Here is a 230,686-nt window from a genome sequence, read left to right on the forward strand (position 1 = left end):
TACAGATAAAACCGTCTTTATGGATAATCAGCGCATACAAGGTAATCTGTTCAAGCTATTGGATGCGGCTATGGCCTTTATTTTCAAACACCTTTCATTATCTGGTGTAACAGAAGGACTGGAGCGAGAAGAACATCTGACTATACCTTATAAAGCAATACGCGAAGGAGTAGTCAATAGCTTATGCCACAGGAACTACCGCACAGCTGGAGGTTCAGTAGGCATTGCCATTTACGATGACCGTGTAGAGATAGAAAACCCCGGTACATTTCCGCACAATTGGGATATGGAAAAGATGAAATCCGAATATTGTTCTGAACCTCAAAATCCGTTCATTGCCAATGTCCTCTACAAGCGTAAACTGTTAGAAAATTGGGGACGAGGTATCAGCTTGATGACAGAAGAATGTAAGAAAGCCAGATTGCCCGAACCCGAATACAAGTTAGGCGATGGCTTTGTAGTACTTGTATTCCGATTTGCTAAATCTGATCCGACAAGTACCCGACAAGCACCCGACAAGTACCCGACAAGTACCCGACAAGTGGAATCGCTCATCAGATTGATTGGTGAAAATCTATATTCGGTAAAGGAAATGATGCAACTGATGCAACTGAAAGACAGAGAAAATTTCTTGAATAATTATCTGACCCCCTCCATTTATGCGGGATGGGTAGAACCCTTATATCCTAACCAGCCCAAGCATCCTAAACAGAAATACTATCTTACAGAGAAGGGGAAAGCATTGCTTACAAACGGTATATGACAATAGCAGAGATGAACTATGCCAAGTACAAAGACCCCGAAACCCGCGTGGAAGAGCTGCGTCAGGAAGCCATTGCACAAGCCAATCGCTACGCCGACTTAATCCTCCTGAAAGCACTTCCCCATCCTTCAGACGGCAGTTTCAGCGGAAAAGCCAATGAATGAGACAACAATGAAAGATGAAAGAACTTTGCAGATAATCAGTACGTACTGAATTATCTGCAAAGTTCTTTTTAATTGTCACGAAAGAAGACATATACGTCACAAATGTGTAACACGCAAATCACTATAAACCACCATATTTGCAGGAAATATTATATCAATAAATCCAATAACATGAAACAAAAGATTCTTTTCTTATCATTCTTATTGGGAGCCAGTTCTCTCTTATTCTCCCAAAGCAAGAAAGATATAGTAGACTATGTAAACCCACTACACCTATGCATCTAACCGTATCAGAGGTTTCAAACAAACACATCAACCCAGTCCCTGGATAAACGACTACGGACAGTTCGCCATCATGCCCATTACAGGTGAGCCCGTATTCGACCAAGACAAGCGTGCAAGCTGGTTCAATCATAAATCTGAGGTATCTACACCCTATTACTACCGCGCATTCCTTTCTGATCACAATATTACAACCGAAATTGTCCCTACGGAGCGTGCAGCCATATTCCGCTTCACTTTTCCCGAGAGCAAAGATTCTTATGTAGTAATTGATGCATTCGACAATGGTTCGTATGTGAAAGTGATTCCGGCCGAGAATAAAATCATCGGTTACACGACCAAAAACAGCGGTGGTGTACCGGCCAACTTTAAGAATTACTTCACCATTACTTTCGACAAGCCCTTCACTTACTCGGCAACCGTAAGCAATGGTGAAATCAAAATGGGCCAACCGGACGTTAAGGAAAATCATGCCGGAGCCATTATCGGATTCGCAACCCGCAAGGGAGAGAAAGTATGCGCCCGCATCGCATCTTCTTTCATCAGTCCCGAACAGGCAGAGCAGAACCTGAAAGAACTCGGCTCTATGAATCTGGAGGAACTGAAGCAGAAAGGTAAAGAGCGCTGGAATGAGGTACTGGGCCGAATAGAGGTTGAATCGGACAGTGAAGAGCAACTTCGCACCTTCTACTCCTGCTTATACCGCAGCGTATTATTTCCCCGGACGTTCCATGAGATTGATGCGGCGGGAAACATCCTGCATTATAGCCCGCACACCGGCAAGGTGATGCCCGGACGCTTCTTTACAGATACCGGCTTTTGGGACTCCTTCCGCGGAGAACTCCCAATGATTAACCTGATATACCCTTCCATGAGCCAACAAATGGAAGAAGGTTTCCTGAATGCCTATCTGGAGAGTGGTTTCTTCCCGGAATGGGCCAGTCCCGGACATCGCGACTGTATGGTAGGCAATAATTCCGCATCGGTAGTGGCAGATGCCTATGTGAAAGGCAACATCAAACAGAATGCCGAGAAAATGTATGAAGGTCTGTTGCATGGAGCCAACAACCAGCATCCCACGGTTCCTTCTTCCGGCCGCATGGGCTACAAGGAATACAATGAATTGGGATATGTACCTTCCGATATCGGTCAGAGTGCAGCCCGTACCCTTGAATACGCCTACAATGACTGGTGTATCTATCAGATGGGAAAGAAACTGGGCAGACCGGCATCGGAACTGGACATCTACAAGAAGCGCAGCCAGAACTATAAGAACCTGTTCTATGCTCCTTACAGCCTGATGAGCGGCAAAGACCGCAACGGCAACTTCCCGCAGCACTTCGATCCGGTGGAATGGTGGGGACCTTTCACTGAAGGAAACAGCTGGCATTATTCCTGGTCCGTATTCCATGATATGCGGGGCTTAATAAACCTGATGGGAGGCGACAAGAACTTTGTGGCTATGCTCGACTCTGTATTTACTACACCGCCCGTATTCGGTGCAAACACCAATACCCGGCAAAGCCTGATACACGAAATGCGCGAAATGCAAGTCATTGATATGGGACAGTACGCACATGGCAACCAGCCCATACAACACATGATTTATCTCTATAACTACGCCGGACAACCCTGGAAAACACAGTATTGGGTACGCGAAGTAATGAACCGTCTATACCAGCCAACCCCTGACGGGTATTGCAGAGACGAAGATAACGGACAAACTTCAGCCTGGTATGTCATGTCGGCATTGGGCTTTTATTCCGTCTGCCCGGGTACGGACGAATATGTGTTGGGAGCACCACTCTTCAAGAGTGTAAAGGTTCACCTGGAGAATGGCAAAACAATCGAGATATCAGCACCGGAAAACAGTGATGAGAACCGCTATATCGGCAATATACGATACAATGGCAAGAAGTATGACAAGAACTATCTGAACCATTCCTTATTGATAAAAGGCGCCAAAATCAGGTTCGACATGAGTAGTGAACCCAATTATAAACGCGGTACGGAACCGGATAGTTTCCCTTATTCTTTCTCAGATAAAGAGTAATAATCATGATATATTAAGCAATATGAAAAGAAAAAGAACACTTTGGTTAATGTGCCTGCTACTATGTGCAGGTACACTTCTGGCACAAGAATACAGAACGGATAAGGCTATCAGTTATCGTCCTGATAGCAAAAATGAATATGTACAGAAGAAATGTTTGTTAGATGTTTACTATCCGGCAAATAAGACAAACTTTACGACTGTAGTATGGTATCACGGTGGTGGACTGACGGTAGGTGACCGTGAACTCCCGAGAGAGCTGCAAGGGCAAGGTCTCTGTATTGTCGGGGTAAGCTACCGTCTCTGCGCAGGCAACAAGGACCCGAAAGCCATAAACGCCGGTATCACTACTGATGATTGCGTGGATGATGCTGCCGCAGCGGCTGCCTGGGTAATGAAGAATATCGAACGTTATGGAGGAGACCCCAACAAAATTTACTTAGCCGGACATTCCGCTGGTGGTTACTTAGTCTCCATGATAGGGTTAGACAAACGACGTCTGGCTAAATATGATGTAGATGTTGATAAGTTTGCAGCGCTCATACCATTCAGTGGACAGATGATCACACACTTCCAAAACCGTAGAGACAGAGGCATACCCGATCTTCAGCCATTGATTGATGAGGCTGCTCCTTTATACTACGTCCGCAAAGATTGTCCGCCTATTCTGTTGATTTGTGGTGATCGTGAACGTGAAATGTTGGGCCGCTACGAAGAAAATGCTTATATGTGGCGTATGCTTAAGCTAACAGGCCATCCGGCAGCGTATCTGTATGAACTGGACGGATTCGACCATGGTACAATGTCACGCCCCGCGCACTACATTTTACTGGAATATATTCGTAATCGGGAGTCTGAAAAGTACACTTATTATAGGTGAAGAGGGCTAGCATACAAGTATGCCCAACCTTACAATAATGCCAGAGAAATATACAACTATGTCACAAATACATAATTATAAATCTATAAAACCCATTACTTTTGCACACAAAGAAAATTAAAAAAACAAATACCATGAAGAAACATTTTTTCCTATTAGCAAGTCTTTGTGCAACCCTGCACATCTATGGGCAAAAGATACAGAAACTCCAATCTCCGAATGGAAATATACAGGTGTCGATCAGCCTTTCAGACAAAATCAGTTATGATATCATTTGCGGGAACGACACTTTACTGAAACAATGCAATCTCCAAATAGAGGTAGGTAACCAACAACTGGGTAACCACCCAAAGCTCATAAAAACAAGCTCCAAAAATGTAGAAGAATCACTTACACCGGTAATTCCACTAAAATATTCCATCGTGTCCAACACATACAATCAACTACTACTGAAATTCAAAGGAGATTATTCTATTGAATTCCGTGCATTCAATAACGGAGTCGCCTATCGTTTCATTACAGACAAGAAAGGAATAATCGACGTGAACAGCGAAACTCTTCAGATAAACTTCCCGGAGAATTATCTGCTTCACGTGCAGCAACCGGGTGGCTTTAAAACAGCTTATGAAGAAGAGTACCGCCACATACAAAGTAATGAATGGAAAACATCAGATCCAATGGTACTCCTACCTGTACTTATAGATACACGGAAAGAATATAAAATCCTGATCAGCGAATCAGATTTGACAGACTATCCGGCTTTATTTTTTAAAAGTAATGGCGATAACAGCATGTCTTCCATATTTCCCAAAGTTCCTTTGGAATTCGGTGAAGACGGAGATCGTAGCCTCAAAATAGAGAAAGAAGCAAGCTACATTGCCCGAACCAATGGAAAACGCAGTTTTCCCTGGCGCTACTTTGTCATCAGCACAAACGACGAACAATTGATAGAGAATACCATGACCTATCAGCTTGCGCAAAAAAATGTATTGGAAGATACTTCTTGGATTAAACCGGGATTGGCAAGCTGGGAATGGTGGAATGGTGCCACTCCTTACGGACCGGATGTAGACTTTGTAGCAGGCTGTAATCTGGATACTTATAAATACTTTATTGACTTTGCCGCCCACTATGGAATACCTTATATCATCATGGATGAAGGCTGGGCCATGTCCACAAGAGATCCTTATACTCCCAATCCAACAGTAGATGTACATGAGCTTATCCGCTACGGTAAAGAAAAGAATGTAGGAATTGTACTTTGGCTGACATGGTTAACGGTAGAAAAGAACTTCGGCTTGTTCGAGACATTTGAAAAATGGGGTGTGAAAGGTGTCAAAATTGATTTTATGGACAGAAGCGACCAATGGATGGTAAACTATTATGAAAAAGTTGCCAAAGAAGCTGCCAAACATCATCTGTTCGTCGATTTTCATGGATCATTCAAACCGGCAGGGCTGGAATACAAATATCCCAATGTCCTTTCTTATGAAGGGGTAAGAGGTATGGAGCAAATGGGGGGCTGCCGACCGGATAACAGTGTCTACCTTCCCTTCATGAGAAATGCAGTAGGCCCGATGGATTATACTCCGGGCGCTATGCTGAGCATGCAACCGGAGATTTACCGTTCCGAGCGTCCCAATTCAGCCAGTATCGGTACACGCGCCTATCAGATGGGGCTATTCGTTATATTCGAAAGCGGAATTCAAATGATGGCAGACAATCCAACTCTCTACTACCGTAACGACGAATGTACACGCTTCATCACACAAGTGCCACAAACCTGGGATGAAACCATTGCCCTGAAAGCCAAAGTTGGCGAATACGCTATCGTAGCCAAACGCAAAGGAGATAAGTGGTATATCGGTGGCATGACCAATAATAGAGAGCAACAACGAGACTTTGAACTAAACCTGAACTTCCTGAAAGAAGGACAAACCTACCGTATGACCTCTTTTGAAGACGGAATAAACGCCAACCGCCAAGCTATGGATTACCGCAAGAAAGAGCGTACACTCAGAAAGGGAGATAAGTTAACTATAAGTCTGGCACGCAATGGTGGCTTTGCAGCTGTAATTGAATAATCTAACAGTTAATCCGGAGAAGTTTTTTGAATCTCCTCCCCTGAGAATTACCTTAATACAAAATTATTAACAGAAATATTCAAATAAAAAATGAAACGTATTGTTTTTTTAGATTATGTACGCGTATTCGCATGTTTCCTTGTCATTTTGGTCCACGCCAGTGAAAACTTTTATGGCGCTGCCGGATCTACAGATATGGTAGGACCTCAGTCTTATTTGGCCAGTGAAACAGACCGGCTATGGGTAGCAGTTTACGACGGTTTCTCACGCATGGCAGTACCACTGTTCATGATTGTTTCCGCCTTTCTCCTTGCACCGATGAAAGAAGAACAGACCACATGGCAATTTTACCGCCAGCGCTGCTTACGCATCCTGCCACCATTTTTTATTTTCATGATACTCTATAGTACCTTACCAATGTTGTGGGGAGCAATCAATAGAGAGACATCATTGAATGATATGTCGCGAATATTACTGAACTTCCCATCACAGGCCGGACACTTATGGTTTATGTATCCTTTGATCAGTCTTTATTTGTTCATACCCATCATATCACCGTGGTTGAGTAAAGCCACAAAGAAAGAAGAACGTTTCTTCATTGGGCTATTCCTGTTATCAACGTGTATGCCGTATCTCAACCGCTGGTGCGGTGAAGTATGGGGGCAATGTTTCTGGAATGAGTACCACATGTTATGGTACTTTTCAGGCTACCTGGGATATCTGGTATTAGCACATTACATACGTGTTCACCTTACATGGAACCGTTCCAAACGTCTCACCGTAGGAGGTATTCTAATGATCATCGGAGCTGTATGGACCATTTACTCATTCTATATTCAGGCTGTACCCGGAGAAATTCTTTCCACACCTGTAATAGAAATAGGATGGGCTTTCTGTACAATCAATTGTGTGCTTCTTACAACGGGTACATTCCTTATTTTCACATGCATCAATCGCCCAAATCCCCCACGGATTCTAACAGAAGCATCAAAACTCAGCTATGGCATGTATCTCATGCATATATTCTGGCTCGGGTTGTGGGTAACAGTATTCAAGCACACTCTGGCACTGCCTACCGTTGCGGCTATACCTTGTATTGCAGTGAGTACTTTCATTTGCTGTTTCGTAACAGCAAAGATCATCTCATTTATACCGGGCAGTAAATGGATAATAGGATAAATATCAAATTGTTTATGAAAAATTGGGTGGCTGATCCTAAAGAAATTCTAAGATTTGCGCAAATCTTTGCGCAAATCTTAGAATTCCGTGTCTAAAATATATTCATAACCCTACAGAAAGACATTAATTCCGTCAACGAGTTATTAAAAAACTGCAAACTCATAAATTCGCGTATCTTTCCCATTAGCAGCCTGTACCGGTTGAGTAACCAACAGACGCAGATAGCGTACCTTCTCAGTCTTACCCAAAGAACGGTTAATTACATTCTGCTTATTTCCGGTTACAAAGTCCAATGTGCGCCATGCTTCATTCGGGTTATTCCGGCCTTGCAAGAAGCAACTGCCGGTGATGTAAGAATAGCTTTCCTGAGCAGCATTCACCATCTTCCAACCGCTTATTTCCTTTTCCATTCCTAAATCAAAATCAATATAGTTAGGGAGCATAGAGGTATCGCACCATTTAGTATTCTCGTTTCCATCAATGAGAAATGCAGGTTTCTCATTGTCGTTGGTATATCCCGACCAAGCAACGATATGTTCCGGTTTCAACAGATTGATCTTCAGTTCTGCTGTCTTCTGCAAGCTGGCATCATCTTCATTGGCAGTCTGGAATAAAGTAGATAGTGCTTTAACAGGTGCATACGGTTCTTCAACCAATGTAGCAGCAAAAATAACAATATCTTTATTATCGGGCAGGATAACCTCAGTTGCTTTAGCAGGGATGTCAATGGCAAACTTGAACATATAAGTAAACTCATAAGCATGATCTCCCTCAGCGGAATGGCGGTGTGTACCGACATAGCCCACTTCTGCATCTTTCAAATAGCCTTGTGTATGGCCTGTATACCCCCATTGTCCGATGAAACCGGTATAAGAAGGAACGACAATCTCCTGCAAATTCTTCCCTGCCTGGAATACGCCTCTAACATCTTCTTCAGCAGTTGCCGCAGCAGCCAGTATATACAAACGGTTATAGGAATGTCCGGCAGGCAGTTGCAAGGTATTTCCGCTACATAACATACCATTCATTTCTTCTTTTGTTTCCAGATGGAAAGGAACACGATTAACAGTTATATCGGCAGGTATTAATTCAGCGGCATAAGAATAACCGGCTTCGAAATTAGCCTCCCAACGGAATTCGTTCCAGCTGAAACATTTACGGTCATAATTGAGAGGCAGTTGTTCGCATCGCAATTCTTCCTTCTTATTATCATTGAAACGGACTTTATAGGTCCTGATGCTGTTGGGCTGTATGGAGACTTCCAGCTGATTACCGCTAAAGTCCGCACTTCCTATATTCTTCTCCGTACCATCTGCTTCAACGGCACTTGTAATAGTTCCTGCAAATGTCAGCACTGCATTTTGTGGAGCTTTGCCACCCGTTTCGTACACACGCACCACATATTCGTCCGAACTTTCCGCTTTCTTCAAAGCTTTGATGACAACGTTACTATTGTCCGAAGATGCGAAAGAGAAGGTTTTGCCCAATGTTCCGGAATGTTTCCCGGCAGCAAAAGCCTTCAAACGCTGATTTAATACTTCAGACTCCTTAACGACCTGCGCCTTATCCAAACCGCCGGCGTGCCCTACCAAACTATAAGTGAAAGTATGATATCCCAGGTCCTGACGGTCCTGATACGGATAGTTGTTCTTAGTCTCGGGTGTATGAAGCAATGTCAGGCGGAGTGTATGATTATCAGGTTTATCCCAGCCATATTTACTGTCATTCATAATAGAAACACCATAACTGCCGTCACTATCGGTTAAATCCGCCCAATATTGGGCATACACTTCATAAGCGGTCAATATATTATTACCTCTCTGAACGCTGCCTATACCCAAATCGTAGGTCGCCTTTTCGTTATCAACATTCAAGGGGAATTCTGCTTTCAGCAGTGCATTCGTTGACTGCCAGTCTATCTCATTGTAAAAGTCTATACGGTCAGCCAATTCTCCCTCGTAAAGCCGGATATACTGACGGAACAACGATTTGCCATGGCGCTTTTCTATACACAAAGTCTTGCGCAGGGCACCGTTCTCACACAGATTCATTTTCACGTCTTCAGTAATAGAAACAGGTGCACGGTCAATAGTCTTTTTCAGAATCTCCCAAGCTGGCCAATTATATGATTCATTCTCAGTAAAAAGAGCCAGACGAATAGATTTGCCGTCCTTAACAAGTTCTTTATTATTTTTCTTATCGTAAAGCGAGATTATATCTCCTTGCTTATCCAATGAGATTTTATAGACAGAGTTCTCCACTGTTGTTTCTGAAACAAAAGAATCTGCCTGCTTCTGGTTTCCGGAAAGCCGGATATCATACACGGCATATCCTGTAGCAGGTACAGTTGCTTCTATCAATAAATACACAGTTCCATTCCGGTAAGACAGTAATTGGGAAGCTACTTGCTTGCCTTCCGCATTATAAACACTGACACCTTTGGGGAATTTGGGAGCTTCAATCGCTACCTCCGCTACATCCGTAACCGGAAATCCGAGTGCATTGTAAAGCACAACCGGAATACCCTTGACGCGAGTATCCATTTTCTCAGAAACAGCCCCTACCGAAGCTGTCAGGACACCTGAAAATTGCTTTAATGAAAGCAATTCATCATTCCACGAAAACTCATAAGCGCGTGGGATACTGGTACCGGTAAGGTCATCATGGAATTGGTGGAAAATGAAACGCTTCCATGCTTCTGTCAGACTTTCACCCGGATAGCCGGCTATACCCAACCAATCCGCTGCTACGGCCGCTCTTTCGGCAGCATCTCCCAAAAGTTCATTCTGACGGTTATAAAGCTTCATGGCAGCTTGCGAAGTATAACATCCGGTTCCATGTACATCCATCAGCAATTCGCCGTTGAAAACGGGCAATTCCGAATGTTTTTCATAAGGAAGATAATCCTTGAATAGCTGATCGCTCGTTGCGCTGATTATTTCTAACGGTCCGTTCCCCTTGATACCTTTCTCTACAGAATTGACAGAGCCTATTGAGGGAGAACCACCCGTATCACCCGTGCCATAATAGCGATAAACCGTATTCAATGGAGTGCGCTTAGTCAGTCCCATCAATTCTTTATCTTCCGACAGGTCGATGTTATTCCAGCGCTTACCATAATCATAGCCATGAGCAAGCATAATAGAAGAACCGTCAATCCCCTTCCACAATCCAAGCATAAAAGGATGTTTGCTCTCTCCATAAAAAGGATGGTTACGCCAGTCGAGTTTCTGCGAAGAAAAGCCGATGAGACCGCAATGTTTGGCAATAGTAGGCAGCGTCCAGCCAAAGCCAAAACAGTCGGGCAAGAAAATATCCGTGCTTTCTGTCCCAAACTCTTTTCTGTAATATTCCTGTCCAAGCAGGATGTTACGAATAGAAGACTCAACAGAGGGTACCAGCACATCCGATGCTTCCCAACTACTGCCACTGATATGCCAGCGACCTGAACGCACAAATGCTTTGAGTTGCTCATATTCACTGGGAAAGTATTCTTTCATCCAAGCATATTTGACACCTCCTTCAAAATTGAAGATATAATCGGGATACTTCTTCAACAAAAACAGATTACGGGACAAGGTATTCCAAACATACTCTTTGATGGTGGTTTGGACATCCCAATTCCATTGGGTATCCAGGTGGGCATCTGCCACCATATAAGCTTTCGCTTTTTTCTCCGGTTTTGCACTCTGTGCATGCATACTACCTGAACAAAGCAGCGTAGATGCTAATAGGATAACTGGTAATTTCATAGTAAAATATTCTATTGTGAATAATACAGATATTTATCAATCGCAAAAATAGCGGCACTTACCTAAAAGCATACCTATATTTATGCCATAAAAGTGTAATTACATGGCTATGGCTGTAAAACGCACAAAAAAGTCAGAAAAGTATTACTCTTTTTTCTATGCTTCCCAACCATATCCGACCATAATTCTCTATCTTTGCAATACCTAATTAGTCCGATATACAGATATGAAAAACAGACACTACTTCCCCCAAGTTTCACTGCTTATCTGCATCTTATGCTGCTTTCCGCATTTGATTCATGCATACAGTCTGCGGCAATTTTCAAACAAGAACGGTTTATCCAACAGTGCTATCTTATCCCTTTACCAGGATCATCAGGGAGTTATCTGGATCGGTTCATGTGACGGTTTGAATATTTTCGACGGTACCAATATCCATGTGTACAATCCTGCCAACCCGACGAAAGCCTCGCTATCCGGAAATCTGATTAACGACATCATGGAGACTGAAAAGGAGGTATTATGGATACAGACCAACTATGGACTGGACCGTCTGGATACCAAACACCAGACATCTAAAAGCTTTACGGAGTTCAAAGACAAGAACTATATGGCAAAAAGCAGGGATAATGACCTTTTCATCGTAAAAGACGACGGATATATCTATTACTATCAACCGGAAAAGCAACTCTTCCAAAAGCTGGAAGTACCTCAAATAGCATTTGGACACGTATTATCCACCATCATCGACGAAAACAATATTCTATGGATATTCACTTCGGATAATGACACCCGCAGCTATCAGATAAACAAGAATAAAGAAGGAATAACCCTCACCCCCAACAATCTTTTCAAGCACCCCGAACAGTTACTATGGGCATTCGCAGAAGAAGATCTGGTCTATTTCATCGATAAGACTTACTCACTCTATGAATATGACTTCGGCAATCAACAGCAATACTTTATTGCAGATCTCAAAGCAGAAGTCGAAACTCGCGGAGAAGTTTCTTCCATCATCAAACAACAAAACGACTATTACATTGGCTTCAAAAGCAGCGGATTGATCGTATTGAAATATATGTCCGATCAGAAAATAAAATACCAGATGCAAGATACGGAAATCCATTCCGGCATCTTCTGCCTGATGAAGGACAAATATCAGGATATTGTTTGGATAGGAACAGACGGACAAGGGGTATACATGTACTTCAATGATGCTTTCTCCATTACCAATACGCTGCTGGATACTCCTGTATACCAGATAAACAACCCCGTACGTACCGTTTACTACGACGAGGAACAAACCTTATGGATAGGAACCAAAGGAGGAGGTATATTGCGTATCAGGAATTATTCTCCGGAAACCAATGCAGCAGCTTCTTTCGACCGGATCTCCATCAGCAACAGTACCTTAACCGACAACACCGTCTATTGCTTTGCCCCCGGTTCTGCGAACAGGTTGTGGATTGGAACAGAAAACGGCCTCAACTACTATTCATACCAAAATAAACAGCTGAAAGCATTTACAGTGATAGCCGATGGAAAGAAGGTGAAATATGTACATTCCATCAACGAATTAAATGATACCACTTTATGGGTATCCACTGTAGGTGAAGGTATCGTAAAAGTTATTTTGGATAAAGCCGGTAACTCTCCTTCCGTTAAATCGGCTACCAGAATTGTTCTGGATGACGGGCGTATGGCTTCCAATTATTTCTTTACCTCCTTCCAAGAGAATGATTCTATCCTTTGGTTCGGTAATCGTGGTTATGGAGCCTACCGGCTCAATGTCGAAACCGAACAGCTAACTCCATACAGATTTGATAATGTAGTGAACAGTCAGACGGCCAATGATATTTTCGCCATTTATAAAAATGAGAAAGGATATTGGCTGGGAACCAGCTCCGGACTACTTCACTTCAATGAAGATTACTCACATTATCATGACAGGGCTGACCTTTTCTCAAACAACACAGTACATGGCATTTTGGAAGACCAGCAAAATAACCTTTGGATCAGCACGAATCAAGGACTGGTAAGGTTCAACCCTAAAACCAATACCGGGCAGACTTACGACCGGGAAAACGGACTGGAAGTCACTGAATTCAGTGATGGAGCTTTCTATAAAGACTTGCGGACCGAAACTTTGTTCTTCGGAGGGACAAACGGGTTTGTCACCGTCAAGCCTAACGCTTATATTATGGCAGACTATATGCCTCAAATAAACCTGAAGGGATTATCTATCTTCGGAAAAGAATACAATATTCATGATTTTCTTCACGACAAGAAAGGAAAGAAGATACTTCAGCTGGATTATAGCCAGAACTTCTTCTGTATCGACTTTATGGCAATAGATTATATAAATGGTAACAATTACTCTTATTCTTACAAATTGGACGAAGTAAGCAGCCAGTGGATAGAAAGTGGAATATCGGCCAGCGCCATCTTCTCCAATCTTGCACCCGGACAATATACCCTGTTAGTGAAATACAAGAATAACATGAATGGAAAAGAGTGCGAACCGCAGAAACTTCTGATTCAGATTACTCCTCCCTGGTATTTAAGTAACTGGGCGTATATTCTCTATTTCATATTAATCGCTTTGTTCTGCATTCTTGCTGTTTACAGGATAGTTCATCAATACCGCCGGAAGCAACACCGCATGATTGAGAAATTGAACCGGGAAAAGAAAGAAGAAGTCTATGAGTCCAAGCTGCGCTTCTTTACCAACATCACGCATGAATTCTGTACGCCGCTGACGCTGATTTATGGTCCGTGCGAAAAGATACTTGCCTACCCGCAATCTGATTCGTATATCCGCAAATACGGGAAGATGATACAGCAGAATACAGAAAAACTGAATGGCTTGATTCTGGAACTGCTGGAATTCCGCAGGCTGGAAACCGGTCATAAAGTGCTTTCTATCCAAAGATTATCTGTATCGGACAAACTCCGGAACATAGCGGAATCCTTCTGTGAATTGGCTGAAAATAAGAATCTGAACTATCGGTTGGATATTGAGCCGGACATTGAATGGAACACGGATATCAGTTGTTTCAGCAAGATCGTCAATAACCTGATCTCAAATGCTTTCAAATATACTCCGGAAGAAGGGAATATCACCATCGACCTGAAAGTAGAAAACCAGCTTCTAACCCTTAATATATCCAACTCAGGAAAGGGGATAGCGAAAGAGAATCTTGCAAAGATATTCGATCGCTATAAGATATTGGATTCTTTTGAAATGAATGGCAAGAATTCACGGAATGGGCTGGGATTGGCTATTTGTAAGAATATGGTTACTCTGTTGAACGGTGAAATCAATGTCAGCAGTATTCAGAATGAGATAACGACATTTACAGTCACTTTACCGGAACTATCGCCCACTGCACAGGAAGCGGAAACACCCCAAAAAGTGTATGAAACAGGACCTCTGAATACAAATACGGAGCCCATGGAACTGGAACAGACCGCTGTTAATTTCGACACTTCCAAGCACACGGTTATGATCATTGACGACGATCCTTCTATGTTATGGTTCGTCTCGGAAATATTTGTAGATAAATACAATGTATTATCTTTCAATAACGCTGCAGAAGCTTTGGCCAGTCTGGAACTGAAACAGCCGGATCTGATTATTTCAGATGTGATGATGCCTGAAATAGACGGACTTTCCTTTGCCCAGAAAATCAAGCAAAACAAGTTATGGAGCCATATTCCACTCATTCTACTGTCTGCCCTTCATCACGAAGACGATCAGGTGAAAGGCATTGAGGCTGGTGCAGAAGTGTATGTGACGAAACCTTTCAATGTAAAATACTTAGAGAAAGTAGTCTACCGGTTGATTAAAAGAGAATCGGACCTGAAAGAATATTATAGTTCCATATTCAGTTCATTCAAAGTGGAAAACGGGAACTGTATCCACAAAGAAGATCAGGAATTCCTGGATAAGGTGATAGAAACCATAGAAAAGAATATCACAAACCCTGACTTATCCGTTGAACTATTGAGCAGTGACCTGGGCTATAGCACCCGTCAGTTCTACCGTAAATTAAAGCCTATAACGGACAAATCTCCTGCTGATATCATCAAAGAATATCGCCTCACAATGGCCGAGCGACTGTTGCTGACAAAGAACTATACCATTGAGGAAATAATGGACAAGACAGGTTTCAATAACCGCGGAACGTTCTATAAGTTATTCTCCCAGCGTTTCGGTATGCCACCACGCCAATATAGGGAACAGCAGAAGGATAGTGTGAAGAAGGAATTGACAGACTAAAAGAACAAAAAATGAGGTTGTAACCTTTGTTACAACCTCAACATATAAATCCATAGATTATTTCCTTTTGGTTTCCTTCAATACTTTCTTTTCCGTACTGTCCAGTTTCCTCTGTACTTTTTTCACATCTTCAGCAGGAGGAAGACTTTCAGGAACAATCCCTCTCTGTAACAGCATATTTCTAACAGCAGTATTATTATCTACATGCTCCTGACCAATCGGATTAATCCCTCTTAAATCTTTAGTCTGTATATTTACACTTGTCATTTCAGCAGCCAAATCTTTTGCCTTAATACTGATAGTAGGAAGAAAATCAGCTACAGGACGACTATCGGGAACTCCCATTTTACGTTTTAATTGTTGTGTACTCAAACGGAACAGCGCTTGGTCACCTTTAGAACGTATAAGGGCAAATCCTTTACTATCTACCCCTCTTTCATAAATAACACCTGATAACTGCTTTTCAGTCTGTCCAAGCTTTTCACGAGCTTTTACACGTTCATACTCAAGTAAACGCTGTTCTATCAATTCCGCTTTCCGGGTTTGCACCGCAAAATAATTCTGCGCAAAAGAGATCTGTTCTTTACGGCTATCACCATTTTGTGCAATTAGATAACAGGCATAGCGGGTAAGCATCATGTCATCAATAGCTTTTTCGGCTCCTTTAGGCATTGCGATCGTTTTCCTGACGTCAGGAAAATGATCGGGAACATGTTCTGAGGCATGTTCACAAGCTTCTTTAGCTTTATCAATCACCTTGACGAAGTTCTCCCACTTAGAGTAACCCAACAAAACCTGCAATTCTCTTGCACTCCAGCATTCTACACCTTCGTATTCGGAAGCGGCCTCTTCAAACTGGCGGAATAAGGCTAAAATTTCATTTCCTTTCATTTATTTATAGTAGTTGGTCTATTTCCCCTTTACAATCCTCTTAATATCATTCAACTTATTCAATGCCTCCAGCGGGGTCAGATTATTCACATCCAGATTCAAAATCTCGTCACGTATCTGGCAGAGCACAGGATCTTCCAACTGGAAAAAGCTAAGCTGCATGCCGCCACGCGTCTCTCCTACTTCCGCCATCGGCTTACTTGCAATACCTTGCTGACGATTGTCTGCCTCAAGCTGTTTCAGAATGTCATTCGCACGTTTTACGATACTTTTCGGCATACCCGCCATCTTTGCCACATGGATACCAAAGGAGTGTTCACTACCGCCACGTTCCAGTTTACGCAGGAAAATGACCTTATTATCCACCTCCTTAACGGAAACATTGTAGTTCTTGATACGCTTGAAGCTTTTCTCCATCTCGTTCAACTCGTGATAGTGCGTAGCAAACAACGTACGCGCCTTTGCTTTAGGATGCTCATGGATATGCTCTACAATCGCCCAGGCAATAGAAATACCGTCGTACGTAGATGTACCTCGTCCCAACTCGTCAAAGAGCACCAGACTGCGCGAAGAAAGGTTATTCAAAATATCAGCCGCCTCATTCATTTCCACCATGAAAGTAGACTCTCCGACAGAAATATTATCACTGGCACCTACACGGGTAAATATCTTATCCACCAAACCGATATGTGCACTCTCGGCAGGTACGAAGCTACCAATCTGTGCCAGCAGCGTTATCAACGCCGTCTGTCTCAGCAATGCAGACTTACCCGCCATATTCGGACCGGTAATGATGATGATCTGTTGCGAGCTACTATCCAGCACCACATCATTGGCAATGTACTTCTCTCCTATGGGAAGTTGCTTCTCGATAACCGGATGTCGTCCCTGGCGGATATCCAGTACATCGTTGTCTTCGATGACAGGACGTATATAATTATTCTCACGTGCCACATTGGCAAAAGACAGCAAACAGTCCAGACGCGCGATCTGGTTTGCATTCACCTGAATGGCAGGAATAAACTCACTTAAAGCCTGCACCAGTTCCATGTAGAGCTGGGTTTCCAGTATCAATATCTTATCTTCGGCACCGAGAATTTTCTCTTCGTACTCTTTCAGCTCTTGTGTAATGTAACGTTCGGCATTGGCCAAGGTCTGTTTACGTATCCACTCCTGTGGTACCTTATCCTTATGTGTATTGCGCACTTCAATATAGTAACCGAATACATTGTTGTAACCGATTTTCAGACTGGGAATTTCAGTCAGCTCACTTTCCCGTTGCTGTATCTGTAGCAGATAATCTTTACCGGAATAAGCTATCTGGCGTAATTCATCCAATTCGGCATTGACGCCCGACTTCATAACACCACCTTTGTTTATCAGCAACGGAGGATCATTATTAATCTCTTTTTCAATGCGGTCGCGAATGGACTTACAGATATTCAGTTGCTCACCGATACGGTTCAGACTGGCATTATCCGCCTCCATACAAGCTTCCTTAATAGGCTCGATAGCCTGCAAAGCCACCTTTAATGCAACTACTTCACGAGGAGAAACACGTCCTACAGCCACTTTAGAGATGATACGTTCCAGATCGCCTATCAGATGCAACTGCTCTTCGATCAGTTCTTTGAAATCCGGCTGACGAAAGAAGTATTCCACCACGTTCAGACGTTCATTGATAGGCAGTACATCTTTCAACGGAAACACCAACCAGCGCTTCAGTAAACGGGCACCCATCGGACTGATAGTCTTATCAATCACATTCAGCAAACTGCTGCCTCCATCATTCATGCTGCCTATCAACTCAAGGCTACGGACCGTGAATTTATCCAGACGGACGTATTTATCTTCTTCAATACGTGCCAAAGAAGTGATATGCCCGATTTGGGTATGCTGCGTCATGATGAGATATTGCAGGATAGCTCCCGAAGCGATGATACCATTCTTGAGATGCTCTACACCAAAACCTTTCAGATTCTTCGTTTCAAAATGCTTCAGAAGTTTCTCCCGGGCGGTAGTCTCTGTAAACACCCAGTCGTCCAGTTCGAAAGTAAAGAACTTACTTCCGAAATTCCCCTCGAACATGCCCCGCTTACCACGCTCAAAAAGTACTTCTTTAGGCGCGAAGTTATTCAATAGCTTGTCTACATAGTCGAAAGGCCCTTCTGCTGTGAGGAACTCACCCGTAGATATATCGAGAAATGCCACACCGCACGTTCCCTTACCAAAATGTACGGCAGCCAGGAAGTTATTCTCCCGGTAATTCAGTATATTATCATTAATAGAAACACCGGGAGTTACCAGTTCCGTAATACCCCGCTTCACCAGTTTCTTGGTCATTTTCGGGTCTTCCAACTGGTCACAGATGGCTACACGCTTCCCGGCACGTACCAGTTTAGGCAGATACGTATCCAGTGCATGATGAGGGAATCCCGCCATTTCAACAGTCTTCCCTTTACCATTGGCACGCTTAGTCAGGGTAATTCCCAGGATTTCGGCTGCAACAACAGCATCGGTAGAATAAGTTTCATAGAAGTCGCCGCAACGAAACAGCATAACGGCATCAGGATGCTTGGCTTTCAGGTCCAAGAACTGTTTCATCATCGGGGTAAGGACAATATCTTCTTCGCTCACAGTAGTTGTTCTTTATAAATTTATTAATATGCAAAAGTGCAGCTATTTCCGCAGCCATGCAAAGATAATTCTTTTTTAGAAAACAAGTACTGGGGGGACTCAAATCCTTAGTAAGCCTTAACAAAAACAACACTTTTACTAAAACATGTTATAAAACACTCTTTTTTATTTGTTTTATTTGCAGATATTCCAAAAGTCCGTATCTTTGCACTGTGTTTTTCATAGTATTAGATTTAAGGTTAACAAAGGTTGGAGTACAGCGGTACTCCTTTTTTTATGCCCATACCTTACAGGGAGGTTCACAAAAATGCCATTTTGATTGAAGTATTGCCAATAATACCCTATTTTTGCAATCGCCACCAAAGAAAATACCTTGTAACATTATGGAAAACAGAATGCATCGTACAGAAATTCAGATATATGTATCCCCCTTTCTCATTGTCATCTTCCTATTAATGAGCATTTTCTCATATGCACAGCAAATAATAGCCAAACAAATGCCTTTTCTGGAACAGCTGCCTTCCAATGAAGTAATAGACTTACATCAGGATCAGAATGGATTCATCTGGTTAGGAACTAAAAACGGCTTAGGGCGATATGACGGATACCAACTCCAGACTTTCAAATCAGATTTTAACCAGCCTCATTTATTAACCGATGATTTCATCTGGTGTTTTGCTGAGGATGATAATTGCCTGCTGGTAGGAACAAGACAGGGAGTTAATTTGGTGGATAAAAGTAACTATCAGATACGGCCATTCCCAGATACAGAAATCCAGAATACATGGATAAACTTCATGTTGGTAGATAGCCGGAAAGAACTATGGATATGTACCCGTAATCAGGTTTCTCACTACAATTCCGACTATTCGTTGAAGAAACGTTACGGAAATTTGATCCCGGCGGTTCCCAATAATGGTATAAACTCAATATATGAAGATCATTTCGGCAATATATGGGTATGCACATGGGGAGGAGGTTTATATAAGTATCTCAAGAATACAGATACATTTATGAGTTTCCCTACACTCGGAGTGAATAATAATCCGTTTAAAATATTTCAGGACAGAGATGACCAATATTGGATATTGACTTGGGGAGACGGTATCTACCGTTTTCATCCGGATGCAACAGAGGATAAAATGTACACGCATCAAGAAATCTTCAATGAAAAACTGCACCTGCCTGAAACCGCCTTCTTCAGTGTAGTACAAGATGATGTTTACGGCTATATATGGGTATTCGGCTACCACGAACTCTATGCTTTCAAAGTGGTGGACGGACATCTGGAAAAAGTGGACCTCAGCTCGTATATGTTCGATTATAACAAAATGTTCAGCCAGATCATTAAAGACAGGGAAGGCAACCTTTGGGCCGGGGCTTATGACAGCGGGTATCACTTGCTAATGGGAAATCCTGCCATAGCTAATAACTTCCTGCCCAAACTGAAAAGACATGTAGGTTTCGACACGAATATAACCACTCTGGGTATTGACCCCAACAATGGGCTCTGGTTCAATCAGGAACGTTGGGGACTCTGCTGGTATGACATAGAACAGGATAAATTCTATGACTACTCGAATACAAATTCCGGAGTGCATAATGTAGGATATATCCTCCGTTCGAAACAGCCGGGAGAATTCTGGTTGGGATGCAGAGACCAGCCTACTCTCTACAAAGCAAAACTAAACAGTAAAAGAGAAATTGAGTACCTACTGGCAAAGGACTTATATACACCAAAGGGGACTACAGGCAACATTACATCCATGTATGAAGACAGTAAGGGAAATTTATGGGTAGCTACTACCGGACAGCTCTATCTAAAACCGGATGGCAAAGACTTTATCATCCCCGAATTCTCTCTGCCCAACATTACATCTATTGCAGAAGACGGACACGGTAACATCTGGTTGGCAACCGAAGATTCCGGTTTACATAAGGTTTCTTTACGGGATAAGCTGAAACCGATTAAACAATACTCAACCCAGAATTCATCCTTACCCAGTAACAATATTGATAAGATAGTGATCCAGGAAAACCATCTATGGATCGCCACTACTCAAGGTTCCATCCTGAAAATGGATTTCAACTCAGAGACAATGAAGGACTTCAGTAGCTCATGCGGAATGACCGGACAGTCTATTTTAGGGATGAAACATGACAGGAATACCCTTTGGATACTAACAAACCGACAATTGACTGCCTATGATATCCAGTCAGATAGATACATTCATTATTCAAATTCAGACGAATCCGTTCAGATAAACTCGTTCAAGAAGGACGTCATAGACTTGTTCAATGGCAAGCTTTATGCCGGTGGGCATGGTGGCTTTGTATCGATGGCTTCCTCAAAATTCCCGTCTAAGAAGATCAATTCCAATCCGGTCATCATAACAGATATCAAAGTATCCAATAATTCTTTCTTCTTCAATCCCCAGCGCCAGTCGAAAGATTTATCAACCCGAAGCGTCTGGTTGGAGTCCGAAGATAACAATCTTGAAATCTTCTTCTCCGCTCTTCAATTTACAGCAACATCGAGAATAAGATACGCCTACAAGATGGATGGCGTGGACAAGGAATGGGTATACACCGAAACCGGCAACCGATCAGCTTTCTACAATAAAATCCCTAAAGGATACCATACTTTCAAAGTGCGTTCTACAGACGAATACGGCTACTGGAAAGACGACGTCACAGAACTGCGTATCTATAAAAAGCCGGCTTGGTATGAAACATGGTGGGCATATGGTACCTATATAACTCTCACCATCCTGATTCTTTATTCCATCATGTTCTATTACTTGCACAGGGTAAGGCAGTCCGACCAGGTCAGATTCCAGAAAGAACTGACCAAGACTAAACTGGAATATTTCACCCATATAAGCCATGAATTACTCACCCCACTTACTACCATCAGCTGCGTAGCGGACAACCTAAAAGAAACAAAGGTTTCTCCACAGGAAGATGTACATATATTGAAAAGTAATGTGCTCCGCTTAAAACGCTTAATCCAGCAAGTGCTAGATTTCCGGAAAGTAGAAAACGACTCGTTTGTACTTACCCCTACCTATGGCAATATCAGCAGCTTCATCCGTGAAATCTACCATACAGGCATACGACCGATCATTGAAAAGAAAAACCTTCATTTCAGTCTTCATCTGGAAGAAAAAGACATTTGGGGATATATGGACTTTGACAAAATAGATAAGGTTCTGTACAACATACTCTCGAATGCAGCCAAATATACACCTGCCGATAAAAAAGTAGAACTGAATGTATCGACTCTGCAAAAGGATAATTTCCGATTCCTCCGGATAGAGGTGCAGGATGAAGGAATAGGCATAGACCAGAAAGAAATATCCAAGATATTCACTCCATTCTATGTGAACAAAACAGCTTATGCGCCTCAATCAAACGGTGTAGGGCTTTCATTAACCAAGAAACTAGTCACCTTGCACAAGGGAGGCATCCAGGTAGAAAGCAACATCGGAGAAGGTTCCAGATTTACAGTTCTAATCCCTATCGACCGGAATTATTATCCGGAAATAAAGGACATTATCGAAACCAGTAAAATGCCGTCAACAGTACCAAATGAAGCAATAGAGGAAACAGAAGGGAAAGAAGGTACGATATTACTGGTAGATGACAATGAAGAGTTCCTGCTACTGATGAAAAGAAAACTGGCAATACACTATAATGTACTCACCGCTACAAATGGGAGAAAAGCACTGGAGATTGTAAGGGCCGAAGACGTAGATCTGATGGTCAGTGACTATATGATGCCCGAGATGGATGGAATCGAACTTTGTGAAACTATGAAACAGGACATCAACACCAGCCACATACCGGTACTGATGCTCACGGCAAAAAATTCAGTAGAAGACCAAGTGAAATGTTTCAATGCGGGAGCAAACGGATACCTGACGAAGCCATTCGATATGAAAATGCTCAATGCACGCATTGATAATCTGATGAGAGCCAACCAGAAACGGCAAGAGAAGTTCAGAGTCGATACAGAAATCAACGTTGTAGCACTGGAATATCAGAGTACTGACGAGCAATTCCTGGAAAGAGCTATAGAATGCATCGAACACCATCTGATTGAAACAGAATTTGACATAGACACCTTTGCTTCGGAACTTAGCGTATCCAAGTCCACCCTAAACAGAAAGATGAAAGCGATGACTGGACTCTCTCCAGTAGAATTTATCCGCAATATCCGACTTAAACATGCCTGCACACTCCTGAAAAGACCTTTCATTAATGTTTCAGAAGTTGCTTATGCAGTGGGCTTCAGCAACCCTAAGTATTTCACAAAGTGTTTCAAAAAAGAGTTTGACGTAACACCTACCGAGTATCAGAAAAAGGAAGAAGAGAAATAGTTCATTCCTCTTGTTGCTGACTCGACCTCCACTTGTCGCTGACTTGACATCGTCTTGTCAGCGACACGACACAGCCTTGCCAAATACGTCTGAAAATACAGTAATGAATAAATATCTTCCCCGTCATTAAGTGTATTTTTGACGCAATTAAGGTATAAATATAGCGCATTCCCCTCACTGTACTCCTTTCTGCCTTATTTGAATACTCTCCCCAGATCTTTTCTATATTTATTTGCACCGATCTTAAAATCTTATAAGAATACATATAGGTAATAAGATGGTTTCTCAAGATAACAAACATCTTTATATTATTAAACTAAATTTATTCAAGTAAATGGAAAAACACAAATTTCTAATGTGGTTTACCTTCCTATTTATAGGAATGGTAAATGTGTATGCTCAACAATCCACACTTAATGGCAAAGTGCTGGATGGAAATGGAGAACCATTGATAGGTGTATCTATCCAAGTGAAGAATACTCCTCGCGGAACCATTACCGATTTTAACGGTAATTTTTCAGTTGAGGTGACTTCCGGGGAAACGTTGATCATATCCTATATAGGGTATCTCCAGCAAGAAATTGGAATTACCAACCAAAAGACCTTAAACGTTACCATGACAGAAGACAGTCAAACACTGGATGAAGTAGTTGTTGTTGGTTACGGTTCTCAGTCAAAAAGGAAAGTTACTACAGCTATCAGTAATGTGGATTCTGAAACGCTGACCCGCTCTGCATCTACCACTACGGCTGGGGCTCTCTCCGGTAAAATGTCCGGATTATCTACCCGTGCCAAAGATTCACGCCCCGGAAGAGGTATCCAATTAGAAATACGCAATATGGGAAAACCCTTGTACGTAATTGATGGCGTTCCTTATGGAGGAGAAGCAGAAAGAGATTGGCTGGGCTTAACGCGCATATCCGGTGAAGACGCCTTTAATGCACTGAATTTGGAAGACATCGAGAACATCTCTATCCTTAAAGACGCTTCGGCAGCTATCTACGGTTTGCGTGCTGCAAACGGAGTTGTATTGGTAACTACCAAAAAGGGACGCAAAGATGAAAAAGTTTCGATCAACATTAATGGATATTATGGCTGGCAAAATCTGACCCGTTTCCCCGAAATGGCAAATGCAGCTCAATATGTACGCGGCAGGGTGGAAGCCGAGCAAAATGCAGGAGCTGATCCCAGCCTGCTTTATTCAAAAGAAGAACTAGCCAAGTGGCAGGCAGGGACAGAGCCCGGTTATCAGAGTTACGACTACTATGACCTAATCATGAGAAAAAATGTACCTCAATATCATCTTAATGCAAATATAACGGGAGGCTCTGCACGTTCAAACTATTACATGTCTCTCTCCCGTACAGGGCAAGAAGCACAAATGGAGGATTTCGATTACAACAGAACCAATTTTCAAGTTAATCTGTCAAGCAATGTTTATAAAGGATTAACTATAGGAACACAAACATCTTTAAAAATGGAAAAAACAAGAGATGTAGGATTAGGGGATAGCGACAGTTACTTCGGTGCTGTGTTAGCTGTAATGGCTAACAGACCGACAGCAGGCCCTTACGCAAATGGAAATCCTGATTATATTAATAACACTCCCAACAGATCAGACCTGAACCCTGCTCTGTTTTCCAGAGACAAAATGGGATATAAGGACTTTCACACTAAAGAAGCTAATGTTAATCTTTTCGCCGAATATAAATTTGATTTCGGATTAACTGCAAAGTATACTTATTCGCAAAATTATACAGACGTTATGTTCGACGGGTTTCGTTATTCCTATGATCTGTACACGTATGATTCAAATAATGACACGTATAATAGAAGTGGTGGTTTAAGCGCACCATGGAGATTCCAGAATAAGGCTAAATCAACATCCCATTATCACAATTTCCAAGTGAACTACACAAAAACGCTCTGGGAAGATCACTATATATCTGCCGTTTGGGGATATGAAAGGAGCGATTGGGAAAGAGACCTAACCTGGCTGCAAGGAGCACCCGATAACAACTTTATCCCTTTGATTACAGGTACCGATAAACTTACAGGTTACGGTGATGAATGGACCTATCAGGCAAGAGTTGGCCATATCGGAAGAGTCAACTACAGTTATAAAGACAAGTATCTGTTAGAATTACTTTGCAGATATGACGCTTCCTATTTATACGCTCCCGGCAAACGTTGGGGATTCTTCCCGGGAGTTTCTGCCGGATGGCGTATCTCTGATGAAAAATTCTTCAAAAAACTAAAACCTGTAGTGAATGATTTGAAGTTAAGATTTTCTGTTGGACAAACCGGTCAGGAAGCTGGAGTAAGTGCTTTCGGCTATTTGGTTGGATATGACTATGGGCGCTTCACCAACAACGCACTGGTTGGAGGCACGGTTCTGGATGGTGAGTACGTAACAGGTATGCAACCCAAAGGTCTTCCTGTAACCAACCTATCGTGGGAAAAACATACTACTTGGAATATTGGCTTTGACGCTAAACTTTTTGATAATAAACTATCAGTCACAGCAGATGCCTTTAAAAAAGTTATCTCAGGCATCCCGGCCGGACGTTATGATGTACTCTTACCAAGTGAAGTAGGATATAGCCTACCAAATGACAATCTGAATAAAAATGAGTACAGAGGGTTAGAAGGTATGATTACCTATATCGATAAAATCGGGGAACTAAATTATACTATAAGTGCCAATATCACCTACTCGAGATTCAGAGACATGGAAAGATATAAGCCTCGCTATGGTAGTTCCTGGGATGAATACCGTAATGCCCCCTTAGATCGCTGGGGCGGTATCTTATGGGGGTACCAAGTAGTGGGAAGATTCCAATCGGAAGAAGAGATTCGAAACTATCCGATTAATAACGACGGGCAAAACAACCGGACACAACTCCCCGGTGACTTGATCTACAAAGATGTCAACGGTGATGGTATGATCGACTATTTAGATGAAAGACCTATCGGATATCCAGACAGTTGGGCTCCTATGCTTTCTTTCGGAGGCAATATAGGTTTGCAATGGAAGAATTTTGATTTAAACTTGGACTTTGCAGGTGCTGCCATGCAATCGTGGAATCAAAATTATGAATTAAGAAACGCTTTCCATGCCAATGGAAACTCACCTGCCTATCTTCTGGAAGACAGATGGCACCGAGCCGATCCGTATAATCCCAATAGTGAATGGATATCAGGTTACTATCCTGCAATAAGGTATAATACAAGTTCAAACAATGGAAAGACATCCGATTTCTGGATACACGATGTTCGTTTTCTTCGGCTAAAGAATGCAGAACTGGGATACAGTTTACCTAAAAAGATACTGGAAAAAGTCAGTATCACCAAAGCCCGTTTCTTCGTAAGTGCTTCCAACTTATTTTCAATCGACAATGTAAGCAAGTACGGTATAGATCCCGAAATTCAAGCAAGCGGAGGAGCTGTATATCCACAACAAAGAACAATCATGTTAGGATTTAATGTAACCTTTTAACGTAAAAAACAATATGAAAAATAAAGTATATATTTTATCGCTTGTACTGGCAGTTCTGACTTCATTGGCCGGTTGTGATAATGATGCATGGCTGGAAAGAACCCCTAAGAATAGTGTTACCGATGATCAAGTATGGGATAATCCTACTATGATAAAAAGTTTATTATCCAACTTTTACAACAGATTGCCTGGCCCGGTATTCAATAGTGGAGCAAGTTGTGAGGCAGATGATGCTATGTGGTCGGGGCATGCAGATCAAGATCCCGGTAAGAACAACCGTATAGAATATCCGTTTGATTACGCCAGGAGCTGGGAATATGGATTAGTAAGAGATATTAATTTAGCATTAGAAAAGCTAGAATCAGAATCCAATCTTTCGGAAACACTAAAAAAACAATTTAGCGCTGAATTCAGATTTATCCGGGCTTTTCATTACTTTGATATGATTAAACGCATGGGAGGAGTGCCCTTAGTCACCCAGTTGTTAATCTATGACGGTAGTGGAGACCCCACTCCCCTGCAAACTCCTCGCTCCAAAGAATCGGAAGCTTATGATTTTATCTATAACGAACTTCAGGAAATAAAAAATGAGTTTTCAGAAACAGGAAACAGCAGAACCCGCGGTAATAAGTTTGCAGTATTGGCTTTACAAAGTAGATCGATGCTTTATGCTGCCTCGATTGCCAAATACAACAATCTAATGAGCTCACCTATTTCTACCATCGGAGGAGAAGTGGGTATTCCAGCAGATAAGGCAAACGATTATTATCAAAAATCGCTTGCTGCATCAAGAGAAATCATAGAAAGTGGCAATTTTGAATTGAGTACCAATTTTTATAATCTCTTTGTAGACAAAACTCTGAAAGAAGTGATATTTGCCAAAGATTTTATGAGCGCAGCTGAAAAACAACATGCCTTTACTTATGACAATATCACCAGAAGTTTCAGCTCAAGTGCTTCAGGTTCTTCTATATCCCCCTCGCTAAGTTTTGTGGAATGTTTTGACTATTTGGATGGAAGCAAAGGCACTTTAAAAGATAAAGATGCAAATGGTAACTACATTGCATATGCAAATCTACAAGACATTTTTGCCAACAAGGACGCCCGCTTATATGGAACGGTCATTTATCCGGGAAGTACATTCCGTTCGCAGCAGGTAGACATCCTGGCAGGAGTTGCCATATGGAACGGCACTAGTTACGAATTTCGGACAGGAGAATTGGGAAGTACTTATAGCGATGGTGGAAAGTTAACCGGACATGACGGCCCTCGAAATGGTGAAACATATGTCAGTAATTCAGGCTTTTATCTTCGGAAATTCGTATGCGAAGACCCAGTAGCCGCCGTACAACCAACATTGGCAGAAAATTGGTGGCCCTGGTTTCGTCTAGGCGAAATCTACCTGAATGCAGCAGAAGCTGCCTTTGAATTAGGCGACCCAAGTGCCAAAGACTATATTAATACCCTAAGGGAAAAACATGGAGGTTTCCCAGCCAACAGTATATCGGTACTTACCAATGACATTATACGCAATGAACGCCGTATAGAACTGGCATTCGAAGATCATCGCTTCTTCGACCTGAAACGATGGAGAATAGCACACGAGGTATGGGATGCCGATCCTAATGATTCAAATGCAGTAATCCACGGCCTGTACCCGTACAGAGTAATACGCCCGGGGCATGCAGATGATGGAAAATATATTTTTGAAAGGATACGCCCCACTCGATTCTTGTATCCCAGATACTTCAGGATGGCTAATTATTATTCATCCATAGCCGATAATGTATTGAACAATAATCCTAAACTTGTTAAAAACCCATTCCATTAAAAAAGATATGAAAATGAAAATAAAATCAATATGTCTTGCAACCATTGCAATTTTATTACTTGCCAGTTGCGAATATGATAATTATGATATGCCAAACGCAATACTTTCAGGCAGAGTTGTTTACGAAGGGACTCCGGTAGGAGTACGAGCCACGGCCACCCGTTTGGAATTGTGGCAGGATGGCTATGCCAACAGAACTAAAATAGATGTAAATATAGCACATGACGGTACTTATTCGGCAGCCCTGTTTAATGGACGATATAAAATCGTCAGAGTTGCCGGAGCTCCTTGGGAAGCACAGTCATCTGATACAATAGTTGTTGATGTAAAAGGCAACACAACCAAAGATGTTGAAATAAATCCATTTATTGCAATTAGCAATGAGAATATCCATAAGGAATCCGGCAATACAGTCCAAGTACAATTTACAGTCAAGAATGTAGTTCAAGGTTCGAAGTTGGAAGAAGTGAAACTCTTCTTCAGCAAAAATATGATACTGGACAATAATTTAAATGATGGAACAGAAAGCTTAGATATTTCAACTATCGAGTCCGGCCATGAAACAACTGCTACAGTGAATATTCCTGTTGCATTAGTTTCAGAAAATTATATTTTTACAAGGCTTGGCGTGCGTTCAGATAAATCAAATGAATTCTATTATACGCAAGTGCAGAAATTACAATTAAAGTAATATTTGTTTGCATATACATTAGATTTCATTATATTGCGGTGGGGAGCGTTTAAAACTCCCCCCGCTATTTATCCATAAGCTAACTATCAATTCAATAAACTATAATGATACATCGTCTAATTTCAATTGCTATAATTTCCCTTTGTGCAAATATAGCAATCAGTGCACAAAACTCATCCAAAAAATCTACCTGCGAAGGCTATCTATTCGCCTATTTCGAAGGTTCAGGAGAACTTGCCAAACAAGAGCAAATACGTTTTGCCGTAAGTGCCGATGGTATAAACTGGAAAGCTCTGAATAACAATGAGCCCATAATTTCTTCAGCAGATATATCGCAAACCGGTGGAGTACGCGATCCTCATATACTCCGTGGTGAAGATGGAGAAACATTTTATATGGTTGCTACAGACATGTTTACAAGAAAGAATGGCTGGGATTCCAATCCCGGAATAGTATTGTTGAAATCAGGAGATCTAATTAACTGGACTCATGGAATAATCGATCTTGAAAAGACCTATCCTGAACGATTTGCAAATACCAAATGGGTATGGGCACCCCAGACTATTTATGACCCTACCGTAGGAAAATACATGGTTTATTTCACCGTCAGGTTCCATTATAACGAAAAGCTTGATTTTTATTATGCCTATGCCAATAAAGATTTCACAGCCTTTGAAAGCGAACCTACCCTTATGTTCAGTACCAAATACGGAGCAATTGACGGTGATATTATCTTTAAAGACGGAATGTATCACCTTTTCTATAAAGGTAATACCAAGAATGAGCAAGGAGAGGAGGTCATCAATGGCATTCAGCAAGCTACAAGCAAATCATTACATGGTCCATGGACAGAAGACTTTACATACCTCGACGCTTATGCCGGTACCCGTACCCATGTAGAAGGTTCCAGTATATTCAAACTAAATAATTCGGAAGAGTATATCCTTATGTATGACTTGTACAGTAGTGGCCGCTATGAATTCCAACGCAGTACGGACCTCTATAACTTTACCAAAACACCCGAATCATTTAGCAAGGACTTCCATCCGCGTCACGGTTCTGTTATCGGTATAACCCGCAAAGAAGCCATCCGCCTAAATAAAAAATGGGGCAGTACTCCTTTATCTACCCAAATGGATAGCATTTATAGTTTCAAGTCCGATGGCAACCCCATCATCACCCATAAATTTACAGCCGATCCGGCTGCATTGGTAGTGAAGGATACACTTTGGCTTTTTACCGGACAGGATGGAGGAGCTGATTCACCAAGATACAATCTGAAAAACTGGTGTGTGTTCTCAACTACCGATATGAAGAATTGGACCGAATATCCTATTCCTCTACGAATAAGCGACCTATCCTGGGATCGTAGCAAGAACGCTTACGCCTCGCATGTAGTCGAGAAAAACGGTCTTTATTATTGGTACATCAGTACAAACGGTTCAGGTATCGGCGTAGCTGTAAGCCATCGCCCCCAAGGTCCCTACAAAGATGCCTTAGGCAAACCTTTATTGACAAGAGAAGATTGTTTTGCTTCGACACATGGCTGGGCCTGCATAGACCCTGCCATATATATTGAAGATGACGGACAAGCATGGATTTTCTGGGGAAACCGGGAATGTTACTATGCAAAGTTGAAAGACAATATGATAGAAATTGATGGTGAAATCAAACAGATTAAATTTAATGGCTTCAGCTTTACCGAAGCCCCATGGGTACATAAATACAAAGGCAAGTACTACTTGACGTATGCCACTGATTTTCCCGAAAAAATAGCTTATGCCATGGCTGATAATATAGAAGGACCATGGGAATACAAAGGTCTTTTGAATGAAGTAGCCGGCAATAGCACCACCAACCATCAAGCTATTATTGAATACAAAGGTAACTGGTATTTTATATATCATAATGGTGCATTGCCCGGTGGTGGTGGAGCAAGCCGTTCTGTCTGTATAGACCATTTATATTACAACAAAGACAAAACACTGAAACGTATCATTATGACTTCCGAAGGGGTTCCTGCTATAAAAAAGAAACGATAATCACGAAAACCAACTAAATATTAATCATATAAAAACGATAGTTATGAGAAGAAATTTAAAAAGTATTATTCTGACTGGATGCCTAATGACTATATCTCTACCAAATTCATTTGCGCAATCCTATACTTGGGTCAGCAGCACCGAAGGCGACACTTGGAAACAAGCAAAAGTAAAATTACAATCGAGTGCTGGCCAAACCCCGCTTTTAGATATCAGCGGAACCGAAGAAGGCACTACATTCAAAGCATGGGGAACCACCTTCAACGAACTGTGCTGGGATGCCTTGAACATGCTCACCCGTGATGAACAGGACGACCTCTTGAAGAAAATGTTTTCCCCCCAAGGAGAACTCCGTTTCAACAGAGGCCGTATTTCGATGAATGCCAATGACTATGCCCGCGACTGGTATAGTTGCGACGAAGTATCGGGCGACTTCCAACTGAAGTACTTCAACATCAACCGTGATAAACTGGCTATTATCCCCTTTGTCCGTGCAGCGCAAAAATATAATCCGGATATGACTTTCTGGATGTCTCCCTGGTCACCTCCCAGCTGGATGAAGGTTAATAACGACTATCCGGTACGCAGTGACAGGACTAATAAGATGTCGCCTCTGTCTGATGTAGTACTCTATGAGGACAACACGGAAAAACGCGGAGACGTCTTCCCCCGGCAATTAGCAGTGAATGACTACATGATTCAGGACCCGCGCTACCTGCAAACCTATGCCAATTTCTTCTGTAAATTCATCGATGCTTATAAAGAACAAGGAATTCCCATCGATATGATCATGTATCAGAACGAAGCATACAGTTATACCCCGTATCCCGGTTGTGCCTGGACTGCTGAAGGTACTGTACGTTTCAACGTAGAGTATCTGGCGCCCACATTAAAGAAACATCATCCGGAAGTAGCTCTCTACCTTGGTACTTTCAATACCAACCGCTATGACTATGTTGATAAAATACTTTCCGATCCACGCATGCCGCAAAGCATTCAAGGAGTCGGTTTCCAGTGGGAAGGAGGACAGATATTACCTAAGATACGTGCCAAATACCCCCAATACAAGTATATGCAGACAGAAAGCGAATGCGGTGGGGGTACCTTCGACTGGAGAGCGGGCGAACACACCTTCCATCTGATTAATCACTACCTGGGTAATGGCTGCGAAGAGTACACCTTCTGGAACAATACCCTCTGCGATAACGGTGAAAGTCCCTGGGGTTGGAAACAGAATGCTTTGATACATGTTGATTCAAAATCCCGTACGGCAACTCTTACACCGGAGTATTATGCTGTAAGACATTATAGCCAGTTCGTAACACCCGGTTCACGCGTTATAGCTTACAAGCCTTCAACAGAAGGAAGAATACCGGTCTTGGTAGTGGAAACTCCGGAAAAGAAAAAGGTAGTGATAGCCGGCAACTTCAACAACGAAGCCAAGAAAATAATCCTGAAATTAGGCAATCGCTATCTGAATGTAGAGCTCCAGCCACATTCGTTCAATACGTTCGAAGAGAAATAAATTGATAAAAGTAATCATTATCTGGGTAATCGTATCCGAATAATGATTACTTTTGCCATGAAATTCAATCGTAGTCATCACAAAAGAAACACTGAACTTCTATTTTGAATAAAGATAACTGCCTTGGAAACAACAAAACAACCATGGAAGAAGAACATCATTTTACGAACGTACCCTACAATTACCCCTTATGCCTCAACCGTCAGTGTCCCAAAGCATCTACCTGCCTGCGGCAACTGGTAGAGCAAGAAGTACCGGACAGCGCGGAGTACTGGGTAGTCATCAGCCCCAAATACCAAGCTAAACTGAAGGGTGCATGTCCCCATTATCGCTCCAGTCAAAAAGTGCAATATGCCAAAGGCTGCATGAATATCCTTGATAACCTGCCCCACAAGCAAAGACAACTCGCCATAATCCATCTGATGGAATACTTCAGCCGAAGAACCTATTACCGCATCCGCAAAGGCGAACGCCTCCTCAGCCCGGCCGAACAAAGGGACGTACAGAAAATCTTAAAACAGTGCGGTGCAACTGGAAAACAGGAGTTTGACGCTTACGTAGAAGACTACGAATGGTAACAATCTCCCCCATCTGCAGGTTAGCTACCTCCCATCTATAGATCCATGCTTTTGCCATGCCTATGGCACGACTGTGCCAAAGCGGTGGCAAGAATCAGGCACAACTCTACGGTTTCGACAACGCCGCATTCCCGGCAGATTAAAGCTGCAAGGCAGCAAAATGATCAGGCAGGAGGAATAAATACTTCGTTTCTATAATTATGCCCATCTACTTAAACGATTAATTTGATGATAAACAAGTTTGTTACAAACAAAGTTGTTTGTAACAAACTTGTTTGATAACATTATATCATTACCACCTGCACCCCTTTACGGCTGTTTCAGATAATCCGAAGGCAACACTCCGAACTCCTCTTTAAAACATTGCCGGAAGTAAACCACACTATTTATACCTACTTTGAACGCAACCTCGGATATATTATACCTGCCCTCCAGCAACAACCGTTCGGCATACCGCATCTTTATCTTACGGACATACTCATTAGTGGAAAGTCCCGTCAGCGCTTTCATCTTACGGTAAAGCGTAGATTTACTCATATACATATTGTCAGACAAGTAGCCGATATCAATCTTCTCGGACGACAGCCGGTCTTCTATCAGCTTGTTTATCTTCTCAAGAAATTCATTATCCAGCTTATTCATGGACTCTGCCAGCTGGGCACGCTTCTCATCCAGACTGTGATGAGACGTCGAACCGGCAAAGCGTTCCGCCAGCAGCTTGCGCGATTCAAGCAAATTATTGATGCGGCTATGCAGAAGGGTAGCGCTGAAAGGCTTGGTCAGATAAGAGTCCGCTCCCACCTGGTATCCCTCTTCCTTATCTTGCAGAGAGTCTTTGGCAGTCAGCAGGATGATGGGAATATGGCTGGTGCGCACGTCTTCTTTCAGCTGCTTACACATCGTGATTCCGTTCATCACGGGCATCATGATATCGCTCACGATGATGTCGGGGATACAACTCAACGCTTGCTCTATTCCCAGTTCGCCGTTGGCGGCGGTCTTCACTTCAAAATCATCGGAGAAGGACTCGACGATATAGTTGCAAATGTCCTCATTGTCCTCCACAATCAGCAGAATACGCTTTCCACCGGACACTAATTCCGGAATCTCTTCCTTTTCCTCCTTTTCATCGGCCGGTTTCTCCGGTGAGTCGGTATGCAACACACCGGGATAGGTATTGCCCGTCAGCAGGCTGAAGTAGAACGTGCTGCCTACGCCCAAAGTGCTTTCCGCCCTTATTTCCCCTTCGTGAAGGGTAACCAGATTCTTCACCAATGCCAGACCGATGCCCGTACCGGAAGCCTGGTGATCACCGCCCTCCTGATAATAACGGTTAAAAATATGGGGCAATGAGTCGGGGCTGATGCCGTAACCGGTATCGCTGATTTTAATCTCGGTATAGTCAATGTTGTTCCGCACCACGTGATACAGGCCCAGTGTAATGATACCCTTTTCAGTATATTTAATCGCATTGGAGATCAGATTGTCCAGGATAATGGTCACCACTTCCTTATCAAAGTACAGGGACATATCCTCCTGTTCCAGTTCGATGTGGAACTCTATATCCGGTTTGCGGTTCAATTCCTTATATTTGAGGCCGACTTCATGCACCAGATTAGCGATATTGTCATGAGCCACACAGAGTTTCTTATTCTGCGTTTCCGTCTTTCTGAATTCCAGTATCTGATTTATCAGGTTCAGCAACCGGATGGCACTCTGATGAATCACCGATATCTTTTGGGAATCTTTGCTAGACAGTGAGTTACCTTTCTGCATATCTTCCAATGGTCCCAGTATCAGCGTCAGCGGTGTGCGGAGTTCGTGCGTGATGTTGGTATAAAAACGCAGACGCTCCTGGTTCAGTTCCTGCTCCTGCTCATGATTCTTCTTTTCCAGATCGTACAGAACTTCCATATCGAGCTTCTTCTTGTAAGCATAAAGAATGAGGAACAGGATGGCTCCACTCAACAATATATAGCTGCATTTCGCCCACCAGGTAAGCCACAAAGGCGGAACAATATGGACATCCAAAGTTGTAACCTCATCCGACCATTCCTGGTTCTTGATACGGGTTTTTACCATAAAGTGATAATCACCGGGAGGCACATTGCGGAAGGTAACGTTATTGGGATCCGTCACCGTATACCATGCATCTTCCAGTCCTTTCAGCATATAGGCATACTCCACCTGGTTGACCAATGCATAGTTGCGTATATTAAAGGTTATATTAAAGCTATTCTGCATATACTTCAGCCTTACTTTCGACTGACCGTCAATACTGACCACCTCTTCATTGTCTCCCGCATTACCCAAAGGAGCAAATATCTTCATTTCCGTAATAACAGCCGCAGGAGACTCACGCTTTGCCAGAACAAAATCCGGATTAAAGCGGCAAAGTCCATTGATGGAACCGAAATAAATCTCTCCATTCTGATCCTTAGCTACACTGCCACTCATAAAATTTCCCATCGGCACATTATCCCAATGGTCATAGTTATAGAAAACATCCTTATCCCGCAACAGACAACTGATTCCTTTATTGGTGCTCACCCAGATATTATGGTTGGCATCTTCCGTTATAGCACGTATATGTGTATTGGTCAATCCTTCTTCACGGCGGTAAACCTTATATTCCCAATCGGATGGCGAAGAGAAACACACCAAACCTTCTCCTGTCCCGACCCATACATTCTTCCTGCTGTCTTCATAAATTGCATTGATGGTATTGGAAGGGAACAGGTTCTCCATATTAAAGAGCTTGATATCCTGCAATTCATCGTCTCCTATCCCCAGACCGCTCCCGAAAGAGCCTATCCACAGACGTCCCTGAGAGTCCTTCATAACGCACCGCACCAGATTATTCTCGAACTCATAATGTCCCACGATCTTCTTATCAGCCAGACTAACCTTGTAGATACCACGACTGGTACCAATCCACAGAATATGCCGATCGTCTTCATAGAACGAACGGATATCCTCATACTCTAATTCTTTAAGGAAGTTCCGGTGGAATATCTTTCTCTTCGCATCGTAATAATTCACTCCACCCATAAATAAGCCGAACCACAGATTATCTTCCGAGTCGCGCAGTGAGGCCAGCACAGAGTTTCCACTCATATCTTCAATCTCTTCCTGATAAACGGATACCCGTTTACCTTGATCAAAGACATTGATTCCTCCCCCATCTGTTCCAATCCACAATTTACCTTGGCTGTCCACACAAACGCTGCTTGCTGTTTTATTATTCAGGCGACTCATTGAATTCTGATTGGGAGAATAGTAATAACCGCTGAACAAAGGTGGCTCATAGCTTAAGAAGTTTATGCCACCGCCCCATACACCCGTCCAGATATTCTTGAATGAATCCTGAAAAATGCACCTCGTACTTGAATTGGAGAGACTGTATCCGTCATCTCCTTCCCTGATATAATGAAATTGAGTCTGTTCGGGTAACAGGAACAAACGCTGCGATAAGTCCATTATGGCTATTCCGCCAAATTCCATAGCTATCCACAACTTATTCCCGTCAAGCTGCTTAATGTCGTAGATATAGTGCGAAAGATTCCCGTCTGAATTAAACTGGATGAAATTCTCTGATTCGGGATTAAACAATGCCAGACCTTTGTTTGTCCCTACCCAGATATTATTATTCAGATCCTTATATACGCATCTCACTTCATTACCCGGCAAGCTGTGCGGATCCCCCGGATCATGCACGAAGTTCTTCGCCCTCCTATCTTTAATGGAAAGAATACTAAAACCATTATGGACATGACCTACATATAACTTACCATTCCCCCCGTCAGCAACAGTCCAGATGTTATCACTGGCAAGCCCCGGTACATTTGCCGTATTATAATGAGAAAAGTGACCGGTTTCTTTATCGAAATATTCAATTCCTTTCCAATAAGTTGTCACCCATAGATTTCCATCAGCAGCGGCAATAACATTGGTTACGTCATCCGTAATGATACTTTCAGGCACAGCCTCATTATGCCGGTAGAATGTAAAGGTGTCCTTTACATAATTATAAGCATTCAGCCCCGCCCTCTGTGTGCCAATCCATAAGATGGAATCCTTCGGATCATCCATCAGGCAGTTCAGTTCATTCCCCGTAATGCCATAGCCGTTCTTTGTTTCATTCTTATAGTAAGTAATGAAGCGCGTTCCATCGAACTTATTCAAGCCCTCTTCTGTCGCAAACCATAAAAAGCCCTCCTTGTCCTGGGCTATACTGACCACATAGTTATTGGATAATCCCTTCTCAATTCCCAATTGCCTGACAGCATAAGGTTGTGCCCGCAGAAGGGCAGGTAACAACAGTAAGTAAAGTAATAATCTGCTTTTCATGACATCAATTTTCTATTGCAATCCAAAAGTATAAATAAATTCTTTATTTCAGATACACAAATCGTTCATTGCAAGATTTACATCCCCTCACTGCAAGATTTATGCAGTCCAAGAAACTTAAGATAGCTTACATTTGCATCATCTAAAAGTGATATTTTAGTAAAGAATGTATCTAATTGTTTAACTTTAAAAGTAATATGTATGAAGAAGCATTTATTCAATGCTGCCCTACTCTGGGCATTCTTATCACTGACTTTATGGACTACAGGATGTAGCGACGATGATGGCTATCCTGATGTGGACGGACAAGCACCTTCCATAGAAATGACACTCGAACACATTCAGACTGCAAATGGTCGCACATTTACATTGGAAGGAACGATTAAAGATGCTGATGGTATTTCAACCATTCAACTGCAATGTGCCGACCTGAACCTCAACAAAACAATCGATTTGATCGAGATTTATGAGAAACCTCTCGAAACTTACGAATTGAGCTACGACTTCAAAATTCAACCGGATGAAATCGGTGAACAGTTCACCGTAAAAGTTACCGTAACCGACGTAGGCGGACGTACTGTTTCACAAGATGTACTTGTAACGTTGGACGGAGACTTTGAAGACCCTGTATTCGTTATTGCACCCGAAAAGGGTGGTATGGTCACCGTATTGCTGAGAGAAGGTGAAATCCCTACACTCAACATGAATATCTCGATAACTGACGACCGCGGGCTGGATTATCTATTGGTAAATATCGAAGGCATCGAAGGATATGAAAACCTAAAAATAGATGCTGATGGCGAAAAAGCTTTTGAGCACTCATTCAACATCACAATGCCTAATGAAAAGAAGGACTATCCGATGACTCTTACCGCTGTCGACAAGACAGGAAAAAGCACAATGATAGAATGTACCGTATCTGTAACCGATGTGCAGGATTTCGAAAAGATGTATCTGGCAGACGTAGCTACCGAAACTGAACTAAACAGCGATGTATTCGGCGTACCGATGCGCATAGATCATGTGGGCGAATTCCAATATCAAGCTCTCTATTATTGCCAGAAAGCTAATACAGAAATCTTCTTCTTACCGCAGAAGACAAGTTTTTCTCCTGTTTGTTATGGTATTGATCCGACAGATGAAACCATGTTGACCGATGATCCGGCACTGGCTAAACCAATTGTACTGACTGAAGCTAATGTATACTATAAAATCAATATTAATATCTTGCTGAAGACGTATGAAATGGAAACTTATTCACTTGCAGAAGCTGTAGACCCATGGCCTGCAAGCATGAAATACGGCTTACCTACCATGGATAAATGGAACAACAACAGCGGTGAGATGATGGACTTTACGTTCGGTCTGACACCTGACAATCCTACCGGAGTAGTCTCTTTCAAACAGGATGCCACTAACCCGCACTTGTTCTACAATGAGCCTATGTCACTGACAGCAGGAGAATCAATGAACTTCATTATTCACAACTATCACACAGATCAATGGTGGAACTTTGTTCGCTGGTGCAGCGATACTGAAGAAGAGCCTGAAATATTCGGCTATTACACCGGAAGTGCATTTAAAAATTCCAATTACACCGGTCCCACTACAACACAAGATGTATGGTCTAAACCTAAAGTGACTGTAACAGGCACCTATCAATTCTGGTTTGATTCCCACCTGGGTAGAGCGAAATTAGTACGAGTAAATTAATCTAATAATAGTCTGACAAATGAGAAAGCAACTATTAATTGCATGTCTTTTGTTACTGTCAATATGCAGCTATGCACAACAGATAACAGTAAAAGGTATAGTGACTTCAGCTACCGATAAGGAACCTTTGATCGGAGCTACAATTCAAGTGAAAGGTAGTGGAACAGGCACCATCACAGGCATCGATGGTGATTATACACTGATGAATGTTCCTGCAAACGCCATACTTGTGTATTCTACCATCGGTTACCAGACACAAGAAATCAAAGTGAACGGACAGACCACCATCAACGTTGTGCTGTCGGAATCTGCCGAACTACTGGACGAAGTGGTGGTTATCGGATATGGTGCCGTGAAAAAGAGTGACCTGACCAGTTCCATCGCTACAGTAAAAGGCGATGAAATCACCGAAACTGTAACCGGTAACGCTATGGACGCCTTGCAAGGTAAGATCAACGGTGTACAAGTAACCAGCGGTGGTGGCCCGGGTACACAACCCAAAGTATTGATCCGTGGTGTAACTACGGTTAACGGAACCGATCCGCTCTACGTGGTAGATGGTATGCCGGTAGGTACGAACATCAACTTCCTAAACAGTAATGATATCCAGTCCATGGAAGTTCTAAAAGATGCTTCTGCAGCTGCTATCTACGGTACGCGTGCCTCTAACGGTGTAATCCTGATTACTACCAAGAAAGGTATTGCCGGAAAAACAAATATCAGTTTCAGTGCATCGGCAGGTTTCCAAACGTTGGCTAAGCCCAAGATGGCCAATGCTGCCGAATACAAAGAAGTGTTCAATACCCGCTATACAAATGATGGAGGTACCTCTATCTGGAATGACACCGGTGCCACTACCAATCCGAATGGTACCGACTGGTGGGATGAGGTAATCAATAAGACTGCTTTAGTACAGAATTACTCACTCAACATCTCCGGTGGTAATGACAAATTGGTTTATAATCTTAGCTTAGGTTATTTCCGTAACAATTCACAATACGACTACGGATACTGGGATAAAATCAATGCACGTCTCAATACGGAATATACCTTCAACAAATACGTGAAGATGGGTTTTGACATTGCACCGCGCGTAGAATCATGGGATGATACTCCCAACCTTTTCTCAGCTGCTATGTCCATGGACCCGACAACTCCTGTATTTAAACCACAAGATCAATGGGTGGACAATGAGTTTAACAACTATCAGCGTTCTTATAACAACCAGGAATGGAACCCAGCCGGTTCGTTGTCACGCCAGAATGGACATTCACGTGAAATGGGTGCCATTGTAAACACCTATTTACAAGTAAATCCGATTGAAAAGCTTACCTTACGTACACAATTCGGAGCCAATGCCCACTTCCGTCGCTCGGATGGATTCACGCCCGAATTCTATATCGACGCTTTGGAACAATCTACATTGAGTAATGTTTCCCGTGAGATGCAAGAATGGCTCGACTGGAACTGGACCAATACCGCAACTTATTCTGACACTTTTGCTTCAAAGCATAACATCAATATAATGGGTGGTTTCACTGCAGAACGTTTTGCATGGTTCCAGACCAAAGCTTCACGCGACGATGTGCCCAACAATATGGACATCATGCAGGAAGTAAATGCCGGTACACAGAATCAGAAAGGTGACGGTACTACCACCTACAACACGTTGATATCATACTTAGGACGTATCATGTATAACTATGATAACCGTTACTATGTGACAGCATCTATCCGTGCCGATGGTTCTTCCCGCTTCCCTAAAGGAAACAAGTATGCTATCTTCCCTGCGGTATCTGCTTCATGGCGTATCATCAGCGAAAGCTTTATGCAAGACCAGAAGGTATTCAGCAATCTGAAACTACGTGGTGGTTGGGGACGTGTAGGTAACCAGAACATCGACAACGATGCTACTCTTACCCTTCTGGGACAAGCTGACTATGTATTTGGTTCAACTCCCGTCCGTGTACCCGGTACCATGATATCAGGTGTAGGAAACAATCAGTTGCAATGGGAAACAGTAGAAGACTGGAACGTAGGTGTGGACATGTCATTCCTAAACTCTCGCCTAGGTGTAACTTTTGAATATTTCCAAAAGAAATCCAGCAACATGCTCTATCAGAAACAGAATATCTTCGCTATCGGTTATCCCGATTGGAACAGCACTGTATGGATGAACATCGGTAGTATGAAAGCCAGCGGTTGGGAATTAAGCCTGAACTGGCAGGATAAAGTATCTGATTTCTCTTACAATGTAGGTGTAAACCTTTCAGCTGTGAAAAACAGAGCTATCAAATTCTCTGGAGACGGACCTATTCAGACAGGTGGGTTCAATAGTGATCAGATCATCCGTAACGAAGACGGCGGTTTAATTTCACGGTTCTACGGCTACGTGGCAGATGGTATCTTCCAAAACTGGAGCGAGGTATATGCTCATACCAACGAACATGGAAAACAGATACAGGATAAAGCACAGCCAGGTGATATCCGCTTCAAAGACTTGAATCATGACGGTGTACTGGACGAAAACGATAAGACATGGATCGGTAACCCTTATCCAGACCTTATGGTAGGTTTGAATCTGGGCTTCAATTACAAGGACTTCGACTTCACAGCCAACTTCTACGGAACACTCGGCAACGATATCTTTAATAAAACCAAAGGATTATATTCCGGTGTAAGCGGACAGAACGTATGGGCAGGTACGCTGGAAAAAGCATGGCATGGCGAAGGTACCAGCAATGACATTCCACGCTTGTCATACAACGACCTGAATCAGAACTATACACGCGTATCCAGCTTCTTTGTAGAAGATGGTTCGTACATGCGATGCAAACTACTCCAGGTAGGCTATACTCTTCCCAAGAAGCTGTTGCGTGGAACAGAGTTGCGTCTTTCATTCTCAGCACAGAATCCGTTCACTATCACCGGTTATTCAGGTATGGACCCCGAACGTCCGCAAATTGGTAATGATGGAAGTGTAATCGAAACAGGTATCGATGGCATTGCCTATCCCAACCCACGTACATTCTTGTTTGGTATTGACTTTAAATTTTAATCCTTGATAACAATGAAACAGATATTAGCAATATTGACATTGATTGCCTCGCTGACATTCACCTCTTGCGAGGACTTCCTGACCGAGGAAGTGCGTGGGCAACAAAATCTCGACACCTATTTCCAAAGTGTAGAGGAAGCCGAGTCATTCATCACCGGTTGCTACCAGGCTATCACCTTCGGTGGCTGGTGGAACATCAATACGGTGTGGTTACTTTCTGAAATGTGCAGCGACGACGGTTGGATGGGAAATACAACCCAAAGCCAGAGTGATTATATCTCTTTAGCACATTATCAGGGTACAGGACAGAGCAACGGAGCCATCTCAAACTTCTGGCAATACCGTTATAAAGGCATCTTACGCTGCAACGTAGCCGTAGAACGCATCTCACAATCCGAGTTCTCGGACGAAGACATGAAGAACCGTCTGATAGGTGAAGCCCGTTTCCTGCGCGGATACTTCTACTTCGAACTGGTAAGAAACTTCGGCGGTGTACCTCTCGTTACGAGCTTCCTCTTGCCCGAAGAGATACAAGGCATCACCCGCGCTTCTGCCGAAGATGTATATAAGTTCATTGAAGATGACCTGAAAGCTGCTGCCGACGCTTTGCCAAAACGTAGTGAATATGCTGCCACCGATATGGGACGTGCAACCAGTGGTGCAGCCTTAGGCCTGCTGGGTAAAGTTTATCTCTATCAGGAAAAGTGGCAAGAGGCACATGATGTATTGGAAACCGTTATCGACAGCAAAGAGTACGAACTGCTTGATAACTTCGGTGACGTATGGAGTGTTGATCACAACAACAGCAAAGAGAGTATGTTTGAAGTACAGTATATGTACGACGGTACATATTCATTAGGCGGTTCACTGACAATAATCACCGGTGCACGTAATGGTCCCGGCGACGGATGGTCTTGGGGGCAACCTACTGCCAACCTCGAACAGGCCTACATTGATGCAGGTGATACCGAACGCCTCCGCTGGACTATCATCAAAACCGGATGTACCGAAATTGCCGGCGAAGATAACTTCGATAAGTTTATTGAAAACAGCAAAGACATGGCTAATTACAAGACTTATATCGAGAAATACGGTTGGGATCCAGATTGCTATATAATTGACCCTGCACAACATAAATCGGCACGTATCGTCCGCAAATATTTCGTACCTATCGAAAAGCGTCCGGAAGTGTACAATACAGACAAGATTCCTTTGGATCACCGCATCCTGCGCTATGCCGATGTATTGCTAATGTATGCCGAAGCATGCAACGAACTGGGTGATGATGCTACAGCACGTAAATACCTTAACGAAGTACGTAACCGCGTAAACCTGGCCGATGTGAAATCAAGTGGCAACGATCTCCGCAAGGATATTCGTCTGGAACGTCGTTTGGAATTAGCATGGGAACAAAACCGTCTGTATGACATCCGCCGCTGGACCGACGACAATGGCAAAAAGGTGATTTCCAATCTGCTGGGAACCAATGGTACTTTCGTTAAGTATAACACAGATGCCGCTACCCGCGACCTCTATGAATGGGAGAATCAGGGCGAAGCAAGTAATAAAGGCGCTGGCTTCGATGAAAACCGCGACATGGTATTCCCCATTCCTTTGTATGAAATCACAATGTCTAATGGTTCTATCGTTCAGAATCCGGGTTGGAATTAACCCCGGTGAATGTCTAAATAGAATTCTTCAATAGGTCTTTATACTCTGTCGCGGATAGTTTCATAACAGATTATCCGCGACAGTCTTTTTTTAAACCATCGAATATTTATGAAACTAAAATATTATTTCACTCTGCTGTCCCTGCTTTCCTTTATGGCTTGCAGTGACGATTCTCCTTCTACACCCGATACCCCCGATCAACCGGATGTACCGAATAGTGTAGAGAAACTGGTCACCATTAATGCCGGAAAAACCTATCAGACTATCACAGGATTCGGTGCATCAGACTGCTGGAATCCTTCCTATGTAGGTAAATACTGGACCAACAGCCGTGACAAAATCACCGAATTGCTCTTCTCTTCCGAAATCCAGGCAGGAAACCCCAAAGGTATCGGTCTCTCCATGTGGCGTGTAAACCTGGGTGGTGGAACTGCCGAACAAGGCGATGCAAGCGGCATTACCGATAAATCCCGTCGCGCAGAGTCATACCTGACAAACGATTTGATCCTTGATTGGAATCGTTGCGAAGGACAACGTTATTTCCTGAACCGTGCTAAAGAGTTCGGTTGCGAAAGTATCGTCCTTTTCAGCAATACACCACCCGTACAATATACACAGAACGGCAAGGGTTTCTCCAACCAAGGAGGAGTATCAAACCTGAAAAACGATTGCTACGATGACTTTGCCGCTTACATGGGCGATGTAGCTCAATACTACATAGATAAAGGTTATCCTGTGACGCACATCTCACCGGTCAACGAACCGCAATACAACTGGGATGGCGGACAAGAAGGAAGCGGCTGGACCAATGACGAAGTTGCCAGATTGGCCCGCGAACTGGATGATGCCTTAACCGAACGTAATTTGTCTACCGATATCCTGCTCGGTGAATCGGGCGACTGGGAATACTTATATAAGACCAAAGACGATGCCAATCGCAGTAACGTTATGTCTGCCTTTTTCACCCCCGGCTCGTCAGCTTATGTAGGTGACTTAAATCATGTAAAGAAACTAATCTGCGGTCATAGCTACTGGACCGATGGCACCTGGGACGGTATGCGCAGCGTACGTAAACAAGTGTCACAAGCAGCAACGCAATATGGTGTAGATGTATGGCAAAGTGAATGGAGCATGCTGGGAGACAACTACAGCAACACAGAATTTGCAGGATATGACAATGCTACAGAAATGGATATCGCATTTTATATGTCGAGAGTGATACACAATGACCTTACTGTAGCAGGAGTATCTTCATGGAGCTACTGGACTTCCATGGACGTAGCCCGTTGGGGACATAAAAACCGTTTTCTTCTGATATCCCTCGTACCCGGTGGAGGAATCAACGACAACAATGACAACATAGAAAAAGAAGGTACCTTCCAACCCACAGCGACCCTTTGGGTATTAGGTAATTACAGTCTGTTCATCCGCCCCGGATACCAACGTATCAACATGCAGCTGACCGAATCGCTCAACTTCTTTGGATCGGCATGGCTATCCCCGCAAGGAGATAAAATAGTAGCTGTTTTCACCAACATGTCCAGCAAGAATGTCCGCCTGAGCGAAACTCATGAAGGATGGAGCAACGAAGCTACATCAATCCGGACCTACACCACTACCAATAGCAAAAAACTGACAGAAGCCACCGTATCTGCCGGAGAATCTGTACTTTTGGAAGCGGAAAGTGTAACCACAGTAGTGTATAATCTAAAATAATCACCCAAAATGAAAAACGCTATATTCACGCTGGCTGTACTCATGACAGTCCTGCTCACCGGCCTCCCGGCACAGGCGCAGGTTTCATTTGGTAATGCCACCAAATTCAATGAAGACTGGCTCTTCCGACTAACCGATGACTCAACCATTGTAAATCCCGCCTTCAATGACAGCGAATGGCGCAAACTCAGGCTTCCACATGATTGGTCTATTGAAGGGCAACTTTCACCTTCTTTAGCAAGCTGCACCGGCTACTTACCTGGCGGAATTGGCTGGTATCGCAAACATTTCAAGATCACGGATAATGCCCCACGCCATTACATCTATTTCGAAGGGGTATACAATCGCAGTGAAGTCTATTTAAACGGGCATCTGCTCGGTAAACGTCCTAACGGTTATATCTCATTTCTCTACGACATGACTCCTTATCTGAAAGAAGGGGACAACGTGTTGAGCGTACGTGTGGATCATAGCCGCTATGCTGATTCCCGCTGGTATACAGGATCGGGGATATATCGCGACGTATGGCTAATTGCCGCTCCCGAAATACACCTGGCACAATGGGGCATAGGTTGGCATGCTACTTCTCTGACCGACCGGCAAGCTACCATAGCCGTAGATATGGAAGTACAGAAACACATAACAACCGGCAACAGACTTGAACTTTCGGCTACACTATACGATGCTACCGGCAAACAAGTAGCGCAACGGCGCACTCGTGTTTCTGATGGCAAAGAAGGTATTACTAAAGAAAATCTCACACTGAAAATAACTAAACCCCACCGTTGGAATCTGGACGATCCTTACCTTTATACACTAAAAACAGAATTGCTCAGCAATGGAAAACGTATTGATGAATGTGAGACTAAAGTAGGGCTCCGTACACTGAAGTTTGACCCCAATAAAGGATTTGCGCTCAATGACAACTGGATGAAAGTCAAAGGTGTATGTCTGCATCATGATGCCGGTGTACTCGGTGCCGTAGTACCTCCGGAAGTATGGGAGCGTCGTTTGAACAATCTGAAAGAGATAGGTGTAAATGCCATCCGCATGAGCCACAACCCACAGGCTCCCGTCGTATATGATCTATGCGACCAACTGGGACTCCTCATCATGGATGAAGCATCCGATGAATGGGAATTCCCGAAACGTAAATGGGTAAAAGGCTGGAATAAAGGTGAACCCGCCTATGACGGTTCTTTCGATTTCTTCGAAGAATGGATTGAACAGGATGTAACCGACATGGTACGCCGTGACCGCAATCATCCCTCCATTTTCATGTGGAGTATTGGTAATGAAGTAGATTATCCGAATGATCCTTACTCACATCCCATTCTTGACGGATCAACCATCAATCAACCCATGTTTGGCGGTTACAAACCGGATGCTCCTGATGCTATGCGCATCGGAAAGATAGCCAAACGACTGGCTGCATGCGTCCGTGCTGTCGATACGTCACGCCCCGTAACGGGAGCACTGGCAGGAGTTGTCATGTCCAATCAAACAGAATATCCCGAAGCCATCGACGTAGTAGGATACAACTATACTGAAAACCGTTATGATGAAGATCATGCCACCTACCCCGACCGTGTCATTTACGGAAGTGAAAACGGTTCGGGACTTGATGCATGGTATGCTGTGAAAAACAAAGAGTTTATCTTCGGCCAATTCATCTGGACGGGTACCGACTATCTCGGTGAATCGGGCGCATGGCCCTCACGCGGACTATATACCGGATTGCTCGACTTTGGCAGTTTCCCCAAACCCCGCGGACACTTCCGTGCTTCCTTATGGTGCGAAAAACCGGTTACTTATGTGGGTACTTATCCCATACCGGATCGTTTTAAAAACTCCCGACGCACCTTCCTGTCGCCCGATGCATGGGATATCTGGAATTATGATCCCGGTCAGGAAATACGTGTAGTCTGCTATACCAATGCCCCACAAGCACGTCTGTTACTTGATGGAAAAGTGCTAGGTGAGATGAAACCCTATGATGAAAAGACAGGTATCATCTACTGGGATATTCCCTATCAGGCGGGTGAGCTGAAAGCCGAAGGCTGCGATAAAGACGGAAATATATTGTCCAGCTATTCCATCAAAACCTCCGGTCGTCCCTACGCTCTCCGTGTAAGTGCCGATCGTACCAATCTATCCTGCAACCGTGCTACAGCACATCTCATTGTAGAAGTGATAGATGAAAAGGGTGTCGTAGTGAAATTAGGCGACAATGACATTACTTGCACCATCGAAGGTCCGGCACATTTACTGGGGCTCGAAGGTTCCGATAACAGCGACATGAGTGACTACACCGATAATCACCATCGTGCCTTCCACGGACGCCTGCTTACCTACCTACAGACCGTCGGTGAAAAAGGTCAGATTCGCGTAAAGTTTACTTCACCACTTTTACGAGGAACAGAGATTGTCTTGAATGCTAAATAATCCTCTAAAAACAAATATTTATATGAAATACAAAGTATTATTACTCGCCCTCGCCGCAATAACTACTTCGTGTTCCCCACAAGCAGATATAAACTATCAGATTATTCCCGAACAGCCTCAGCAAACCATGGATCATTTCAGTGCTTCGGATGCCTGGAGCATGCACATCATAGGCAAATGGCCTCAGGAGAAACAGGACCAAGTAGCCGACTGGTTGTTCAGTACAGAAAATGACGCTAACGGAAAGCCCAAAGGAATCGGGCTTTCTCTGTGGCGCTTCAATGTAGGTGCAGGAAGCACGGAACAAGGCGAAGCCAGTCAGATAAGCTCCCCTTGGATGCGTACCGAATGTTTTCTGCAACCGGACGGAAGCTATGACTGGGACAAGCAACAGGGACAGCGTAATTTCCTCCGGTTAGCAAAGGAACGTGGAGTCAATAAATTCCTTGCTTTCCTAAACTCTCCACCCGTTTATTTCACTCAAAACGGGCTTGCCACCAACACCGGACGTAACGGCACACTGAATCTGAAAGCGGAACATTATGAAGACTTCGCCCGTTTCCTGGCAAATGTGATAAAAGGAGTTGAAAAGAAAGACGGCATTAAGTTCGATTACCTCTCCCCTTTCAACGAACCGGACGGACACTGGAATTGGATAGGTCCCAAACAAGAAGGCACCCCGGCAACAAAGAAAGAAATTGCCCGTGCCGTACACCTCATCAGCAAAGAGTTTGTGAAAGAGGGTATTGATACGGAAATCACCATCTGCGAAGCGTCAGACTATCGTTGTATGTTCTCCACACACATGACAAACCATGAACGTGGATACGAAATACAATCTTTCTTCTGTCCCGACAGTGTAGATACTTATCTGGGAAATACCCCGAATGTCCCCCATCTCATTGCAGGACACAGCTATTGGACCAATACGCCTTTAAAAAGTCTGAGAGATTACCGTCGTCAGTTACGTGATACACTGGACAAATACAAAGTCGACTTCTGGCAAACGGAAACCTGCATTATGGGGAACGATGAAGAAATTGGCGGAGGCGGTGGATTTGATCATACAATGAAAACAGCTCTCTATGTGGCCCGTATCATTCATCACGACATTGTTTATGCAGGAGCACGTAGCTGGCAGTGGTGGCGTGCCATAGGAGGTGACTACAAAGACGGATTGCTACGCGAATACACTGATCCCGATCTTCATGACGGTAAAGTGGAAGACTCTAAATTATTATGGATATTAGGTAATTACAGCCGCTTTATACGTCCGGGAGCTGTACGCATGTCTATTAAGGCAACAGACAAATCCGGACAGGTAATCCCGGAAGGAGATACTGATCCCCAAGGGCTCATGTGTTCTGCTTATCAGAATACAAACGGACAATGGGTAATGGTAGTTATCAACTACGCTGATCAGGAGAAAAATTTCACTTTCAAAGTGGATGGTCCCAAAGTAAAGTCATGGCAAGGCTACCGCACCTCAGATGAAGCAGGTGAAGATCTTCTACCCATTAAGAAACTGAAAAATGAACAGATAGCAGTGATTCCTGCACGTTCCGTTATCACTTTTGTTTCTCAGGATTAAAAGATTTCACCACAGAGTGACACAGAGTATCACTCTGTGGTGAATCTCTATTCTTCCGGCCGACCAAATCCCTCGCAGACATTCAAACGATGAATATCTACCACTGCACTTATTTCTCCCATCTTCCCTAACAATGTTTCCGCACCATTCTGAATCTTGAAGTTGACTTCTTCTTCGTACAGTGGAATCATCTGATAGAAATTCACTTCTTCCCCATTAGGCAATTGGCAAACAGCAGCTCCTTCTCCCACATTCTCCGGATTGATCAATAATACACTGGAAAGCTGAGTATTCTCTGCAAACGGTTTCCCGTTGGGTACAGAATGCCCCCAACCTAACCAAGAGTCCTCTTCTAACGGCAGACGGGCAAGTATCTTCAGCCAACGTAGCGGCCAGTAATTCTTTTCTTCATGGTCAGAAATATTCCAGTCGGCAGGTAAATATACCACTATCTCCGCACGCTCCAACTTATACTCAGCCAGTTCCTTGGGTACATTCATCCGATGGGCACCCATGCCCGATGTGACCAGCGTGTAATAATTCCTCTCAGCCGTCGGCTCGACAATAAAGATATCCACATGGATATCCGGTGAAGCGATCTCATGGAACACATGATCCGAATGACCGAAGAACTTGTCAATATGCGCTTCAAGAGCATCCAATTCCTCCTCTTCGTACATCTCAGGATGAGGCAAAACACCATTCTTACAATTTTCAATATACTCCCTCGCATCTTCATCGCTGGGATCCAATTCCAATGAACGTTCAAAGGCTTTCTGTGCCCTATCCAGTTGATTCAGATAATAATAAGCATAACCCAGCCGATAGAACCAAAGTGCGTCTTCCTTACATTCTTCCTTTACTGAAAGGAGCTGTTCAATGGCTTCATTATAATTCCCCTGATTATTGTATGAACGCGCCAAAAGTCCCGTCAACTCAGCAGTCCTCTCCTCTTCAGGAACTTCCAGGATGGCGTCAATTATCTTCTGTTCTTCATCGTCCGCATTCCATTGTTCTATTTGCTGGAGCAATTTATCATGCTTGTTCGTTTTAGTAGCAGTCAGATGATCGATAAAGTTGGCTGAAAAGCCCATCGCTTCATCCTTTCCCTCGCACGAAAGGGTAAACAGGGTGAACTGATGCTCAGTGATAATCTGGCATTGGCACACATATTCATCATTGTCTTCCTCTTCTTCTCCACCCAGATCATAAAGCCTGCACTTACCGTTTTCAAAAAACTTCTCCTCAATCAGCACATTCTCATCGTCTTCCAGATAGTCCGCTTCGTCATCGGGCATAGAATACGCCAACATCCGCACTACATGCCAATTTTCGTCTTCTCCATCATAATACCCGCGAGAATCATCCTCTTCAAAATAAAGGTAATTACCCGGAAGATCAAACTTCAGATTTCCTAATGTATAGGTCACTTTGTCCTTGCGATAACCAATCGGAAATTCACTTATGAAATCCGGCAATGCAGAAACATCTACCGGCTCCTTTTCCGCCAAACGACAAAGCAACAGATAGTCTTCTTTCGGGAAAGCAAGAGACGTATCCATTGCGGCAGCCTTCTCCAGGTTTTCTATAATGAACGAATTGATTTCCATGTCTTCTTCACTACGTGCGGAAAGCATAAAATAGCAATCTTCCCACAAGGCACTCAAAGCCGTATTCCGATAGAATAATGCATCACGCTCTTCATTATTCCACATGAAAAATTCGCTTGCCAACCTCTCGATACCCTCATCCTTTATCCGTTCGATGAAATGCTCCGGACATATTCTTCCGAAAGGAGATACCACCGTTCCTTCTATCTCACGGGGCATGTACTTATTACAATCCCAACAAATGGCAGACATGCTGCAATTCTCTTTCATACGTTCACAGCAGAGTTCTACAATGGCGTTCAGCCAACGATAGAAATGTTCGGAACGCATCCGCTCAAAGTCCCTGTGTTCATAATATTCCGTATCGTCCTCCACCTCAGTAGAGGAGTCTCTCAGTTCCACCAACTCGTCAACGATATCTATCGCAGCCTTATGAAAACCTGCTCCCAACAGGTTAGTCTGACAATCACCTATGACAGCTATATCATCTTCTTCCTGTTCATAATTGAAGAATATATTTCCTAAACGGCAGACTGATAATTCAGAATAATCTTCTGTATGACTGACAGATGCCTCGTGCCGGGCAGCAACTACATCCAACAATTTCTGAAATGAAGAAACGCTTTTGCATTTCGTTGTTAATCTGAAACCTATACTCATGGTTGCGATATATTTATAGTTATGGATTCATTTTTATTCCTCAGACTCGTCATCCTCCGTTTCATACAGCCTGAACAAATCACTACCCTGAAGGAAGTCGGAAAGATAGAAGTGATATTGGGGGAGAATGTGAATTCATAGTCTCCACCCAGGTTAAAATGCACATCCTCATCTATCAAATTCGTACCGGCGGTAACAAACTCAACAGCATCACCACCGTCAAGCTGCCCACGGTTCTCAACAATCCGGGAGAGCTCCTCCTCGTTATCGGTAAACCACTTCCAAAAGTCCTGCACCCGCTTCCGGAAAGGCAGAGCTTTTTCATATTCACCCAGGTTGTCATATGCACATGCCAGCAAACCTGTAGCTTCAGAATCTCTTTCTTCAGGCGAAATCTGTCCTAACATATCAACAATTCTACCATGCTCGTCAGTTTCTGTCCAAGCATCAATTTGTTTCCTTAATGTTTCATCCATTGTTCATTGTGGTTTAATGATGTCCAAAGATATAAAAACTCAGTTTATTCACTCTATAAACTGCCATAAAAAATTACAATTGGATAATGGCTATTTTATAGAAGCCATGACAAATTGCAAATTCCATTCTGTCAATTTGCTTTTCCAAAGAACTTTTATTTAGTATTTATTCAGGAAGATACCCAAAAGGTAGGACAAATGTCATTATATTCATAAGAGAAAGAGCAAGAAGTACAAGTCTTTTCTTTATATTTTAAAGACTGTTTTTCAAAAAAAAACGGCTATGGAAAAAAGCATTTTCCATAGCCGGGTACATATAAAACAATACTTAATTATTTATAACCTGTATTCTGAGTGAACTCTGTTTTATTTTCAATTGCATCCAAAAATGTCTGCGGAAATGGACGTACCCAATGGTGTTCATCAACATTAGCCGCATTAGGATTACATTTCTTTATTCTTTTTACAAACTGCTCTTTACCAAAACGCTTTAAATCAAACCACCTCAGTTGTTCCCCCGCCAATTCTCTCGCACGTTCATCCAAAATAAAATCAATATCTTGAATCTGTGACAGGTTGACACACATATCTTCTTCATAACCGGCAACTGCACGAGTCATACGTAGCTTATTCATATAATCCAAAGCATCAGATTTATCCGTTTGAGCCCCAGCTTCTGCTACAATCAGATACATTTCAGCGATACGAATCATAAAACCGTCCCGCGTACTTCTATCTTCATCTTTAGAAGCACGTGCAGGGTCTGCAAACTTACATAACTCTAAAGATTGCTTCATGTTTTTAGTAGAACCGTCTGCATTATAAATATCATTTCTATCAAACAGCTGGTAACGGTTTTCTGCCCAAGCACGTTGTGCAGCAGTTGCTTCCCTTTTAATTATATAAATAGCCGTATCAGCCATTGCCGTGTACTTACCTTTTCCTTTCTCATTATTCATGATCCATAGATGGCGGAAACTGCCACCATAACGTTGATCTCTTTCCTCATCAAACAAGTCAATCAAATAACGGGTTGGCATGTAACGGTTAAACGGACGTCCATACTCTATGGAACGTGTCATACCCGGTTGATCATCATATTTCATGCAGAAAAGCAGATGCGCATTATTTCCTCCATTTCTGATAACCGGTTTATCATCCAATTCCGAATTATACAGCTGATTTGTTGAATAATCGACATACCATATTACTTCATTATTGGAATTTCCATCACTGTTCTTCATGTCCCAGATAGAAGCAAAATCTTTAGCCAACTCAAACGGACCATTGTCTATCACATCTTTGGCCAAATTATAAGCCTGTTCATACATCTTTGCATCCTTCGTTACACTAGCCCGCGTCAACAGTAGTCTGGCTTTAAGTGCTTTGGCAGTCCATACCGTAACTCGACCACCATCATTCTGCTGGGTAGATAATTTACTTGTAATAGCCCAGTCCAGATCACTAAACATATGCTGATAAATATCACTTACCGATGTTTTAACCGGATTCATTACGATACTGCTTGAAGGCACATCTATGTAATAGGTATCTCCAAATGTTTCAGTCAGTATCCAATAATAAAATGCACGCAGTACTCTGGCTTCCGCCTCACGCTTATTCAATGTTGTAGCCAATGTTTCATCTTTCGATGGATTAGGTACAGTTTCCGCATGATAGATTGCGGTGTTGCACCAGTTTATAGCTGCGTAGAATCGGTCAAAATAAAAGGTACATGCAGAATTGGTACCATCAAGCGACTGCGTATATGCCGCCATATTATTATCCACACATCCGGAAGCTGCAGCTATAATATCCGTTCCGGTTTCACTCAAGCCAATGGCATCTTCTTTACCTGCCCAAAAGCGCAATGGGGTATAACATGCATTCACGATGGCATTCAACCCTTCTTCCGTATCATAATATCCCCCTTCGGAAGTTACATCACTATAATTGGTTTCATCTAAGAAACTATCACAACCACTTCCCAGAAACAGCATCAACGATGCTACTAATAATATACTTTTTTTCATAATGTTATTCCTTTAAATACTGAATCGTTTATCAAAAATCCAAATTGATACCAAACACAAGTTGCTTGGTCATAGGGAATGAAATACCTCCTCCACGTTCCGGATCATAATTCTCAATACTACTGAAAGTGAAGAAGTTTTTAGCTGTTGCATAAATGCGTACGCGGTCCAGTCCTATATTCTTCAGTGCCTTTGCCGGAAGATTATAAGCTAAAGTTATATCTCTGATTTTCACAAACGAGCCTTTTTCATATTTCAAGGTTGAAGAATATCTGGTTTTTCCGAATCCGTAAAAACGGTTAGGACGTGGAAAATCGTTTGTGGGATTTTCAGGAGTCCAGTAGTCTACATTCGAACTGTTTTCCAATCCGTCAGGTTTATATCCTCTATTAAATTCATAATCGATCCACTGACCTAAACGGCTGTAAATGAAAAACGAAAATTCAAAATCATGAATGGTAAAAGCATTATTGATACCAAAAGTCACTTTCGGACGTTTACTGTAAATAACACGGTCTTCGGGAGTAATTTCCCCGTCATCATTCGTATCCTGTATCTTTATGTCACCAGGAATCTGCCCGTTCTTAGCAGCTTCTTCCGCTTCATCTAATTGCCAGATACCAATTTTCTTGTAATCGTAAAACACCTGAAACGCTTCACCTACAAACCACGAGTTAGCCTCATCTCTCATTGCTCCTGATGCCAGTTCTTTTATTTTCTCCTTGTTGTGAGAAAGCGTAAAATCTGTGCTCCAGGTAAAATTCTTCTTTTGTATATTTACTGAGTTTAGCGTTATATCAATACCAAAGTTTTCCGTCTTACCAATATTTTCCATCACATCAGAGTAACCATTAGTTGATGGAATCTTGCGATTCATAAGAACATTCCTCGTATATGATTTATAAACGTCCAGAGAACCTGACAGACGATTATTGAAGAGCCCGAAATCTACTCCCAAATCGAATACAGAAGTTGTTTCCCACGTCAGATTCTTATTCGACATAGTCTTAGGATACAGACCACTGGCCAGCTCATTATTGAATGAATAAGTAGAAGAGCCCAAAAGACCTATCGTTTGATAAGGATCAATGGCTGATTGACCGGATTCTCCCCAACTTAAACGAAGTTTCAAGTTGGATAAATTATCAATGTTCTTCAGAAAAGCTTCTTCATTCATTCTCCACGCTAATGCAACAGATGGGAAATACCCCCACTTATGTCCACTGGCAAGTAATGAAGAGCCGTCTGCGCGTAAAGAAGCTGTAAGGATATAACGGTCCATAAACTTATAATTTACACGTCCGAAGAAAGAAGCCAAATTCTCTTCCTGTAAATAACTGTCAATCATAACTTCCTTGGTGTTTGATGCCAAGTTATGATAGATGTTACCTCCATAAGTCTGACCTTTACCTGAAGCCAATGTATATTCTTTACTCTTATAAATCGTACTGGTACCACCCATTATCTGAAAATCATGCTCTCCCAATATCTTCGAATAGGTCAGGATGTTTTCCCAGGTAATACCCGATTGAATAGTATGTTCTTTCAATGATTTACTGTCTTTACCTTCGCCATCCAAAGAGTTTGCCGAGCAATAATACCCTCTTCTTGAATTCTGAGCATCAACCCCTAATGTTGTTCTGAAAAGAAGATCTTTTGTGATATTCCAGTTCGCATACAAGCTGCCAAAGAAGCGGGTACCTTTCGTGTTATCCTTTATTGCCCCCTCCACATCATCCACCAATGGATTGGTCTGAGAATTGTATCCCGGTGCCGGGAATCTTACCACTTCTCCATTTTCATCATAAGGTTTTGATAATGGAACAATCTTATTACACATATTCAACGGATCACGGCGTGTGTTTTGATCCTTATAGGTATACGTGATGCTTGTGCCTATTTTCAGAGTTTTCAGTAATTCATGATCCAATGCTACCCTGGCATTCAATCGTTTATAATTATCATTCTTGAAAAGTCCATTCTCACCTCTATATCCCAAGGAAATATTGTGTTGTGTCTTGTCTGTACCTCCCGATATGGATAGTTCATAATTCTGATTGAAACCATTGCTCATCATTAAGTCACGATAGTCAGTAGACACTCCTTCTCTAACATATTCCAATTCCTGTGCCACTGTAAAAACCTGATCATCCGGCAAATATTCATTAGTTGTCTGGTCACGGTATGCTTCACGTTTTAACTGTGCATATTCAGCTCCATTCATGATAGATGGATAAGAAGAAATCATATTAACAGAAGCAAAAGCATTCAGAGAAACTTTTGATTTTCCTGTTTTTCCTTTCTTAGTAGTCACGATGATAATACCATTTGCACCGCGTGTTCCGTAAATGGCAGTCGAAGATGCATCTTTTAAGACTTCAATAGATTCGATATCCGAAGGATTAATATCCAGAGTTGTACCATAATCTACTCCATCAACCAAGATCAGAGGTTTATTGCTGGCTTTTAATGATCTCTCTCCACGAATGGTGAAACTCAGATCAGCTCCTGCCTTACCTGAAGAAGAAGTCAGGTCCAATCCTGCAACCTTTCCCTGTAAAGCTTCCAAAGCATTGGTTGTCGGTATAGCTGTGATATCCCGTGACTTTACGGAAGACACAGCACCCGACAAGTCCCTCTTTTTCTGTACACCATAGCCTACAACAACAACTTCATCCAAAGCCTGTGCATCTTCTTTCAAGGTAATGGTAAATGACGTCTGTTTTCCAACCGGTATAGACTGAGTCAGATAACCGATGTAAGAGACAACTAAAACATCTTTCTCCTTCACATTCGGAATGGCAAATTTACCATCCACATCCGTAATAGAACCGTTACCGGTTCCTTGCACAGATACATTGACTCCAATCACCGGCTCTCCGGTAACATCTTTCACAATACCGGAAACCTGGTGTGTCTGAGCCAGAGACAACAAGCAAAGCATGCTAAACATCAAAGACATACATGCCCTTCGAATAAATACATTCTGATTCATAAAAAAGTGCTTTTTAAATTAGTAAATAAGGTATTTGTTTTTCTATTCATAATGAAAAGTTGAAGGTAGCAGGAGTATCTGCTTTTAACGCTATTTCCTGTATTTCCGCTTCCCCCAATTGAATTTTTACGTTCTGATCTATTTTAGATAATAGAGTGACTTTCACTTCTTTTTCATTCCATGACAGCTCTTGCACTATAATTCCACCTCTCAAGGCTACTCCGTTTATATGCCCACTGCGCCATTGCCGGGGCTTGCATGGTAAAAGGGATATCAGACCCGGTTCCGAGTAAACCAACATTTTCATCACTAAAGACGGGTATCCACCGCAGATGTCCAGATTGAATGTCTTTTTAGGATCGTGGGTTGAAACCATATTATTATTCCAATAACTGTTTCCCAACCAAATCAGCATATCATAAGCCGTCTCGGATTCACCTAAAGCACACGCAGAGAAAGCCAGTTGAATCATACCGAACGCCATGATTCCGCCATTGTCTTGCCGGCGTATTTCCATCCTACGATTAACGGCGCGCTTACATCCTTCTACCAAATCCTTATCCTTCATAATGAGGGGGTCATGAAAATCATACAGTCCGAATAAGTGAGAAGCGTGACGATGTTTATGATTGTCCTGCAAGTCCTTCCACATCCATTCTCTGATTTCTCCATTCTCATTCAGCATATAAGAAGGCATTTTGGCCTGCATAGACTCCCATACCGGAATTTTATCCTGATTGACACCCAGAATCTGACTGGCTTCTATAACTGAGCGCAACAAAGCATTAGCTGCCATCACATCCATCGTAGCATTTATACAAGCCTGGCTGGGATGATTTACCGGATGATTTTCCGGAGAATATGAAGGATTAAAAACATACTTCCCATCAGCCCCTTCTTTCAGGAAGTCTTCATAAAACAAGGCAGCCTGTTCCATGAATGGAAGTGCCCGTTTCTGCAAAAACTCTTTGTCCAGGGTATACATATAGTAGTCATAATAGAAGAGTGAGTACCATGCCGCTCCGGTCACCCAGAAAGTCATCGGCCAGGTAGCATCAAAATGATTATTTAAGCCATGTGAACTAAAACGTGACGGAACATGAATACCACGGCAGTTATAAAGCTCACGGGCATTTACCTTAAAATCTTCCATATATGCTTCCAGTCTGTCAAACAGTGGCAACATCAGCTCCGGAGTATTAGCCTGCAAATAATGGGAAATAACAACCGGCAGATTTCCATTAGTCGTATAGTCACCGGACCAGGGAGGAGTCATAGTAGCTCCCCAGATACCTTGAAGATTAGGAGGATTGATGCCTGTGGCACAAATAACATTATAACGTGCAGCATCGAAAATCCTCTCTATTAAAGCCGGATTGGAACCACCTGCTTCCAATAACTCTTCGGAAGATTTCATCCGGTCTTCTTTAGAGGCACCCAAATCAATCGATACACGCTCAAATAATTCTTTATGGATTTTCTTATGCGCATCCAGTAGTTCCGCATAATTAGTAGGATATAAACTGAGGTCTTTCATCATATCAGGTACTTTCGATATTTCCATATTGTCAGAAGGTTCAACACGAGCTAATATCAGCACATCCGTAGCACCATTTATGACTATTTGATCCGAGCTCATTTCTATATCCCCGTCCATATTCACTACTTTCACTACCCCTTCATATCCCTTAAAGCTTTTTCTGGATTCAAATTCCCAAGGCCTTTCGTACCATGCTTTAAAATAAAGTCCGTTTTCCATTACACCGGATTCAACTTTATCAATGCAGTTCTTCTCACTTAATGTAAATTTCTTCTTACGGCCTGCATCATGCCTCATTATCTGTGAAAGATTCAATGTGGTATGGATAGAGCCTTTTTTTGAAGATAACCGTAGGGCAATCACATTGTCCGCTCTGGAAATAAATAGTTTACGCGAATAGATTCCATTATTATCCTCCCATTTAACCTCTACTTCGCCCGTAGTAAAATCCACAGTCCTATTATACTCCTTCACAGAAGAAGTATCGCTTGAAATGTTGAATTGAAATGCCGGAACAAAAAGGTCTGTTGCGTGTTTACCTTGATACCCCTCGGAATTAGCCAAGTCGACAATAAACTTAGAAGCTTCCGTAAATTTACCATCCAGCATCATTTGCTGAATCTTCTCCAGGTTCTTTCCCTGACTGACAGGCTTTCTCGGAGAGTGAATAGGTAAATAGAGCAAAGCATGGTTAAGAACAATAGATTCCCTGTATGGGTCTCCCATTACCATAGCTCCCATCACACCGTTTCCGGTAACCAACGATTCTTCCCAAATATTAGCCGGACGATTGCTATGAAATCCCCGTTCCGGAACATTACCAACATCATTGATTTCTGTTTTACAGCTTAACAAAGAAAAAACAGCTACACAGCAAAGAAAAAATATTCTCATAGTACTTTCATTTAAAATATTGTTATATAAAAAAATGCCCACTAAGCTCGTATTGCTCTGCGGGCAAAGGTAGCACGGGGGGAACAGACACCTGTGCATTATTTATGTGATTCTGTGCACTATTTATATTAGTTCTTTATCTTATATTCACTCGGAGTACAATTCTTCAACTCTTTAAATACCCGACTAAAATATTGAGAAGAAGAGAAACCACTCATGTATGCTATCTGGGATATATTGTAATTTCCTGTTTCCAATAATTGTATAGCTCTCTTTATTCTCATATCTTTTACAAGCTCAATGGGAGATACCCCCAAAATAGATTTCACCTTCTTATAGAAAACAGAACGTCCAATATTCATACTATCAGCCAAGTCTTCGATTTTGAAGTCAGAATCTTGAAGCCTTTCTTCCACAGCCTGAATGATTTTATGAATGAAGTCTTCATCATAAGAGGTTATTTGCGGTACCGACGGAGATAAGTTTTCCAAAATATCATCCTGATTTACCACAGGCTCTTTACCGGCAACAGGCAACACTTCTTTCATAAAGTGTTCACGCAATATGCTGCGTTGCTTTAATAATGAAGAAATGCGCGCACGTAAATACCCGGAACTGAATGGCTTTGTTATATAATCATCCGCCCCATATTCCAAACCTTTTATGCGGTCATCCAACGTAGCTTTCGCCGATAATAAAACAAAAGGAATATGGCTTACATTATAGTCCTTCTTTACTTCTTCCAGCAATTCTATACCATCCAAACAAGGCATCATAATATCACTGATAACCAAATCCGGAATTTTCGACTTGATTTTCTCCAGCCCTGTTTTCCCATTTTCAGCTTCAATCACGTGATAATCTTTCCGAAGTATATTCACCATAAAATGTCTCAGTTCCTCATTATCTTCCACTACTAAAACCGACATACCTTCTGCTTCTTCATTATTTTGCGTTATGCCGGAATCCATCGGCATTGAAGATTCGGAATCATTTAAAATGAACTCAACATTTTTATCGGACTCAAAAATCTCATGTTCTCCTGGCAGGGAAATAGAGAAAGTACTTCCATACCCCAGTTTACTATCCACCGTAATCGTCCCATGCAGCATATCAACCCATTCTTTTACCAAAGAAAGCCCGATACCGCTTGATAAGTTAGCGTCTGTCTGTCCCAAGGTTTCGAAACGTTTAAATAACATATCTATTTTATGCAATTCAATTCCATTTCCCTCATCTTTAACCTTAATAAGCAGATTCTTTTCTTTAAATTCAAGAATCAAATCAATATTCTTCCCATCCGGAGTATATTTAAAGGCATTTGACAGTAGATTAAACAATATTTTTTCCAGTTTATCCATATCTGTGTAAAGAGTATAATTATCATAAGGACAAACAAAATGGAAATCGATATTCCGCTGATGGGCCAAGCCCGTAAAGTTATCATAGATTTTTTTAGACAGTGTTACAACGTCCGCCTGCTCAATATACAACTTCATTTTGTTGTTCTGTATCTTTCTGAAATCAAGCAATTGATTGATAAGACGCAGCATACGGTCAGTGTTCTTCTTTGCAAGCTGTATGTTTTCCTGTCCCTCATCACTTAATTTCTCCCGATTAATAATCTCTTCTATAGGGCTTGCAATTAAAGTTAGGGGAGTGCGCAATTCATGAGATATATCCGTAAAGAAACGAAGTTTCAAGTTGGTAAGTTGCTGTTCAAAGTCCACTTTCCGTCTCAAGTTAAATATATAAGCAAAAGTAGCAGAGATCGCCAGAATTACCACTACTATTAACGCTATATATAACAGCCATGCCCAGCCTGTCTCCCAGAAGATAGGTTTCACATGAATAGCCAGCTGTGCCGTATTTTCCACCCAAAGCCCATCTCCATTCGTTGATTTCACTTCTAAAATAAAGTCTCCCGCCGGCAGATTCACCAAACTTGCCGTACGGCTATTTCCTATGTAGTTCCATTCTTCATCTATATTTTTCAGCCGATAGGCATATTGCAAATGCCCCGAACCTGCAAAATCCAAAGCAGCAAAAGTAATTGAGACATTACGCTCATCCTTTTCCAGCGTTAATTCCCGATTGGTAACAGGAGAAGATCTTTCCTGTTTATAATTCTTTCGGGTCCTCACATCCGTGAAAACAATATGTGGAGCAAACGGGCTTTTTTTGAGTTTATCCAAATCCAAGTATAAAACTTCCCTGTTCAAAGCTACATACATTCCATTGTTTTTATCCCTGATGAATGGTATTTCAGACACGGCCAGATGAGAATGGAAATAAAAGCGATCATAAGTATCTATAGTATTCTCAACCGGATTATATTTACAGATATGATTCTCAAAATTAATCCACAACTCATTATCTTTCCCTTCTGAAATAGTATAAGCCATATCGGAAGGCAATCCATTTAGTTTATTCAAATGGATAAATTCGATATTATCACATAGAAGGTCTTTAGAACTTACCAGATTTAGTCCACTACTATGAGTAACTACATAAATATCTCCTTTACGGCTTTCAAATACATATACTACATCATTATTACTAAGACTATTGGCACGTTTCGTTTCGCATTGATTCAGATTAAACTGTATTTTTTCCCATTGATCCGCATTTGTAGAAAAAGTCAGTAGCCCATCAGTGGTTCCCACCAGCATTATTCCTGCTGAAGTACAAAGCAGACTCCGCACCCTCAGATATTTGTTCTTGGGATAGAGTTCCAGTCCATTTTGATAATGCGCAAATTTCAGATTGGGAAAGCTGCCCTCCACTACATTCAATCCTCCCCCATACGTTCCAACCCAAATGTTTCCTTTTGTATCCTGACAAATAGAAAAAATAGCATCAGAACTCAATGAGTTTTTATCTTTCTCATTGTGTTTGAAATGATAAATCCGGAACTTTCCCGCTTCCGGAACTGCTACATAGATTCCTCCTGTCCTGCTACCCATCCATATCCTGTGCTGCTCATCCTCAAAAAAGCAATAGATATCCGCACCAAAAACAAGTTGCTTGTCTTTTACCAAATGCCCATCCCGGCTAAGATTACCGCAATACTCATGATTATCATTGTAGATTTCTATTCTTTCACTTTTATCAGCCACCCATATTCTCTGTTTGGAATCAACAAACAACCCGCGTATCTTATCATTGTGCCCTGTAGAGAAGTAGCTGTAACTCTCATTTAAGAAGGTCAGCTGATCGACACCGGAATCACAGCTTAACCATATATTTTGCTGATTATCTATCAGAAATTTCCTCCCGGTTGCATGATAATATGTATGTTCTCCATTTATGTACGTATAGCCTTGCTCAAAAACATTCGTTATAGGATTGTAAAATGAAAATTCGCCATTTGGAGCCAATATCCATATACGTCCGTAATTATCCTCATGGATAAAAATATTCGCTTTTTCCTTTTGGCTCAAAGGATAATTTATAAAGCTAATGCTTTTCTGTTTTAAATCACACCGGATAACATTTTCCTTTCCGTTAATCATCCACAGTATGCCATTGTTTGAAAGTAAATGATAAGATGGCTGTATGTCAGGATGATTCTCATTCACCAAAATGCTTTCTGCATGGTTGTTTTGAGTATCGTAGATGATTATACCCCGATTAGTCATAATACCCATTTTCGCATTAGGTAGTTCCAACAAGTCTATGATACCGTAATCAGTTTCTTTTATGGATATCTCTTTTATTCCTTCTTCCGGTGTATACGTTACCAATTCTCCATCCGGAGAAGACATATAAAGGATATGATCAATACATATTGCATTATTAAAATTCCGGCTGTCCGATAATTCCCGTTTTCCATAGACAAAGCATCCTTTATCAGTCAATACCCATTCATTATCATGAGCATCACGTACGACTGAATAAACACGGTTACCATGTTGCGGAACAGAACCGGAAGGAAGGAACATAACTCCTTTATCTTTTTTATACATGGCTTCATCAATACGCCATAAATTACCGTCAGAAGCTATTATCCATATGATCCCATTTGTCAATGGAATCATTTTCTCTACCAACTTGCATTCCTCTATCTGTGGATGATAGACAAAAATATCATTGAATTTTTCCTGGCGCACATCAAATAGATAAACCTTATCATCGTATGTATGACACCACAAGGCATCATCGGCTCCTTTGACAATGCTTACTAATCTATTGTATTTTAGTTTTGTATCATCTGTAGGATACGACTTATAATTCTTAAAAGTATATCCGTCAAACTTTTCCAGTCCATTCCATGTAGCCAACCAAATGTACCCATCATTATCCTGAAGCATATCCTGCACAATATTTTGTGACAAGCCATCTTCTATTGAATAATGCCGTACGTTGATCATCTCTTGTGCAGACAGTGCAGGAAGCAGATGACACCATATTATGGTCAGTAATAATTTTACTTTTGTATTCATCATAGTATAAGTAAGAAAGATTAATGTGGAGCAAATTTATTCCTTTTTTGGAAATTACGGATGAAAATCTGTAATAAAGCATTCCGACTACCCAATTTGAAGAAACAAACTTATTCCTCCCCCCCCCAACATCAAAGCTGCATTGCTATCGTTCAGTTCTTTCATATCCCGTCAACTGTCCTATTCATCGGCCTTTACACTGAAAGTACCCCTTCAGGGAATACTTTCAGCTTTCAGCCGTCACAATACACATTCCCATACTCCGTGTGCCGATGCACCACCCCTGCCTTCAGCAGTACCTGCCCGAAGCGCATGGTAGCGTTGTTCCAAGGATTTTCATAGGTAAATCCTACTAACATCACTACCTTTATGTACCGATTTAGAAACGACTGACTGGAGTCATTCACTCGAACAACTTCAGTCGGCCGATCTACCAACTCCAGTCACTCATCCGGCTGACTCTAGTGGTTCACTTTTAAAACAACACCTTTGGGTCAACAAGCATATACATTTAAAGCATTAAGATACAAGCATTATGGCAATAGTTTACGACTGGTACGAGAATCCCCCAAATAAACCTGAAAGCATTTTCCCCCGACACGAAAACGGTGAAACGTGCCATCGGCAACACCCGGCTGCACAAGATTGTAGTGGTATATAAAGGAATGGAAATGCGGGTGTGCGAGGAAATGACCTGATTCGCCTGAAAGAACCTTCCTTGTCCTTCAGGCGACAGTTTCAGCGGAAAAGCCGATGAATAAAGACAAGTATGAAGCCAGTAAACAACTCATTTTTAGTAAAACCAGTAACCCAAGTACACCAAAACAAACCCTGACAAAAAAACCGGATACCAGAGAAATGCGTTCTCTGTATCCGGCTCCCGATAGTGCCTATACTTTTATTTTGTACTTGCCAGCATCAAAGTTGCATCAGCATCGTTCAAAGCGTAAATGCTCTTTTGAATGTTGCTGTCGTAAGCATTGCTCTTAGAGTTCCAACGGGCGTAGTTTACTGCAATTTCATTGTTACTGTACTCTACATTCATTTTGAAGTAAGGAACCCAAGCTTCTTTTACGCTGTCCCACTTGGAAGCTTCCTTGCTGACTACGCGGTTTTCGTTATCGTAAGTATACGTGTAACGGAGGTGGCGGAACAAGTGACCGTCTTCGTTCTTAAAGATGGTCTTCGCGGTCATCAGTTCACCGGTCATCTCTTCATTCTTTACGTACTGGGTAGGATTGCTTGCACTTGCAGAGAAGTTCATTACACTTGCCATTACTACTACCATCATTACCACTGCTTTAGAAATTAAGTTCGTTTTCATAATCGTTATTTTTTTATTGTTATTACTTCTTGATTTTTAAAAGGAAGTCTTTGTCAACCGCCTTCGACTATATATAGTCAATTGCCGTGCCAAAGCAATAAAACACTGATTATCAACGATTATTCACTTTTAAGTAGTGTTCATTAACGAACAAGTGTCCGCACAAAAGCGGACAAATCAAGAATAGGAGAATATGAATCGTACAATTAATATTGCTGTATATACGTATCCAAACAATCCGTAGCCGATAACGCTAATTTTCCTTTTATACGTTGCTTTGCCTTCAGCACCGAACGGGGAGTTATATTGAAGAGAACTGCAATAGCCTTATTACCCAACCGGGCACGAACCAGATAGCATAACTTCAATTCCTGCATACTCAGTCCATATGAAGATAACGTCTCCGACAGGCAATCACCATACAGCATATCAATGACAGTAAACAGATTCGCCCACTCAGCCTCATCCCGGACAAGTCCGTAAGACGGATGCTGATGAAGACGAAGCAATTGCCCCATAGACACAAGTAGGGAAGAAGAACATTCAGCCAGTGCCGAGGCATTCTGATAGTCTTTCAGTTGTTTAGTCAGTTGTTTATTGCGGAATAACAGACAGGCATTCCAGTTATCATGATAAGTTTCCATATTCTATTTCTCGTTCTTTTATGTTCCATATAATTTGCATTCTCAATGCCGCCTCACTCTTCCGATTCAACGTCATCAGAACGTATAATACTACTCCCGGTATCCCAATTCTCCGCAATCTCCTCCACTTCCCTGCGCATCTCTTCAATAGCTGTAGAATAAACCTTGGGCTTCCGATTCAGCACATTCCATTTCATATCCCCGAACTTGTCTTTATCCCGATAGTCCGGCTCGGAATAAAGCTTAGCCAACAGATAGTAAGGATAGATTCTACCCGGCAGGCGACTAACAGAAATAAGAAAAAAAGCCTCGGCACATTTATATTCATGTAACGCCTGGCAGTTCTTACCCATAATATTCAATATCATCGGATCATTGCTATACAACCGTGCCTGATCCAAATATTCAAAAGATTCGTCATAGCGACCGGATTTATGCAGACTATGCCCATATTCAAACAAGAATGCACCCTTCTTCCTCAAAGACGGATAAAGCTTTTCATAAGCCCTGTTGGCAGCTTCGTAAGCCCCCGAGCGATAGAGTATTCTCGCATTCACCCAATCCCGGCAGGCATCTCTTTCTTGTGTCCATTTTTCCGCATAACCTCCGAGCCACACCACCAGACAAACACACAGAACAAGATACTTGCCAATTACATCACCTATCCCACAGGCAAGAAGCAGACATATAGCAGTTACGATGAAAGCCGGAAGATGCAACGGATAGGAAGAAAAAGAAAATACAAGCAGGGAAATAAGGGCTCCACAGATACCATAACGGCGGAGCTTCACTCCTATCCAAAGACAACCAAAGATTACAAACAGCACCAGTATACACATAGCGACACCATACGTCAGGGCAAACTCCATATACTCATTAAATGCATATTCAGGACTTCCTGCCACACGTTCTTCCCAAGAAGCATAGTTCCCTGAGGCAAAATATAAACTTTGAGCCTCGCCATAAGCACAAGCGAATCCGGTAGGGCATCCCCACGGATGAGCAGCAATAGCCCGGCAAGTTATCTTCCACATGAACAGACGGCCCAATGCAGAATCGGGTTTCAAAAAGAACATCCCGGCAGCAGCCAGCGACAGAAGCAAAAATATTCCGGCTCCCCATAAAACATAACGCTTCTTGTAGCGACGCCACAATATACTCCATTTTCGTTTGTCACGATGCATATATGCCACCCAAGCACAGCTTATTGCCGCAGCTACCCAAGCAGAGCGGCTCATGGTGGAAGGTAATACGCAAAGAATAAGCATACCCGACACGGCAGCCGTACCTTTTTCTATTTTATAGCGCGCAGGCATCCCTTTCCAACCACAAATGCGCAGATACAGATGAAGGCATACAGGCAGCGCCATTGCCAGATAACCCGCATACGGACCGGGATTGAAAAAAGAACCTATAAGTGCATAACGTGAATGACCGGAAACAGAAAATCCATAAAGCTGGCACAATCCCCACACTGCCTCAACACTTCCCAAAATAACTAAACTCCACGCCACATAAGCATAAAAATGCCGGAACTCCAAAGCATCTTCCCTGTAAGCCTTTCCGAACAACTGCAGGAAAGAAGCAATAAGAATGCATCCGGAAGAAAACAACACAGCCTTTCCTAACCAGACCCATTGCCCAACAGTTTCTCCGGAAGGAAGTTCGGGAGTTGTCGCACAAGCAAGACTCTGTAAGGAACATACAGCCGCAAACAACAGTAAGACCATTACTGCTGTCTTTATTTTATAAGTTTGTATTTTTCCCATCTTCTTACATTAGCCAGCTCTTTTCTTTATCATCTCATTCTATCTTTTTAAATGTCCTATCCCATCGAACCTTACCCGCACCCCTATCCACCGACTTCCAGATCCGGACAACCTTACCCACAATAAAAGGTTCCGGAAGCAAGCCCCAATAACGGGAATCTTGAGAATTCATAACCTTATCGCCTGCAACGAAATAATAGTTCTCTTTAAAACGGTAAGTATGGATCACACTGTCGTTCAGGAAAACCGTATCACTATGCAGGAAAAGTTTCTTTCTTTGTTCCCATTCTATCGCATTCCGATATAGGACAGCATGTTTAGGATTCATCTCTATCTCATCTCCTTTTGCAGGAAGATAGAGAGGACCAAAACACACGATATTCCAGTTCACCAATCCATTATAAGGATACCCACTCATCACTATTCCATAATCTTTTTCCCTGCCATTTGCTACCATACGCATCAGTGCATCCTGTGACTCCACATTTCCCAACGACGTTTCACAACCACTCACCCGGTAGTGAGCCTTCTTGATCTCAAACGTATCCCCCGGCAAAGCCACACATCGCTTTACATAGTAAGACATCAAGTTCAGGCCTATACTGTCCCATTGTGCAGGATAGGGAAAATTAAAAACCAACACATCATTCCGCCGTATCCTTCCCAATCCCGGCAGACGGGTAATCTTGACCTCTTTCCCTTCAAGAGCATCCCAAATATTAAAAATGCGTCCACCCATCACCCATTTATTCACCAAGATATTATCTCCGGCAAGCAGGGCAGGCTCCATTGAGTCGGAAGGAATCTTGAAAGTAGCGATACTGGTCACCTGAAGCAGTATCCATATCACCACTACTCCAAAAGCTATCAGGAACAGGTTGAGGAGCTTATCGACAACCCAAGACACCCCCTTCTTTTTCTTACCAGAACTGTTGTTTTCCATTTTTATATTCAAATATACGTTCATCCTTTCCACGGGTGTGATCTTTCAAATAGAGCAACGCACCTTCAGGAACCTTATAAAGCAAAGAATCGGAATGAGGACGTACCCTGCCTGCTGATGTCCACTCACCGTTATTATAATAGAAAAGTTCATACTCATCGTCCGTACGAATAAAATTATCACGGTTGCGGGGAGTGAATACAATCTTTTCGATGCGTCGGGGAGCACCCAAATCAAGTCCCGACCAGCCCCCTGTAGGCTGGGCATAATCAAAGGAGGTATAAGGATCTCCGTCGAACACGTTTGTGTATTCATGGGAACCGCCCAATCCGTTACCCCCCGGTGTACCGATAATCTTCCCTTTCAAAGGGACACTGTCAGCAAAAGATGTATAGAAAGCAACCTCCGAAATATTACAATAGCTGTCTTTAGGGCCATAATAGCGAACATAACGGTAAGATCGGGCACTATTTACCCGTGCAACATTCCAAAGCCGCTCGGGGAATTCCTTGATGATAAACAGTGTATCTTTCCTGTTGAAATGAGAGTCATTGCTACCTTCAAACACACCATCTACCATTCGCCGGACAAAAGGTTCAAAGTAAAGTTCATATTTATGGAGTAGGGTAACTTCAACCTCCCTACCTCCCGAAGGGAAAAATCGTACTTCACCGCTTTCCCTATCAAGCAAAAAAGGATCGCTTTGCGGGCATATACGGCCGTTTTCATAAGTTCCCAAGCGAAAGACAACTTGTCCCTCCACATCTTCAAAGACAGCACCAAGCTGCTTGTCGTAGAGGCACCACCCGATAGGAGCCCAGTCCATAAAGCTGGCGGAACAGAGATAGACCGGTTCGCCCTTCTTTAGAGGGCTGTAGAAGTTTCCGGGGCCAATCATTAATGTGCGGTTCTTGCTCCCCGCATATATAGCAGTAACATCACGAAAACAGGGATAACGAAAAGAGGGATGTCTCTCTTCCGGTTTCTTGCCCATAGCCCGAATCATTTCACGGTTAACGCTGAACGTGCGGCGATAAACCTTTCCCTTAGGGTCCCAATAATTATCAGGGCTATTCAGTTCAGAAGTAGGATCCAAAATGGAGCAACGATAGGAGTTGCCATCTTTGTCAAAGGCGGCATTCCAGTAATGGGGAACATTTTTATTTCCCCGCATCAACATGATTTCCTCGCTGCAAGGCAGGCCCAAAGCCCTGAAGACATACAGTTGCAAATCAGTGAAATTTACACAACTTCCCGAGCGCCAGTCCACTACTTTGGGACCGTAATGAGGACCAAATGAAAAAAGTTCGGTAAAATAGACCGGAGCCTTATGTAAGGTATCCATCAGTACTTGAGAAACGTACTTCGGATCTTCGGCTTCCGGAAGTCCTCGAATGCTGTCCAGCAATGGGTTATATTTATTATAGATTCTTTCACGCCAAGGTTCCAGCCTTTCATCGCCCACACGGTAAGGAAGAATAAACTCACAGAAATCGTCAAAAGAGACATTTTTCCCCCAAGGCTGTTCGTGCCATACTTTGAAAGCCCATTCTATATTCTCAATCAGATAGGCCGGATCAATATAGATATCGCTCTTCGCTTCTAACCTATCCAAATGAAAAGGGCCGCAAGCACGTTTAATGGAGTCCAACACTTTATCCGGATACATGGTGCCTTTGCCGTGAAGTTCAAAAAGCTTCAGGTAATCATTTAGAGCTTCACCTTCATAGCTATAGTGAAAAGGCAGATTTTCGATAAGAAAAACGGCAGCTCTATGCTTCAAAGAGTCATCTTGGTATTTGTCAAGAACAACCTGCAACTTGGGATTGGCTGATAGAATATCTTCCAAGGAAGGAGTAACTGAAACTCTGGAACAAGAAGTCAATGCTAGAAAAAAAAAGATAATTAATAAGTTACTGTATTCTTTCATAAGTATTTTAGTAATAAAATCTTCAATTCATCCATTCCACACAATTAATTTACAACATTTTACACATTCTATTCCAACGATAGTGTTTTGTCTCAGTATCTTTCGATTTCCATATAAACTCCGCTTTTCCAATAATATGATCTTCTGGAAGTAACCCCCAATAACGAGAATCATATGAATTATGGGGAGAGTCACCTGCCATGAAATAATAATTTTTCTGAAAAACATATACCTGTAAGTACTCTCTATTCAGCCAAACCGTATCATTCAACACATGCAATTCTCCACCTGTTTCATACAATACCAAATTCCAATAAGGCAAAATACTTTTACCATCAACCATAAGAGTATCACCGCGTTTTGGTACATAAAGAGGCCCAAAATCTGTAGTAGTCCAATTACATTGTTTGCTAAAAGAGAACATTTCACTATGCAACATTTCTTCTTTTTGAATGGTATATTTATAATAATCTATTTGACTCTTATAGTACCCCAAAGTATCCATCAGGCCTCTCACTTTATAAATCCCTTTTTCTATATAAAAGGTATCTCCTGGTATAGCAACACAACGTTTAATAATGTTCATACTTGTATTAAGCGTTATATGACTTCCATCAACATATGGATAATTAAAAACTAAGATATCATTATGATGTATATTTCTATAACCTTTAAGACGTTTGCACTCCAGATTTTTACTTCTTTGCACAGAAGTAAAATTAGTGATAATACGAGGACCAGGTATTTGTTTATTGACAAACACATAGTCTCCAGGTGTTATTGTAGGTTCCATAGATATAGAAGGTACTTTAAAAGATGCGAAAACAAAAAGTCTTAATAAAACAATGATAAATGATGTAACAAACGCTAAGATTAAATAAAATCTAAATTTAACAGCCACTTTCTTAAGTCTTTTCAACTTCTTCATTTTCTAGTCCTCTCTATCTATTAGTTAGTGATCGACTGCATAAAATATTTCTTTTTGATTATTTCAAAATAATGATCTGTTAAACTAGGAAAAGACCTATCTGGTATAAAAAAGTCCGACATTGTCAATGTCGTATCAATCACAAAATAATAAGGAGTTCCAATTCTCTCTGCTGGAATATTAATATATGGTAAGTTGTAAACATTCATATCTCTAATCCCAAGACGTTCCTTTACAATATTAAGATTTTTACTGCTTTCATAATCACCCCAAAATACAATGTTATTCTTTCCAATGCTATCTGAGTGACTAATTGTTTTAAGTATAGAGTATATAGTACATTCTTGGCAATTCAGTTCAGAAAACCGACAAATAAGAAGCTTATTTGTTCCTTGAAATGCATCTATGATCTTTCGTTCTTCTTTATTAAACACATTTTTTATTAATAGTAAACTATCTAATGCAATTCCATTATTAATCAAATTTACATCCAGATTAATCTTATACAAATTTGATAAAATATTTTTCGTTGTTACATCTCTTATTGTATTATTATAATACATCTTTTCAACTTTTATTTTATAAATCAAACAGATATTCAAAGCAGTCATTAATAGTATAATAATACATAGAATAATATATTTCTTAGAACATGACATGATAATTTTATTTACAATTTTTCATTTAAATAATAATAAAACAATACAGGATTAGAATCTTCCGTTAGATTTTCGAACAGAGAATCCAATAACAATTTATACCTCTCGCCATTGTATAATTGTGACTTTAGTGCCAATATTTGATAAGACTGAACATCAATTACAATACAATTTTCTTTATAACGTGCCTTAGGAGCGATATCCATAAAAGCAAAAAACGGATGATTACCAATGCCAGAACTTAAATAAGTTTTCTTCTTTCCATGAACATAAACCGCGCTTGGATACCCCCAGGGGGCCATAATATTGATATATGTAAAATTCTTCAACTCAATAAAATCTCCATTAAAAAAGTAATGATCTTCCAACATCTTATGAAATTGTTCAGTATTTACAATTTTTATATCAGTTACATTGTCTTGAGTTATATTAATATAGTATTTGGCCTCAACTAGAGAATCTTTAATACAGTATATTGTATCTACAATATTAGGACTATAATAAACTTCTTTTTGAAACTTGCGCAAGGTTCTATTTTTTGTATAATAAAAATCCTTTTTATATATATCTTTAAAAAAACTATAAATAACATCATTAACAGAGTTCGTTACAACTAACGAATTCTCCTTATCACCACCAAGTTTCGGATCATTCATTCCATAAATCTCATATGCTTTATTACCGGACTCCAAATATTCAAAATAATCATTAATAAAAGGTGTCTGTTCTGTTAATACATATTCGCCATTGTATTTATAATATAGAATACGCCGTTGAATTCTATCTAATATAGCCAATTGCTTTTTGTCTGGAACAATACAGACATTTGAAATATCTACATATTCCTTAGGCCCATTACCAACATGACAGATTCGATATTTAAAGTTGCCCTGCAAATCAAATATATTTATCGTTTTAGTACTTTCGCTATCAATTATAAACAATAAACTATCAGAAAATAATATTTGATATATTTTCCCAATCAAATTATCATTAAGGCTCTCCAATTTCACATATTCTATTTTCTCAATAAGGCTATCAAATGGCAATCTCTGTCCTTTTTGAGGATCTATCACAATTTCTTCTAATGACGATAAATTCGATCGAATAACCTTCGAAGATTTGTTACATGAGGAAAACAAACACAATAGTATAACCCAATAAAGATATTTCATATTTTGTTATTTATGAATTTTATAATTAAAGAGTCCAAAATATCAATTGTCTCTTTTTATATCTACAATGAAGATATAGATAAAATTAACACTTTGGACCCTATCAGCTAATTTTTAACAAGGATCATAAGATGTACAATTACCAGAGGCACCTCGACACAGAATTTTGTCAGCCCAATAGTCTCTTGTTGTTTCCGTAGACGTAGTAGTAGAACTTGATGAACCACTAGAATTATTTGAGCCCCACCCCCCTGAAACAGAGCCGCCAATGGGTCCCCAACCAGCATTTACACTGCCATTAACATTCGATCCACTAGAATTAGAATTATTGTTAGTAGTTGTAGTTGTAGTAGTAGTAGTTGATGTGCAATGAACTCTGGTACTTTCCATAGGTCCCTTCTCTCCGCTAGCTCCGCTTCCTGTATCTTCTCCCAAAGCTAACTTTTCAGATAAATTCAATGTTAGAAATGTATCTATTGCTGAATCTTCTAACATTATATTTACATTTAATGTAGTGATTGCAACTATTGCAATCACTATAACAGCGGTAATCTTTTTACTTCTCATAGTATTGTTTCTTATAAGTAATTCTTTATTAATATTAAAAATCCATTTAATCTGTATGTATCATTTCAACAGCAAAGCAAATATATTACTCATTTCAACTATGTATGTATCTTTGTCTTAACCTCCTTTCTTTAGTAGTTTAGGAACAGGCGATACGTATGAGTCAGCAAAACCTTCTCTGCCTATTCCTTTATTTCAAACAAATTAGTATAAACCATATTTCACCACCGGTTCATCACTATTCACATCCGTAGCAACAATCTCACCATTTAGTTCATCTACCGATATCCCGTAAATATAATGATCCAGCACATATTTCCTTATAGGTTCACCGCTCAGACTAAATACATATATGTACCTCCCACCATCCGTCATATCACCTTTCTGCATTTTCCGCGAAATCTCTTCAAAAGTATCCCCTTGAAAAACGGCATAAATAGCAGTATCCGTTACCTGTACATCACTAAATCCCATAATTCCAGTAGGCACACCATAACCTTCTGCTATTTGAAATTCAGGTTCACCATGCAAACCAACACGAACTATATGGGTACTATCTTTCAGATTATAGATTTCGAGTACTTCTCCTAATTGAGTAACGGCAGCCAGAATCCCATTACGAGGATTATAATCAATGAAACTGCGCCATGCCTGCGCCAATGCCGGGCGAGCATGTTTTAAAGCCTCCTCATTCGTAGTGGGAATAATCCCCATTTTATGCAATAACCTACCCTTTCGATCCACCCAGCAAAAACGACTTTCTCCTGAATAATCAGGAATGATAAAAGTAGAGTCATCATAAATCACAAAATCCAGCCCTCGAAGTATCTCCTTATCCAAGCTCACTGTCTCTTCACGAAGTAGTGAGTCATTGGATAAAGACAAACCAAACCGAGTTAATTTTGAACTATTTGCATCCAATGCCCACAACGAATTTCCATTCCATCGGATATTTTCAACTGAAAGCATCTCCTCCGGCGAATCTCCACGCTTACCTAAAGAAGTGATATAAGAGAAGTTCGGATAGTGGAACAAATGGACAAAATGATCCATACCATGCAGATCCATTACAGCTACTATAGTATCCTGTACCCGTATCCGAAATGGAAAACGGAATACAGCCGTGTCTACAGACAAAGGACATGCTGTCAGATTTCTCGTTTCCGGGAAATCCGAATACTCTACTCCCTTATGCGCAGGTACAGAAGTACATGCAACAAGGGAAAACATGAACAATATGTTAATAAGGTACTTCAAGGCTATAGCCGATTACTACCCTTCTTACTTTGCCACCCATAGGACAGTCTACAGTTCCTGTGCCCATGCAACGAAGAGGAACCGTTTCTTCAATAGCTGCCAATGCTTCCACATTGCTCAGCATCAAATCATCCATTTTTTGGGGAGATTTAAAGTACCAAAGAGAGACAACAAACACAACAATAAATAAACTGAAAATAAAAACTTTGCTCTTCATAATAAATCAACGTTTTAGTATTAGACATCACGATTTATGTAAAATTACGAGCACAAAGTTATCGGAAAAAAAGCTCTCAATCCAATTCTTTTCACTGACCAATACTGACCAAATCTTTTTTTATCAGTCGCAATGTTACATTTTTCTTCAACCATGTTACATGGCGGAAAAGAGCAGCTCTAAATTTAAATTACAACTATCACATTTTCAATATAGTTAAGTTGGTATCGTACTATTTTTCACTATTTCATCAGAAATAGAACTTTTCAATTGATATATGTCATTCTCATAGTCAACCATAAGATGCGTTATTCCATCTAAGGATTTGCGCAAACGCCGAATAACCGTATAAATTCTTTCTTGCGTTCCGCTACCATCCGGCCATAAATTATTATCTATTTTACTGGTAGACAGTCGATACCCCTCGGACTCTAAAAACAGTTTCAATAAATAAGCGACTTGTGGTGCCAACTTTTTCGTCAGACCGGCACTTTTCAATACCTTCTCTTTTGTATCAAAAAACACACCCTCTTCCAAGTGATAAACATGAGAATCTTCGGTTTTCACTGCAATAACAGGCACCATTGTTTTTATAGTGACAGTCTCATGCTTTACGAACCGTCTCTCTAATATGAAAATGATTTTTTCTCTCAAAAAGAATAAGAAAGCGAAGATGATCCATGGCAAGCAAATGGCAAAATACCCCCAACCACTGATAGCTTCATACCAGCCATAAAAAACAAAACCTGTTACTTCCACCTCACAACGTTCACCCAAATAGTAAGATAATAAGCTATCTGGGGAAAACGATTCAAAGATATCTTTTGAATGAGCAACTGATGCACGTTCCTGAAAATCTGTTACGGAAATGCGTATACAGGTTTTCACTGGAATATTAGCTGTGATTAATAAACTATCCCATATTTCATTCAAAGTATCGGGAACTAAAGGATAATCTTCTAACAAAATACTAAGAATACTTCTTTTGAGCGTCTCTTTCACAAGACTATGGTCATACTTCTCTTTGGGTATAACATACTCTCTTTCTCCCAACTCATCAATAATCCTTATTGGTTTAGGTAACGAGTCATCTAAAGAGAGAGTGGAGTATCCCATAGCTTCTTTATGAAAAACCATAACCGTATCCCGTTTTTGCAATTCCAATTCCAACGCTTGCCTAAATGTAGCGGATGACTGTTCCTCCCAACGTTTAGCTTTATTTTGATATAAAACATACGTAATGCCTACGGAAATCAGCAGACATATAATGATTTCTAAATACAGTAATCTCTTATTATGAACTTTCATGTGCTCTTGCTTTCTATCTTTTGGATGTAAAAATAAGAAATTATACCTAGTAAATAATAGTTCATAAGGATAAAAAGCCTAAGAATTCGTTATTTACAACGATACTCTGTCGTAAAGTAGGCATGTGGAATAGCATGCACAACTACTTTAAATTATACTTCAATATTAAATCATAGATTCAAGCAAAGTAACCATCTTATTTGGCAATTGTCTATTTCCACCCTGCTCTTTTAGCACATGAGCAGGATGCTGGATTGCTTGCCCATACCCTACTATCAATAAACTTACTGACAGTATAATAATGCAAAATTTCATCCTCATCATCCTTCTTGTTCCATTTTAGTTGTCGTTTTTCTATTACAAAGGTAGGGATTCATGCACTTAAAGAAGAAAAGAAATGTTACAGAAACCTTCGCTCACGTTTCATCATTACTAATTTATAGCTAAACAACCTCTTATCTGAACTATATCCGAAATGTACTTGCTCCGTATCTTCTCCACTTACAGGTACCTCTAAGCGAAGAAACTACGGCCTTGGTACGGAGCAAGTGCATCCCGGATATAATGCGGACAAAACAGAGCCCATCGGAAAAGGCAAAATAATTATCTACGCAAAACGACGCAAATTAACGCAAAAATCACATGGACCGGATGGATAAGAGTCTTTTTCCATATATTTGCGCAATCAGAAAAACAAGTAATTAAAAACACGATAGTATGGGAATTATCAATCAAGGCATTCTCGGAGGTTTCTCCGGTAAAGTGGGACCGATAGTCGGTTTTCACTGGAAATCAAAATACTATATCCGTGCACGTACCGCCAAAGTCAGCAATCCACGCACACCCAAGCAACAGAAACAACGCGGCAAATTTGCCACGGCATTCAGCTTCCTGAAGACTATGAAACCTTTCATACGCATGGGTTATAAAGAATTTACACAAGATAAATCCGCATTCAACGCCGCCATGTCCTACACGCTGAAAAGAGCTGTAACAGGTAGCGGAAAAGATATTACAATTGACTTCAACCGGGCGCTGGTGTCTATGGGAACGTTGATGCCCGTATTCGAAGGTACAGCCATGCAAGAGAAGGATAAAATGAATTTCAACTGGCAGAATAACTCTGGTATGGGAAATGCAGAAGACACCGATATAGCCATGTTGCTGGTGTACAACAAAGATAAAGAAATGGCTGTCTACGACACCGAGGCCGCATTACGTTCCGGCAAGCATGCAGAACTCCCTCTCCCGGATAGTTGGCAGGATGATGAACTGGTTGCCTATCTCAGTTTTCGCAATGCCGATGGAGACAGTGTTGCCAATAGCATTTGCCTGCCGATTTCAATAGCCGAAGTACCGGAGGGCGAGGCAGAAATACAGGTAGAATCTACTGATACAACCTATAAAAAGCCCCTGCCCATCAAGAAAGCAAAGCTACAACCACATATAGCCGTGCATTTGTCTTCTGCTCCTCCCAACAATATTCGGACATGCAGGTGCGAAACCTGACCGGATACTCCGGCGACCTAACAACAAAAAAGCCGGATAGCAGAGAAATACGTTCTCTGTATCCGGCTCCCAATAGTACCTATACTTTTATTTTGTACTTGCCAGCATCAAAGTTGCGTCAGCATCGTTCAAAGCGTAAACGCTCTTTTGGATGTTGCTGTCGTAAGCGTTGCTCTTAGAGTTCCAACGGGCATAGTTTACTGCAATTTCATTGTTACTGTATTCTACATTCATTTTGAAGTAGGGAACCCAGGCTTCTTTTACGCTGTCCCACTTGGAAGCTTCCTTGCTGGTTACGCGGTTTTCGTTATCGTAAGTGTAGGTGTAACGGAGGTGGCGGAACAAGTGACCGTCTTCGTTCTTAAAGATGGTCTTCGCGGTCATCAGTTCACCGGTCATCTCTTCATTCTTTACGTACTGGGTAGGATTGCTTGCACTTGCAGAGAAATTCATTACGCTTGCCATTACTACCACCATCATTACCACTGCTTTAGAAATTAAGTTCGTTTTCATAATCGTTATTTTTTTATTGTTATTACTTCTTGATTTTTGAAAGGAAGTTTTTGTCAACCGCCTTCGACTATATATAGTCAATTGCCGTGCCAAAATGATAAATCATTGATTATCAACGATTATAAATTTTCAGAGAGTGTTCGTAAACGGACAAGTGTCCGCACAAAAGCGAACGCTACAGGAAACAAACAAGAAAATGAGAAAACCTTTGTTTAAAGTAAAAATTTCTCTATCTTTACTTGAAACTACTATAATAATGGAATTACAAGTTATTCAAAATAAAATATATGAGTTCAGAGGTCAAAAGATAATGTTTGACTTTGATCTGGCTCAACTTTATGGAGTTGAAACAGCTCAACTAAAACGCTCGGTTAAGCGCAATATGGAACGTTTTGAAGGAGAAGATTTCATGTTCGAAGTCACAAGAGAAGAACTTTCAAGATGCCAAATTGGCATCTTGAACAAAGGAAGAGGTAGCAATATTAAATATCTGCCCTTTGCTTTTACAGAATTAGGCGTAGCAATGTTAAGCAGTGTATTACATTCTTCTACTGCTATTGAAGTAAATAGAAATATTATGCGTGCTTTCGTTTCTGTGCGACAATACCTTTCTTCCACCAATAATACTACAAAGGAAATAGAAGAACTAAAGCAGCGCATGAAAGTCTTGGAAGACGGAAACGAAGATACAATTGCTGCTATCAATGACCTCAGCGAAGATACTCGAAAAGAACTTGATGATATTTATTTAGCCTTATCACAATTGGCAGACAAACAAAAACAGATTGCGCAAAAAAATAAATGTAAACCAATCGGGTTTGTCCATTATGACAACAAGAAATAGCATAAATTTTATAGGCATTTACTACAAAAAGGAAATAGGCTATTAGGAAATCTCACATATTCCAATAGCCCATTTCTAAAGAAAACTACTATTTTTATTTTGTACTTGCCAGCATCAAAGTTGCATCAGCATCGTTCAAAGCGTAAATGCTCTTTTGAATGTTGCTGTCGTAAGCATTGCTCTTAGAGTTCCAACGGGCGTAGTTTACTGCAATTTCATTGTTATTGTATTCTACATTCATTTTGAAGTAAGGAACCCAAGCTTCTTTTACGCTGTCCCACTTGGAAGCTTCCTTGCTGGCTACGCGGTTTTCGTTATCGTAAGTGTAGGTGTAACGGAGATGGCGGAACAAGTGACCGTCTTCGTTCTTAAAGATGGTCTTCGCGGTCATCAGTTCACCGGTCATCTCTTCATTCTTTACGTACTGGGTAGGATTGCTTGCACTTGCAGAGAAGTTCATTACACTTGCCATTACTACTACCATCATTACCACTGCTTTAGAAATTAAGTTCGTTTTCATAATCGTTATTTTTTTATTGTTATTACTTCTTGATTTTTAAAAGGAAGTTTTTGTCAACCGCCTTCGACAATATATAGTCAATTGCTGTGCCAAAACAATAAAACACTGATTATCAACAATTATACATTTTCAGAGAGTGTTCGTAAACGGACAAGTGTCCGCACAAAAGCGAACAATAAATTATTTATATCGCCTAATATACCTACCCCTACCCGATTCTCCCCTTACTTCAAGAGAGTATCAATCTTTGCCGCCGTCTTCGGATAACTGGGTCTCAATGCAGTGCCATAATCCACTATAACCCCATCACGGTTAATCAGAAGGAATTGCGGTATGCTGTTCATGCCCCAGTGCTTCATGATGCGGTGATAGTCATCGGAGGTCGCCCAATCTTCCGAATAGACGCACTCAATATTCTTCCCCTGCAGAGAGAAGCGCTCCAGAACCTTATGGTATGCCTCCCTGTCTCTACTTCCACAGATACTCACCATTACCACATCATCGGGAGAATATCGCTTGCGTAATTCCTTCAAAGGCTCCATTTCTGCCAGGCAAGGGGGGCAAATCACTCCCCAAAAATCAACATAAATCACCTTGCCTGCATACTTCTCCAGAAGATTATATACGGGAATCATAAACGGCATGTCCTTCCTGGCAACCGACTCATCCGCATTATTGCCATAAAGCATCTGGTGGGATACCTTTCCGGGGGCTTTCAGATAATCTGCTTTATCCTCATATAATTCAAGTATGGGTTGCCTCAAATGGGGAGCCTGCACTATAGAATCGAACTGGAGCCTGTAATCAGCCAGAAAAAGTGTATCGTTATCGCATAAAGAGATGCCCATGGGTTGGAGATATAAATACGGCAGGATAGCATTATCCTTGCAATCCTCGACAAGATCTGCTAACTCAAAATTGCTATATTCTCTCCTGGTGTGATTGCAATAGAGAAAAAAATTCACCGTTTCAGCAAGCGGAAACAGACCGGCAAAAACAGTTTTTCCCGAAAAGAGAGGATTAAGTTTTAACATCAATGCCATATACAGACTGACATCATAGCCCTGCGATGCCTGTGACGTAGCATAGTTAAAGAGTGCATTGTAATAATCTATCCACAGCAAATCCGCCGTATATTCTTCAACCTCGGCACCCGGAGAATGTTCCTTCAGGAAGTCGGCGCGGCGTTCCCAACGGCTGGTATGCTCTTCTCCCAATTCCTTCTCAAATTCTTCGAAAGTACTCCTTGGATTACAATAATAAGGGCCACGATAATATCCACCTAAAGTGAAAAGAGCCATATATTGATTCAGTGTACCGGAAGTTCCCGTAATCTTGGGAGACAGCAAATTACTGAAATCAATCTCTACAAACAGACTATCGCCCGGATGTACAAATAAGTGCTCCGCATAATTGCGAAGAACAACTTCGCGAACGGGAGCGTAAGGACTAAAACGGAAACTGAAAGTACCGTCATCCGCTATGGGAGAAGTGTAGACAGTCTCCATTTCAGACAGATAAGGTATCACAAGCGTCACCTCCTTTTCCTTCGGATAGACCTCCCTATTCAAGACACGGCCCGAGATTATCACCTCCTTTGCCAAGTCTTCATTATCCTTCTGAGCCTTACAGCTAAGGAAAGATAAAAAAGCAATCAGTAAGCATAGATGCTTCATACGCATTTTATGATTAATCAATGAATAATAATTTCAACGCACCGTTACAGACAGACTCTTTGTATGTCCGCCAAACTCGAGTGCATAAGCCGATTGCACGGTGGCAATACCGGTCTGATAAGTTCCCGGACGGTCTATATAGACTTTGTATTCTATCTGAACAATGCCCTTCCTCAGTTTGTCAATAAAGAATTCGGCAGAAGTATCACGCATCTTATATCAGGGAACTTGTTATATCCACGCTTATTCACTTTATCCTTGCCAAGAGTGCCGCTTGCATAGGCAGTTCTGAGGCGTTGCCCATTTTCTTTACGACATTCCACCACATTGCCAGCCTCTTTTTCAATTGAAAGAATCCATTGCTTGACTGCCGGGGCTTCGTTACGGATACGGGCTCCCAATATATACTTATAGCCAGCCTCTTGCAACAGTTGTATATTTCTGGAACTCATAAGACTGAATCTGCAACAACGACAAAGTCCGTCAAGGAAAAGCGCTGAACAAAGTCACCGATAATCGGTATCATTGTATATCCTTCATACTGTTTACCATTGAAAATAGAGGATGATAGAGGACAACCGTCTTCGCTTACAAGAAGTCCCAAAACAATCTGTGCCCCTGCGGTTTTTCCATCCTTTGAGAAACCGTTCTGACGCATGTCATCTTCCTCTCCCGGTGTCGATTCGAAGTATAATGTTGTTACATCATAGAATACAAGACCGATACGACCGCCAAGAGTCATCATGGTATGCTCCACACTGATGCACTGAATGATTTCTTGTTGGCTAGACTTTAGATATTCAACTGTGGCAACCTTGCTCTGAGGCTGACACACGCGTGCTATTACCAGATTACGAAGAATTGCGTCATCTACTTGATTGAAGCCGATGCTATCATAAATGCGATTTAAGATAGCTTGAGGAACATTTTGAAGACTTCTCTCTATGCGTGATATGGTTTGCCGAATCTCTGCAACCGCCTGTGTTGTCTCATTAAAGTCCAATTGGTGTTGATCGCCATACCGTGAAATTCACTTCGCTGCTTCCTTTTGCAGATTGGCTATTTCTAAAATGTCGGAGCTAGACCCGAAACTCTTTATTTCGCGGTAGATTCCATCACTCTTATCGAATACAACTATGCTGACGGAACCGCTTCGATTCTTTTTCTTGCGCACAAACATGACACAAATGTAGCCATTTTTACTCTTGCGCCACCCGAATCACCGGAAGAAATCTTATTAAATATTGAATATTAAATAGTTACAAGAAAAAGAAAATTTAACTGTCAAAGTCAGGAAATAGGAACTGTGTTGAAAAAGAACTTGTTGTTGCACCTCAAAAACTATATACTGAGAGACTGAAGAAGATAGCGATTAATTGTACAATAGTAGACAGATTGACACATGAAATACACCTCGTTGATATGAGAATATAATCGCTCAGACTAAAATAATAAAAGAAAAATAAAAGAGTTATAACTAAATATTTTATTTTTGCTGATAATTATGGAGTGGATCACTCTTTTAATTATTATACGGAGAACTTTTCATTAGCAAAAATAACCAAGAGGCTTCTAATTATCGGATTATTTGCTAAAAAAAGAATAATATAATGACAATAGGAGATATCTTGAAACTCAGAGACCTCGGTGAGGTTAGTAAGGTGCAGTTCAAAGAACGTATCTTGGATAAATATGATATTGGTTGCGAATTGGTTGCCATGAGCAACTTTCGCGGTGGTCAGCTCGTGATTGGTATCAATGACAAGACGGGTGAGTTCAACCCTCTGTCATATATTGAAGTCCAGGAAACAACAAATATGCTCAGCAACATGGCTTCGGAGAATGTAGTGCCCAACATTTTGCTCAACATCGATACAGTAAGTATAGAGGGGGGAAATGTAGTAGTAGCAACTGTAAAAGAAGGAAATAACAAGCCCTACCATGATAACAAAGGCATCGTTTGGATAAAAAATGGAGCAGACAAGCGTAAAGTCTTTGATAATGCAGAATTGGCAGAAATGATGACCGAGTGCGGCAACTTTGCCCCCGATGAAGCAGCTGTGAAAAATGCCACTTTAGAAGACTTGGACGAAAATACTCTCAAGCAGTTTCTGCAAAACCGTTTTTCAACAGTACTGGAGAAAAAGGGAATGGTTGGGGATGCTTTGCATGAGGCTTCTCTTGATGACATTGCTAATGCTATTGCCAAAGGGCATGATTTGCACAAGTTGATGCGTAACCTGCGTTTTATTCGCCCTGATGGAAGCCTGACAGTTGCAGCTATCTTATTGTTCGCTAAATACACCCAGCGATGGCTACCAGTAATGACAGCCAAATGTATCAGTTTTATAGGTAACTCTATAGGCGGCAAGCAATTCCGTGATAAGGTGAACGATGCTATTATAGAAGGCAATCTGCTTCATCAGTTTGAAATCATCATGTCTTTTTTCACTCGTAACTTAAGAAGTGTGCAAATGAAAGAAGATTTTAATTCACTCGGTGAACTTGAAATTCCTTATGGAAGTTTGATGGAGTTTGTAGTGAATGCCTTAGTCCATCGCTCGCTTAACTGGAATAGCCCCATTCGTATCTTTATCTTCGACAACCGAGTAGAAATACATAGTCCTGGTACACTGCCCAATGGTTTACAAGTGGAAGATGTCACTAACGGCACTTCCATGCCTCGTAACAACTACCTCTTTAGTAATGCAATTTATCTACTTCCTTATACTGGTGCAGGTAGTGGCATTCAGCGTGCGCTGGGAGAAGGAGTACAAGTAGAATTTAAGAATGATGAACGAGTTCATGAATTCCTGATTACAATAAGGAGAAATGGTGACATAGATACTGACTCTGACACTTTTAGTACAGACACTGACACTAACACTGACACTCAAACCGTCCACACTGACACTAACACTGACACTCATCGTCTCAAGTTAACTGCCAAGCAGAAGGACTTAGTTAACTTCTGTAGCGTACCACGCAGTAGTCGTGAGATCTTGGAAAGAGCTGGAGTTAGTTATCATAGTAAAAACATCCAGAACTATATCACTTCACTGATAGAAGCAGGTTATTTGGAGATGACCAATCCTGAAAACCCAAAGGCTAACAACCAAAAATACCGAAAGAAGTAATCACTATAAAAACATTGAAATATGACTAATTTCATTACATATATATTCATTGCAATTATCATTATCGTATTCATTTATTTTCTTTATCAGACAAGAAAGTTAAGGAGCTGTCGTATAATTGTAGCTAAAGTCCTTGAAAAGGAAGACATCATAAAATCCCTTGAAGAGTCGAAGTTATCAGCTATTGCCACAACTTATCAGAAGAGTATAACTTTTGAAGTGAATGGTGAAAAGAAAACCAATATTCCTGCTTCGGAGTTCTTTTCTGAAATATCGGTAGGCAAAGTGATTAGTTTGAATCACAGAATGATTGAAACGGCATCTGGCACACTCGTAGGTCTTGGATTATTAGGTACATTTCTTGGTTTAACATTGGGTGTAGAAGGGTTTGATAGTAGCAACACTGAGAATATCCAAGACAGTATTCAATCACTATTAGAGGGCATGGGCACTGCATTCGGTACCTCGTTGTTCGGTATGGCGCTGTCTTTGATTTATACTGCATTCGAAAAACGATGGAAGAACCAATTGGGTAAAGTCCTATACGACTTGACTGAAAGATTAGATGACGCCCATTATATAGATGATAGTTCACTGATGCAAAATAGTCAACAAAATCTGTTTAATGCGTTACAAAACAAGTTGGCTAAGTATATGGAAATACAAACTACTACCATTACAGCCGCATTGGAAAATCAACTCTCTTATACCAATAATGAAGGCAACAAGGTGGTCATCGCCAATGCCATCCGTGAAATATTGAAAGAGAATGAGGAGCAGTCGAAAGCACTTAAATCATTCTCTACCGATCTTGCATTGGAACTGAACAATGGTTTTGATGAAGTGTTGTCGCGCCAGATGCAGCAGAAGCTTATCCCGTTGATGGAAAGTGTAGATATTACTACAAAAGCAGTTGTAGAGCATATTGACCAGATGGCATCACAGGTAGCTTCTCCAGCTACAGATATGATTCAGAATGTTGTAAATGAATTAAAGAACAGCATGGTGACTATCATGGCTGAATTCAAAAGCAGCCTCTCAGGAAACGCTACGAGTCAATTAGAGGAGTTAGCTTCATCGTTGGGTATTGCAGTTCAATCTATGGCAGACTTCCCTAAAAATATGGAGCATATTTCCTCAACATTGCAAGTTACAATCGAGGAAGTCAAGAATGCCATTTCTGAAATTTCCAATACTTCTGCCTCTAGCAGTAGTAAGGCCATACAGCAGATGCAGGAACAAATCACATTTGCTACAACTTCGATTAGCACTGCCATTGCAGAAGTAAAAGATGTAATGTCTTCCATTACTCGTTCATCAGAGCAGAGCAGCAACGATGTGATTAATAAACTGGCTGCCGCAAGTCAACAGATAGGTACTTTCATGAATGATACTATGACTCAAATGTCAACCTCAATGCAAGAATCTATGAAAGAAGTCCTTGCTGGCGTTAATACTTCGCTAATGGATGTGACTAGGGCGATCACTTCTATCACTCAATCATCTGAACAAAGCAGTCAAGGTGTATTGAACCAGTTAGCTTCAGCTTCGGAACAACTGAGTAGCCTAATGAACAATACCATGTCGAATGTTACATCATCTGTAAAAGATTCCATGAAGAGCATTACTGACGACGTGATAAGTAAACAGTCAGACTTACTCGCCTTGCAAGAATCTACTATGGAAGAAACCCGAAAACTCCTTATTCTCTTTACGAACGGCATTTCAAGATTAGAACAAGTGAATACGGCTGTAAGCGGTACAATGGGTATGTTTCAACAGGCTCAAGGTCAAATTACAGGAAGTACAGCTCATCTGCAAACTATTACTGGCGATATAAAGACAGCTACCGAACTATTTAACAAGGGACAGAGTGACTATACAAGTAGCCAAATGAATTTTCAACGTATAAATCAGAACAATATTGACTCAATCACAGCCTTATTGAAAGATTCAGGTGACATGTCAAGCGACTATGTACAAAAGTTTGAAACCATCCGTTTAGGATTGGCTTCTATCTTCACACAATTGCAAAGTGGTCTGAATGAATATAGCAAAACAGTACAAAGTTCGACTCAGAAGTATTTGGATCAATATAGTAGCAGTTTGACTAATACGACCGACGCATTGTCTAGTACCATTCAGCAACAAAGTGAGGTAGTAGAAAGTTTAGTTGAGTCATTAAATACATATAAGAAATAATTATGAAGAAGAAGCGCATTGAACACGAAGAACGTGAGGAGAATGCTTTTGCACTCTCCACCGGCGACCTGATGGCTGGTCTTCTCTTCATTTTTATCCTCTTGCTTATGGGAGCTCTACTACAGGTGCAGGAGAAAGCAGAGCAAGATGAAGAAATTGTGAAACGGTATGACAAGATTAAGACCCAGCTCTATATCGATTTGGACAAGGAGTTCAAGGATGATCTAAAAGTGTGGAATGCGGTAATTGACTCAACAAATCTCAGTATTCGTTTCCAAGAACCTTCTACGCTTTTTGCTTATGACCAAGCGGTGCTCCAAAGTAAGTTTCAAGATATTCTAAAGGACTTTTTTCCACGATATTTAAAGCTTATCAGTTCAGATCAATACAAAGAAAATATTGAGGAGATTAGAATTGAAGGTCACACAGATAGTAAGGGCACTTATGAGTATAACATGCAACTCTCACAGGATAGAACACGTTCTGTGTTGAGTTATTGTTTACTTATGGTAGAACCTCAGAAGAAGGATTGGACAATTGCCCGAATTACAGCCAATGGGCTCTCGTCCAGCCATCTAATTTACAATGAAGATGGTGGCGAGAATCCGGAATTATCTCGTAGAGTTGAATTCAGAATCAGAACCAATGCCGAAAAACAATTAGAAGAAATTGCAGATAAAAGATTTAGAAGGAAATGAGCGAAGACATCTTTAGCCTATTAAGCATTAACTCGGATTTACTCCGAGATTATTCGCTTCAAGCCATTCTTGTGGATGACCACCAAACAGAAAAGGTTATCAATGGAAACATTAGACGCTTGAAACAGATAGAGATTGCTATGTTCTCAGATAAGCAGATTCAAGTATCTCCGCAATCTATTGAGGAAGTCATAAGAAAAGTAAAAAGATCCTCTTCTATGTATAATCAGAATACAGAATGGACTACCCATGAACTTCGCATTGTCTCTTACTACTTGATGAAACTCCAAAATGATAGTAAAGCTTTCACCTATGCACTATGCCTACTGAAAAAGCATTGGAGAAACTTATTTTTCAATGGATTGGTATTCTATGTAATGAATACTTGGAATAATATCCCCAAGAATGAGCGAGAAGAAGTCTGTGAACTCATTACCTGTCAACTCAACAAGTATCAAGATAAAAACAGAAGATACTTATTACTAAAAAATCATGCCAACTTCTTTGACGAGAACGGTCCACTTCGTATGGCTACCCTCATAGCGCATAAAAATGATGATATATACAATGCCCCCATGCTTATGGGTTATAAGAGTTCTACATTCTCACAGTCTTATTACTCAGATGTCATTATTAACTACTTCCAAATGAAGCAAACCGATAATTTATCGGCTATAGAAGATGTCTTAAGCAAACACACTTTAAGTAGAACAAAAAAACTTGTATATGCTAATTTGGTTTATCAAGCAGATAAAAGTAGTACAGAAATGTATCAGAATAACATAAGCCAATCAGCCGCACGTATCTTGGGAGATATAAGCCTGTCTTCAACATGGGCTCCATTCAATGATGCAACCCCCGAGGAAGAAGCAAAACTGCGGTATGCTAAGGATTGCATTAATAAATGGCATGCGCGTAGGATTATTCAAGTATTCTTTGACATATGTGTGCAAGATCCGAACCGCAAGGATTTTTGGTTGAAATACATAGATTTCATTACTGATTTCCGCGTAGCAGGTTCTTCTACTATTCGACAATCTCTATGCTCGGATTACCGAACCGGTAGTTCCTTCCAAAACTATTTCATTGAGACTAACTCACGAAAAGTAAGAACTGCTGCTCTGATTTTATATATTGGCAACAAAGTTTTTGTGGAATTTTCTGATTCAGGATCTCTCTATATATACAACAAGTCAAATACAACAGTAAGAACTCTTTCATCGAGAAAGAGTATTGATAATATTAATAGTTTAAAGAACACCTATTTACCTGTTGCTGTAGAAAAAGCTGATTACGGAGATTACTACTACTATCGAGATGAAGGTAGTATGCGCCATGCTGGATACTGGCAGTTACGCTTAACAAATTGGTTTAGGGAAATTATGAATATCTATACAGCATAAGTACTCAATTCTAATAAAAATAATAAAAATAGAATGATATGCTTACTCAATATATAAATAGTAAAGGACTTGTATTCACCGTGAATATGGATGGACGCAATATTCATTTCAAGGAATGGGTTACTACGGACGATTGCATCTACTATTTCCCGTTGGCTACATTGGTAGATAATGGGGATGCTTCATTCTATGAGCATGAGTGTACAATTCCTTTTGGAAGCATTTATTTGCTTGATCAACAAGAACGTGACCTCTTAGGCATACCTTTGACATATGACAAAACCATACGCCTAAGAGGTGATGGTATGCTCAATTCTTCCGATTTTACATATAAATTGGAGCTACTCACACATATACCTGATGGACAGCTACTCACATTTGAGAGAAGTGGAAATATGGTCGTTTGCAATGATAAGAAGTACCTTTTGAATGAATATCAATATGAGTTATTCAATCAAGTCGAAGATTTCAATCGATTAAGTACAGAAGCAAAAGCAACAGATGAAAACCTTCGTCGTTTTGCAACTATCAAACAATTAGCTCAGGAGGCTGGATGCGAACTTGACAGTTATCTTACTAATGAGAATGTGTACGTACCTGAAAAAATCAAGTTAGAAGTCGACAGAGACGAAGATGGCTTTACGGTAAAACCTTCAGTTGATATAGCTGATAAGGAAAAGTTTACTTCTGTCTTCGAAAAGACGAGAAGGATGCAAGGCATTTATCCTATCCAAAACGAACAAGGAGAGCGTACTCGTGTGGTACTTAATCAACTACAAATGCAAAATTTGAAGTCTCTGAAGGAACGTAAATGTCACTTTAGCAACCAAGAAGAAATGAAACAGCTCATCGATAGCCCCACGGAGTTCTTCGACCCTGATCAGTTTGATTTGAGTGAATTCTATAGTGACCGTGTAATAGAAATAGGACTTTATAAGCCTAAGTTTTATCCTTTTGTATGCCCTTATAAATCATGTTGGATTGTAGGTGCTAAGATTGAAAGCCCACAGAATGGAACATCACATATCAAGATTGAAAATGAAGACTCTTTGACCGAATTAAAAGACTTGATTGAGCAAGCCGAAAAAGAAGGTCATGCTGTAGTGGCTTATCGTAATACTGATATAGGATTGAATGATGCTCGCTATTTAGCTCAAATAGCCGAGAAGCAACTACAGAATCCGAAACAACCTGTAAAAGGTGAAGAAAAAGAAGAGCGTAAAGTACTTATCATAGAAGAGAATGCTGAAGAATTAGGCTTTGCTACCCAAGAACTGTTTATTGAAACAGGAGACCATTATGTACTATTCAACGACCCATATCTACAACCGAATTTCTCTTTAAAAGAGCATCAGCAGGGTGGCGTGGCTTGGTTGCAGCATCTTTACAAAAACAAGGCAAGCGGTTGCTTGATGGCTGACGATATGGGATTGGGGAAAACGCTACAGATACTCTATTTCATAGATTGGCATTCGCGCACTTACCCTAAGCATAAGCCATACCTAATTGTAGCCCCCAGTTCTTTATTAGAGAACTGGGAAAATGAATATGAACGTTTTTTTGAAAAACCAAGACTGAACATTATATGCTTGACTTCAAGAGATGTGCCTCGGCAATTTGATAAGACGATAATTGATAAAATGCAGCATTATGATATGATTCTTACCAACTACGACTCACTTCGCATATCTCAGTTAAATTTCTGTGCTGTTGAATTTGACGTTGTGACATTGGATGAAGCCCAAAAGATAAAAACTCCAGGGACATTAGTCACTAATGCTGCAAAAGCATTGAAAGGAAACTTTAAAATAGCCATGACTGGTACTCCGGTAGAGAACTCTCTGTTAGATCTGTGGTGTATCATGGACTTCTGTGCTCCCGGGCTATTGGATAATGCAAAAGCTTTTGCTACCCAATATCAAAATCCACTAAAGAAAGAAGATACAGATATAGTTGCTTTGGGTAATGAAATACACAACAAACTAGGTGTTCACTTTATGCGTAGATTGAAAAAGGACGTAGCTAAAGATCTCCCTCAAAAGATAGAGCTGAAGCAAGAGTGTGAAATGCCCGAAGTGCAGAAGATGAAATACCTATCGGTTATATGCGATTATAATGACGGAATTCAACCAAATATGCTGACTACCATAATGAGTATGAGAACTGTCTCAGAACATCCCTATCTTTACGATGATACTTTAGGTAATTACGAGACAGATGAACTGATAGATAGCGCAGCAAGATTAAAAACAACGGTGGATTTCATAGATTCAATCAAGGACAAAGGCGAAAAGGTTATTATCTTTACGGACCGAAAGGAAACTCAAAAAATGCTCCAAAGAGTTATTTTTGAACGCTATGGTTTAACAAGCAAAATCATCAATGGAGACATGCCTTCGATTGTAGTACGCCCCAAGGACGGCAAACAATCTCGTCAATCGGCAATTAATGAATTTCAGATGGAAAACGGATTTCATGTCATTATCATGTCGCCTATTGCTGCCGGTATGGGACTTAATGTTACCGCTGCCAACCATGTAATACATTATAGTCGCCATTGGAACCCTGCTAAAGAAAATCAGGCGACCGATCGTGCGTATCGTATCGGACAAACCAAAGATGTTTATGTATATTATCCAATAGCTGTAAGCAAAGACTTCCAATCATTCGATAAGACTTTGGATGAATTGCTTAGTAGAAAGAGCACGCTGGCTACCTCAACAATATTTCCTTCTGAGCGTATTGAAGTAAGACAAGATGAATTGGGGCAGATGCTCTTTGGCTCAAATAGTTGAGTGGTTTATGGTACGAAAAAAAATATTTATAATAATCTCTAAAACGTGATAATAGGATATATTGGTAATCTAATTAACGTGAGGGTGCTTAAGGAGGAAAGCTTATAGTTGAGGATTTACCCTTACAAAAAATCATAAATGATAGGCTATATCGAAAGACTGTATCTATTTGTTTTTTTAGAACAACTTCGCGAACGGGAGCGTAAGGACTAAAACGGAAACTGAAAGTACCGTCATCCGCTATGGGAGAAGTGTAGACAGTCTCCATTTCAGACAGATAAGGTATCACAAGCGTCACCTCCTTTTCCTTCGGATAGACCTCCCTATTCAAGACACGGCCCGAGATTATCACCTCCTTTGCCAAATCCTCATTATCCTCCTGAGCCTTACAGCTAAGGAAAGATAAAAAAGCAATCAATAAGCATAGATGCTTCATACGCATTTTATGATTAATCAATGAATAATAATTTCAACGCACCGTTACAGACAGACTCTTTGTATGTCCGCCAAACTCGGGTGCATAAGCCGATTGCACGGTGGCAATACCGGTCTGATAAGTTCCCGGACGGTCTATATAGACTTTGTATTCCATCTGAACAATGCCCTTCCTTAGTTTGTCAATAAAGAATTCGGCAGAAGTATCACGCATCACCTGATAATAGCCGATAGCATCGGAATGGCGGTATCCCGACAACACCTCCTTTGGCTCCATGCAAGCGGCACGCGTATCTTTTATCTGAATGAAATCCATATCCCGGTCTGCTTTCACTGTCAGCCGGACGGTAAGTTCATCTCCCACATGCAAATCTGTTTTTGAAGAAACTTCCTTGCCATCTCTATAATAAGTACGGGTGATTTTCAAACCGTTACCTTTTGCGGATTGCAATTGATCCATATCTTCCAGATATTGGGCATATACAGCTCCCCAGCCTATCCCTGCACCCGTGTGTGCTATTTCTATTTGCCGGGTTTCAGCCTCATCACCGGAGAACGAACGGCGGGCATAACCTAATGCATCATCGGGAGTCACCACTTCTGTTCCGGATATTTCCGCTTTCATAGCGCTGCTCTCTGCCAACTGATTATCATCTCTACCCAGGAAAGCATACACAGCATCGGCAGTAGCTACCGGATTGTCCCAGGCCTGCACTTGCTTCTGTTTAAGCAACCATTGCTTCATTTCGGCAATCGCCAACGGTTCTTTCAGAATGGCGGACAGGGCTTCAATGGCGGCCACTTGCGTCGGAATTCTATAACTGTTCCGGGAGTAACGGGCTTTCGGAGTATCGAAATAACGTCCCATCCCGGGTGTGGCAACGGAATATTCCAGAATGGAGCGGGCAAGTTCGTTCGCTTTGGTCGTTTTACCAGCTTTATGCAGTAGGGTAGCGATAAGCGCCCTGTCATAAATGGCATCAGCCGGAGGGGCTGCCTCCAGTTTGCCGATCATATAGGAATAGGCTGTTTTATCGGCCCGCTTTGCAACTTGCGCATCCAAAGCACAGATATACAGGTAATGCAGGGATTGCTCGCCGGGCAATCTATCCTTATCGCCCTTCTTTTCACTTTCCTTCATCTGTCTGTATTCATCCAGCCATTGGGTATGGAGATAATTCACCGCCTTTTCGTACATTCCCTGTAGCGGAGCAACAGATGCGCCCATCGTCCGGAGCCGTGCCAGCATTTCTACAATCCGGGTGGTGACGTAGCGGTTGCCCGACATCCCTTTATACCAACTCCAAGAGCCGTCGGGGAGTTGCAATGCTTCCAGACGGGATGCTGCAACCTGATTACGGTTACCCATTGTGTTCAGGTCGAACAGAAGTGCTATGCTTCTTTTCTGCTCCGTCTCATTGAGGGCATCCGCCAGCCAGGGAGTTTCTTTAAGCAACAGGTCTTTCAGATCTTCTTTATCACTGAGATTGCCTGATGATGAACCGCCCTGCGCTTTCCAGCTTTCGAACACCTGCCGGATGCGGGGATGAGTATTGATAATGGTTGTGGACAATGAATTGGCATAGTAAGCACTTGCCCACGACAAGGCATCTTCATTCAAAGGATTACCAATGACGGGCAGAGCTTGTATGGCATACCAATCGGGATTGGCAGTCAGTTCCACCGTCAGGCGTTTATTGGTGGCGGTTTTGCTTCCGTCATTAAACAAGCCATCCAATGCAACCGATTTACTTTCCGCACCGTTCAATTGCACGGGTATTGCCTCAGTCACCCATTGTTTATCAGACAGAACCGGAAGATAATGCTGCTCGCCATCACTGAAATTGCCTCCCTCAGCTATAATCCGGCAAATCCAGACCGTAGCTTCATCCGGGGTTTCCAGATCAAACGATACGGAAACGGTTGCTCCGGCAGCCGCACTGAATTCGTGTTCACGGGTTGACAGAACCCGGTTTGTTTGCGGGTCAACCAGTTCCATTCGGGCTGTTCCCCGGATGTTTTCTTCCGACAAGTTGATTATTCCTGCACTGATGACCGGTTTATCGCTGACACGGATAAAACGGGGCATATTGGGCTGTACCATAAACGGCTTGACAGCTTTTGCCCGGGCTGTTATCTGCCCGTAATCCATACCCCGGGTATGGGCAAGCCCCATGAACTTCCATTCGGTCAGGCTTTCGGGCAAGGTGAAAGACAGGCTTACGACTCCATTCGTATCCGTACGGAGGGCGGGATAGAAGAAAGCTGTTTCTGCAAAGCTCTGCCGGAGAGGAACGTATGGCGAACCATCATCCAATGCCACAGCATCAGAAGATTCGAGCACCGCCACAACAGAGTTTCCGTCTTCCACTTTAAAACTGTCATTGGGCGGGGTTTCAGCATCAAGGCTGATAGCTGCGGACTTCATCATCCTGCTATCCTGCTTTACACGAAAACCGTTCTCCGGACGCGGAACCCGCCAGAACGGAGCATTCAGGGTGCTATACACATCCCACCAACGAAGACCGCGCAGAGTGCTGCCCGCATAGGGGAAGTTACTGTACATCCAGATGGAATGGCCTGAGAATATCAGGTTTGCACGGACACCGGGAGTGGAACGGGGAAAGTTCAGGTTGAAAGCCCAGTCATTGACGTACAGTTTATCGAGGGAAGCGTCATAAAGAGTGGCGAGTAGTTGCGCATCGGCCGCTTTCTTGCCGGGATGCGTGATTTGGAGTTGCCATTCTTCCTTTCCTCCCGGTTGCAGCTTATCACGGAAAGTAATCCATTTCAGTTGCAGGCTCTTATCCGGGCGGGGACGGGATATCTGCACTTGCTTGGTGTATAGTTTGCTCTCGCGCATAAAGGCGAAGTTCACGGTGATGCCGTCTCCATATTCCGGTTTATAGGGATAGGTGAACTGCCGGATTTCATTATTGAGAACCATCCGTTTGGATTCAATGCGCTTGTCGCCACAGAAGACATCGTACAACAGATAGACATCTTTCTCACTGCTGCCTACATACAGGCTGACGGGATGCCCGTCATTAAACTCTGTCCCGTCCTGATAGAACCACTCCGGTGAATGTACCGGCAGGTGACGGTCTGCCAACGAAAAGAGAATGAAATCCTGCCTTGCCGTGCAGGTTCTTCCCTGCCCGTCGAGGGCTGACACTTCCATAGTGTAACGTCCCGGAGCAAGGGCCAGTATATCATCGGGAACAAAAGAGCGGCGGGTTTCTACTGTGCGGCGGCATACCTCATTGGTTTTGTTTCCTTTTTCGTCCAAAGCATACACCACATACGTGGCTTGAAGCGTCACGGGCTGCCGGCTTAGATTCATAGCCAGCACCTGTATGGACTCCCGTTTCTCGCGAGCCACCTTTGGGCGCAGACCTTTAATCTGCAAGGCTACGGACTGTTGCCCTACCGGTAACGACAAAGTACCGCTTTCTACCTCTCCGGTCAGGTTGATGACCTCAGCCGTTATTTTGTAGGTGTAGTAACGCCCCGGTCGGTCGGGCTTGAAATCATCCGGCTTGCGCAGAAAGACCGGGAAGCGGAAGTTACCGGCTGCATCAGTCTGCACTTCACCTACTGCCAGGACAGTTTCATGGTCCGAAATCCTCCAGAATTCATTCTCCGAACGGGTGAGTTTATAATTGAGTCTGCACAATCCTACCGGAGCGCCTGCAAATGTTTTTGCTTCGCCGCTAACTAATACGGTATCTCCCACGTTATAAGTGGCCTGATAAGGATGGAAGACTACATCAAACGTCGGACGCTTGTATTCATCCACACGGATATAACGGTTTTCACCGCTTTCTACCGACAGTTCAAACTCTCCCGGGAGAAGTGTTTCGGGAAGCATAAAATCGCCGTAAAAAGCCCCGAATTCGTCTGTAGCGAGGGAGAGTTTGCCTATCTCCTGCCGGTTGGCATCCCGCAGCACCACATCCTTGCGGACTCTTGAGAAGACACGTATCGAGTCACCCGATTGCTCATACGCTATCCCCGAAACATGCACCACCTGTCCGGGACGGTATAAAGCCCGGTCGGTGAAGAGGGAAGCATGCTTTTCCCACTTCCGGGAGGCGGGCACATTATATCCCGCACCCGAGAAACCGGCATAGCTGATTTCCATATAGTCGGCACCCGGCTTACGGACGTTTATTCCCAGCCAGTTTCTTTCATCGGGCGGGGTGAGGGTAACAGTTCCTTTGCTGTCCGCAGGATATGCTTTGACCAAACGATAACCTTCTCCCTGCGACACACGGTAATAAGCTACTTCCGTGCCTGCCACCGGATGTCCCGTCAGGCGGTCGATGATATTGATTTCCTGTTTTCCGTCGGGCAATCCCAAGGATATGGCTTGCAGGGAGGAAACATAAGCTTTTCCGTATGCTGTATACTTGCGATGGCCGTCGGGGATAGATTTTAATATGTAAATGCCTTCGGTGGGAAATTTATAACGCAGCAAGGTATCTGTTTCCATATAATCCGGGGTGGCTGCCAGTTGGTAATGGCGGGTGCCGACCAATTTGCCGTATTGACTTACGGTGGAAGCTGTTATTTCCCTTTCCAGGATATTGCTCGTAACGGGCAGGTTCATCCGGTAAAGTTCTACGGTCAGTCCGGTCAGATTGCGGTATTTTACTTTCAAATCCACTTCTTTCGCCGGGTAGGCAAAGGGGATTTCTACCACCAGACGGGGAGTGAGCACTTCGGCAGCTTGTTCTTTCAAATCATTGGCAGAGTGTGATTGGGGATATTTTTTTAGTCCGGTTTGGGCGGCATGCAGTTTGGCGGTATAATCCTGCATTCTGTCGTAGCGCTCTGCCAGTTGGCAATATACCTCTCCGCAAAGCGGGGAAGCGGAGAACTCTTCGGCCCATTGTTTCAAGAGGGTTATTACTTGTTCGTCGGTCAGCCTCAGCTTTTCATTTACACCGCCGCGGCTGATGTCATTCCCTTGGTAATTCAGTTTATCGAGCATTAGCAATAGGCGGGCATCCGTCATGCCTTGCTGTTGGTAGAAGTCAATCAGCTCGTCATAAATGGATAATATCTCGGTTTGTATTTTCTCGGCTAACACGGGATTGACAATGAAATAACCACTCAGCCGCGAGATGGCCTGCCGGGCAAGCAACTGATACATATTGTCGCCGCAATACTTCCCGCTCAGCTCTTTGCTGACAGTCATCGGGCGGTAATCCGCAGCGGACTTCCGTGAAAGTATATCTTTATCTTGCAGTGAAAGGCGGAAATAAGCAATGGCAGCGTCTATGGCAGCCTCATCCCTCTTGCCGGTATCGAGGGTGTAGTATCCCAGCAGATTATTCAGTATAGCTTTATACACCGGGTCTTTTTCTTCCGCCACCCAGATTTTCAGTCCGGATAATTCATGGTCCAGACTATCGGGGGTGATGTCGATAGATAAGGATGCCTTTGTCAGATGGGCTTTCATCATCTGAGGCATGTTCTTTTCCTGTTTGGCGTGCTCGTAAATCTTTTGCAATTCTTTGATTGCAGATTCAGGTAACTGCTTTTGTTCCAGAGCTTCAACCTGTTTCCACATTTGTTCGTACGACTGAGCGGAAACCCGAAGCGGCAGGCAGATAAGAATGCTTATGATGCCAGCCCAATAAAACATATTTTTCATCTGTGTTTTGATTAATGTCCGACAATTAACAGGTTCATTCACAAAGATATATTTTTTATCCGTAGGGTAGTAAAGCTGTTCAGACTTAATAACATAACAAATGCCAATAACAAAAGAAACCGGCTATCGGGAAACGCCTCATTCCCAATAGCCGGTTTACCCGAGAAAACTATTCGCTTTTATTTTGTACTTGCTAACATTAAAGTAACATTATCATCATTCAGTTCATAAACAGTTTTTTCAACATTGCTGTTGTAAGCGTTGCTCTTGGAGTTCCAACGGGCGTAGCTCACTTCAATTTCATGATTATTATACTCCATATTCATTTTGAAGTAAGGAACCCAGGCTTCTTTTACGTTGTCCCACTTGGAAGCTTCCTTGCTGGTTACGCGGTTTTCGTTATCGTAAGTATACGTGTAACGGAGGTGGCGGAACAGGTGACCGTCTTCGTTCTTGAAGATAGTCTTTGCGGTCATCAACTCACCGGTCATCTCTTCGTTCTTTACGTACTGGGTAGGATTGCTTGCACTTGCAGAGAAGTTCATTACGCTTGCCATTACTACTACCATCATTACCACTGCTTTTGAAATTAAGTTCGTTTTCATAATCGTTATTTTTTTATTGTTATTACTTCTTGGTTTTTGAAGGGAAGTCTTTGTCAACCGCCTTCGACAATATATAGTCAATTGCCGTGCCAAAACAATAAAGCATTGATTATCAGCGCATATTTAATTTCAGAGAGTGTTCATAAACGGACAAGTGTCCGCACAAAAGCGAACAGAAAGGTGTATCCGTGTTTCATTATATAGAAATAAAAGGCTAACTTTACAACGCAAAAAGAACCATAAAGACACAAAACGATATGTACAACAAAATTCTATAGAGTATGAAACATTTAAAAATCACATTTATCGTAATAGCCATATTCGCCGTTGCTTGGTGCGGATTGCGCATTTATGCTAAGCATTTCTACAACAAAGAACCCGAAGCGGAGTATTTCTATCTTTCGGAAATACCCGTAAAACCTTCGCAGTTTGAAGCCGATTTTGAGGAAATACATCAGATAGTAATGGAAAACTATTCACTATACCAAGCCAAACATCTGAATATGGATTCATTATACCAGACATACATCACCCGTGTCCGCCAGGCACAAACCACCACAGACTATGGATTGGCAGTACAGGAGTATATTTCCGCCCTGCAATGCAGTCATGCCATTTCCTGCTTCAGGACGTACACAGCGAGACAATTTCCGGTCCTCATACAAGATTCCTTATACATCTACAAGCCCAATGCCTATCTGACACAATACGGATTCAAGGATAAAGACTGCATCATAGCCATCAATGAAGTTCCTTATAAAGAGTGGATTAATCAGTACGAAAAATATGCCGAGGCATCTACTGACGCATGGAGGCATCTGAAATCAGCCCGTTACGCATTCATCAGCTATGCCGACACCCTCCGAGACTACACGTTGCTGAGAAACGATGATACACTGACAATCTCTTTACCCTTGAAACGAAGAGACTACTTCTCTGATGAAAAAGAGGTAACCGTAGAAACCAGAGTTTTGCAAGACAGCATCGGCTATCTGGCCATCAACACCATGATGTCCCCCGTGCTGGAAGATTTCAAAGTAGCTTATCCTCAAATAAAAGACCTTCCCTACCTCATTATAGACATCCGCCAAAACGGAGGAGGCAACAGTGGCAACGGACGGGATATCTGCAAATATTTTATCCGGAAAGAGCAACCGCATTGCATCAGCAGTCAACTAATGCAACCCGAAGCAGATGCTTATAAAGGAAAAATCTATCTGCTGACCAGTACTATCACCTGCTCTGCCGCCGAAAGTTTCACAATAGATATGAAAGAAAGCGGAAACGTAACACTTGTCGGTGAAGCCACCGGAGGAGATACAGGAAATGGTCCTCGCACATTCAGAACAAAACATGGTACTTATTTGCGAATACTCACCCGTCAACCGGATTTGTCACCAAAAGGGTTTCCTATGGAAGGGATGGGAATTCCTCCCCATCATCAAGTATCACAAACAATTTCCGATTTCATGAACGATGAAGACACCGCTTTGAAATATACCTGCAAACTTATAACAAAAGGATAAATATTTACGGACCAAATTACCGCACCTAAAGTCAGATATTACACTTTATTCCGAACATAAAATTACAAAAACAGTACTTTTACTAACAGATACCTTTCTGAAAACACCCGAAACAGAATCCATTTGTACAATCTATAGAATATATATACACGCCTTTTGCATAAAGCAGGCAGTATATGCAATACCTATACAAGGAACTATACTTCTTACACGAAGGAACTATAGATCTGAGGCGCACAATCTATAGATGTAACGTGCACAATCTATATATCGTAAACGAACGGTCTATAGATCGTAAACAAACCATCTATAGATGGGAGACAAACCATCTGTATTCACTGCACAGACCATCTGTTTTTCTTTTATTAGAGTTGTACATATTTATGTATCACGCTATCAATCAACAAAATGTTGATTTTCGTTCGTTTCTTTCCGTTCGTCCTTACATCGGGACGGAAATATCGCATTCTCGTTATGCATAAAAAGCAAAGTGTCAAAACGAAAGTGATGCCCGCATTTACCGGCCTTGGCAGGATAAAACAAATTAGCTACATTCGCAAACTCAATACCTTAGAATATGCAACCTGACTTAAAGGAAATCGTAGAACAATATGGTGTCATGGTATCTTCCATAGCACACCGCATGATACAAAACAAGGAAATCGCTAAAGAAGCGGCTCAGGAAGTCTGGTACGAAATCATCAAAAGCATAGACTCCTTCAACGGGGAATCCGGGTTATCGACATGGATATATACAATATGCAAACGCACCATACTGCGATATGCCCGGAACGAAAGAATAGCCACAATGAATGAGTTGAGAGAATTTCGCGAACTTCCTGCCATTGATTATAACGGGCAGGACCGGGATGAACAGGAATGGATAAAAGCATGCTGCGACTGGTGTCTGACAGCCCAGAACCATTGCCTGACGAACGATGCCCGGCTGATATTCATATTCAAAATAAACCTCAACCTGCCGTACAAGCAAATCAGTGAAATCATGGGCATAACGGAAGAGAGCGTCCGTCAGATTTCCTCCCGTTCCATCCGCAAGATTACTCACTTCATGAATGACACCTGTCCGCTATACAACCCGCAGGGGACCTGCAAATGCCGGATATGCAAGCAAGTCACCTCGCTCAATCTGGAGAAAGAATATACCGCCATCAAGAAGATTATCCGCCTCGTCGACGTTTACCAACGGCTCGAAAAGGAACTTCCAAGAAAGAACTACTGGGAAAAATTTATTCTCTGAGCTGTCACAGAATGGAAAGCTTGCTCACTAACCACTATGTATAACTTAAATAAACTAATTATGAGCAAGATTGATTTTTTAAAAGAACAGATTATTGAATCGCGGAATTTTGTGAATCGTTTAGTATCGGAACTTCCGGAAAACCTGTGGTACACCATCCCCGAAGGCACTGACTCCAACTTTGCATGGCAAATCGGCCATCTGATTATCAGTCAGAACTTTCATGCCATCGTCTGCATCACCGGGAGGAATGAAGCCGTCAGCAAACTTATTCCGATGGTCGATTACGTAAAGGTTTTCAATGGAATGGGTACATTGCATCGCTCCGCCGAAAAGAATTTAATTCCTGTAGCAGAGCTAAAAAAACAACTGGACGCTGTTCATGAGATATGTATCAGCAACCTGTCCCGTCTGGACGACTCTATTTTATCAGAGGATCTGGAGCCTATTCCCTTTAAACATCCGGTTGCCAATAATAAGTATGAAGCCCTCGCCTGGTGCTTCAAGCATGAAATGTGGCACAGTGCCGAGATGGAAGCGATAAAACGGGCATTGGGGCATCCTATCAAATGGATGTAATGGCACCAGCCTCAAAAGGCAGTTTTCTTTTGGATAAATCAATAGAATACCTGAAAGGAAACTGCCTTTTTACTTTAAAAGTTATACAGCAGTTCTTCCAACGTAACACCACTATCCGCCCCCATCTTCTCCATACGGATACGTTTCAGGCGTTTCTTCACCGAATCCCTCTCCAGATGCATTACTTGCGCCATGCCCGACTGGGATAATTGCATTTTCACCATACAACAATAACGCAAATCATCTTTATTCAGACTCGGATAGGTCTGTTGCAGGCGTTTCGTGAAGTTATTGAAGATGATGTCGGCATTCTGCACAATATCGTCCCAGTCTTCATCGGAAAGAATCACATTTCCCCCTCTTTCAATTTCCTGCACCACCTTTTGGCTGAGTCTCCTGAAGAAAGTTTCTTTCAGCTTAGCTTCCTTCTGCTCCAGCTCCACCATGCGCCGGAGGTTTTCGGAAGTGATCTCACGTTGCTGCGCCAATTCTTTTTCCTTTTTTACAAGCTGATGCTGCTGCGCCATCAGACGGTTACGGTTACGGCGATAGATGAGATATACTGCACTTGCCACCCAAACCAGCAACAGAGAGATTGTGGTCATCCAATACACATTACGTTGCCTTTCCGCAGCCCGGGTGCGCCAATACAGGTTTTCCACCGAAAGCTGTTCGTGTTTGTAAAGCTCCTGCAATGCAATGGCTTCCTCAGTATGACGATACTTTCGTATGGTATCGGATAATTCAATGAAACGTTGTAGCATAGGATAGGCATCTGAAGCACGGCCCATCTTATGATATATTTTCGCCATATTATTATAGGCATCGGCCACCGAAGAAGGATTTGGACTGGAGATAACTTTCTGAAAATAGTGATATGCCGAATCATATTGTCCCAGTTTCCCAAACAACTCCAACTTTGCCCCATAGAGCGAAAGAATTCTCACAGTATCCTTAGCCGGACGCAGGCTTATAGACTTATTAATGTAGTCCAGCGCCTTGGTGGGTTCTCCCTTCTGGGAATAGATACTACCCAGATTTGTATAGATGAAAGGAAGCTGCTGAGGAACAGAATCGGCTAAAGCCGCCTCATAGGCCGCCTGAGCATAGTAAAGGGCGCTATCCAATTGATTCAGAAACAAATATCCGGTAGAAATATCGCACAAGGCCATATTCTTATAGAACATATTTCCCAGATCCAAAGCCGCCTTCAAGGCTTCTTTGGAATAACGCACCTTACCGGAATATTCTTCCTGATTCAGGCAAACAACTCCCAACCAGGTATTCACCCGGTAGAGCTGCTCATGATTACCACTATTTTGCAGGAAAAGCAGAGCTTTCAAAAAAGATTGCATGGCATCGCTCATCCGGTTAAGCCGTCTGTCCAGGTGTGCTTTGCAGTAAAGGGCCCGTTCGGCATAAAGAGAATCGCCCGATTGGCTGAAATATTTAATTGCCGGTAGCAGCAGGGTATCTGTAGCTGCATTCAACTGTTGCTTCCTGTGGACAGCCTCGGACATCAGTAAGGCATAAAGTGCATAATCGTGTTTCGATAAGTTATGCAACGGTTCTTTAATCTCATTCATTACTACTATGGCACTGTCTGTCTCCTTTTCTGCCATCAGTTTCTCTGCCAAGGCCACGCGATTATCAGGTCCACAAGCAACCAACATACCGCCCCACAGGATTATTCCTATCAAACTCTTCAATCTCATCTTCAATATCGTGTTATTCGTACGAATCCATCATCACTTCTCCAGTCTCTCCATGAATCAATATCACTCTCGCCATATCCGGCTGAATGGAATCGCGTATATCAATCTCCCATACCGGAATACCTTTTTGCCCGTCTATATACTGATTTACACTGACGTGGGTAGTATCTGATAAATTAATATTCCTCAGTTTGGCAAAGATATGAATATCCCTCCATGTATATTTAAAAGCTTTTTCATTTTTTTCGTGCAAACAAGAATCAGACGCCTGTGCCTGCTCATCTTCAAGGAAACGAACTTCTACTTTTTCCGATACTTTTGTTGTGGTCACCGAATTGATCTTCCGTATTACTCCCCATCCCAGCCAGCCGTCTTCCAACTCTATTTTAAGATAGATGCCTCGTTCACCGCTGAGCCGATATGCAGAGTCAATGGGCAAGTAGATGCGAGTGTAACGGTCACCTTGTATAAATATCTCTCCATAGGAAAACGTATTCAGCAACCATGAGGCAGAACGTGGATTGTGACTCTTACGCGTCCTGTCGTGGGGAGCGATATTGACAATCATATACTCACGGGTCTGTACCCCGGAAGTAAAGCAACTGTTCAGCCAGAACAGAAAGACGACCAGCACATTGGTACATAATCCCACTACAATACCTCCGCACATAAAGGCATAGACGAAGTTTCTCCAATGATACCACTTCCCAGTGCTTTTCTTATAAATATAAACCATCCAGCTACACATCGTTATTGCCATAAGGAGAATAACGATTTTCCGATTCAATCCTAAATAGCTGCCGGAAGAAAATGCAGTATGCATCAGCATTTCCTCTTCTATATACCACATCCTGCAATGCAACAGAAAAAGAAAGACAAAGACAGGCACCAGGATTTTCCATAGTGCCATTCTTTTCTTCGGCTGCTGTCGGGAGGCATCTTCGCCCTGAACCGGTTGCTGTTTGGGCCTAAATTTCTTTCTACTCATAAATACAGAAAAGCGAGCGGACATTCAGAAAGACAAAAGCAAAAAGCAAAAGGCCAATAAATAAAATCAGCTTTTTCATTATGTCCTACAATTAGTAAGAATCAATCGTTTTCCGCATCTTTAAGCATCTGCCTAATTACATCCGCATGATCGAGATAATCGTTTCCTGATAAGGTCAGGACATTGGTCAGACCGATAATGTTGCTGTCAGAATCGTAAGAAGTCAGTAAGCAATACATCTCCTGCCCTAATTTATCCTCTTCCACATGAATCTGGACCGGTGCGCTGTATGCTCCGGGCAACTCTGCCAGATACTCAAAGTCTTTTCTGAGAAACGCTTCCAGGATTCTGTTTATATCGGTTTCATCGCGCTTGAACTTCTTCAAACCCACCTCTTTGATCTTACCCCCACTCTCGCTATTATAATAATCGAAATTGCTCAAATACGCTGCAAGCAGGCATATTAATACAGCAATTACTCCGACCGTCCGGACCAACCAACCCGCTACAGGGATAAAACCAGGAAAAATAACAATAATAACAGCGACTACAGCCAATCCATAATAAAGCATCGGCTTAACATTGTTCTTTCTTTTTTCAAATTTCACCGGGTTTGCTGCATAGAATTCACCCATATAGCTTGGGTAGAGTTTTGTTTGATTTTCCATAAATATTACTTTTTATAATGATTAATAATAGTTCCATCTTTCCTGGTTATCGTATGAAAACAAAAGTAAAAAGTAACCTGTAAATAATGAAACAATCGTGGGGGATAAATGAAGGGGACAACCCACAAACTAAACAACTGTTTTTCAAATAATAACTCGATAGAAAGGATAGACAAATAAGGGGACATTTGCATAAAGGAACTGATTCCATCAATAGCTTTTCATAAAGAACCAATGAAGGAGCAACATTACCTGCTACCAGACATATACTTTCTTGCTTGTCCCCATATTTTTATAATTACTACTATCTGATTCACTTTCCCGAATCGGATAACATCTTTTTCTGGAATCAGATATTTTCTCTGATTCATCTGCAAGAAAAGCAACTTCCTTTATAACTTGTATTCCAAAAAAAACGGGATAATGAAATTTATATCTCATTATCCCGGTATTTACATTCTTAATTACTAATGTTTCATTCTTCCAGCATCAGCCCCACACCTTTCACCGTTTTAATGCTGACTGATGAATCTTCAGCTATCAACTTACGGAGTTTTGTGACGAATACATCCAGGCTGCGGGAAGCAAAATAATCATCTTCCGTATTCCAGAACTTATCAAGAATGGCTTCACGACGTACTACATCCCCTCTGTTCTCACAAAGCATTTGCAACAGTCCTGCTTCACGGGCGGTCAATGTCTTGTTTTCACCGGATGAATGTTTCAATATGGCGTGCGTAGCATCAAGCACATATTCCTTTCCAATCTTATAACATTCGCTTTCGTCCTTACTCTTTTCACCTTTGGAGAGTTTCAACAAAGCATGAATATGGGCATCCAGTTCTTCGGGAATGAAAGGTTTCTTGATATAATTGTTGGCTCCCAACTCATAGCCTTTCAATACATTTTTGGGAGAAACCAAACCGGAAGAAAAGATTATAGGCGTCTCTTTATCCACCTCACGGATGCGCTTCACCATCTCATAACCATCCATAATGGGCATTTCTATATCCGAGAGAATGACATCGGGATGGTGCTCCCTCCACATTGCCAATCCTTCTTCACCATTGGCAGCTGCCAACACCTCATAGCCCTCTATGATATCTTCCAATCCGCTCTGAACGATGTAACGCAGGCTGGGATCGTCCTCAACTAACAATAACTTTATTGTATCCATGTCTTTGATATGAATTGTATTAACTTCCGGTTGTATGCCACAAAAGTAATAAATTATTCGTTAACCCGAAGATAACATTGCGATATCATTCATTCTTATTGCTCCTACCCTGCCTTTACAACATCAAAAATCAGGATCGTATGGTCATGCCAAAAAGAATCATTACTTTTGGGCACCAAACTAAAAGTAATTACGATGAATAAAATCATTCTTATTCTGATTACCGCAAGCATGTTCTTCACAAAAGGATATGCCCAGCAGGCAGAAGTCCTTACGTTGGGAGTCTTCCACTTCGAATTTCCCAATCTGGATGTGCAACAAATATCCGAAGAAGACCAGATAGATGTACTATCTCCCCAATATCAAAAGGAGATAGAGTTGATATCCAAGAAACTGGCACAATTCAAACCGGATGCCATTGTCATTGAATGGCCTTTATACAAACAGTCAGAGATAGACTCTCTCTATAACTCATACCTTACCGGCAAGCATGAGCTGAACAGAAATGAAATTCAGCAGTTAGGTTTCAGAATAGCCCGAATGTGCAATGCCAAGATATACTGTGCAGATGCTTGGGGAGCACACACTACCCACATAGAGAAACTGCTGGATGATGATGAAAGTAATGAATATCTGGCTTTTGAAGAAAGCTTCTCAAACTCTCCCGACTCTGCTTTGTACTATGAAGATGAACCCATATTCAAGCAGCAAGGGATACTTGCACAACTGATACATCTCAACGATCCGGTACATATCAAGAAAGATTTAGGAAACTATCTTATCAAGCATTTCAAGTATGAATCCACCAAAGGCGATTATACCGGAACAGACTTTGAATCCGGAAGATGGTTCAACCGGAATCTAAGGATACTCAGGAATATCCAGCGGATTCCCGATACCGCCGGCAAACGGATACTGGTTATTTTCGGCGCAGCGCACATGAACATCCTGAACTATCTGTTTGAATGTTCTCCCGAATACAAACTACTGAATATAAACGATTACCTGAAGTAAATATCTATTTCTTCTATTTTATCGGAAATGAAAACTTTGGCGGTCTAATCGTAGGGCCTCCACCAAAGTCACCGCCGCCGCGTTTATCAAACACCACGTTGCGCAAAATCTCGTACATTATTCCGCCTACATCCAACCCCAGCTTAAACTTCTCGAAGCGGTAATAAGGTATCACAACGGGAACCGTCTGCCAACCTCCACGCATGGCATCGTAATAGCGCTGGGCACCGACCTCCATACCAAAACGTTCGGACATATCAAGAGACATCGTAGCACCATAACTATTAGTGCTCATCCCGTAAGAATTACCGATATCATACGAACCGAAGACATTGAAGGCAACCCGGTCGGAAGCACGATAAGTCAGCCTACCCGCAGTACTGAAGGCTTGCCCGGTGATACGAGACATATTTATCTTCATGGCATTGGCACGAAGTTGCAATGATAGCCGATCATTAAAGATATGCTGATATCCTAACGAAGCATTATTGAAACGCCCGATGCCCGGAATACTGGTCTGGCCCCCGGAACCGAATACCGCTCCATGAGGAAATTGCCTTAATACGCCTCCCGTACTATAATCGCCCCGGAATAGCGGAGAAGGATTTATATGATAAGGGATACGGAGTTCCTCTTTCAAGGAGAAAGAAGGCAAATCACCTAACTGTATAGGATTTATCAAAGGATATACGGTTTTTTCGGGAAGCAGGTTGACGGATGGAAGCTGAAATGTAGCTTTCGGCTTTATCAACATACTATCAAGAGTGAAGCGTGTACTATCTTCCTGTGCAGAAAGCAACTGCAAACCAGAAATGAACAGAAAAAATAATCCCCAACGAATTGGGAGCCAAGATATGCCAACCCTGCGTGTCATAATCTACCTCCTTTGTTTTTTACGGACTCTGTATACAAAAATAGCAAAAGGCTATCTGAATAACAAATAGTTGAGTACATTTCATCTTTGCCAGCAGGCTTTTTTAACGCAAGGGGAATTGTAGCGTAAATTCACTGTAACTCCCTTCCATACTTTCTACCTTCACCATACCGCCGTGGGCACTCACCACCTGCAACACATAATTCAATCCTAACCCGAAACCTGATGCACCCGTCTTACGACTGCCGGAAGCAATCCTCTCGAACTTATTGAATATCTTATGCTGTTCGCTCAAAGGAATGCCAATACCGTTATCATGCACTCTGACAATGGTCCCATCCTCTGTCTTTGTACCTGAAAGAACGATCAGAACCTCTTCATTAGAGTACTTGACGGCATTGTCCACCAGATTGGAAAGTATCTCACGCAGACAGAAAGCATCCGCATAAACACTACATCCTTCTTCACAATCAATATCGAAATGAACCGTCTTCGCCGCTTTCAACTGATACTTTTCCGCTATATCCCGCAGCAACGGTCTTAGGGCAATTTCTTCTTTATGTAGTTCCAATTCTCCACGATCTATCTCTGTCAGCATTACTACACGATTGGAAAGTGTCAGCAGATGTTCGCACTCATCTCCCATCACTTGCCTGTAGCGGACCAGCTTCTCCGGCTTATCCGCCAACTTACCACCTGCCAGGATATGCGCTCCCATCATGACAGACTGCAACGGTGACTTCATATCATGTATCATGGAGTAAGTAAAGTCCTTCTGAAACTGTTCCAACCGACGCTGTGCCCGCAACATACGTATCTGAAAGAAAACACAGAGAGATACGAAAAGGAAAGCAATAAGCAGCGGCACCTGCATATACCAAGTGGCACTCATTATAGTACGTTGTGGTGAACAAACCACAGCAAAGATGCAACTCGTACTATCCTTATCCAACGGAAACAACCGGGTAGTGATATCCCCGAAGTCAACAGCCGGACTACCTGTATAAAGTATCAACTCCCGGGACGGATATCTGATCCAATGGATATCCGCCCTATCCGGAAAACCTGTTTCCAAAAGCTGTTTTCTGAACACACTGTCGGCAAACTGCAAGGAAAACGGAATAGGCACACGGCTATGCAGACTGATCGTATCCTGTATATCATAAGCCATCTTCATACGGAAGCCTTCATCAAACTTATTGTAAAGATGCCGAATGGTAAGCAACTGTATCCGGTAGCGATAACCTTTCTCCAGATATACCTTATAAAGCTCGTCCATCATACGCCGCGGATAAGGGAGAAATTCTCCCGGCGAGCTATCCCAATTAAAATCAGGGTTAGCCTTAGTAAAAAGCGGATACCTATGTAAGTCTGCCTCCCGGTAGAAAGCCTCTTCCAATTGCTCCTCCGCCTGATACCGTATCTTTTGAGAGGTCGTATAATACAAATATCCAGACCAGACAGCCAGCAACAGGAATACTCCCACCAAGCTGACCATAGAAATTGCTTTAAGAGAAATATGCCGGCCCGTAGTTTCTTGCCGTACTTCTGCTTTGGCATGTGCCAGAGTAGCATTGGTTCTCTCAAAGAGTATGTTGCTTTGTGCCTCTATCTCTTGCCAGTTTTCTGTGGTTATCAAGTTCTTCATCCGGCTGACAGGATGTTTCATTTCTTCAGCCAACGTATAGAAGTCCTGTTGTTGTTTCTGCAAGTTATGCCGTTGGCGGAATACCGACTTCATCTGTACAATCAAGGCATAGACAGCCGTACCCAGCAATAGCCATGTAATGAATGACAGTAACAGGAGGCTCTTCTCCATCTCCTTGGCAGGGAAAGAAAGAATGGCACGGACAGCCTCCCCACGGGATTTAAAGGTAAAAGCTGTTTCGGAAGTAACAGCGGCAAAGTTACGGATACTTACCTGAGGATTGGTACTTGCCAGCACCTCATTTGTATTTACATTAATACGCTCCACGGTCAGCGTTCCATCCATGTCTAACTTCCGCAACTTATTGTGCAACACGCTATCTATGGTGGCTAACGGAATTTCTTTTATTCCATACACCCGTTGCAAAGCCTGTGCCGCCTGCTGGGAAGTACGCTTATTCCTTTCATCCCCATCCATCCGCTTGTATTTAGGGTTGGGTGCATACGCTATGACAGCTATTGAATTATCAGGATAAGGAAGGTTATTCACCAGATTATCCACTGTCTCCGTGAAAGACATCCAGAAGCACTTGTTCAGTGATTTCTCCGCTTCCTGCATCTGTGCATGAAAAGCATAAAGCATTCCGCCCAACTGTATCAACACAACAGCAATCAGACTCACAAGTGAAAGAGAGATGACAGTACGTAATTTCATCTTATCCGTTTATATTCGCCTGCAAAAATAGCAAATAACTATGGATCACGAAGTAATGCACTACTTTTTATATCGGACGAGAATGCGTTCTTTCCAGCCAATGGCAAGGCATGATGAAAAGAAGCGAACGGAAATCAGCATCTTACTGATTAAAAGAGGAATATAAAAATACATACAACTCTAAAAAACAAGAGAGCTTTCCAAAGTCGCAAAAGTGTCGTTAACCTAATGATAACATTACGATAACATTCATCCTCATGCCCCCGCCCTATCTTTGCAACATCAAAAGTAACGAAATGTATAACTTAAAAAATAAAACGATTATGAAAGCTTTAGTATTATCAGTAGTATTCGCATTGACATCAGTAGTAAACGCAGTAAGTGGTAATAGCATAAAAGACTTCGCCTACAACAGTGAGAAACAGGAAAACGGGGTAGAAACCCAGACAGTCTATAAAGTAAAAGAAGGCAAGTACCTGGAACGCCACCTGCAATACAACTACACACGTGATGAAAAAGGACGTGTATCAGCCAAGGAAATCCTGAAATGGAACCAGGACAACAGCCGCTTTGAAAAGCAGTATTGCCTCAACTTCAGCTACACCGACAACGAAGTAAGCGTGGAATATGTAGCATGGAGCAGCAAAGCCGGTGATTACACAAATGTGAAAGCCAAAGCCGTTTATCAGACGAATGAAAATGGCATGAATTACATGGCTTATAACCGGAATAAGAAGGGTAACCTCTAACGATAAACGCCCTCTTTTAAATTCCTAAAGAAATGCGGCTACCGGAAAAGCAATTCTCCGATAGCCGCATTCTTTGATTTATCCAATATACAATTCGGAGGGAATCAGTTTAAAATCCACAAATTGGTTCTCTACCGGATTGGCTTTCAATAAGAAAGGAACGATGCCGTCCGAAGGAAGCGCTTTGCGCGGAAGAGCCGATTGCTTATCGAATTTATAAGTAGCACACCAGGCATTGGCATCACCGGATACACTCTTGCCGATACGGAAACAGAACTCACTCTCGCTATCGCGCAACGTATTAATCAGCTTGCGGCAATCATCCGGCACAGTAGGGCTATCCGACAATTCGCTGATTTTTTCTGCCATTTGCGATAACCATTCCACATCGTGAATGTGCTTCTTGTCGAGGGCAAAAACAAACACTGCCGGATAGTAATCGTTATCTCCCGGTCTCCACAAGGCACTGTTGGCCTGCACCACTGCTGCATATATGACGGGAGACTCCGTATATTTCTTCTTCCAGCGATCCTTGAACAACCAGGGAGCATTGCCTGCCACTGCCCTGAAGAAGGGAGTTTCCATATCCCGGGGTGTTTGCAGATAAGGTTTCAGCCTATCCAGACGAGTAGGATTATCGAAAGTTTCCTCTCCTTCTTCATCATCTTCCGGCACGGAGGGCCTGTTACGCAGTCCGTTTACATCACACCCTTGCGCTTCCAGTTTCGCAATATCTTCTTCTGTCAGGTTATTCTCCCAGTCTTTGCCGGGGTTCACAAAAAATGCCATAATAATTCTAGTTTAAGAGTTAATATTCTGTCAAATAGTTAATATAATAAATGCATATTAGTTAAGCCTCAATTCATCCGCTACCTGACAAGCAAGAAACACAATAAGCCTATCCTGATATAAAGAAGAATTCCCTGGTTTTCCATAATTTTACTTTCTGATATAGATTAATAGTAGTTCCATTGCAGCTGCCAAGGAGACTGTTACAAAAATAAGAAGATACCCATGAACCGGAAAACAAACAGGGGGGATAAATGAGAAGGGAGTTTTACTTCATAAAAATCTGTTTTTCAACCCGTTATTATCCAGTAAAAGTAAGAGCAAAGGGGATATTTTCAATTTCCAAAAGAAACAGCAGGCGTTTTAAAGGAAAAAAACAAAGAATTCCGACCTTAATCATTCAAAGTTCTTGATTTCACAAAAGCCTGAAGGTTATGATTATTACAAGTGACTCATTGGCGGAATTAGGTCCTTTTTGAGCGGTTATGAATCTTTTCACCACAGAGGACACAGAGTCTCACAGAGTTTAATCAATTTGAAATCAAAAGAATAGAACTCCGTGAGACTCTGTGTTACTCTGTGGTGAAAACTCATTACTGTACCAAATGAATCAATTCCGCCAACAGGTCACAAGTAGGATAAGAAGAGTGATAACCCACTGTAAATAAACCCCGTGCCTACTTCTTCAGTAAAGTATTATTAATCAAATATCATTCCGTTATAAAGAAACGTAAGTCTCACTTTATCGGAACGTTTGTCTCCTTACTATGAGACATCCGTTTCTTACCTGAGAAACTTTTATTTCTCTATTGTGAAACTCTTGTTCCACAGGCAAGGCACTTTTATTCCAATAGGGAGAAACAAAATAGAACAAATAGAGGCGCGACAAAGCACTGATGTCTCCCTCCTCAGCCACAAGGAAAGGCGTAATCTCACGACTATAACTCCCGCTTGACAACAGGCTTATTTGCTGAATTCCACCATCGGATTAAGAAACTCTTTTTATTAACCTAACGATAACATTACGATAACATTCATCCTCATGCCCCTGCCCTATCTTTGCAACATCAAAAGTAACGAAATGTATAACTTAAAAAATAAAACGATTATGAAAGCTTTAGTATTATCAGTAGTATTCGCATTGACATCAGTAGTAAACGCAGTAAGTGGTAACAATGTAAAAGACTTCGCCTACAACAGTGAGAAACAGGAAAACGGTGTAGAAACCCAGACAGTCTACAAAGTAAAAGAAGGCAAGTACCTGGAACGCCACCTGCAATACAACTACACACATGATGAAAAAGGACGTGTATCCGCAAAGGAAATCCTGAAATGGAACCAGGACAACAGCCGTTTCGAAAAGCAGTATTGCCTCAACTTCAGCTACACCGACAACGAAGTAAACGTGGAATATGTAGCATGGAACAGCAAAGCCGGTGATTACACAAATGTGAAAGCCAAAGCCGTTTATCAGATGAACGAGAATGGCATGAACTACATGGCTTACAACTGGAATGAGAAAAACAACTCCTGGAATCTGGTAACAGAACACAATGCGACAAATTGGAACAACGCTTTGCTGGCAAACAGATAATTACTCTAACAAGAATTCTCTCTTACAGTTTCCAATGAAAAAACGCGGCTGCCAAAAGATAATCGACAATCTTTATAGGCAGCCGCGTTTGCAATTATTACTTAAAGTCAGTCTTCGTGTTTAGAATATTCAGAAAATTCGCAACCAAACTCTTCTACCATCATATTATCCATCTCATCGGCTTTCAATGCCAGATTCACCAGATTAGTCAGGATTTCATCTTCCGATGCATCCGTAATGTCAGACAGATGTACACGATATGCTATGTAGATCTGGCGTCCTTCAATACCGAGTTTGTAAGGACTGAAATCTTCACCCAGGATATAATCGAGCACCCTTTCCACCTCTTTCTTTGGCAACAGATTGATAGGAGAAACAGCAAACAGATAAGTATTTTCATAAACAAAGATACGCACTTCGGAACTGCCTTTATGGAATGTCCAGGAGTCATAACCGTCACGCGCAAGGATCGGATTAACTCCCATCTCACGGATGGCACGTTCGCAGAAGGTACTCAATGAAGACGGTTCGCGCTCTTCAAAGATACCCTCGGGCAGCTTTTCGCCGCATGAAGGGCAGAATTCTTCCTCTTCCGATATCAGCTCGTCACAACTGTCGCACTGCACCTGAAAAGCTGTACGGTCCACAGCCTCCACAAATTCAAGCAGCTTCCGTAATGCTTCTACACGGATGCCGAAACCCATATTGTCGGCATTACTCAGCTTACTCACCGTTACACCTACCACTTCGTTCTTTTCATTGAAGATAGGACCGCCGGAGTTACCGGGATTCACTGCCGCATCAGTCTGTATATAGTACTTTCCATCCACCAGCTGTTTGGGCGAAGACACAGAGCCTTCGGTCACCGTAAAAGGCATGCCATAAGGATAACCGGCCACACAAACCTTTCCACCGATGGACAAGGAATTATCTCCTGCCAGATTCAGGGAAGGCAGAGCTGAGAAATCACCGTCTACGGACAGCAGGGCTATGTCCAATGAAGGGTTCACCAGTACCACCTTAGCCAGATAAGGATTCCGGTCATTATCATGTACCGCCACTGCATGAAAGCCTTTCACCACATGGTAGTTCGTCACAAAAAGATCATAGTCTTTCAGATAGAAACAGCTGCCTGATCCACCTGCATGGGTTACTTTGAAAACCAACTGATATATATTGTTCTGTTCCATTGATTCATTATTTTTAATCTGTTATTGTTGTCCGCCAAGTGCCTGTTGCATCATCTTCTGTTGAAGTTCCTGAGCCAGACGCATATACTCGGCCATATCTCCCCTCATCATGGCAGCCTGCATATCGGCCTGCGCCTTCATGATTTCCTCTTGCAGAGATGCTGCCATACCCTGTATTTGCTCGATGGCTTCTGCCGATATATCTTCCAGGTCATCTTCATCCGGTTCCAGGTCACCTTCCATTATTTTATCCATCGCATTGTAAAGGATTTCAGATGCATCCTCCATCGGCTTGCCGCTTGCTTTTTCAAGCGCATGCGAAAGAATTACGTTAATATCATCCTGCACATCATTATAGAAGTAAGCCTCATAGAAAATATAGAGCAGACGTACCGTACTCCGCTCATAATTTTCCGTCTGAATGGCTTCAGTAGCTTCTTTATAGACACTCATAAAGTTCTCCTGCATATTCTTCAGAGACGAACGGCGCTTGGTAGACACCAATGTATCTACGAAATAAAGGTCAGCCGCCAGTTCCTCCTTAGGCATGGCGAGCAATTTCTCAAGGAAAGCCTTTCCTTTCGCTACCACCTCGGCAGTAGGCAGTTCGGCATCCATATCGTCCACCGCTTTATCAAGATCATTCAATAACTGGCCTTGCGGACGGGCAAAGTAGGAAATCTGATAGAAAGTTGTATCGAGCACATTCCAGGAGTAGCCATATTTCCGGTCGGCATCATACTCTTTCACGGCTTCCAGTGTTTCGCGGCCCAAGATTTGCAAACCTTCATAAATGCGGTCTATCTCTTCCTGCGGATAAGGGGTGACCTGCGGCTCATAGCACCGCGTAGCACCGAACTTCGTACAGAACTCGTCATCATATTTATCGCCGATGTGGCAGATATTCTGTAACACGAAGTACATCTTATGGGGATGGCTCTGCGAGAGAGAACACGTGTACTCCATTCTCAACTTGTCATTGTCCTTCACAAAGCGAGGCAACAGCAGCTTGTTCAGATTCAGGTCTGCAATCTGTCGAAGCATGGCTACACGCCCTTTCTCGGGCAAGTTCAGGAAGTCGGCACTGATACGGTAAAATCCGTCTTTTACAGAAATATGCACCAGTATAGAACCGTGGGGAATATGAAATTCAGTACCATCCGCATTGCCATACTTCGTCCGGAAGTCCGCATTCAGGTAATCCAGCAAACTGTGGAAAGCTTGCAGGTACTCGCCTTGGTTATACAAGTCCACGCTCTTTTCGTAAGCCTCCGTATGAATGGAACTTTGCGTGGAGTCCACTACGGGAGGAATAAATGTAAGTGTTTGTTTCATGTTATAATATGGTTTTAAAGGATATCTGTCACCTGACAGGCAAGGTTTATATCATTGTATATCTCTTCAAGCAGATGTTCATTGTCCAGTGCCCGCTTGCGAAGGCAGAGGAAACCGTCGGGCATCACTCCCGCATAATAAAAAGTACCTTTGTTGAAAGAAAGCATCATATCGTGCCCGAATGTTTCGCGCAAACGGGTAATCCGGCGCATGACCGCCGGTGTCAGTATCATACGGGCGGTTACTTCGTCATCGGCATAAACCACGAAATACTTCTCGAAATCCGGGTCTTCCAGATGAACGAAGCGGGCATTATAGCGTTTCTTCAAGCCCTGGATATTCTTTGCCAGATAGCCGGCCTTTTGTTCCAGATGGTCGGGCAGGATAATCGTGCTGCCCTTAAAACTACGCTCCAGACGGCACCAGCCAAACATCCCGCGGAAGTTATGCGCACTACTTTCGTACCTGGAGGCGAACAGCGGACGGAGCACATAACGGTAAAGCATCACCAAATAGCCTGTTACAGAGTTCAGTTCCAACTTATTCATCAGTCCATAGGAAACCCCTATATCGGCTATATAAAGGGTACGATCTCCCCGCGGCACTTCCAGATAAGCATAGGTGGTAGCCGCCAGTGCCGGATCAGAGAAAGAAGAATTAAAGAGCCTGCTACCGGATAATATACGCTGGTCCAGTTGCGAAGAGAAGGAGAAAAGAACGGATGGAAACATAGCAGACATAATGCTGCGCATGATATCATTTTCCTGCCCTTGGAATTTCATAAGAGAGCGGCTGAATGCGAAGTTCAGCACAATAAATCCCATAAAGACCGGGAAAATGTATTGCGTAACCACACTGTAGTTCTCTAAGCCGATATATCCAACAAGATAGCCCCCAAACAGGACGAACATCATCCAGCAAAACACAAAGAGATAGACTATGATGCTCAGAATACGAACAATCTTCTGCCAGAAATATACACGGGACAGTTCGGTACGAAGCCTTTCGGAAAGGCTTCTGAAGTCAATTGATTCCATATTACGTCTACTACTTTAAAAGTGCACTGACATCCACATTCCGCTGCTCCTGCTCGGGAATATCAATCAGTTCTTCCTGATGATGATTCTGCCGGCCGGCTACGATGGAAGAGGGAAACATCTCAATGGAGTTATTATAGTCGGTGACCGCAGCATTATAGGTGCGGCGTATGGCTTGCAGTTGTAATTCCATATCTTCAATGCTCCTTTGCAGTCGGGTGAACTGCTCGCTTGCCTTCAGTTCCGGGTAATCTTCTACGGATAATTGAAGTTTGGAGATTAAAGAAGAAAGCTCATTACCGGTTTTTATCTGTTCATTCTCCTGTGAAGGCTGAAAAGTTCGTGAACGAAGTTCCGCGATACGGGTTAGCGTCTCATTCTCATGCCCCATATAGGACTTTACGGCAGCTACCAAATTCGGTATCATATCGTTCCGCTGCTTCAATGCCACGCAAATGCCGCTACGGCATTGCTTTACCCGATTCCGTTTTGCAATCAGATTATTGGCAGTCCAGATATACCAAAGTACCAATAAGATGGTAAGGGCTATTCCGATATAAAGAAGTATTCCCTGATTTTCCATAATTTTACTTTCTGATATAGATTAATAATAGTTGTATCGTATCTACTTACGAGAACGGAACAAAAATAAGAAGATAGACATAAAACAGGAAAGAAACAGGGGGGACAAATAAAGAGTCTCATTTTTATTATAAATCTCTGTTTTTCAACTGATTATTATTACCAAGCAGAGAAGAAGCAAGGGGATATTTTCAATTATAAGGGGAATAGTCCAATAGAATAACAGACAAAACTAAGGATAATGATCTAATTCATGCTGGAAAAGTTACGAGCTACCGGCTACAAGCTACAAGTAGCTGCGCTATATTCCGAAAGGTACTTGTAGCTCGTAGCCTGTAGCTGATTCATAACCATACAGAAAGGATTTGCCAGCAAGTTTTATTAGCTCTTTATACCTTACTAAACTTGCATATCGACTTATAATCGTTAACCTAAAGATAACATTGCGATAACATTCCTTCTCTCCCTGCCGCCTTACCTTTGCAACATCGAAATAACCCCAATGTATCACTTAAATAATAAACAAGCCATGAAGAAATTTCAGAAAACAGGAATCGAATTTGCAAAAGGTATTGCAATCGTTTTGGCAGCTTACGTATTAATGGGCACAGTCAATCCTGCATACACAGGACTCAAACACGCCATTGCAAATATATTCTTCAATTAATAAAAAGAACAGATGATGAAAGCGGATATCTCAATTGTACAAAGCAAGAAAGGAACTGAAATCATGGTTTCGGGAAATAAGATCAACAAGTATGGAATACTGGCTGCAATCCTTTTTACAGTACCCATACTGCTCTTATTCCGATGGATACACGGAGAAGATATGGCTCATGTATCATTACTGATATTCTGGTCGTGCGCCCTGGCAGGCTTTGGAGTAAATCTATTGCTTCATGCACTATTCTTCGGAATCTTTTCGCCTAAAGGTTTCCGGTCCATCTCTTTCGTAAAGCATAAGGGAGGCATACGCTTCTGCCACTGCAACGAACCCATCAGAATGTGGCAATATCGCACAACCTGCTTCTTACCTATTCTGTTGTTAGGCATCCTTCCGCTTTTGTACGGCATGGCAACAGGGAATTATTATTTCACATTATTCGGAACATTCTTACTTATCGGTAGCATGGACGACATCTGCATCCTCTGGAAACTGCGTTCATTCGGCAAAGATGCATTTATCAACGACTGTTCACAGGAGTTGCGATTCCATATATGGTAATGTCAGGATCGTGCCGGAAAATAAAGAGTAAACTCACTGAAACGGCCTTCTTCACTCTCCACTTCTACCCTGCCCTCATGTGCCAGCATCACTTGCTGCACATAGTTCAAACCTAAGCCAAAGCCTGTGGCTCCCCCTTTACTACTGCGTGCTGCCGCCGCAGAGCGTTCAAAACGATTGAAGATACGCGACTGGTCTTTCAAGGAGATACCCAACCCGTTATCGCATACTTTAATTTTGCAGACTCCCCTCTCCGACTCACAGATTATATCTATTTTCACCTCTTCACAAGAATACTTGATCGCATTGTCCAATAAGTTTCCCAGCACTTCACGCAGGCAGAAAGCATCCGCATAGACCGTCTCACAGCGATGATAAACCGTATTGAATTCCACCCTCTTACCGGCTTTCAGAGAAATCTTCGCAACCAGATCATCAATCAACGGACGCAGGGAAACATCTTCCTTATGCAGCTCCAAATGCCCTTCGTCCAATTGTGTCAGCATCAATACCCTGTTCGATAAAGCCAGCAGATGCTCGCTTTCTTCCGTCATCACCCGTCGGTATTTCTCTTCTTTTTCAGGCTTATCCGCCAGTTTCCCCCCTGCCAGCACATGTGCCGCCATCAGTATGGAGTTCAACGGAGATTTCATATCATGAATCATAGCGTAAGTAAAGTCTTTCTGAAACTGCTCCAGGCGATGTTGCATCCGAAGCACTTTCACCTGACCGAAGATACAATCGAGCATTACCAGGAATGTAATCCATAAGGGCAGCAAAAGATACCAGATAGAAGTCGCCACATAACGATAAGGGTTCTTCACAACTCCCTGCACGCAAAGCGTACTATCTTCTTTCAAAGGAATAAACTGAGAAGTATAATCACCATACTTTGGGGAGGCGTATCCAACCTCTGTAACCGTACTGTCCGAAGAACGGAGAAACTGGCGAATACCACTACGCGACTTCATGCCCAACCGGCTCAAATGCCCGGCAAATACCGAATCCAGGAAGAAAGAAGACATAGGTATCTCTACACTGTCCTGATTGATTCTCTGCTGCACGATCAAGGCTGACCGAAGGCGATAGTTTTGGTCAATCGTGTTATAGGTATGTACCACAAACAAACGGTTTATCACATACTCCGATTCCTTTCCCCGCAGAAACTTCTGTTGCTCTTTAGCGAAAGGAGTCTCTTCTAAAATGCTCACATCTTTGTACGCCCCTACTTTTGTGACATGTGAAAGGAAATGTCGATAACGATTATACATCACCTCATCATAGAAAGCTGCTTCAAAACAATCATTCACCTGATAAGCAGTCTCACGGGCAGCTGTACGGTACAAATAGGCAAACCAAGCTACCATCAACAAACAACTTGCCAGCAGACTGACTATGAAGAATACCTTAAATGAATGTTGTTTACGGGCCTGACGTTTCCGTTCCTCTTCTTTAGCCATGGAAAGTGTTTGCTCCGTCATATCCAGAATCTGCCTGCTCGATGTTTCTATGGCCTCCCACTGTTGTTCGGGAATCTGCCGGCGCACCTTACCTATCGGCAATCTCATTTTCTCCGCCAAAGCATAGAAAGCAGAGCGCTGTTCTTCAATCCCCCGGCGCTGGCTGATGATATATTTCATCTGCTGTGCCCAGCTGTAAATGAGGAAAGCAGTCAATAACAAAGTAGGAAGGAACAGGAAAAACACATCCTTTACAAGTGGAAGGAAAGGAGAAATGATGGCAGCTTCTATCGCTTTCCCCTTACCTTCATTCAGCCATGCTTGCTCCGAAATAACCGTTTTGAAACGTCTGTAAGCGGAATATTTACTGTGATCTTCTACCGAATCAATCCATACGGTCCTATCGATGTTCTTCCATTTCAGCTTCTTTTCCAACACCTTCTCCATCTCATCCAAAGGTATCTCCACATGATAAGCATCTTCCAGGAAAGAAGCCACTTGCTGATATCCAAGAAATACCAGTTCATCATAAGACATCTTTTCATCTCTGCGGATGTACGAATAACAAGGTATGGTATTGTCAGGAAAAGGCAGGTTATTCACCTGGTTATCCACCGTTTCTATAAAAGCCTGCCGGAAACATTCGTTCAGTGTACGCTTCGCCTCATTTTTATAGCTGTCATAAGCATATATCATGCCTCCCAATTGTATCACCACAACGAGAAACAATCCTATGATAGAGAGGATATAGAGTGAACGAAGCTTCATCTTGCTATTGTTTGGGGGACAAAGATAACGTTTTCAACATCCACTTCCATACAGGAAGAACATGAATCGTATATTCACCAGCATTTTTACCCTTATAGTAATGCAGACTTCCCTGTACCGGCAAATTCCAGCGTAAATAAAAATAAACGGCATTCTCAAGCAACTTGCCATTATCTTCACTTTGAGGATTAAGCAACACAGAGCGTAAACCATTATCAATGCAATAATATTTCTTATCTCCACTACTCTCTTTCACGAGTGAGGGTTCATATTTCGTTAACGGGAAAAACAGATATATACTTCCACAGGTAATCCTGCCTGGAAACCTGCAATCAACTGTTTTAGTAATTCCTTCTTCTTCATAAAGACATTCTATTTGATTTCTTTCCCTCTGAAAAAGATAAAAATACAAAAAACTTTCTTTTTGAAAAAGAAACATCTGCTAAATTCTAAAAAACATCAGATTTACCAAGATACAAAGTGACTTTGCAGTTGATAAAATCAACGGGATTTCTGCGTTAACCTAACGATAACGTTACGATAACATTCATCCTCATCTCCCTGCCCTATCTTTGCAACATCGAAAGAAACAAGAATGTATAACTTAAAAAATAAAACGATTATGAAAACTTTAGTAGTATCAGTAGTATTCGCATTGACATCCGTAGTAAACGCAGTAAGCAACAACAACCTGGAAGGTTTCGCTTATAACACGGAAATGAACGAAGGTCGCGTAAAGACGGAAACTGTATTCAAAGTAGAGAACCGGAAGTATCTGCACAATCATTTGCAGTATAACTATTCGTACAATGCCGAAGGACGCATATCAGCCAAAGAAGTATTGAAATGGAGCAAGGAGAACCAACGTTTTGAAAAGCAATATTGCCTGAATTTCTCTTATGACGGAACAGATATAAACGTGGAATACGTAGCATGGAACAGTAAAATGAACGCTTACGCTGACGTGAAAGCTAAAACTGTTTATCAAACTGTTTATCAGATAAACGCAATGGGGGCAAATTATCAAAGCTACAAATGGAACAAGAAAGATAATTCCTGGAACCTGACAGCAGAACACAGCACGCAAGCGGAAGAAATTATGTTGTTTGCTGAAAAATGATCCGTCGGTTATTTTCTTCCTGCTATATACACCCCACACATAATGCAACCTGCACCAATCAGCGCAATGATCGTCAGATGTTCATTCAGCAGAATTGCAGACCCTACCAAGGTAAACAGCGGATTGAGATAGATATAATTGGAAGCACGCACCGTACCGAGATTTTTTAGCACCACATTCCAGACTGCGAAACAAACCAGCGAAGCAAGTACACCTAAAAATAGCAGGTTCAACAAGACAGAAGGTTCCAAAAGCAAGGAAAGGTCTGCTTGCCAGGGCTGGAACAAGAAAACAGGAAGTATGCTCAATATCCCATAGAAAAATATCTTACGGGTAATAAATATAGTATTGTATCTCCCTGTCATCTTCTTCATTATCAAGCTATAAAATGCCCAGGAAAGAGCAGCAAGCAGAGTCAGGAAATCGCCCAACGGAGATATTTTCAAAACAAAACTCCCATTATAAACCACCATTGCCACCCCTACCAATGCCATCAGTGAACCGCCTATCAAAGTGCGGGTAGCTTTCTCCTTCTTATAAATCATCAGTGAAAAGATAGTGGTGAGCAACGGAGCCGTACAAACAATAAACGCCACATTGGTAGCCAATGTAATGCCCAAAGCCATATTCTCCGTCAGAAAATAGACGGAACCGCCCGTAATACCACCCAATAACAACCAAAGTTCATCTTTCCAGTTGTTCGCAAACAGTTTGCGGGGAGATATAAACCAGATACCAATATAGGCAATCAGAAAACGAAGCAAGAAGATCTCTTTCGGAGAAAGTCCATTGGCAATTAAAACTTTGGTGGAGATAAAGGTTAATCCCCACACTCCTACGGTGAAGATCGCTATCAGATGATAGGTGTAATTTTTCTTCTCATTCATACGTTCCCGATAAATTGCAGGCAAAGATATACCATTTCTACTTTTTGTACAATAAAACAAGGGATTTAATAGACGCCGGAAACGTTTTTAATAAATAAGGGTGACGTTTTTTAAAAACTTTACCCACGTTTATTAACAACGTGATTAGAGTGCTTTTCAGCAATTCGGCATAAAAATAAACAAAAAAAGGATGCAATCTTCTCAGACTTCATCCTTTGAAATATCCTAAAAACACTTTTGTGTAAAATCCTATTGAATTAACTTAGCCATTTTTTGTATTACATTACTTGAATTAGTTTTAATAAGCACATCACAAATATAAGCAATAAAAATTACTTTGTCAAGTATTTATTTATATTTTTTCCATCTTTTCCGCTACTTTATCACTAAACAGGAAAAAACATATATTTTCAAATGTTCCGCTACCTGTCTGAAACGTATCCGAACCGTACTTGCTCCGTACATTCTTCGGTCAAAAGTACTTCTACACGGAGAAAGTACGGCTTTGGTACGGAGCAAGTATATCCCTGGTACGGTCCGGACAAATACTTTTTTGTTGTACTAAGCTATGAATCTGAAAATAAACCCGTAAATTTGCACCGTTTAATAAAGTATATAACTAAGTATCAACCATAAAATAACGAAAGAAAACCATTATGGAGTACAATTTCAGGGAGATTGAAAAGAAGTGGCAGAAAAGGTGGGTGGAAGAGAAAACCTACCAAGTGAAGGAAGATGAGACGAAGCAGAAGTACTATGTACTAAACATGTTCCCCTACCCCTCCGGTGCGGGCCTACACGTAGGACACCCGCTGGGATACATCGCTTCGGACATTTATGCTCGTTACAAACGACTGCAGGGCTTCAATGTACTAAATCCCATGGGATATGATGCTTACGGACTTCCCGCCGAACAATATGCTATACAAACAGGACAACATCCTGCAATTACTACGATCAACAATATCGACCGCTACCGTGAGCAGTTGGATAAGATAGGTTTCTGTTTCGACTGGAGCCGCGAAATACGTACCTGCGAACCGGAATATTATCATTGGACGCAATGGGCATTCCAGAAGATGTTCAACAGCTATTATTGCAATGATGAACAACAGGCCCGCCCTATCGAAGAGCTGATACAGGCTTTCGAGCAAGTAGGTACCAACGGCATGAATGTGGCTTGTGGCGAAGAACTCAGCTTCACTGCCGAAGAATGGAAAGCCAAGAACGAGAAAGAGAAACAGGAAATCCTGATGAACTATCGTATCGCCTATCTGGGTGAAACGATGGTAAACTGGTGTGCCCAATTGGGTACGGTTTTGGCCAACGATGAAGTGATAGACGGTGTATCCGAACGCGGAGGTTTCCCCGTAGTTCAGAAGAAGATGCGTCAATGGTGCCTTCGCGTTTCTGCCTATTCACAACGCTTGTTGGACGGACTGGATACCATCGATTGGACAGATTCTCTGAAAGAAACTCAAAGAAACTGGATCGGTCGCAGCGAAGGTGCCGAAGTACAGTTCAAAGTAAAAGACAGCGATCTGGAATTTACCATCTTCACCACTCGTGCAGATACGATGTTCGGTGTTACTTTCATGGTGTTGGCCCCGGAAAGCGAATTGGTAGCCCAACTGACTACTCCTGAGCAAAAGGACGAAGTTAACGCTTATCTGGAACGTACAAAGAAACGTACCGAACGTGATCGTATCACAGACCGCAGCGTGACGGGTGTATTCTCCGGAAGTTATGCCATTAATCCTTTCACAGGTGAGGCAGTGCCCATCTGGATCAGCGACTATGTACTTGCCGGTTATGGTACAGGTGCCATCATGGCTGTACCTGCACACGATAGCCGCGACTATGCTTTTGCCAAGCATTTCGGATTGGAGATCCGTCCGTTGGTAGAAGGTTGTGATGTCAGCGAAGAAAGCTTTGATGCCAAAGAAGGTATCGTTTGCAACTCTCCGAGACCTGATGTAACTCCTTACTGTGATCTTACATTGAACGGACTGACCATCAAAGAAGCTATCGAAAAGACCAAGAACTACGTAAAAGAACATAATCTGGGACGCGTAAAGGTGAATTATCGTCTTCGTGACGCTATCTTCTCCCGCCAGCGCTACTGGGGTGAACCGTTCCCGGTTTACTACAAGGATGGAATGCCTTATATGATCGATGAAAGCTGTCTGCCGCTTGAATTGCCGGAAGTTGCCAAATTCCTTCCTACCGAAACCGGAGAACCACCGTTGGGACATGCTACCAAATGGGCTTGGGACACCGTAAACAAATGTGTGGTAGAGAATGAAAAGATAGATAACGTTACTGTATTCCCTCTTGAACTGAATACCATGCCGGGCTTTGCAGGTTCCAGCGCTTATTATCTGCGTTATATGGACCCGCACAACAACAAAGCATTGGTTGATAAGAAAATAGATGAATACTGGAGAAGCGTCGACCTCTATGTAGGTGGTACGGAACATGCTACGGGGCACTTGATTTATTCACGTTTCTGGAATAAATTCCTGCACGATGTAGGAGTGTCTATCGTGGAAGAACCGTTCCAGAAGTTGGTGAACCAAGGCATGATACAGGGACGGAGTAACTTCGTTTACCGTATCAAAGATAGCAACAAGTTCGTTTCTCTGAATCTGAAGAATCAGTACGACACTACCCCACTCCATGTGGATGTAAATATCGTATCCAATGATATTCTGGATCTCGAAGCTTTCAAAGCATGGCGTCCTGAATTTGCCAACGCTGAATTTATCCTGGAAGACGGTAAATACATCTGCGGCTGGGCTGTGGAGAAGATGAGTAAATCCATGTTCAACGTCGTTAATCCCGATATGATTGTTGAGAAATACGGTGCGGATACATTGCGTATGTACGAGATGTTCCTCGGTCCGGTAGAGCAATCCAAGCCTTGGGATACGAACGGTATCGACGGTGTGTACCGCTTCATCAAGAAGTTCTGGTCACTGTTCTACGACCGTAACGGAAACTATATGGTGACGGATGAGCCTGCAACCAAGGAAGAACTGAAATCTTTGCATAAACTGATTAAGAAAGTAACGGGTGATATTGAACAGTTCTCTTACAATACTTCCGTCAGTGCTTTCATGATCTGTGTAAACGAGTTATTCAGCCTGAAATGCAGTAAGAAGGAGATATTGAATCAACTGGTTATCGTATTGGCTCCTTTCGCTCCGCACGTATGTGAAGAGTTGTGGGATACACTGGGCCATGCAGACTCAGTTTGCGATGCCAAGTGGCCTGCTTACAACGAAGAATATCTGGTGGAAGATACAATCAACTACACCATATCTTTCAATGGCAAGGCACGCTTCAATATGGAATTCCCTGCTGACGAAACATCAGAAGCCATTCAAAGCACCGTATTGGCAGATGAACGTTCGGCTAAATGGATGGAAGGCAAATCAGTAGTGAAAGTGATTGTCGTTCCGAAGAAGATCGTAAACATTGTTATTAAATAACATAAGTTACGAGCTACAAGAGACAAGTCAACTTGTCTCATTTACCTACACTTGTAGCTCGTAGCTCGTAGCTTGTAACTAACTAATATGCAAATTACAAAACCAACCAAAGCCGAAATGATGAGAGAGTTGCGGGACTATATCTTCATCACTGTCGGTCTTATCAGTTATGCCTTGGGATGGGCGTTGTTTCTGATTCCTTATCAGATAACGACGGGCGGTACTACAGGTATCGGTGCAATTATCTATTACGCCACGGGGTTTCCTATCCAATGGTCATACTTCATCATCAATGCTGTCTTAATGACATTTGCCATTAAAATACTGGGTCCTAAATTCAGTATTAAAACCACATTCGCCATCTTCGGGCTGACATTCTTTTTATGGTTTTTCCAAATGCTTGTAAACGGTCCAGACAATACACCACCACTTATACTGGGACCGGGACAGGACTTCATGGCTTGCATGATAGGTGCCGTGATGTGCGGTGCAGGCCTCGGAGTCGTATTCAATTGCAACGGAAGCACGGGAGGAACGGATATCATCGCCGCCATCATACATAAGTATAAAGACGTCACACTGGGACGTATGGTGATGCTTTGCGATGTGGTTATCATCAGTTCCTGTTACTTCGTATTCCATGACTGGAGACGCGTGATATTTGGTTTTGTAACTTTGTTTGTTATCGGTTTCGTATTAGACTATATTGTGAACAGTGCCCGCCAGTCCGTACAATTCTTTATCTTCTCCAAAGAGTATGAAAAGATTGCCGACCGTATTACGAAGGAGACACACCGCGGCGTAACCGTTCTGGACGGTATAGGATGGTACAGTAAACACAATGTAAAAGTACTCGTTGTATTAGCTTATAAGCGCCAGTCAATTGATATTTTCCGTTTGGTGAAAGACATTGACCCGAACGCATTTATCTCTCAAAGTTCCGTTATCGGAGTCTATGGAGAAGGTTTCGACCGGTTGAAAGTGAAATAATACTTTATCTGAATATGCTTTTTTCTTCATCCAGATAAACAGATGTAATGGAAGAAGCATCCAAAATGCTGTGAAACATGAAACTCGTAGTGACATGTTTCACAGCATTTCTTTTCATAGCTTCTATTTTCTGAGGAAACAAATTTTCATACTTAACCGAATACCATACAAAAGCTGCCGGATAATGAAGCGGTTCATTATCTTCCGCATGAAGATATTTTTCGTTTTCTCCCAAAGATTCTCCATGATCGGAAAGATAAATAAGAATAGCTGTTTTATCTCTCAGTTCTTCAATCAGCTGATGCAAAAACCAATCAGTATATATGATAGTATTATCATAAGAATTTATAATAGCCTCCCGAGTACTTGAAGAGATATTTTTTGAACGGAGAATAGGAGAGAAAACTTCTTTTTCAAAATGAGAATTATACCACCAATGTGAACCTATCGTATGGAGAACAACCAACTTCCGTGGGTTTGAATATTCTAATTCTTTCAAATAAGAAGGCAATAAAGCTCCATCCAGCCATTTATCAAACATATACACATTCTTTCCCTCATTAGCATATATCAATGTATCGGCTTCATACATAAAATCCGAATAAGTATTTACAGGTTCCTGACTAGCAAGCCAGGATGTGCGAAAACCAGCCTTTTTGAAGAGAGAAATAAAAGATCGTTCTGTTTGTGCTCTTTTATCATCAATACTGTCTGCTCTTGTCAAGATAACCGGCAGACTGGTGTGCGTAAAAACCTCTTTAGTATAAACATTGGAGAAGGAACAGATCTGCACATCAGATGTAAGTAAAGGAGTGGTATTTCTTCTATATCCGTTCAGTTGCAAATGGTCGGCACGTAATGATTCCCCCAATACCACAATTGCAGTTAAAGTATCCACATCACAACGAATATCTTCCTTAAAGTCAATTCGTGTACCTTGTGTCTGGCGTTGCAACGTATAATCTTTCAATACATAAAAGAAAGAAGCCGGCATACGCCGTGATACGGAACCGGATAATTTTCCCACACCATGAAACACAAATAATAAACATAAGGAAGATACTATAAAAAGTTCCCATTTATTTACTTGTATTTTGCTGAAACGCCAATATACAGCAAACAAGGAATACAGCAAGGCAATCAGAACAAACAGAAACAACTTAAAAGTCATAAAGCCTATTCCGAAACCTGCATCATTTACTACAATCAGATCAATCAGCATCGGAGTTAGCGTAATATGAAGCGAATAGCGAAAATAAGCAAAAATGCTACTAAGTAACACAATAGCAGGAAAAGAAACACAGAAAACATATCTGTTGACTCCTAACAAAAGAAATAAGGGAAATGAAGCTAAGGTGATAATCCCCCATTGCAATACAAGTATCAGACAATCAGTAAAACCGGAACAAGGAATATCCAGAAATTCCCATATAACAAAGAGAAGTCCGTAACCTATAGTTAAAGACAATATGAACAAAGCATATTTTAGGTCCTTATTGAAAAATATTCCCTTCATCTTTTGTACTTTTGCACAAATATACAACGATAAATAATACCAATTATTATGAAAAGAAAATTTGTATTTGCCACAAACAATGCACACAAATTGGAGGAAGTTACTGCCATTTTAGGCAACAGGATAGAACTCCTTAGCCTGAAAGACATTCACTGCCACGTAGACATTCCCGAAACAGCAGATACCTTGGAAGGAAATGCCTTGCTGAAAGCTCAATACATTTTTGAAAACTACCAGATGGATTGCTTTGCCGATGACACCGGACTGGAAGTGGAAGCACTGAATGGAGAACCTGGAGTTTATTCTGCCCGCTATGCCGGAGACGGACACAATGCAGAAGCAAATATGCTGAAACTCCTGCACAACATGGAAGGAATAGAAAACCGGAAAGCACAATTCCGTACAGTATTTGCCCTGATTATTGACGGAAAAGAGCACTTGTTCGAGGGTTTTATAAAAGGAGAAATCATTAAAACCAGACGAGGTAATTCGGGTTTCGGATACGATCCGATATTTGTACCCGAAGGTTACTCGCAAACTTTTGCAGAGATGGGCAATGAATTGAAAAATCAAATAAGCCATCGCGCCATAGCCACAAACAAACTCTGCAAATTCCTCAATAGCATACAATAAACCCATAAATATAGAGTTATTAGTTTGTAAGTGTGTTGCTTACAAACTAATATAGCTCTGACCTTTTTATGAGATTTTTATATATACTTTTATTCAGCTTATGCATTCTATTGCCCGTTAATGCACAAAACGCAATAGGAGAGTGGCAAACTTACCTTTCTTATCACACCCCCACCCGCAGTGAAGTCATAGGAAGCAAACTCTTCATACTTGCAAACGGAGATTTGTATGCTTATGATAAAGAAGATACCAGTATACGAACTTATTCAAAATCTTTTTCGCTAAGCGATACGGAAATATCCTATATTGCTTACCAATCAGCCTATAAGTTATTAGTCATTATTTATTCCAATGCGAATATAGATTTATTAGTGAATGAGGAAGATATTTATAATCTTCCCGATTATAAAAACAAGAATATGACACAGGACAAGACAGTCAACCATGCTTGTTTTTATAAAGAATACACGTATTTATCCACTGCCTCGGGTATTCTTTGTATTAATCTGAAAAAGCGGGAAATCAGCAATTATTATCCCTTGAATAAAAACGTTCTGGCATGCAACGTATCGGAGAATTATCTTTATGCAGCTACTTCCGAAGGATTGTTCGCAGGACTATTAACTGAAAATCTATTAGATATTAACAACTGGAAAAAGGTTTCGGACGATACCTCTGAATTCCTTTCTAAATACAAGGACATTCCCTTTAAAGAAGAAATACCGGAAAATATAACGCCAAACAGTCCTATACGTAACTATCCATATTATATGAATTTTACCGGAGAACGATTATTAATAACCGGGGGCGGACATATAGCAAACAGACTGGATCGTCCAGGTACTATCATGACATTTGAAAATAATACCTGGAACAGTTTTCAGGAAGAGGGTATCAGTGAACAAACCAAACAACGGTATGATGATATCAATTGTATCGTTCAAGATCCTCAGGACAATACTCATCATTTTGCGGCATCAGCAGGAGAGGGGATTTATGAATTTAAAGATGGGAAGTTTATTAATTGGTACAGTATGCATAATAGTCCGTTGGAAAGTGCACTGCCAAACAGTGATTCAAAACATAATTATGTACGCGTAAATGGACTTATCTATGATAAAGATAATAATCTCTGGATGGTAAGTTGCGGTGTTGCTAAAAATCCGGTACAGGTATTAAGAAAAGATGGAAGCTGGGTAAGTCTTCATTATCCGGAAGCCATGGAAAGAAGTAATTTCGGACGGACTATCTTTGATAAAAGAGGTTGGCTGTGGGCTACTTCTTCACGTATAGAATCAGGAGGATTATTCTGCTTGAATTATAACGGCACTATTGCAGATACTTCGGACGACCAACACAGGTTCATTACCCGGTTCACTAACCAAGATGGAACCCTTTTAGAACAACTGGCGGTTTATTGCATTGCCGAAGATAAAGAGGGAGCTATCTGGATAGGTACTAACAAAGGTCCTTTGATACTGAATAACCCTTCTCGTTACTTTAATGATAACTTCTATTGTACACAAATTAAAGTTCCGCGCAATGATGACAGCGGCTTGGCTGATTTCTTATTGGTGAACGAAGCGATTAATGCCATTGCAATAGATGGTGCCAACAGAAAGTGGATAGGTACGGCGTCCAATGGAATTTACCTGATAAGTGCGGATGGAATGGAAACGATTCATCACTTTACGGAAGAAAACAGTCCGCTGCTTTCCAATAGCATCGTATCTATTGCCATACATCCCCGTACCGGTGAAGTCTTCATCGGAACAAGCAAGGGACTCGTTTCTTATCAAAGTGACGCTACAGAGGCTGAAAACAGCTTTAAAGAGAGTAATGTACGTGCTTATCCTAATCCGGTACGTCCGGACTACAGCGGAGTGATTACTATTACGGGAATGGTTTACGACAGTGATGTGAAGATTGTAGATACTGCCGGATATCTTATTTACCAAGGTACTTCCCTGGGAGGGCAATTCACCTGGGACGGAAGAAACAAACAAGGTAGGAGAGTGGCCACAGGAATATATATGGTGCTTGCCGCAGACAGTGAAGGAAAAGAGGGGATTGTTACGAAAATTGCATTTATAAGATGATAGGAGATTATTCTCCTATCATCTTTAACATTACTCTACAAACTGTCCTGAAGATATATTCACTTTAATAGTATATGTTTTCATTGGAGCATCTATGGATGAAATTATAATTTCATACTGCCATATATTGCCATTATTTCCAACATATTTTATATATTTACTATCATTATTTAATGACGTAATATTCAAGTATTTCTCTATTTTAGAAATATGTATTTCCCATATATTCTTACCTTCCTTAAAATTTATTCTCAATATTGAATTGGATGAAATACAAATAGCCTCTTCTAATGAAACTGGAAAAGCTCCTCCTTTATAACTGAAAGTTTCTGGAGTAGAATGATCTTTTGGTATACTATATTGTAAATTTCCATCCGTAGAATAACATTTATCTTTTACGAATATATTATCTCCATACCACTTCATTATAAAAATCCCATTAGATGTATTATATAAACGTTTAGATAATAATACACCATTAGAAACAAAATTTAGATAAGAAGAATAATCTGGATTTATATTACCAATATTTATATTACCAGTAGTACAATAAAAAAATAGAATGAACCCATTATTGGTTTTCAAAAACTTCGTAGGAATAAATCGTTCACATTTGAAAATTTTACCTGTATTATTTGTTTGAGTAGTATCAAAAGCCTTTGAATCAACCCATTCTACTATCTTATTATAATCTTCATCAAAGCATGCGTACCATAGCTTGTCGTTCTTTAGTCCCATAAATCCAACCAAAGAGTCTTCATTATCAATAGCTTTCATATAATAATAAGTCAGATATTCAATATTTGAAGAGTAATTTCCAAAATATTTTTTATATACTTCATCTACTTCAGATGAATCATCATTATCATATATAAATTCAGTATCATCACTTTTTGTACATGCTATAAAAAAGGATGTTACCACCATATTTATTAGTATAAAATATAAATATTTTTTCATATTCAATAATATGTATTAATTATTTATCGGTAAAAATTACCTCATCTTAAACCGTTTTAAATAAATGAGCTTACTCTTATAATCCCAACTTTGCCGAAATCTCCAGCATCCTCTTGATAGGCTTCACTGCTTTCTCAGCTATTTCAGGATCTACTGTTATTTCCGGAGATTCGTCTTTCAAGCAATTATAAAGCTTTTCCAGCGTATTTAATCTCATGAAGCTACATTCATTACAGGCACAGGTGCTATCGTTAGGAGGGGCCGGAATAAACGTTGTTTGCGGACATTTCTTCTGCATCTCATGAAGGATGCCCGATTCGGTAGCAACAATATACTCTTTCTCGGGATGATTCACTGCATACTTCAACAATGCTGCCGTTGAACCTACCACATCAGCCAACTTCAGAACTACACTCTTACATTCGGGATGTGCCAAAACCACTGCATCGGGATGCTGCGCCTTTAATTCAACAATCTTTTCAACCGAGAATTGTTCGTGTACATGGCATGCGCCGTCCCATAATAACATATTGCGCCCCGTGATAGAGTTAATATAATTCCCCAGGTTTCTGTCAGGACCAAAGATTATTTTCTCATCTTTGGGGAAACTTTCCACGATCTGCTTCGCATTGGTAGAAGTTACCACAACATCTGTCACTGCTTTCACGGCAGCTGTCGTATTTACGTAAGATATCACCGTATATCCGGGATGCTCTTTGACAAACTGACTGAACTTGTCCGCCGGACAACTGTCTGCCAACGAACAACCGGCTGCCATATCAGGAACCAGCACTTTCTTATTCGGACAAAGCACCTTGGCCGTTTCACCCATAAAGTGAACACCGCACATCACAATGATATCCGCTTCCGTTTTGGCTGCCCATTGAGCCAATGCCAGACTATCGCCGACGTAATCGGCTATATCCTGTATTTCCCCCTTCTGGTAATAGTGCCCCAGAATAATCGCGTTCTTCTCCTTTTTAAGTTGCTTGATAGCTTCTATGAGATTATTCATAATTATATTTTTTATTTCTCTTTCTAATTTAAAAATCCTTTGATGGTGATGATAGGCTGTTAATAGTGTCGACAAGTAAATACGATTTTTCTTGCCTATGAAGTTATTAGTATGAGATAAAACTTTATTCGTACGTTATCAACGGGCAAATAAAAGGTATATCTCTTGATAATAAGCCATCTATAAAACTCTTTCAACACCTTGTTGATAAAGTGCAAAGTTAATAACTTTATAGTTATAAACCGGTGTAATAGGGCTGAAAAATGTGTTTATATAACCTCGGAAAGTTTCTCTTAACTTTTTTGGAATGTTCATTCTGGTGGGTGCATATACGTTATTTTGAATATTGCAAGAATTATTTTTGAATTTCTTTCCCTACTCTTTTGACAGCTTTTCAACGGTTATTAACAGGGATGTGAACGGAAAGAAGTATCTTTGCAAATCAATCTATTAATAAAAGTCATTTAAAGAGTATAGCTGTCATGCGTAAACTGAAAATAACAGAACTGAATCGTATTAGTATAGAGGAGTTTAAGGAAGCTGAGAAGCTGCCCTTGGTGGTGGTATTGGATAATATCCGCAGTCTTCATAACATTGGTTCTGTATTTCGTACTTCGGATGCTTTCCGGGTGGAATGTATCTATCTGTGTGGCATTACAGCTACTCCGCCCCATCCTGAAATGCATAAAACAGCTTTAGGTGCTGAATTCACTGTCGACTGGAAGTATGTTGATAACTGTGTTGAAGCTGTTGATAACCTTAAAAAGGAAGGATATACTGTTTATTCCGTAGAGCAGGCGGAAGGTAGTATCATGCTGGATGAGCTGTCTTTAGACCGTACTAAGAAGTATGCGGTAGTTATGGGAAATGAGGTGAAAGGAGTTCAGCAGGAGGTTATTGACCATTCCGATGGATGTATTGAGATACCCCAATATGGTACGAAACACTCATTGAACGTATCTGTAACTGCCGGTATCGTTATCTGGGATTTATTCAAGAAACTGAAATAACAAGGTGTTGATAAATTGTTTGAACAGGGTTCAAACAGTGGTTATTATGTCCTTATCAATAGAGAAATGAACAATGGTTCATAGTAGTTTTCAACATAGATAAGTGATTGAAATACATGGTTTTCTATAATGACTACTTTTCATTACTAACAGTGTTCTTAACATCATATCAACAGGAGGGTTCAAACTATGAAAAAGGTTTTATTAATTCTTTTATTCTGTATTTTCCATAGCTGGAATGGTAAAGCGCAAGCGGACTTTTATTCGTTGCAATCATTGGGCGACAGGTATATTTATGACTCTGAATATTTTGATGATTCACGTGAACTGCAAGTATACCGGAGTGGGGTAGATGCTACTTTGAAGAGTGATTCATTGTTGACTATCTATGTATTCGATGCTCAATATCCGCCTACTTTCAATTTGTTTTGTTCTACCTTTGAATTGTTGTATCCGGGTGTTCCCTGTATAATCGTTGGTATTTCGAATCCTAACAGGCAGAGTGAATTAACTCCTCCTTATACGGATGAAGAATCGGTAAAGGGGTATGATGATCCTGGGAAGGCGGATTCTTTATTGTTATCTCTGGAAAAAGAAATTATTCCTTTTATAAAGAGCAGATATAATACGGGTTCGCGGAATATACTGGTAGGACATTCGTTAGGCGGTACGTTTGTGACGTATGCTTTACTTAGCAACCCCGGTTTGTTTCAATGTATTCTGTCTGTATCTCCTAACTATATGTATAGCAGGAAGATGATGATTGATAAACTTTCAGAATTTACTAAAGAGTACAAAGGGGATAATCAACTTTATATGTATCTGGCAAGCGGGAAGAAGGATAAAATAGAAGAGTTATTTAAGCCTACCACAGAGGAGGCAATAAAGATTTTATCCGCTTGTCCGAAGATTGTTTTGAACTATGATTCTTTGAATATAGAAAAACACAGTCATACGATCTTTGAAGGTTATTACAGGGGGCTGTTGGGATTGAAAAATTACATAAATAAGTAGTAGGATATTTCTATTTTAAAGCTGTCCGCTTTCTACCAGCAGAATAACCCGTTCGGTAAGCGCATCATCTCCTGTGGGATCATATTGCTTTTTCAGACTGGCACCGAACAGTGCGGCGAAAGTCTGATAGAAACCTGCTTTAAAAGGTCCCATGAAGGCTTTTACCAGTTCGTAACCCGTGGAATTGGTTTGGCGATCCACTAACTTGATTAATAACTTTCCTTGAGAGAAAGAAAGCTTTTTCATGCGTGGAGTATATTGTTCTTTCAGGCTTTTTTCTACTGCTTTCATGTGTTTCTGACGGCTCTTCTCATCAGGCAAAGTCATCATATATTCGTAAGTTTCAATAACTGCACGGTTGATTTCTTTGGAGATAGGCAATACCTTCTTTACGTTATATACCAGTCGGTTATATTCATTCAACTGTTTCTTGTTCTTGAATTTGAGAGGTTTGAAGATATAAACGGTGGGTATCTTTATATACGGGATAGTGTCTCCTTCGTAAACGCACATAGGAACCAAGTATCCTTCGGTTTTCGTTTCCTGTGCCTGGCATAAGGAAGTCCCGAACAGAAGGAAGACTACGATGATGAATATGTTCAGTCGTGCGTTCATGCCACAAAATTAAGTGTTTATCTTTATATTTGGTCTGATTGTCGATGTTTTCCTTGTCGTGTTAACTTATTTATGGTAATTTCGCGACAATTAAACTTATTTACACGAATGAAATTACTCAAGTTGGGAGTTTTTCTAAGTATGCTGTTGATGACTCCTGTACTTGAAGCTCAAAATACAAGTGTGTCCTTGTGGGAAGAGAATATAGAGCAACTCTCTATGGATGAAGAAGAAAAGAACTGGGAAGATGAACTTGAAGAGCTCTCCAATCGCCTGCAGGAACCTGTTAATATCAATGTTACTACTAAACGTGAATTAGAGCAATTTCCTTTTCTTTCGGATATTCAGATTGAAAATATCTTGGCTTATGTGTATATACACGGGCAGATGCAAACCATTTATGAACTGCAATTGGTGGAAGAAATGGATAAGCATACCATCGACCTGCTTCTTCCTTTTGTTTGTGTACATCCTATTCCTGAAAAGACAGGTTTTCCCCGGTTGAAAAGTCTGTTGAAATATGGTAAACAGGAGGTATTAACCCGGCTGGATGTGCCTTTCTATACCCGTAAAGGTTATCAGAAGAATTATCTGGGACCTGCAATGTACCACTCTCTAAGATATGGGTATCGCTACGGAGATTATCTCCAGATGGGAATTACGGCTGAAAAGGATGCAGGAGAACCTTTCTTTGCCCTGCATAATGAAAAAGGATATGATTATTATTCTATCTACTTTCTGCTTCGTAATCTGGGTAAGTTGAAAACGTTGGCATTGGGAAATTACAGATTAAGTTTCGGGCAAGGGCTAGTAGTCAGCACTGATTTCCGTTTAGGGAAAACTTATTCTCTCTCAACGGTGGATAACCGTAGTGGTGGCATCCGGAAGCACAGCTCAACGGATGAATATAATTATTTCAGGGGTGCTGCGGCAACAGTGGAGGTTATTCCTGCACTTCAGTTATCTGGTTTTTATTCACATCGTTCTATGGATGGAGTCATAGAAGGGAATGAAATTACCTCTATTTATAAAACCGGATTGCATCGTACGGAGAAGGAAGCGGATAAAGTAAATGCTTTCACTTTACAGTTGATGGGTGGAAATATTACCTATGAAAAGAACAATCTAAAAGTAGGAATGACAGGCATTTACTATTTTTTCAACCGGAGTTATCAACCGGAGTTAAGAACCTATGGCAAGTATAATTTGCAAGGGAATTACTTTCATAATGTAGGTGTAGATTATAAATATCGCTGGAATCGATTTACTCTGACAGGTGAAGCAGCTATGGGCAAACAAGGTTATTCACTGTTGAACCAATTGAAATATAATATATTAACCGGTTATCAACTGTTGATTGTTCATAGATATTATAGTCATGATTACTGGGCAATGTTTGCACGTTCGTTTGGTGAAAGTAGTACGCCGCAAAATGAAAATGGCTGGTATCTGGCTGCCGAAGCATCGCCTTTGGCACATTGGAAATTCTTCGCTTCTCTGGATTTATTTTCTTTTCCCTGGTGGAAATACCGCATCAGTAAACCGTCGCAAGGTGTGGATAGCATGTTTCAGTCAATCTATTCTCTTAAGCGAAATTTATCTATGTATGTTAACTATCGCTATAAGCGAAAAGAGAGAGACGTAGCGGGAACGGATGGAAAAGTTATCCTTCCTACTTATCAGCACCGCCTTCGTTACCGACTGACTTATTCACCGGATCATCTACAGTTACGAACAACGGTGGATTATAATCATTTTCATTCCCAGGGGCAGGAGGGAAGCCAGGGATATCAGTTTACACAATCCTGTTCGTATGCTTTTTCTTTTCCGCTGAAGATATCTGTGCAGGGTACTTATTTCCATACGGATGATTACGATTCCCGTATTTATGCTTCCGAAAAAGGTCTGCTTTACACCTTCTATACGCCTTCGTTTTATGGACAAGGATTTCGCTTTTCTGCCTGTGCCCGGTATGATGTGAACAAAGCTTTTATGTTCCTTGTTAAATTCGGGCAGACCATCTACGAAGACCGTGAGAATATTGGTTCGGGTAACGACCTGATACAAGGAAACAAAAAAGCCGACTTACAAATGCAGCTTCGTATAAAGTTTTAGATTGGAAATAGACGGTTATCTTATTTATTTCATATCTTTGTTTAATATAATAGTTCCATTTTAATTTAAAATAGTAAATACAATGACTGTTATCTATCCGTCTCCCATCTTCGGTCCTGTTCATTCCCGCCGTTTGGGAGTATCCTTAGGGATTAACTTATTGCCGGAAGATGGTAAGGTGTGTTCGTTCGACTGCATTTATTGTGAATGCGGTTTCAATGCAGACCATCGTCCCAAGAAAGCATTGCCTACCCGCGAAGAGGTACGCAATGCCCTTGAAGCCAGATTGCAGGATATGCAACAGAATGGACCTCAACCGGATGTATTGACCTTTGCCGGAAACGGTGAACCTACAGCTCATCCGCATTTCCCTGAAATCATAGAAGATACGTTGATGCTTCGTGATAAGTATTTCCCGAATGCCAAAGTCAGTGTATTGAGTAATTCTACCTTTATTCATCGCCCTGCAGTGTTTGATGCGCTGAATAAGATAGATAACAACATATTGAAACTCGATACGGTAGATGAGGATTATATTCATACTGTGGATTGTCCTACAGGGCATTATTCTGTGGGTGAAATCGTAGAACATATGAAAGCTTTTCAAGGCAACTGTATTATTCAGACTATGTTCATGAAAGGCAGTTATCAGGGGAAAGATGTGGATAATACTTCGGATAAGTACGTTCTTCCGTGGCTGGAGGTTGTGAAAGAGATAAAACCCCGTCAGGTGATGATTTATACTATTGATCGTGAAACACCTGACCATGATCTTTGTAAGGCTACTCATGAGGAACTGGACCGTATTGCTGCTTTAATTAAGGAAGAAGGTATTCCGGTTAGTGTTTCTTATTAAACTACCTATAGGTAGTGATGCAATTACCTATAGGTAAAATAAGTACAGGGTAACCGCATCTTGATTAAAACAATCGCTTTAAATAGTTTCGATTATAATCGAATTTTTAAATAAAGTCATCTAAAAATTCGATTATAATCGAAACTATTTATATTTTTGTGGAAAACTTAGCTTATGGATGATAAATGGAGTGCACTGGAAAAGTATAATCTCTGGAATGGAAATTCCTATAAATTGGGGTTAGAACGTACATCTTACATTAATAAGATTCATGCTTTTGTAGGAAATACCTTAGTAAAGGTACTTATAGGTCAACGTCGTTCCGGGAAAAGCTATATTCTAAGGCAAATAGCTTCCGGTTTGATTTCTGACTTAGGTGTTCATCCTAATAATATTCTGTATATCAATAAGGAATATTTGGAATTTGATTTCATAGACAATTATCAGGAGTTAGAAAAACTATATCAACTTTATCGTGAAAAACTTAATCCTCAGGGAAAGGTTTATTTATTCTTCGATGAAATACAGAATGTGGATGGTTGGGAGCGGTTTGTCAATTCTCATTCTCAGGATTTTGTGGAAGAATGTGAGTTGTTTATCAGCGGTTCAAACTCAAAGATGCTTTCCAGTGAACTGGCTACTTTGCTTTCCGGTCGCTACGTTGAGTTTCATATTTTCCCATATAATTATATGGAATATATTCAAGTGACGGATACAGTGGCAGGACGTTCCTCTTATTTATCTTATTTACAACGTGGAGGGCTACCGGAATTGTATAATTTGCCTGATATGGAATCCCGGAAGCAATATGTTGCTTCGGTCAAAGATACCATATTATTGCGTGATATAGTGAAACGTAAACCCATTCGTGATGTCAGACTTCTGGATGATGTTTTTATTTATTTGGTGAATAATGCATCCAATTTGTTTTCGATTCAGAATGTAATAAATTTCTTTAAATCGAAGAACCGTAAAGCATCATACGATACGTTATCAAATTACTTAAGTTATATAGAAGAAGCCTTTTTGGCTTATAAAACAGAGCGTTACAACATTAAAGGAAAAGAAGTTCTGGCGGGTAATTGCAAATATTATCTGAATGATTTGGCATTTAAGAACTTTTTATATCCGGGCTTTGCATATGGTGTAGGATATTTGTTGGAAAATGCGGTATATATCGAGCTTCGCAGGTTTGGTTTTCAAGTTTATGTGGGCACTATTCGTGATAAAGAGGTCGATTTTGTGGCTATGAAAGACGACCGTATTATTTATATTCAGGTTGCTTACATGATGGAAACGGAAGAAACAATGGAGCGTGAATACGCTTCTTTATTATCAATTGCTGATAGTTATGAGAAGTATGTTGTTTCAATGGACGAAGTTCAATTGCCTTCAAGAGAAGGTATACGTCATGTACAAGCATGGAATTTATCAGAAATATTAAAGTGATTAATTTTATAATATGCATACAATGAAACCTATTGCAATTAAAGACCTTTCAGAGAACTTCTTTGAAGTTATCGGTAAAGAATGGATGCTGGTGACGGCAGGTAATAAAGATCATTTCAATACGATGACTGCCAGTTGGGGCGGTATAGGCTTCCTATGGAACAAACCGGTGGTCTATGTCTTTATCCGTCCGGAACGTTATACGTTTGAGTTTATTCAGAAGAGTGAATACTTCACGCTCTCTTTCCTGGGAGAAGAGAACAGAGCTATCCATAAGATATGTGGAAGCAAATCGGGTAGGGAAGTAGACAAGGTAAAGGAAACGGGACTGAAACCGGTTATTACAGAAAAAGGAAATATTCTTTTTGAACAAGGCCGTCTCAGTCTGGAATGCCGTAAGCTTTATACGGATGTAATGAAAGAAGACTGTTTCATCGATCCAAGTGTTTGTAAGCAATGGTATGGTGGTGCCCATGGCGGTTTGCATCATATTTATGTAGCCGAAATTACCGGAGCATGGATGAGGGAGTAGTTATACTAATGTTCTTTATAGCCACTCCCATTTGCGCATCTCTTTTCCTGCAATTACTCAACCATTTGCTAAATGCCTCGTAATCAAGTTCTCGTGGAATGGTTTCTTTCACTTGATTATCGAGTGCTTTAGTAAAAGGTTTAGGTGAGAAGATAACATAAATTTGGTTATGCTCTTCTTCTTTGCTGCAAGTTAGAGTATATTCGTCTACTATATCGGGATGATTGACGTCGTGTTTGGGAGAAAAGAATATATATTTTTCTCCATGCTTTACCGGCTGTTGTCCGTCGCCATCCTTTCTGTAAGGAAGCAGACAGTAAGCAGTAGGGGTTTCGTCTATCAGATACACGGCAATAAAACCGTCTGTAGGAGATTGAAATGAAAGGAACATGTCATCTCCACTGCGGAATATTTCACTTTCATTTTGAACTTCAACTCCGTTTCTTAATACTTTGGCCATAAACTCAATCTGTGCACTTATAATTTCTCTGGCCTTACCACAAATAGAGCAGGTGACAACTAATGTTCCGTTTTCCTTATCAGTGTCGTAAGTGTATTTGGGTTCGCCTTTATCTTCAATCCATTCTCCTTTTACTTCCGTACCGCTAAGTGAAAAGAAGTGGCTGTCCGCTTTTCCATTATCATCTTTAACCACACTGGTATTTACTTGCGAAATTACTGTTCCAAACTCATCGGCAAGCGCTTGCAGTTTAGCACGTTCCAGTGCAATGCGCTTTGCTTCGCTCAGCGATACGTTTTCGGGTGCATAGAATGTATATTCTCCACAGACGTTTTTTACTTTTTGGGCAAATGCGGTGGTGGAGAGAATAAATATGAAAAAGATAAAAATAAATTTATGCATAGTTATCAGGTATTTCTATTTCAAATTTAAAGGTTTATGTAATAATAGCCAACTTACGTATGGTTTGTTTACCGCTTTTTGAGTATTAATTCAGCTTATTTGGCTATAAATAATGACTAATTGGTAGAAATTGATATTTGATGGGCGATGATGGAGGAAATTCTTTACAATAGGTATTATTTGAATATAAAATAACAATCCTGATAATCAAACATATACATATCCTTAATTTCTTGTCGACAAAAAGTTAAGAGTTTGTCGACAAGAAGTTAACTCTTTGTCAACAAACTCTTGACTTCTTGTATACAGAGAATTTGTTATTTTTAAAATATTTTACAAGTATATTTATGGTAAAGTCGGTTTATGGCTACACGAGCAGATATAAATAGCCTCGCATATCTTTTTCTTATTTTTTCTTCTTAGAGAAGAATTTCTTGTGCCAAGGCTGTGTTACATTATAAACTTCCATTTTCGGGGCTGGAATAATTATTTCTAAAGCTTTCAGATCTTCTTGATTAGCTTTTCTGAAATTTTTGAATGAGGCTGGAAATCCTGTGATGGTTAAAGTTCGCTCGCCAAAAGATTTTTTGGTAAAGGTAACTTGAGGCTCCAATAAAACGTCAGCTTTGTTTTCTTTGATAATATCTGCTACCAGATTGCTTTTACGTAGCTCTAATGGAGGCTGTCCGAAGTTGAAAGGTACAAAGTTCCACGTAATTTGTTTCTCCACTTTTTGCTTTACATCTAAATCAGCTACTGTGGGGTATTGATAAATACCCGATTCTACGGTCATGGTTGTAGAGGTACTTTTCTTCATGGTTGAACATGAAGTAAACAGTATGGTTACGCAAGTGAACAGTAAAATAATATTTAGTTTCATATTTGGGGCTATTTAAAAGATTCAACTTTGAAGTTCTTGTATGTAGCAGGATATCCTGTTATTGTAACGGATTTAATTTTCTTTCCAAACATACGTAATTTGAATACTGCTTCATATTGTCTTTCTACCAATATATCGGCATTTCCGTTTTCTTTTAGTGCAGCGGCAACAGCATTGCTGATGACGTGATTTAGACCGGCTTTGCGTTCTTGTTTTTTAGGATAATAGGTATAGGAGATTTTTACGTCTGAAACCTGTAGATCAGCAGTAGTTGTGCTGGTGAGTGAAGAATCTACATTCATTGTGGTTGATGTAGATGTTCTGAGTAATGAGCAAGAACTTACCGAAATGATCAGTAATAATCCTAATAAAATTTGTTTCATAATAGTGATAATTTTTAGTTTAAACAAATAGAATTTAAGTTTGATATATTAACAAAAATAAAGCAATATCTTTAATTAAGGAAAGGTTGAAATCGTTGAAAGTAACTAAACATTAGTTTTTTGAGCTTAAATGGTCAAAAAAAAGGACTATATGGTTCGCTTTTTTCATTAATGAGTATTGTAGCATTGTATCTGTATTGCAACGTCGCTATATATAGCTTGCACTACCGTTGCATATAGCTTATAGTAGTGCTGCATATGCTTTGCAGTGAAGCTGCAACAGTATTACAGCGATACTGCATCTGTCTTGCAGCGATACTGCACCTGCCTTGCAGCGATGCTAAATCATTTAGTATAGGGAGATGAAGTGACGATGACTGACTATCAACACTTATCCCGTCAATTGAAATATATCAGAATATGGGCTCCCGCTGCGATAAATATCATAAGAAAAGGCCTTTTATGCAAAAAGTAGGAAGATTATTCCATAGTTGCAAAATATGAAGTATTATTTTGACTGACAGTAGTATACATCGAAAAACGGCCTAAAATCCGGTGCTGACAAAACGTTTGTCGTCACTTATAAGCACACTGTCAGCACTACCGTCAAATGCCGATAAGCAAAGGGTTTGAGCGCTATCAGTGCTGGAGTGCTGATAACTTATTGAAAAACTATATCTACAAGCTGCAAATGCCACAGCTTATCAACTGAAATGCCACACCTTAGTAGATAAAATGAATGGCATTTGGCTTGCTGAGGTGTGGCATTGAGGATATTGAGGTGTGGCATTTGAAACGGTAACGCGTGGCATCGGGAACGAAGAAGTGCGTGAAGAAATAAAAAAACGGAGAAGCAATGCCTCTCCGTTTCTCCTAATTTAAAATTGAAGTATCTAAAATTCTACGATACAAATATACAACATCTCGAAAGAGATGTCAAGTGTTTCGGTAGTTATTTTAGTTTATCCAATATTTAGAAAGAAGCAACTGGACGAACATTAAATGCTGTTTCTTTGGTATATATGTCTGTAGAATGCTCATCTAATATGTCACCACAGACATCTAAAGATCCGTCTTTTAAAGAACCAAGCCAAGCATCATAGTGAATATCTCCTCCGCCAAAGTTCTTTATTCCTTCTGTTGAAGTCCAATAATGCCTAGAATACGAATCATATTCTTCTAAATTGATAAATAGATTATTGAATACCTTTTGTTTTGAATTATCTATCATTTTAATACCGCATGCCATCATTAATCTTCCCAATTCACCAGTTGAAGGTAGATACCAAAATCCTTTGTCACCTTTAGCAGGCGAATAAGAATAACATGCATAGCCAGCCGGATATTCTTCTGTTTTTAAGTAGGATGAATGTTGTCGTCCTGCATAATCAGTTAAGGAAAACTCAGCCCCTTTTGTGGTTGGCCAATTGTAATAATTATATGGGAGTAGATACTCTTCTGGCACATTATAATACTGGTTTTCTCCGTCAATGGGCAGGAAATATTGATCAGGTGAAATGTCTTCTGTTGCCCATGCACATTCGTAGTAATTCATTATACCTTCTATATCGACAGCAGGTCCCCATGCAAACTTACCTATATCTTCTAATGCTACAATTCTTCCATGCATAGACTCTGATAAAGATACATTTATATCTCCGTCTTTTTCTTCGCTCAAAGCAAAGACTATGCCTATGCAGGTTCTATTGGCATCATATTCCGTTGACCATAAACCGTCACTATAATAGTAATCGCCTACTTTGGCCGGAGTTACTACAATATGTGCGTCTGCCCTGTTAATCGTAATAGGATAAGTGTATTGCTGCTCTGCCTCCCATGTAGCAGCAGGCATCTTTACGATGTATTGCGAATTATCAATCGTCAATGCCAGTTCTGCCATACCTTCCGTTTCCATTGCAGCAGGTATTACGAGTATATCTACATTTTGGACAGTTTCACTACTGAGTGTGTAGTCCACATCCAATGAAATGGTACCTGCTACTTTATCTGATATTTCTCCCGTAGTAATATCCATCCAACCGGAAGTTGCAATAGTTTTATTGCTTCCAGCGTTCTGTAAACGAACTTTGGAAAGCACACCATAACCGGGATCTTCAGCACTACGTTTGATGGACAAAGTGATGCGTGCTAAGGCATGATTGAAATGGATAAATGCATCAGGAAAAGTTGCACTTGCTTCTTTTGCTGACATTCCGTAAAGATAATCTGCTTGACCCGTAACGATTGCATCGGATGTAATATCCACGTTGACCTTTTGAACTCTACAGTCATTTCTGTAAGGATAATAAGCATAGATCAAGGCAGGCGTTTCTGTTAATGATATGCTTTTTTCTAAAGTCCATTTTGTATTATTGTATGTTGCACAGACATTCGTCTGATTGCCGTTGGAGGCTAATATACCTATCTGGTCGCCACTATTGAATGTGGAAGATTCAATCACTGAACGGGTGGTAATATCGGTCGTAATGCGGAGGGAAGAACTTTTGGTATACTGTCCTTCTTCATTCTCATTGCTGCAAGCATAGAAACCTATCATACTTGCGCAAAGAAGCAGTGATGTTATTTTTAGTTTCATATATGTTATTTTTCTGATTATATATTTTATAATTATTTGCCAATTTTATTGAGATATCGTAACTCAAGGAACCAGTACAAGGCGGAAACCAACATAACCATATCTGCCGTTCATTGCTATGATTTTTCGACGAGATACTCGGCATTCGCTGGCATTGTCCGATTTGTCGATACTCCAGTAACTGCCACCACGCAAAATGGGATGAGAGCCGAGAATAAACACTTCCGGATCGACTTGTGGACCAGCACTGTACTTATCAAGCCGATCACTACACCATTCCAATACATTACCACTCATGTCATAAATGCCCAATTCATTAGGTTGCTTAGTAGCTACAGGATGGATTACATCATTACTGTTCATAGTATACCATGCTACCTCACCGAGGTTATTGCTTCCACTATACATGAAACCTTTAGATTGATCTCCACCACGAGCTGCATATTCCCATTCGGCTTCCGTGGGAAGACGGAATTCTTTTCCTGTCAGACTGTTGATCTGCTTCATAAAGTCGTCAGCAGCATCGTAATAAGCTATCCCCATTGCAGGAAGAGTAACGTCACTTGGTGGTATTCCTCCCATAACGGCTTGCCATAACCCCTGCGTTACTTCTGTTTCTCCTATATAATAGTCTCTTGTTAGGGTTACTTGATGAGCGGGTTTTTCATTATCATCAGGATTTACTTGTTCTTCTGTTGCCCCCATAGTGAATGTGCCTGCCTTTACAAGAATCATTGAAAATTGTACACCTTTCACTTCATTGGTTATTTTCTCCTTTAAATAGTTATCATCTCCTATCTCAATTCCTCCTTGTTCACTATTCTTCCATTCGCTAATCTCCGCCTGATTGATATCAAGACTACCATTCTTTATCGTCACCGTATACGTATACTGCTGTCCTGCCTTCCAGTTCGTCACCGGTACAGCAGCAGAGAGTCCATTCTCGAAACTGCTGATATTATCGCTCATATTCAGCATGATCTTTTTCCCTTCTGTATTTCCTGGAATGACAAGGAAATCAGCAACAATTTCATTGTCAGAGTTCTCAAGTGCATAATCAGAAGGCTTTGCAGTGAGATTGGAAGTTCCTGAAGGATCAAGAATTGCACCGTTTTCCAGCACATTCACGTAAGCACTTTTATCCACATTCAAGAGATTGATATAAGGAAACTTATAAGTTTTCTCATTGTCTGCCGATTTCTTAATTCTCATCGTTACGCGAGCCATGGCATGCTTGAAGTAGATATTAGCCTTGGGCTGCTCAGTATTGACATACGTCAGCCTATTGTCGCTGTCGGCGCTATATCCATATAAGTAATCCGTTTGGGTAGTGGCGTCAATGGGCATTTGCAATAAATATTCTATATTTGAATAATTTGCATTATACGGATAATAGGCATATACGGGCACATCCACACCTTCGGGCAGGTACACATTCTTACTAAGCGTACTGTTACCTTTCGAGTAATTGACGCATAAATTCACCCCATTCTCGATAATGGCCATTTCACTGCTTGTAAAGATACCATACTGGCAATCATCAACAAACTTACTACCTTCGATAATGCTACGGGTAGTCTGCACCCCGTCTACTTGTACTTCCAGCGGAACTTGTTTGCCGACAGTCGCAACTTCATCTTCGTTGCTACATGACGCAACGGACAGCATACCGCCTATCATCGTTGCCACGTAAAATATAGATTGAATTCTTTTCATTGTTTTTTCCTTTTTTAGTCGTTAACTGTGATATCGCCCCCCTCGTTATTTTCCCACTCTCTTATAGTGACATCGCCGATAGTAATTACTGCGTCATCAATGGTGACAGGATATTCGTATACCTTTCCGGCTTCCCAACTTGAAGCCGGGAAATCTACTTTGATAGAGTGACCCTCGCTCGTACTTAAGAGTAAAGAAACCGTCTTCTCTCCAAATTCGGAAGGAATCAGATTCATGAACGCTTGAGATGCCTCGTCTGTCGGAGTAATGTTGGTTTGCCGGAAATTACCATCTTCCATATAACTGCGGTTTCCAAATTCTCCTGTGGCTATGTCTAAATCTGCACCCGTAGGCAGTAAATTCTTCCCATTATCCATGATGACTACGCTTGTAATGGTAGTATTGGAATTAAAATGTTCTCCCGCCTTCACGAGCAAAATGATACGGGACAACACCTGTTTCATTTTTATGTGGGCGACAGGGTTCTTGTCGGTGATTGTTTCACTGCATCCCCACATAATCTCATCATCATATTTATATGTATCCACGCGAACAAACATATCGTCCGCTTTCTTATTTTCTATATAGGGGAAGTAAGCGCAAAGTTTAAGAGGGGTGTTGGCAGGAGGAACAATCTCTTTAGGAAGATTCCAAAGGTCTTTCTCGGTGGCAGAGTCATATTTTTTCGTGGTATACATATTGCCATAGCCACCGTATAGTGAGAATTCTCCGTTGTCCGTAATGAGGTAAGTGCCTAAGAAATCCCATGTTACATTTTCTGTTTTGCCCTCCCAATCAGTCAGCATAACAGATTCCAGCCTGATGGAGCTGTTTGTTGTGAAGGACTTCATCTCTCCCTTTACCTCATTCTTCCCATCGAAACTACGCATCATGGCTATATAATAATAGGTGGTGCCGGGGGCCAAGTTCCTCAGTAACATATTCTCGCTTTCATAAGCATCACTCATATCTTCTGAGGTGGAAATCTGGAAAATGACTCTGCCACTGGCTGTGCCATTACTTAAAATTGCGGTAATCGTGGCGCTTGTTGCTGTAATTTCTGTTGCATCTCCCGTTTGAATTGTGGGAATATTATTGGTGGGACTATCTAATTCCTGACATCCGGCCATCATGGCGCATACGCCCAATGCCATCATTAATATATATCGTATCTTTTTCATATCTTCTTTATTTATAAATTAAAAGTACATACCAACACCGAAGTTGCCCACACAATCTTTGAAACTGTTTGAATCGTTATTCAGCATTACACCTCCATTGATGAAGAATCTTTTTATTTTCAGCATCACACCGCACTCAATGACAATTCCATTATAGCTGTCAGGCTCATATTCTACAGAATTTCCATCAAATTCTTCCCAAGCTACCGTACGGTCAGAGTAGCCTGCGCCTACATAAACATGAATAGGACTCCATAGGCGAGCTATGAAACCGGCTGTGGCATTCCAATAGTTTTGTTCCATTTTGCCGGTCAGCCAATGTTGGTAGTAGTCTTCAGCTTTCATGGAACCATTGGTATCGGGCTCCTTGCTGTACACTCCTTTCACATACCAACCGATGTCCTTCACCCGTCCCAGCATCAACCCCAATGAAGGTTTAAATTCTGCATTATCAGGAATAGCCATCTGCACGCCCACCAGCCACTTATACTTGTCCGGCTTTTCCCGCCACCAGCTGCTGTCCGACATTTTGATAAGCATATCCGGTTTCACCTTCTGTTCTTTCGCCTGCATACCCACATAGTAGACTTTCACCTTTTGCGCTGGAGTTTTTGTCTCCAGTGTAAACGTACCGTCCAGCTCTGTAATGGTTGATTCAGTCCCTCCCTTGATTTCAACTTTGGCTCCCGGAATAGGGTTTCCCTTCTTGTCCGTAACAATTCCACTCACCGTGTTCTGTGCGGATAGATAAAAGCCGCCCAGCGAGAGGAAAAAGCCCAGTAATAGTAATTTCTTCATTTGTTCTGTATTTTTAGAGTTATGATTGTTCCGTTATGGCTTTAGCTTTAATTCTTTCCAGCTGCTGCTCAATGTTGCCGAAGGAGATACTGTTGGCGTTTGTACTTTCCGGTTCACTACAACCGATTGCTGTTTAACCTTCTCCGTCAGATAACTGCCTAGCTCTTCCAGCGTTGTATTCCCTTTGCTTTCCTGTAACTTCTTTAGTAAGAAGTAAGTGAATAATCCATGTCCTTTGTCTTTATAAGGAAAAGCAGTTTCATCGCCCGAGGCGGCACTGAAGATAACCATGTTTCCTTTCGGATCTTCTTTCTTCGCTTTCAATGCTACGCCACGGGCGGAAGCAAGCATACCGCCATCACGTTGTGCACCACTGAAACAAGCATCCAGAAAGACCACTACATAATTGGCGTTCAGTCCGCCCAGTTCCGTATAGAGTTTGTTGAGCGAGTAGCATCCTTCTGTCTGCTGACCGTCGGCGTCAATAGGAAGCAGGAAAGCGTCTTTAGTGGCTTCGTTGGGGATGCCGTGCCCGGCATAGTAGAACACTACTTTTATTTGTCCCGCATAAGCATTGGATATATCTTTGATATCACGCATGGCACGTAGCATCGTTCCATAGGAAGCATCGGGATAAAAACGGATATTATCTTTAGGTATTCCTAATGTCTTTTCACAGTAGCGGCTGAAGGTTTCTCCGTCGTTCAGTGCCATTGGAACTTTAGATACCATGGTATAATTCTCATTAGAAATAATGACGGCAAAGGTTTTGTCGTTGTTGGCACGTACTTCCGGTATGTTTATATCTACATCCGAACTTCCAACCTTGATTTCATTCTTTTGTATCCTTGAAGCAGGAGCAGTAGAGGCGTCTGCTTGTGCCAGTATACCATAGTCGATGGCATCGAAACGCACGTCTACCGTGGTTGCCGCATAATTTACCGCTTCCTTATTATCGTACCGGTAAGAGTTGCCGGTGGGGGTGACGAAAGTCAGACTTGCTAATGCCAACTTTCCATTGTTAATGCAAAATTGGGGATCTTTAAACTGCATTCCTTTCCAACTGCTCTCGAAGATACGGGCCTCATTATTCTCGCGGGGAACGGGAACCACCAGTTCGCCGAATTTAGATTCTACAAGGAAAGCGCGGTTGTCGGCATCGTATGGTTTCAACTCCATTTCGCTGAAGCGTATGCCCTGTGTATAAGTCCGGATATATTGTTTCTCGGCTTCCGCCAGGAGTTCTTTGACCTTGGCGTCGCGGGTGGTTTCGGTTACGCGTGCCTTATATTCGTCTACTGTTTCATAATCGTCCTTGAGCTGCCAGGTTTTTATTTTCTCTTCTACGTAGCTTTTGGCAAAAGTCTGGTATTCGGGCACTTCTTCCGCAGAGGCGGTTGCCGCAGGGGTTGCAAAGAGCAGTGAGTTGTAGTTCTTTGCCGTTGTAGAGGTTGCCGCAGGGGGCGAAGCCGGGACACCGTTATCCGAGAAAGCCATCAGTGAAGGTATGGAAGAAGCTGATACGGCATTTCCGCCCAATGAAGATATCTTATTGTTCAGGGCGCTCATTTCGCCCGAATTACCCAGACATTGGTAGGAGGTAGCCAGCGCTTCCATATATTTCAGAGAGGTGGGGTCTGATGCCAGTACGTCTTTGAAGATAGTCACGGCAGCCGAGAAGTACTCTTCGGATTGCTTTATGAGTTTTTTGGCAGCCGATGAATTCTTTTCCATGGTGCCTTTATTGTTGAAAAGCACTCCCAGATTATAATAATTCAGTCCCAGATGCTTGTATATGTCCAAGCTGCGCGGATTGGTGTTGCGCAGCGTGGTATAAACCTGCAGTGCTTTCTGGTATTCCTGCGTTTCTTCGTAGAGTTTCCCCTGGATGTTAAGCAAGGTGTTGTCGTTGGGTTTTATAATCAATGCTTTGGATACATATTTCTGCAAACCTTCATTATCCTTGAGGTCGATGCAACAGTTGATACCCATAGACAGGAGGTTGAAGTCCGAAGGATAACTGTTTATCGCTTCATCGAGCACGGTTTTGGCCAAAGTATAGTTCTTAATATTTGAGCATGCCTTTGCCATGTAGCTGAATACGCTTTTCCTGTTCTTTGGATCCCCGGTCTTCAGGTACTCTTGGAAATAGACGATTGCTTTCGCATAATCCTTCACATTGTAAGTGCCGGATGCGGCAAAATAAGCCATTGTGGCGTAGTAGTTGTCTTTCGGGAAAGACTCTGTCCGAAAGGCTTCCATCAGCGGAACATCTATATAAGCCTGCGCCATCAGCAATGCGTTTTGCTGGCTTCCCTTCTGCGAATTGTAGATGGCTCCGTTCTGAAGATACGGATGGATGTCGCGCAACGTGCTTTTGGCCTGCTCGTAGGAGGGGCTGCCGGGGGCAGCGGACTTCAGTACGGCTACATACTCTTTGTAACAGTCATACAGGGTTACGTAGAGCGTACCTTTGTCCGCATTCTCATTATTCAGGCGGACAAAATTCTTGTATTCCGTATTAGCCTTATCAAGCGATTGTGCCTGCACCGGCTGATATGCGATGCAGGAACAAACCAACAAACCAATTGACAATAACTGTTTCTTCATCATATTATAGAGATTGATTAAAATGCATCTACAAAGGTGAATGCTACGCTGATTCTTCTGTATTCGCTGCCTTTCTCTTTGGTCACCTCGATATAATAGTTATAGTCGGAATTCATTTTAGAGAAGGCCGGAATGTTTTGCAGAAGATACTCTTTTACGCCTACGGCACGGAGGAAAGCGAGCTGGTCGTTCTGGGTGATACCGCTTTCTTTGGTGACTGTGATGTTCGATAAGTCATTATCTTTATATACGGGCTCGTTCGTGTATTCTCCGTAAACTCTGTTGTAGGCTATTTTTCCGTTAATAGGGCTTGCATCGGCCATTCCGGTGATTTTCACCCGCAGCTTTTTGCCTGCCTGCACATATTGGGCGAAGTCTTTCTCGAAGGCTGTCTTCATGATGGCCAACATGGACATGGCGGCACCCGATTGGTCGGTGGCATATTTCCCCGGTCCGAAGTCCTCTTGGGCAGAGAACCCCTGTTCCACTTCGTAAGAGAAGTTGATGTTGTAGTTCATGATTTTCTTTCCGTTGGCATCTGTTTCGGAGGCAATCCCGGCATCCACTGATATTTTGGTATGGTCGGATATCGTCTTTTGTTGTTTAGCCATGTTCATGATGCTCTCCTTGATTTCCTGTAGTTTGATTTCGTCCATATTGGATTGCTGAACCAGATTGAGGGGGATGAAGTTGTCGTCGGACTTCATATAGTCGAATGACTCACGGTCCAGATTATCGTACTTGTAAGTTTTTCCGGAAGCCTTGTTGTATACGTCGGCGTAGATAAGTTCGAATTTGTCGTTCTTGGTCAGGCCGTACTTGGCGTTGCGGAATTCCAGGTCGCCGGGATTCATGAAGTCGGATACCTCTTCTGTGGGCACGTCCAGGTAGATGGTGGGCATGGTGTTGAATTCGAGTGCCAGCACATTGTCGGTGGGGTTATAGTTTCCTAAGGTTACTTCCGATTTTTCTACCAGATTGTCGGCCATGCGGGTAGCGATTTCTTGTTCAAACAGTTTCATTTGTTCGGCACGTGTCTCGTCGTTTACACGGAGGTTGTACTCTTCCAATGTTTCGCCGGGCATCATCTTCATCCAGGTGTTCATGCGGTCACTCAGTTCATCGCTCATCAGTCTGGTGTAGTTGGGCGACAGTTTGCTCATCAGCTCGTAAGTGATGGAATTTACCGTATTGTATGCCAGAAAGATTTCTCCTTTTCCGTTTTTCAGGAAACGTGCGTCTGTAATTCCGCCTTCGGCATTGTCAATGTATTCACGGTCTGTTTCGTCCATCAGGTTCAGGATGGAGATGCGGTTGTCTCCGGTGATGATGGCTATGTATTTTCCTTCCGGGTGGAAGTAGCAGTATTTGGCTGTCCCCATGGCATCGTAGCTCTGGAGGATGAAGAAGGTGCGGGTGTCATAGGTATTCAGTTTGCCGTCGGCGGTCAATACGGCAAGCAGGTTGTTGTCGGCGGAGAAGGTGAAGCAGTTGATTTTATCGTCTGCCTCAATGCTTTTGCGCAATTCTTTGGTTTGCAGGTTCCAGATGTCCAGTGTGTTGCCATTGGATGCCGCAATGAAATAGTTGTTGCTGCTGATGGCTATGTTTTCCGCAACGAAGGGTATTTCCATCTTGCTTTGCAGGGCGTATTGCCGGGTATCGAAGAACAGCAGTTCTTTGTTGTCGCCGGATATCACGAGGCTTTTGGCATCGGGCGCGTAACAGAGGGATACGGGTGTTATGTCTTCTTCGAATTCGTGTTTCACCTTGTTGGCCATCCATAAATCATACACGGTAACGCTGCTTTTCTTGCCTTTCGTCTGCACGATGGCGAAGGAAGAGCCTGCCGGATTTATCTTCATGGCAGATATCATATCGGAATTGCTCAGCACCGAATTACGCAGATTGTATGTCTTCTTTCCGTTGTAGTAATAAGTTGAAAATAGATAGTTATCTATTCCTGTCGGAGACACTTTTTGAGGATAAACATATTTTTGTCTCTCTTCATTGTTTGTGGTTTGAGCAGATAACTGGGGAAGACACAAACTGCAAAGTAAAAATAGAATAAAGTTTTTCATGTTTCATATCCCTTACTCTACTTAGTTCCAGAAGTAGTTGTTAATACTTTATGGAGGGCGTGGAACTGTTTTCATATCTGTTCATTCAATTATCGTATACTATTTTGTGTGCTGAACGGACAAAATAAAAAACGCCTTCTTTTCTGTAAGCAAATTTAGATGAATATAAATTAACAGAAAAGAGGGCTTTGGAGGAAATCAGTTCAAGTCTTTAACAACTACGCTTAACTGGTTCAAAAAAATGTTTGTACGGTATTTTTTTACAGGAAGTTCAATGCTTCCTTTATTTTGCTGTAATGGCGTCTGCTTGCCGAAATCTCCAGATGATTGAATGGAGCATAAAGTATGCAGCGCAGTGTATTGTTCTCTACAGAAGAAAGATAATCAATGTTCAGAATGTAATTCGTATTCACCCGGATGAAAGAAGGGCAGAAGTTCAATATATCCTTCGCCTTGGTACTGAGCCGCAATCTGTATTGTTCCATATTGGTCAGGGTCATTTGCCAACAGCGGGTTTCATCCGAATATTGAAAAAACAGTATTTCGGACCGTCTCAGAAGTAACAAGCGGCTGATGGTTTGAACAGCGAATTTGCAATCGTTACTTAATAACTGACGCATGGCTTGGTCAAAATTGATGGAGTTGTTGCTCTTTTCCCGCTTGATTCTTTCTACAATTTGTTTGAGTTCGTTTGTCTGATAAGGCTTCAGCAGATAGTCAAAGGCAGAAGCTCGTAATGCATCGAGCATATACTTGTCAAAAGCGCTATAGAATATGACACGCATATTATTGCGCACATACGGGCGTATCTCCTGTAAGAGTTCGATGCCGTTGATATATGGCATTTCCACGTCAAGAAACAGCAAGTCCGGTTGATATTGTATGATGCTTTTCTTTGCTTTCTGTGAAGAGGTGAACGTGTCCAGAATTTCTATTTCAGGATAGGTTTTCAAATCATCCTCTAAATTTTGGATAGAGTTGATTTCGTCGTCAACAATGATAGTTTTAATAGTATTTGCCATTATTTTAAATATTGAATTGATAATTGAAAGGGACAACCATTGTCACCAAAGTACCATGCTGGGAGGTGGAGGATGTAGCTATATTCTGGATATCGAATATGATTTTCTCAGAATTCTTGCTATTTAATAGCTCTATGGTACGGAACAAAACTTTCAATCCATTTCCTGTCCCTCGTTTTGAGTCGGCATGTTTTCCCGGATCATATCCACTGCCGTTATCCTGGATGTATATGGATAGATTTTTGATTTCATTTGAAATTTGTATGGAAAGTATATTTTCTTGTTCACATTCCTCTCCGAATGCATATTTCAGTGCATTCTCTACCGGAATCTGTATACACATGGATGGAATGAGAGTTTGCAAGGGAACTTGTCTGTCAATTTCCCATTCAATGCGTATCTTATCCGGATTGGTTTCTTTGCGGAGGGCGATGTAGTTTTTCACCAGTTCTATCTCTTCCTGAAGTTCGACAGCTATTTTTTCAGATGCCAATAGGTTTCCACGCAATACTTGTATAAGCAGCTGGAGTGGTTGTGCCAATTCCGAATATTGCTTAAATGTCGGCATCACTGCATTTAGCACATTGAATACGTAGTGCGGTGATATGCGGTTTCTTATATTCTCCATACGTAGTTGTGTGGCTAATGCCATTTGGCGGTTATATCTCTGCTCGTTTTTCCGCCGGATATAGATGAAGATTAATATTGCCAGCAAAATGGATATGACTAACAATCCTACAAAAAACATGATTGCATTCTGCTGGCGAGACAGTCGGGTTTTATCGTTGCTGATAAGGATATCTTTTTTCAATAGGGTGGTGTCCTGGCTGTAGCGGTAATCTATCTCGTTGATATTATTGATATTCCGTATATTTCTCATGGAGTCATCATATTGTTCTACTATGTTTTTGTAGTTATAAGCCTTTTCAAAGTCTTTCTTTTGGGCATAATACTCCATCAGGCGTTTGTTGTGCAGATAGATGTAGGAGGGGCCGATACGCTGTGGGCTGTAAGGTTTGGAAAGATAACGGTTGGCTGCCTCCAGTTTATTTTCGCGCAACGCTAAAGCTCCTTGAAGGCTGTTCAGATAGAATAAGACTTCCTCATTGGCAGTGGAGTCATTCATTAATACGGAACAGGATTTATCCAGATAATAATGGGCTGAGTCATGCTTTCCCAGTAACATGTAAATCTCCCCTAAATTGGCTTCTACCAATGCGTTAAATGAAGGTTGGTTGAACGGTTTTACTACCTGATAGGCTTGCTGAAAATAGGGTAAGGCCTCTGCGTACTTTTCTTCATAGTAAAGACAGTTTCCTTTTGAATTCAGAAAATGATAGTTCTCATACTCCAGGCGTTGTTCGGGTACTTGTTCGGCCAAGTCAAAGTAACGGTGTGCCAGTGTGAAGTTATGCAGGTCAGCATAAGTCTGTGCAAGCCCCATGTAAATGCTGAATTTGACATATTCGGATTTCAGCGAGTCTACCACCCATAATGCTTTTCTGTAATATTTGGAAGCTTGGACAAGCTCTCCTTTCTGGCGGTATGCGTCAGCTAGGTTTATACATATATTTTCCAGCTCCAGGCGGTCGTGTGAACGATACGTGGCATTGTAGGCATGGTGGAGGCAAGCTATGGAAGAATCTCGTTGGTTCATTCCCTGTAGTAGTGAAGAACGATGATTCCAGCACATGCCCTCTAAGGCGGATGTTTCGGGGTGTTGTTTGCAGAAAGTCAGAACCTTTTGATTGATGTGCAGAGCACTGTCCGGATATCCCTGAAGATAAAGGCAATATCCGGCAAAAAGTTCCAATTTATAGTAAGCTGCACTGTCAGATGTCTTTTTTTGTGCTTCTCTGAAGCATGTTTTCATCTTTTCCGGATAAGTGTATATCGAATCGAACTTACTGATTAGTAAAGCATCGATCTCACTTCGCACTCTTTTCCCATCTTTTTGTGAGTTACATGCCAGTAATGAAAATAGAGATATAATAATATATATGACTATTCTGCCGTATTTGTCCATTCCCATCGTCTTTGTTGTTTTGCTTTTAGGGAACAAATATAACCTTTTTTAGGGGCTTGGTAAAGATTTTGTAATAAGAATAGGGTGTAATATAGTAGTTTATATGCTTATCTGGTCGAAAAATGAGTTTATTTGGTTGTTATTTATGTCCTGTTTTTCAAAGATAGAATATGCTTATTTTTTGAATGAAAAAACGTTCCACAAATATATGAGACTACGCATATTTGTGAAACGTTAATATGTTGATAAAATCTGAGGAGAAAGTTATGCTAGAAGTGATTTTGCTCTTTCCAATGCCACATTGATATTCGGGCAGATATTCTTTTCACCCAGCAGTTCATAGAAGCCGGATTTTTCCAACGTTTTGTGCACCTTTTCATTCACACCGGAAAGTACGATTGTTGTCTTCTCCCGTTGCGCCATTTGGCAAAGATTAGTCAGGTTGTGAATACCTGTGGAATCGATGAAGGGTACTTTTCTCATACGGATAATGCGCACTTCGGGGCGATCACCCAGTCTGGACATGATTTCCTCGAACTTGGTGGCAATACCAAAGAAGTAAGGGCCGTTTATTTCATATACTTCCACACCTTTAGGGATAGACAGGTTTTCTTCATCTTCTTTACTGTTAGATTCTTCATTCAGATTAATCTCATCTTTAATAACAGAAATTTCAGTGGTTTCCATAACACGATGCATGAAGAGTACACAAGCTATGACAAGACCCACTTCAATAGCGATGGTTAAGTCGAAAATAACTGTCAGGAAGAAAGTGATCAGCAATACGGTGACGTCTGATTTCGGATTCTTCAGCAGTGCCTTGAATGTGCGCCAACCACTCATGTTATAAGAGACAATCACCAATACACCTGCCAGACAAGCCATCGGAATATATTGTGCCAGCGGCATAAGGAACAGAAGGATAAGCAAAAGCACCACTGCATGTACCATACCTGCAACAGGGGTTTTACCACCATTGTTTATATTAGCCATTGTACGTGCAATAGCACCGGTGGCAGGAATACCACCAAACAGGGGTGTTATTAGGTTGGCAGCTCCTTGTGCTATCAATTCCGTATTTGAATCATGCTTATCGCCAATAACACCATCCGCTACCGTAGCGGAAAGCAGCGATTCGATGGCTCCTAATACTGCAATGGTAATGGCTACAGGGAATAAGTCCTGAATAGCCTCCCAGTTTAGTGAAGGCATCACTGCGTCCGGCAGTTCCGCTTTGATACTGAAGCGGTCGCCAATGGTATCTATACAATTAATTCCGGCATAAGTCTTCATCAGATATACCGCTACCGTTACTACAATGATAGCAATCAGAGATCCCGGTATCTTCTTTGAGAATTTCGGGGTTATGGCAATAATTGCAATACTTACAATGCTGACAATTGTGTTCCACCAGTTGATGGTATCGAAATGCTGGAAATAGATCATCCATTTCCCGACAAAATCTCCGGGAACTTTTTCACCACCGAAACTAAGTCCGAAGATATCAGCTATCTGCGTAGTGAAGATAGTGACAGCAATACCACTGGTAAATCCCACGATGATAGGATAGGGTATAAACTTGATTACAGCACCCAACTTGAATATCCCTAACAGAATAAGAATGACTCCCGCCATTAGCGTGGCTACAATCAATCCCGCTTCTCCGTATTGCTGGATAATGCCATAAATAATAACGATAAAAGCTCCTGTAGGACCACCGATCTGTACTTTGCTACCTCCCAACATGGAGATAATGAATCCAGCAATGATTGCCGTGATAATACCTTTCTCGGGTGATACACCGGATGCAATACCAAATGCAATAGCAAGCGGGAGAGCAACGATACCTACTATGATACCGGCCATCAGGTCTGCCATGAATAATTCTTTCGAGTAGTTCTTCAAAGCCGTGAATAGCTTTGGTCTGAATTCGAACGCTTTCATAAATAATCTGTACTTTTTGTGAAACGAGGTGCAAAATTAGACAAAATAATGCATATATTGGTTGGTTGCTTTCAAATATATTATATTTGCAGCATCTAACAGTAATATTATGAAATCACGGCTGCTTATATTCTTTCTTTTTCTTTCTATTTTTAATATATATGCTTCAGATGTGAAGTTTTATAATATTAATACGATGTATGGAATTTCCATGCGGGAAATGGCTTCTGTCTGCAAAGATGAGAATGGCTTTATTTGGGCTTCTTCTAAAACGGGTATATTGAGAATTACGGAAAGTGATTATCGCATTTATCAGCTTCCTTATAAAACTGCCAATATCATAAATGTCAAGCTGGCCTATAATAACTCGTTTTTAATAGCATATACGAATAATGGGCAATTCTTTCATTATAATGAACTGTATGACCGGTTTGATTTATTTCTGGATCTCAGAATATCTTTCAATAATACTTTTTTAAGTGTAGGCAAAGTCATTATTGATGATGAACAGGCTCTCTGGATTCCTACTTCCGGAGGATTGTGCAAATATAAAAATGGAATGTTTACTCAAATAGGTGAGAAACAAACTATGACACAGAGCATAGCACCTTATGATCAGACACACTTACTTGTAACGTATCAGGATAGCATTGGTTTGCTGAATATGAATACATTGGAGCGAAAAAGTGTATGTGAAATAAATAATACTTTTCAGATAAGCAGTCTTTTTTATGATAATAAAGGAGAGGTTTTATGGATAGGAACTTCTACTGACGGTCTTTTTTATCTGGATATGCAAAAAAAATCGTTATTGCCATTTTCTGATTTTCCAAAGCAGCCAATCGGAGTGATAACGGAAAGTTCTGATTCGACATTATTGGTTGGGATTGACGGACAGGGAGTATGGGAATTGGATAAGGATAAAAAAACGGTTCTGAACATTCTGAAAGAAGATATTGATAATCCTTTCTCTCTTCGCGGGGATGGAGTTTATGATATTTATTGCGATGGTAAGCAGAGAGTGTGGGTCACTACCTATACTGGCGGACTTTCTTTCTTCGACTGGAAATCTCCTTTAATTAATCAAATTACCCATCAGGTTAATAATCCGAATTCTTTAGGGAATGATAATGTAAACAAGATACTGGAAGATAGCAAAGGAGATATCTGGTTTGCTACGAATAATGGGATAAGCAGGTGGAGAGTAGCCACTAATGAATGGGATACTTATTATCAGAATAAACAGGAACAGGCACAGGTCTTTCTGGCTTTATGTGAAGATGATGAAGGAAACATTTGGGCGGGTTCGTTCTCATCCGGATTTTATGTTTTAGATCGGAATACTGGAAAAGAATTGGTTCATTATCCACGGAATACATCGGATTTGAAGTCTGATGGTAAATTTATAATGAATATATATAAGGATAGCGAGGGTGATATCTGGATTGGAGGTATCCAAGATGTAATATGTTATTTAACGAAAGAAAAACGTTTTCATACGTATGGTGCACAGCCCATGCGTACGTTTATGGAGTTTTCTCCGGGAAAAATGTTGCTGGCTTGTACTTATTCTGTGCTTTTGTTAGACAAAGAAACGGGGAAAATCACTTTTTTACCGGAATGCCTTGCACAAGATCTTTTAGTAATGGAGGATGATATTTGGGTGGCTACTTCCGGAGACGGATTGCTACACTATAATTACACGAATCGTGAAACTCATAAAATAACAGTGGAATCCGGATTGCCATCTAATTATGTTAACAGTGTCATGTATGATAATGGGTATTTATGGTTAGGTACGGAAAATGGTTTGTGTCGTTATAATCCTGCCGACAGCACGGTGCATACTTATTATTCTACTTTAGCTCTTTCCAGTGCTTCGTTCAATGTGAATGCCAGCTGCAAATTACGCAATGGTGAGTTGATGTGGGGTACAAATAATGGGGCAGTAATGTTTAATCCTGATAAATTATATCATACCCAGCTCAACGGGCAGATTTATTTCCAGAATATCAATATTTCCGGCAGTTCTATCAGAGAAAATCAGGATTTGTTGCGTGGAATCCCGGTAAATAAGCAAACAGATATTTCATTCAAATATGATCAGAATACTCTGACGCTTGAGGTATTGCCTATTGGTGTTTCTTCCAAAGAAATAAAATTTTCATGGAAAATGGAAGGGCTTGATGCGGAGTGGTCACATCCTTCCAGTCAGCAAATAATTACTTATACCAATATTCCTAATGGAAATTTCCGGCTTAAAGTAAGAATGTATAATAATTCACTTTCTCAGATAGTCGATGAACGTACATTGGATATACACGTTATTCCACTTTACTGGCAGACGTGGTGGTTTCGCCTGGTGATATTCATTATTATAATGAGTACTACTTTCTTTGTGCTTAAATTCTATATAAATCGTTTAAAACAGCGCCATGCCGAAGATAAGATTCGTTTTTTCACAAATACCGCTCATGATCTTCGTACATCGATAACGCTGATAAATGCACCTATTCAGGAATTGAATAAAGAGGAAGAATTGTCAGAGAAAGGACATTATTATCTGAATCTGGCTATGGAACAGTCTGAACGTTTATCTAATGTTGCAACCCAACTTCTGGATTTCCAGAAAGTAGATATGGGGAAAGGACAACTGTTTTTGGTAATGGTTGATGTTGTTAATTTGGTATATAGGCGGAAAACAATGTTCAAGTCTACAGCGGGAAAAAAGAATGTTATATTGGAGTTTGTCTCTAACAGGGAATCTTATATGTCAGCTGTCGATGAATTGAAAATAGAGAAGGTCGTTGATAATTTGATATCTAATGCAATCAAATATTCCCATACGAATGGTAGGGTGGAGCTTACATTGAATTGTAATGAGTACTATTGGAGCTTGGAGGTGAGAGATTATGGATTGGGTATCTCGGATAATGCTCAAAAGAAGCTGTTCAAAGAGTTTTATAGAGGAGATAATAAGGTTAATTCACGCATGGTAGGTTCCGGGATAGGCCTGTTATTGGTGAAGAATTACGTTTTGATGCATGAGGGAAAAGTCTCACTTGAAAGTAAGGAGAATGAAGGTTCTTTATTCAAAATAAACATCCCTTATAAAGAAGTGGTTGAGGTTGCACCTGTTGAACATGAAGAACCGGGCAATATAACATCTGCCGATGGTCTGTCTGATCAGTCGGAATATAAACAGGAAGATGATAGATCCGGAAAGAGGAAATCTATATTAATCGTAGATGATAATAAAGATTTGCGGAACTTCCTGAAGTGTTCTTTTGAAAATCAATATTACATTTTAGAGGCTGGCAATGGCAATGAAGCATGGGAATTGCTTCAGAAGGAATCTCCCGAATTGATTATTTCGGATGTGATGATGCCTGATATGGATGGGTTTGAGTTATGTAAATTGATCAAATCTACTTTTGAAACTTCGCATATTCCGGTAATCCTGTTAACTTCACTTTGTGATAAAAGTGACCAGTTGGAAGGTTTAGGTCTGGGGGCAGAGGATTATATCACAAAACCTTTTGATATCTCACTTTTGGAGCAACGGATAAAGTCCCTTATGCGAAACAGGGAAATTGTCAGAGAGAGAGCTTTGAAATTGATAAAACCGGAGAATGATGAGCAACAGGTTATTCTGGCGAATGAGCTTAATGATCAGTTTGTGAAAAAAGCCGTGGAGGTGATTCATAATAATATGCAAAATTTGGATTTTGACAAAGAAAGCTTTGCTATGGAAATGCATGTGAGCGGTTCACTATTATATAAAAAAATAAAAGCATTGACAGGTCAATCACCTATTGACTTTATTAAATCCATTCGTTTAAACCGAGCTTTAGAATTACTCCAATCTCATAAATACACTATCACAGAAGTTAGCGAACTTTGTGGTTATTCTAGTATCAGTTATTTTAGTACAGTATTTAAAAAGTACTTTGGTAAGTCTCCTACAGAGGTGTGATTTACTTCTTTTTTCCTCTTTTTTATTATTTATTAGTTAGAATATCTAATATCTAAAATTATATATCTAATATCTAAAAGTGTATTGGGTACACTTCTGTAGCTTTGTGCATCAATGTACGGAATGTATATTGATGGAGTTATTGTTATGTTAAATCTAATCAAGTTAATCTTATGAAATGTATGTATGATGATGACGGTTAAGTCAGCTATTATGTAAAGACTGTAAAATCAGAGATAACCGTAGTGATGCATATCACTTTCGGTAATCTGTAATGAATTTCATGTGGCTTTGACATTTAAAGGGGGGCTGGTGTCAATGGCTGCCGTTATGAATAAAAAACATAGAACCCCATTACTTATATATTATGAAGAACAACAAGCTTTATTTTGTTTTTCTTTTCTTAAGTATTTTGTTCGCAAGTTGCAATGGCGAAGAAGTAATTGAGAAATGGCCTGAAATAGGCAGCTATTATGATTCGAGCAAGCCTATTGAGTTAAAATCCATGTCACCCGACTGGGGAAGAATCAACGATTCTTTTATTATCAAAGGAAACTTTCCGGTTGACACGACCAGAAAAGTCAAAGTTTTCTTTGCCGACAAGGAAGCTGTTATCGTAAACAACAACGGAAATGAACTGTATGGGCTTATCCCCAAGCAGTTTCCCGGCTATAACGAGATAACATTGGAAGTGGATGGCAAAAGGTATACATCTGATAATGTGAAGTTTAAGTACTATCAGACTCAATCTGTGAAAACAATATTGGGAAAATTTGGTGAAAATACCTGGACATCGTCAAATGATTGTAAAATAGATGAATTCCGAATGGATGATTCTTCAGGAATTGTAGCTGTTGCAGGACAAAAGAGTGATAATTTCATTTTCTATGCAGGAGTATGGGGCGATCGTACTTATTTTGTGTCATTAGAGGATAATATGGTGATGCGTCTGACTTCTATTGGTTTTATGGGTTCTGTTGCAGTTGATAATTCAAGAGAAAAAGTGAGCATCATGCCTCGTGATGGAGGTGAGTTATACACAGCCACCCGTGGGGATGGATGGACTATAAACTCTCTTGGTCTCAAAATACCTTCTTCAAACAGTTGCGTGGGGGTATTGACTTATGCCGAGGATGACCGCTATGTGTATGCAATGTCCGATGATGGTCTTTATGAAGTGGATTTGACAGATAAAAGTTATACAAAATTAGTTACTCCATCAGATTACCCGGCTTTTAATGGAGTGAATCTCGGTCAGTGGGAACATTATCTGACTTACAGTAAATATGATAAGTGCTTTTTTGCCTCTTATCCTGAGAATAATGGCATTCTGAAGATATGGAAAGATACTTCGGGTGCATGGCAAGTGGAACGCTATGCCGGCTTCCAACCGGGATGGTTGAATACAACTTTTGGGGATCGATTGACGGATGCCGTATTGAAACAACCTTGCGGAATGGCGGTGAATAGTTACGGTGAACTCTATGTATGTTGCAAAGCGAGCCATTGCATTGTGAAAATCAAAGGAAGGCTTGTTTCTTTGGTAGCGGGAGTTCCCGATCGGTCAGGAAGACTAAACGGATTCCCTACGGATGCAATGTTTGATAATCCAGTGGATATTGCTTTGGATTCGGAGGAGAACTTCTTCATTTGTGAACGATCTTCAAATGCAATCCGGAAAATGACAATTGAATAAAAGTAGAAATCATATAAAATGAATCAAGATGAAGATTAAACATATATTACTGTTTCTCATGGCATGGGTAAGCTCTATGAGTTTGGCCTATGCGCAACAGACTGTGGTAGCTTCTGGTTCGGTTATGGACGAGAAAGGCGAACTCTTAATCGGAGTATCGATTTCTGTAAAGGAAGTTCCTTCTATGGGTGCTATTACGGATATTGACGGTCGTTTCAAGATAGGGGGTATCAAAGCCGGGCATACGTTGGTCATATCCTATGTGGGGTATGATCCTCAGGAGATAAAAATGAACAAGAGCAACGAGCGCATGCGCGTAGTGTTGAAGGAGAGTTCGAATGTAATGGACGAGGTTGTGATTACGGCATCGGGTAAGGTACAGAAGAAGATTAATGTGACAGGTGCCATTACCGGAGTTGAGGTGGCTACGCTGAAAACTCCTGCCACTTCCATAAGCAACATGTTGGGCGGACGCGTTCCGGGCATCATTTCCGTTACACGTAGTGGAGAGCCGGGCAAGGATTTCTCCGAGTTCTGGGTACGTGGTATCAGTACCTTTGGTGCCGGACAGGGAGCTTTGGTGTTGATTGACGGTGTCGAAGGCAACTTGAATACGCTTGATCCCGAAGACATTGAGAGTTTCTCTATCTTGAAGGATGCCTCTTCTACGGCGGTTTACGGTGTACGTGGTGCCAACGGTGTGGTATTGGTAAGTACCAAGAAGGGTAAAGCCGGAAAACTGAATTTGCAGGTAAAGGCAAATGCCGGTATCTCTTATTCTCCTCGAATGCCCAAATATGTACGTGCTGCGGAATATGCGGCACTCGCCAACGAAGCTGCCGTGACACGTGGACGTATTCCTGTCTATTCCGATGTGGATGTGGATTTGTTCGGGAACCACATGGACCCTGATTTTCATCCGGATGTGGATTGGAGGGATGTTATCTTGAGAGATTATACCTGGAACCAGCAATACTTCCTGAGTGCGTCGGGAGGTGGTGAAGTAGCTCGCTATTACATCAGTGCCGGTTTTACGACAAAAGATGCCATCTTTAAACAAGATAAAGGGGTAAACAAATACAATACGAACGTAAACTACAACAAGTTCAATTTCCGTGCTAATGTGGATGTGAATGTCACTTCCACCACTACGCTTTCGCTGAATGAAGAGAGTGTGATTGTTACTCAGAATTATCCGGGATATGGAAACGACAGTAGGGTATTGTGGCAGGCACAATCCAATCTGACTCCGGTGACAGTACCGTTGATGTACACCACAGGGCAGGCACCTGGATATGGCACTGATAAATCGAATATTAGTCCGTATGTATTGTTGAATATGACGGGTTATCGCAAGTTCTATTCCAATGATAATAAAATCACGATGCAGCTCAATCAGGATTTGAAGATGATAACTCCCGGACTGAGTATTGCAGGATTGGTCAACATTAATTCGATAGGTGCGAGAACCCAAGTTCGCGAAAAAATGCCGGCCATTTATTATGCTCATGGTTATAAACGTGATGGAACACTCGATTTGGAGAAAATATCTGATGCAGTGGAGCCCTATTATACAAATTGGAATGACACTGAGCGTAGAATTTATTGGGATTTCCGACTGAATTACGACCAGACATTTAATAAGGTACATAAGGTGGGTGCTTTGGTGAAGGCCGAATGGAGCGATTATGAAGCATCGAAATATAATAAATTGCTGACTGCTATCCCTAAACGATATAATAGTTACTCAAGCCGTTTCTCTTATTCGTATGATGATACTTATATGGCCGAATTTAATATGGGTTACACCGGTTCGGAGGCTTTTGAGAAAGGTAAGAAATTTGGTTGGTTCCCTGCTGTTTCTATAGGTTGGGCTCCCACGCAATATCGCTTCTGGCGTAATAAGAACAATTTTATCAATTATTTCAAAATCAGGGCTTCGTATGGTATAGTAGGTAACGACCGCCTCACTTGGGACGACTCGGTACGTTTTCCCTATCTTACTTTGATTGGTTACACAGGTTCCGGCAGTTGGAATAACGGTTCCGGTTTGACCGAAACGCAAGTAGGTTCCAGCAACCTGCGCTGGGAAAAGGCCAAGAAAGCTAACATCGGTATTGATGCACGTTTCTTCCACGAACGTTTTGAGATGACAGTCGATTTCTTCCAGGATATACGTTCCGGTATTTATCAGCAACGCCAGAGTGTACCGGAAGAGATGGGACTTCCGTCATTGCCTTGGGCCAATGTGGGTGAAATGAAGAGCTGGGGTATGGATGGACATATCTCATATACGCAACCTTTGGGTGACAATGACAAATACCTGATTGTACGTGCCAACTATACACAGTCCATGAACAAAATCACCAATTTCGAGGAAGACCTTAAGAAATACGATTACCAATCAGCCGTAGGATATCAAAGTGGAGTTAACCGAGGCTTGATAGCTTTGGGCTTGTTTAAAGACCAGGCAGATATAGATAATAGTCCTCGTCAGGATTTTGGCAATTACTTGCCGGGTGACATCAAGTATAAGGATGTCAATGGCGATGGCATTGTCAATTGGGATGATATTGTACCTTTGAAGTATTCTTATGTGCCTCAGATACAGTATGGATTTGCCACAGAGTTTAACTGGAAGAACTTCAATGTAAGTGTCCTGTTCGAGGGGGTAAGCCGCGTGACTTATTTTAAAGGTGGAAATATGTATCAGCCATTCTCGGGTAGTACAGCCGGTAATGTGATTACAGATTTTGCCAACCCGGCAAACCGATGGATTTCACGTGAGATCTCAGGCAACCCTGCCACCGAGAATCCGAACGCCAAGTACCCTCGTCTTTATTATGGAGGTAGCAGTAATAATAGTCAATCATCTTCTTTTTGGTTGTCTGATGGTAGTTACTTGCGTCTGAAGAATGTGCAAGTCTCTTATACACTCAAGAACCAATTCCTGAAAAAGTTTGGTCTCCAGAAAGCAGTAATTAGTGTGATTGGAGACAATTTGGCAGTTTGGTCTAAAGAGAAGATGCTGGATCCTGCACAAGCGGGAGATAATGGAACAGTCTATCCTGTCCAGCGAGTGTATACTTTACAGCTTAATCTTTCATTCTAATATAACCTGACAATTATGATAAAATTTGGAAATTATAAAAGAGAATTCGGTTTTCTCGGCAGAATAGCCGCAATAACCGTTATTTTGGTCTCAAGCATTATGTTCGGTTCGTGCGAAAAATACTTGGACATTGACAAATATGTGTACGATCAGACCACGCTGGACTCCATTTTCCTTTCCCGCTCCAGAACGGAAGAGTATATCAATGGAGCGGCTGCACTGCTTCCCGATGAATCAATACTTATGAATGGTTGGGGATGGTCTTCTACATTGCCCAGTGGATTGGGCTCAGATGAAGCAATCGTTCCGTTCGTAACGAATGGAAATGCTATACTTTATGATGAAGTGAAAGAAACGAACTCATGGTTTAATCCGTGGCCCGGGTGCTATAAAGGAATCCGTAAGGCCAACATCGTATTGGAGAATATATCCAAAAACCAGGAGCTTACCGAGATGGAAATGCGTGATTTCAAGGGAAGGGCTTATTTTCTGCGGGCTTACTTCTATTTCTATTTGGTAAGATTGTACGGGCCTGTGGTTGTACTTCCCGACCGTCCTTTCGATACGGACGAAGATGTAGCGTCAGTTTCATTCGAGCGTTCCACTTACGATGAGTGTGTAGAGAAAATCTGTGCCGACTTTGAAGAAGCAGCTAAATTGCTGCCTGCAAGTCGTATAGATGCATTGCAGTATATACCTACCAAGGGTGCTGCTTTGGCGTTCAAGGCTCGTATGCAGCTCTATGCTGCCAGCCCCCTTTTCAATGGTAACAGTTACTATTCCGATTGGAAAGACTCAGAGGGGAGGAATTTCATTGCCCAGACGGAAGACAAGGTTAAGTGGGGAAAAGCTGCCGCCACGTTCAAGCGGATTATTGATATGAATAAGTATGCCATTCATACTGTATCCAAAATAGTGAATGAAAAGGGTACAGGCACATTGCCTCTTCCCGAGACGGTATCTGATGCCGACTTCCCTGATGGAGCCGGAGGTATAGACCCCTATAAGTCATACAAGACGCTGTTTGATGGTACTTACCAGCCTGAGTTGGTTAAAGAATACATCTATTTTTCAAAAAATAATGGAAACTATATTCTTGTGACACCTTCCAAATTGGGGGGAATATCTTCATTTAGTGTTACTTTAGATATGATTGATGAATACCGGATGGCTGACGGTAGACCGTTTAGTGAAGCTACTCAGGCGGAAAAATCATGGCAGGCAGTGGGACAAGATAAAACATTCTCGTCAGATTATCTTCTTTCCGGAAACAGAGCTCATCGTGATGATGGTCGCGAACCGCGTTTTTATGCGGCTATTGGTTTCAATGCTTGTATCTGGCCTACAACTTCCCACCGTGACGGTTTGTCAGCAGGTACCAGAAACTATGTTACCGACTATTACTACGGAGGTAGTGCATCTGATATGAATAATAATGATAACAGAACCAGGACCGGATATACCTGCCGGAAATATGTGCATCAGGATGATTGTATCTTTTGGAATGGAGTGGTAAAAGCGAAGACTTATCCGATATTCCGCTATGCCGAAGTATTGTTGGGGTATGTAGAAGCGATGAACGAAATGGAAGGTTCGTATACGGACGAAGATGGGCAGGTGACGGTTACTCGTGATGTGGATCAAATGGTGAAATATTTCAATCAGATTCGTTATCGTGCCGGTCAACCGGGAATCACAACTGCCGATGCAGCCGACCAAAGCAGGATGCGTGAACTAATTAAGCATGAAAGGTTGATTGAGTTTGCTTTCGAAAGTCATCGTTATTGGGATTTGCGCCGTTGGAAAGATGCCTATGACGCTTACAACAAACCCATCAGAGGATTGGATGTAAGTGCTCGCGAATCACAACGCGAACAGTTCTATACAGAAAGAATCTGGAATACAGAAAAAACCATGAAACGTATGTTTTCCAACAAGATGTATCTGTGGCCGCTTGACAGAAATGTGCTGAGAAAGAACGGTAAGTTGGTACAGAACCCAGGATGGAATTAAAATGAAAACAATAAAAGCTGATAATATGAAGAGAATAGCATTTTTTTCGATAACCTTGCTGTTGGCATGTATGGCGGGTTGCGACAATAAAATACCTATGGAAGAGAATTTATGGCCCGAAACGGTTTATCTGGTTGGGGCAAAAGATAAGATTATAAATAGAGATCTGAATATAGGTTATGAAAAAGATACCATATATGCATCGGTTGCCATCAGCGGTTCGCTGTCTACCAAGGAAGATATAACTGTTACTGTTGAAGAATTTCCTTCTGGTATTGAAAGTTATAACCAGAAAGAACTTGGTTCGGGTGATATAAAGTATCGTACGTTGACAAATGGTATCTATAGTTTTCCGCAAGAAAATGTAATTGTGAAAAAGGGTGAAGCCTATGGCACGTATCCTGTTCACATTGACCCATCCACTTTGCATATAGATTCGCTCTATATGATGGCGTTTAAACTTAGTGGAACATCTCGTTTTGAACTGGCTAAAGAAGATACAGTGGTGCTAATCCGTCTGAATCTGATGAATGACTATTCAGGGCTTTATTATATGGACGGTGTGATTAAGCCTGCTGATAATCCAAAGGATTCCGTTATCTATAAGTCGCCTCGCACGTTGCAAGCTGTAGTCGATGGTAACACTGTACGTATGTATCATCAAAAGAATGAATGGTCGAAAGGTGCTACAGACTACAGACCCGATTATTGCTTTAATATCACCGTAAATCCGGATAATTCAGTAACCTTAACGTCTTGGGATAAGTTTAACCTTGTCAGTGGTGGCGGTAAGTATTACCCCGAAATGGAAGTGTACGATTTGTGGTATACTTTCAGAGAGGATGGTATGTTGAAGAAAACCCGGGGATTTGTGTACAAAGAGCGTAAGAACGATGATGAAGTACGCAAGATAAACGACTGGATGGAAGAAAATAGAAAGTACGATTATTAGAAAGGTGTTTTTAAGGTAAAAAACAGATTGTGACTTTTTTATTATCATTAGTTTAAGAATGGTGCTTCGTGAGAAACACCATTCTATAAGTAAATATTGTCAAATTTTTAAAGCAGAACCATTATGAAGCATTTATTTTATTGTTTGTTTCTGATGCTATTATGTATCGGATGTAAAGGAGAAGATGATCCGATCATAGAAGAAAAAAATGACCCTTCGTCTGCAACGACAAGGGGGCCGTCGGGTTCTCTTGATTTATCATTGTTAGGGAATGTTGTTTCTATTTCTTGGAATGAGCCATTTGGTAAGTATGTTGGTATCGAAGTAGGAGTATCTACTGAGTCTGGTATGTCATTGGGTTCATTTTCAAGTAGTAACGACTCTGGAAGTGAGAAGTTTTTTGTGTCCTCTATTGCATCATACAGTGGACCTGTGATAGCGACAGTAAGAGGTCGTTCTTCTAATGGATATGTTGGTCAACCAATAACTATTTCACTCGGCATTATGAATGATCCTGCTGCTCCACCAAATTGTAGTCATGGATATAATCCACGATATCCAGTATTAAGTATAGGCGTAGACTTGGAGCATAATTTCTATTTTTCGAGAGGAGAGTTTCCTAAAAGAGCGTTATTGTTATATATCTTGCATGTTCAGAGTTTCGATCATTATGAATCCCTTCCTTATTACCCTTATACCCCTAACCCTGTATATGATGTTGAAGATATTACGAATTGGGTTGATCTCCCGGTTCTTACTTCATCTATGTCCGAGGTAATAAAAATTAGCCATCCACAATTAGATAGATTTTGGGATCGTCCGGATGCGACTTTCACTTTAGATATTCGTCTTTACGATGGAGGGTGTCCCAAATTGTCTCCTGGTAATGGTTCATCATTACCAGCATGTACAAACTATTGTGTGTATAAAACAACTAATTTAGAGCCTTTGAGCCAAATAGTCCGTTCTGTAAAAATGAGTCAAGTTTTGGATGGAGTAGTTTATTATCCAGATTCTCCAATGCCTACTTACTAATAAGTACTTGTGAAATCTTTCCATTGCTTTCTTCCTTGTTTTCCATTGGAAAACAAGGAAGAAAGCAATCTGTTACTCTATAATGCTGATAATGAGAAAGTATTCGTGTTAATCTGTGTATTCTGTGGTGAATTAATAATTAAAAAGAAAAAATAATGAAGAACATTGCGAACAGTTCTGTCAAATACATGGTATGGTTGTGCTGCCTGATACTGTCTCCCAGCCTTTGGGCAGATGGTACCGCTCCCCAGTCTGTACCGACAGATACCCTTGAAAATCTGTTCAGAGAAGAAATGTCGCATTTCCCTCAGGAAAAGCTTTACCTTCAGACAGACCGTGGCATTTACATGTCCGGTGAAACCCTTTGGTTCAGGGCACATTTAGTAGATGCTCTTATGTTAAAGCAAGCTAATGCCAGTCGATATGTATATGTAGAGTTGGTGAATCCGTTGGGCAACTTGGTGGAGAGAGTGAAAATAAGACCGGACTCTTTGGGGTGTTTTTACGGACATATTCCATTGGGTGAGGACCTGCCGGAAGGCAACTATTCTCTCAGAGCCTACACTTGGTTCATGCAGAATATAGGTGAAGAGTACTTTCCTCATAAACTGATTTATATATCCGATCCCGTATCCGAAGCGATATCTCCGGAAATCAGTTATTCTGCTGAAAACAACGACGTTCATGCGGAAATACATTTTCTCAGTAAACCGGACAACCGATCCGTCACTCCTACACAAGCCATTCTTTTCCCCGATGGAGACAGGGACAAAAAAGGAAAAGTCTTATCATTGGAAGGGGAAAATATCCATTACACTTTCAAGAAGAAGGAGATTCCTGCTTCGCGCACGTTTTTGTTGCAGACAGTGTATGACGGCAAAATTTCCAATCGCTATTTCAAAATCCCCGAATTGAGTAAAACCTTTGATGTGGCTTTCTTCCCCGAAGGAGGTCATGCAGCTCAATCCACCACAATCAAAATGGCATTTAAGGCCATCGATGCAGATGGTTTGTCTACAGAGGTAGAAGGTCAAGTATTTGACGAAGAAGGTCAGGTATGTGCCGATTTCAAAAGCCAGCATTTGGGTATGGGGAGTTTTCGGATGTATTATGTTCCCGGAAAAAAGTATCATGCCGTTTGTAGTGACGGAACAGGCGTTTCCAAGCGTTTTGATTTGCCCGAACCTTCTCCGGATGCTATCTCCCTGAACACACTTTGGTCTAAAGATTATTTGCGGGTAAGTCTTTCCAAATCACCCGATACCCCATTGGGCACTTCGCTGACACTGGTGGCGCATTTGCGGGGTATCGTTCTGTATGCACAACCTTGGGATGATAAACAAAATTATGTTGACTTTGAAAAAGACTTTTTTCCGGCAGGCATCGTTCATTTTCTGCTGGTTGATGAAGGAAGAAACATTCTGAGCGAACGTTTAGTGTTTTCTCTGCAAAAAAGCGCGCTGGCGCAGACTGAAGTCCGGCTCGACCGCGAAAACTACTTGGCAAGAGAGAGGGTAGATATGGATATACAGATTAAAGATATAAACGGAAACCCCATGTCAGGCAACTTCGCACTTGCGGTTGTTGACAGAACAGATGTGAAGCCGGATACCGTTTCCAACATTGTTTCCACCTTATTGCTCACTTCCGATCTTAAAGGACACATTGAGTCACCGTTGAGTTACCTGCAAGACAACCGCAGTTCTTCCTATGCCCTGGATTTGCTGATGATGACACAAGGCTGGCGGAAATACAACATACCGGAGGTATTAAAAGGCAAAGTAACCAGCGCATTGCCCTATAATTTGGAATTGGGCGACGAAGTTTCCGGTAAAGTAGAGGGCTTGTTTTCTGCATTGAAAGAGGGAAATATCTCTTTGCTCGCCCTTAAAGATTCACTCATCGGGACAGAACTGACGAAGCCTGACCGGAATGGGCGGTTTGTATTCGATAAACTGGAATATCCCAGTGGTACTCACTATATTGTCCAGGCGCTCAGCAAGAAAGGTTCTTCAAAAGTCTTTATTGAACTGGACCCCTATAAATCATTTCCTGCCCCTAAAATCGGATTTATTCCCCGCATTGAAAAACCACATATAGAAGAAAACTATATGGCAAAGATGGACCAAAAATATACTATAGAAAATGGAATGAGAGTTTATAATCTGGCGGAAGTGATAGTGACAGGTAGAAGAGAGAGAGTTGTAAAAACGGAATCTCCCTTTTATTCGGTGGGAGTTTCGAAGGTGCTGACGGAAGAGGATGTAAAAAAAGGACATTTTATTTCTACATACGACCTCTTGCGACGTTTGCCGGGTATTACTATCACGAATAATGAAGTGCGTTATCGATTTGCTCCGGTCATGGTGTTGCTGGACAATGTTCCCGAAGAAAACTTTGATTTTGACCTGTTGGACGTGGATGACATCAAAGATGTTTTTTACTCCCCTGCCACTTCTATCGGTCCTCTTTACGGGTCGGCTGCGGGAAATGGTGCCATAGTAGTCACTACGAAGAATGGGTTTGTACAGAAAAATAAAATGAATAGCAACATGCAGACTATTACTACTTTAGGTTATCAGCAAACTGTAGAATTCTACTCACCGGCGTATGACACGGAAGCAAAGAAAGAATCCGTCAAGCCAGACTTACGTTCTACGATATACTGGAATCCGAGCGTGCAGGTTGATGAATCGGGAACTGTTCACGTCAGCTTCTATACAGCTGATTCTGCTGCCGATTATGGGGTAGTGATAGAAGGTGTTTGTACATCGGGCAATCTCATTTATTCAGGTGAAAAAGTAATATCGCGGCATAGCGATTCTTATTAATTTTTTGTTGAAGTAATTTAAATATATAGCTTATGAAAAACATTACAAACGTATTTTACGAATTTCTTATAGCTTTATGCTGTTTGATGTCTTCTTCCGCACTTTGGGCATGGGAAGATATGTCAATGCCTCGACTGCATGTTGAAGGCCGTTACCTGGTAGACCCGCATGGGAATAAAGTGAACCTGCATGGGTTTGCACAGACCTATAGTCCGTGGTTCAATGAGATGGGGCAGAAGTGGGACAATTATGATGTGGAGAAATGCTTGAAATACAATCAAGGGTTGATTGATGACATTATGGCTGCCGGTTGGAAAATGAATTTTCTTCGATTACATATGGACCCGTATTGGTCAAATTCTCCGGGAATTCATGTAGAAGGAGAGAATGACATTTCAGCATTCGATTTCAATCGGTTTAAAAACTATCTTGATAGGGTATTTATTCCGATGGCGGAATATGCTGTCTCGAAAGGACTTTATGTAGTCATGCGTCCTCCCGGAGTATGTCCGGAAAAAATAGCTGTGGGAGATGAGTATAATCAGTATCTCATTAAAGTATGGACACACGTAGCCCAGCATCCGAAATTGAAGAATCATCCCAACATTATGTTTGAACTGGCCAACGAACCGATTAATATACTTGGTCCCGATGGTACTTATGGAGCCGGTTCGCAGGGACACTTCGATAAACTGAAAGAGTATTTTCAGTCGGTGGTAGATGCGATGCGTGCACAAGGTTGCGGTAACATTCTTTGGATACCTGGCCTGGGTTATCAAGGGTTGTATAAAGGATTTGCCGTCAATCCTATCGAAGGAGATAACATCGGTTATGCGGTACATCTCTATCCGGGCTGGATGGGAAGTGATGGAGAAAATGGGGATGGTGGTTCCAGTACGGGAGGCTATGAACCTTTCCAGAAAGGATGGGATGATTCCGTAGCTCCGGTAGCATCATTCGCACCTATCATGATAACAGAAATGGATTGGGCACCGTCAAAATATAACGCTTCGTGGGGGAAGGCTCATACCGGTACATTCGGTGGTCCCGGTTTTGGAGCAAATATGAAACATATTGTAGATAATTCGGGTAATGTAAGCTGGCTTATTTTTACGGGTGCTGATTTGTTGGCAAAATTTAAGGATGTACCGCCCGCCGAAGGAGAAGCATATACTTTCCTGACCGATCCGGAAGCCTGTCCGTGGCCTACCTATCATTGGTATCAGGAGTATGCAAAGGAAAATTATCCACGTCCTGATTTTACTTATCAGTCACATAGTGATAATGGGGATGGCACATACACTAATCCTGTTATATTCGGTGACTTTCCTGATCCGGATGTAATTCGTGTGGGTGATGTCTATTATATGGTATCCACTACTATGTACATTTTCCCCGGAGCCACCATTCTGAAATCTTATGATTTGGTGAACTGGGAGTATTGCTGTAATCCGTTGGAGCGCATAGAGGCATCCGATGGTTATAATCTTGAAAATGGTCAGAACCGTTACAGCCGTGGCCAGTGGGCAACAGCTCTTCAATATCACAACGGCAAGTTCTATCTCCTGTTTACTACACTGGATGAAGGTGGATACCTATTGACCACTACCGACATTGAAGGTGAATGGGAAAAGAAGAAGTTAAATGATGGTTTTTATGATTGCGGATTGCTTTTTGATAATGATAAAATATACGTAGTTTACGGTATCAACCAGCTTCGTATAGCCGAATTGGATGAAGATTTCAATAAAATTCCCGGCAGTGATAAGGATGTGGTTAAATGGTCTTTCCGCGAAGGGCTTGAAGGGAGCCGTTTGTATAAGATAGGTGAGTATTATTACATTTACTCTACGTATGGAGGATGGCCTGCTTTTCAAACTGTTTTCCGCTCCAAGGATATCTACGGACCTTATGAGGAAAAGAAGCTGATAGACGATGACAACATTCATCAGGGAGCTTTGGTAGAAACGCAGACCGGAGAGTGGTGGACTATGCTTTTCTATGATAAAGGTGCTTATGGACGATTCCCTAACCTGCAACCCGTAAAATGGGTGGATGGCTGGCCTGAAATAGGTGAGAACGGAAAAGGAGTCACTACCTATCGTAAGCCCGATGTTGGCAGGGAATACCCCATAAAGTCATTGCCTACCAATGATAATTTCAGGCATTATAAATTAGGACTGCAATGGGGATGGAATCATAATGCGGACAGATCAAAATGGTCGTTGACTGAACATGCCGGTTATTTGCGGTTGTATACGGCAAATGTTACCGACAGCCTGCATAAAGCCAAGAACACATTGACTCAGAGAATTCTGGGGTATCCTCAGGACTTGGAACATTCCTATGGTACGGTCAGGATGGAGATAGGCGAGATGCAGGAAGGCGATGTGGCAGGATTGGCAGTATTTCAGGACCCTTATGCGTTTATTGGCGTTAAAGTCATAGATGGGCAGAAGCGGTTGGTTTATACCACTGCCCCTGTAGTATCGTCGGCTGCAAAATCGGAGCAGATAGGAGAAGTGGTCACTGAACAGGTAATCTATTTGCGCGCTATTGCCAATTACAACACAAGTAGAGCAAGCTTTTATTACAGCCTGGACAACAAGACCTATACAAAATTTGGGGATGACCTAAACATGAAGTATGATCTGACGGTATTCACAGGCAATAAGTTCGCTATCTTTAATTATGCAACTGCCCAGACAGGAGGCTATGTGGATGTAGACTGGTTCTCTACCGAACCGGAGTTTGATGAAGCATTCTATTTTGACGACTCTTTTGAGGGGTATAGTGAAGAATCATTGACCTTAATCGAATTGACCATCAATGGAAAAGAAGAGCTCACTTTGCTTACCGGAAGTTCTTCTACAATTACAGTGAAAGGAATATATGTCGATGGCCATACGGAAGATATTACCATGGCGGCCGATTATGAAAATCAGAATCCGGATGTCATACGTGTAACTAACGGACGTATAATGGCTTTGCAAGATGGAGAGAGTGATATAATTATCAGTTATAAAGGCCCTTTGGGTGACCGTCAGTCTTTAAAGATTCATGTAACTTCTTCTACTTTTCCGCTAACCGCAGAACTGTTTAATCCCAATATTTGGGAGACCGGTTCTTTTGATGAGAATACACGTACATTGGTGACCGGACAGTATGGTTTCGGTGGCTGGTGGTACGATAACGGTATTGATTTGTCAGAATATAAATACGTTGTGGCAAAAATAGGCAATGATAACTCAAACAACGGTGCTTCATTTCGTTTATTCGATGAGAATAGCTATTGGTCGGGAGCTGCTGAGTATGAAGTTAAGAACAGTAAGCAAGTGGTTGTTGATTTGAATAATATGTATAAGAGTAATTCTAAAGTGAAACTTGATCCGAGCCATATCTATGGTGTAGGTTTCTGGTCGTTCGGCGGCAGCCCTATTATTATCGATAAAGTCTATCTGACTAATTCCGATGATTACGAAGATCCTACGGGCATCGAGGATGTGACCGTGGATAAAGATCCTCTGGTAGATGTCTATACCATTACGGGAATCAAGCTTCGCACTCAGGTGCGCAGAAGTGAGGTGATCCGGGAACTGCCTGCAGGAATTTATATTGTAGGCAGAGAGAAGATTGCCATATTGAAATAATTCTTTTCTGAATTTTTATGTTGGCATCACTCTGTTTATAGTGACTGGAGTGATGCCACTATTTTATAATCGATGCGATATGAAAGAAAACTGGAAATATGTGATAATAGCTATTTTAGCAATGACTTTATCGTCCATTACAGGATATGCGCAAAATCCGATTGTGCAAACCTGTTATACTGCGGATCCGGCTCCGATGGTTTATGGAGACAGGTTTTATATATATATCGACCGGGATGAAGGGCCTGATTATTACAATATGAATGAGTGGAGAGTCTATTCTTCGGCTGACATGGTGAACTGGACTGATCATGGAGCTCAGCTTCCCTTGACTGCTTTTTCGTGGGCGAAAGCCGGAACCGCATGGGCTGCTCAGTGTATAGAACGGTATGGCAAATTCTACTGGTATGTGTGTTGCACAGATACGGAGTCGAATATAAATGCTATCGGAGTTGCTGTTTCCGATAGTCCTACCGGTCCTTTTAAGGATGCACTCGGAAAGCCGATGATTTCCGGCGGATGGGGATATATCGACCCTACCGTTTTCATTGACGACGACGGACAGGCTTATATATATTGGGGTAACCCCGGCCTTTTTTATGTGAAAGTGAATGAGGACATGATTTCTTATAGTGGGGATATAGTTGAAGTGGAACAAACGGTGGAGGGATTCGGAGGGCCTAAGGAGCCGAAAGAGGGAGTGCAGTATAAAGATTTGTATGAAGAAGGACCTTGGTTTTATAAGCGTGGAGGAAAATATTATTTGTTGTATGCGGCTGGAGGGGTACCCGAACACATTTCTTATTCAATGAGTGACAGCCCGACAGGACCCTGGAAATATATGGGAAAGATTATGCCGTTGCAGGATACGAATAGTTTCACTAATCACTGTGGAGTAGTAGATTTCAAGGGAAAATCTTATTTTGCCTATCATACCGGTTGGCTTCCGGGAGGCGGTGGTTTTACCCGTTCGGTTTGTATAGAAGAATTTAAGTATAATGAAGACGGGACGATTCCTACAATTATGGCTACCAAAGAAGGTGTAGCACCGGTAGGAACATTGAATCCTTATCTGAAGACGGAAGCCGAAACAATGGCTTGGGGGCTTGGGCTGAAAACGGGCCAAGACAGCAATACAGGGGTTTATGTTACTTCCATTCGTAATGGCGGACGGTTGAAGGTTCGTGAAGTAGACTTTGGAAACATTGGTGCCGGAATATTTACGGCAAGTGTTGCGAGCGGTTCGAAAGGTGGGATGGTAGAGTTGCGTCTTGATATGCCTGATGGAGAGTTGATAGGAACTTTATCTGTGTCATACACCGGTGGCTGGACTCAATGGAAAGAAGAAAGTACAAATATCATTGGCAGTGTGACAGGTAAACATGATTTGTGGTTTGTATTTAAAGGAGACGGTGCAGAAGAGCTTTTTAATATGGATTATTGGCAATTTGCCGAAAAAGAACAAAATAAAAGTCTGGTGGCTTTAAATGCTTCCATTGACCAGTTTAAGATTGATATTCTGCCTGGGAATGTGCATACGGCAAATATTAAGGTTATGGCCATATACACTGATGGTACGGCCACAGATGTTACGGATGAAGCGGAGATTAGAGCGGTTACTCCGGGAGTCGTATCCGTCAATGGTGGTGTGGTTACGGGAGTCGCTTATGGAAAAACGGATATTGAGGTAAGCTATGGTGGTAAGTCTTCCATATTGAAGTTGATTGTCAGGGATATTGAAAAAGAATATACTGTTGACCGGCTATCTTTTGAAGCATTTGGCAAACCGGTGAACGAGTTGAAATTGTTATCCCGCAGTCAGTTGAGTTATAGTTTGTTTGCCATCTATCAGGATGGCCATACGGAAGAGATAACACAGGTAGCGGATGTCGACATTCAGAATCCGGAAGTGTTGTTGGTTGAGGCAGGACAGATTATGGCATTGAAAGATGGTGAGTCGACGGTGACATTCAGTTATAAAAGCACTTTTGGGGAACGCCAGTCAGCGACTGTACATATTGTTTCTTCCACCTTTCCGTTGACTGCCCAATTATTTAATCCTAATATTTACAGTGAAGGATCTTTCGATGAGACTACACATACGTTGGTCACCGGTCAGTATGGTTTTGGAGGCTGGTGGTATGACGATGGTGTGGATTTGTCGGAATATAAATATCTTGTGGTAAAGCTGGGGAATACCGAGTCGTGCGGTGCTTCCTTCAATATCTTCGATGAGAACAGTTATTGGTCGAAACCTGCCGCATACGTGGTTGGAGGCAAAAGACAAATGGTTGTAAACCTGAATGATGCATATAAAAAGCAGGATGACGGTTCGTCTGTGAAGCTGAATTCGAGCCACATCTATGGCGTAGGCTTCTGGTCGCTCGGTGGCAGCCCTATTGTTATCGATAAAGTCTATCTGACTAATTCCGATGATTACGAAGATCCTACCGGTATCGTAGATGTAGTTGTGGATAAAGATCCTCTGGTAGATGTTTATACCATTACGGGAATCAAGCTTCGCACTCAGGTGCGCAGAAGTGAGGTGATCCGGGAACTGCCTGTAGGAATTTATATTGTAGGCAGAGAGAAGATCGCCATATTGAAGTAATATGATGATAGAATCTGATTAGTTTACATGAACAAACAATCAGCTTTTTAGAAAACATATTTATAAGGATGATATAATCCGGCCTACAGATATTTGTAGCCGTGTTTTGAAAGGGCTACACCTTTTTGTCCGGATGGCTACACCCTTTTACTCTCATGGCTACACCTTTTCATATAAAGGGTGTAGCCATTCCAAAAGGATACTTTACTCTTAAATATAAGTTATTGAAAAATATTTATTTAAAATAAAAAGTCTTTCCTTTTTATTGCTTATATTTGTCAGAGTGAGCAACCTTTAAATTTTAGTAGAAATTAATCATATACAACTATACCATGAGAAAACTTATTTTCCTTTTCCTGCTTTGCATCGCTTGTATGCTTCAGGCACAAAATGTAATTGATAATCCTAAGTTTAAATTCCGTTCGGGCAGCATTTATAATATTACCCGCATTGAACGTACTCCGGATGCAACGAGGTTGCATATCCATGTTATTTTCCGTCCGCATTGGTGGGTAAAGACAGGCAAAGATACTCATTTGGAAGATGCGATTACTGGTAAGAAGTATTATATAACCGGTAGTGAAAACTTTGAATTAGAAAAAGAAGTATATACACCAGATTCCGGTACGTTGGATTTTGTACTTATTTTTCCTCCACTTCCTAAGGAGACAAAAGAAATCCATTTGCTTGAGTCTGATCATGACGAACTCAATACGTACTATATATCTTTGGAGAAGAAAGATGCCAAAGCCTCACTTTTCGATAAAGTCTCCGGTAACTGGATGGGAATGGACGACTATTATGAATGGGCTTTTGGCATATACGATTCTCTTGCTGTCATGGACAATCGCTTCTATCAGTACGAAGCAATCCGTCAGAAAGGTAAAAGTATGCTGTTGACTTTGAAAGATGACCGGGGCGATAAAGTGGAGCTGGAACTTACCCCGCAAAAGAATGGTTTGTGCCGGATAAGGAAAGATAAAGAACCTGCCCGGCTTTATTCGCGGGATACGGGAAGCATGAAGGCGATGCAGGTTGAAGAGAATGAGAGTCCGGTATTCCGTCGGGATAGTGTTTGCCTGCAAGGATACATTGCCGGCTATGATCAGAAATTAGGCTTTACCAACGGTCTGATTTATGTTTCCAATGACCTGACTCGGGAAGACTATCCGATGGTAGTGACTCTGCAACCCAATGGAAGGTTTGAGTGTAAATTTGAGGTCAACTACCCTATGGTAAGTTCGGTAGTGTTCAATAATAACTGGTTGCCTTTTTATATAGAGCCGGGACAGACTGTAACCATGTATGTGGATTGGGAAGCGATCATGGCGCGTAGTCGTGCCCGTGATTATGATTATCCTTATCACAATCTCCATTATATGGGGCCTACTGCATATATAGGAAGGGCGCTGAAATATGCGAATGATTTATTCGTGTTCCGTTATGAGGATTTCTCGAAGATGCAGAAAGAGCTGACTCCTACGCAATTTACAGAGCGTTGCGAACCCATGTTTCGTCGTTGGTCAGAACAGGCTGACTCGCTTGTAGCTGTCAACGGATATGTGGGAAAGGCGGCACGCCTGGTGAAAAATGCGGCAAGGATTTCCCAAGGTTATAAGATGCTGGACTTTGTAATGGATAGAGATTATCTGGCACGAGAGAATAAAGATAACGAGGTTCTGAAGGTTAAGGAAGATTCAACTTATTACCACTTCTTACGACAGATGCCGCTTAATGATAGTCTTATCGTAGCGGATAGGCATTTTAGTACGTTTATCAACCGCCTTGAGTATATGAATTTTGCAAGGGCTATGGGTGATACGACGACTGTTGAAATGGGAAAGATTGCCTATAAATACCCTGAAAAATCTGTTCTTACTTATTTGAAGAAGAATGGTGTAGTATTGACTCCCGAGCAGGAAAAAATGCGAAAAGATAGCGAAGAAAGAGCAGGTAAGACTGTGACAAGAGAGATGAGCGAACTCGTTGAGGAGGCGAAGATATGGAAAGAACTTACGGAGAAATACAAAGATTTATTCGAAGCTTATCGGAAAGAAAACGAGTCAAAGAATTGTATTTCTGTATCTATTGATGAAAATCAGAGAGCAGAAGATGAAAAAAGAATGAGAATAAATCAATTCTTTGAAAATCAAAGAGAAAAATCTGGACGATTGGATACCATAGTCGGATATATTCCGTTGGTTTCGCAGATCATTGCTTTGCGAAGTCTTCCTTTTGATTTAAAACAATTGGATAGAGAAGGTGCCCGTAGCCTGTTGGAGAAAGAAAAACAGTTAATCGGCCATCCGTTCATGTTTGCCGAGGCGGAGCGTTTGTATGCCAAAGTGTTTCCGCAACAAAACGATAGTACTTACACTCTGCCTGAAGGACCCGCTACGGACATCTTCCGTAATATCATTAAAGCCCATGCGGGTAAAGCTCTATTTGTAGATTTTTGGGCAACGTTCTGTGGTCCCTGTCGTGGAGGTATTGAACATACCGCCGGTTTGCGCCAACAGTATAAAGATCATCCGGAATTCCAGTTCATATACATCACCAGTGATCGTGAAAGTCCCGAAAAGACTTATAATGAGTATGTGGAAAAGAATTTGAAAGGTGAGGCTTGTTATCGTATTCCTCAGGCAGATTACAACTATCTCCGCCAATTGTTCCGCTTCAACGGTATCCCTCATTATGAGTGGATAGAAAAAGATGGTACTGTATTGCGAAATTCTCCGGGAACTTATAATCTGGAGAAATATCTGAAGCAACGTTTTGGAAGTAAAAAATGAGTCGTATTATGAAGCAAATAAATAGCTGTCTGTTGTTTGTGCTGTTTTCCTCCTTCAGCTTGTTGGCGAAAGCGCAGTTTGATGTGGAAAAGTATGATAAGGAGTGCTTTTTGGTGGGAACTCTGGATGAATATATGGGGTATGATCGCACCTTCGAAGTTAAAGGTGAGGATGCCTTTTATCAAAGAGTTGAAAAATATCGGCTGAATGAGTTGTCTACAGTACTATTTCTGTCTTCTCTTTTTGATTCTGATTATCAGGATATATCTATTGTAAAAACCGAGAATATTGTTCCGGAGATAGCGATATATTCACCGGGATTGTCTGCCAAGGTGGATAAGTATTATAATTATGAGCCGAAAGTGGCTTGTACGGCGCAGGGCAACAGGGTTTATTCTGGAAAAGTAAGCGGAGAGAAAATAGAAACGGAGAAACAGAAATTGTCCTTTTTGCTTGGGGCTTATTTATGCTATGGGAAGGCTTGTGATAATGAAATCGGGAAGTACCGTTTTTTTATGACCAATGCCCAAAACAAGTCGAAGTTGATAGCAGACTTACTATTAAAATTAGGGTGTAGACATATAGAATATCTGGTGAGATCCGATTATATTCCTAATGGGCATTATGTGACGTTCACCCCTTCTGCCAAAATGCAGACTGTGATTGACGAAGCGGAGTGTTTGAGAGAATATATATCAAAGATTGATACGGGAAATGTGGAGTTTACTGCCGATGGCAAGAAGTTTATCCTGAAAGAGTTTCCCAAATTGGATGATGAAGAGTTAAATAAGAGGATGTGGAAAATGCTTGGCAAATAGTCAGCTTACGTATCATATTAATGTCGGGAATGCTATTCATCACTTGATAGTAGCATTTCCCGTTCTTTCTTTGTCAGGCTTTTGACAACAATGTCATAAGACTTCCTTACGAGTTCTTTAATTTTCTCGTCAGGCACATCCTGATTGAAGTAAACACTGATCCAGTATTTTTTATTCATGTGCCATCCGGGCTTTATTCCTATATATGTGGTTTGTAATTCTCCTGATTCTTCCGGCTTGCATTTGATGCAGCAAAAGTCAAAGACTTCGATATTGACAAAGCAGAACCATTTATCCGCTACATAAAAACATAGAACATCCCGACTGTATTTATCAGGAATATTCGAGAACGGCATTTTCTCATGAACTCCTTTTAATGACAGACAGTATTCTCTAAATTCTTCAATGTTCATTTCTGATAGATTTTTAAACAGTATACGAAGGCAAATATAGCACTTTTGGAGGTAATTTCTGATTAAATACCTAATATCTAAAATCAAATATCTGTAATCTAATAAGGATACTTTATTAGTAGCCTAACTTTGTGTTCATATAGAAAGTTAATCTAATATGTATGAATGCTATGTATAACCGACAAACTATATGGGTATTAGTCATGATAATTGTTGTGGTAGCAGGATGCCGGATACCCGATGCGGAGAATCCTGTATTCCGTACCATAAGCAATCCTCTTAATTTGAATTACCGTTTCTGTCTCGATGATGTTTCCCGCAGAGATGCTGCAAATCCCTGTATTGTTCAGTTTGAGGACGGTTACTATCTTTTTTTGTTTGGTTCGGGGGGCTATTATTATTCTTCTGACTTAATAGAATGGAAATTAATTGATGACACAAATCTTCCTACAGAAAGTTTTGCGCCTACAGTTGTGGAAATGCAGGGTGAATTGTATTACACTGCTTCTTATGCCACGGATACCATTTATAAAACTGATAACCCGAAGTCTGGAGTCTGGGAAGCGGTAGCTTGCAATTTTCCTCCGGGAATGTTGGAACCAATGCTTTTTTATGATGAAGGAAGATTATACTTGTACGCGGGAGCGGGTAATTCTGTTTCTTTAACCGGAGTAGAAGTCGATCCGCGTACATTTCAATTGTTGGGTGAGCCTTCTCCATTAATTAGAAGTCGCCAACGGGACAATGGATGGGAGACACCCGGTGATCATCACGACTGGATGGATGCGACTCCTTGGTTAGAAGGCATGTGGATGAATAAGCGTGGTGGAAAATATTATTTGCAGTATGCTTCTCCCGGTATACAGTTTAAAACTTCTAATGATGGAGTATATGTCTCCGATACTCCGTTAGGTCCATTTACTTTAGCAGAGCACAATCCGCTTGTCTACAGGCCGGAAGGATTTACTACTGGTGCCGGAAATGGAGGAACTTTTCAGGATAAATATGGCAATTACTGGCATGTGGGTACTGTTGCTGTCACCGCCCGGCATTATTTTGAAAGAAGATTGTCTCTATATCCGTTTTTTTTTGATGAAGATAGCGTAATGTACGCTTATACAGAGCTGGGAGATTACCCGATGATTGTCCCTGACCATAAAATAACTTCTCCTGAGGAGCTGTTTCCCGGTTGGATGCTATTGTCCCATAATAAAAGTGTCAGATCTTCTTCCGAACTCAGAAAATATCCGGCATGTTGTGCTGTTGATGAAGATATACGAACCTGGTGGAGTGCCGAAACGGCCGATAAAGGAGAATACCTGTCGGTGGATTTGGGTGAAGAGTGCGAAATAAGCGCCGTGCAGATAAACTTTGCCGACCATGATGCCCATTTGTTCGGGCGGTCAGATAGTATCTTTTATCAATACTATCTGGAGGAGTCTGCAGACGGGAAAAAGTGGAATTTTTTGGTAGACAAGTCGGTGAATACAGAGGATGCTCCTCATGATTATATCCAACTTAAAGAAGCCGTGAAGACGCGGTATGTACGGCTTACAAATATTTATTGTCCTTCCGGTAAATTTTCTGTTTCCGGCTTACGTGTATTTGGACGGTCGGATAAACCTTCTCCGCCCCAAACGAAATTTTATCGTATTTGTCGGAATAAAGAGGACAGAAGAAGCGTCATATTGAAATGGCGGGAAGTAGAAGGGGTAACCGGCTATGGTATTCGTTTTGGAATCCATCCGGAGAAGTTGTACAATAGCTATATGGTGTATAATGATACTGAGATTGAATTGAGGTGCTTGCAGGTCGGACAAACCTACTATTTTGCAGTTGACAGTTTCAATGAAGGAGGCATTACCCGTGGTGATGTAATGAAAGAAGATGAATAATCCTTATGCATGTATGAAGATGAAAAAGTATATCTTGTATTTTCTTTTGGGAGCTTTGGTAAGCGGGTGTGGGGAGAATAATCCTTCGCATGTTTTAGAGGATGTCATCAAGGAAAATCCTCAGTTGGGAGAGGTGCTGAAAAGGTATGAGGCTGATACGCTGAAATTGCGGGCGGCCGAGTTTCTGATAGAGAATCTTCCGTATTATTGTTCGTACGAAGGCGAGCAGGTGGAGCATTATCAGAAACAGTTCGAACTTTACGGTACCGGACTGTATACCCCCGGTGAAGTGCAGGATTCAATCCGGAAAATGTATGGACGCATTAATCTTAGAAAATCAACGGTTAAGCCTGATTTAGAGCTTCCAGCCGATTTCCTGATAGACAATATTGAATGGGCGTTTAAAGTCTGGAACGAACAGCCGTGGGGTAAGAATGTGTCTTTCGCTGATTTTTGCGAATACATTTTGCCTTACAGGATAGAAGACGAGCCTTTAAAACCTTGGCGTGAGAAGGTATACAATGCTTTCAATCCTATATTGGACTCCGTCAGGGCACTTCCTGAGGCACAAGACCCTTTGTTTGTTTCGCGGGTATTGATAGATTCCATTTCCCGGATAAAGTTTCATTTTACAGGGCAGTTCGGAGAGGGTCCGCATATCGGCCCCGACCTTGTGGACTGGCATTCCGGCAATTGCCGTGAGACGGCGGATATGCTGATTTATATTTTCAGGGCTTTAGGCATTCCTTGCGGTTGCGATTATATGCCTTTGCGCGGTGATGGAAATGTGGCTCACTTCTGGAATTTTATATTGGATAAGAATGGTGAGTCATATTATATGTATGAAACCGGTATGTTGGAACCTGTCCGTAAATATTGGGGAATAAAATCCAAGATCTATCGGCAAACATTCAGCCGGAATGAAGATATAGTAAAGGATATGCGGAAAGATGCGGAAGCGGTTTATCCTTCATTCCGGTTTCCCCACTTTATAGATGTGACGCGACTGTATAGCGGTAAGCGCGCCCGGAAGCTAAATATACCTCGTGAGAAACTTTTTCATAAAGTTCCGGAAGCTGAAGTAGTGTATTTGTGCAGCCCTGCATGGATGGATTGGGAGCCTATAGCGTGGGCGCATCCCGGAGAAAATGATGTTTCCTTTGATGATGTGGAAGGAGGGGTTGTACTCCAACTGTCTGTTTATAAGCATGGGCGGCTCATTTCGGTATCGAATCCGTTTGTCCTTGATGGAAGCACCGGAGGTGTCCATTATTTTGAGGGTTCGGATGAAACGGAAGAAATAAAGCTTCTGAATAAGTATCATCAGTTTATTGAGCCTTTTGCACAACGCATGGTTGGCGGGGCATTTGAGGGCAGTAACCGCGCGGATTTTCTTCAGAAAGATACTTTGTACGTAGTGAAGGAGGCTCCGGTACGCTTGTATAGTGTTGTGAGGTTAAGTAATACAAAACCCTATCGATACGTACGATACGTGGGGCCCGAAAATGGCTACTGCAATGTTTCGGAAGTTGCATTTTATGAGAGTCCGGCGGACACTTGTGCTTTACAGGGTAGAGTTATCGGTACTCCTAATGGGCAAAATGGGGATGGAAAGCATGATTACCGGAATGTTTACGATGGCGACCCTTATACCTCTTTCGATTATTATCAGCCGACCGGTGGATGGGCAGGGCTCGATTTAGGTCGTCCTTGTTTAATCCGGAAAATAATATTTACCCCCCGTAACCGGGATAATTATGTGCGCGAGGGGGATACGTATGAACTGTTCTATTCTTCTAAAGGAGAGTGGATTTCTATCGGTGAACAGATACCTGCCTCCGATTCTCTGCTCTATATGGCTCCTAAAGGAGCACTGCTTTATTTAAAGAATCATACTCGTGGAAGCGATGAACGGATTTTTGAATACGAAGAGGGGAGACAGAGGTATTGGTGACAATGTTTATTTGATAATGTAGAATATAGAAAAATATTACTCAGTGATTAAGTAAATATTATTTAAAGTAGGATGATAAAGTTAAATAGCGAATTACTATGGAAACAAATATGATTATAGTGAAAAAGGAACTTTTGAATAAGTTATTATCCAAAAATTATCTAGATGAAGCGGATTGGGAGGAATTGGAAGGTTCAGTAAACCTATTACAAAACAACTTTACGTGTAAATTATGTCAAAATTTCCCAATACTTTCGAGGGATGATATTCATATTATACTTTTGATATATGTTGGCATGAAAAATGTTGAAATTGCAAGATTATTACATATCCTTCCAAGATCTTTCCGTATGAGGCGTTGTCGTTTAAAAAAGAAAATGAAAATAGATTGTGATTCGTTATCGGAGTTTATTAAAAGGTTGTTTAAATCAGAAATATAGTTCGAAGCGTATACAAATTTCATATTAGTGGTTTTGTATACGCTTTGATTTTGGTTTCTTTGTATGAAAGGGCTATCTATGCAATAAATTTAAAATGAGAAGTCGTTATGTAATATTGAAAATCTAGTAGTGTGGAACCTAAAAAATAGTTAGATGTCAATTGTAATTTTAGAATATGAGTTTTAAGTCAATAACTATATCTATAGTTTCTACCTTTGTTTTTTGCGGGGTGCTTTGTAGTACTTTTGTGAATTATGGGGTGAATGATTGCTACTTCTTACTTTTTCCTTTGATGGTAAGTATAGGAGTAACAAGCTTGTTGGCTTTTATATTATCGATTCTAAAAGGAAATGATTTTCGATTCAAACTGCCAGATGTGTTGATAACTGCTGGAGTTTTCTATTATTTAATGCGGTATGACTATCAATTGCATTTAGCGGACTGGAAAGTGATCTATGCTGCTATACTATTATTGTTATGGTATGTGGTACGAATAATTTTTTCCTCTTTACAAGTATCAAAGAATATAGTATCTGTTGGGATTGTTGGAATCGGTTGTATGTTGGCTGGTTGGGGGTTGCTACAACTTTATAGTTTCTGCCATTCTAATCATCTTCTTTTTTGTATTACGGGACCGTTCTTCAATCCCGGACCTTATTCAGGATATCTAGCAATGTTGCTTCCTCTCTGTCTTCATAGTTTGTTGTCTGCTCAAGGTTGGCGACGTTATTGCTGGTTGGGAGCATTAGCTCTGATGCTTTGTATCGTACCTGCTACTATGAGTCGTTCGGCTTGGTTGGCAATAGGAATTAGCCTATTGTGGATTTGGGGAATGCACAAAGGCTGGTTGATGGCTTGTAGGAGTTATGCCAGACAATTTCCACGTAAGGCAGCAAGCTTTATTTTTACTGTTTGTGTGTTTATGGTTTTAATTTTTATATTGCTTTTTCAATTGAAAGCAGATTCTGCACGAGGACGCCTTTTAATATGGAAGAATACTTGTACTGCGGTGATGGAAAAGCCACTTATGGGGTATGGACCGGGAAGTTTCCAAATGGTTTATGGAAAGGCGCAAGCTGCTTATTTTGTAGCAGGTAATGGTACAATGGAGGAAAAAAGAGTGGCAGGATATGCTGAATATGCATTTAATGAATATTTGCAATTTTGTTTGGAAGGTGGGATCGTTTTATTGTTACTGATTTTATCGTTTGGTATATCTGTTTTTAAACGAGGGATTGCCAGTAAACAGTATGGCTTTTGTGGAGCGCTGTTTTCGCTAGCAATATTTTCTTTTTTTTCTTATCCACTACAAATATTACCTTTTGGTATAGGGGCTGTTCTCTTTTCTGTTGTATGTGTATCAGAGAATGAAAAAAGAGAGCAAAAGGTGAAGGGGAATTTATTGATATTACCTTTTTCGCTATTACTTTGTGGTGGTATTGGATTTGGAATTTATAGAATGCGTGATTTGGATAAACTTGACGAACGATGGTATAATGCCGATACATTATTTAGTAGACAGAATTATATAGCTGCATCTAAAGGTTATGAATATTTGTATTCCTATTTGAATTATAATCTAAAATTTCTATTGAGTTATGCTAGCTCACTCTATTCTGAAGGTAGATATTTAGAGGCATGTAATGTGCTGGAACGTGCTAAATTAATAAGTTGTGATTCTTATATTTGGAATATGCAAGGGGTTTATTATCAAGCGGCTAGTTGTTATCAGCCAGCGGAATATTGTTTTAAACAATCGTTATTCTTAATTCCGGAGCGTTTTTATCCTTATTATTTGTTAGCAAAACTTTATGCTGAGCCTGAGTTCTTGAATAAAGAAAAAGTAAGGCAAATGGCTATTATTGTCATGACTAAGTCTCCTAAGGTTTATTCCAATGCGATTAGTGAGATGAGGAAAGAAATGAGCCAATTGCTGAGTATTTATAAATAGTCTAATTATTATTTAAATTATTATGAAGAAGAATCTAAAATTGATCGTATTTACGATTGTGTTGTGTGCAGTATCTATACTGAATGTAAAAGTTATGTTGGATATAGATTATTCAAATGATTTGTTAATGACATCTTTGGTTTCTGTTTCTAGAGGCGAAGGTGACCCGGATGGTGGAGACGATGATGGTACATGTCGTACTGATATAACTGGTGATATGTCTATACAAGATTGTCGTGGTGTGAAGAAAAATGGCCGTGCGACTATTACTTATAAATGTGAAGGTAAAGGACTAGGTCTTTGTGATGATGGAGTTGAATATTATTTTTATGATTGTGAAGGTGCTATGATTAAGCATGATGAATATATTGATAAAAAAGAGTGTAAATAATGATGGGTGTTAAATGTGCTGCTGTTAATAAAATACTATTCTGTATTTTGCTGTTTGTCTTATTTTCGTGTAAAAATGAAAATCATAAGGTAGACAGAGGTGAAATATTTATAGCTAATTTGGATAGTACATGTACATCTGAATTTAAGTATTCTGATCTTTATAAGAAAGTAACGGCTATTATTTTAGATAACAAAGAAGTTATGCTGACTGAAATAAGCAAAATGCTTGTTTATAAGGATAAGTTATATTTGCTAGACCGAAGAGCGCAAGGAGTATATGCTTTTTGTAAAGATGGTAGTTTTGTTTGTAAATTCGGAAATTTGGGTGCAGGACCGGATGAATATGTCAGTTGCAATGATTTTGGAATTAATGCTGACGCAGGGGAAATTTATATATATGATATGGCTAAGCATAGGATTCATAAGTATGATATATTTTCAGCTTCTTATAAAGAGAGCATAATCATAGATAAAAGTATTGACATTGATTATATCATGTGTAATAGTGGTTGTTTGTATGCGGCTCAAGCCTCAAACAGAAATGAAGAAAAGGAGTCAATTTATTATTTATTGTATCAGATAGATGTTAAATCGGGGAAGAAAATAGCTCAATGGTTTGATGCGGTATATTATAATAAGGGTTGGAATGATGAACTCATTCATGGAAATATATTTTATAACATTAGAGAAAATAAGGATCTATTTGTCCTAGGTTTGATGGATACCATTATGTGTATAAAGGGCGATGCGGTATTCCCTTTTTTAGCAATAGAAAGTGAACGATTGGTACAGAAAGAAGATTTTCTGAAAGATGAAAAAGTTCCAACTTCCAATCCAAGAGTTCGTGGTAAGCGTATGATGTCTTTACTGACTCGTCTGTCCGCTCAGAACAAAATCTATCAAATATCTGATGTCTTTGAGTGTGACTCTATGCTGTATTTTAGTTGTATGGGACGAATCCTCTATTTTGTGCAATACGATGAGAAAAAACGAATAGCTTTTACTTATTCTCGGGTGGCAAATGATGTTTTATTTCGAATGATTCCTGAATATTTTCAATTGCCGAAATTTTTGTGTGCAGATAGTATGGGAGGATATTATTATATTTCAAATGATAATCTGGCCGAGCTGAAATGTTTTATAGATGAGGATAATATATCTGAAAAATTGATAAATCGAGAAAGCATAAAGGAGTTAAATGAAGATTCAAATCCTGTAATACTCTATTATGAATACAAGAATTGAGAAAACATTTTTTATATTTGTTGTAGCCTGTATTATACAGATTATTTATATGTGTATAAAGAATGAATGCGAAATGAGTACCTTGCGTAAGAAAACTGATGTACTATCATCTTATGTGATATATTCTGTTGAAATGATAAAAGATATATCAATGGGAAGTATAAATTCTACTGTTTTTCCGGGAAAGAATATTTTGATATATTGTTTTTCAGAGGATATGTGTGATGAATGTATATATCAAGATCTTGCAGAGTTATATAAGATTCAGGAAGATATTAGAAAGGATAAAATATTGCTGCTTCCGGTATATAGAACAACTCGTACCAATCAAATAATTCTTAGAAATAAGTTTAGTAATTTTAGATATATGAATGTTTCCACTGATTCTATAAAGTTCCCGTTTCATAGAGAAAATGGAACTGAACAAAGATTTTTTGCTTTTATAGATGAATTTGGAAGACTCAATTCTTTCTTCTTTCCTAAAAAGAACATGCAAGATATGACGCGTATATATCTTAGTGGTGTAAAAAGTAAGATGGAATATTTTGATAAAAATTAAGTTTGTGGAATTGTTTTCTAAGCAATGCTTGAAACATTTGAGTTGTGGAATTTTGTGGTGTTTAGGCTTTGTGCAAACTTATGTTTTTATTCGGCTTTATTGGTTGGTATCGTGTGTTATTCCCACTTATTCCATGTCGCCTACCTTACTTGCAGGAGATTACATTATAATCTCTTTACGTATTCCAGGAAGGCGATTGGTGAGAGAAGATAATGCCCGTTTAGGACATTATATTATAAGTCGGAAAAAAGGCGATCGCAGTGTGCGTGTAGGTGATGTGGTGGTATTTAACTTCCCCTATTCTAAAGGAGAGGAACAAATGAGAATGAACTTTGACTTGTATTTTTGTAAGCGGTGTGTAGCTATTCCGGGAGAAACTTATATTTGGGAATGGGATGCAGTTTCAGACAGTGTATATCTTCCTCGTCAGGAAGAGGTAGTTGTTATTGATTCATTGAATTTTCGGCATTATAATCGTTGCATAGAGTATGAAACAGGGATAATGCCGAAGCTCCTTAATGGCACAGTAATGCATGCCGATACATTAATGCATAGTTACCGTTTTAAAAATAATTATTATTTCATGCGTGGTGATAACTGCGTTGACTCTTATGATTCGCGCTTTTGGGGAATATTACCAGAAGATTTTATATTAGGGACAGGGCAATTTATATGGTTTTCTAAAGATAGAGATATGGGCAAAATTCGTTGGGAAAGGATGTTTAGGAAGTTATGAGTTTTATAAAGTGATTTCTTTTTATAGAAGAAACTGATGAGAGCATGCTGAATAAAGTGTATATATTGAGTGATGGTAGTGTATGAATCAAAAATAATTTTATGAAACATTTAATTTATCTTTTATTATTTGTATTCTGTTTGTTTGGGCAAGGATGCACCAATGATGATAATGTCATTGAGGACTGCCCTTCTCAGAAGTGTGGAATGACTCCTGAGGAGGTGGAAGTGAGGGTTGAAGAGATTCGAGAAAAATACCCTAACATTAAGAATTGGTATTATGAAGTCAAAGACTATGATTCGATATCAAACAAAGATCTTGATTTATTAGAAGAAAAAATCAAGAAATTGTCTGAATGGGTAGACGAAAATGAAGTTAAGGATCAGTAAATGATAAAAGAGTGATTCTACTAAAATAATAACTAATGATCAATAATATGAAGTATTCATTTGTTTTGATATACATTATAGGAGGTGCAGTAGTTGCTTTTCTATTGCAGTATCTTTTCAATGAAAAAGATATAACATTTTGGATGATCGTATGTCTTACGATAGCTGTTATGGTTGCTATTCATATGTTAGTTCGTGTTTTTTCTATTATCAAAGAAAAATAGGTAAAACAAACATTAGCTGTGAGTTTCTATTTCATAGAAGGAAATATATAGCACTTTGAACAGATAGAATTAAAAAAAGGAGCGAAAGGTTTGAAGTTTTAAATGTGTCTGCAATATGTAATAAATCAATGATAAGAGAAATTATTAAATATGCGTTAGGTCTTTTAATGGCACTAATATCGGGGTATATAATACGGATATATATGTGTCAATGGTTTGGGATTGAAGAACCTACAGTTATTCATTCACTTTTTACCGGTGCATTGGGATTTTGTGTGGGTATATGGGTGGTTATGATTAAAAATTATCAAATTAAAAAAAGTGATAGAATTTTGTATAATAAGTGATTATGATAGGCTTTGAAATAAGTATAAATGGTCGAGAACCTATAGTTGCCGCTTCAGATTATTTTGTATTTGCGGATTTGACATTCGGATGTTCTTCCGGCAGAATCAAAATAAAAGGAAGTGATGTTCTGCATTATCTCACTTGGCTCACAGAGAAGTTGGAAGAAGGTGACAGAGTCTTGATAAAAATGGTCGATACGGATAAGGTATCGCCTGTCTTGACAATTGAAGATTGTGATTGCGATGAGATGAAAAGGAGATACGAGCAATTAAAAATGGAATTAAAAGGAAGGGGACTTATATAGCATGAAAGGGATTATTGTGAAATGGAGGGATACTGTTTGGAAAGCGAGTATTCCAAATAGTGAAGTCAGTCTTATGATAATGCAACATGGATATGATGGAGGCTCCTGGAATATCGGAGGTTTGAAAATGCCCGAAGGAATACATGTTACATGGAATGGAGGAGAGTTTAAAATAGGGGATGAAATAGAAGTGGAATTTGCGGAATTGGATGAAGTTGCCTCTCCTGTTGCAGAAGAAAGTCATGAAAGCATCTTGAAGAAAGCATGTTTATTGAGTGATGATAACGATGACGTTTGGAATCGTAAACTTGATACTTATTATCGGTTGAAGAAGAAATTGGAGGAAGAAGGGATTATTGAAAGAGAGTAGTTTTTTTACTGAACCGTTGATAATAATATTAAAATGGATAAGAAAATAGTACTATTAATAATCTTACTTCTCGTAGGAGGAAGAACCTTCTCTCAAGTACATTACAGTATTGAGGGAAGTGCAGATCACGAATATGAAGGCCGAAAAGTTGCTTTGGTTATGTTGGAAGAGGATAATCGGCAGGCTGATAGTACGAATGTCGTGAATGGAAAATTCATTTTTAAAGGAGAGTTGCTACAGCCTTGCTGGGCGGCTGTATGCATTGATGGTATGGATGGGATTTTCACCGTACTTGAGAATGGGAATATTCGTATTTGTACAGATGGTAAGGAGGGTTGGTGCGAAGGCACTCCAATTAATGATGTATTTCAAAAGAGTTGGAGGGAGTATCAAGTGCTGAATCAAGCTGGTATAGATGCTTTTAAGAAATTGGATAGTCTGAATGTTGAAACTGAAAGGAAAAAGAAATTATATGCAATTACCCGTGAAAAGGTGATAAAACGAACAAAGGAATTTATAAAAAGAACTGTTTATGAGAATCTTGATAATATAATTCCTGCATTTTGGATTCGCATTTTTCAGGAACAGATTACCGTTGACGAATTAAACGCTATGCTTGCCGATGCCTCTCCCATGCTGAAAAACAATCGGTTTATAACAAAGCTGCTTAGTGTGCAAGAAGGCAGTAATTTTGTTGATTCTAAAGTGGAATTACCGGACGGCACGAAAGTATATTTGTCGGATTATATAGGGAATGGGCATTATGTGTTAGTGAATATCTGGGCTTCGTGGTGTGGGGCTTGCATTGCAGAGTTACCGGAAATCAGAAATGCGGGCGAAAAATATGCTTCCAAAAATCTAAAGTTATTATCTATCTCAATAGATCGTGATAGGAAAAACTGGGAAAAAGCACTTAAGCGGTTAGGGCTTCCTTGGACACAAGTACTGGCAGATTATTCGTTTGTGAATTCGTATGGAATAAATAAAATACCGGTATTGATGCTGATATCACCCGACGGAATAATTCTTAAAAGAAATTTCAGTATAGAGGATTTGAATCGTCTTTTCCAAAACTGAAAGGCGTAGGGTAGGTATGCATTCTATAAATGAAATAACTATAACGGAGATTACTTGTTCGCCAATGATCATGTAATGTAAATATAGATAATATGAGACATTTGATTATTGTATTCAGTGAAATCTTATTAGTATCTTTAAACTTTTATATTATTCTAAAGAACCCTTTGGAAAAAGAGTATAAGACACCTGTAACATTACTTATTTGGGTGTTTGTTATGATAACAGTGGACTGTTTTTTGAAGAAGAAAAAATATTATAAAGAAATGCGATACATTATAAGTCAATTGTTATATATGATAATTTATTCGATACAACCATAATCAGATGATGAAGTTGCAAGTGATTGTGTTAAAACTTACTTTATGTTATTGCGCAAATGTAGATTTTATTACAGAATAATTCTGATTAATATTTATGAAAAATGCACTAATAATTCTTTTTCTCTTTTTGGCTTCTTGTGATAGAAGAGGGAAAAATGATATTGTATCTCCTATTGATAAAAATGACTCGCTATATATTATTGATATTGATAATATAACCAAGGATAAATATGTGAATTTTTCGTCTTATTTTAAGAGTGCTAAGACTATTATTCTTGAAACGAATGAAAATTGCCTTATAAATAATGTTAGTAACATTAGAGTGGTGGATGACTTTATTATAATAGTGGATAATGATCAACATCCCGGAGGAATATTTGTCTTTGATAAGACTGGGCATTTTATACATAAAATAGGGAAGGTTGGTCAAGGTCCGGGGGAATATGTTTACGTTACGGATGTGAGTATTGATTTTAATAAAAAAGAACTCTATTTGTTTGATTCTTATAATGATAGAATAAACAGATATGATATAAAAACAGCCCGGTTTATTAGTTCTATGAACATTCATGATAATGGATTGGGAATCTCTTATATAAACTTTATTGATAATGAAATATTTGCTAATGCCATACCTTATTCAAAGACCGAAGATTCTTTTTTATTGCAGAAAATAGATAAATCAACAGGCAAATGCGTAAACTCTTATTTGAAGTCTTCCGAATATAATAGAGGATGGAATGAACTATTTCTGAGAACCGGTGGTCTTTTTTATCCAGTAACCAGTACTAATTCTAAATATGTAGAGATGTTTATGGATACCATTATTTCCATAGAAAAAGAGAGCATAAAACCGTTTCTTGCGTTTAAAGCAAAAAATTGGATTACTTCTAAAGATATTGATGAGTTGATTAAATGTCAGGAGGAAGGCAATGAATCTTCATTTCATCGAATATTATTCGAGAGAGATATTTCATATAATATTAATCATTATTTTGAAACTGAAAGTATGATTGGTTTTCAATATTATAATAATATGAGTATGCCGTATGTTATGTATGATAAAGTAACGAATACTGTACGGACTACTGATCTTTTTCAAGACGATATTGTATTTGATGTTGATGGAGTAATTTTGACTACATTTGCTTTCTCGGATTCGAAAGGAGTTTATGGTTATGTTAAAACTGACCAAATACAGTTTCTTTTAGATTTTTTACATGCAGGTAAAGTGAAGGCTAATTTGGATAAGATAGATGATTTAAGGAGGTTAACTGAAGATTCAAATCCTGTGATATTTTATTATGAATCGCTGCGTTAATTGGTATTAATATGATAAGCCGATGACGAAAAATTATGAATCAGTGCTGATAAAAGTACCAAATTCTCGATTATAAGTGATTTAGCAAAATTTGTATACGCTTTCATTTAGCTTTTCTTGTACAAAAGAACTATCTATGCAATAAATATCACAGATTATTTAAAAACTATATTATGAGAAACAAAATTATTTTTCAAGTCGCAATGTGTGTAGTCGCATTGTTGAGTTTTGTCTTACCGGTTTCCGCACAACAATCAGATGAGACGAGTGAATACGAAGTAGCTTTGAAGAAGCTAATGGAAGTTACCGGTGCTTTGAATTCTATTGATGAGATTCTGCCACAGACTTTGGCCGTGGCAAGGATGAATGCCCCCCAAAAAGATGCTGATTATTGGGATACATTTGCCAAGTCGTGGAGAGAGAAGATGGAACGGATGGTCATGGAGATATACATGCCTGTCTACAAGAAACATTTAGCTTTGGAGGATCTGCAAGAAACCATTGCGTTTTATGAATCCCCTTTGGGAAAGCGATATAGAGAGTCGGCAATAAGTATTATGCGTGAAGCTATGCCGTTATTGGTCAGCCGGCTACAAGTGGATATGAGGAAAGAACCGCATCCGGAATCTGACAGGAGCATGGATGCAATGGAGCAAACGAGAAATCGGGACCAGGAACTATATGATGCAGCTTATGCGCTTCCCAAAGATAGTATTGAGGTGGCTAAGAGACCTTATAACAGAGCAGAGGGAACAAAACCTTCATTATACTCCATTGAGAGAAGAGCCAAAGATACGAAAGTAACTTTCCTGCAACCTATTTATTTTAATTGGCAATGGCTGTACTATAGTCCGGGGTTTGTGATAATTGACAAGAAAACGGGTGATGAATACCATGTGAGAGGATATGACGGAGGAGCTCCCCAAGACAGATTATTGACTGTAGAGGGGTTTAACTCCAAGTATATCTATGTCAGCCTCCTTTTCCCCAAACTGAAAAAAAGTGTAGAAGTGATTGATATTCTTGAGTTGCCTCATGAAAAAGACAGGTTACCTTCCAATGATGATGGGATTTTCAAGACATATTGTGATGTGAAAGTAAAGGATTACTTACGGCCTTCTAAGAAGAGAGCCAAGGAAATATATTAGATATATATATTCTTTACTTTATTAATTAAAGAAAATATGATGGCATTTTGCATGATAAGTACTTTTTTAATTGGTGCTTTTATGTATATCAGAAATATGCGTATACTGGCTAAGCGAAAACAATATGTACGGCTGGCGGTTTTGGGTATTTGCGTAGTTGCTTTGTATCTGCTTATGGGTATTATGATATATAATTTGCTGAAATAGTATATTTGTTATTTAGAGATTTTTATTATGAAAGAAAGTCTATGTGTTAATAATATTCTTTTATGCATATGTGCAATGATATTGTTTTCATGTGCTGCGGAGAAGGCTGTCTATTCTTGTAATACAAAGGTTTATGCTGTTAATTTTGACACGATAAAAATGAAACATGATTTTTGTTATTCCAACCTGTTCGATTCTGTTACAATAATAAGATTGGATAATGCTCAAGTAATGATTGGCAGTATCGATAAAATGGATTTATATAAGGATAAGTTGATTATTTTAGATGAAAGGATGGCAAAGGGCGTTTTTGTTTTTGACAAAAGAGGAAACTTTGGAAAAGATCGACAAACAATACCTGCAGGTATATGAATCTATTGTAGAGGAAGATAATCCTATATTAGTAGTGTATGAATTGTCACATCGAAATTAGTTAATATATACCTCTAAATTGTTTCGGGATTAAACCATAATAACGCAAGGTACTATAGCACTTACAATGAATTATTGTCTGTCAAAATCAGCGTAATAGCGTTTTTTTGAAGGTCAATAGAAGTACAGCTAAACTATAAAATCAGTCGTTTCGGTATAGTTTCTGCTCTTTTTGTTCCGTTTGCCAAATTTAATTAGGTATCTTTGCACTAAAAACAATATCATCTCATGAATAGGATTAAGGAATTTTAGGAAGCAAGAGGCATGAGCCAAACAGATTTAGCGTATAAATTAGGCAAAATTTTCAATATGGTCAATCTTTCTTTATGCGACCAACAAGGTACAACCGCCTATACCTGTTCTATATGAGATAACGAACATTATAAAAGTGGATGTAAGAGAGTTATTAGTTTCCTTTAAATGAAACAATCATTATGGTAAAGAAAGAAGTTAGTACTATAATTTTGTACATTTAAAGAGATATAAAGAATCTACTCTTCTGCCTCAGATTCCGTCGTTAATACTAATATATTTTAATCAGCATATGAAATCATTTGAAGATTACAAAAATGATGCACCAAATCAGATTACCATGGCAAATGGTGCATTTTATCCTGATATTTTAGTCCAAGCGTGTGAACTATATAAGCCGGTATTAGTATATTTTGGTCAGCTTCTTAAAGTATCTCCTTCTTCAGAGATGCTTCTTAAGGAGATAACAAAACTAACCCAAACTTGGATGAGAATTCAATTACTTCGTGTATTTAGAAAATACGTTTCTCCTGACACTTCTGTTGAAATGCTTAAATCAAAGAATAAAATTCCAATGGTTTGCATTACTTTTGGAAAAGATTTTAGGCCGATTAATATTGTACAGAAGAAATTTAATGAAAGGCCGTTGCCAGACGAAGCGTTATGTGCAATATTGTGGGAATATAAAGATAGGGGACAAAAGGGGTATTCACTGACAGAAAACTTTTTCGACATGTTTCAGTCAAAATTTCCGAATTATTCCATAGAAGGTCCCAAAAGAGCAGGAGCTGATGTTCAATTAAAAAACGTTTTTCCTGATTATCCAAATCCTACAAGGCCTGTTGATTTTGTTATTAGAGATGCAAAGAAAAATGTTCTAGCTATTGGTTTAGCCAGATATGATAGTGACCGAGGAGGTGCGCAAGAAGATGACCGAACAGGCGGATATAATAATTGTGCTAAAGAGATTTTAGCGTACACATCAAAGAGGGGACTTAAAACAAAAGTGATATTTCTAAATGATGGGCCTGGTTTATTGCTAGGTTCTATGTGGGATGATTATTCGAAACTTGAAAAAATAAATTCAGATAGAATAATGGTTTTGACTCTCCGAATGCTTGATGAGCGTTTGACAGAAAAATGGTTGAATTTTTAATTCATTAATTATGGCGGTCGGCATAACATCAAATACGTGTTCAACAATCTCTTCTATATCGCTTGTTCCAAAAGACCAAATTCGGTTTAGATGTACAAATGATTATAGTGGAGATTTAATCAAAAGACTATATCACGCAGACAATTTAGATGTACTCAATTATCTTATCAAAGATGAAAATGTATGTGGAAAAGTAGACTTGATATACATAGATCCTCCGTATAATACAGGTGGTGCTTTTGAAACGAGGGATTTAAAACATGCATATAACGATAATTTTACAACCGAAGGATATATTAGGTTCATGGAAGCTAGACTTCTTTTAATGCACAAATTGTTATCTCCTTCTGGTTCAATTTATGTTCATTTAGATAGCAATATGGTATTCCATATAAAAATCTTGATGGATTCAATTTGGGGTGAAAAGAATTTTAGGGGCATGATAACTCGTAAGAAGTGTAAATCAAAAAATTTCACAAGAACGACATATGGAAATATATCGGACTATATACTCTTCTACACAAAATCTGATTCTGCAAAATGGAATAGACCTTATGAACAATGGGATGACGAGAAAGTTCTCAAAGAATATCCTTTTATAGAAGAAGGGACAGGACGACGTCACAAGAGAGTTCCATGTCATGCACCTGGTACACGTAATGGTGCGACGGGTGGTTCTTGGCGTGGGATGATGCCACCAGAAGGAAAACATTGGCAATACACACCTGATAAACTTGATGAAATGGATGCTAGAGGCGAAATCTATTGGTCTTCAAATGGCAATCCTAGAAGAAAAGTTTATTTAGATCAAAGTAAAGGAATACCTGTTCAAGATATTTGGTTAGATTTCTTAGATGTAAATAATCAGAATACTCACTTGACAGGCTATCCAACAGAAAAAAATATTGATATGTTAAAACGAATTATTGACGCATCCTCGAATCCAGGTGACATTGTACTTGATTGCTTTGTTGGCTCTGGTACCACTTTGGTTGCTGCTGAGGAACTTGGCAGACAATGGATTGGTATTGATATAGGGGAAGAATCGATAAGAATTATTCAAGATAGATTTGCGAATGGAACTAAACCTATTGGGGATTATGTTTCGCAGAGAAAGAAAAAGAAGGATATTGCCCCGCACTCTCTTTTTGATGGTTTAGATCTCAATAATGGAGACGATACATTAGATAATGATAATACTGTCCATAAGATTCAATATCAGCTGTTCGAGGAAATTTGATAATTGTTACAACCGATTGATTTCATCAACGAGCGTTCCCATGAAGAGAAACGACAGTTCCCATTAAAGGAAACTCGCGTTTCTATTAGAGGAAACTGTCGTTTCCTGCACTCGGAAACTTGTGTTTTGACTTATACTAAATCCGGTTGTTACTTTTAGCGACTAGTTGCTAAATAAGTTGTTATATTCTATTGTTCTTTCCTAAAAATGTTGTTAGTTAAGCTGCATTGTCCCTAAAATAGTTGTCACTTCCGAAAACAATGGACAAATCAGATTGTTTTCCGGTTCTCGGTAAAAGTCAATAGGGCTCGATGCCCTATTGGCTTTTTTGAGACAATGGCTTAAATCGTCACGCCTCCGATTCTCGGTGATGCAAATATACTGTTTATTTGTCATTTCAAACATACGGCATTACTTTTTCCACAGACATTTTCCCGGCACTTCTCCATAGTATACATCCATTGGCTTTTTCATTCCAATACTCATGTGCGGGCGTTCATTATTGTAGAATTCTATCATCTCCGCAATCTGCCTGCGCGCATGTTTCTCGTCTTTAAACAGCGCCATCCCGTATATCCATTCTGTCTTCAGTATACCGTTCATTCTTTCGGCTACCGCATTGTCTGTCGGATTGTAACTTTCAGTCATACTGATACGTATATGGTGTTCTGTCAAGATACCGATATAAGCATTACATGCATATTGTGAACCTCTATCCGAGTGGTGTATCGTGGCGCACAGGTTTCCTCCTCCGGCCTGGGTTATTGCTTGTTCCAATGCTTGTTGCGTATACTCAGACTGAAGTCCGGGAGCGAGTACCCATCCCAACACTGCATGAGAGTACATATCTGTGAGCAAGTGAAGATAGCATACACCACCTTCAATCCAGATATAGGTAATATCGCTGACCCAGATATGATTCGGATATTGTGCGGTTACGCCTTTTATCAGATTAGGGTATTTCTTGTACAGATGGTTTGAGTTCGTTGTGCGGCGGGGCTTCTTGGCAGGGAGCATGAGATGTTCCGCACGCATCAGGTTCAGGAATGCATCCCTGCCACCGACCGCGCCACTGCCGTAGATGGAGCAAAGTTCATAATGTAGCTTCAACGCACCCATACCGGGGGCTTTCGAACGGTAATAGTGAACCGCAGACAAGATGGCTGTCCGTATCTGACTGCGTGAAAGAATTGTTTTTTTCTTTTTGTAGTAGGCCTGGGCAGACATGCCAAATAGACCGCAAAGAGTTCTCACACTCATGGAAGGGAACTCTTCACGAAGGCCTGTTACTATTTGGCACCACCTTTTTTTAAGATAGAAATCTTTTCTTCAGTTTCGGTGAGTTCGATCAGCTTCTTGAAGGCATGGGAGCGTAATTTTTCAAGCTCCAAGGCTTTTTGAAGACGCAAAATCTCCTCTTCAAGAACTTCTTCGCGCGATTTGGGTTCTTTTTTCATTTCTAGCTCCGCTAACAGTTCAGAAGGCAAAGATAGCGATTCTGAATGAAGGGGATACTTACGGATCCACTTAAAAAGGGTACTATGACTTGGAATACCCCACTTCTTTGAGATAACATAAGTTGACATACCACTAGTGTAATAATCTCTAAGAACTTCCAACTTGAAAGTCTCAGAATAGCTTTGATGAGATGAATTTGGCATAGTTTTTCTCTTTTTATGCCGCCAAATAGGTGTCAACCTAAATCCGTATAAGACATTTTTTATCAGGGTATTGGAATTCCCACAGATGTTACCGAAAAAAAACATCACCCGATCAAAACTGAGATTATACAACATCAACCCGATCCGACTTATCGATAAAAAAGAACTATTTTGAGCATAAATGCAGGAATACTGCACAAAATTACGAATAGATATTGGAAAATCAGAAAGCTATATGGTGAAATCGGCAAAGAAAGAGTGGAAAAGTGCTGAGATGGATTTATGCGAATATGATGGATAACAAAAAGATAATCAGAAATATATGTCTTGTCAAGGGCGGTGTAGGTAAAAGTGTACATAAACTCTATGTATAGCGAGTGAATACGGATTTATTAGCTGAAAAGGCTGGATTTATCTATTTTCAATAATAAAATGTCTGAAATTGAAAGCCATGGAGGGCAGAGCGCTCTTATATTTGTGAGCAATATAAGTGTGGAACTATGATAAGTATGGCAGGACAATCTGATTAAAAAAATATTTTAAATAATAATGATATGAAGAAAAAGCTATTCAGTTTATTTGCTTTGGCTATTGGATTTCAGACAATTGCCTTATCACAAAATAATGAGTGGAGAGATCCGGAGGTAAATGCTGTAAATCGTGCTCCGATGCATGCCAACTATTTTGCCTATGAATCGCATGATGCTGCCCGTGCAGGTGTGAAGGAAGAATCTGATAATTTTCTGTCACTGAATGGGATGTGGAAATTTAATTGGGTAAGGAATGCCGACCAGCGCCCGGACGACTTTTATCGGTTGGGTTATAACGATAGTGCGTGGGATGAGCTGAAAGTACCTGCTGTATGGGAGTTAAATGGCTATGGAGATCCTATTTATGTTAATGTTGGATATCCGTGGAAGAACCAGTTCAGAACAGATCCTCCGAAAATACCTGTAAAGAACAATCATGTGGGATCCTATCGTAAGGAGATTGTTATACCGGCAGAGTGGAAGGATAAGCAAATCTTTGCACATTTGGGTTCAGTCACTTCCAATATCTATTTGTGGGTAAATGGTAAATACGTTGGGTATAGTGAAGACAGTAAATTGGAAGCGGAATTTGATTTGTCGGGTTATCTCAAACCGGGTAAAAACCTGATTGCATTTCAGGTGTTCCGTTGGTGCGACGGGTCATATCTTGAAGACCAGGATTTCTTCCGTTTTTCGGGTGTGGGGCGTGATTGCTACTTGTATACCCGCAACAAGAACTATATTCAGGACATCAGAGTTACTCCCGACTTGGACCAACAGTATGCCAACGGATCGTTGGATATTGCCCTCCAAATGAAAGGACGGGGTACTGTAGAATTGGAACTATCGGATTCGAAAGGCAATATCGTTGCAAACACCCGGGTGAATGGCTCGGGCAATCTTTCGGCTGCTATGGAGGTTGAGAATCCCCTTAAATGGAGTGCGGAAATGCCCAATCTTTATTGTCTGACGGCTACTTTGAAGAATGGCAATGATATTTTAGAAGTTATTCCGGTAAAAGTAGGTTTCCGTAAAGTCGAGATTAAAGATGCGCAACTGCTTGTGAACGGGCAGCCTGTACTGATTAAGGGAGTCAACCGCCATGAGATGGACCCGGATTATGGATATGTTGTTTCGCGGGAGCGTATGTTGCAGGACATTCGGATTATGAAGCAGTTCAATATCAATGCCGTGCGTACATGCCATTATCCTGATGATAATCTTTGGTATGAACTGTGCGATGAGTATGGTTTGTATGTCGTGGCTGAGGCTAATGTAGAGGCACATGGAATGTTATATACTAATAATCAGCTTTCTAAACACCCGTCTTTTGCCAAAGCACATCTGGAACGCAACCAGCGTAATGTGCAGCGTAGTTACAATCATCCTTCGGTCATTATCTGGTCGTTGGGTAACGAAACCGGTCCCGGTCCTAATTTCGAAGCTTGCTATCGTTGGATAAAAGCGGAAGATGCAACGCGTCCCGTGCAATATGAACAGGCCGGTCATGATTATTATACCGATATTTTCTGCCCGATGTATCTGTGGTACAGCGCTTGCGAGGACTATGCCAAGAGTAATGCCACTAAACCGCTTATACAGTGTGAATATGCGCATGCTATGGGTAATTCTATGGGTGGATTCAAAGAATATTGGGACCTGATACGCAAATATCCGAAATTTCAGGGTGGGTTCATCTGGGACTTTGTTGACCAGTCTGTGCGTTGGAAAAATAAAGACGGCATAGAGATATATGCGTATGGCGGAGATTTTAATAAGTATGATGGCTCTGACAATAATTTCTGTGATAATGGTCTGATAAGCCCTGACAGGATACCGAATCCGCATATGTACGAAGTGGGTTACTTTTATCAGTCCATTTGGACACGTCCCGTCAACCTGCAAAATGGAGAAATAGAAATCTTCAATGAGAATTTCTTCCGTGATCTTTCCGCTTATTATCTGGATTGGCAGTTATTGGCAGATGGTGAATTGGTAGAAGCCGGCACTGTTGGCAATCTTGATGTAGCTCCTCAACAATCGGCAAGACTGAAACTGGACATCTCCGATATAAACTCGTATAAAGACAAGGAACTATTGCTGAATGTATCTTATAAACTTAAAAAGGCTGAAACCTTATTATCTCCCGGATTTACTGTTGCAAAAGCTCAAATGTCCGTCACTCCCTATAAGGCACCCGATATGGCATTAGTGAATGTAAAGAAAGCAAATATAGAATCCGTTGCTCCCTCCGTGAATAATAATGATGGTAATTATCTGATTATTGAAGGTGAGGATTTCATTATCGAGTTTGCGAAGAACAATGGTTTCCTGAGCAGATATAAGGTTGCAGGCAAGGAATTGATGAATGATGGCGGACAACTCGTGCCTAATTTCTGGCGTGCGCCTACTGACAATGATTATGGTGCCAGATTGCAGCACAAATACAGGGTATGGCTGAATCCCAAACTTAAAAGGACTTCATTTACCAACAAGCAGGAGAATGGGACGGTTGTAGTTGAAGCCGGATATGAAATGCCGGATGTCTCTGCTAAACTATATCTGACTTATGTGATAAATAATGCAGGTGAGATAAAAGTTACTCAGAAAATGGCTGCCGGTGAAGCAGAGAAAGTGCCCGATATGTTCCGCTTCGGCATGCAGATGCAGATGCCTGACGAATTCTATAGAATCAATTATTATGGCAGAGGTCCTGTGGAAAACTATTCGGACCGCAATCATGCAACAGATTTGGGAATTTACCGTCAGACGGTGGCTGAACAATTCTACCCATATATCCGTCCGCAGGAAACGGGTACTAAGACTGATATACGTTGGTGGAGACAACTGAACGAAGCGGGTTCCGGGTTGCAATTTGTTGCGGAAGCCCCGTTCTCGGCATCAGCTCTGAACTATACGATTGAATCTTTGGACGACGGATTGAATAAAGATCAGCGTCATTCGCCGGAAGTAATCCCGGTGGATTATACGAATATTTGCATAGACAAGGCTCAATTGGGGCTGGCTTGTGAAAATAGTTGGGGAGCTATCGCTTATCCGCAATACCGCTTGCCGTACGGTAATTATGAATTCAGCTTTATAATGAAGCCGGTATTTAATAAAGTTTATTGATGTGATAAATTCGGATTATGAGAAAATTGTGTTTGTTGTTCTTATTGATAGGAACATATTGTTATGCCGGTGAAAAAAGATGTACGGTTGATTCGCCTGACGGAAAGATACAGTTAGCGATTATTCAAACGGATGCCGGTGAGCTGACTTATCAACTATCTGTGAAGCGTAAACAAGTGATTGAGGCTTCTGCATTGGGATTTAAAACAGAGGATGGGGTGTCTTTTCCTTCCCAAGGATGGAAAATGGGAAAGGTTATCCGTAACAAAGTGAATTCTGTTTGGAAGCCTCTGTGGGGAAAGCGTGCCGTAGTGCCCGATAAATACAATGAGATGAAGTTGTCTTTTGTGAATGAAGCGGAATCATCGGATGCTTTGGAGATAGTGGCGCGGGCTTATAATGAAGGTGTGGCTTTTCGCTATGTGTTGCCTCAGGGGGCGGGTTCTGCACTGGAACTTACCACTTTTAATTTTGCAGGCGACTATACCGCGTGGTATTATAATGGAGAAAGGCATAATATCGGTCCGGAACGATTGACCGAAACAGATGGCGAGCGCTTGCCCGTGATGACGGTGAAGGCTGCGGAAGATTTATACCTGGCTGTACATGAGGCTTGTCTGGATGAGGGTGAACCTTTGAAACTGAAATCGGAAAAGGGGCGATGCTTGTTTTCTGTTTCTGCGAAACCGCATTTGCTTCGTGCGGGATATCAATCGGCATGGCGTGTGGTGCTTTGTGGCAACCGGCCGGGCGATCTGGTGGATTCTCATCTCGTGGAATTATTGAATCCGGAACCTTCCGGAGAATATGATTTCTCATGGGTGAAGCCGGGAGTTGCATTGTGGGACTGGCGTATGAATGGTGCTCAGTGGGAAGGGTTTAATTATACAATGTCCTATCCTTCCTGGGAAAGAGCGGTTGATTTTGCCGCAGAGCAGGGTTTTGCCTATCTGGTTCTTGATGCCAATTGGTATGGACCTGAGTTTGAGCAGGGTTCGGACCCCGTTAAGGGAGATAAGGCCAGGGATGTGCGAAAATTGATTCAATATGGAAAGCAGAAAGGAGTGGGTATCTGGCTGTATCTGAATGATGTGGGAGGACGTAATTATCCGTTGGAAGAAACTTTGAAACAATATGGGGAGTGGGGAGCTGCCGGAGTGAAGTATGGTTTTATGGCCGGAAACCCTGAAGAGAAGAATATTAGAACAAAGAGTATAACGGAAATGTGTGCACGGTATAAATTATTGGTAGATTTTCATGATTATCCGGTGCATCCCTATGGGCAGATGCGGACATGGCCCAATGCTGTGACACGTGAATATTGCAAAGCTCAATTGGACGGACACGAGATCTTCTATCCCAAGACCTTTGTAACTTCGGTATTTGTAAATATGGTAGCCGGCCCGATTGATATGAATAACGGTATGTTTGACCTTCGGCAAGGAAGAACGACACGTTCGGATAACAATCAGGAAGTGCCTTCGACAGTGGTATCGGAAGCTGCACGGACATTGATTACTTTCTCCGGCGCGACGATTATTCCGGATATTCCCGAATATTATCGTAAATATCCAGCTTTACTCCGCTTTTTGTCTGCACAGAAAATGCCTTGGCTGGAAAGTAAGACTTTAGATGGCGAAATAGGGGAATATATCGTAATGATGCGTCAAGCGGAAGATGGAGTATTCTTGATAGGAGCTGCAACTAACGAAGAAAGTAGAACTTTACGTGTGCCGCTGTCTTTCTTAGGTAAAGGAGACTATGAAGCGGAAATTGTAGAAGATGGAGAGAATGCCCATTATTTGAGTAACAGAGAAACGATTAAGGTTTCGAAAAAGAAAGTAACGCGGAATGAAGTTTTGAATATAAAGTTAGCGCCGGGTGGCGGAGCTTGTATCCGTATTGGAAGATTAATAAAACAGTAGCTATCCAGCTACTGTTTTATTAATCTTACTTCATATATTTCACCTATTTGTTTTCTTATGCAAGCGGACTAAACACAACCTTATATGTTTTAACCACCCCTTTATAGTCGAATTTCACAATAGCAGTTCCGGAAACCGATGTTGCCTGGATAATTTCTACTTTCACACTCTTATCAGTCGCTGATGCCGACACAGTAGGTATTCCGGTTGTTCCGGTGGGAAGTTTGTAGACAGCCTCATAGATGTCATAGCCGGTGATACCATTGCTTTCGGTAGAACGTACAGGAGTTTCCGGCACTTCGATTGCTTTTCCGTTTACTTCGATATTTACTTTGGGGACAACCGGACGAACAATTTTCTTCTTGTTGGAACTGAATCCCAATCCGGCTAAATCAAAGAGATCGCTGGTCTCCTGGCTTTCTGCAACGAGGTAGATTGCATGTTTCTTGTCCAAATGGTCAACAAACTTCGATACGTCGATTGTAAACTGTGTTGTTTCCTGTGCCGAATTGGCGGGAACAACTATCTCACCTATCTTCGTTCCTTTCCAGGTTTCGTTATCCCACGGACCGTCTAACCAAACATTCACTTTAAACGTCTTTGATGTTTTCGGTGCAAGGAAGAGGTTGAAGGCTGTTTTGTTTCCCTTTTTGGTTCCTTCGAAAGCTTTCAGGCCCAGTTTATCTTTATTCAATCCGCCGAAGCCGAAGTACTTATATCCTATTATATTGCCGTTCTTCACGTTTGTGATAGGAGCGTGGTTATCCCAGATGTCCCATGAATCCTGTTGGATACGTCCGTCGGAGAGATAACATGCAAATCCTGCGGAATAGTATTGATAAGGATCAAGACCAAATATATGGAAGCCTTCCGAAGTTACTTCCGCTCCTTTGTATTCATTCCCCTGGCTGTCTTTGGCTGTCCAGATTTTATCTTTTGCATACGGATCGTAGGCTCTGATGGAAACCTTGCCGCCTTCCGACACCGGTTTCTTATCCCATTCCACATGAATCGGAGCTACCATAGACTGGCGGGCGTTGCCGAAGCCACGGGGCGGGCGGTGATAGAATACGTACCATTGTCCGTTGATGAGTTCTATACTTCCATGCGTATTGTGTCCTGCATTAGTTGTTTGCAGGCGTGAACCGTCTTGGTTTAACACTGGTGCACGAGAGTCGACCAGAACGCCGCCGCTCTTCCACGGACCCAGCGGAGAGTCACCATAAGCGTAGCGCAAAGTGGAGTTGGAACTGCCCAATCCATAATCGGGACCTGAATGTCCGCTATAAATGGTCACATATTTATTTCCAATCTTACGTATGGATGAGGCTTCAAAGAAGTTGAATGCTTCAAGGTCTTCTCCGGGAAAGATGTGCGGATATGAAATATTCTTCGGCCCACGGTTGTTGCCTCTGCGGACGCCTGCCGGCATGAAATAGGGGATAACCTCTGTTCCGGGGCGTACGGAATACATGGTGTTCTGATCCAGTTGGGCGGCTAATGAGCGTTGAAATCCCCAATATCCATAGGCTCTGAATCCGATTTCATAATCAGGGTCGTCCGGGTCTGTGATGTATTCGATATATACAGACGGGTCGAATCCCAAAATACTTCCGGGCAGGGTTTTCGTGCCGTCGGCGGTCAGGTTGACGGGTGTAAAAGGTCCGTCGGGACGGCTTCCTTTAGCCACCATCGCTTCCCTGTCTCTGCCGCGGCTGTGCGGGAACAGATAATATTCTTTTGTGCCGTCCTTTCTTTTCACTTCAACAAGGTCGGGGGCGTACATCACATCCCATTGTCCTTCTACTTGATAAGTAAAGATAGCTCCTTCGTCACGCCAACTTGATAAATCTTCTACGGGTGCCGACCACATCCTGATGTCCGGTCCGCAATAACTGCCGAAGCGGACATCGTGCGAACCGATGATGTAAGCGCGGAACTTTCCCGGATTGTCGGGGTCTTCAAAAACACGGGGCTCTCCGTCCGGCAGATGCTCCCATAATGGCAGGTACGGGTTACCCGCTCCGTGATAAACAAACTTGGACGTTTTCGGCTGATTATTATTACCGGCTATTGCTTTTGTTATTGCAAACATAGGGACAATAGCAAACAATAATAAAACGACTTGAATTCTTTTCATAACCAATCTAATCTTTTTTATACGTAAATATTTATGTTATTATTTGTTCAATAAGACACCATGCGACAAAAGTAAGCTATCGAAGAATGAGTGGCTTTTGATATTAGATATTTGAATTTCAAAATCAGATATATTTGTGATAATCCTTGTAAGTATTGAGTAAGAAGATAGATTGTTTTCTCATGTGTCTTTTGTTATTTGTTGAATAACAATTGTGCAAAATGATACAGATTATTCCTCCATACCGGCCAGGTGTGTCCACCCGGATATTCGGAATATGTATATTTCAGTTTTAGCGTATCAAACTCTTTAAGCATATTCTGGCAGTTCTGGTAGGCTATATCTTCTTTGCCTCCCATGGCGATCCAGAGTAATCTTAGTTGAGAGTCTATTGCCGCTTTATTCTTGTTGATAAACTCGTATTGGTCATCTGCGATTTTCTGGTAAAAAGGTAGCCATCCGGAACTGAATACACCGAGATGGGCAAACAAATCTGTATGATACAATCCGGCATAAAGTGTCTGTATACCTCCCATGGACAAGCCTGCAAGTGCCCGGCTGTCTGCTTCTTTTCTGACACGGTAGTTATCTTCTACAAATGGAATGACAGCCTGCATCAGCTCGGCTTCGAATGCTTTCAAGGCACCGGCACTGAATCCGGCAGAAGGCATATTGCCATCAAGCATTACTACTAACATGGGTTTGGCTTTTCCTGCTGCGATCAGGTTGTCCATGATCAGGTCGGTCTTTCCTTGTGTGCCCCAGCCGCGTTCGTCTTCTCCACCACCGTGCAGAAGGTATAGAACGGGATATTTCTCGTCTGTGCGGGTGTCATATCCTGCCGGAGTATATACGAAGAAGCGTCTCCACGAGCGGCTTACCTCCGAATAATAACGCTTCATGCGGATATCGCCATGCGGCACATCTTTCAGCGCATAATATTCTCCACCTTCAAAAGGCACTTCAATGCCGCTTGCCATACGTCCCATGCCATAGAAAGTCTCGCTGCTGGGATCAGCTACCGCCACTCCGTCAATCAGTAGTGAATAGTAGTGGAAACCTTCTCCCAAAGAGTCGGTTACTGTTTCCCAGATACCCCCTTCCTGTCTGACCATATCGTATTTCCGTCCCAGGTCTATCTGTACTTTTTGTGCATCCGGGGCTTTTATGCGAAAAATAGCGCGGTGGTCTGCCGTCAGTTGCGGATATTTGGAATTCCGTACGTTGGATTCCGCGCGTGCTCCGTGAAGGCCGTATTTATCGAAGCTTGATGTCTCTACAGGCTTGAATAGCAATTGAGAGAATAGGTAGAGGTCATTCTTCCATACATTGAAGTCGTGCCCGCCCGGCTCCACATAGAAGATGTGGGGAACCCGATGCCGTTGCAGATAGAGGTGAGTGCGCTCGCTGAAGGACATTAGGTTGTCATTGTCCCCGCAGGATATCCACAGTAGTTTCAGTTGTTGTTTGGCAGCTTCCGGATTAGGGACAAGCACTTCGGGTGCTTTGGTATTAGGAGCGGATGAGAACCCTCCTACCCAAGCAAATTTATCCAGATTTCCCAGACCAAAATTTAGGGATTGTCCGCCACCCATTGACAGTCCTGCGATGGCCCTGCTCTCCCGGTTCTTGATTACAGGATATGTCTTTTCAATAAAGGGAATCAGGTCGTTCAGCAGATCTTTTTCAAAAATGGCGAAGCCTTCCACTTTATCCGGAGCCATGATATTGCCCGTAGCGCGGTCATCTTTTATGGCTCTTCCGTTGGGAAGTACTACGATCATCGGCGTTAGTTTGCCTTCGGCATACAGGTTATCGAGAATGACTTGCGGTTTGCCATTATTGAACCATTCCAGTTCATCGCCACCGATACCGTGCAGCAGATAAAGTACGGGATATTTCTTACTTTTGCTGAAGCCGGGAGGGGTATAAACCAATGCTTTCCGCTTCGTACCGACGGTTTTAGAGTTATAAGTCACCGTTTCTATTTTCCCTTGGGCTATTCCTGTCTTTTCTACGTCGAAACCAGCCTGGGAGTGGGGGATACTACTTTGTGCCTGTACCCCGAAGCAATACGCCAATGCGCATACTAAGATGATTGCAATGTTTTTCATGGTTCTGAATTTTATGTCGCAAACATACTGCATTCTGTTTTCTCAGCCCAATAATGATGTTACACGTTTCTTTCATGATGTTACATCTTTTGAAAAATGTACGGAGCAGGTACGGTAGAGTTGCGGTGAAGCTACGAGAGAAGTTTTATCTGAAATCTAAAATCAAATGTCTGAAATTGACAATGACTATAACATAATAGGCCTATTTTTGCATTGTGTCAGATCATATGGAAGTATGATTATAAGTGGAAATAAATAAGGATTAAGAAATGAAGAAAAAATGGATTCTATTGTTACTGATAACGATTAGTTCTACAAGCCTTACTGCGCAGGACGCGCTTTATCCGAACACTTTTCCTCTGGGAGATGTGAGAATAACCGCAGGTCCTTTTAAGCATGCCTGTGATTTGAACGTTAAGGTTCTGCTTCAGTATGATACTGACCGTCTGCTGGCCCCTTTCCTGCGTGAAGCAGGATTACCTAAGAAAGCGGAAACGTATGGTAACTGGGAAAAAGACGGTCTTGACGGGCATATCGGTGGGCACTATCTGACTGCTTTAGCCATTCATTATGCCGCTACAGGTAATCTGGAATGCAAAAAACGCATGGATTATATGGTTTCTGAATTCGCACGTGTACAGCAGGCTAATGGTGACGGCTCTATTTGCGGTTTTCCAAACAGTAAGAAGTTTGCGGAAGAAATAAGAAAAGGGAATGTAGGCATTGTATGGAACTATTGGGTTGCCTGGTATAATATGCATAAAACCTATGCCGGACTGCGGGATGCTTGGCTTTACGGTAAAAATGAAAAAGCGAAAAAGATCTTCCTGAAGTTTTGTGACTGGGGCGTCGACGTTATTTCTAATTTAGACGACCGGCAAATGGAGCGTATGCTGGATAATGAATTCGGCGGTATGAATGAAGTGTATGCGGATGCCTGGCAAATGACCGGCAATCACAAATACCTCGATACGGCGAAGCGCTTCTCACATAAGCAGATTTTCGACAGTATGGCAAGGCGTATTGATAACCTGGATAACAAGCATGCCAATACGCAAGTGCCTAAAGCCGTGGGATATCAGCGTGTGGCCGAACTTAATTCGAAAACCGCTCCGGATTACAATGATTTTATGACTGCTGCTGAATTTTTCTGGGAGACTGTAGTTTCTCATCGCTCTTTGTCATTAGGCGGAAACAGTCGGGGTGAGCATTTTCCCGAAGCAGGAAAATGTTCCGATTATATGCACGAACGTCAGGGACCGGAGTCGTGTAATACTAATAATATGCTGAAACTTACCGAAGGTCTGTTCCGCATGCATCCCAAAGTGGAATATGCCGATTTTTATGAACGTGCCATGTATAATCATATCCTTTCTACCCAGCATCCTGAACATGGGGGATATGTATATTTCACACCTGCTTGCCCCTCGCATTATCGTGTTTATTCGGCACCGGGAAAAGCAATGTGGTGTTGTGTGGGTACCGGTATGGAAAATCATGGTAAATACGGGCAGTTTATTTATAACCATGATACGGCGGATAATGCTTTGTATGTGAATCTTTTTATACCTTCTGAATTAAACTGGAAAGAGAAGAAGATTAAGATTGTACAAGAAACGGACTTTCCGAATGAAGAAGGGACTACGCTGACTGTTAATCCTTCCAAAGCGACACAGTTTAAACTGCTGATACGTTATCCATCGTGGGTGGAGCTGGGAAAAATGCAGGTGGTCTGCAACGGGGTTGATTATGCAAAAAATGCGCAGCCAGGTTCTTATATAGCCATTGATCGCCAATGGTCAAAAGGAGATGTGGTAGAAATAAAGACTCCGATGACCGTGAGAATTGAAGAATTGCCCAATGTACCTAACGCTATCTCGATCATGCGTGGCCCTATATTGTTAGGTGCGAGGACGGGAACGGAAAATATGCCCGGATTAATTGCCGGAGACGGGCGTTGGGAGCATATTGCACACGGATCGTTGGTTTCACTTTTTGACGCACCTTATATTATAGGGGAAAGAAGTGATATTCTGAATAAACTGAATAGTATGAAGCCTGTCGAAGGAAAATCTTTTAGTTTTACTGTTCCCGGTTTGTTTACTCAGGAAAAATATAAGAATCTGATACTTGAACCATTCTATGGAATTCATGATAGCCGCTATATGATGTATTGGCTATCAATGTCCGAGCCGGCATTCAGGGAATATAAACAAGCCGTGGAAGCTGAAGAGCATGGGAGAATGATACTTGACAAGCGTACTGTGGATATAGTATCATCGGGTGAGCAACAACCTGAGTCGGATCATGCAATGAAAACTCAGGATTCGCATCGTGGAGTACATGCCGGTGAGGCTTGGCGTGATGCCCGTAATGGAGGATATTTTGAATATACACTGACCACGAAAGGGAATGAGAATCTCTCATTGATGGTCCGTTATTGGGGAGCTGAGTCTGGTAGCAGGAGTTTTGATATTCTGGTGGATGGTCAAACTATCGCTACGGAGGATATTGTCGGGAAATGGAAGAAAGACTTGTTTTGCAATGTGGAATATAATATTCCGGCCACTTTGCTGAAATCGAAAGATAAAATTACGGTTAGGTTTCAGAGTAAATCGGATACTACAGCGGGAGGGATTTTTGCAGTACGATTGTTAGTTCCCGAATCAATGGTGGTGGATAAATAATGGTAATATAGGGTAGAAAAAAATTAAGTTAGTTAGATAAAGTTAGAGGTTAAATTTAGCACTTGTTTTGATAGGATTTAGAATGGTAGATAGTTTTTGGTAACGGAATAGCAAATGATTGAAAAGCTCGAAGCGATAGAAATATGCTTCGGGCTTTTCTTGCTTTACAGTAGGATAGGAGGACGATATTATCTAAAATCACAAATGGATTATCTAAAATTGCAAATATATACAGAGGTATTTCCCTACTTTTGTTGGGTTAACAAATAAGGGTAGTTGTACTAACTAAATATGTATGTTTATGAACTTACTTAGAAAAATATGGGGGATTGTAATAGCTGCTATAATCAGTTCGTGCCATTCGGGAACATTTGATACTATTTCTCCTGACGGAACCTTAAAGGTTGGTGTAGTGACAACAAAGGATGGCGATTATGGAAAAGCCGCTTTCGTTGTGCATTACAAGGGAGATAGTATTCTTTTTCGTTCCGAACTGGGATTGGAGACAGATGTTCAAAAGTTTGCCGGTAACTTAAGATTGAAATCAGTTTCAGAACCGAAATCCGTGATTGATGATTATAAGATGATTACGGGAAAACGGAGCCATTGTGTGAACGAGGCTTCCGAACGGGTTTATTCTCTGGAAAACGATGAAGGGCAAATTTTGGAGGTAACGTTTAGGGTGTACAACGATGGAATTGCATTTAAGTATGGACTTAAAGCTATTTCGGATGAAGAACATATCATCAATGAATATACGGCGTACGCTTTGCCGAAAGGGAGTAAAAGATGGATACAACAATATGATCCGGGTTATGAAAAGTTTTTCCCGTTGTCTACTGACGGTAAGCTTGCCAACCGTCCGGAGGTTGATCTTTGGGGATATCCGGCGCTTATAGAGCCACGGGATTCTGTGTTTGTGTTGATTACGGAGGCCAATATCAGACGGGGGCATTGTGGCTCTTTTCTGTATAATGGGGATAATCGCGATAATTATCAGGTACGACTGGCTGATAAAAAACTTGCTTTCAGTGGTGTGTGGGAGTCTCCATGGCGATTGCTTATTGCTGGCTCTTTAGCTGATATTACTGAGTCTACACTGGTGACGGATGTATCTGACCCTTCTAAGGTGGAGGATACGGAATGGATAAAACCCGGAATGGTGTCATGGATTTATTGGGCGCACAACCACGGTTCCAAGGATTATCAGATAGTGAAAGAATACATCGACCTGGCCACCCGCATGAAGTGGCCCTATGACCTGATTGACTGGGAATGGGATGAAATGGGCAATGGAGGCAACCTTCAGGATGCCGTGAAGTATGCTTTGGAACAGGGTATTAAACCCTTGCTATGGTATAATTCGAGTACAAGCTGGCTTGGTCCCGGCCCTTTATACCGGCTGAATAAGAAAGAAGACCGGGAGAAGGAATATAAATGGCTGAGTGACATGGGAGTTGCCGGTATCAAAGTAGACTTCTTCACGGGCGATAGTGTTGCCACCATGAACTATTATATGGATTTGCTGGAGGATGCGGTGAAGTACAAGCTGATGCTTAACTTCCATGGTGCCACCATCCCTCGCGGCTGGCAACGCACATATCCCCACCTGATGTCGGTGGAAGGGGTGTATGGTGCCGAGTGGTATAACAATAATCCGATACTGACCAACCGGGCGGCCGAACATAATGCCACGTTGCCTTTCACAAGAAACGTTGTAGGGCCGATGGACTATACTCCGGGAACTTTTTCCGATTCACAGCATCCGCATATCACATCGCACGGGCATGAACTTGCGTTACCCGTGATTTTCGAATCGGCTTTGCAGCACATGCCCGACAGGCCTTCGGTTTATGATAACTTGCCGGAAGCAGTAAAACATCTTCTGTCTGAGTTACCCACTGCCTGGGATGATACGAAACTTTTGGCCGGTTATCCTGGAGTAGAAGTTGTCATGGCACGGCGCAGAGGGGATGTATGGTATATTGCAGGTATTAATGGGACTAATGAACCGAGGACGCTCCGTGCACCTCTGGCGGCTATTCCAGTAAATGGAAAGCAAGTGTCTTTGTTCAAGGACGGCACTGATGACAGAAGCTTTGCTATTGAAGAAAATATTCCCTTGTCGGACGAAGAAACCGGTTTAGAGATAAAGTGTTTACCACGCGGTGGTTTTGTAGCTGTAATAAGATGATGAAAACAAAATATTGGAGGCTTTTGCCCGTTATATGTCTCGCGTTTCAGGCACACGCTCAGCAATTGCCTGATTGGGAAAATCCGAACGTGATAGGAATCAATAAAGAAGAGTATCATGCCACGTTGACGCTTCCTTCCGGGAAGGCTGCATGTGACGAGATTGTATCATTGAATGGAACATGGAAGTTCATGTGGTCTGCTGACCCGGAAAAGCGCCCGGCTGATTTCTATAAGAGTGATTTCGATGTTAGCGGATGGGACAATATCGCCGTACCCGGCACCTGGCAATTGCAGGGGTATGGGAAACCTATCTATACTAACTGGACTTATCCTTTTAAGAAAGATCAGCCAAGGGTGACGGGAGAGCCGCCGAGGCATTTCTTCAGTTATGAAAACCGTAATCCGGTAGGCTCTTATGTGACTACGTTTGATGTTTCGGAAGAAATGAAAGGTAAGCGGTTGTACCTGCATTTCGAAGGGGTGAAGTCTGCCATGTATGTATGGGTAAACGGGGAAAAGGTAGGATATAGTGAAAACTCCATGGCTCCGGCTGAGTTTGACGTTACCCGATATGTGAATGAAGGGCAAAACCGTTTGGCAGTGGAAGTCTACCGTTGGTCTGACGGAAGTTATCTGGAAGATCAGGATATGTGGCGTTTCAGTGGAATTTATCGCCCGGTAGAGCTGTGGGTTCGTCCTGAGACTCATATAAAAGACTATTCGTTTGCCACTGAGTTGTCGGATGACTTCTCGTCGGCAGACTTTAAGGCGAGAATCTGGCTGCGGAATTCATCGGAACATAAATCCGGCAAGTTGAACCTTGAAATGATATTGAAGGGCAAAAACAGACGGGGAGAGAAAGTGACGAAAAGGCTGACCGCTCCCGTAAAGAATTTGCCGTCTTCATCCGTCGAGTGTTATTCTTTATCCTTTGTATTGGAAAATCCGGAGCTATGGTCGGCAGAGAAACCCAATTTATATGATATTGAGATAAGACTTTACGACGGAAAGCAGGTGGTTGAAGAGTTATACTCACATTGGGGAATATGGAAGTGCGAAATTGAGGGGAACACTTTCAAGTTTAATGGTAAGCCCGTTAAACTGAAGGGAGTGAATCGGCACGAGCATCATCCCCGTACCGGCAGGTTGGTGGATAGGGAAACCATGGAAAAGGACTTGAAGCTGATGAAACAAGCTAACATCAATATGATCCGTACTTCGCACTACCCTAACAGTCCGTTGTTTTATGAACTGTGTGACAGATATGGTTTCTATGTGATGGATGAGGCTAATCAGGAAAGTCACGATTATGGTTTAGGCAATAAAATCCTTGGTGATAACCCGGAATGGATGTCAGCACATGTGGACAGGGCTCTTGCACTGGTACAACGTGACAAGAACCATCCTTGTGTGGTTTTCTGGTCTTTGGGCAATGAAGGAGGTGCCGGTTGTAATATGAAAGCCATGGCAGATACGATACGCGCCATAGATGCTTCACGCATTATTTTCTGTGATACCGATCTTTCTGTGTCGGCTTTTAACGACCCCTCTTACTATACTCCCGGAAAGCTTAAAGAGTATGCCCGTGAAAAGCGTGATAAACCCATCTTTATGCGTGAGTATGCCCATGCCATGGGAAATTCAGTAGGTAATTTGCAGGAGTATTGGGATGTCATTGAGGCTAATGCTCACATTGCAGGTGCCGCTATCTGGGATTGGGTTGACCAGGGAATTGCAAAGAGAATAAATCCGAGATATGAAAAGGAAGTGGAGAATTCGGGTTCTTTGTTATTGAAGAAAGGTGAATTCTGGGCTTATGGAGGAGATTTCGGAGATTTCCCCAATAACGGGAACTTCTGTTTCAATGGTTTGATTGGAGCTGACCGTGTTCCTCATCCGCACTACTATCAGGTTCAGAAAGTATATCAGAATATTGGTTTTTCACTCGAAGCTCCTAACAAGGTACGTCTCACCAATAAGTATGAGTTCACGGCTTTGGATGAGTTCGATTATGAGTATGAGTGGTTGCAGAACGGTGAGCTTGTGAAGTCGGGCAAGGCATCTATTGTAGCCGGAGAATATTTGGATATTCCCTCTTTCGCAGGGACGGGTGAACTTTTCCTGAATGTGTTTGCCAGACTGAGACAGGGTACGTGCTGGGCCGAGAAAGGTTTTACTGTTAGTAAGGAGCAATTCCAGGTGAATGTAAGCAAGCCGGAACTGATTGCCTCAGAGGGGGGAAATGTTGAAGTGAATGCGTCTTTGTCCGCTATTGAAGTAATGGCTGGTTCGGATTGCTTTGTAATTGATGCGAAATCCGGTGCTCTGGCAAGTTGGAAGAATGGTGGAACGGAACTTCTTTATGCTCCTTTGGAACCTTATTTCTGGAAACCGGCGAATGACAACCAGATGAACAATGGGTATAATAACCGCTTGGGAGCATGGAGGAATGCTGCTGCCGAACGTGTGGTTGAACATATTGATTATTCTGTAAAGAACGGGCTGGCTGTAGTAGAAGCGGATATGTCATTGCCTGTAGTAGGTGCTGCTTACCGGTTGCGCTATACCATAAACGGAAGTGGAAAGATACAGGTAGAAGCTTTCTATCAACCGGAAAAAGAAAAAATCCCATTGATGCCTAAGTTCGGAATGAGAATGCGTTTGCCCTCTTCTATGAATTATATCAAATGGTATGGCCGTGGCGAATTTGAAAACTATCCGGATAGGAAAACGGCGGCTTTTGTCGGTTACTATGCGGCGGATGTTGATAACTTTATCACAGATTATGCTTTTCCGCAAGATAATGCAAACAGGTGTGATGTTCGTTGGTTCTCACTGAATGAAAGGAGAGCCGGAAGATAAAGGTGGCAGGTTTGCAACCGCTCTGTTTTCGTGTGTGGCCTTATAGTGAGGAAGACTTGGAGAAGAACAGGCATGCTTATGAATTACCCGAGCGTGATTATCTGAATGTGAATATCGATTTGAATATCCATGGTGTGGGAGGGACTGATTCTTGGGGTGCAAGAACGTTGGATGAATATACAATTGATGGCAATCAGGCCTATTATTACGGCTATATAATGGAGTATTCTGATTGATAGTCGTTTATTTATCTAAAGTTGATACTCAAATATCTAAAATTAAAAAGGATACAAGTGACATACAGCTATTTTTGTATCACATAAAGTTTGGAATGTTTTAATCATAATCATTAAATATAATAAGTAACCATGAAATCAATTAAAAGTGTATTGATATTAATGGCGCTGTGTTGTTGTACTTCTCTTATAGGGCAAGATTATCAGCAGACTCCCGAGGGACTTAAGGCGACCGTTAATTCTGTAGATGTGGAGTTACAATTCTACACTCCGTCAATTGTAAGAATTCTGAAATCTCCTGATGGCTGGAAGTATGTGAAAGAGAGCCTCTCGGTAATAGAGGCTCCTCAAAAAGTGAAACCTGCCATTACCAGGGAAGGTAATACTGTTAGACTGAAAAGTAGTGAAATGGAGGTTACTCTTAATTTGGAGTCGGGCATTGTGGCTTTCTTCAATACTAAAGGAGAACCTTTGCTTAGTGAGAAAGGAAAGCCGGAGTTTACCGATTTCAATGATGCCGGAAATAAAACGTTCACAATCAAGCAATCGTTTATTTTAGATAAAGATGAGCCTCTTTATGGATTAGGGATTCTCCAGAATGGAAAAATGTCGCAACGCAATCAGACCAAGCACCTTGTACAGGGCAATGTGGAGGACGTGGTTCCATTCGTACAGTCTGTGAAAGGATACGGCCTTTTTTGGGATAATTATTCGCCAACCAATTTTGCTGATAAACCGGAAGGAACCTCTTTCCAGTCCGAAGTGGGAGATTGCATCGACTATTACTTTATGTATGGTGGAAATGCTGATGGTGTAGTTGCACAAATGCGTGCATTGACCGGACAGGTTCCCATGTTCCCCCTCTGGACTTACGGCTATTTCCAAAGCAAGGAACGCTATAAAAGTCAGGAAGAAACGGTGGGAGTGGTACGGAAATACCGTGAACTGGGTGTTCCTCTCGATGGAATCATTCAGGATTGGCAATACTGGGGACACAACTATTTGTGGAATGCCATGGACTTTAAGAACCCTTCGTTCAGCGATCCTAAAAAGATGATCGATGATGTGCATGGAATGAATGCGCATATGCTGATTTCTATCTGGTCCTCATTTGGACCGATGACCAAGCCTTACAGGGAACTGGACAAGAATGGCATGTTGTTTAACTTCTCCACATGGCCCCAATCGGGACTCGAAACTTGGCCGCCCAATATGGAATATCCTTCCGGAGTACGTGTATACGATGCCTATAACCCGAAAGCCCGTGATATTTATTGGAAATACCTGAATGAAGGTATCTTCAAATTAGGCATGGACGGCTGGTGGATGGATTCTACGGAACCCGACCACTTCGATTGGAAGCCGGAAGACTTTGATACAAAGACTTATCTGGGTTCGTTCCGCAAGGTGCGCAATGCTTATCCGCTGTTGACAGTGGGTGGAGTATATGATAATCAGCGTGCTGTAACTTCCGATAAACGCGTCTTTATTCTTACACGTTCCGTTTTTGCCGGGCAGCAACGTTACGGAGCCAATGTATGGTCGGGAGATATCGGCTCTTCCTGGGAGTCACTGCGCAATCAGATTCCGGCAGGCTTGAATTTTACTCTGACCGGAAATCCTAATTTCAATTCGGATATTGGTGGCTTCTTTGCCGGAAGCTATAATAGGGGCTGGAATGACGGAAGTGCACCCAAGAATCCGATGTATCAGGAACTGTATGTGCGTTGGTTGCAATTCGGTACGTTTACACCGATGATGCGTTCACATGGAGCTGATACACCGAGGGAGATTTATCAATTCGGGAAAAAAGGTGAACCGATATATGATGCTATTGAAAAAATGATTCATCTGCGCTATGCATTGTTGCCCTATATCTATTCCACTTCATGGGAAGTGACCGAACGGCAGTCGAGCTTTATGCGTGCGTTGGTGATGGACTTTGCGGCTGACAAGAAAGTATGGGATATAAAAGACCAATACATGTTCGGTAAATCCATTCTGGTAGCGCCGGTAGTTAATGCGCAATACACTCAGGAGAAGCTGGTAAAACTAAAAGAAAATGATGGCTGGGATAAGAATAATGTTAAGAAATTTGAGAATAAAGCTCCGGTAGACTTTATGCAGGCTAAGTCCGCAAAGGTATATTTGCCGGAAGGTGCTATCTGGTATGATTTCTGGACGAATGAAAAGTATGACGGCGGACAGGAAATAGAAAAGGAAACGACTATTGATGTCATTCCTTTGTATATCAAGGCAGGTAGTATCATCCCAATGGGACCTAAAGTGCAGTATGCAACAGAGAAACCATGGGATAATCTTGAATTGAAAGTATATGCCGGTGCTGATGGTTCTTTTGTTCTGTATGAGGATGAATTTGATAGTTATAATTATGAGTTGGGAGCATATACTGAAATCCCTATGACATGGAACAATGCTTCCCGCCAGTTGACCATTGGAGCACGGAAGGGGACATACGAAGGAATGTTGAAAAACAGAAAGTTTACTGTTGTACTTCAAGATGGAAGCCGGAAGGTTGTTGACTACAATGGGAAAAGAGTGAGTGTGAAATTTTAGTGCTATTTGGAAATATAGATTTTAAATACCAGAAACAATGAAGAAACTTATTTTGCCCGGGTTGACGGCAGCTATGTTGTTTATGGCTTCTCCTCAGGAGTGCCTGAATGCCCAGACTCCGATTATACAGACCAAATTTACTGCCGACCCTGCGCCAATGGTGCATAAGGGTACAGTATACCTTTATACTACCCATGATGAAGACTATGCTCCCGAAGGAATGGCAGGCTTCCGCATGAAAGAATGGTTGCTTTACACCAGCACCGATATGGTGAACTGGACGGATCATGGAACCATAGCCAACTTGTATAACTTTAAATGGGCTGACCCTGCCGTATCAGGTTGGGGAGGATTTGAGAATGGTGCCTGGGCTCCTCAGTGCATCGAGCGTAATGGTAAGTTCTATTTGTATTGTCCTGTGCAGGGACGAGGCATCGGTGTGCTGGTTGCTGATAATCCCTTTGGTCCTTTTACCGACCCTCTCGGAAAACCCTTGATCGGTGCCGAGTATGACAGTATTGACCCGAGTGTATTGATAGACGATGATGGACAGGCGTATCTATATTGGGGAAATCCTAATCTCTGGTATGTGAAACTGAATGAAGATATGATATCCTGTGCGGGGGAAATCACGAAAGATAAATTAATCCGGAAGATAGAAAATCAGAAAGACCCTTATCATTTCCAGGAGGGTCCTTGGGCATACAAGAAGAACGGGCACTATTATATGGCTTATGCAAGTACATGCTGTCCGGAAGGTATCGGTTATGCAATGGGCCCCGGACCGGTAGGCCCTTGGGAATTCAAGGGTTATATAATGAAGCCTAATGGGAAGTCCTCCGGAAATCATCCGGGCATCATTGATTATAAAGGTAAATCTTATGTGTTCGGGTTTAACTACCGTTTGAACTTCATGATAACCGACAAGCATCATGAACGCCGTTCCATATGTGTGGCCGAGTTGGAGTATAATCCCGATGGCACAATCAAGGAACTGCCCTGGTGGGATGACGGTGTTGCAGTTGAGCCTGTCGGCACATTGAATCCTTATAAGCGGACTGAGGCGGAAACAATGGCTTGGAGCCAGGGACTTAAGACCGCCAAGGACGATGAAAGCGGGATGTATGTTACTTCCATTCATAACAGGGACTTCCTTCAAGTGAAAGCGGTTGACTTCGGCAAAGGGGCAAAGACATTTGAAGTCCGTGCAGCTACGATAACCAAAGGAAAGATTGAAATCCGCTTGGATGACCTTAACGGTACATTGCTGGGGGTATGCGATATCAGTAATACCGGTGGCTGGAATACGTGGAAAACCTTTGTTACCGATGTGGAAAAGGTGGGTGGAGTTCACGATCTGTACCTCGTTTTTAGAGGAGGAGACGGAGAGATGTTCAACATGGACTATTGGAGATTCAAGTAGATGGCCGGGAAACCGCGTTAGAAATAAATCGTAAATAAATATATATCTGTATCATGAAAAAGATGATGTTGGCATGGCTGACTGTTGTTTCATTACTGATGGGGTGTTCCGGTTCGGAAATGCCAGTGAAGGGAACGTTTCGTAATCCGGTGGTTTATGCCGATATACCGGACATATCCATTACACGTGCGGGAGAATACTACTACATGATAAGTACCACCATGCACCTGATGCCCGGCGGGCCTGTTATGAGATCAAAAGATCTGGTAAATTGGGAAACAGTGAGTTATGTCTTCGATAAGTTGACTGATAACTCAAAGTATGATTTGATTGGTGGAACTGTTTATGGGCGCGGACAATGGGCATCGTCCATACGCTATCATAACGGTAAGTTCTATGTATTGTTCTCACCAAACGATGTACCTTACCGGTCGTATATATTCACGGCGGACGATCCCGCCGGAAAGTGGGAACTATTGTCGAGAACGCAGCATTTCCATGATGCCTCTTTGTTTTTTGATGATGACGGACGGGTATATGTATTCTATGGAACCGGTGAGCTGAAGGAATTGAAGAGTGACTTGTCGGATGTGAAGCCCGATGGAGTCAGTATGAAGATATTCGAGCGGGATGCTGACGAACAGGGACTACTGGAAGGAAGCCAGGTTGTGAAGCATAACGGCAAGTACTATTTGTTGATGATCTCCATGGACTGGAGCATCCCCGGTCGGGTGCGCAGGGAAGTATGTTACCGTGCTGACACGATTACAGGACCTTATGAGAAAAAGGTTATCCTGGAACATGATTTTGACGGTTACGGAGGAGTAGGCCAAGGTTGTATTATTGACTCGGAAGAAGGAGACTGGTATGGGGTTATTTTTCAGGACCGCGGAGGAATAGGTCGGGTGCCTACTCTGATGCCCTGCCGTTGGGTGGATGGATGGCCGATGCTGGGAGATGAAAACGGTCATGTACCCTTGACGATGGAAAAAGAGATATATCCGACTGAAAATACCAAAGGAATACTTGGAAGTGATGACTTCAGCGATGAGAAGCTTTCACTCTACTGGCAATGGAATCATAATCCGGTAGATGATAAGTGGTCTTTGACGGAACGTCCGGGTTATCTGCGATTGAAGACCAGCCGGGTGGTTGATAACCTGTATTTAGCTCCGAATACGATTACGCAACGTATGGAAGGGCCGAAGTGCAGTGCTACCATTTCGCTTGATGTTTCTCATATGAAGGATGGGGATGTAGCCGGATTCAGCGCATTCAACGGACATTCCGGGCTTTTGTCAGTGGTGAAGGAAGGGGATGCAAAGCGTCTGGTTATGTCTACCAATGTCGTTAATTTTGATAGGACTCCCAATAAGGCAATAGCCAGTGTGGATATAGAAGAAAAAGAACAAGTCGAATTTAATCAGGATGTCATTTATCTGCGTATAGAAGGCGACTTCATGCCGAAACGCGATATTGCTACTTTCTATTATAGTTTGGATAATAAGGGATGGAAAAAGATAGGAACGGATTTCAAAATGCGCTTTGATTATACAAGGCTCTTTATGGGAAGCAAGTTTGCTATCTTCAACTATGCAACGAAGTCGCTGGGAGGTTATGTCGACGTTGATTACTTTGACTATGAGAGAGCTAATGATAGAGTAACTATTAATAAATAATATCCTGATATTCATGAAACACTTTTTAGTTATAGCAGCGTTATTAATTTGCGGTGCAATAAAAGCGGAAGAGAAACAAATTACAAGTCCCGATGGGAAAATATTGGTAACTATCTCCGATAAAAATGGGCAACCTTCATATAGCATCAGCTATAATGGTACTCCTTTCATTCATTCTTCTCCTTTGGGGCTTGTGACTAATGTCGGTGATTTTTCCCGGGATATGTCTTTGGGACAGAATGTCCGGTCGAACAAAATTGACGAGACCTATACATTGCCTAATATAAAGCAGAGCAATGTGCACTATGTGGCTACAGAAGCTGTATACCAGTTTAGCCAGCAAGATAAGGTTATTTTTGATGTTATATTTCGCGTAAGTGACCGGGATGTTGCTTTCAGATATAAAATGTATCCTCAGAAGAAGGCCTTGTCCTGCGTTGTGAAAGAGGAAATGACCGGTTTTGTGCTTCCTGAGGGGAGTACGACTTTCCTGTGTCCGCAGAGTAAACCTATGGGAGGATTTGCCCGCACTTCGCCCAGCTACGAAACTCCCTATAAAGCGGATGATTCCATGGGTAAAAATGGATGGGGTGAAGGATATACTTTCCCTTGCCTGTTCCGTAATGGTGACAAAGGATGGATACTTATTTCAGAAACGGGTGTGGATAGCAAATACTGTGGAAGCCGTTTGCTGGGACATGAAAATGGCCTGTATACAATCGGTTTTCCTCAAGAAGGTGAAATGAACGGAAACGGTACAACTGCACCCGGACTTGCATTGCCGGGAGAAACTCCCTGGCGGACGATAACTTTGGGCGAAACTTTAGCTCCGATTGTTGAAACAACGGTTTCTTTTGATGTTGTAAAGCCACTATATGCAGCGTCTGGCAAATATGAGTACGGCAGAGGTTCCTGGAGTTGGATTATCGGTATGG

General features: G+C 41.3%; 147 protein-coding genes and 3 pseudogenes (2 of these 150 only partly in view). 84 read left to right on the top strand and 66 right to left on the bottom strand.

Features of this window, described 5'->3' with window-relative positions; genetic code table 11:
- From K6V21_RS05190 to K6V21_RS05215, 6 genes and pseudogenes are all read left to right on the top strand, one after another.
- A protein-coding gene (locus tag K6V21_RS05190; RefSeq protein WP_224321077.1) for an ATP-binding protein crosses the window boundary here: on the top strand, window positions 1-763 show its 3' portion. 689 nt of this gene lie to the left of the window's left edge; 763 of the gene's 1,452 nt are visible here — the last part of the coding sequence; its start codon lies beyond the left edge, outside the window; the stop codon is at window positions 761-763.
- The gene (locus K6V21_RS05195) at window positions 760-927 is read left to right on the top strand and encodes a hypothetical protein (protein WP_224321078.1); all 168 of its coding nucleotides are present in this window, start codon (window positions 760-762) and stop codon (window positions 925-927) included. The genes K6V21_RS05190 and K6V21_RS05195 overlap by 4 nt, the downstream gene beginning before the upstream one ends.
- A gap of 268 nt (window positions 928-1,195) precedes the next feature.
- Window positions 1,196-3,262 (top strand): annotated as a pseudogene (locus K6V21_RS05200) (GH92 family glycosyl hydrolase); the annotation flags it as partial.
- 22 nt (window positions 3,263-3,284) lie between these two features.
- Window positions 3,285-4,142, top strand: a complete 858-nt coding sequence (locus tag K6V21_RS05205; protein WP_224321079.1) for an alpha/beta hydrolase — start codon at window positions 3,285-3,287, stop codon at window positions 4,140-4,142.
- Between the two features lie 134 nt (window positions 4,143-4,276).
- Window positions 4,277-6,226, top strand: a complete 1,950-nt coding sequence (locus K6V21_RS05210; protein ID WP_224321080.1) for a glycoside hydrolase family 97 protein — start codon at window positions 4,277-4,279, stop codon at window positions 6,224-6,226.
- A gap of 90 nt (window positions 6,227-6,316) precedes the next feature.
- Window positions 6,317-7,405 carry an acyltransferase gene (locus K6V21_RS05215; protein WP_224321081.1) on the top strand — a complete coding sequence of 363 codons (1,089 nt, stop codon included), beginning with the start codon at window positions 6,317-6,319 and terminating at the stop codon, window positions 7,403-7,405.
- Between the two features lie 143 nt (window positions 7,406-7,548).
- On the opposite strand, the gene K6V21_RS05220 is transcribed toward K6V21_RS05215, so the two are convergent.
- On the bottom strand, window positions 7,549-11,157 hold the full coding sequence (locus K6V21_RS05220) for a glycoside hydrolase family 38 C-terminal domain-containing protein (RefSeq protein WP_224321082.1): 3,609 nt from the start codon (window positions 11,155-11,157) through the stop codon (window positions 7,549-7,551).
- Between the two features lie 226 nt (window positions 11,158-11,383).
- On the opposite strand from K6V21_RS05220, the gene K6V21_RS05225 reads away from it, so the two are divergent.
- Window positions 11,384-15,439, top strand: coding sequence for a hybrid sensor histidine kinase/response regulator transcription factor (locus K6V21_RS05225; RefSeq protein ID WP_224321083.1), 4,056 nt, complete (start codon window positions 11,384-11,386; stop codon window positions 15,437-15,439).
- 57 nt (window positions 15,440-15,496) lie between these two features.
- Here K6V21_RS05225 and dinD read toward each other — a convergent pair whose 3' ends face one another.
- Entirely contained in the window at window positions 15,497-16,330 is an 834-nt protein-coding gene (gene dinD, locus K6V21_RS05230) for a DNA damage-inducible protein D (RefSeq protein ID WP_224321086.1), read from the bottom strand.
- A gap of 18 nt (window positions 16,331-16,348) precedes the next feature.
- Entirely contained in the window at window positions 16,349-18,937 is a 2,589-nt protein-coding gene (mutS, locus tag K6V21_RS05235; protein WP_129615429.1) for a DNA mismatch repair protein MutS, read from the bottom strand.
- A gap of 413 nt (window positions 18,938-19,350) precedes the next feature.
- Between mutS and K6V21_RS05240 the strand changes: the two genes are divergently transcribed.
- From K6V21_RS05240 to K6V21_RS05270, 7 genes are all read left to right on the top strand, one after another.
- Complete coding sequence (locus K6V21_RS05240) at window positions 19,351-23,349, top strand: hybrid sensor histidine kinase/response regulator transcription factor (protein ID WP_224321087.1); 3,999 nt, start codon at window positions 19,351-19,353, stop codon at window positions 23,347-23,349.
- 334 nt (window positions 23,350-23,683) lie between these two features.
- Window positions 23,684-26,848 (top strand): SusC/RagA family TonB-linked outer membrane protein, encoded by a 3,165-nt coding sequence (locus K6V21_RS05245; RefSeq protein ID WP_410490262.1) that lies wholly within the window; start codon window positions 23,684-23,686, stop codon window positions 26,846-26,848.
- A 13-nt stretch (window positions 26,849-26,861) separates the two neighbouring features.
- Window positions 26,862-28,679, top strand: coding sequence for a RagB/SusD family nutrient uptake outer membrane protein (locus K6V21_RS05250; RefSeq protein WP_130069831.1), 1,818 nt, complete (start codon window positions 26,862-26,864; stop codon window positions 28,677-28,679).
- A gap of 7 nt (window positions 28,680-28,686) precedes the next feature.
- Window positions 28,687-29,370 carry a DUF3823 domain-containing protein gene (locus tag K6V21_RS05255; protein WP_130069832.1) on the top strand — a complete coding sequence of 228 codons (684 nt, stop codon included), beginning with the start codon at window positions 28,687-28,689 and terminating at the stop codon, window positions 29,368-29,370.
- Between the two features lie 104 nt (window positions 29,371-29,474).
- On the top strand, window positions 29,475-31,412 hold the full coding sequence (locus K6V21_RS05260) for a family 43 glycosylhydrolase (protein ID WP_130069833.1): 1,938 nt from the start codon (window positions 29,475-29,477) through the stop codon (window positions 31,410-31,412).
- A 43-nt stretch (window positions 31,413-31,455) separates the two neighbouring features.
- The gene (locus K6V21_RS05265; protein ID WP_224321088.1) at window positions 31,456-32,937 is read left to right on the top strand and encodes a glycoside hydrolase family 30 protein; all 1,482 of its coding nucleotides are present in this window, start codon (window positions 31,456-31,458) and stop codon (window positions 32,935-32,937) included.
- Window positions 32,938-33,080: 143 nt separating this feature from the next.
- Entirely contained in the window at window positions 33,081-33,515 is a 435-nt protein-coding gene (locus K6V21_RS05270) for a DUF6078 family protein (RefSeq protein WP_007661228.1), read from the top strand.
- A 309-nt stretch (window positions 33,516-33,824) separates the two neighbouring features.
- Here K6V21_RS05270 and K6V21_RS05275 read toward each other — a convergent pair whose 3' ends face one another.
- On the bottom strand, window positions 33,825-37,865 hold the full coding sequence (locus K6V21_RS05275) for a hybrid sensor histidine kinase/response regulator transcription factor (RefSeq protein ID WP_224321089.1): 4,041 nt from the start codon (window positions 37,863-37,865) through the stop codon (window positions 33,825-33,827).
- 201 nt (window positions 37,866-38,066) lie between these two features.
- On the opposite strand from K6V21_RS05275, the gene K6V21_RS05280 reads away from it, so the two are divergent.
- The 6 genes from K6V21_RS05280 to K6V21_RS05305 all read left to right on the top strand — a co-directional run bounded on the left by K6V21_RS05280 (window position 38,067) and on the right by K6V21_RS05305 (window position 50,059).
- Window positions 38,067-39,578, top strand: a complete 1,512-nt coding sequence (locus K6V21_RS05280; protein ID WP_224321090.1) for a hypothetical protein — start codon at window positions 38,067-38,069, stop codon at window positions 39,576-39,578.
- 19 nt (window positions 39,579-39,597) lie between these two features.
- Window positions 39,598-42,636, top strand: a complete 3,039-nt coding sequence (locus tag K6V21_RS05285) for a SusC/RagA family TonB-linked outer membrane protein (RefSeq protein ID WP_224321092.1) — start codon at window positions 39,598-39,600, stop codon at window positions 42,634-42,636.
- Window positions 42,637-42,648: 12 nt separating this feature from the next.
- Entirely contained in the window at window positions 42,649-44,307 is a 1,659-nt protein-coding gene (locus K6V21_RS05290) for a RagB/SusD family nutrient uptake outer membrane protein (RefSeq protein WP_224321093.1), read from the top strand.
- 108 nt (window positions 44,308-44,415) lie between these two features.
- A complete protein-coding gene (locus K6V21_RS05295; protein ID WP_224321094.1) occupies window positions 44,416-46,023 on the top strand; it encodes a glycoside hydrolase in 1,608 nt (535 codons plus the stop codon).
- A 9-nt stretch (window positions 46,024-46,032) separates the two neighbouring features.
- Window positions 46,033-48,468, top strand: coding sequence for a sugar-binding domain-containing protein (locus tag K6V21_RS05300; RefSeq protein ID WP_224321095.1), 2,436 nt, complete (start codon window positions 46,033-46,035; stop codon window positions 48,466-48,468).
- A 22-nt stretch (window positions 48,469-48,490) separates the two neighbouring features.
- Window positions 48,491-50,059, top strand: coding sequence for a glycoside hydrolase (locus K6V21_RS05305; protein ID WP_224321097.1), 1,569 nt, complete (start codon window positions 48,491-48,493; stop codon window positions 50,057-50,059).
- 47 nt (window positions 50,060-50,106) lie between these two features.
- Here K6V21_RS05305 and K6V21_RS05310 read toward each other — a convergent pair whose 3' ends face one another.
- The 19 genes from K6V21_RS05310 to K6V21_RS05400 all read right to left on the bottom strand — a co-directional run bounded on the left by K6V21_RS05310 (window position 50,107) and on the right by K6V21_RS05400 (window position 77,433).
- The gene (locus K6V21_RS05310) at window positions 50,107-52,329 is read right to left on the bottom strand and encodes a suppressor of fused domain protein (protein WP_224321098.1); all 2,223 of its coding nucleotides are present in this window, start codon (window positions 52,327-52,329) and stop codon (window positions 50,107-50,109) included.
- Complete coding sequence (locus tag K6V21_RS05315) at window positions 52,326-52,805, bottom strand: hypothetical protein (protein ID WP_224321099.1); 480 nt, start codon at window positions 52,803-52,805, stop codon at window positions 52,326-52,328. Before K6V21_RS05315 ends, K6V21_RS05310 begins: the two co-directional genes overlap by 4 nt.
- 332 nt (window positions 52,806-53,137) lie before the next feature.
- Window positions 53,138-54,838, bottom strand: coding sequence for a RagB/SusD family nutrient uptake outer membrane protein (locus tag K6V21_RS05320; protein ID WP_118434336.1), 1,701 nt, complete (start codon window positions 54,836-54,838; stop codon window positions 53,138-53,140).
- 31 nt (window positions 54,839-54,869) lie between these two features.
- Entirely contained in the window at window positions 54,870-57,833 is a 2,964-nt protein-coding gene (locus tag K6V21_RS05325) for a SusC/RagA family TonB-linked outer membrane protein (protein ID WP_224321100.1), read from the bottom strand.
- 46 nt (window positions 57,834-57,879) lie between these two features.
- Complete coding sequence (locus K6V21_RS05330) at window positions 57,880-60,267, bottom strand: glycosyl hydrolase family 95 catalytic domain-containing protein (protein WP_224321101.1); 2,388 nt, start codon at window positions 60,265-60,267, stop codon at window positions 57,880-57,882.
- 128 nt (window positions 60,268-60,395) lie between these two features.
- On the bottom strand, window positions 60,396-64,715 hold the full coding sequence (locus K6V21_RS05335; protein ID WP_224321102.1) for a hybrid sensor histidine kinase/response regulator transcription factor: 4,320 nt from the start codon (window positions 64,713-64,715) through the stop codon (window positions 60,396-60,398).
- Window positions 64,716-64,945: 230 nt separating this feature from the next.
- Window positions 64,946-65,071: a DUF3874 domain-containing protein gene (locus K6V21_RS05340; protein WP_224321104.1), complete on the bottom strand. Its 126-nt coding sequence runs from the start codon at window positions 65,069-65,071 to the stop codon at window positions 64,946-64,948.
- Window positions 65,072-65,610: 539 nt separating this feature from the next.
- A complete protein-coding gene (locus K6V21_RS05345; protein ID WP_224321105.1) occupies window positions 65,611-66,036 on the bottom strand; it encodes a DUF3836 domain-containing protein in 426 nt (141 codons plus the stop codon).
- 206 nt (window positions 66,037-66,242) lie between these two features.
- Window positions 66,243-66,680 (bottom strand): helix-turn-helix transcriptional regulator, encoded by a 438-nt coding sequence (locus K6V21_RS05350; RefSeq protein ID WP_224321106.1) that lies wholly within the window; start codon window positions 66,678-66,680, stop codon window positions 66,243-66,245.
- 53 nt (window positions 66,681-66,733) lie between these two features.
- A complete protein-coding gene (locus K6V21_RS05355) occupies window positions 66,734-68,449 on the bottom strand; it encodes an O-antigen ligase family protein (protein WP_224321107.1) in 1,716 nt (571 codons plus the stop codon).
- Between the two features lie 34 nt (window positions 68,450-68,483).
- On the bottom strand, window positions 68,484-69,392 hold the full coding sequence (gene lepB / locus K6V21_RS05360; RefSeq protein WP_408912648.1) for a signal peptidase I: 909 nt from the start codon (window positions 69,390-69,392) through the stop codon (window positions 68,484-68,486).
- The gene (locus tag K6V21_RS05365) at window positions 69,370-71,322 is read right to left on the bottom strand and encodes a hypothetical protein (protein WP_224321109.1); all 1,953 of its coding nucleotides are present in this window, start codon (window positions 71,320-71,322) and stop codon (window positions 69,370-69,372) included. The genes lepB (K6V21_RS05360) and K6V21_RS05365 overlap by 23 nt, the downstream gene beginning before the upstream one ends.
- Before the next feature lie 49 nt (window positions 71,323-71,371).
- A complete protein-coding gene (gene lepB, locus K6V21_RS05370; protein WP_224321110.1) occupies window positions 71,372-72,250 on the bottom strand; it encodes a signal peptidase I in 879 nt (292 codons plus the stop codon).
- A 20-nt stretch (window positions 72,251-72,270) separates the two neighbouring features.
- Window positions 72,271-72,861, bottom strand: a complete 591-nt coding sequence (locus K6V21_RS05375; protein WP_224321111.1) for a hypothetical protein — start codon at window positions 72,859-72,861, stop codon at window positions 72,271-72,273.
- Between the two features lie 59 nt (window positions 72,862-72,920).
- Window positions 72,921-73,985 carry a 6-bladed beta-propeller gene (locus K6V21_RS05380; RefSeq protein ID WP_262903780.1) on the bottom strand — a complete coding sequence of 355 codons (1,065 nt, stop codon included), beginning with the start codon at window positions 73,983-73,985 and terminating at the stop codon, window positions 72,921-72,923.
- Window positions 73,986-74,198: 213 nt separating this feature from the next.
- Entirely contained in the window at window positions 74,199-74,651 is a 453-nt protein-coding gene (locus tag K6V21_RS05385) for a hypothetical protein (protein WP_224321113.1), read from the bottom strand.
- A 204-nt stretch (window positions 74,652-74,855) separates the two neighbouring features.
- On the bottom strand, window positions 74,856-75,881 hold the full coding sequence (locus K6V21_RS05390; RefSeq protein ID WP_224321114.1) for a BF3164 family lipoprotein: 1,026 nt from the start codon (window positions 75,879-75,881) through the stop codon (window positions 74,856-74,858).
- A gap of 10 nt (window positions 75,882-75,891) precedes the next feature.
- Window positions 75,892-76,125 carry an NVEALA domain-containing protein gene (locus tag K6V21_RS05395; protein WP_224321115.1) on the bottom strand — a complete coding sequence of 78 codons (234 nt, stop codon included), beginning with the start codon at window positions 76,123-76,125 and terminating at the stop codon, window positions 75,892-75,894.
- A 216-nt stretch (window positions 76,126-76,341) separates the two neighbouring features.
- Window positions 76,342-77,433, bottom strand: coding sequence for a hypothetical protein (locus K6V21_RS05400; RefSeq protein WP_224321116.1), 1,092 nt, complete (start codon window positions 77,431-77,433; stop codon window positions 76,342-76,344).
- 717 nt (window positions 77,434-78,150) lie between these two features.
- Between K6V21_RS05400 and K6V21_RS05405 the strand changes: the two genes are divergently transcribed.
- Window positions 78,151-78,942 carry a DUF6266 family protein gene (locus K6V21_RS05405; protein ID WP_224321118.1) on the top strand — a complete coding sequence of 264 codons (792 nt, stop codon included), beginning with the start codon at window positions 78,151-78,153 and terminating at the stop codon, window positions 78,940-78,942.
- 87 nt (window positions 78,943-79,029) lie between these two features.
- Here K6V21_RS05405 and K6V21_RS05410 read toward each other — a convergent pair whose 3' ends face one another.
- On the bottom strand, window positions 79,030-79,455 hold the full coding sequence (locus tag K6V21_RS05410; protein ID WP_224321119.1) for a DUF3836 domain-containing protein: 426 nt from the start codon (window positions 79,453-79,455) through the stop codon (window positions 79,030-79,032).
- Window positions 79,456-79,711: 256 nt separating this feature from the next.
- On the opposite strand from K6V21_RS05410, the gene K6V21_RS05415 reads away from it, so the two are divergent.
- Window positions 79,712-80,299 (top strand): ORF6N domain-containing protein, encoded by a 588-nt coding sequence (locus K6V21_RS05415; RefSeq protein WP_117707235.1) that lies wholly within the window; start codon window positions 79,712-79,714, stop codon window positions 80,297-80,299.
- 94 nt (window positions 80,300-80,393) lie between these two features.
- On the opposite strand, the gene K6V21_RS05420 is transcribed toward K6V21_RS05415, so the two are convergent.
- From K6V21_RS05420 to K6V21_RS05440, 5 genes and pseudogenes are all read right to left on the bottom strand, one after another.
- Window positions 80,394-80,819 (bottom strand): DUF3836 domain-containing protein, encoded by a 426-nt coding sequence (locus K6V21_RS05420; RefSeq protein WP_224321120.1) that lies wholly within the window; start codon window positions 80,817-80,819, stop codon window positions 80,394-80,396.
- 224 nt (window positions 80,820-81,043) lie between these two features.
- Window positions 81,044-82,495, bottom strand: a complete 1,452-nt coding sequence (locus K6V21_RS05425) for a TlpA family protein disulfide reductase (protein ID WP_224321125.1) — start codon at window positions 82,493-82,495, stop codon at window positions 81,044-81,046.
- A gap of 33 nt (window positions 82,496-82,528) precedes the next feature.
- A pseudogene (locus tag K6V21_RS05430) lies at window positions 82,529-82,705 on the bottom strand (hypothetical protein); the annotation flags it as partial.
- Window positions 82,669-82,947, bottom strand: a complete 279-nt coding sequence (locus K6V21_RS05435; protein WP_224321129.1) for a hypothetical protein — start codon at window positions 82,945-82,947, stop codon at window positions 82,669-82,671. The pseudogene K6V21_RS05430 and the gene K6V21_RS05435, both read right to left, overlap by 37 nt.
- Window positions 82,944-83,498 (bottom strand): hypothetical protein, encoded by a 555-nt coding sequence (locus K6V21_RS05440; protein ID WP_224321131.1) that lies wholly within the window; start codon window positions 83,496-83,498, stop codon window positions 82,944-82,946. The genes K6V21_RS05435 and K6V21_RS05440 overlap by 4 nt, the downstream gene beginning before the upstream one ends.
- Before the next feature lie 607 nt (window positions 83,499-84,105).
- Here K6V21_RS05440 and K6V21_RS05445 point away from each other — a divergent pair.
- Genes K6V21_RS05445 through K6V21_RS05465 form a run of 5 tightly spaced genes read left to right on the top strand, consistent with a single transcriptional unit; the run spans window position 84,106 to window position 92,730 of the window.
- Window positions 84,106-85,632, top strand: a complete 1,527-nt coding sequence (locus K6V21_RS05445) for an RNA-binding domain-containing protein (RefSeq protein WP_224321132.1) — start codon at window positions 84,106-84,108, stop codon at window positions 85,630-85,632.
- A 21-nt stretch (window positions 85,633-85,653) separates the two neighbouring features.
- Window positions 85,654-87,834, top strand: a complete 2,181-nt coding sequence (locus K6V21_RS05450; RefSeq protein ID WP_224321134.1) for a hypothetical protein — start codon at window positions 85,654-85,656, stop codon at window positions 87,832-87,834.
- 2 nt (window positions 87,835-87,836) lie between these two features.
- Window positions 87,837-88,532: an OmpA family protein gene (locus tag K6V21_RS05455; RefSeq protein ID WP_224321136.1), complete on the top strand. Its 696-nt coding sequence runs from the start codon at window positions 87,837-87,839 to the stop codon at window positions 88,530-88,532.
- Window positions 88,529-89,935 (top strand): EH signature domain-containing protein, encoded by a 1,407-nt coding sequence (locus K6V21_RS05460; RefSeq protein ID WP_224321137.1) that lies wholly within the window; start codon window positions 88,529-88,531, stop codon window positions 89,933-89,935. The genes K6V21_RS05455 and K6V21_RS05460 overlap by 4 nt, the downstream gene beginning before the upstream one ends.
- 38 nt (window positions 89,936-89,973) lie before the next feature.
- Window positions 89,974-92,730, top strand: a complete 2,757-nt coding sequence (locus tag K6V21_RS05465; RefSeq protein WP_224321138.1) for a DEAD/DEAH box helicase — start codon at window positions 89,974-89,976, stop codon at window positions 92,728-92,730.
- A 469-nt stretch (window positions 92,731-93,199) separates the two neighbouring features.
- Here K6V21_RS05465 and K6V21_RS05470 read toward each other — a convergent pair whose 3' ends face one another.
- Together K6V21_RS05470 and K6V21_RS05475 are read right to left on the bottom strand one after the other, a co-directional pair.
- Window positions 93,200-98,827, bottom strand: coding sequence for an alpha-2-macroglobulin family protein (locus tag K6V21_RS05470; protein ID WP_224321139.1), 5,628 nt, complete (start codon window positions 98,825-98,827; stop codon window positions 93,200-93,202).
- 179 nt (window positions 98,828-99,006) lie between these two features.
- Window positions 99,007-99,432, bottom strand: a complete 426-nt coding sequence (locus K6V21_RS05475; RefSeq protein WP_224321140.1) for a DUF3836 domain-containing protein — start codon at window positions 99,430-99,432, stop codon at window positions 99,007-99,009.
- Window positions 99,433-99,713: 281 nt separating this feature from the next.
- Here K6V21_RS05475 and K6V21_RS05480 point away from each other — a divergent pair, with 281 nt between their 5' ends.
- The 3 genes from K6V21_RS05480 to K6V21_RS05490 all read left to right on the top strand — a co-directional run bounded on the left by K6V21_RS05480 (window position 99,714) and on the right by K6V21_RS05490 (window position 102,795).
- On the top strand, window positions 99,714-100,958 hold the full coding sequence (locus K6V21_RS05480) for a S41 family peptidase (protein ID WP_224321143.1): 1,245 nt from the start codon (window positions 99,714-99,716) through the stop codon (window positions 100,956-100,958).
- Between the two features lie 577 nt (window positions 100,959-101,535).
- Complete coding sequence (locus tag K6V21_RS05485) at window positions 101,536-102,216, top strand: RNA polymerase sigma factor (protein WP_224321146.1); 681 nt, start codon at window positions 101,536-101,538, stop codon at window positions 102,214-102,216.
- 60 nt (window positions 102,217-102,276) lie between these two features.
- A complete protein-coding gene (locus K6V21_RS05490; protein ID WP_224321148.1) occupies window positions 102,277-102,795 on the top strand; it encodes a DinB family protein in 519 nt (172 codons plus the stop codon).
- Between the two features lie 74 nt (window positions 102,796-102,869).
- Here the strand turns inward: K6V21_RS05490 and K6V21_RS05495 are convergent, their stop codons facing one another.
- From K6V21_RS05495 to K6V21_RS05510, 4 genes are all read right to left on the bottom strand, one after another.
- Entirely contained in the window at window positions 102,870-104,510 is a 1,641-nt protein-coding gene (locus K6V21_RS05495; RefSeq protein WP_224321150.1) for a tetratricopeptide repeat protein, read from the bottom strand.
- Between the two features lie 13 nt (window positions 104,511-104,523).
- Window positions 104,524-105,498, bottom strand: a complete 975-nt coding sequence (locus K6V21_RS05500; RefSeq protein ID WP_224321152.1) for a hypothetical protein — start codon at window positions 105,496-105,498, stop codon at window positions 104,524-104,526.
- A 101-nt stretch (window positions 105,499-105,599) separates the two neighbouring features.
- Window positions 105,600-106,166 (bottom strand): hypothetical protein, encoded by a 567-nt coding sequence (locus K6V21_RS05505; protein WP_007211368.1) that lies wholly within the window; start codon window positions 106,164-106,166, stop codon window positions 105,600-105,602.
- A gap of 475 nt (window positions 106,167-106,641) precedes the next feature.
- On the bottom strand, window positions 106,642-107,343 hold the full coding sequence (locus K6V21_RS05510) for a response regulator transcription factor (RefSeq protein WP_217712924.1): 702 nt from the start codon (window positions 107,341-107,343) through the stop codon (window positions 106,642-106,644).
- Window positions 107,344-107,538: 195 nt separating this feature from the next.
- On the opposite strand from K6V21_RS05510, the gene K6V21_RS05515 reads away from it, so the two are divergent.
- Complete coding sequence (locus tag K6V21_RS05515) at window positions 107,539-108,357, top strand: DUF5694 domain-containing protein (RefSeq protein ID WP_224321154.1); 819 nt, start codon at window positions 107,539-107,541, stop codon at window positions 108,355-108,357.
- A gap of 13 nt (window positions 108,358-108,370) precedes the next feature.
- On the opposite strand, the gene K6V21_RS05520 is transcribed toward K6V21_RS05515, so the two are convergent.
- Entirely contained in the window at window positions 108,371-109,231 is an 861-nt protein-coding gene (locus K6V21_RS05520; RefSeq protein ID WP_117692944.1) for a hypothetical protein, read from the bottom strand.
- Window positions 109,232-109,334: 103 nt separating this feature from the next.
- Window positions 109,335-111,593 (bottom strand): sensor histidine kinase, encoded by a 2,259-nt coding sequence (locus tag K6V21_RS05525; RefSeq protein WP_224321156.1) that lies wholly within the window; start codon window positions 111,591-111,593, stop codon window positions 109,335-109,337.
- A gap of 257 nt (window positions 111,594-111,850) precedes the next feature.
- Here K6V21_RS05525 and K6V21_RS05530 point away from each other — a divergent pair, with 257 nt between their 5' ends.
- The gene (locus tag K6V21_RS05530) at window positions 111,851-112,342 is read left to right on the top strand and encodes a DUF3836 domain-containing protein (RefSeq protein ID WP_309493889.1); all 492 of its coding nucleotides are present in this window, start codon (window positions 111,851-111,853) and stop codon (window positions 112,340-112,342) included.
- 78 nt (window positions 112,343-112,420) lie between these two features.
- On the opposite strand, the gene K6V21_RS05535 is transcribed toward K6V21_RS05530, so the two are convergent.
- On the bottom strand, window positions 112,421-113,131 hold the full coding sequence (locus K6V21_RS05535) for a hypothetical protein (RefSeq protein WP_224321159.1): 711 nt from the start codon (window positions 113,129-113,131) through the stop codon (window positions 112,421-112,423).
- Between the two features lie 1,042 nt (window positions 113,132-114,173).
- On the opposite strand from K6V21_RS05535, the gene K6V21_RS05540 reads away from it, so the two are divergent.
- Window positions 114,174-114,725 carry a DUF3836 domain-containing protein gene (locus K6V21_RS05540; protein WP_118477226.1) on the top strand — a complete coding sequence of 184 codons (552 nt, stop codon included), beginning with the start codon at window positions 114,174-114,176 and terminating at the stop codon, window positions 114,723-114,725.
- 107 nt (window positions 114,726-114,832) lie between these two features.
- Here K6V21_RS05540 and K6V21_RS05545 read toward each other — a convergent pair whose 3' ends face one another.
- The 4 genes from K6V21_RS05545 to K6V21_RS05560 are packed head-to-tail and all read right to left on the bottom strand — an operon-like array spanning window position 114,833 to window position 118,870.
- Window positions 114,833-115,915, bottom strand: coding sequence for a trypsin-like peptidase domain-containing protein (locus K6V21_RS05545; protein ID WP_007661178.1), 1,083 nt, complete (start codon window positions 115,913-115,915; stop codon window positions 114,833-114,835).
- A 21-nt stretch (window positions 115,916-115,936) separates the two neighbouring features.
- A complete protein-coding gene (locus tag K6V21_RS05550; protein WP_224321160.1) occupies window positions 115,937-117,250 on the bottom strand; it encodes a hypothetical protein in 1,314 nt (437 codons plus the stop codon).
- A 14-nt stretch (window positions 117,251-117,264) separates the two neighbouring features.
- On the bottom strand, window positions 117,265-118,287 hold the full coding sequence (locus K6V21_RS05555; protein WP_118216263.1) for a DUF3137 domain-containing protein: 1,023 nt from the start codon (window positions 118,285-118,287) through the stop codon (window positions 117,265-117,267).
- A 10-nt stretch (window positions 118,288-118,297) separates the two neighbouring features.
- Window positions 118,298-118,870 carry a LemA family protein gene (locus tag K6V21_RS05560; RefSeq protein ID WP_224321161.1) on the bottom strand — a complete coding sequence of 191 codons (573 nt, stop codon included), beginning with the start codon at window positions 118,868-118,870 and terminating at the stop codon, window positions 118,298-118,300.
- A gap of 528 nt (window positions 118,871-119,398) precedes the next feature.
- Here K6V21_RS05560 and K6V21_RS05565 point away from each other — a divergent pair.
- Together K6V21_RS05565 and K6V21_RS05570 are read left to right on the top strand one after the other, a co-directional pair.
- The gene (locus K6V21_RS05565; protein ID WP_224321162.1) at window positions 119,399-119,536 is read left to right on the top strand and encodes a hypothetical protein; all 138 of its coding nucleotides are present in this window, start codon (window positions 119,399-119,401) and stop codon (window positions 119,534-119,536) included.
- Window positions 119,537-119,548: 12 nt separating this feature from the next.
- Complete coding sequence (locus K6V21_RS05570; protein ID WP_224321163.1) at window positions 119,549-120,094, top strand: metalloprotease family protein; 546 nt, start codon at window positions 119,549-119,551, stop codon at window positions 120,092-120,094.
- 2 nt (window positions 120,095-120,096) lie between these two features.
- On the opposite strand, the gene K6V21_RS05575 is transcribed toward K6V21_RS05570, so the two are convergent.
- Window positions 120,097-122,322, bottom strand: a complete 2,226-nt coding sequence (locus tag K6V21_RS05575; protein WP_224321164.1) for a sensor histidine kinase — start codon at window positions 122,320-122,322, stop codon at window positions 120,097-120,099.
- A 4-nt stretch (window positions 122,323-122,326) separates the two neighbouring features.
- Window positions 122,327-122,761, bottom strand: coding sequence for a DUF4143 domain-containing protein (locus tag K6V21_RS05580; RefSeq protein WP_224321165.1), 435 nt, complete (start codon window positions 122,759-122,761; stop codon window positions 122,327-122,329).
- A 183-nt stretch (window positions 122,762-122,944) separates the two neighbouring features.
- Here K6V21_RS05580 and K6V21_RS05585 point away from each other — a divergent pair, with 183 nt between their 5' ends.
- A complete protein-coding gene (locus tag K6V21_RS05585; RefSeq protein ID WP_224321166.1) occupies window positions 122,945-123,442 on the top strand; it encodes a DUF3836 domain-containing protein in 498 nt (165 codons plus the stop codon).
- An 8-nt stretch (window positions 123,443-123,450) separates the two neighbouring features.
- Here the strand turns inward: K6V21_RS05585 and K6V21_RS05590 are convergent, their stop codons facing one another.
- A complete protein-coding gene (locus tag K6V21_RS05590) occupies window positions 123,451-124,329 on the bottom strand; it encodes a DMT family transporter (RefSeq protein WP_224321167.1) in 879 nt (292 codons plus the stop codon).
- Between the two features lie 656 nt (window positions 124,330-124,985).
- Here K6V21_RS05590 and leuS point away from each other — a divergent pair.
- Window positions 124,986-127,823 carry a leucine--tRNA ligase gene (leuS, locus tag K6V21_RS05595; RefSeq protein WP_224321168.1) on the top strand — a complete coding sequence of 946 codons (2,838 nt, stop codon included), beginning with the start codon at window positions 124,986-124,988 and terminating at the stop codon, window positions 127,821-127,823.
- Between the two features lie 87 nt (window positions 127,824-127,910).
- Window positions 127,911-128,813 (top strand): YitT family protein, encoded by a 903-nt coding sequence (locus tag K6V21_RS05600; RefSeq protein ID WP_044262751.1) that lies wholly within the window; start codon window positions 127,911-127,913, stop codon window positions 128,811-128,813.
- A gap of 4 nt (window positions 128,814-128,817) precedes the next feature.
- Here the strand turns inward: K6V21_RS05600 and K6V21_RS05605 are convergent, their stop codons facing one another.
- The gene (locus K6V21_RS05605) at window positions 128,818-130,329 is read right to left on the bottom strand and encodes a phosphoethanolamine transferase (RefSeq protein WP_224321169.1); all 1,512 of its coding nucleotides are present in this window, start codon (window positions 130,327-130,329) and stop codon (window positions 128,818-128,820) included.
- A gap of 48 nt (window positions 130,330-130,377) precedes the next feature.
- On the opposite strand from K6V21_RS05605, the gene K6V21_RS05610 reads away from it, so the two are divergent.
- Window positions 130,378-130,962 (top strand): non-canonical purine NTP diphosphatase, encoded by a 585-nt coding sequence (locus K6V21_RS05610; protein WP_224321170.1) that lies wholly within the window; start codon window positions 130,378-130,380, stop codon window positions 130,960-130,962.
- Window positions 130,963-131,030: 68 nt separating this feature from the next.
- Window positions 131,031-133,061 (top strand): two-component regulator propeller domain-containing protein, encoded by a 2,031-nt coding sequence (locus tag K6V21_RS05615; RefSeq protein WP_224321171.1) that lies wholly within the window; start codon window positions 131,031-131,033, stop codon window positions 133,059-133,061.
- 30 nt (window positions 133,062-133,091) lie between these two features.
- Here K6V21_RS05615 and K6V21_RS05620 read toward each other — a convergent pair whose 3' ends face one another.
- Together K6V21_RS05620 and nadA are read right to left on the bottom strand one after the other, a co-directional pair.
- Window positions 133,092-134,021 carry a hypothetical protein gene (locus K6V21_RS05620; protein WP_224321172.1) on the bottom strand — a complete coding sequence of 310 codons (930 nt, stop codon included), beginning with the start codon at window positions 134,019-134,021 and terminating at the stop codon, window positions 133,092-133,094.
- Window positions 134,022-134,097: 76 nt separating this feature from the next.
- Complete coding sequence (nadA, locus tag K6V21_RS05625) at window positions 134,098-135,135, bottom strand: quinolinate synthase NadA (RefSeq protein WP_074435085.1); 1,038 nt, start codon at window positions 135,133-135,135, stop codon at window positions 134,098-134,100.
- A 383-nt stretch (window positions 135,136-135,518) separates the two neighbouring features.
- Between nadA and K6V21_RS05630 the strand changes: the two genes are divergently transcribed.
- Window positions 135,519-136,046, top strand: a complete 528-nt coding sequence (locus K6V21_RS05630; protein ID WP_007211408.1) for an RNA methyltransferase — start codon at window positions 135,519-135,521, stop codon at window positions 136,044-136,046.
- 189 nt (window positions 136,047-136,235) lie between these two features.
- Window positions 136,236-137,060: an alpha/beta hydrolase gene (locus K6V21_RS05635; RefSeq protein ID WP_224321173.1), complete on the top strand. Its 825-nt coding sequence runs from the start codon at window positions 136,236-136,238 to the stop codon at window positions 137,058-137,060.
- Between the two features lie 15 nt (window positions 137,061-137,075).
- Here the strand turns inward: K6V21_RS05635 and K6V21_RS05640 are convergent, their stop codons facing one another.
- Window positions 137,076-137,675 carry a DUF4294 domain-containing protein gene (locus K6V21_RS05640; protein WP_007211410.1) on the bottom strand — a complete coding sequence of 200 codons (600 nt, stop codon included), beginning with the start codon at window positions 137,673-137,675 and terminating at the stop codon, window positions 137,076-137,078.
- Window positions 137,676-137,783: 108 nt separating this feature from the next.
- On the opposite strand from K6V21_RS05640, the gene K6V21_RS05645 reads away from it, so the two are divergent.
- The 4 genes from K6V21_RS05645 (at window position 137,784) to K6V21_RS05660 (ending at window position 142,627) form a co-directional block, all read left to right on the top strand.
- Complete coding sequence (locus K6V21_RS05645; protein WP_224321174.1) at window positions 137,784-139,790, top strand: helix-hairpin-helix domain-containing protein; 2,007 nt, start codon at window positions 137,784-137,786, stop codon at window positions 139,788-139,790.
- 82 nt (window positions 139,791-139,872) lie between these two features.
- Window positions 139,873-140,646, top strand: a complete 774-nt coding sequence (locus K6V21_RS05650) for a radical SAM protein (protein WP_224321175.1) — start codon at window positions 139,873-139,875, stop codon at window positions 140,644-140,646.
- Window positions 140,647-140,820: 174 nt separating this feature from the next.
- Entirely contained in the window at window positions 140,821-142,095 is a 1,275-nt protein-coding gene (locus K6V21_RS05655) for an ATP-binding protein (protein ID WP_224321176.1), read from the top strand.
- 22 nt (window positions 142,096-142,117) lie between these two features.
- Window positions 142,118-142,627: a flavin reductase family protein gene (locus K6V21_RS05660; RefSeq protein WP_224321177.1), complete on the top strand. Its 510-nt coding sequence runs from the start codon at window positions 142,118-142,120 to the stop codon at window positions 142,625-142,627.
- On the opposite strand, the gene K6V21_RS05665 is transcribed toward K6V21_RS05660, so the two are convergent.
- From K6V21_RS05665 to K6V21_RS05720, 12 genes are all read right to left on the bottom strand, one after another.
- Window positions 142,602-143,489: a DUF4384 domain-containing protein gene (locus K6V21_RS05665; protein WP_224321178.1), complete on the bottom strand. Its 888-nt coding sequence runs from the start codon at window positions 143,487-143,489 to the stop codon at window positions 142,602-142,604. The two genes, K6V21_RS05660 and K6V21_RS05665, sit on opposite strands and share 26 nt — an antisense overlap.
- A gap of 406 nt (window positions 143,490-143,895) precedes the next feature.
- Window positions 143,896-144,369, bottom strand: a complete 474-nt coding sequence (locus K6V21_RS05670; RefSeq protein WP_217715785.1) for a hypothetical protein — start codon at window positions 144,367-144,369, stop codon at window positions 143,896-143,898.
- 8 nt (window positions 144,370-144,377) lie between these two features.
- Window positions 144,378-144,752 carry a hypothetical protein gene (locus K6V21_RS05675; RefSeq protein WP_217715786.1) on the bottom strand — a complete coding sequence of 125 codons (375 nt, stop codon included), beginning with the start codon at window positions 144,750-144,752 and terminating at the stop codon, window positions 144,378-144,380.
- Between the two features lie 973 nt (window positions 144,753-145,725).
- A complete protein-coding gene (locus K6V21_RS05680) occupies window positions 145,726-147,348 on the bottom strand; it encodes a fimbrillin family protein (RefSeq protein WP_224321179.1) in 1,623 nt (540 codons plus the stop codon).
- Window positions 147,349-147,411: 63 nt separating this feature from the next.
- Entirely contained in the window at window positions 147,412-149,064 is a 1,653-nt protein-coding gene (locus tag K6V21_RS05685) for an SUMF1/EgtB/PvdO family nonheme iron enzyme (protein ID WP_224321180.1), read from the bottom strand.
- Between the two features lie 14 nt (window positions 149,065-149,078).
- Window positions 149,079-150,245: a fimbrillin family protein gene (locus K6V21_RS05690; protein WP_224321181.1), complete on the bottom strand. Its 1,167-nt coding sequence runs from the start codon at window positions 150,243-150,245 to the stop codon at window positions 149,079-149,081.
- Between the two features lie 18 nt (window positions 150,246-150,263).
- Entirely contained in the window at window positions 150,264-151,043 is a 780-nt protein-coding gene (locus tag K6V21_RS05695) for a carboxypeptidase-like regulatory domain-containing protein (RefSeq protein WP_217715792.1), read from the bottom strand.
- 33 nt (window positions 151,044-151,076) lie between these two features.
- The gene (locus K6V21_RS05700) at window positions 151,077-153,656 is read right to left on the bottom strand and encodes a caspase family protein (RefSeq protein ID WP_224321182.1); all 2,580 of its coding nucleotides are present in this window, start codon (window positions 153,654-153,656) and stop codon (window positions 151,077-151,079) included.
- Between the two features lie 14 nt (window positions 153,657-153,670).
- Window positions 153,671-155,734 carry a WD40 repeat domain-containing protein gene (locus K6V21_RS05705; RefSeq protein WP_224321183.1) on the bottom strand — a complete coding sequence of 688 codons (2,064 nt, stop codon included), beginning with the start codon at window positions 155,732-155,734 and terminating at the stop codon, window positions 153,671-153,673.
- 260 nt (window positions 155,735-155,994) lie between these two features.
- Entirely contained in the window at window positions 155,995-156,756 is a 762-nt protein-coding gene (locus K6V21_RS05710) for a LytR/AlgR family response regulator transcription factor (protein ID WP_224321184.1), read from the bottom strand.
- A gap of 4 nt (window positions 156,757-156,760) precedes the next feature.
- Window positions 156,761-158,788: a histidine kinase gene (locus tag K6V21_RS05715; protein ID WP_224321185.1), complete on the bottom strand. Its 2,028-nt coding sequence runs from the start codon at window positions 158,786-158,788 to the stop codon at window positions 156,761-156,763.
- A 258-nt stretch (window positions 158,789-159,046) separates the two neighbouring features.
- The gene (locus K6V21_RS05720) at window positions 159,047-160,726 is read right to left on the bottom strand and encodes a SulP family inorganic anion transporter (RefSeq protein WP_224321186.1); all 1,680 of its coding nucleotides are present in this window, start codon (window positions 160,724-160,726) and stop codon (window positions 159,047-159,049) included.
- 109 nt (window positions 160,727-160,835) lie between these two features.
- On the opposite strand from K6V21_RS05720, the gene K6V21_RS05725 reads away from it, so the two are divergent.
- The 11 genes and pseudogenes from K6V21_RS05725 (at window position 160,836) to K6V21_RS05775 (ending at window position 186,212) form a co-directional block, all read left to right on the top strand.
- Window positions 160,836-164,702, top strand: a complete 3,867-nt coding sequence (locus tag K6V21_RS05725; protein ID WP_224321187.1) for a hybrid sensor histidine kinase/response regulator transcription factor — start codon at window positions 160,836-160,838, stop codon at window positions 164,700-164,702.
- Window positions 164,703-165,069: 367 nt separating this feature from the next.
- The gene (locus K6V21_RS05730) at window positions 165,070-166,398 is read left to right on the top strand and encodes an IPT/TIG domain-containing protein (protein WP_224321188.1); all 1,329 of its coding nucleotides are present in this window, start codon (window positions 165,070-165,072) and stop codon (window positions 166,396-166,398) included.
- A gap of 28 nt (window positions 166,399-166,426) precedes the next feature.
- Window positions 166,427-169,510 (top strand): SusC/RagA family TonB-linked outer membrane protein, encoded by a 3,084-nt coding sequence (locus K6V21_RS05735; RefSeq protein WP_224321189.1) that lies wholly within the window; start codon window positions 166,427-166,429, stop codon window positions 169,508-169,510.
- A gap of 15 nt (window positions 169,511-169,525) precedes the next feature.
- On the top strand, window positions 169,526-171,523 hold the full coding sequence (locus K6V21_RS05740; RefSeq protein ID WP_224321190.1) for a RagB/SusD family nutrient uptake outer membrane protein: 1,998 nt from the start codon (window positions 169,526-169,528) through the stop codon (window positions 171,521-171,523).
- A gap of 25 nt (window positions 171,524-171,548) precedes the next feature.
- Entirely contained in the window at window positions 171,549-172,475 is a 927-nt protein-coding gene (locus K6V21_RS05745) for a BT_3044 domain-containing protein (RefSeq protein ID WP_224321191.1), read from the top strand.
- A 123-nt stretch (window positions 172,476-172,598) separates the two neighbouring features.
- Window positions 172,599-173,510 carry a hypothetical protein gene (locus K6V21_RS05750; protein WP_224321192.1) on the top strand — a complete coding sequence of 304 codons (912 nt, stop codon included), beginning with the start codon at window positions 172,599-172,601 and terminating at the stop codon, window positions 173,508-173,510.
- Window positions 173,511-173,665: 155 nt separating this feature from the next.
- A complete protein-coding gene (locus K6V21_RS05755; protein ID WP_224321193.1) occupies window positions 173,666-176,341 on the top strand; it encodes an MG2 domain-containing protein in 2,676 nt (891 codons plus the stop codon).
- A gap of 32 nt (window positions 176,342-176,373) precedes the next feature.
- Complete coding sequence (locus K6V21_RS05760; protein WP_224321194.1) at window positions 176,374-179,991, top strand: family 43 glycosylhydrolase; 3,618 nt, start codon at window positions 176,374-176,376, stop codon at window positions 179,989-179,991.
- Window positions 179,992-180,070: 79 nt separating this feature from the next.
- Window positions 180,071-181,441 (top strand): annotated as a pseudogene (locus K6V21_RS05765) (glycoside hydrolase family 43 protein); the annotation flags it as partial.
- A 1,493-nt stretch (window positions 181,442-182,934) separates the two neighbouring features.
- Complete coding sequence (locus tag K6V21_RS05770) at window positions 182,935-185,394, top strand: TlpA family protein disulfide reductase (protein ID WP_224321195.1); 2,460 nt, start codon at window positions 182,935-182,937, stop codon at window positions 185,392-185,394.
- Window positions 185,395-185,402: 8 nt separating this feature from the next.
- Window positions 185,403-186,212, top strand: coding sequence for a hypothetical protein (locus tag K6V21_RS05775; protein ID WP_224321196.1), 810 nt, complete (start codon window positions 185,403-185,405; stop codon window positions 186,210-186,212).
- A 32-nt stretch (window positions 186,213-186,244) separates the two neighbouring features.
- On the opposite strand, the gene K6V21_RS05780 is transcribed toward K6V21_RS05775, so the two are convergent.
- Window positions 186,245-186,625 (bottom strand): MmcQ/YjbR family DNA-binding protein, encoded by a 381-nt coding sequence (locus K6V21_RS05780; RefSeq protein ID WP_044262689.1) that lies wholly within the window; start codon window positions 186,623-186,625, stop codon window positions 186,245-186,247.
- 161 nt (window positions 186,626-186,786) lie between these two features.
- Between K6V21_RS05780 and K6V21_RS05785 the strand changes: the two genes are divergently transcribed.
- The 17 genes from K6V21_RS05785 to K6V21_RS05870 all read left to right on the top strand — a co-directional run bounded on the left by K6V21_RS05785 (window position 186,787) and on the right by K6V21_RS05870 (window position 204,589).
- Entirely contained in the window at window positions 186,787-188,520 is a 1,734-nt protein-coding gene (locus tag K6V21_RS05785) for a family 43 glycosylhydrolase (RefSeq protein WP_224321197.1), read from the top strand.
- Window positions 188,521-188,539: 19 nt separating this feature from the next.
- Window positions 188,540-190,474: a hypothetical protein gene (locus K6V21_RS05790; protein ID WP_224321198.1), complete on the top strand. Its 1,935-nt coding sequence runs from the start codon at window positions 188,540-188,542 to the stop codon at window positions 190,472-190,474.
- A gap of 98 nt (window positions 190,475-190,572) precedes the next feature.
- A complete protein-coding gene (locus tag K6V21_RS05795; protein WP_217718621.1) occupies window positions 190,573-190,914 on the top strand; it encodes a helix-turn-helix transcriptional regulator in 342 nt (113 codons plus the stop codon).
- A 175-nt stretch (window positions 190,915-191,089) separates the two neighbouring features.
- Window positions 191,090-192,865 carry an O-antigen ligase family protein gene (locus K6V21_RS05800; RefSeq protein WP_224321199.1) on the top strand — a complete coding sequence of 592 codons (1,776 nt, stop codon included), beginning with the start codon at window positions 191,090-191,092 and terminating at the stop codon, window positions 192,863-192,865.
- 22 nt (window positions 192,866-192,887) lie between these two features.
- Window positions 192,888-193,256: a hypothetical protein gene (locus K6V21_RS05805; RefSeq protein WP_007661111.1), complete on the top strand. Its 369-nt coding sequence runs from the start codon at window positions 192,888-192,890 to the stop codon at window positions 193,254-193,256.
- Window positions 193,256-194,503, top strand: coding sequence for a 6-bladed beta-propeller (locus K6V21_RS05810; protein ID WP_224321200.1), 1,248 nt, complete (start codon window positions 193,256-193,258; stop codon window positions 194,501-194,503). Before K6V21_RS05805 ends, K6V21_RS05810 begins: the two co-directional genes overlap by 1 nt.
- A complete protein-coding gene (locus tag K6V21_RS05815; RefSeq protein WP_007661109.1) occupies window positions 194,487-195,062 on the top strand; it encodes a hypothetical protein in 576 nt (191 codons plus the stop codon). The genes K6V21_RS05810 and K6V21_RS05815 overlap by 17 nt, the downstream gene beginning before the upstream one ends.
- On the top strand, window positions 195,049-195,798 hold the full coding sequence (gene lepB, locus K6V21_RS05820; RefSeq protein WP_224321201.1) for a signal peptidase I: 750 nt from the start codon (window positions 195,049-195,051) through the stop codon (window positions 195,796-195,798). The genes K6V21_RS05815 and lepB (K6V21_RS05820) overlap by 14 nt, the downstream gene beginning before the upstream one ends.
- Before the next feature lie 101 nt (window positions 195,799-195,899).
- A complete protein-coding gene (locus tag K6V21_RS05825) occupies window positions 195,900-196,187 on the top strand; it encodes a hypothetical protein (RefSeq protein ID WP_224321202.1) in 288 nt (95 codons plus the stop codon).
- A 573-nt stretch (window positions 196,188-196,760) separates the two neighbouring features.
- Complete coding sequence (locus K6V21_RS05830) at window positions 196,761-197,063, top strand: hypothetical protein (RefSeq protein WP_224321203.1); 303 nt, start codon at window positions 196,761-196,763, stop codon at window positions 197,061-197,063.
- 1 nt (window position 197,064) lies between these two features.
- The gene (locus K6V21_RS05835; RefSeq protein ID WP_224321204.1) at window positions 197,065-197,433 is read left to right on the top strand and encodes a hypothetical protein; all 369 of its coding nucleotides are present in this window, start codon (window positions 197,065-197,067) and stop codon (window positions 197,431-197,433) included.
- Between the two features lie 33 nt (window positions 197,434-197,466).
- Window positions 197,467-198,510: a TlpA disulfide reductase family protein gene (locus K6V21_RS05840; protein WP_224321205.1), complete on the top strand. Its 1,044-nt coding sequence runs from the start codon at window positions 197,467-197,469 to the stop codon at window positions 198,508-198,510.
- A 417-nt stretch (window positions 198,511-198,927) separates the two neighbouring features.
- On the top strand, window positions 198,928-200,154 hold the full coding sequence (locus K6V21_RS05845; RefSeq protein WP_224321206.1) for a 6-bladed beta-propeller: 1,227 nt from the start codon (window positions 198,928-198,930) through the stop codon (window positions 200,152-200,154).
- A 173-nt stretch (window positions 200,155-200,327) separates the two neighbouring features.
- Window positions 200,328-201,302 carry a DUF2059 domain-containing protein gene (locus tag K6V21_RS05850; protein WP_224321207.1) on the top strand — a complete coding sequence of 325 codons (975 nt, stop codon included), beginning with the start codon at window positions 200,328-200,330 and terminating at the stop codon, window positions 201,300-201,302.
- A 234-nt stretch (window positions 201,303-201,536) separates the two neighbouring features.
- Entirely contained in the window at window positions 201,537-201,881 is a 345-nt protein-coding gene (locus K6V21_RS05855) for a 6-bladed beta-propeller (protein WP_224321208.1), read from the top strand.
- A 604-nt stretch (window positions 201,882-202,485) separates the two neighbouring features.
- A complete protein-coding gene (locus K6V21_RS05865) occupies window positions 202,486-203,349 on the top strand; it encodes a bstEII (RefSeq protein ID WP_217715821.1) in 864 nt (287 codons plus the stop codon).
- Between the two features lie 10 nt (window positions 203,350-203,359).
- Window positions 203,360-204,589: a site-specific DNA-methyltransferase gene (locus tag K6V21_RS05870; protein ID WP_217715822.1), complete on the top strand. Its 1,230-nt coding sequence runs from the start codon at window positions 203,360-203,362 to the stop codon at window positions 204,587-204,589.
- Window positions 204,590-205,000: 411 nt separating this feature from the next.
- Here the strand turns inward: K6V21_RS05870 and K6V21_RS05875 are convergent, their stop codons facing one another.
- Together K6V21_RS05875 and K6V21_RS05880 are read right to left on the bottom strand one after the other, a co-directional pair.
- Window positions 205,001-205,849, bottom strand: a complete 849-nt coding sequence (locus tag K6V21_RS05875; RefSeq protein ID WP_262903781.1) for an IS3 family transposase — start codon at window positions 205,847-205,849, stop codon at window positions 205,001-205,003.
- A gap of 29 nt (window positions 205,850-205,878) precedes the next feature.
- A complete protein-coding gene (locus K6V21_RS05880) occupies window positions 205,879-206,250 on the bottom strand; it encodes a transposase (protein WP_117723955.1) in 372 nt (123 codons plus the stop codon).
- A gap of 554 nt (window positions 206,251-206,804) precedes the next feature.
- Here K6V21_RS05880 and K6V21_RS05885 point away from each other — a divergent pair.
- Together K6V21_RS05885 and K6V21_RS05890 are read left to right on the top strand one after the other, a co-directional pair.
- On the top strand, window positions 206,805-209,912 hold the full coding sequence (locus K6V21_RS05885; protein WP_224321209.1) for a glycoside hydrolase family 2 TIM barrel-domain containing protein: 3,108 nt from the start codon (window positions 206,805-206,807) through the stop codon (window positions 209,910-209,912).
- 17 nt (window positions 209,913-209,929) lie between these two features.
- The gene (locus tag K6V21_RS05890; protein ID WP_224321210.1) at window positions 209,930-211,837 is read left to right on the top strand and encodes a glycoside hydrolase family 97 protein; all 1,908 of its coding nucleotides are present in this window, start codon (window positions 209,930-209,932) and stop codon (window positions 211,835-211,837) included.
- A gap of 55 nt (window positions 211,838-211,892) precedes the next feature.
- Here K6V21_RS05890 and K6V21_RS05895 read toward each other — a convergent pair whose 3' ends face one another.
- Window positions 211,893-213,977, bottom strand: coding sequence for a hypothetical protein (locus tag K6V21_RS05895; RefSeq protein WP_224321211.1), 2,085 nt, complete (start codon window positions 213,975-213,977; stop codon window positions 211,893-211,895).
- 194 nt (window positions 213,978-214,171) lie between these two features.
- Window positions 214,172-216,091, bottom strand: coding sequence for an alpha/beta hydrolase-fold protein (locus K6V21_RS05900; RefSeq protein WP_224321212.1), 1,920 nt, complete (start codon window positions 216,089-216,091; stop codon window positions 214,172-214,174).
- Window positions 216,092-216,360: 269 nt separating this feature from the next.
- Between K6V21_RS05900 and K6V21_RS05905 the strand changes: the two genes are divergently transcribed.
- From K6V21_RS05905 to K6V21_RS05935, 8 genes are all read left to right on the top strand, one after another.
- Window positions 216,361-218,778, top strand: coding sequence for a beta-L-arabinofuranosidase domain-containing protein (locus K6V21_RS05905; RefSeq protein ID WP_224321213.1), 2,418 nt, complete (start codon window positions 216,361-216,363; stop codon window positions 218,776-218,778).
- A gap of 295 nt (window positions 218,779-219,073) precedes the next feature.
- Window positions 219,074-220,972, top strand: a complete 1,899-nt coding sequence (locus K6V21_RS05910; RefSeq protein WP_408912649.1) for a glycoside hydrolase family 97 catalytic domain-containing protein — start codon at window positions 219,074-219,076, stop codon at window positions 220,970-220,972.
- Window positions 220,969-223,836, top strand: a complete 2,868-nt coding sequence (locus K6V21_RS05915) for a glycoside hydrolase family 2 TIM barrel-domain containing protein (protein ID WP_262903782.1) — start codon at window positions 220,969-220,971, stop codon at window positions 223,834-223,836. Before K6V21_RS05910 ends, K6V21_RS05915 begins: the two co-directional genes overlap by 4 nt.
- Window positions 223,837-223,838: 2 nt before the next feature.
- Window positions 223,839-224,072 (top strand): hypothetical protein, encoded by a 234-nt coding sequence (locus K6V21_RS26660; protein WP_258771286.1) that lies wholly within the window; start codon window positions 223,839-223,841, stop codon window positions 224,070-224,072.
- Between the two features lie 132 nt (window positions 224,073-224,204).
- Window positions 224,205-226,649, top strand: coding sequence for a TIM-barrel domain-containing protein (locus K6V21_RS05920; RefSeq protein ID WP_408912650.1), 2,445 nt, complete (start codon window positions 224,205-224,207; stop codon window positions 226,647-226,649).
- 37 nt (window positions 226,650-226,686) lie between these two features.
- Window positions 226,687-228,072, top strand: coding sequence for a glycoside hydrolase family 43 protein (locus K6V21_RS05925; RefSeq protein WP_224321215.1), 1,386 nt, complete (start codon window positions 226,687-226,689; stop codon window positions 228,070-228,072).
- 53 nt (window positions 228,073-228,125) lie between these two features.
- Window positions 228,126-229,751, top strand: a complete 1,626-nt coding sequence (locus tag K6V21_RS05930) for a glycoside hydrolase 43 family protein (protein ID WP_224321216.1) — start codon at window positions 228,126-228,128, stop codon at window positions 229,749-229,751.
- A gap of 13 nt (window positions 229,752-229,764) precedes the next feature.
- A protein-coding gene (locus K6V21_RS05935) for a glycoside hydrolase family 97 protein (RefSeq protein WP_224321217.1) crosses the window boundary here: on the top strand, window positions 229,765-230,686 show its 5' portion. 1,019 nt of this gene lie beyond the right edge of the window; the window shows 922 of its 1,941 coding nt (coding positions 1-922); it begins with the start codon at window positions 229,765-229,767; its stop codon lies off the right edge, out of view.

Source organism: Bacteroides cellulosilyticus (assembly GCF_020091405.1).
GTDB lineage: Bacteria > Bacteroidota > Bacteroidia > Bacteroidales > Bacteroidaceae > Bacteroides.

What these genes read in the sequence shown, in the direction of transcription:
- K6V21_RS05195 (WP_224321078.1), top strand. Translation starts at nt 760, where the DNA reads ATGACAATAGCAGAGATGAACTATGCCAAGTACAAAGACCCCGAAACC.
- K6V21_RS05205 (WP_224321079.1), top strand. Translation starts at nt 3,285, where the DNA reads ATGAAAAGAAAAAGAACACTTTGGTTAATGTGCCTGCTACTATGTGCA.
- K6V21_RS05210 (WP_224321080.1), top strand. Translation starts at nt 4,277, where the DNA reads ATGAAGAAACATTTTTTCCTATTAGCAAGTCTTTGTGCAACCCTGCAC.
- K6V21_RS05215 (WP_224321081.1), top strand. Translation starts at nt 6,317, where the DNA reads ATGAAACGTATTGTTTTTTTAGATTATGTACGCGTATTCGCATGTTTC.
- K6V21_RS05220 (WP_224321082.1), bottom strand. Translation starts at nt 11,157, where the DNA reads ATGAAATTACCAGTTATCCTATTAGCATCTACGCTGCTTTGTTCAGGT.
- K6V21_RS05225 (WP_224321083.1), top strand. Translation starts at nt 11,384, where the DNA reads ATGAAAAACAGACACTACTTCCCCCAAGTTTCACTGCTTATCTGCATC.
- dinD (WP_224321086.1), bottom strand. Translation starts at nt 16,330, where the DNA reads ATGAAAGGAAATGAAATTTTAGCCTTATTCCGCCAGTTTGAAGAGGCC.
- mutS (WP_129615429.1), bottom strand. Translation starts at nt 18,937, where the DNA reads ATGATGAAACAGTTCTTGGACCTGAAAGCCAAGCATCCTGATGCCGTT.
- K6V21_RS05240 (WP_224321087.1), top strand. Translation starts at nt 19,351, where the DNA reads ATGGAAAACAGAATGCATCGTACAGAAATTCAGATATATGTATCCCCC.
- K6V21_RS05245 (WP_410490262.1), top strand. Translation starts at nt 23,684, where the DNA reads ATGGAAAAACACAAATTTCTAATGTGGTTTACCTTCCTATTTATAGGA.
- K6V21_RS05250 (WP_130069831.1), top strand. Translation starts at nt 26,862, where the DNA reads ATGAAAAATAAAGTATATATTTTATCGCTTGTACTGGCAGTTCTGACT.
- K6V21_RS05255 (WP_130069832.1), top strand. Translation starts at nt 28,687, where the DNA reads ATGAAAATGAAAATAAAATCAATATGTCTTGCAACCATTGCAATTTTA.
- K6V21_RS05260 (WP_130069833.1), top strand. Translation starts at nt 29,475, where the DNA reads ATGATACATCGTCTAATTTCAATTGCTATAATTTCCCTTTGTGCAAAT.
- K6V21_RS05265 (WP_224321088.1), top strand. Translation starts at nt 31,456, where the DNA reads ATGAGAAGAAATTTAAAAAGTATTATTCTGACTGGATGCCTAATGACT.
- K6V21_RS05270 (WP_007661228.1), top strand. Translation starts at nt 33,081, where the DNA reads ATGGAAGAAGAACATCATTTTACGAACGTACCCTACAATTACCCCTTA.
- K6V21_RS05275 (WP_224321089.1), bottom strand. Translation starts at nt 37,865, where the DNA reads ATGAAAAGCAGATTATTACTTTACTTACTGTTGTTACCTGCCCTTCTG.
- K6V21_RS05280 (WP_224321090.1), top strand. Translation starts at nt 38,067, where the DNA reads ATGAAGAAGCATTTATTCAATGCTGCCCTACTCTGGGCATTCTTATCA.
- K6V21_RS05285 (WP_224321092.1), top strand. Translation starts at nt 39,598, where the DNA reads ATGAGAAAGCAACTATTAATTGCATGTCTTTTGTTACTGTCAATATGC.
- K6V21_RS05290 (WP_224321093.1), top strand. Translation starts at nt 42,649, where the DNA reads ATGAAACAGATATTAGCAATATTGACATTGATTGCCTCGCTGACATTC.
- K6V21_RS05295 (WP_224321094.1), top strand. Translation starts at nt 44,416, where the DNA reads ATGAAACTAAAATATTATTTCACTCTGCTGTCCCTGCTTTCCTTTATG.
- K6V21_RS05300 (WP_224321095.1), top strand. Translation starts at nt 46,033, where the DNA reads ATGAAAAACGCTATATTCACGCTGGCTGTACTCATGACAGTCCTGCTC.
- K6V21_RS05305 (WP_224321097.1), top strand. Translation starts at nt 48,491, where the DNA reads ATGAAATACAAAGTATTATTACTCGCCCTCGCCGCAATAACTACTTCG.
- K6V21_RS05310 (WP_224321098.1), bottom strand. Translation starts at nt 52,329, where the DNA reads ATGAGTATAGGTTTCAGATTAACAACGAAATGCAAAAGCGTTTCTTCA.
- K6V21_RS05315 (WP_224321099.1), bottom strand. Translation starts at nt 52,805, where the DNA reads ATGGATGAAACATTAAGGAAACAAATTGATGCTTGGACAGAAACTGAC.
- K6V21_RS05320 (WP_118434336.1), bottom strand. Translation starts at nt 54,838, where the DNA reads ATGAAAAAAAGTATATTATTAGTAGCATCGTTGATGCTGTTTCTGGGA.
- K6V21_RS05325 (WP_224321100.1), bottom strand. Translation starts at nt 57,833, where the DNA reads ATGAATCAGAATGTATTTATTCGAAGGGCATGTATGTCTTTGATGTTT.
- K6V21_RS05330 (WP_224321101.1), bottom strand. Translation starts at nt 60,267, where the DNA reads ATGAGAATATTTTTTCTTTGCTGTGTAGCTGTTTTTTCTTTGTTAAGC.
- K6V21_RS05335 (WP_224321102.1), bottom strand. Translation starts at nt 64,715, where the DNA reads ATGATGAATACAAAAGTAAAATTATTACTGACCATAATATGGTGTCAT.
- K6V21_RS05340 (WP_224321104.1), bottom strand. Translation starts at nt 65,071, where the DNA reads ATGTTAGTAGGATTTACCTATGAAAATCCTTGGAACAACGCTACCATG.
- K6V21_RS05345 (WP_224321105.1), bottom strand. Translation starts at nt 66,036, where the DNA reads ATGAAAACGAACTTAATTTCTAAAGCAGTGGTAATGATGGTAGTAGTA.
- K6V21_RS05350 (WP_224321106.1), bottom strand. Translation starts at nt 66,680, where the DNA reads ATGGAAACTTATCATGATAACTGGAATGCCTGTCTGTTATTCCGCAAT.
- K6V21_RS05355 (WP_224321107.1), bottom strand. Translation starts at nt 68,449, where the DNA reads ATGGGAAAAATACAAACTTATAAAATAAAGACAGCAGTAATGGTCTTA.
- lepB (WP_408912648.1), bottom strand. Translation starts at nt 69,392, where the DNA reads ATGGAAAACAACAGTTCTGGTAAGAAAAAGAAGGGGGTGTCTTGGGTT.
- K6V21_RS05365 (WP_224321109.1), bottom strand. Translation starts at nt 71,322, where the DNA reads ATGAAAGAATACAGTAACTTATTAATTATCTTTTTTTTTCTAGCATTG.
- lepB (WP_224321110.1), bottom strand. Translation starts at nt 72,250, where the DNA reads ATGAAGAAGTTGAAAAGACTTAAGAAAGTGGCTGTTAAATTTAGATTT.
- K6V21_RS05375 (WP_224321111.1), bottom strand. Translation starts at nt 72,861, where the DNA reads ATGACTGCTTTGAATATCTGTTTGATTTATAAAATAAAAGTTGAAAAG.
- K6V21_RS05385 (WP_224321113.1), bottom strand. Translation starts at nt 74,651, where the DNA reads ATGAGAAGTAAAAAGATTACCGCTGTTATAGTGATTGCAATAGTTGCA.
- K6V21_RS05390 (WP_224321114.1), bottom strand. Translation starts at nt 75,881, where the DNA reads ATGTTTTCCCTTGTTGCATGTACTTCTGTACCTGCGCATAAGGGAGTA.
- K6V21_RS05395 (WP_224321115.1), bottom strand. Translation starts at nt 76,125, where the DNA reads ATGAAGAGCAAAGTTTTTATTTTCAGTTTATTTATTGTTGTGTTTGTT.
- K6V21_RS05400 (WP_224321116.1), bottom strand. Translation starts at nt 77,433, where the DNA reads ATGAAAGTTCATAATAAGAGATTACTGTATTTAGAAATCATTATATGT.
- K6V21_RS05405 (WP_224321118.1), top strand. Translation starts at nt 78,151, where the DNA reads ATGGGAATTATCAATCAAGGCATTCTCGGAGGTTTCTCCGGTAAAGTG.
- K6V21_RS05410 (WP_224321119.1), bottom strand. Translation starts at nt 79,455, where the DNA reads ATGAAAACGAACTTAATTTCTAAAGCAGTGGTAATGATGGTGGTAGTA.
- K6V21_RS05415 (WP_117707235.1), top strand. Translation starts at nt 79,712, where the DNA reads ATGGAATTACAAGTTATTCAAAATAAAATATATGAGTTCAGAGGTCAA.
- K6V21_RS05420 (WP_224321120.1), bottom strand. Translation starts at nt 80,819, where the DNA reads ATGAAAACGAACTTAATTTCTAAAGCAGTGGTAATGATGGTAGTAGTA.
- K6V21_RS05425 (WP_224321125.1), bottom strand. Translation starts at nt 82,495, where the DNA reads ATGAAGCATCTATGCTTACTGATTGCTTTTTTATCTTTCCTTAGCTGT.
- K6V21_RS05435 (WP_224321129.1), bottom strand. Translation starts at nt 82,947, where the DNA reads ATGAGTTCCAGAAATATACAACTGTTGCAAGAGGCTGGCTATAAGTAT.
- K6V21_RS05445 (WP_224321132.1), top strand. Translation starts at nt 84,106, where the DNA reads ATGACAATAGGAGATATCTTGAAACTCAGAGACCTCGGTGAGGTTAGT.
- K6V21_RS05450 (WP_224321134.1), top strand. Translation starts at nt 85,654, where the DNA reads ATGACTAATTTCATTACATATATATTCATTGCAATTATCATTATCGTA.
- K6V21_RS05455 (WP_224321136.1), top strand. Translation starts at nt 87,837, where the DNA reads ATGAAGAAGAAGCGCATTGAACACGAAGAACGTGAGGAGAATGCTTTT.
- K6V21_RS05460 (WP_224321137.1), top strand. Translation starts at nt 88,529, where the DNA reads ATGAGCGAAGACATCTTTAGCCTATTAAGCATTAACTCGGATTTACTC.
- K6V21_RS05465 (WP_224321138.1), top strand. Translation starts at nt 89,974, where the DNA reads ATGCTTACTCAATATATAAATAGTAAAGGACTTGTATTCACCGTGAAT.
- K6V21_RS05470 (WP_224321139.1), bottom strand. Translation starts at nt 98,827, where the DNA reads ATGAAAAATATGTTTTATTGGGCTGGCATCATAAGCATTCTTATCTGC.
- K6V21_RS05475 (WP_224321140.1), bottom strand. Translation starts at nt 99,432, where the DNA reads ATGAAAACGAACTTAATTTCAAAAGCAGTGGTAATGATGGTAGTAGTA.
- K6V21_RS05480 (WP_224321143.1), top strand. Translation starts at nt 99,714, where the DNA reads ATGAAACATTTAAAAATCACATTTATCGTAATAGCCATATTCGCCGTT.
- K6V21_RS05485 (WP_224321146.1), top strand. Translation starts at nt 101,536, where the DNA reads ATGCAACCTGACTTAAAGGAAATCGTAGAACAATATGGTGTCATGGTA.
- K6V21_RS05490 (WP_224321148.1), top strand. Translation starts at nt 102,277, where the DNA reads ATGAGCAAGATTGATTTTTTAAAAGAACAGATTATTGAATCGCGGAAT.
- K6V21_RS05495 (WP_224321150.1), bottom strand. Translation starts at nt 104,510, where the DNA reads ATGAGATTGAAGAGTTTGATAGGAATAATCCTGTGGGGCGGTATGTTG.
- K6V21_RS05500 (WP_224321152.1), bottom strand. Translation starts at nt 105,498, where the DNA reads ATGAGTAGAAAGAAATTTAGGCCCAAACAGCAACCGGTTCAGGGCGAA.
- K6V21_RS05505 (WP_007211368.1), bottom strand. Translation starts at nt 106,166, where the DNA reads ATGGAAAATCAAACAAAACTCTACCCAAGCTATATGGGTGAATTCTAT.
- K6V21_RS05510 (WP_217712924.1), bottom strand. Translation starts at nt 107,343, where the DNA reads ATGGATACAATAAAGTTATTGTTAGTTGAGGACGATCCCAGCCTGCGT.
- K6V21_RS05515 (WP_224321154.1), top strand. Translation starts at nt 107,539, where the DNA reads ATGAATAAAATCATTCTTATTCTGATTACCGCAAGCATGTTCTTCACA.
- K6V21_RS05520 (WP_117692944.1), bottom strand. Translation starts at nt 109,231, where the DNA reads ATGACACGCAGGGTTGGCATATCTTGGCTCCCAATTCGTTGGGGATTA.
- K6V21_RS05525 (WP_224321156.1), bottom strand. Translation starts at nt 111,593, where the DNA reads ATGAAATTACGTACTGTCATCTCTCTTTCACTTGTGAGTCTGATTGCT.
- K6V21_RS05530 (WP_309493889.1), top strand. Translation starts at nt 111,851, where the DNA reads ATGCCCCCGCCCTATCTTTGCAACATCAAAAGTAACGAAATGTATAAC.
- K6V21_RS05535 (WP_224321159.1), bottom strand. Translation starts at nt 113,131, where the DNA reads ATGGCATTTTTTGTGAACCCCGGCAAAGACTGGGAGAATAACCTGACA.
- K6V21_RS05540 (WP_118477226.1), top strand. Translation starts at nt 114,174, where the DNA reads ATGCCCCTGCCCTATCTTTGCAACATCAAAAGTAACGAAATGTATAAC.
- K6V21_RS05545 (WP_007661178.1), bottom strand. Translation starts at nt 115,915, where the DNA reads ATGGAACAGAACAATATATATCAGTTGGTTTTCAAAGTAACCCATGCA.
- K6V21_RS05550 (WP_224321160.1), bottom strand. Translation starts at nt 117,250, where the DNA reads ATGAAACAAACACTTACATTTATTCCTCCCGTAGTGGACTCCACGCAA.
- K6V21_RS05555 (WP_118216263.1), bottom strand. Translation starts at nt 118,287, where the DNA reads ATGGAATCAATTGACTTCAGAAGCCTTTCCGAAAGGCTTCGTACCGAA.
- K6V21_RS05560 (WP_224321161.1), bottom strand. Translation starts at nt 118,870, where the DNA reads ATGGAAAATCAGGGAATACTTCTTTATATCGGAATAGCCCTTACCATC.
- K6V21_RS05565 (WP_224321162.1), top strand. Translation starts at nt 119,399, where the DNA reads ATGAAGAAATTTCAGAAAACAGGAATCGAATTTGCAAAAGGTATTGCA.
- K6V21_RS05570 (WP_224321163.1), top strand. Translation starts at nt 119,549, where the DNA reads ATGATGAAAGCGGATATCTCAATTGTACAAAGCAAGAAAGGAACTGAA.
- K6V21_RS05575 (WP_224321164.1), bottom strand. Translation starts at nt 122,322, where the DNA reads ATGAAGCTTCGTTCACTCTATATCCTCTCTATCATAGGATTGTTTCTC.
- K6V21_RS05580 (WP_224321165.1), bottom strand. Translation starts at nt 122,761, where the DNA reads ATGTTTCTTTTTCAAAAAGAAAGTTTTTTGTATTTTTATCTTTTTCAG.
- K6V21_RS05585 (WP_224321166.1), top strand. Translation starts at nt 122,945, where the DNA reads ATGAAAACTTTAGTAGTATCAGTAGTATTCGCATTGACATCCGTAGTA.
- K6V21_RS05590 (WP_224321167.1), bottom strand. Translation starts at nt 124,329, where the DNA reads ATGAATGAGAAGAAAAATTACACCTATCATCTGATAGCGATCTTCACC.
- leuS (WP_224321168.1), top strand. Translation starts at nt 124,986, where the DNA reads ATGGAGTACAATTTCAGGGAGATTGAAAAGAAGTGGCAGAAAAGGTGG.
- K6V21_RS05600 (WP_044262751.1), top strand. Translation starts at nt 127,911, where the DNA reads ATGCAAATTACAAAACCAACCAAAGCCGAAATGATGAGAGAGTTGCGG.
- K6V21_RS05605 (WP_224321169.1), bottom strand. Translation starts at nt 130,329, where the DNA reads ATGAAGGGAATATTTTTCAATAAGGACCTAAAATATGCTTTGTTCATA.
- K6V21_RS05610 (WP_224321170.1), top strand. Translation starts at nt 130,378, where the DNA reads ATGAAAAGAAAATTTGTATTTGCCACAAACAATGCACACAAATTGGAG.
- K6V21_RS05615 (WP_224321171.1), top strand. Translation starts at nt 131,031, where the DNA reads ATGAGATTTTTATATATACTTTTATTCAGCTTATGCATTCTATTGCCC.
- K6V21_RS05620 (WP_224321172.1), bottom strand. Translation starts at nt 134,021, where the DNA reads ATGAAAAAATATTTATATTTTATACTAATAAATATGGTGGTAACATCC.
- K6V21_RS05630 (WP_007211408.1), top strand. Translation starts at nt 135,519, where the DNA reads ATGCGTAAACTGAAAATAACAGAACTGAATCGTATTAGTATAGAGGAG.
- K6V21_RS05635 (WP_224321173.1), top strand. Translation starts at nt 136,236, where the DNA reads ATGAAAAAGGTTTTATTAATTCTTTTATTCTGTATTTTCCATAGCTGG.
- K6V21_RS05640 (WP_007211410.1), bottom strand. Translation starts at nt 137,675, where the DNA reads ATGAACGCACGACTGAACATATTCATCATCGTAGTCTTCCTTCTGTTC.
- K6V21_RS05645 (WP_224321174.1), top strand. Translation starts at nt 137,784, where the DNA reads ATGAAATTACTCAAGTTGGGAGTTTTTCTAAGTATGCTGTTGATGACT.
- K6V21_RS05650 (WP_224321175.1), top strand. Translation starts at nt 139,873, where the DNA reads ATGACTGTTATCTATCCGTCTCCCATCTTCGGTCCTGTTCATTCCCGC.
- K6V21_RS05655 (WP_224321176.1), top strand. Translation starts at nt 140,821, where the DNA reads ATGGATGATAAATGGAGTGCACTGGAAAAGTATAATCTCTGGAATGGA.
- K6V21_RS05660 (WP_224321177.1), top strand. Translation starts at nt 142,118, where the DNA reads ATGAAACCTATTGCAATTAAAGACCTTTCAGAGAACTTCTTTGAAGTT.
- K6V21_RS05665 (WP_224321178.1), bottom strand. Translation starts at nt 143,489, where the DNA reads ATGCATAAATTTATTTTTATCTTTTTCATATTTATTCTCTCCACCACC.
- K6V21_RS05670 (WP_217715785.1), bottom strand. Translation starts at nt 144,369, where the DNA reads ATGAAACTAAATATTATTTTACTGTTCACTTGCGTAACCATACTGTTT.
- K6V21_RS05675 (WP_217715786.1), bottom strand. Translation starts at nt 144,752, where the DNA reads ATGAAACAAATTTTATTAGGATTATTACTGATCATTTCGGTAAGTTCT.
- K6V21_RS05680 (WP_224321179.1), bottom strand. Translation starts at nt 147,348, where the DNA reads ATGAAACTAAAAATAACATCACTGCTTCTTTGCGCAAGTATGATAGGT.
- K6V21_RS05685 (WP_224321180.1), bottom strand. Translation starts at nt 149,064, where the DNA reads ATGAAAAGAATTCAATCTATATTTTACGTGGCAACGATGATAGGCGGT.
- K6V21_RS05690 (WP_224321181.1), bottom strand. Translation starts at nt 150,245, where the DNA reads ATGAAAAAGATACGATATATATTAATGATGGCATTGGGCGTATGCGCC.
- K6V21_RS05695 (WP_217715792.1), bottom strand. Translation starts at nt 151,043, where the DNA reads ATGAAGAAATTACTATTACTGGGCTTTTTCCTCTCGCTGGGCGGCTTT.
- K6V21_RS05700 (WP_224321182.1), bottom strand. Translation starts at nt 153,656, where the DNA reads ATGATGAAGAAACAGTTATTGTCAATTGGTTTGTTGGTTTGTTCCTGC.
- K6V21_RS05705 (WP_224321183.1), bottom strand. Translation starts at nt 155,734, where the DNA reads ATGAAAAACTTTATTCTATTTTTACTTTGCAGTTTGTGTCTTCCCCAG.
- K6V21_RS05710 (WP_224321184.1), bottom strand. Translation starts at nt 156,756, where the DNA reads ATGGCAAATACTATTAAAACTATCATTGTTGACGACGAAATCAACTCT.
- K6V21_RS05715 (WP_224321185.1), bottom strand. Translation starts at nt 158,788, where the DNA reads ATGGGAATGGACAAATACGGCAGAATAGTCATATATATTATTATATCT.
- K6V21_RS05720 (WP_224321186.1), bottom strand. Translation starts at nt 160,726, where the DNA reads ATGAAAGCGTTCGAATTCAGACCAAAGCTATTCACGGCTTTGAAGAAC.
- K6V21_RS05725 (WP_224321187.1), top strand. Translation starts at nt 160,836, where the DNA reads ATGAAATCACGGCTGCTTATATTCTTTCTTTTTCTTTCTATTTTTAAT.
- K6V21_RS05730 (WP_224321188.1), top strand. Translation starts at nt 165,070, where the DNA reads ATGAAGAACAACAAGCTTTATTTTGTTTTTCTTTTCTTAAGTATTTTG.
- K6V21_RS05735 (WP_224321189.1), top strand. Translation starts at nt 166,427, where the DNA reads ATGAAGATTAAACATATATTACTGTTTCTCATGGCATGGGTAAGCTCT.
- K6V21_RS05740 (WP_224321190.1), top strand. Translation starts at nt 169,526, where the DNA reads ATGATAAAATTTGGAAATTATAAAAGAGAATTCGGTTTTCTCGGCAGA.
- K6V21_RS05745 (WP_224321191.1), top strand. Translation starts at nt 171,549, where the DNA reads ATGAAGAGAATAGCATTTTTTTCGATAACCTTGCTGTTGGCATGTATG.
- K6V21_RS05750 (WP_224321192.1), top strand. Translation starts at nt 172,599, where the DNA reads ATGAAGCATTTATTTTATTGTTTGTTTCTGATGCTATTATGTATCGGA.
- K6V21_RS05755 (WP_224321193.1), top strand. Translation starts at nt 173,666, where the DNA reads ATGAAGAACATTGCGAACAGTTCTGTCAAATACATGGTATGGTTGTGC.
- K6V21_RS05760 (WP_224321194.1), top strand. Translation starts at nt 176,374, where the DNA reads ATGAAAAACATTACAAACGTATTTTACGAATTTCTTATAGCTTTATGC.
- K6V21_RS05770 (WP_224321195.1), top strand. Translation starts at nt 182,935, where the DNA reads ATGAGAAAACTTATTTTCCTTTTCCTGCTTTGCATCGCTTGTATGCTT.
- K6V21_RS05775 (WP_224321196.1), top strand. Translation starts at nt 185,403, where the DNA reads ATGAAGCAAATAAATAGCTGTCTGTTGTTTGTGCTGTTTTCCTCCTTC.
- K6V21_RS05780 (WP_044262689.1), bottom strand. Translation starts at nt 186,625, where the DNA reads ATGAACATTGAAGAATTTAGAGAATACTGTCTGTCATTAAAAGGAGTT.
- K6V21_RS05785 (WP_224321197.1), top strand. Translation starts at nt 186,787, where the DNA reads ATGAATGCTATGTATAACCGACAAACTATATGGGTATTAGTCATGATA.
- K6V21_RS05790 (WP_224321198.1), top strand. Translation starts at nt 188,540, where the DNA reads ATGAAAAAGTATATCTTGTATTTTCTTTTGGGAGCTTTGGTAAGCGGG.
- K6V21_RS05795 (WP_217718621.1), top strand. Translation starts at nt 190,573, where the DNA reads ATGGAAACAAATATGATTATAGTGAAAAAGGAACTTTTGAATAAGTTA.
- K6V21_RS05800 (WP_224321199.1), top strand. Translation starts at nt 191,090, where the DNA reads ATGAGTTTTAAGTCAATAACTATATCTATAGTTTCTACCTTTGTTTTT.
- K6V21_RS05805 (WP_007661111.1), top strand. Translation starts at nt 192,888, where the DNA reads ATGAAGAAGAATCTAAAATTGATCGTATTTACGATTGTGTTGTGTGCA.
- K6V21_RS05810 (WP_224321200.1), top strand. Translation starts at nt 193,256, where the DNA reads ATGATGGGTGTTAAATGTGCTGCTGTTAATAAAATACTATTCTGTATT.
- K6V21_RS05815 (WP_007661109.1), top strand. Translation starts at nt 194,487, where the DNA reads ATGAATACAAGAATTGAGAAAACATTTTTTATATTTGTTGTAGCCTGT.
- K6V21_RS05825 (WP_224321202.1), top strand. Translation starts at nt 195,900, where the DNA reads ATGAAACATTTAATTTATCTTTTATTATTTGTATTCTGTTTGTTTGGG.
- K6V21_RS05830 (WP_224321203.1), top strand. Translation starts at nt 196,761, where the DNA reads ATGATAGGCTTTGAAATAAGTATAAATGGTCGAGAACCTATAGTTGCC.
- K6V21_RS05835 (WP_224321204.1), top strand. Translation starts at nt 197,065, where the DNA reads ATGAAAGGGATTATTGTGAAATGGAGGGATACTGTTTGGAAAGCGAGT.
- K6V21_RS05840 (WP_224321205.1), top strand. Translation starts at nt 197,467, where the DNA reads ATGGATAAGAAAATAGTACTATTAATAATCTTACTTCTCGTAGGAGGA.
- K6V21_RS05845 (WP_224321206.1), top strand. Translation starts at nt 198,928, where the DNA reads ATGAAAAATGCACTAATAATTCTTTTTCTCTTTTTGGCTTCTTGTGAT.
- K6V21_RS05850 (WP_224321207.1), top strand. Translation starts at nt 200,328, where the DNA reads ATGAGAAACAAAATTATTTTTCAAGTCGCAATGTGTGTAGTCGCATTG.
- K6V21_RS05855 (WP_224321208.1), top strand. Translation starts at nt 201,537, where the DNA reads ATGAAAGAAAGTCTATGTGTTAATAATATTCTTTTATGCATATGTGCA.
- K6V21_RS05865 (WP_217715821.1), top strand. Translation starts at nt 202,486, where the DNA reads ATGAAATCATTTGAAGATTACAAAAATGATGCACCAAATCAGATTACC.
- K6V21_RS05870 (WP_217715822.1), top strand. Translation starts at nt 203,360, where the DNA reads ATGGCGGTCGGCATAACATCAAATACGTGTTCAACAATCTCTTCTATA.
- K6V21_RS05875 (WP_262903781.1), bottom strand. Translation starts at nt 205,849, where the DNA reads ATGAGTGTGAGAACTCTTTGCGGTCTATTTGGCATGTCTGCCCAGGCC.
- K6V21_RS05880 (WP_117723955.1), bottom strand. Translation starts at nt 206,250, where the DNA reads ATGCCAAATTCATCTCATCAAAGCTATTCTGAGACTTTCAAGTTGGAA.
- K6V21_RS05885 (WP_224321209.1), top strand. Translation starts at nt 206,805, where the DNA reads ATGAAGAAAAAGCTATTCAGTTTATTTGCTTTGGCTATTGGATTTCAG.
- K6V21_RS05890 (WP_224321210.1), top strand. Translation starts at nt 209,930, where the DNA reads ATGAGAAAATTGTGTTTGTTGTTCTTATTGATAGGAACATATTGTTAT.
- K6V21_RS05895 (WP_224321211.1), bottom strand. Translation starts at nt 213,977, where the DNA reads ATGAAAAGAATTCAAGTCGTTTTATTATTGTTTGCTATTGTCCCTATG.
- K6V21_RS05900 (WP_224321212.1), bottom strand. Translation starts at nt 216,091, where the DNA reads ATGAAAAACATTGCAATCATCTTAGTATGCGCATTGGCGTATTGCTTC.
- K6V21_RS05905 (WP_224321213.1), top strand. Translation starts at nt 216,361, where the DNA reads ATGAAGAAAAAATGGATTCTATTGTTACTGATAACGATTAGTTCTACA.
- K6V21_RS05910 (WP_408912649.1), top strand. Translation starts at nt 219,074, where the DNA reads ATGTTTATGAACTTACTTAGAAAAATATGGGGGATTGTAATAGCTGCT.
- K6V21_RS05915 (WP_262903782.1), top strand. Translation starts at nt 220,969, where the DNA reads ATGATGAAAACAAAATATTGGAGGCTTTTGCCCGTTATATGTCTCGCG.
- K6V21_RS05920 (WP_408912650.1), top strand. Translation starts at nt 224,205, where the DNA reads ATGAAATCAATTAAAAGTGTATTGATATTAATGGCGCTGTGTTGTTGT.
- K6V21_RS05925 (WP_224321215.1), top strand. Translation starts at nt 226,687, where the DNA reads ATGAAGAAACTTATTTTGCCCGGGTTGACGGCAGCTATGTTGTTTATG.
- K6V21_RS05930 (WP_224321216.1), top strand. Translation starts at nt 228,126, where the DNA reads ATGAAAAAGATGATGTTGGCATGGCTGACTGTTGTTTCATTACTGATG.